Source organism: Burkholderia gladioli (assembly GCF_000959725.1).
GTDB classification, from domain to species: Bacteria; Pseudomonadota; Gammaproteobacteria; order Burkholderiales; family Burkholderiaceae; genus Burkholderia; species Burkholderia gladioli.
Genome location: NZ_CP009322.1, coordinates 1,321,298 through 1,551,983 on the forward strand (window position 1 = coordinate 1,321,298; position 230,686 = coordinate 1,551,983).

Consider the following 230,686-nt stretch of genomic DNA (forward strand, 5'->3'; position numbering starts at 1 on the left):
TTCGCGGCGAGCATCGAGGGCGCCGACGAAACGCTGGCACGACGCGCCGCGATCGGCAGTTGGGCAGCCATGGTGGGCGCGATGATCCTGGCGCGCCTGTCCGACGATCCGGCGCTGTCCGATGAGATGCTGCGCGAGACGCGCGCATGGATCGAGCACAACGTGCCGCATGCCGGGCCGGTGCCCGAAGCGTCGCCGTCGGCTGTTTGAGATCTGGTAGGCAGGCCGTCATCCCTTGCGGATTGACGGCCTTATTTTTGTCCGGGTAATATTCTGCGCTAATCCGATCACCCTGCCTGGCAACCAGGCCTCGATGTAGACGCCATGTCCGATCCAGTCTTTCTTCCACGCTATACCGGCTTCGATGGCGTGACCCATCTCGTCTCCGGGGATCTCGCCACGGTAGCGGTGGCGATCCGGCACGCGACGCGGACGCCGGCGCCGGGCCCGGTGCTGCTGTTCGACAACGCGACCGGCCGCTCGATCGATGTCGATCTGCGCGGCAGCGACGAGGAAATCCGCGCGCGTTTCACCGCAGCGGACCAGCAACCCGAACCGATTCCCGTGACTGAGCCGTCGCCGGGTGAGGCGGTGGCTCCCGATAGCGGCGAGGCCGGCAGCGCGCCGCGCGGGCGCGGCCGGCCAAGGCTCGGCGTGGTGGCGCGCGAGGTCACCTTGCTGCCGAGGCATTGGGACTGGCTGGCCGCCCAGCCGGGCGGCGCGTCGGTGGCCTTGCGCAAGCTGGTCGACGAGGCGCGGCGCGAACATGGCGAGCGCGATCGCCGGCGCCTCGCCAACGAGCGTGCCTACCACTTCATGTCGGCGCTGGCCGGCGATCTGCCCGGCTTCGAGGAAGCCTCGCGCGCGCTGTTCGCTGGCGACATGGCGGGCTTTCACGATCGGATCGAGGCCTGGCCGCGCGACCTGCGCGAGCATCTGCTGCGGCTCGCGGAGCCCGGGGCGCAATGGCGCTGAAACCTCAGGATCACGGTCGAGTGGCGGCGGGCGGCGGCGCAATCGTCGTCGGGCGCGGTGCCTCGGTGGTGCCGGCCGATTCCGCGGCCTTGCCGATCGGCTCGCCGTCCAGGGCCGCACCGACCAGCTTGAAGAAATCGTCATAGCTGGCCGCATCGGTCAGCGTCCAGGTTTTCGAATCGCCATTGCTGTCGTAGACGGTGTTCTCGAAGCGCGCGCGCACCTCGGCGCCGCCGTGTCCGTCGGCGCGCACGCTGACCAGCGCGGTGGTGTACTGGTGATCGGGCTTGGCCGGCAGGGCGCCGAACTTCTGCTTCAGCGCGCCGCGCAATACCTCGTGCCATTTCGCGATCAGCACCTTGCTGCGCCCGCCCTCGACGATGCCCGACTCGACATCGCTCGTCACCGGCGAATAAGCTTCCGCCTTCAAAGCCGCAGCTACCGCCTCGATGGCGTGGTCTGGCGTGGCACGCGCGAAGCCGTGATGGCGTACCTTCTCCAGCCTCGCGCGTTCGGCGGGGGTGAGATCGACGGTGACCTGGCGCGAGCTGTAGCGGATCATGCCACCGCCCGTGCCGGTGATGCGCTCGTTGGGATTCTGGTTCGCGCAGGCGGCCAGCACGAGGCTGGCCAGGGCCGCGCCGAGCAGGACGGCAGGGCCTGCGCGCATCAAGGCGAACCTCGCAGTAAAACTCGCATGAGGGAAGCGGAAATCGGGATGAGATCCCGATTTTAAGGCGCGGTGAAGCTTCCTCCAATTGAAAGATTCTGCTAGATATGCAAGAAAATCTTGGAAATGGAGCCGCCGATGCGCCGCCTGCCGCCCTTGAATGCCCTGCGCAGTTTCGAAGCCGCCGGGCGCCTGAAGAGTCTCGCCAAGGCCGCCGACGAGCTGTGCGTCACGCATAGCGCCATCACCCAGCAGATTCGCGTGCTGGAGGACTACCTGGGACAGAAGCTGTTCGAGCGCAAGGGCCGATCGCTGCAGATGACGCCGCGCGCGCGCCAGTACCTGGCCGACGTGGCGAGCTGCCTGGGGCGCCTCGGCGAGGCCACCACGCAGATGACGGGCGAGGCGGCGGCGCGCGTGATCCGCGTCAATACCTCGGCCTCGTTCGCGCACGGCTGGCTGGTGCCTCGGCTGGCGGCCTTTCAGGCGCGGCATGCCGATATCGACGTGCAGATCGTGGTGTCGGCCGAGATGAGCCTGGACCAGATCGAGGAGTCGAACGACGTGATCGTGCGCCGCTACGAGCCGAACCTGCGCCGTTACGGTTATGTCTCGCGGCGGCTGATGGCGAACCAGGCGGTGGCGGTCTGCTCGCCGCGCCTGCCCGACCTCGACCGCCTGCGCGAGCCGGCCGACCTTCGCAATGCGCGGCTGCTGCACTACACCGGCATCGTCGAGGCCTGGCGCTTCTGGTTCCTCAATGCCGGCGTGCCGACCGGCGAGACGCTCGGCGGCCGCTATTTCGAGCAGTTCTTCCTGCTGTTGCAGGCGGCCGTCTGTGGCCTCGGCATCGGGCTCGTGCCGCGCGCGATGGTGGCCGGCGACATCGAGCAGGGGCGGCTCGTGCAGTTGTTTCCCGAGGTCCGGCTCGAAGGCGCGCCGTTCCACTGCCTGTATCGCGATGCCCCCAACGACCGCGAGTTGACGGTATTCCTCGACTGGCTGTTCGAGAGCGCGGCCTGAACGCCGCGCACTCGTGCCTGTTTCAGGCGGTCGCCAGCGCGGCCGCGAGCCGGTCGAATTCCGGGCCCCAGGCGGCGCGCCAGGCCTGCCGCGTCGCCTCGTCCACCCAGGCGCCGTCGATCCCGTTGAGCATGAATTCGCGCAAGGCCTCGATGCCGAAGCCGAAATGGCTGTGCATCAGTTCCCAGGCCTCGCTCGGGTTGACCTTGTGCAAGGTCGGGTCGTCGGTATTCGGGTGGATCTTCAATCCGAGCCCGGGCATCCGGCGGATCGGGTGCCGTTCGGCCCACTGCTCGGGCGGCAGCGTGCGCAGGTAGTAGGAATTGGTCGGCACCACCGTGAACACCGTGCCGCGCGCCGCATGGCGCTCGGCCAGCGCCGGGTTGTCGACGATCGTGTAGCCGTGGTCGAGCCGGTCCACCCGCAGCAGCTCGAGCGCGGTCTCGACGTTGCGCCAGGGCATGCCGAACTCGCCGGCATGCGCCGTGGTCCGGAAGCCGGCCTCGCGCGCCTCGCGATAGGCCTTCCAGAACAGCTCGGGCGGGCGGTCGTTCTCGCGGTAGTCGATGCCGATCCCGGCCACTTCCTCGGCGCGGCAGGCCTTCATCCAGTCCACCATCTGCACCGCCTCGTCGGGATCGGCCTCGCGGTCGATGCTCGGGATCAGCCTGGCGCTGATGCCGAAATCGCGCGCGGCGTCGCGGATCGCGGTGACGATCGCGGCCTGCGCGTCGGCATAGGCGATGCCCGACACGCGCACCGTGCCGGTCGGATTCCAGAAGAACTCGCTGTGGCGCACGTTGTGCGCGGCCGCGTCCTCCAGGTATTCGTAGGCGAGGCGGCGCAGGTCGTCGGCGCGCGTGAGCAGGTGCTGGTCGAGCGCGCGCAGCACGCGCAGCACGCCCACCGGCTTCTCGCCACGCGTGTAGAAGGCCTCGATCTCGGCGCGCTCGATCGGCGCGCGGGTGCGCTCGGCCAGCTCGATGAAGGTCTCGCGCCGCACCGCGCCCAGCAGGTGGCAGTGCAGCTCGACCTTGGGCAGGGCGCGGAAGAAGGCGCGATGGGCCGGCGTCAGGACGATGCCGGTGCGCGCGGCCGGCACGTTGCCGGGTGTCTCGTTCATGGGAATCTCGTTTCTCGTTATCGGTATTGCCTGGATCCTGCAGCAACAGCGGGTGATGAAGGTCGTGAACCCGCAGCTCTCAATGCGGCTTCACGACGGTCCAGAAGTAGTAGCCGAGCGGGACCGCCAGCAGCACCAGCCCCAGCGGCACCTCGCGAAAACGCCCGGCCAGCAGCTTGACCAGCACGTAGCAGAGCAGCCCGCCGGCGATACCGGTGCCGAAGCTGTTGGCCATCAGCGTGAGCAGCACCATCGACAGCACCGGCAGCGCGTCGGTGAAGTCGTCGAAGCGGGTCTGGCGGATGGTGCCGAACATCGACAGGCCGATCAGGATCAGCGCCGGCGCGGTGGCCTCCTTGGTGACCATCAGCGCCACCGGCACGAACAGCAGCATCAGGGCGAACATCGCGGCGGCCGCCAGCGAGGACAGCCCGCTGCGCCCGCCGGCCTCGACTCCGGCCGCCGACTCGACCAGCGCCGTCAGCGCCGGAATGCCGAGCAGCGGGCCCAGGGTGGCGGCGATCGAGTCGACCAGGAACGGGCGATTGATGTTGGGCAGGTTGGCGTGTTCGTCGAGCAGGTTGGCCTTGGCGCCCACCGCCAGCGTGGTGCCTAGCGTCGAGAAGAACTCGGCGGCGAAGAAGGCGAACAGGTAGGGCAGCGAGGCGAGCGTGAGCGCGCCGGGCAGGTCGAGCTGGAACGCCACCGGGGCGATCGGGTGCGGCCAGGAGAGCCAGGCCGCCGGCAGGTGGGTCACGCCGAGCGGCACGCCGGCCGCCGCCGCGATCAGGATCGCCCACAGGATCGCGCCGGGCACCTTGCGGCCCTGCAGGACCACCGCGGCGGCCAGGCCGATCAGGGCCACGCAGGTGCCGGGGCGCGTGAAATCGCCGAGCGCGAGGGTATTGGTCCTGGCGTTGACGATCACCATGCCCGCGTTGCGAAAGCCCAGCACGGCGATGAACAGGCCGATCGAGGCGCCCAGGCCGAGCTTGATCTGCGCCGGCACCAGCCGCATCACCAGGCTGCGCGCGCCGGCCAGGGTCAGCGCCAGGAACAGCAGCCCCGACACGCAGGCGATGCCGAGCCCGGTCTGCCAGGGCACGTGCTCCGCGCCGGCCAGGGTCACGCCGACGATCACCGAGCCGCCGATGCCGGGCCCGACCAGGAACGGCAGGTTCGCATACAGCCCCATCAGCACGCTGGCCAGCACGAACACGATGATGGTGGCGGTGGTGGCGGCGCCGCGGTCCATCCCGCCGCTGGCCAGCAGCGAGGGGATCACCACCAGCAGGTAGGCCGCCGCCAGGAAGGAGGTGAGGCCCGCCAGCACCTCGGTGCGCACGCTGCTGCGGCGCTCGCGCAGCGCGAAGCGCCGTTCGAGCCAGTTGTCCGGCGCCGCTGCCTGCGGGCCCTTGCTTGCTGCCATGTTCGTCTTCATCCTGTCTGAATTATTTGGCATCGCCCATCCCGCCTATACTGCGGCCCATCCCGTTCAACCGCCGGCCTGCCGCGCTTTCCCGACGATGCCGTCCAACCGTTCTCCGCTGCTGCCCGCGCTGACCCTGCGCCAGGTGCAGTACTTCGTGGTGCTCGCGCATGCGCGCAGCTTCACGCAGGCCGCGCAGTCGCTGTCACTGACGCAGCCGGCGCTGACCGCCGCGATCCGGCAGATCGAGTTCCTGCTCGGCGGCCCGCTGTTCGCGCGTTCCTCGCAGGGGCTCACGCTGACGGCCGCCGGCGCGAGCATCCTGCCGCTGGCCGAGCGCCTGCTGAACCAGGCGCGCGGCAGCTTCGACGACATGGCGCGCACCTTCAGCGAGCGCACCAAGACCGTGCGCATCTCCTTCATTCCTTCCGTGGCGGGGCGCCTGCTGCCCGCGCTCAAGGCCTTGCGCTCGCGCCATCCCGAGCTGCGCTTCGCGCTGACCGACAGCCCGAACCCGGCGCTGACGGCCGCCGTGCGCGACGGCTCGGCCGATCTCGGCATCGGCGTGCACGAGCCCGAGGACAGCGACGAGACACTGCGCTACGAGGACCTGTTCGAGGACGAACTGGTGGCCGTGCTGCGTCGCGACGATCCGCTGGCGCGCCGCAAGTCGGTGCCCTGGGCGCGGCTGGCCGATCGCGAGCTGGGCGGCTTCGTGCGCGGCAGCGTGATCGATGCGCTGGCCCGCACCGGCGGCGCGCAGAAACTGCCGCTGGAGCTGGCCTACCGGATGGAATACACCGAGCCGCTCTATGCGCTCGCGCGCAACGGCCTGGCGGTCGCCATCCTGCCGAGCCTCTACACCCTGCACCTGCACGATCCCGAGCTGGTCGCGCTGCGCCTGGACAAGCCGCGCGTGACGCGCGCGATCTCGCTGATCTCCCTGCCCGGCGACGATCGCGGCCCGCACGTGCGGCTGTGCCGCGAGTGGCTGCGGCGCGGCTTGTAGCGCGTCGGCTGGCTCGTCGCGATGATCCGCATGGCGAACCGTGCCGGTCGCCCTCGGCCGTCGCCGAGCGGGGCTCGCGTTCCACGCAATGCCCCCAACGTTCCGCGTGACGCGCCCTCAGGGCAGCGTCGCGATCTTCTCGCGCAGCGTCGCGTAGAAGCGATCCGCATCGACCTCGGTGATCCAGGTCGCGTTCGGCTTGCGGCCGCTGTGCCCGCTCCAGTCCACCACCGTCTCGCCGAGCGTCCACTGCCCGGTGGTCTCCACCTCGACATTGACCAGCTTGCCCTTGAACAGCGAGGGATCGACCAGGTAGCCGGTCGCGCTCGGGTCGTACATCGGCGCCGATTCGACACCGCGCCGCTTGTTCTGGTAGGCCACCTCGGCCGCCATGATGTCGGCCACGACCTTGCCGCAGCGATTGCCGAGCGCGCGGAACGGCTCGATGCGCGCCGGCGTGATCGGCGCCTTGACCGCCACGTCGCGCGGCAGCACCACGATCGGCACGCCCGAGGCCAGCACGATGCGGGCCGCTTCCGGGTCGACATAGACATTGAACTCGGCGGCCGGCGTGATGTTGCCGCGCTCGAAGAAGGCGCCGCCCATCAGCACGATCTCGCGCAGCGCGTCGCGGATCTCGGGCGCCTCGGTCAGCGCGGTGGCGAGATTGGTCAGCGGGCCCAGCGCGCAGATCGTCACGCTCTGTTTCGGCGCCGCGCGCAGCGTCTCGACCAGGTACTGCACCGCGTGCTGCGGCGCGACCGGCGCCTGCGGCTCGGGCAGCTCGACGCCTTCCAGGCCGGTCTTGCCGTGCACGTTGGCGGCCGTGATCAGCTCGCGCATCAGCGGCCGCGGGCAGCCGGCGTAGACCGGCAGCGTCCGGGTGCGTCCCGCCCAGTCGCGGATGATGCGCGCATTGCGTTCGGTCAGCTCGAGCGGCACGTTGCCGGCCACCGCCGTCAGCGCGCGCACGTCGAGCCGGTCGCTGGCGCCGAGCGCGAACAGGATCGCGATGGCGTCGTCCTGTCCCGGATCGCAGTCGATGATCACGCTGCGCCGTTCGCCGGCGGCAAAGCCGGCGAGCGGCAGCAAGGTGCCGGCCGCGAGCGCGGTGCCGGTCTTGAGGAAGGAGCGCCTGCTGGTGTTGGACATGGTTTTCCGGAGTTAGAAGACGTGACGGATGCCGAGCGTGGCCACCATCTGGCGATTGGTGGTCGAGCGCGCGAAGGCGAAGATCTGCGCATGGGACGCGTCGCCCGCGGCCTGCTGCACGATCACCGTCAACGCGATGTCGGTGGCCTTCGACAGGAAGTAGTCGGCCTGCAGGTTGACCTGGTGCCACTTGGGCTTCTGGTTGATCACGTCGTAGGTGCCGCGCGTGAAGCCATAGGCCGCGCCCAGGAACAGCGAGGGCGTCATGGTGTAGACCACGTTCACGCCCATGTTCTGCAGATGCAGGTGCGAATTATCCAGGTAGTCGTAGTGCACGTCGGTAAACAGCGCAGCGAACTGCGCATGGCCGATCGTGTAGAAGCCGCCGGTGCCGGCGATGCGCTGGCGCTTGGCATAGACAGACGGGTTGGTCGCGCTCTTGTCGAAGATCAGGATCGGCGAGGCGTAGTCGTTCGAGATCGCGCCGTCCGGGTTGCTCGGGCTGAACGGGTTGTTGTACTGCGCGTAGACGGCGCTCCAGCGCAGCGGGCCATGCTCGTAGCCGAGCCCGAAGCTGTAGGCGTTGTTGTTCGCGAAGCCGGTGGCGTTGCTGAAGCCGTATTGCGCGGTGCCCTTCAGGCCGAACCATTCCGGGCTCACGTACTTCACCGAGTTCTGCACGCGGATGTCGTTGTAGCCGTTGTCGTTGTCGCCGATGTTCACGCCGTTGCTGGCGATGATGATCGGGCCGATGTAGTCATGGATCGCGTCGTACTGGCGGCCGAAGTTGAGGGTGCCGTAGCGCTTGTCCGCCAGGCCGACCAGCGCGGTGCGCCCGAACATGCGGCCGTTCTGCGAGGCGGTGCCGGTCATCACGTTGAAGCCGTTCTCGAGCTGGAAGATCGCGCTCAGCCCTCCGCCCAGATCCTCCTTGCCCTTCAGGCCCCAGCGCGGATTCTGGTTGGTGCCGGACAGGGCTTGCCAGGCGTTCTTGCCGCCCTGGTTGGTGGCGTAGCCGACGCCGGCCGAGATCAGGCCGTACAGCGTCACGCTGCTCTGCGCCGATGCCTGGATCGCGACCGCGCCGAGCACCGCGAGCGGGGCGAGTTTGAGAGAGGTCTTCATGCGTGTGGTGGGTGCGAGTCGTTCGAATGATTGGGATTGCTTGGGAACGGGCTCGACTATACGAAGCCGGGTTGAATAAAAAAAGTTTGTGATTTTTATGAATCCATCAATTCGATTTATGGGGATGGCGGAGGATGCACGGTGCCGGGCATGGCGACGTCGTGCTGGCGACGGGCGGCCCGAGCGAGGCCCGGTGAGGGCTTGCGGGCGGCGAGGCGGTTTGCGGTGGGAAGGGGAAGCGAGCGCGCCGGCGGCCTGGCCGCTGGCGGGCGCCCGAGGATGGTGCGCGGCGCACGTGGATGGCGCAGCCAGGCGCGTCGGGCCGGGGTGCCCGACTGTGGTTCGATGACAACGCCCGCCGCCGGCGGCGGGCATGCACGATCTTCGTCGGTGCCGGAGCGAGGCAGCAGGCGGGCAGCGGGCGCCGCCTCGCCGTCGCGATCAGTTCAGGCGCTTGAGTTCGCCGTCGTCGGCATACCAGTCGACGGTCTTGCCGCTGGTATTGACGGTCACCGCGCGCGGCTCGCTGAACTGGTCGAAGGACTCGATGCCGGTCTCGCGGCCCACGCCGCTGTTCTTGAAGCCGCCCCAGGGCGAGGCCGGGTCGAGCCGGTGGTGGTCGTTGATCCACACCATGCCGAATTCGAGCTTCGAGGCAACCCGGTGCGCCCGCGCGACGTCCTGCGTCCACACTGAGGCGGCGAGGCCGAACTGGGTGGCGTTGGCGATGCGCAGCGCGTCGGCCTCGTCGTCGAAGGGCATCACCACGGTCACCGGCCCGAACACTTCCTCCTGGCCGATCTCCGAATACGGGTCGACGTCGTACAGCACGGTCGGCTCGATGAAGAAGCCGGCGCCGAGCCCGGCCGGCTTGCCGCCGCCCGTCAGCAGCTTCGCGCCGGCTTGCTGCGCGCGCTCCAGCATCGCCAGGATGCGCTGGCGCGAGCGCTCGGAGATCACCGGCCCGAGCTGAGTCTTCAGCTCGGCCGGGTCGCCCACGCGAATGCCGGCCGCCTTGGCGCGGAAGCGCTCCAGGAAGGCCGTGTAGATCGATTTCTGCACCAGGATGCGCGCGCCGCACACGCAGGTCTGCCCGGCGCCGATGAAGGACGCGAAGGCCGCGCCGTTCACCGCGCGCTCCAGGTCGAAATCGTCGAACAGCATCACCGCGCCCTTGCCGCCCAGCTCGAGCGTGGTCAGCGCGAAGTTGCGCGCGGCCGCCTCGCCGATCGAGCGGCCCACCTCGGTACCGCCGGTGAACACCACCTTGCGGATCAGCGAGTGATTGGCGAGCGCGGCGCCGGCCTCGCGGCCCTCGCCGTTCACCACGTTGACCACGCCCGGCGGCACGCCGGCTTCCTGCAGCAGGCGCACCAGCCGCACGGTGGTCAGCGGGGTCTGCTCGGAGGCCTTGATCACCACGCTGTTGCCGGTGGCCAGCGCGGGCGCCAGGCTCTTGGAGAGGATCATCAGCGGATGGTTGAAGGAGGTCATCAGCGCCACCGTGCCGAGCGGCACGCGCTGCGTGTAGCAGAGGTAGGGGCCCTCGATCGGGATCACGTCGCTGCGGCGCGTCAGCGCGAGCGCGGCGAAGTAGCGATAGAACTGCGGCAGCCGCGAGATCTGCGCGCGCGTCTCGGTGATCGGCCGGCCGTTGTTGAGCGTCTCCAGCTTGTAGAACTGCTCGAGATCGGCCTCGAACAGGTCGGCGAAACGGTTCAGGATGCGCGCGCGCTGCTGGATCGGCAGGTCGCGCCAGGCGCCGCCCTCGAAGGCGCGATGCCCGGCCTGCACCGCGCGATCGACGTCGCGCGCGCTGGCCGCGGCCAGCACGCCGATCTCGGCGCCCGTGGCGGGATTGAGGATCGGCAGGGTGCGGCCGCCTTCGGCGGTGGTCCATTGGCCGTCGATGAACAGTGGCGCGTCGAGCGAATTCGGGTTGGAGGTGTCCATGAGTGTCCTTGGGGCAAAACGATTCATTTCAGGGAGGCGGCGCGCGCCTCGACGTGCTGCGCGCCGGGCGCGTCGGGCATGTCCGGCGCATCGGGCAGAAGGTCCTCGAGGCGTTCGCCGCTCGGCTCGACGCCGAGCCAGGCGACCACCACGATCTGGATCGCCAGCAGGCCGATCATCAGGGCCAGCACGCCGACGATGCCGTAGCGCGAGAACAGCGCCACCACGATGAAGGGCGTGACGATGGTGGCGCCGCGTCCGAGCGTGTTGCACAAGCCGGAGGCGCGCAGCCGCACCGCGGTGGGAAACAGCTCGGGCACGTAGACGGCGAACAGCAGGGCCACCAGCACGTAGATCGGTATGGTGAGCAGCAGGCCGATCACCGGCAGCAGCGTGGGGCTGGCGACGAAGGGGTAGATCGCGCCGAACAGGATGGCCGCCAGCGAGGCGCCGATGATGGTCGGCTTGCGGCCCCAGGCATCGGCCGTGAACGCGCCGATCGCGCTGCCGATCGGCGCGCCGACCGACATCACCAGCGCGAAGCCGAACGATTTCGCGATGCTCATGCCCTGGTGCACGAAGAAGGTCGGCAGCCAGGTCACGAAGCCGTAGAGCAGCGTGTTGATCACCACCAGGGTCACGCAGCCGACGATCATGCGCGGCAGCAGCGAGCCGGCGAACAGCGAGCGGAACGAGGCGGGCGAGGGTGCCGCGGCGCGCGCGGCGACCGGCATCGGCAGCGGCTGGCCGCCGCGCGAGGCGGCCACCTCGGTCTCGATGCGCGTCATGATCGCCTCGGCCTCGTCGTCGCGGCCGACCGACTCGAGCCAGCGCGGCGATTCCGGCAGCGACTTGCGCGCGTACCAGACGCCGAGCGCGCCCAGCCCGCCCACCACGAACATCGCGCGCCAGCCCAGCGAGGGGATCAGCAGCAGGCCGATCAGCCCCGCCACCGGCAGGCCGCTCACCACGAACACGGCCATCAGGCCCTGCAGGCGGCCGCGCCTGGCCGGCGGCACGAATTCGGCCAGCGTCGAATAGCCGACCACGTTCTCGGCGCCCAGCCCCAGCCCCATCACGAAGCGGCAGGCGATCAGCAGCGTCATGTTCGGCGCGAGCGCCGCGCCCAGCGAGGCGATCCCGAAGATCGCCAGGTTGGCCTGGTAGGTGAAGCGCCGCCCGAAGCGGTCGCCCAGGAAGCCGGTGACGAGCGAGCCGAGCATCATGCCGAGGAAGGTCAGCGAGACGAACAGCGCGTTCTGCGTCAGCGTCGAGAAACCGGATTGCAGCGTCGCGCCGAGCACGGTCGAGGCGACATAGATATCGAAACCATCGAAGAACATGCCGATGCCGATCAGCCACATGATGCGGCGATGAAACGGCGACATCGGCAAGCGGTCGAGCCTGGGGCCTGCATTGACGATCATGCTTGTCTCCATCCGGCGCGGTGCCAGCGGCCCGCGCCTGTTTCGTTGCGGCGAACCTCGCGCGGGCGGCTCAGCGGGACTGCATCAGTCGCAGGCTGCTGACCGTCAGCATGTCGGTGGCGGCCCGGAAGTTCTCCTCGATGCTGCTCTCCAGCGCGCCGTGGAAGAAGGCCTTGCACTGGCGCGCGCCGGTGTCGTCGAGCGCGCGCACGCGTTCGACCAGCCGCTCGGCTTCGGCCGCCAGCGCCTCGCGTTCGCACACGCGCGTGACCAGCCCGGCGCGCAGGGCTTCCTCGGGCGTGATCGCATCGCCGAACAGCAGCATCGGGAACAGCGCCTTCGGCAGCGCGTAGCGGCCCGCGTAGGCCATGATCGCGGCTGGCGGCAGGCCCTTGCGCATCTCGGGGAAGGCGAGTCTGGCGCCCGCCGCCACCAGGGTGAAATCGCACAGCATCGCCAGGCCCAGGCCGAAACCCATCGCATCGCCCTGCACCTCGGCGATCGAGATCAGCGAGCTGGCCCGCAACAGGCGCTTCATCTCGATCAGCCGCGCCACTTCCCGGCGGATCGACACGGCATCGGTGCCGGCGCGTTCGCGGCCGAGGCAGAACGGCTCGCCGCTGGCGCGGATCCGCAGCACGCGCGCGCCCGGCTCCAGCGCCTCGGCGCGCAGGGCCGCCGACATCGCCTCGAACATCGCCGCGGAAATCTCGTTGCCGTGCTCGGGGCGGTTCAGCGTGAAGCTCAGCACGTCCGCCTGCCGTTCGATCAAAACCGGCTCGGACAAAGGGTTTCGGTCCATCTCGTCTCCATGTGTATAATCTGTATACAGCGTATTCAGTAAACTCTCGAGGTGTCAATGCCCAATCCAAAAAGCGTCCGAAAGCCGTCTGCGAGCGGCGAATCCGAAGCGGCGGCCAACTCGCTCGGCTCGATCGCGAAGCGTCACCATGCGCGCCTGCGCATGATCGAAGCCTCCGGCGATTCCCTCAGCGAGGGCCTGGTGGTGCCGGCCTTGCGCGAGGCGATCGTGGAGGGCGTGCTCGCGCCGGGCAGCCGGTTGTCCGAAGTCCAGGTCGCCAGGCAGCTCGACGTGAGCCGCACGCCGATGCGCGAGGCTTTCGCGCAACTGGAGCGCGAGGGGTTGGTGACGATCGTGCCGCGCGTGGGCGCCTATGTGCGCAACGTGACGCCGCGCGACGTGGAGGAGATCTACACGGTGCGCGCGGCGCTCGAATGCCTGGCGGTGCAACTGGCCGCGGAGCGCATCACGGCGCTGGGCGGCGCCCAGCTCGACGAGGTGATCGCGGCGATGCGGGCCAGCGTCGAGGCGGATGACGCCGGCGCCTATGTGGACGCGCTCGATCGTTTCTACGCGATCGTCATGACCATCGCCGACAACCGCACCTTGCAGGCCAACCACGCGGCCCTGATCGGGCCGGTCCGACGCCTGCGGCGCATCGCGATGGCGCGCGGCGGGCGCATGCGCGCTTCGTTCGAGATGGCGCTGAGGATCCGCGAGGCGATCGTCGCGCGTTCGCCGGAAGGGCCCGCGCTGATGCGCGAGCAGTTGCGCGGCGCCTGCGCGGCCGCGCTCGAGGTGCTCGGTCAGGGAGATTCGGCCGAGCTGGGCTGAGGATGCGCGCTGCGCGGCGCGATTCATCGATGACGGTCTCTTCGGCGGACCGGCAACAGCCGGGTTCGCCTCAAAAAACCTGGGCGCCTTGGCGCCCGGCCTGGTCAAGGAAGCCGGATCGGCTTCATCCCCATCTTTTTCGCGATCAGAACGGCAGGGCCGGCAGGCTCGGCAGCTTGATCGCGTGCACGCCGATCGCCGAGGCGTCGTAGCGCTCGGCACCACCGCTCGGCGTGTTGACGATGAAGGGCACGCCGGTCTGGTCGGCGCGCACCAGTTCCGTCGAGCCGCCGCCGTCGAGGTTGATCGCGTCGTCCGCGCCGATCGCCTTCATCAGCTGGGCCGATTGCGCATTGGTGGTGCCGGTCGAATAACCGGGCAGGCGCCCGTCGATCACCACGAAGTACAGATAGCGGCCCTGGTGCGAGAGGCCGACCAGGGTGCGCGGGTTCGGATTGAGCGGGTCGCCTTCGTTCGGGCTTTGCGCGCTGAGGTCCTCGCCGTTCTTCAGCAGGATCGCCGAGCCGGCCACCGCGGTGTCGATCAGCTTCAGGTCCTGCGCCGAGATCTGCGGCGCCTGCGCGATATAGGCGCGGCCCTGGCGCGTGATCGCCAGCACCGCCTCGCTCTGGGTCGGATCGCTGGTGAGCGGGCTCACCACCTGGCCGTGCGAGACCAGCAGGCCGATCACCGTCTTCGGCTCGGGCGTGGCGGCGCAGCAGGGCGCGAAGAAGTTCGCGTTGATCGCAAGGCGCACGCCGGTGCGGGCCGCGAATTGCGAAATGGTTTCCGCGGTTGTCATCAGCGGGCCGCTATGGCCGGTGGTCTCCACGCTCACGCCCGGCGCGCGCAGGTCGATGCGCATCACGTAGGCGCGGCTGAGGGTCGGCTTGCCGCCCGCCGTGGCGGGGTTCGAGGGCACCGTCGCGGTTTCGGCGTCGACGCCGAGATAGACGGTCGAATAACCGCTTTGGGTGATCTGGGTGGTGGGATCGGGCAGGGCGGCCTGCGCGCCGGCCGAAGCCAGGCCGAGCAGGGCCGCGGCGGCGAGCGACTTGAGGATCATCGAAACGGGGAATCGAACACGGGGCATGTCGTTAATCTCCATGGACGGCAGCGGCGACGAGCGTGCCGCCGCTTGCCGTGCCCCAGACCTTAGCGGCGCAGCATTACTGCGATGTGATTTCTTCCGATCATTCGGCTTTCGGAATCGACGTGCATGTCGGGTAATGCGAAGCGAGGGGCGATCTCGGGCGAGTGAGTTTGTTCTCTCAATCGCGTCGTTGAGATAAGAAAACTTATCTGCGTAGTAACGAGATGCAGCCGGCACGGCAAGTCGACCAGGATTTGACCTGCTTTGGAAACTCAATCAGACGAATCAAACAGATTCGTCTGAAATTCAGAACTTAGGCGATTTTGCGTCAAGAACTTGGCAATTGTTGATAGTTATCTTTCATTGCTTCGGTAAGCTCGCGTCCCATAACTAACGAAATGGACGCGGGCCACGTCGAAGAGAATGAACAAGAATGCGCATCGCCTGGTGTATTCCAGGCTTCGGGGTATGGTGATGGCCGTCGCCGAGACGACCACGGCCGAGGGCAAATCCGCAAGCGGCGAGGCGCGGCGGGTCAAGCGATCGTCAGGCATGCGTGCTGCCGCGGTACTGGCCACCTCGGCGGTGGCCGGCGCTCTGTCGACGCCGGTCCAAGCGCAAATCGTTGGGGTGGGGCCGAGCGCGCCGGTGGTGATCCAGACGCCGAACGGGCTGCCGCAAGTCAATATCAACAAGCCCGGTGGTGGCGGTGTGTCGGTCAACACCTACAACCAGTTCGACGTGCAGAAGGCCGGCGCGATCCTGAACAACTCGGCCACGATGGTCCAGACCCAGCTTGGCGGATGGATCAACGGCAACCCGAACTTCGGGCCGAACGATGCGGCGCGCATCATCGTCAACCAGGTCAACAGCCCGAACCCCTCCCAGATCCGCGGCGCGCTGGAGGTCGCCGGCGCCCGCGCGGAGCTTGTGCTGGCGAATCCCTCGGGTATCTATCTCGATGGCGCGGGCTTCATCAACACAAGCCGCGCGACCCTGACCACGGGCGTGCCGTTCTACGGAGCCGACGGCTCGCTGGCTGGCTACAACGTCAACCGTGGCCTCGTGACCGTTGCCGGGGCGGGCCTCAATGCCTCGAATCTCGATCAGGTCGACATCATTTCTCGTGCCGTGCAGTCCAATGCGGCGATCTACGCGAAGAATCTGAACGTGATCGCCGGCGCGAACCAGGTCAATCACGACACGCTTGCCGCGACGCCGATCGCCGGTGACGGTCCTGTTCCCGCTGTCGCGATTGATGTGGCCCAGTTGGGTGGCATGTATGCCAACAGGGTGTTTTTGGTTGGCAACTCGGCAGGCGTCGGTGTCGCGAACGCAGGGACGATCGCGGCGCAGGCAGGCGATCTGACGCTGCAATCGAATGGCCATCTGGTGCTCACGGGCAAGACGATGGCGAGCGGCAACCTCGCGTTGTCGGCCGCGAACGGGATACAGAATAGCGGTACGACTTACGCTCGGCAGTCGCTGTCGGCCAGCATCGGCACCGATCTCACGAACAGCGGGACGCTGGCGGCGCAGCAGAATACGAGCGTGAATGCCGGCAGCGTCAATTCAACCGGCACGCTCGGTGCGGGCGTGAACAACGATGGGGCGGTCGGCCATGGCGGCGACCTGAACCTGACGGCCTCCGGTCAGTTGAGCGCAACCGGTCAGAATGCTGCCGGTGGCAATGCGTCGTTGACTGGTGCCAGTGTGAATCTCGCCGGCAGCCAGACGACAGCAAACGGCAATCTGTCGCTGAACGCGACAGCCGGCGACGTGAACCTGTCGAGCGCGACTACCAGCGCACAAGGTACGGTCAACGCGAAGGCTTCCGGCTCGATGATCAACGACCACGGCAGCGTGTCGAGCGGCGCGGGCACGATGCTGAGCGGCGGTGCCTTGTCGAACCAGGGCGGCAAGGTCACGTCGCAAGGCCCGCTATCGGTCGACGTGGCCGGCCAGATCGCCAACCAATTCGGCGAGCTGGTTTCCGAGAGCACGGCGGATATTCGTGGCGGCGCCATCGCGAACAACCAGGGCACCCTGCAAAGCGCGGCCGGCATGACGGTGATTGGCGCGTCGCTGGACAACACGGCAGGTCGGATCACGTCGCTCAATGGCGATGGCCTGTCGCTGACGACCAGCGGTAAATTGACCAACGCAGCCGGCACGACGGCGAACGGCGCGCAAGGCGGTGTCATCGGCGCCAATGGCGATGTTAGCGTGCAAGGCGGCAACATCGCGAACCACGGGACGATCACGTCCAACACGAATCTGCGTGTCGCGGGCCAGTCGATCGACAATGGCGCTGGCGCGCTACGAGCTGCGCGGAGCATCGCAGTCGATGCCGGCGCGCATCTCACGAACAACGGCGGCTCGATCGGCGCCCAGGTGGCAACGGTCAGCGCAACCACGCTCGACAACAGCGCCGGCACGGTACAAGCCGATCAGGTTTCGCTCACCGCGGTCGATCTCGCGAACCACGGCGGCACGATCACGCAAACCGGCACCGGCGCGATGCGCGTGAGCGTTTCGGGCACGCTCGACAATGCCAAGGGCACGCTGCAAACCAACAGCACCGACGTCATGCTCGCCCCGGCCTCGCTGGTGAACGACGGTGGCACGATCACGCATGCCGGCACCGGCAAGTTGACGCTGGGAAGCGGGACAGGCTCGATGTCGAACGTCGGCGGCTCGATCGCGAGCAACGGGCGCGTCGTCGCGCAAACCGCCACGTTGGACAACACGTCGGGCTCGATCAATGCGCAGAACGGGCTGATGGCAAGCGTCGCCGGCACGCTGAACAATGCGAGCGGCAAGCTGTTGTCGAACACAGATCTGAACGTCGCGAGCGGTACGCTGGCGAACGACTGCGGCCAGGTCGGTGCGGGCACGAGCGCAACAATCCACACCGGTTCGATGACGAATCAGGGTGGCTCGATCGTCGCGCCGAACCTGTCGGTCACCGCCGATTCGAGGCTCAACAACAGAGGCGGCAGGCTCGAGGCCAATCAGATGGCGCTGACGGCCGCCAATCTCGTGAACCACGGCGGTACGATCACGCAGTATGGATCGTCGGCGATGGCGATGAACGTCAGCGGCACGCTCGATAACTCGGCGTCCGGCGTGATCCAGACCAACGCCACCGACCTGACGCTCACGCCGGCCGAGCTGGACAACGCGGGCGGTACCATCACGCACGCCGGGACCGGGACGTTGACGATCGCACCGGGCAATGGAGCCAATGCGCTGAACAACGCCTTGGGCACCATCGTGACGAAGGGGCTAGCCATTGTCCAAGCGGCTGCCTGGAACAACGGGAGTGGCATCCTCGCCGCGCAACGCGGCATCGACGCGACTATTTCGGGCGATGTGAACAACGCACAGGGTTTACTCCGTTCTGACACGTCGCTGTCGCTGACGAATGGCGGTGCGCTGTCGAACCAAGGCGGGCACGTCCAGGCCGGACAATCCAGCGCGGGTGACACCAGCACGCTCGCCGTTCAATCGGCATCGATCGACAACGCGGATGGCGACATCGTCGACCTCGGTACCGGCAAGATGACGGTGCAGGGAGGCAGCCAGATTGCCAACAGCCATGCTGGCGGCGTGGCGGGCATGGGCGCCATCACCGGCAACGGCGATGTGACGGTCAGCGCGGCGTCGATCAGCAACAGGCAAGGAGGCCAGCTCAGCGGCGCATCGCTTCATGTCCAGGGCGGCGCCCTGGACAACAGCGGCGGCCGCATTGGCAACATCGTTGGCAACGTCGCGAATTCGAGCGGCGACGTGAACGTCACCACAACCGGCGCGATCACGAATACGAACGGCCAGATCAGCTCGACGCACGATCTGGCGGTCGCCGCGGCCATGCTGAAAGGCGGCGGCACCTACAGCGCGACGCATGACGCCAAAGTGCATCTCCAAGGCGACTACACGGCGGCGTCCGATACCCAGTTCAATGTCGGTCACGACCTCGCTTTCACCTTGCCCGGCACCTTCACGAACAACGCGAGCCTGCAGTCGGTCAACATGCTGAGCGTCGACGCAGGCAACATCGTCAATGCAGGCGCCTTGACTGCCGGCGGCTTGCTGCACACGCAGTCGACCAACCTGACCAATACCGGCGCGCTGGTGGGCGCCAGCGCCTCGCTGAACGCGACGAATACGATCTCGAACCTCGGGCCGACCGCGCTGATCGGGGCGTCGGACAGCAACGGCACGCTCGACATCCTCGCGCGCGACATCGAAAACCGCGACGACACGACCGCGACCGACTCGATGGCGACGGCGGCCATCTTCGGCATGGGCAAGGTCGTGCTGGCGGGCGGCAAGGACGCGAGCGGCAGCTATAGGAACGCCGCGCTCGTCAATAACGTGTCGGCCCTGATCCAGTCCGGCGGCGACATGGAACTGCACGCGGACAAGGTGACGAACACGCGCCGCGAGGTGAAGACGTCCACCAGCCAGATCGACCCCGCATCGCTTGCCCAGTTCGGCATTCCGATCAGCGGTCGCACAGGCCAGATCAATGTGAAGGATCCGGACAACATCGGCGGCGTCTACACCGAGCCGCCCCATGGCGGTCAGTGGAACAGCGATTATCAGTTCACGACCTATTATGCGGACAGCGCGACAGCGACAACCGTGACGGACCTCAGCCCGGCCGCCCAAATCGTGTCGGGCGGCAAGATCGATGCGTCGTCGGTCGGTACGCTGCAAAACTACTGGAGCGACATCGCGGCGGTCGGCGACGTCAAGATGCCAGCCCGCTACGACGCCGACGGCTGGGCGGCCTCCGGCCAGAAACTGCCGGGCGTGACGGTCTCCTACTCGGGGCAATATCACTACAACAACTACGACAACACCGAGCACGACTGGCAACTGCCGTTCGGCAACGCGCCGTTCGTCACGGGGCGCCCGGGCGGCTACACACAGGCGGCGCCAGCCTCCCTCAAGGATTACACGCTGCCGGGCTATTTTTCGACGCTGAGTTCGAACGGCACGATCTCGGGCACGGGCGTCAGCGTCAATAACACGGCCGGTAACGCATCGATTCCGCCGCTTGGCCTGCTGCCGGGGCAATCGGTGCCGGGACTCACGCCGACCAAGCTGAGCGGTAACGCGAGTGGCGCGAAATTGGGGGCGTCGTCGGTGCACGGCGGGCCGTCCGCGCCGGTCGATCCGATCCTTCCCAGCGCGACGGCACTGAACGTCCTAAACAACCTCACCATTCCGCAAGGCGGCTTGTTCAAGCCGACCGCCGCGCCGAACGCGAGCTATGTGATCGAGACGAACCCGGCGTTCACGAACCAGAAGAACTTCATCTCGAGCGACTACTTCTTCAGTCAGATCGGTGTCGACCTCACGCATATCCCGAAGCGCCTGGGAGACGGCTTCTACGAGCAGCAACTGGTACGCAATCAGGTGACATCGCTGACGGGCAAGGCAGTGCTCGGACCATATGCGGACCTGCAGACGATGTATGAGTCGCTGATGGCGGCCGGCGCCGATCTGTCGAAGTCGCTCGATTTGCCGATCGGCGCGAGCCTGTCGGCCGACCAGGTCGCCAAGCTGACCAGCAACGTGATCCTGATGGAAACGCGCGTGGTCGACGGCCAGTCGGTGCTGGTGCCGGTCGTGTATCTGGCGCAAGCCAGCCAGCAGAACATGAATGGCCCGCTGATCGCCGCAACCAATATCGATCTCCAGAACGCGCAGACGTTCACGAACAGCGGCACGGTCAAAGCGGACAATACGCTCGCGATTCAGGGCAAGCAGATTGACAACGCATTCGGCGCGCTGCAAAGCGGCGGGCTGATGTCGCTTTCGACCGAGAACAACATCGATCTGACGTCGGCGAACGTGAAGGCCGGCAGCCTGCAGTTGGACGCGGGCAAGGACCTGATTCTCGACACGGCGACGAAGACGAACACACGCGTGAGCCGGGACGGCGCGACGAGCGTGGTCACCACGCTCGGGCCGACTGCCAAACTCGACGTTGCGGGCGATGCATCGATCACGACCGGCGGCAACTTCCAGCAGAGCGCGGGCGATCTGTCCGTCGGCGGTAATCTCGGCATGAATGTCGGCGGCAACTGGGATCTCGGTGCCGTGCAGACCGGCGAGCACAAGATCGTGCAGCGGGCCAATGGTGTGTCGAATACCGATATCAACAAGGTCGCCGGCAGTTCGATCAGCGTCGGTGGGCAATCGAATGTCGTCGTGGGTGGTGACCTGACGGCGAAGGGCGCGCAGATCGACCTCGGGCAAGGTGGGACGCTTGCTGCCAAGGGAAACGTCACGCTGGAGGCGGCGAGTGCGACCTCGACCGTGAACAGCAACAGTTCGGGCAGCGAAAGTCACGGCAGCTATGCAGAGACGCTGCACACGTCCGACCAGACACTGACCGGCACGACGCTGAAGGGGGGCGATACGGTCACGCTTGCATCGGGCAAGGATCTCACGATCAGTGGCAGCACGCTCAGCTTGAGTACAGGTAATGCGAATCTGATGGCGAGCGGCGACGTGAATATCGGCGCGGCAACCGAAACGCACGAGCTGAACTCGCACGAAACGCATAGCCATAGCAATGTGGTGAGCGGTGTGAAGATCGCGAGCGGGATCGACCAGACGGCGACTTATAGCCAGGGCAGCACGGTGTCGGCCGACGGCATCAACGTCGTTAGCAACCGCGACATCAACGTGACGGGCAGCAACGTGGTGGGCACGAACGACGTCACGTTGCAAGCCAAGCGCGACGTCAACATCACGACCTCACAAGACACGACTCAATCGTCGAGCTATTTCGACAAGAAGGAATCGGGCCTCCTCACGAACGGCGGTCTGTCGGTGACGGTGGGTTCGCGCTCAGCCGCGCAGCAGGACCAAAGCAGTTCCGTGATGAACAAAGGGAGTGTGATCGGATCATCTGAGGGCAATGTCACGATCCAGGCTGGAAAGGACGCGACGATGACGGGGAGCACGATTGTGGCGGGCCAGGATGTCGGAGTCGCCGCGCAGAACGTGACCGTGAATGCCGCGTACGACACCTACAAGGACGCGCAGTCGCAGCAGTTCAGCCAGTCGGGTTTGAGCGTCGGATTGGGCGGCGGCCTGGTCGGACTCGGTCAGTCGATGGCAGGCGCCGTCCGCCAAGGCCAGCAGTCGGGCGATTCGCGCCTCGCGGCGGTACAAGGCGTGGCGGCAGCCGAGCAGGCATACCAGAACCGCGGCGGGATCAAGAGTGCCGCCAATGCCCTGTCGAACGGTAACGTCAGCGAGGCCGCCAAGGGCGTTCAGGTACAACTCAGCATCGGGTCGAGCCATAGCAGCAGCAATTCGACGACATCGCTTTCGGATGCGAAGGGGGCGTCGATCATCGGCAATGGCAACGTCTCCATTGTCGCGACCGGCACCCCGGACGCGAACGGAAATGCCCAAGCAGGTACCGGCAACATTGCGATGACCGGAGCGTCGGTACTCGGCAAGAACGTCGTACTTGATGCCAACAACGCGATTACGTTGCAGAGCGCGCAGAGTACCGAGCAGAGCACCAGCTCGAACAGTTCGACCGGCTGGAATGCGGGCGTGGCGATCGGCGTGGGCAAGAACACCGGCATCAGCGTCTTCGCGAATGGCTCCAACGCACATGGCCAAGGCAATGGCGATGGCGTCACGCAAACCAACACCACGGTGGCGGCCGGCAACAATCTGACGATGACCTCGGGCGGTGACACCACGCTTACCGGCGCACGGGTCTCGGGTGATAAGGTCAAGGTCGACGTCGGCGGCGATTTGACGATGACGAGTCTTCAGGATACATCGAACTACAGCAGCAACCAGCACAACACGGGGGCGAGCGGTAGTTTTACGTTCGGCTCAGGTGGCGGTGTCGACGCATCGATCGGCCATACCAGTATCGACGCGAACTATGCGTCGGCGAACCAGCAATCCGGCATCGTGGCAGGCAAGGGAGGGTTCGATGTCAACGTGGCGGGCCACACGCAACTCAACGGCGCGCAGATCGCGAGCGCCGCGCCGGCCGATAGCAACACGCTGACGACCGGCAGTCTCGGATTTACCGACATCCAGAACAAGATGTCGTATTCCGGATCATCGGAGGGTTTTTCGACCTCGGGAGGGCCGACTTTCGCACAGACGGGTGACAGCGCGAGCGGCGTCACGCACGCGTCGGTAAGTCCGGCGCAGATCGTTGTGAAGTCGGACGAACAGAACGGCACGGATAGCACGGCTGGCCTGTCGCGCGACACCGCGAACGCGAACCAGACGGTGGAAAACACCTTCAACCTGCAGAAGGTCCAGAACAACCTGGCGTTTGCGCAGGCGTTCGGCAAGGTCGCGACTTTCGCGGTGGCGGAAGCGGCGACGCAGTTGGAAAACAGTAATCCGCAGATGAAGGCGCTGTTCGGCGAAGGCGGGGCGGGGCGCGACGCGCTGCATGTAGCCGTGGCGGCGATCGGCGCGGCGCTGTCGGGTGGCAACATTGGCGGAGCGGTTGCTGGTTCGTTGGCGGGCGATGTGCTGCAGTCCCTGGCGCAGCCGATCATCGATCAGACAGTGAGCCAGTTGCCGCTGAGCGCACAAGCCGCCGCGCGCAATGCACTGAACGAGATCGTGGCGACTGCCGGTGGTGCGGCGGCTGGTGCTGTCGCGGGTGGCGGTAGTGCGTTGGCCGGTGCAGGGTCAGCCATCAACAACGAGCTTTACAATCGGCAGCTTCACGTAGAAGAGGTGAAGGTCGTCGAACAACTCGCGAAGGAGAAAGCGCAAGCGGTATGCCGCGGCGACTCAAGCTGCGTGACGCAGGCGACGACCTACTGGACCGACATGCTCGAGCGCGCGGCGAAGGGCATGGTCGACGACACGGCGAACAAGGAGAACATGGCCTATCTGCAGACGCTGATCCAGACGGCGAACAATCCGACCAGCGAAGGCGCAATGGGCGGCCTCAGCTCCTACCTGATGAACCTTCAGACGGCGCAAGACATGTTGTCGCAGTATATGGGCAAGCCGATTCTGGTGCGCGGTTCGCCGATGATCTCCGATGGGTCGGCACAGACGTATTTCAGTGCGACACCCGCGCAGCGTTCTGACCAGTATTTGAACTCTGTACTGGGTTCGCTCCCAGGCTCGATCGCGCCAGGCGCAAGCCAGCGTGATCAGGATCGGTTGAGTAACTTCGCCACGCAAAATGGTTCAGTGAGGCCCGATTACACGATCGAAGAAACGGTCATCGGCGGTATTCTTACCAGCAAGATCGCGTCAACGGTAGCGCGCGCAGGTGAGTCGATTGATGTTTGGTTGGCGGGGCCAGTGAATCCGACAGGCAAAGGGTTCATCAGCACTGGCAAGGTAACGATGGAGAGCATGCCGGTGAAATTGAATACTGCGGAACAAGGCGTGCTGTCACAACTCGACCAGCTTCCGTCGAAGGATTTGCAGGGGCAGGCCCGTGAATATGTGGCGAACAACTACTTCGTACGCAACGGCTTTACTCCATTGGATGGTAAGTGTGGCGTCAATTGCTTCGACGGCGTCTACATCAAGGGGGACACGGTATATATCAACGAAGTCAAGCCATTGAACGCGAACGGATCGGTCCAACTTAATGGCCCATCCGGTAGCTTGCCGACGCAAATGACTGATGGATGGATTGATAGCGCAGTTGCCCGTCTTCGAAGTGGAGATGCAAATCAAAGGGTAACTGCCGACCTGATCCAGAAGGCAATTGATAGTGGCAAACTCGTAAAGGTCGTTACGGGTGTTAATTCGAATGGCGCAACACTTGTGAAGATAAAATAAGGTGTCGAAATGGATGCAGAGGCGATTAAGCGAAAATCTTTTGGATTTTATGCGGCCATGCTGCATATTCCGGAGGTTTCAGGCAAGATCCGCAATCGGATCAAGCCTATTGATTTGAGGCGCTGTTATGATGGACTTTCGAGAGATCACTCTGTGGTCGGACTTTATGATTATTTTGTCAATGGCGATATGCCATCGCTCAAAAATAATTTATACGTCTCGTGTGTTCTCAAGTTGACTTCCCTCGCCATAAGCGAGGATCGCTTCGAGCTGCAAACACCAGATTACTTATTGTACGCGATGATGTCCGACTCCAATGCGATGGTCCAGGCGTTCTCGGTCGTCTCACCTCAGGGGTTCGTGAGTGCAAGAGAAGATCCATTAAATAATCAGTTCTATGTTCACATGCTTCAGTTGGCTATGACGGGCGACGATGTTTCTCTAGCTGACAAGATTCGCCGAATGGCGAAGAACGGGCGGAAGCCACTGAGAACTGAATGCGAGTGTGGTGAGGATTTTTTCTCGAGGTTGATTCGTGGCGATAAAGAAGGGCTTGAGCAAATCATTCGCACTGACGCTTTACGCAAGTCGGAGCACGTGTATACAGAGGATTATTTTTCATTCTTGGCTGTACTGGAGGCGAAACTGTGCTGGCGCCGAGGTGTTTTTGTCGAAGTCGATCATCCGCTGGTGCCAATGGAACTGATGCCGGTGAAGCCTCTCGATCACTACGATGACGTCTACGACTTTCTGAAACCCGGTTGGGTGCCTCCTCCTCAAGGACTGATCGGCCGCGTTTCCCGGTGGTTTAAGACATGATCGATCGACGTCCCGTGACGCTGAGGTAATGATGAAGAAAGCCAAATGGTCGGCGGCTCTGATGTTTGCTATGTCAGCGCTTCTCGCGGCATGCGAGACCGTGCCACCTGATGCTCCGCCGCGTCCTCCGCCGAAACCGGAAATGGAGCCCGTGTTGCCGTCGTGGTCCAGCACGATCTGGGTTATGGGCTTCTGGAAATGGAGCGGTACCGAATGGGTTTGGATTCCGGGGCATTTAGCACCCAAGCCATAAAATCGAACAAACAAGACCACATTTATGACAATCCGTATCCCGGTCGCGTTGCTGTCGGCCGCCTGGCTGATACCAATGACCGTGTCAGCACAAGAGGCACCACGCCCAATCATTCCAGGCAACGATCAGCAAACCCGACAACAGGAAGAGGCACGAGAGCGCGAACGAGCCGTCTCCGCGCCGGGGGTACGTTCGGCCGCGACGGCGAGCGCCGAGTTTCCCACGCTGCCATCGGAAACGCCGTGCTTTCGCATCGATCGTTTCTCCCTCGACGTCCCCGATGCGCTGCCCGCTTCCCTGAAATCGCAAGGCGCATCGGCATTGCCGATGGACCGCTTCGCCTTCGCGCGTGAGTGGCTCGCCCACTACGCTGGGCAGTGCGTCGGTAAGCAAGGTCTCGACATGCTGATCAAGGGCCTGTCGCAAGCCATCCTGGCACGCGGGTACGTCACGACGCGCGTGCTGCTGCCCGAACAGGATCTCTCCACCGGCACGCTGAAGCTCTCGCTGATCCCCGGTGTCATCCGCCATGTGCGCTTCGCCGATGAAAAGCTCCGCGCCACCTGGAAAACCGCCTTCCCGACCGGCGACGGCGAACTATTGAACCTGCGCGACCTCGAACAGGGCCTCGAGCAGATGAAGCGCGTGACGAGCCAGGACGTGTCGATGCAGATCGTTCCCGCCGACGTGCCGGGTGAGAGCGACGTCGTACTCGACGTGAAGCGCGGCAAGCCGTGGACAGTCGTGACCTCGATCGACAACTCGGGTACGCGGGCGACCGGCCGCCTGCAGGGCAACCTGTCGCTCGGCATCGACAATCCCCTGGGCCTGAACGACATCTTCAATATCGGCGTGAGCCAGGATCTGGAGTTTGGCGACAAGCGCCTGGGCTCGCACGGCTGGAACGGTTTTTATTCGATCCCGTGGGGCTACTGGAGCGCGACGCTGTCCGCTTACACGAACACCTACTACCAGCAGATCGCCGGCGTAAACCAGACCTTCATCGCGAGCGGCAATTCGAAGACGATCGATTTCAAGCTGAACCGTGTGCTGTCACGCAGCCAGAACGATGTATTCGGCGCGCAGTTTCGCTTGTCGCGCCGGTTCGGGCAAAGCTTCATTGAAGGTACGGAAATTCCGCAGCAGCGCCGCAACAACACGTTCGTCGAACTGTGCATGACCGATCGGCACTACTTCGGTCATGCACAGTTCGACGGCACGCTCGTGTACCGGCAAGGTATTGGCGCACTCGGCGCACGGGACGACAGCCTCGCAGCCGATGGCGGCCCGACCTACCGCTACCAGATGACCGTGCTCGACGCCAACCTGTCGGTGCCGTTCGCGATCGCGCGGCAGCCGTTCCGGTACGTGACGACGTTCCACGGCCAATACACCGGCGACACGCTGTACTACATCGACGACCTGACGATCGGCAGCCGCTACACGGTGCGAGGATTCGACGGCGAAACGATGCTGGCGGCGTCGCGCGGCTTCTATTGGCGCAACGAGCTGCAGGCGCCGATCGGGCAGAGCGGACAGGCGATCTACGTGGGCCTCGACTACGGTCGCGTGTGGGGGCCGCAGCCGATCGTGCTGGTGGGCACGCAGCTCGCGGGCGCGGTGATCGGCATCAAGGGCAGCGTCGCGACACGCTTCGGCGCCTACGGCTACGACCTGTTCGCTGGCACGCCGGTCTACAAGCCGTCCGGCTTCCCGACCGCGCGGATCACGGTCGGATTCCAGGCGACGGCGCAGTTCTGATCTGACGGCGAGCGATCCCATCGTTCAAGATCGCGCCTGCCCGGCTGCACCGAGCCGGCCGCCGCCGCCCGTGGCCTGATTTTGTTATCCCCATCATTTTGTTCGATTCCGGAAAATGAAAATCAATCCAATCCGGCATTCGCTTTATCGAATCAAATATTGGGGGAAATGATAGCTATCAGGAATGCCAGTGCGCAGTTGACGGAAAGCTTTCTAATCACTCAATCTGAACCCGTCATCTGGCCGCGATTATTTCCGTGATAACGAAATGGATAGCTCGCGGACGCCGTGCCGGCCGCGTCGGGCGGCTGACGGGTGGCCCATGTCGGCAATTCGCGCGCATTCGCGAATCATCCGTTTTTCATCGACTCCGCATTTCGAATAAATCATGAAAAAATCACGGTCTCTGAAAGCAATCGTCTGCATCCTGGCTTCCATCGGTGTTTGCCTGATCGCCAATCAGGCGCACGCGCAAGCCGCCACCGGCGCCCCGATCCTGAAAGCGGCGGCGGCCTGCAATTTCAAGGTCTGGAGCCGCGGCGTCAATTACCAGAAGGGCGACATCGTGCTGTACCAGGCCAACGGCCAGTACTACAAGCTCGTCAACGTGGGCACCAACGGCAGCGACGGCACCGATCCGACCATCAGCACCTGGTACTGGGCGCCCACCACCTGCGACGGCGGCAGCTCGCCCGGCAACGGCACCGATTTCCCGCTCAGCCGCGCGACCTTCGAGCAGATGTTCCCGACCCGCAACAGCTTCTATACCTACGACGGCCTGATCGGCGCGCTGAAGAGCTATCCCGATTTCGCCGGCGAGGCCAGCCAGGACGTGCGCAAGCAGGAAATCGCGGCTTTCCTGGCAAACGTTTCGCATGAAACGGGCGGCCTGGTGTACATCCGCGAATCGAACCAGGCGAACTGGAACAGCTACTGCAGCAGCGGCAATTGCGGCGGCAAGCAGTATTACGGCCGTGGCCCGATGCAACTGAGCTGGGACTACAACTACAAGGCCGCCGGCGATGCGCTGGGCCTGAACCTGCTCGGCAACCCGGATTGGGTGGCCACCGACGCGACGATCTCCTGGGCCACCGCGATCTGGTTCTGGATGACGCAATCGGGCGCCGGCACCATGACACCGCACCAGGCCATGGCCAGCGGCCGCGGCTTCGGCGAGACGATCCGCTCGATCAATGGCTCGCTCGAGTGCAACGGGCGCAATCCGGCCCAGGTGCAGAGCCGGGTCGATGCCTACAAGCGCTTCGTCGGCCTACTCGGCACGACCACCGGCAGCGGCCCGACCGGCTGCTGAGGCGAATCTCCGGCGAGCGGCGCCGCATTCGCGCGGCGCCCGCCAGCCGGTTACGGGTAGCAGATACAGGGCCGGGCTGCTTGCAGCGCCGGCCCTTCGTCCGTCATGGCGCGCCGCGGCGATCTTGCGGTTCGTGACAAGTCGTTGACGGTCGCGCCGATTTTCAATAAAAAGGGATCGCTGAAGCCACCGTGTCCATTTCCCACCGGGCCACCATGACAACGACTCGAGGCATCTTCGTCGCGACACCCGCTTATGGTTCGAGCTGCTTCATGCCTTACGTGAACGGCCTGCTGTCGCTGCAGCGTGCCTGCCTGGAAGCCGGCATCGCCTTCGAATTCTTCTACGTGAGCGGGACCGCGCTGCTGCACGAGCAGCGCAACGTGCTGATCCAGCGCTTCCTCGGCGAATCGACGCTCTCGCACCTGCTCTTCGTCGACGCCGACGTCGGCTTCGAGGGCCGCGACGTGCTGCGCATGTTCGAGCTGGGGGCCGAGATCGCGATCGGCCCGTATCCGGCCAAGCAGATCAACTGGGAGGCGGTGGTGGAGACGGCGCGGCGCCGTCCCGAACTGTCTGCGCAGCAGGTCGCGCGGGTGGCGGCCGATTATCGGCACACCGTCTTCGCGATCGGCGAGGGCGCCTTGAGCCAGGGCGAGCGGCCGGTCGAGGTATCGGCGGGCGGCGCCGGCATGATGATGATCGAGCGCGCCGTGTTCGGTCGGCTCGCCAGTGCCTATCCCGACAAGCGTGTCGTGATCCCCTCGAACTACCGGCATCTCCTGCCGCATTCGACGCACCTGCACGAGCACTTCGAATTCCTGCATGCGCCCGACGACGGGCGCCCCTTGTCCGAGGACCTGTCGTTCTGCCGGAAATGGCGCGACCTGGGCGGGGCGATCTATGCCTGCCCCTGGTTCCATACCACGCATACCGGCAGCTACGCGTTCGACGGCGACCTGCCGGCGCTGCTCGGGAGTCTCTGAGGCGGGGTTAGCGCAGGCCGATCGTGCCTGCCGCGCCCGACGGCGAGCCCGGCTCGCGCCAGACTCAGGCGAGCCGGAACACCGATACCGCCGAACGCAGCCTGCCGGCCTGCTCGTCCAGCGAGGTGGCCGCGGCCGCCGCCTGCTCGACCAGCGCCGCGTTCTGCTGCGTGACCTCGTCCATCTGCGTGACCGCACGGCTCACCTGGTCGATGCCCGTGCTCTGCTCGGCGGAGGCCGCCGAGATCTCGCCGATGATGTCCGCCACCTGCCCGATCGAACGGTCGATCTCGTTCATCCGTTCGCCGGCCAGTTGCACCAGCCGGTTGCCGTCGCCCACCTTGTCGACCGACACCTGAATCAGTTCCTTGATGTCCTTGGCGGCCGAGGCGCTGCGTTGCGCCAGCGAGCGCACCTCGGCGGCCACCACCGCGAAACCGCGGCCTTCCTCGCCGGCGCGCGCCGCCTCGACGGCCGCGTTGAGCGCGAGGATGTTGGTCTGGAACGCGATGCTCTCGATCACCGAGGTGATGTCGGCGATCCGCGCGGACTGCTCGGCGATGCTCGACATCGTATCGACCACCTGGCGCACCGCCTCGCCGCCGAGCGAGGTCGCCTCGGTGGCGCTGCCCACCAGGCCGTTGGCATGCCGCGCGTTGTCGGCATTCTGCTTCACCGTGCCGGTGATCTGCTCCATGCTGGCCGCGGTTTCCTGCAGCGAGGCGGCCTGCTGCTCGGTGCGCTGGGACAGGTCGAGGTTGCCCTGGGCGATCTCGCCGGCGCCATGCGCGATCGCCTGGCTGGCGGTGTGGATCTCGGCGATCATCGCCGCCAGGCGCTCGCGCATCTCGGCCAGCGTGGCGATCAGGCTGCCCGGCGCGGCGCGCGAGACGTCGAACTCGAGCTGCAACTGGCCGTTGGCGATGTGGGTGGCGATCTCGGTGGCATGGGCCGGCTCGCCGCCGAGCGTGCGACGCACGCTGCGCACCATCATGTAGGCGATCGCCGAGACGAGCAGGGCGATCAGCACCGTGATCGCGGCGAGCAGGCCGGCGATCCGGTAGTAGGCCCGATCGATATCGTCATAGAAGAAGCCGGTGCCGACCAGCCAGTTCCACTCGGGAATCCGCACCACGCCCTGCAGCTTCGGCTCCGGTTCGGTGTTGGCGTTGCGCTTGATCAGCAGGTCGACCAGCGCGAAATGCGACTTCGCCAGCGCGGCGGCATAGGCCTCGCGATCGCTCAGGCCGCTGGCGGTGTGGTTGTCGGTGCTGCGCTTGCCGACGAAGTCGGGGTTGATGTGGACCAGGTTGACATTGTCGGCATCCTTGACCCAGTAGTAGCTCTTCTGGTCGACGTTCAGCGCGGCCAGCGCGTCGCGCGCGCCTTGTCGTGCCTGCTCGGCACTGAGTTGGCCGCGCGCCTGCCGCTGGCGGTAGCTGTCGACCAGATGCTCGGCCTTGCTCAGCAGGATCACGATCTGGTCGCCGCGGCTGTCGATCATGGCCTCGCGCATCACGCTCAGCGCGGTGGCGGCCATCAGGAGGATCCCGGCCAGCGCCGCGATCACGAGTACCGACAGTTTGGTGGACAGCTTCATGCGTTCACGCCTCGCCTGGATGATGTGGTCAGCTTCTATAACGACCCGGAGGCGAGGCGCCTTGAGACTTGGCGATCCTATGTAAACCCGTACTGGGCGCGGGAAATGGCGATTTCTCCTTAGACGTATGACGAAGGTGGACCGGTTTGTCCAGTCTCAGGACGCGGCTTGCCGGCGCCGTATCCAGCGCGCCTCGAGCGACCACGCGCCGCCGCCCGACAAGACGATCGACAGCGCCACGGCGCCCATCAGCACCGGATATTCGATGCCGCGTTCGAGCCAGGGCCAGGTGGGGCCGAGCACCCAGGCGATGCCGATCATCTCGGCGCAGATCGCGCAGGCCACGGCGCGCGTGCCGAGCCCGAGCATGAGCAGCACCGCGCCCGCGGTCTCGATCAACATCACCAGCACGGCGAGCTGCTCGGCGAAGGGCAGGCCGGCGCCGTCGCGGATCAGGCGGATCGAATTCGCCATCGGATCGGCCATCGCGCCGTGCGCGGTATGCAGCAGCTTCGGCAGGCCGTGGGTGAGCAGGATCGCGCCGAGCGAGATGCGCAGCACGGCGCGCGCGCCGTCGGAGGACGGCGAGGGGGAGGTGGGGGTGGTCGGCATCGACGGCTCCAGGCGAGGCGAGCATGGCGGGCGCGCCGGGATGACGGCGCGCCCGCCATGGCGATCTGCGGCTCGGAATGCTCAGGCGGGCTGCTTGGGCGGGATGCCCATCTTCGCCAGCGTCAGCGTCTCGTCGGCGCGGCCCCAGCCGCCATCGACGACCTCGTCGACGAGCACCATCGAATACGGGCGCACGCCCTCGCCGAAGTATTCGACGAACATCGCGGTGGTGCGGTGAATGATCTCCTCCTTGGTGGCGGCATCGAGGATTCCTTCGGGGAACTTGAAATTGGCGAATGGCATGGTGGCAGTCCGGATGGGTGGGCCGATCGCTCGGCCGGGATGCCGCGCGAGGCGCGCGGCGTGGAAGGTGCGCGGCGGATCGGGCCGCCGCGCGTCGAAGCAGTCGAGACAGTCGAGACAGTCGAGACAGTCGAGACAGTCGAATCAGGCGTAACCGCCGTTCACGCGCAGCACCTGGGCATTGACCCAGGCGCCGTCGGGGCCGGCCAGGAAGGACACCGCCGAGGCGATGTCCTCCGGTTCGCCGAGCCGCTCGAGCGGCGCGAGCTTGGCCAGCTTGGCGACCTGCTCGTCGGTCTTGCCGTTGAAGAACAGCTCGGTGGCCACCGGCCCCGGCGACACCACGTTGGCGGTGATGCCGCGTCCGCGCAGCTCGTTGGCGAGCACGCGCACCAGGCCCTCGACGCCGGCCTTGCTGGCGATATACGGCCCGTAGCCGGGGAACGAGAGCGCGATCACGCTGGTGGACAGCGCGATGATCCGGCCGCCGCGCTGCATGCGCCTGGCCGCCTGGGCCAGCACCAGGAAGGTGCCGCGCAGGTTGGTGGCGATGGTGCGATCGAAGGCCTCGAGCTGCTCGGTGTCGATGGCCGCCATCGACATCACGCCGGCGCTGTTGACCACCACGTCGACGCTGCCGAAACGCTCGACGGTGGTGTCGAACAGGCGCGCGACATCGGCCTCGCTGGCCACGTCGCCCTGCACGGCGACGGCGGTGCCGCCGGCCTCGACGATCGCGCCTACGGTTTCCTGCGCCGCCGCCGCGTTGCCGGCGTAATTGACGACCACGGCGAAGCCGTCGGCGGCCAGGCGGGTGGCGATGGCGCGCCCGATGCCGCGCGAGCCGCCGGTGACGATCGCGGCGCGGGTGGGGGATGCATTCATGCTTGGGCTCCTGGGTTCGAGAGGGCTGGCTTGCCCGTCAGGAATGCATTCTTCGCCTTTTCCGCGCCCCGATAAATCCACGCGGCTTGCGAACACAATTCAACCGGCATCAATAATTGCGCGGTCATTTGGGGGGAATTACGGCAATTTCTCGGTGACGATGCTGATAAAGTGACGCTCACATTCAACCCGAATCAACAATCGCGCCCATGGACCGTCTCGATACCCTGCAGTTGTTCACCCGGATCGTGGAGACGGGCAGCTTCAGCCGCTCGGCCGACATGCTCGGGATTCCCCGCGCCAGCGCGACCCACGCGATCAAGCAGTTGGAGGCGCGGCTCGGCACGCGCCTGCTGGAGCGCACCACGCGCCAGGTGCGGCCCACGCCGGACGGCAGCGCGTTCTACGAGCGCTGCGTGCTGGTGCTCACCGAGCTCGACGATGCCGAAGCCTCGCTGCGGCAGGTGGCCTCGAATCCGCGCGGGGTGCTGCGCGTGGACATGCACGGCACGCACGCCACCACGATCGTGATCCCGCGCATCGACGACTTCCATCGCCGCTATCCCGAGATCGAGCTGGTGGTCAGCAGCGGCGACCGGCTGGTCGACCTGGTGCGCGAGGGCGTCGACTGCGTGGTGCGCGGCGGCCGCCCGCACGATTCGTCGCTGGTCGCGCGGCGGCTCGCGATGATGCCGCAGGTGATCTGCGCGAGCCCGGCCTACCTGGCGGAATTCGGCATGCCGAAACATCCCGACGAGCTGCCCGGGCACCGCGCGGTGCGCTTCTTCTCGAGCAACGGCAACATCGACTACCCGTTCTCGCTGGTGGTGGACGGCGAGGTGCGCGACTACGACATCGGCGGCTGGATCTCGGTCAACGACGCGGAGAACTACGTGGTGGCCGCCGAGCGTGGCTGCGGGTTGATCCAGGTGCCGCGCTTCCACCTCGAGGGCGCCTTGCGCGACGGGCGGCTGGTGGAGGTGCTGCCCGAGTGGCGCAGCCCGGACCTGCCGCTCACGGCGCTGTACCCGTATCGGCGGCAGCTCTCGCCGCGCGTGCGCGTGTTCGTCGACTGGCTGCGCGAGATCTACACCGAGCTGTTCGGCCCGGCCTGAGGGCGCGGCGGGCCGGCGGCGGCCTTATTCCCGGCGCGTTTTAGCATCGAAAGAATCGGACTTTGGCGGCCCCGGTCGCGCGGATAAGATCGCGGCTCCCGCAGCCTGAGCGTTCCGCGCACGACAATAATGAATCGATCCGCCGCCTCGACATCCCCCGCATCCTCGTCCAGCCCGCGTTCCCGTGTTCGTCTCCCACTGCTCGCCGCGGCCGTCGCCGGGGCGGTGGCGCTGGCCTCCTGCGGCGGCAGCGACAGCGAGGTGGCGAGCGGCCCGAGCGCGCCTTCGACACCGCCGCCGGCCGCGCAGAAGCGTGCCAACATCCTGTACATCATGGCCGACGATCTCGGCTATTCCGACATCCACGCCTTCGGCGGCGAGATCAACACGCCGAACCTCGACGCGCTGGTGGGCTCGGGCCGCATCCTCGCCAACCATCATGCCGGCACGGTCTGCGCGATCACGCGCTCGATGCTGATCTCGGGCACCGACCACCACCTGGTCGGCGAGGGCACGATGGGCGCGCCGACCGACGAACGTCGCGGCCTGCCCGGCTACGAGGGTTACCTGAACGACCGCTCGCTGTCGGTCGCGCAACTGCTCAAGGATGCCGGCTATCACACCTACATGGCCGGCAAGTGGCACCTCGGCTCGGGCATCGTCGGCAGCGCCAGCGGCGGCGGGCAGACGCCCGACCAATGGGGCTTCGAGCACAGCTACGCGCTGCTCGGCGGCGCCGCCACCAATCACTTCGCGCACGAGCCGGCCGGTTCGAAAAACTACACGGAAGACGGCCGCTACGTGCAGCCGGGCCAGCCCGGCCAACCGGGCGGCGCCGGCGGCAGTCCCGCGGTGTTCTACTCGACCGACTTCTACACGCAGAAGCTGATCGCCGATATCGACGCGAACCACGGTGACGGCAAGCCCTTCTTCGCCTACGCCGCCTATACCTCGCCGCATTGGCCGCTGCAGGTGCCGGACCCGTGGCTGCACAAGTACGCGGGCGTCTACGACGCCGGCTACGACGCGATCCGCAACGCGCGCATCGCGCGGCAGAAGGCGCTGGGCCTGATCCCGGCCGACTTCCAGCCGTTCGGCGGGTTGCCGGAGACGCTCACGCGCTCGCCCGCCACCGCCAACAACGGCACGCCCGCCGCGCAGTACATCAGCGCGGTGCATCCCGCCTCGGCCGGCTACAGCGACTACGGCCAGGGCAAGGTGGACAAGGCCTGGGCCAGCCTGTCGCCGGCCGAGCGCCGCGCGCAGGCACGCTACATGGAGATCTACGCCGGGATGGTCGAGAACCTCGACTACAACATCGGCCTGCTGATCCAGCACCTGAAGGACATCGGCGAATACGACAACACCTTCATCATGTTCCAGTCGGACAACGGCGCCGAGGGCTGGCCGATCGACTCGGGCGCCGACCCCACCGCCACCGATACCGCCAACGCGCAGGACCCGGTGTATTCGGCGCTCGGCACCGACAACGGCCAGCAGAACGCGCAGCGCCTGCAATACGGGCTGCGCTGGGCCGAGGTCAGCGCCACGCCGCTGCGCCTCAGCAAGGGGTATTCGGCCGAGGGCGGCGTGTCGGTGCCGGCCATCGTGCACCTGCCGGGGCAGACGCGCGCCTTGCCGACGCTGAACCTGTTTACGCACGTCACCGACGACACCGCCACCTTCCTCGACGTGGCCGGCGTCACGCCGCCCTCGCAGCCGGCGCCGCCGCTGATCAACACGCTGACCGGCGTCGACGCGAATCGCGGCAAGGTGATCTACGGCGATCGCTACGTCTACCCGGTCAGCGGCAAGTCGCTGTTGCCGGTGCTGGCCGGCACCGCCACCGGCGAGGTGCATACCGCGCCGTTCGGCGACGAAGCCTATGGCCGCGCCTACCTGCGCAGCGCCGACGGCCGCTGGAAGGCGCTGTGGACCGAGCCGCCGCTGGGGCCGGCCGACGGCCACTGGCAGCTCTACGACCTGAAGGCCGACCGCGGCGAAACCAACGACGTCTCGGCGCAGAACCCGTCGATCGTGCAAACCCTGTTCGATCAGTGGAACGCCTACATGGCCAGCGTGGGCGGCGTGGAGCCGCTGCGCCCGGTCGGTTACTACTGAGCCGCGATCGATGCGCTTCGTGACGAAAACCGCGCTGGCCGGCGTTGCGCTGTTCGCCGCCGCCTTCGCGCTCTCGTATGCGGCCGCGGGCTGGCAGGCCGCGCCCGATGCCGCGTTCGACGCGGCCAATCGCGGCCGGCCGCTGGCGCCGCTCGGCAGCGAGTCGCGCTGCGAGCGTTATGGCGGGATTCCCGCCGGCTGGCGCGAGGATCCCAAGGCGGGCATGGTCCACCTGCATGCCGGCGCCTTCGTGTTCGGCAGCCCGCGCGGCTACCCGGACGAGCGGCCGGCCGGCGACGGGCGCACCCGCGTCGGCGGTTTCTGGATCGACCAGACCGATGTCACGGTGGCCCAGTTCGACAGCTTCGTGCGGGCCACCGGCTACCTGACCGAGGCCGAGCGGCAGGGCGGCGCGGCAGTGTTCCACGTGCCCTCGCGCGAGGAACTGGCCGCGCGCGACCTGGCCTGGTGGAGCTGGGTGAAGGGCGCCTCGTGGCGGCACCCGAACGGCCCCGGCAGCAGCGTGGACGGGCGCGGCAACCTGCCGGTGACGCTGGTCACGCTGCACGATGCGCTCGCCTATGCGCGCTGGCTCGGCCGCGATTTGCCGACCGAGGCGGAATGGGAATACGCGGGCAAGGCAGGCCGCGACGGCGCCGATCTCGATGCCGCGCCGGTGGGCAGCGACGGCAAACCCGCGGCGAACTACTGGCAGGGCGTGTTTCCGGTGATCGACACGGCCGAGGACGGCCATGCCGGGCTCGCGCCGGTAGGCTGTTATGCCGCCAACGATTTCCGGCTCTACGACATGATCGGCAACGCCTGGGAATGGACCCGCGATGCCTACGGCGGCCCGCATCAGTCGCATACCAACGGCGACACCGCCGCCGTCGCGCCGGCCTCGCGGCCTCGCGATACGCCGATGGTGATCAAGGGCGGCTCCTTCCTCTGCGCGCGTGATTACTGCGTGCGTTACCGCGCCTCGTCGCGCGAGAGCCAGGAAGCCGACCTGGCCGCCTCGCATATCGGCTTCCGGACCATCCTGAGGGACGCCTCATGAGCGGCCTCGGCAAGCCGGCCTCGCGCCGGCGAATGGCGGCGCGCGTGCTCTGCATCGCCTTGTGCTGCGGCTGGAGCGCTGCCTGGCCCTTGCCGCCGGTGCCGGCCGTCGCCTCCGCCACGGCCGGGGCGACAAGTCCGGCGGCGCCGCTGCGCATTGGCGTGACGCCGGGCCCGCATGCCGAGATCGCCGAGGAAGTGCGTCGCATCGCGGCCGCGCGCGGGCTGGCCATCGAGGTGCGGCGCTTCGACGATCCGGCGCGTATCGACGCGGCCCTCGCGGCCGGCCGGCTCGATGCGGCGAGCTTCGAGGACGCGCGCCAGCTCGAGGCCGCGCGCCGCGCGCACGGTTACGCGCTGAGCAGCGTCGCCCCCACCGTGACCTTGCCGCTCGCGCTCTATTCGCGACGGCTGCAAGGCCTGAACCAGCTGCGCCCCGGCGCGACCGTGGTGATCCCGGCCGACCGGCGCGGCGCCTCGCGCGCGCTGGTGCTGCTGCAGAACGAGAACCTGCTGAAGCTGCGCGAGGCGGCCGGGCTCGATGCCACGCGGCGCGATGTGACGGGCAACCGGCTCGGGCTGCGCCTGGTCGAGCGGCCCGCCGGCGAGCTGTATGCCGCGCTCGATCATGCCGACCTGGTGGCGATGGATCGCGAGACCGCGCAGCGCGCCGGCCTGCAGCCGGGGCGCGACAGCATTGGCACCGAGGATGCGCGCTCGCCCTATGCGAGCGTGCTGACGATCCGCGATGCCGATCGCGGCCAGCCCTGGGTCGGCGAACTGGTCGCCGCCTATCACGCCGAACCGCTCGCGCACTTCCTGCTGGTGCGCTACCAGGATTCGGTGCGGCGGCCCTGGTGATGCCCGGCGTGCCCGCGCGATCCTCTGTTGCGCCGATCCGGCTGGTGCCGCGCGGCGCCTCGTTCGCGCTGGCCTGTCATGCCTGCGGACGCTGCTGCAACAGCCCACCGTCGCTGTCGATGCGCGAGCTGTTCCGGCATCGCGAGCGTTTCGTCGCCAGCATCGCGATCGCGCGCGTGCCGAGGCGCCGGCTCGGCGAGCGGATCCGGATCGGCGAACTGAGCCACGAACTCGATGCCGAGGATCTGGCCGCGCACGACGCGCTGGCCGATCGCCTCTATCCACGCGTCGCGCCCGATGGCGACTGGTTGTCGATCAGCTTGCGCGGCCACGACTATCCCTCGCGCCAACGATGTCCCGCCTTGTCCGACGAAGGTCGTTGCAGCTTGCATGCGACGGGCAAGCCGGCGATCTGCGAGGCGGTGCCGCTCGATCCGCTGGCGCCCGATCGCCTGCAGGCCTTCGTGCTGGGCGCGCGTCGGGAGCAGGCGGAATGGATCGGCGCCGGCTGCCTGGTCGAGCCGGGCGAGCCCGATGTGACGGGCGTGGCCGAGCCCTTGGTCGAAGCAGGGCGCGTGCTGGCCGGCGCGGCGCTGGCGGCTTGTCGGGAGGCGCTGGAGGTGGAGCGCGCGATCTGGCGCGATGCGATCGCCGCGCAATTGATCGCGAGCGGCCCGGAATGGGCGAGAAGTTGGGCGCAACTGCCGCCGGGCGCGCACCTGACGATCCCGGTCGTGCCCGCGCTGCTGGCGATCGCGCGGATTTCGTCTCGATGCCGCGCCGCGTCGATCGAAGTGCTCGACGGCCAGCAGCGCCTGATCACGAGCATGGTCGAGGCCGCGCTTGCACGGCGCCTGCCCGAGGATCGCGCCACCACGCGCGAGCTGCGCGCGCATGCCGAAGCCTGCGGGAAGGCGCGGCGCGAACTGACACAGCCGGCGGCCTCGGCAGCGCCATGTCGGGATCTCGCCGCCGTCGAGGCCTGGCTCGGCCTGTCCTGATCCAGGCAAGCGACTATCGCGATGATCGCGCCGAGGCGCGGATGGTTCGAAGCCCGGCGCCGATATCGATATCAGAAAGGCTTGGTTGTTGCGCCGCCGGGTGCTGATTACGCTAGTCCGTTCAGCCTCGGGAACCCACGCATGATTCGCTTCGCTTCATCCGTTTCGCGACCGGCCGCGCGCCCGTCGCCCGCTTCACGGTTTACACCTTGCGGCGTCGCCCGCGCCGCGCTGCTAGCAACGGCCACGCTGGCGCTGGCCGCCTGCGGCAAGTCCGGCGGCGACGCCGTGGCCAGCGCCTCGGCAGCCGCGCAGCAGCCGGTTTCGGGCGGCACCCTCACCTGGGGCGTCACGACCGAGCCGGTCTGCTTCGACCCGCATCGCGCCTCGCAGCAGAATGCCTTCTGGGTGATCCGCAACGTGGTCGATTCGCTGATCGACAAGCGTGCCGACGGCAGCTACGCGCCCTGGCTCGCGAAGTCCTGGAGCGTGTCCGGGGATGGCAGGGTCTACACCTTCGAATTGCGCGACGACGTGCATTTCACCGATGGCACGCGATTCGACGCGAACGCCGTCAAGGCCAACTTCGACTACATCCTCGCGAACGTGGCCACCACCTCGGCATCCTCGTCCTTGCTGGTGCATTTCGACCACGCCGAGGTGGTGTCGCCGACTGAGGTGAAGCTGGTCATGAAACAGCCCGATTCGACCACGCTCGAATCGCTGTCGAGCGTCAAGCTCGGTTTCCTCTCGCCCAAGGCGCTGGCCTCCAACCACGATCTCTGCGCGGGCGGCCCGGGCTTGGTAGGCACCGGCCCCTTCGTGTTCAGCGCCTATCAGCGCGGCCAGTCGGCGACCTTCACACGCAACCCCGACTACCGCTGGCAGTCGGGCCGCGCCGCGCACCAGGGCCCGGCCTGGCTGGAGCGCGTGGTTTACCGCTTCCTGCCCGAGGCGGCGGTGCGCACCGGCGCGCTTAGCTCCGGGCAGGTCGACATGATCGAGGGCGTGCAGCCGACCGACGCGCCGGTGTTCGACGGCGTCGAGGGGTATGCCTATTACACGGGGCCGTCCGCGACCACCTCGTTTACGCTCAACGTCAACTACACGGCCGCGCCGGCCGACGACGTGCGGGTGCGCCGCGCGCTGCGCGACGGCTTCGATCTCGACGCGATCGTCAAGAGCGTCTACCTCGGCACGGTGCGGCGCGCCTGGTCGAACATCGGCCCCGACAATCCCGATACGAACGCGGCGCTCAAGGGCAGCTGGGGCAACGACGTGAAGGGCGCCAACCGCCTGCTCGACGAAGCCGGCTGGACCGGGCGCGACGCCGACGGCTTCCGCACCCGGGACGGCAGGCGCCTGACGATCGAGGTCGGTTATCCGCAGCCCTACGTGCGCGACAGCCGCGACGTGCTGATCCGCGCGATCCAGTCCGCGCTGCGCCAGAACCTCGGGCTCGACCTGCGGCTGCGCATCACCACGGCCGGCGATTTCGCCAACCAGAAGGCGACCGGCATCTGGTCGATCTACCCGAACACCGACAATCCGTCCGACGTCGCGATGGAGCTGTGGGACATGCTCGGCGACCAGGGCTTCCTCTACAACGCGATCCCGAAGTCGGATCCGGTCATCACCGGCGCGATCAACCGCGCGCGGCGGCTGCCGGTCGGCGAGGAGCGCCGCGCGCTGCTGGCCGAGATCCAGCGGCGCGCGGTCGACCAGGGCTACATCGTGCCGCTGTTCGCGCCGGCCTATCACATCGCGGCTCGCTCGGACGTGCACGGCATCGGCTTCGAACCGCAGCTCGACGGGCCGAACAGCGCCTACGAGCTGTGGCTCGGCAAGCCGGCGGGCCAGGGCTGAGCCATGCTGCGCCAGATCGCGACACGCCTTGCGACCGGGCTGCTGGTGCTCTGGCTGGCCGCCAGCGCGGCCTTCCTGACCATCCATGCGTTGCCCGGGCGGATCGAGGACATCCTGGCCGGCGACCTCAGCTACCCGGGACTGCGCGAGGCGATCGCCGCGCAGTGGGGGCTCGACCGCAGCCTGCCGGTGCAATACGGCCGCTTCCTGCTGCGGCTCGCGCAGGGCGACCTCGGCACCTCGTTCGTGATGCAGCAGCCGGTGGCCGCCGTGCTGCTCGGCCAGCTCTGGCCGACCGTGCAGCTGGCCGGCTCGGCGGCCCTGCTGGCGATGCTGCTCGCGCTCATCGCCGCGGCCGCGACCGCCGGCGCGCACGACACGCATGGCGCCTGGCCGCGCCGGCTGGCCTCGGCCACCGAGCTGACGTTCACCTCGATGCCGGTGTTCTGGCTCGGGATGCTGCTGCTGATCGCCTTCTCGTTCCACCTGCGCTGGTTCCCGGTATCGGGCGGCGGCGGTTGGCGGACGCTGGTGCTGCCGGCCGTGACGCTGGCCTTGCCGACCGCGGGCGTGCTGGCCCAGGTGATGCGCGAGGCGCTCGACGAGGCCTTCGAGAGGCCCTTCGTCACCACCGTGCGCGCGCGCGGCGTGTCGGCCTTCGGGCTGCGCGTGCGGCACCTGCTGCGCCATGCGCTGGTGCCGGTGGTCACGCTGGGCGGCTGGCTGGTCGGCGGCCTGCTCGGCGGCGCCGTGATCACCGAGAAGATGTTCGGCCGGCCCGGGCTGGGCAGCGTCACGCTCGACGCGGTGACCTCGCAGGACGTACCGGTGGTGCTCGCGGTGGTGCTGCTGGCCGCCTTCGTCCATGTCGCGATCTCGACCCTGCTCGATATCGCCTATCTGTTCATCGACCCGAGGCTGCGCAAATCATGAGCGACCTGTCCATCGCGCCGGCGGCGCATTGCGTCGCGCCGCGCTCGCGAGTCCGGCACCTCGTGCGCGGCCTTGCGGGCTGGCCGCCGTCGGCCTGGCTGTCGGCCGGTTTCCTGTTCCTGCTGGCCCTGGCGCTGGCCTTTCCCGGCTGGTTCACGCCACACGATCCGCTGCTCGGCGATGTCGCGCACGCGATGCAGCCGCCCGGCGCCGGCCACTGGTTCGGTACCGACCGGATCGGCCGTGACGTGCTGGCCCGGGTAGTCTACGGCGCGCGCTACTCGCTCGTGATCGGCCTGGCGAGCATGCTCGTCAGCCTGCTGGTCGGCCTCGTGATCGGTCTGACGGCGGGGCTCGGGCCGCGCGCGCTCGACGAAGGCGCATCGCGGATCTTCGACGTGCTGTCGGCCTTTCCGCCGATCCTGCTGTCGCTGTTCGTGGTCTCGTTCGCGGGCCAGGGGATCGTCAATATCGCGGTGGCGGTGGGCATCGCCGGGATTCCGAAGTTCGGCCGCGTGCTGCGCGCCCGCACGCTCGGCGTGCGCCGGGCCGACTACGTGCGCCATGCCCCCAGCTACGGCTATTCGCGCACGCGCGTGTTCCTGCGGCATCTGCTGCCCAACGTGCTGATCGCGATCCCGGTGGTCGCGACCATCGACATCGGCAGCGCGATCCTGGCCGTGTCCGGGCTGAGCTTTCTCGGCCTCGGGCCGCAACCGCCCACGCCGGAATGGGGCGTGATGCTGGCCGAGGGGCGCGACGTGCTGCGTGTGGCCTGGTGGCCGAGCGTGTTCCCCGGTCTGGCGATCACCCTGACGGTGGTGGCCTTCACCGTGCTGGGCAAGACCCTGTCGCGGCAGCGGCAAGGCTCGTCTCGATGAGTGCGGAGGAGGGCATGAAGACATCGCGTGAGGGTTTGCCGCGGGTGCTGGTCGAGGTGCGGGATCTCTCGATCGGTTTCGAGCGGGCCGCCGGCGGCGCGCCGCTGGTGCGCGGCGTGGATCTGAGCATCCGCGCCGGGGAATGTGTCGCACTGGTGGGCGAATCGGGCTCGGGCAAGAGCCTGACCGCGCGCAGCCTGCTCGGCCTGGCCGGCGCCGGCGCGCGCATCTCGGCGACGCGTTTCGAGATCGACGGGCGCGATGCGCTCGGCTGGCGCGAACGCGACTGGCGCCGGGTCCGCGGCGCCTTCGCGGGCCTGGTGATGCAGGACGCGCTGGTCTCGCTCGATCCGCTGCGCACCATCGGCGAGGAGATCGCCGAGTCGCTGGCCCTGCACGGCGGCCCACGTCGCCGCGGCGAACGCGAGGCTCGCGTGCTGGAGGCGATGCGCGCGGTCGGCATCCCCGAACCGGAGCGGCGTGCGCGCCAGCATGCGCATGAATTGTCGGGCGGCCTGCGCCAGCGCGCGCTGATCGCCTCGGCGATCGCCGCGGCACCGTCCTTGTTGATCGCCGACGAACCGACCACCGCGCTCGACGCGACGGTGCAGGCCCAGGTGCTGGCGGTGCTGGCCGAACGCCTGCGCGCGGGCGCCGCGCTGCTGCTGATCAGCCATGACCTGGCGCTGGTGGAGGGCATCGCGGATCGCGTCCTGGTGATGCATCGTGGTGAACTGGTCGAGCAAGGCGTGACGCGCGAGGTGCTGGCGCGCCCCGCGCATCCCTATACGCGTCGCCTGCTGGCTGCGCGGCCCGACGCGGCCTCGCGCGGCTACCGGCTCGCCACCGCGCGCTTCGACGACGAGCAGGGCACGAGCGGCAAGGGTGGCGACCAGGCCGACATGCCCGGCGCCCCACGTTCGCGCATCGTCCGCGAACGCCTGCCGGTGCGGCCTCCCGTGTCGTCGGCCCACCCGGTGCTCCAGGTCGATGGCATCGGCAAGATCTATCCGCAGCGTGGCGGCGCACCTTTCGTCGCGCTCGACCAGCTATCGTTCTCGGTCGCGCCGGGCGAAGTGCTGGGCATCGTCGGCGAATCGGGCTCGGGCAAGAGCACCACGGCCAACCTGGTGCTCGGACTGCTCGAGCCCAGCGCCGGCGAGGTGCGTTTCCTCGGCAGCCGCTGGAACGGCGCGGGCGTGCGCGAGGCGGCGCGGCGCGCCTTGCGGCCGAAACTGCGCTACATCCCGCAGGATCCGCTGAGCGCCTTCGATCCGCGCCACACGGTGCGGCAACTGCTGGGCGACGGCCTGCATGCGGCCGAGCTGGATCCGGTGCGACGACTGGCGCGCAGCGTCGAGCTGCTCGAACGCGTCGGCCTCGATGCGGCCATGCTCGAACGCCGCCCGCTCACCCTGTCGGGCGGCCAGCGGCAACGGATCGCGATCGCGCGCGCGGTGGCCAGCGAGCCGGCGCTGATCGTCTGCGACGAACCCGTGTCGGCGCTCGACGTGCAGGTGCAGGCGCAGGTGCTCGACCTGCTCGCCGAGTTGCAGGCCCGGCTCGGCGTGGCGCTGATCTTCATTTCGCACGACCTCGACGTGATCCGACATGTCAGCGATCGCGTGCTGGTGATGAAGGAGGGGCGGGTGGTGGAGGCGGGAGAATCCGGCGCCGTGTTCGACGCGCCGCGCGCGGCGTATACGCGGCAATTGCTGGCCGCCTCGCCGTCGTGGCGCCGGGAAATGGGAGAGCCGGTGGCGGCTTGAGGACGGGCACGCGCCTGGCCGAGGCGCCGCGCCTGCCGTTCAGCCTTGCGCGCCGGGCGCGTGCTCCGGCATGGCGCGTTCGAAATCGCCGGCCAGCGCCCCCAGCGTGACCTGGCCCAGCTTGGCCAGCAAGGCCGCCTCGGCCTCCGCCAGCGTCGCGCGCAGATGCGCGTTGACGGCGCGCTCCACCAGGCATTGCGGGTGATCCTCGGACACCAGCTCCGAGAACAGCGGCGGCTCGCCCACCGCGCGATAGACGTCGAGCAGGGTGATCGCATCGAGCGAGACCGCCAGCGTCCAGCCGCCGCCATGTCCCTTTTCCGATTGCACGTAACCCGCATCGCGCAGGCCGCCGAGCAGGCGCCGCACCACCACCGCATTGGTGCAGAGCATCGCGGCGATCGCCTCGGAGGTCAGCGGTCCCTCGGCGCGGTTCATGTGGATCAGCGCGTGCAGCATCCGTGACAGGCGGCTATCGGTTCTCATGGTTCTCCGGGTTTGATCACGTAACATGGCGAGTTGCAAGATGGATGGTACACGCCTATCATGCAACTCTTGATGTTCCATGAGATGGCCGTCGATGTCGGCGGCAACGGGAGGCCCCATGCAGTCACACCATGAAGTCGTCGTGATCGGCGGCAGTTTCGCGGGCCTGTCGGCCGCGATGCAATTGGCGCGTGCGCGCCGTCGCGTGCTCGTGATCGACGGCCGGCGGCCGCGCAACCGCTTCGCCGCGCATTCGCACGGCTTTTTCGGGCAGGATCGGCGCGCGCCGGCCGACATCATCGGCGACGCCACCGCCCAACTGGCCGAGTACCCGAGCGTCGAGATCCGGCTCGGCGAGGCGCATCGGGCGAAGCTTGACGAGGGCGGCGAGGGCGGCTTCGTGGTCACGCTCGAGGACGGCGCCACGGTCACGGCCGAGCGCCTGATCCTCGCCACCGGCGTGCGCGACGAGCTGCCGGAGGTGGCGGGGCTGGCCGAGCGCTGGGGCGTGAGCGTGCTGCATTGTCCGTATTGCCATGGCTACGAGATCGGCGAGGGGCAGCTCGGCGTGCTGGCCACGCACCCGATGTCCTTCCACCAGGCGATGCTGGTGTCCGACTGGGGCCCGACCACCTGGTTCACGCAGGGCGCCATCGAGCCCGCCGCCGAGGAGATCGCCCAGCTCGAGGCGCGCGGCGTGCGGATCGAGACGAGCCCGGTGGCCGAGCTGCTCGGCGCGGCCCCCGCGCTCGACGGGTTGCGCCTGGCCGACGGGCGCGAATTCTCGCTCAAGGCCCTGTTCGTCGGCACCCGCACGCAGATGGCCAGCGACCTGGCCAGGCAGCTCGGCTGCGAGATCGAGACCACGCCGTTCGGCGAGATCGTGCGCGTCGACGCAATGAAGCAGACCAGCGTGCCCGGCGTGTTCGCGGCGGGGGATGCCTCGAACATGATGACCAACGCTACCTTCGCCTCGGCCTCGGGCGTGATGGCCGGGGTGGCCGCGCATCGCTCGCTGGTTTTTCCGGAAGGACAGTGAGGGCAGGGTGGCGATTCGGCAAATTCGACCGGCTTCGCCGCCTGCCCGCGTCGCGATCGCGTCGGATTCGATGCCAGGGGCGGCCAGGATCGCGGTTGCCGCGTCCCTGGCCTCGTTATGACCGCCACTCATATTCGTATCCGATTTGCTTCGTTGTTTTGTGGCGCGCGCGGTCGTAGATTCTGGTTTTTGTTAGCCAGGAATCGTCGAACGTGTCCGTTTCCGCCGCTGTTGCTTCCCCCATATCCGCCCCGGCCGCGCACGCGGTCGCGCCCCAGCATTTCGAGATCCTGCCGTTCGACGGCGCGCTCGGCGCCGAGATCGTCGGCCTCGACCTGTCACGGCCGATCGGCGAGGACGATTTCGCCCGCATCCACCGCGCCCACCTCGACCATCACGTGGTGGTGTTTCGCGACCAGCGCATCACGCCCGACGAGCACGTCGCCTTCAGCGCGCGCTTCGGCCCGCTGCAGCGGCATGTGCTGGCGCAGTTCGCGCTGCCCGGCCATCCCGAGGTGCTGATCGTCTCGAACATCCTCGAGAACGGCCAGCCGATCGGGCTCGGCGACGCCGGCCATTTCTGGCATTCCGACCTGTCCTACAAGGAAAAGCCGAGCCTGGGCTCGCTGCTGCACGCGCAGGAGCTGCCCGTCGAGGGCGGCGACACGCTGTTCGCCAACATGCACCTGGCCTGGGACGCGCTGCCCGAGGCGCTCAAGCGCGAGGTGGAAGGGCGCCGCGCCGAACATACCTACCTGGCGCGTTATGCCGAGCTGCAGGCGCGCAGCCCGTGGCGCCCGAACCTGACGCCCGAGCAAATCGCCCAGGTGAGGGCCGTCGATCATCCGATCGTGCGCACCCATCCCGAGACGGGGCGCCGCGCGCTGTTCGTCAGCGAGCACTTCACCACGCGCATCGTCGGCCTGCCCGAGGACGAGAGCCGCGCGCTGCTCGACGAGCTGTTCGCGCACAGCGTGCGCGACGAGTTCGTGTACCGCCATCAATGGCGCGAGCACGACCTGGTGTTCTGGGACAACCGCTCGCTGATGCACCTGGCGGCCGGCACGCCCGATCACCTGCGCCGCAAGCTCTATCGCACCACGATCGAGGGCGACGCGCCGCGCTGAGGCCGGTCTCGGCGCCGTGCCGCGCCTGCTTGCACCGATCCATCGCGGCGTGGTTCGCGTCGCGATGGGGGTTCGTGCACCCGCTTTCCGCTTTCATTTCCCCGCCAAGAGGTTCCCGATGCCGTCTCCGTTCCGCGCCGCGTTCGCGCGCTCCCGTTTCTCCGCGCGCCGCGCCGGCGCCTCGCTGCTGGCCGCGACGCTGGCCGTCGCCGGCTTCGGCGCCGCCGCGCCGGCCCATGCCGAGGGCAAGATCCGCATCGCCGAGCAGTTCGGCATCGTCTACCTGATGCTGAACGTGGCGCGCGACCAGCACCTGATCGAGCAGGAAGGCAAGAAGGCGGGGCTCGACATCCAGGTCGACTGGGTCAAGCTGTCGGGCGGCGCGGCCGTCAACGATGCGCTGCTGTCGGGCGCGGTGGACATCGCCGGGGCCGGCGTGGGGCCGCTGCTGACCGTCTGGGATCGCACCCACGGCCGGCAGAACGTGAAGGGCGTGGCCTCGCTCGGCAACCTGCCGTACTACCTCGTCAGCAACAACCCGGGCGTGAAGACCATCGCCGATTTCACCGACAAGGACCGCATCGCGGTGCCGGCCGTGGGCGTCTCGGTGCAGTCGCGCGTGCTGCAGTACGCGGCCGCCAAGCAGTGGGGCGACAAGTCCTACGACCGTCTCGACAAGCTCACCCAGGCGATCCCGCATCCCGACGCGGCGGCCGCCATCATCGCCAACAGCAGCGTGATCACCGGCCATTTCGGCAACCCGCCGTTCCAGCAGCAGGAACTGGCCGGCAACCCGAAGGCGCACATCGTGCTCAATTCCTACGACGTGCTGGGCGGCCCGAGCTCGGCCACCGTGCTGTACGCCACCGAGAAGTTCCGCGACGCCAACCCGAAGACCTATCGCGCCTTCGTGGCCGCGCTGAACGACGCGGCCAGGCTGATCGCCGCCGATCCCGAGCGCGCGGCCGACATCTATATCCGCGTCAACCAGTCGAAGATCGATCGCGCGCTGCTGCTGAAGATCCTGCGCGACCCGCAGGTGCAGTTCAAGACCGCGCCGCAAAACACGCTGGGGCTCGCCCAGTTCATGCATCGCGTCGGCGCGATCCGCAACGAGCCGAAGACGGTGCACGACTACTTCTTCGACGATCCCGCCACGCAGGGCGGCAGCTGATCCGGGCGAACCGGCCGGCGTCGCGCTTATCCGCCGCCGGCATTTGCATAGCCGCAATGATTGGTTGGGATCGCCGGGCGCCGCCGGTATGTTGATGTTTTATCCGTTGCACCGTCGAGGTCGAGCATGAGTCTGTCGAACGCCTGGTCCGCGCCGCATGTCGCGCGCGCCGGAAATGACGCCCAAGCCGCGCCGCGCGCCGCCCGGCGCGGTGAGGCCGGCGCCGCTGCCGAGCCGTGGGCCGGCGAGGCGCCGCTGTTGTCGGTCGATCGCGTCACGCTCGAATATCGCAGCGGCCAGCGCATCGTGCGCGCCACCCAGCGCGTGAGCTTCGAGGTCGATCACGGCGATCGCTTCGTGCTGCTCGGGCCCTCCGGCTGCGGGAAGTCGACCTTGCTGAAGGCGGTGGCCGGCTTCGTCGAGCCGGCCTCGGGCGGCATCTCGCTCGACGGCCGGCGCATCGACGGCCCGGGCGCCGATCGGGTCGCGGTGTTCCAGGAATTCGACCAGCTTCCGCCCTGGAAGACCGTGCTCGAGAACATCGCGTTCCCGCTGCGCGTGGCGCGCAAGCTGTCGCGCGCCGAGGCGCGCGAACGCGCCGGCCACTATCTCGACAAGGTCGGCCTGTCCTCGTTCGCGAACGCCTATCCGCACACGCTGTCGGGCGGCATGAAGCAGCGCGTGGCGATCGCCCGCGCGCTGGCGATGCAGCCGCGCGTGCTGCTGATGGACGAACCCTTCGCCGCGCTCGACGCGCTCACGCGCCGCAAGATGCAGGAGGAACTGCTGCGGCTGTGGGACGAGGCGCGCTTCACGCTGCTGTTCGTCACGCATTCGATCGAGGAGGCGCTGGTGATCGGCAACCGCATCCTGCTGCTGTCGCCGCATCCGGGCCGCGTGCGCGCCGAGCTGAACAGCGAGCGTTTCGCGCTCGACAGCATCGGCAGCGACGATTTCCAGCAGAGCGTGGCGCGCATCCATCACCTGCTGTTCGACGCGCCCGACGCGACGGCCGAGGACGCGGCACCGGCCCAGGAGCAACCTGCATGAGCACGCCATTCCCGCATTCCGGCGCCGGCGCGCCGGCCCGCCCCGAATACGAGCTGCCGCTGGAGCCGGCCGATGCCGGCACCGACAGCGTGCGCGCCTCGCTGGCCTCGCGCGTGCTCGGCTCGAGCGCGCTGCGCCGCGTGTTGATCGGCGCGGTGCTGATCGCGGCCTGGGAGATCGTCGCGCGCGTGGTCGACAACGACCTGCTGGTGCCGACCTTCGTCGCCACGCTGCGCGCCTTCGTGGAGGGCATCGCCTCGGGCGAACTGCTGGTGAAGACCGGCATCTCGCTGTCGGTGCTGCTGCGCGGCTACGCGATCGGCGCGGTGCTGGCCTTCGCGCTGACCTCGGTGGCGGTGTCCACCCGCATCGGCCGCGACCTGCTGTCGATGCTGACCGCCATGTTCAATCCGCTGCCCTCGATCGCCTTGCTGCCGATCGCGCTGCTCTGGTTCGGGCTGGGCACCGGCAGCCTGCTGTTCGTGCTGGTCCATTCGGTGCTCTGGCCGCTGGCGCTGAGCATGTACACCGGCTTCCTCGGCGTGCCGGCCACGCTGCGCATGGCGGGCCGCAACTACGGCCTGCGCGGGCTGCGCTTCGTCTGGCTGATCCTGGTGCCGGCCGCGCTGCCCTCGATCCTGTCGGGGCTGCGGGTGGGCTGGGCCTTCGCGTGGCGCACGCTGATCGCGGCCGAGCTGGTGTTCGGCGCGAGCGCGGGACAGGGCGGCCTGGGCTGGTACATCTTCCAGAACCGCAACGAGCTGTACACCGATCGCGTCTTCGCCGGCCTCGCGGCGGTGATCGTGATCGGCCTGCTGGTCGAGCATCTGGTGTTCGATACGCTCGAACGCCTGTCGATCCGGCGCTGGCACGCGTGAGGGCGAAACCGACCGCCGGCGGGTCGCGGCGGCCGTGCACGCGTTTTCGGCGATTGTGATAAATTTTCGCCGCGGCGCACTTCGGTGCGTCGCAACGTTCTCAGGGCGGGGCGAAATTCCCCACCGGCGGTAATCGTGCCTCGTGCACGTAGCCCGCGAACAGCTCGCGCCAGGCTCACCTGCGCGATGCCTGCCGACCCGGTGCGATCCCGGGGCCGACGGTCATAGTCCGGATGAGAGAGAGCGGGGTTTTTGCCGCACGCGCAAGGCGTGCGGTGTGGCCCTGTGCGCCCATTCAACCCGAACACAGGACCTGTCGATGACTCAGCCGTATTCCGTTTCCCAAACTTCCCCCCGCCGTATCGCCTTCATCCAGTCCTGCTGGCACAAGGACATCGTCGACCAGTGCAAGACCTCGTTCGTCGCCTCGCTGGCGGCCGCGGGCATCGACGAGTCGGAGATCGACTTCTTCGAGGTGGCCGGCGCCTTCGAGATCCCGCTGCACGCCAAGCTGTTGGCGAAAACCGGCAAGTACGCGGCCATCGCCTGCGCCGGTCTGGTGGTGGACGGCGGCATCTACCGCCACGAGTTCGTCGCCCAGGCGGTGATCTCGGGCCTGATGCAGGTCGGCCTCGAGACCGAGACGGTGGTGCTCAGCGCGGTGCTGACGCCGCATCATTTCCATCACGGCTCGCACGAGCACACCAGCTTCTTCCACGAGCACTTCGTGGTGAAGGGCAAGGAACTGGCGCACGCCTGCGCCGATACGGTGGCCAAGGTCGCCGCGCTGCGCGGCGCGGCCGAGGCCACGGCCATCAAGCAGGCGGCGTAAGCCGGCAATCGGCCCGGCAGCAATGAAAAAGCGGCCTTTCGGCCGCCCGTGGTTCGCGAGCGCCGCTCAGCGCTCGCCGGCCCGCCAGCGCAAGGGCGTCCCGCGCCGACGCACCTGATAGACCAGCCACAGCCACACCAACCAGCCCAGCCCGGCATAAAGGGCGACGCGCGTGTCCTCGAACCAGCCGATCATCGCCACCACGAACAGCATGAAGGCGATCGCCAGCGCCGGGCCGAGCGGCCACAGCGGCACGCGGAACTTCAGCGCCTCGACCTCGGCGCGCGGCAGCCGGCGCCGCATCGCCACCTGCGAGAGCAGGATCATCAGCCAGACCCAGACCGTCGCGAAGGTGGCGATCGCCGCCACGGTCTGGAACACGTCCTTCGGCGTCAGGTAGTTGAGCACCACGCCCACCAGCAGCGCGCCGGCCATCACCAGCACCGTCATGTAGGGCACGCCCTGTTTCGAGGTGGCGGCCAGCAGGCGCGGCGCCTGGCCCTGCCGGGCCATGCCGTAAATCATGCGGCCCGCGCCGAAGATGTCGCTGTTGATCGCCGAGATGGCGGCGCTGATCACCACCACGTTGAGGATGCTGGCGGCCGACTTCACGCCGAGCGCCGAGAAGATCTCGACGAAGGGGCTGCCGCTGGTGCCCACGCCGGTCCAGGGGAAGATCGACATCAGCACGATCATGGTCAGCACGTAGAACAGCAGGATGCGCACCGGCACCGCGTTGATCGCGCGCGGGATCACCTGCTCGGGGTTCTTCGCCTCGCCGGCGCTCATGCCGATCACCTCGATGCCGCCATAGGCGAAGATCACCACCGACAGCGAGGCCACCAGCCCGCCGAAGCCGTTCGGCAGGAAACCGCCGTGCGACCAGAGATTGGCGAGCGAGGGCGCGGCCGCGTCGGCGCTGCCCAGGTGCATGCCGACCGCGAGGATCGCGATGCCGCCGACGATCATCGCGCCGATCGCCACCACCTTGATGATCGACAGCCAGAATTCGAGCTCGCCGAACACCTTGACCTGGCAGAGATTGAGCCCGCAGATGATGGCCACGATCGCCAGCACCCAGATCCATTGCGGCACGCCCGGAAACCAGAAGCCCATGTAGATGCCGAAGGCGGTCACGTCGGCGATCGCCACGATCACCATCTCGAGCGTGTAGGTCCAGCCCGTCACGAAGCCCGCGAAGGGGCCGAGGTTGTCGCTGGCGTACTGGCCGAAGGAGCCGGCCACCGGCTCGCGCACCGCCATTTCGCCGAGCGCGCGCATCACCATGTAGACCGCCGCGCCGCCGATGATATAGGCGAGGATCACGGCCGGGCCGGCCAGGCGGATGGCGGAAGCGGAACCATAGAACAGGCCCGTGCCGATGGCCGAGCCGAGTGCGAGAAAACGGATGTGACGCGCGCCGAGATGGCGTTGCAAGTGCTTCATCGTGTCTCCGTGATTGGATTGACGGGCCGGCATCATGGCCGGCCGTAGCGCCCGAAGTTGTCTAGTCAAGTTGGGTCGGGCGGGGATCATCATACCAATGCTCGGCGCGCGGAAAAAGGGGCTGGGGAAGCAAGAATGCCGCGTCCTTTCGGACACTCGAATCAAGCCGAGTCATGCCGGTCAGGTTGATCGGCTTATTCACAAATCACTTGAATAAACAATTGGAGGATTCTGATTTTCTTTAATTGTTGCGAGTTCCCCGCATCCGGCCCCTGATGATTCGCGTTTGATGCTACCGTTCGCCACGAGAGAAAAATTCGTAAGAATGATAATGACGAACGACCAGACCAGCCGCCAAACCGGGGGGATGCGCGCAATGACGCGCGTCAACGTGTCCATCGCAGACATCCTCATACCGTGCCGCATCGCCGATGCCGCCGCGCGCCGATCCCGGCCGCCGGCCTCGATCGTCGGCGCCGGCGCCTCGGGCTAGTTAGCCGCCTCCAGCGCGGCGCTACCGAAGCCGTTTCCTCTCCAATCCGATTCGCGCGAATCGCGTGCGCACCGGCCAATGCCGGGGCCCGCGCGTGCGCGCGGCCGTGCCGGCCTGATCCCGCGCCGGCCAACCGTTCCACCGATGTTTTTCAACCGATGAGGAGCCCCTCGATGACTCAACCCCTTCGTTCCCGCGCCTGCGTGGCGGCCATGGCCGTCGCGCTCGCGCTCGGCCTCGGCGCCTGCGCGACCGAATCCTCGCGCAGCCTGCCGGTGGCGCCGACACCGAGCGCCCAGGTGCCGTTCGCCGGCAAGCCGGTGGCGATCTCGGTCGGCAAGTTCGACAACCGCTCCAGCTACATGCGCGGCATCTTCTCCGACGGCATCGACCGCCTCGGCGGCCAGGCCAAGACGATCCTGATCACGCACCTGCAGCAGAGCCGCCGCTTCAGCGTGCTCGATCGCGACAACCTCGACGAGATCCGCCAGGAATCGGCCTTCCTGAAACAGCAGCAGGCCGTGAAGGGCGCGCGCTACGTGGTGACCGGCGACGTGACCGAGTTCGGCCGCAAGGAAGTCGGCGATCACGAGCTGTTCGGCATCCTCGGCAGCGGCAAGCAGCAGGTGGCCTATGCCAAGGTGAACCTCAACATCGTCGACACCGCGACCTCCGAGGTGGTCCTGTCGAGCCAGGGCGCCGGCGAGTTCAGCCTGTCGAGCCGCCAGGTGATCGGCTTCGGCGGCACCGCCAGCTACGACTCGACGCTCAACGGCAAGGTGCTCGACCTGGCGATCCAGGAGGCCGTCGAGCGCCTCGTCGCGCAAGTCGACGCCGGCGCCCTGGGCGCCACCAAGTGAGCCGTGCATAAACGGCCATCCCGCGTTTCACCCTCGACCACACGACCACGATGAAGACCATCACGTTCATCCGCGGCGCCGGGCTGTCGCTCGCCGCCGCCAGCGCGCTGCTGACCGGCTGCGCCGCCCCGAGCACGCCGCCGCTCTACCAATGGGACGGCTACCAGCGCGGCGTCTACGACTACTTCAAGGCTGAGAAATCGCCGCAGGAGCAGATCGACGCGCTCGAGAAGTCGCTGCAGAAGATCCGCGCGCAGGGCCATCGCCCGCCGCCGGGTTTCGAGGCGCAGCTGGGCGTGCTCTACGCCACCGTCGGCAACGACGAGCAGGCGATGCAGGCCTTCCAGGCCGAGAAGGACTCGTTCCCGGAATCGGCCTTGTACATGGACTTCCTGATGAAGAAGAAGGCCGGCGGCAAGGATGCCGGGCCCGATCCCAAGCCGGCCGTCCAGCCCGCCACGGCGCCCGCCGCCGCTTCGGCGGCCCATCCCGACACCACCGCGCAGGCCGCGAACCACTGACCGGAGCTCCCCATGTTGCAACGCATTTCGATCAAGCTGCTGTCGGCCGTCGCGCTGCTGGCCATGCTGGCTGCCTGCGCGGGCCCCGTCCAGCACCCCGACTACACGGCCTTCAAGCGCAGCCAGCCGAAGTCGATCCTGGTGCTGCCGCCCGTCAACAACACCAACGAGGTGAAGGCGAGCTTCGGCGTGCTGTCGCGGGTCACCCTGCCGCTGGCGGAGTCGGGCTACTACGTGGTGCCGGTGGGCCCGATGGAGGAGACCTTCAAGTACAACGGCCTGACCACGCCCAACGACATCGCCGAGGTGTCGCCCGCCAAGCTGCGTGAGATCTTCGGCGCCGACTCGGCGCTCTACATGACGGTCACCCGTTACGGCACCACCTACCAGGTGATCGACAGCGTCACCGTCGTCTCGGTGAGCGCCAAGCTGGTCGACCTGCGCACCGGCGACGTGCTCTGGACCGGTTCGCAGAGCGCCACCGACAAGGAGCTGGGCGGCATGCACGGTGGCATGCAGGGCGGCGGCATGGTCGGCCTGTTCGTCAACCTGGCCCAGGCGGCCGTCAAGCAGATCGCGAAGACGGTGACCGACGAGAGCGTCGACGTGGCCGGGCTGACCAATGCCAAGCTGCTGTCGGCCGGGCCGCCCAACGGCCTGTTGTACGGGCCGCGCTCGCCGAAGTACGGCACCGACTGAGCCCGCGCGGCGGCGGGTGGCGGCCCGGGTTTCGGCTCGGGCCGCCGTGGCGCCGCCTTGCCATGACCCGTCGGACGGATCCGGTTTTCCGGAGCGTCCGACGGGTTTTTGTTGTTTACGGTGTCGTTCACGGCACCGCCGGCACCGGCTCCCACGGCTGTTACAAATTTTCCCGTCCCCGGCTGTCCCGTTTTCCGTTCTCGCGGGTCATGGCTGCAAGGACGGCTGTGAATGGGCGGTATGATCGCGGCTTCGTCCGCGTGCCGCACTGCCGCAAATTCCTGGAGGATTCGCGGCGGCGCGGCGTATCACGTGACTTTCGGAACCTGGATGGACAAGCTGTTGAAGCCTTACCCGACCTCGATCGCCGCGCCCGCGGCGCTGACGGCATGAGCGCCGGCCTCGAGCGCTGGCGGCGGCTGGCGCCGCTGGTGTCGCGGATCGTCTGCGCGATCGGCGGCGGTTACGCGCTCGGCGCGCTGGCCAGCGTGGCCGCGCTGGCCTTGCCGATCGCGGCGCCCCAGGCGGTGCTGACCGGCATGCTGGCCAGTTTCGCGTTCTACACCGGCGCGGTGATCTGGGTGTTCCTGGCGCGCAGCGCGACCCGCGCCTGGGCGGGGTTGCTCGCGGCGGCCTTGCCGCTCGCGGTGGCGGCCGCCTGCGTCGGCGCGGGAGTGATCGCCCGATGAGCATGGCACCGAACCCGACGACGCAACACGCCGCGAACCAGGGCGCGAAATCGGACATGAAGCCGGAAGCGAAACCGGGCGCGAAGCGCGCCGCCCCCAAGCCGCGCGGCGTGCGCCAGAGCATGTCGGACCTGCATACCTGGGCCGGGCTGCTGTGCGGCTGGATTCTCTACGCGATGTTCCTGACCGGCACCGTCAGCTACTTCAAGGACGAGATCTCGCAATGGATGCGCCCCGAACTGGCGCACCAGCAGCACACGCCCGACCCGGCCGAGGTGGCCAGGCGGGTGGTCGGCACCATGGCCACGCTGGCGCCGCAAAGCACGCAATGGGGCATCACGCTGCCGACCGATCGCAGCAACGTGGCGAGCGCGTTCTGGCGGCTCACGCCGGCCGAGATGGACAAGGGGCGCTTCTTCGGCGAGGCCGCCTTCGATCCGGGCAGCGGCCGCGTCACCGCCGCGCGCGACACGCTGGGCGGCGAATTCTTTTACCGCTTCCATTTCCAGTTCTATTACATGTCGCCGATCTGGGGCCGCTGGATCGCCGGCTTCTGCGCGATGTTCATGCTGGTGGCGATCGTCAGCGGCGTGATCACGCACAAGAAGATCTTCGTCGACTTCTTCACCTTCCGCTGGGGCAAGGGCCAGCGTTCCTGGCTCGACGCGCACAACGTGCTGTCGGTGTTCGGCCTGCCGTTCCACCTGATGATCACCTACACGGGCCTGGTCACGCTGATGACCCTGTACATGCCCTGGGGTAACCAGCTCGCGAGCAGGACGCCCGGCGAGCAGGCCGCGTTGAACGCGCAGATCAGCGCCTTCATCCAGCCGGCCGCGCCGAGCGGCCGGGCGGCGCCGCTCGCGCCGGTCGACGCGATGGTGCGCGTCGCGCAGGCGCGCTGGGGCGAGCACGGGGTGGGCATGGTGACGGTGGTCAACCCCGGCGACGCGATCGCGCGCGTGGCGGTGGCGCGCGCCGAGGCCGGGCGCGTGTCCTCGAGCCCGCAATACCTGGTATTCGACGGCGCTACCGGCAAGCTGGCCGAGGTGCACGACCGGGTGGGCGGCGCGGCCGAGACGCGCGGCGTGTTCTACGCGCTGCACCTGGGCCGCTTCAGCGACCTGCAACTGCGCTGGCTGTACTTCATCGTCAGCCTGGCCGGCACGGCGATGGTCGGCACCGGGCTGGTGATGTGGACCGTCAAGCGCCGCCAGCAACTGCCGGATCCGACGCGGCCGTATTTCGGCTTCCGGCTGGTCGAGCGGCTCAATATCGCCAGCATCGCCGGCCTGTCGATCGCGATGACGGCTTATCTGTGGGGCAACCGCCTGCTGCCGCTGGACCTGCCGCATCGCCAGGACGGCGAGATCAAGCTGTTCTTCGCGGTGTGGGGCATGGCCCTGCTGTACGCGCTGCTGCGGCCGGCGCGGCGCGCCTGGATCGAACTGCTGTGGCTGGCGGCCGGTTTGCTGGCGCTGCTGCCGGTGCTCAACGCGCTGACCACCGCGCGGCCGTTCTGGCGCAGCGTGGCCGAAGGCGATTGGGTATTCGCCGGCTTCGACCTGATGATGTGGGCCTTCGCGGCGCTGCATGCGCTGCTGGCGATCCGCGTGAGCCGCCATCGCGGCCGGGCCCGCGCCGCGGGCAAGGGCGGGGCGGCCGGCAAGGCGGGCTCGCGCGCCCCGGCCGCGAAACCCGACGAGGAGCGACTCTGATGGTGCCCGCGATGCTGATCGTTTGTCTTGCCGCCTTCGCCTGCCTCGCGCTGGCCATGGAGCGGCACCAGGAAACCGTGTTCGGCAAGGTGCTGGCCGCCGCGCCGACGCGCCTGCTGCGCTGGCTTGGCTGGCTCGGCCTGCTCGCCGGGCTGTGGCTGGCGGTGGCGGCGCGCGGCTGGGCGCTGGGGCTGGTGACCTACAGCGGGGTGACGAGCCTCGCCGCCGGAATCGTGATCGGGGCGCTGATCGTTCGCGAGCGGCGGGGCGCGGCGCGTTGAGCCGATCGCCGGCTCGTCGCGGGATTCATCCAATCAACAAGTCGATAAGAGAGAGGGCGCCATGAAGTGGCTGAAGCGGTTGTTCATCGAGTTCATCGTGCCGATCGCGATCATCATGGCGCTCAATCTCTTGGTCAATTTCGTGCTGACCTGGAGCGACGTATACGGCAGCTACATCGAGGATGGCGGGACGAAAGCCATAATCAACAGCGTCGGTGGCGTGCTGCTGTACTACCTCGGCAAAACCGTCCACGACGTGCGGCGCGCTCGCCGCTGGCGGAATCGAGGCGATTCCATCGACTGATTTCAGGGCCGGCGAGCCGCCCCTTTCAGCCCGCCTCGACGATCAATCCCGCCCGCACCGCGCGAATCCGCCGATCCACGAAATACCCGCCGCTTTCCACATAACGCAGCATCAGCCTCCCGCAATCGCGGCAGGCCCAGACATCGCACTGGTTGTACGGGAAGTAGCGCGGCGCGATCGGCGCCTCGGGCGACCAGTATTGCAGGCCGTCGGGCAGGTATTCGTCGTAGGACGGTTCCGCGCCGTCGTCGGCGCGCAAGGTGCCGACCTGCTCCAGCCGGCTCTCGTCGAGCGAGAGCGGCTGCGATTGCCAGCCCTCCAGCGGCGTCCTGCTGCAATCGCAGGCTGCCGCCTGCCGTGCTTCGGCGAGTTCGGCCAGGGCGCGCAGCGCCTTCGCGTCGAGGATGGAGTGAGTCATGGGCCGGGCAGGGGATCGGGAGCGGAGCGCCAGTGTAGACGGATTCACCGCGCGGCGCGCTCGGGTCCCGGCGCTCGGCCCGAGCGAATCCCGAGCCGCCCTCAATCGCCGCCGAGCTGGCGGTCCATGCGCGTCATCGCCTCGCGCACCTCGCGCTGGAACTGCGCCAGCGCCTGCGCGGCCGGCGCCGGCGGCTGCAGCGCCGCCCACAGCACCTCGATCAACTGGTCGGCGGTGCGCTCGGTATCGAGCGTGCGCCGCCCCAGGATCGCATCCCACAGCACATGCTCGATCGGCCCGAACACCAGCGAGCGCAGCAGGCTCAGCGGCATGTCCTGGCGCACCTGGCCCGATTCGCGGCCGCGCGCCAGCACCTCCATCAGCGGCGCCGTGTAGCGGCGCTGCAGCTCGCCCAGCTCGTCGCCGAGCATCTGCTGCTTGGCGCGGCCCTCCGACAGCACCAGCGCGCACAAGCCCGTGCCGTTCACCAGCATCAGCCGCAAATGGGTGCGCACGATGAAGGCGAACTGCTCGCGCAGCGGCGCGCCGGCCGGCAGCCCGGCCTCGAAGGCGGCGATGTTCTCGTCGTACCAATCGGCGATCACGCGCGCGCACAGCTCGCGCTTGCCGCGGAAATAGCTGAACACGGTCGCCTCGGACACGCCCACGCGCTGCGCGATCTCGGCCGCCGTCGCATGTTCATACCCCTTCTCGGCGAACACATCCCGGCCGGCGCGCAGGATGTCCTGCACGCGCTGCTGCGACTTGCGGCCGGCGGGCGCGCGGCTGCCCTCGGCGCGATCGGGTCTGACGGGCGTATCGGTCATGGCGTGAACGGGCAAGAACGGAGCGGTGCCGCCGATGATAGCCGAGATCCCGATGAAATTTGAGTGACACTCAAAAAATCGTTGACGCGCCCTCGACGCCCGCGCGACACTACGCGCCATCAATCCACATCAAATGACCTGGTTCGATCGATCGACGTCCGGGAAAAATTCTGAGCACAACTCAGATCGAGACACCCCACCGGATCGGCCGAACGCACTTTCTGGAATCGGAGGACACATGAGCAACCTGCCCGGCGTGCAATTCATGCTTGGAGAGGACATCGAGATGCTGCGCGACGCGGTGGCCGCGTTCGCCGCGAAGGAGATCGCCCCGCGCGCGGCCGAGATCGACCGCAGCGACCAGTTCCCGATGGACCTCTGGCGCAAGTTCGGCGAGCTCGGCGTGCTCGGCATGACGGTGAGCGAGGAATACGGCGGCACCGACCTCGGCTACACCGCCCACATGGTGGTGATGGAGGAAATCTCGCGCGCCTCGGCCTCGATCGGCCTGTCCTACGGCGCCCATTCCAATCTCTGCGTCAACCAGATCAACCGCAACGGCAACGAGGCGCAGAAGCGCCGCTACCTGCCCAAGCTGATCTCCGGCGAGCACATCGGCGCGCTGGCGATGAGCGAGCCGAACGCCGGCTCGGACGTGGTCAGCATGAAGCTGCGCGCCGACAAGCGCGGCGGCCACTACGTGCTGAACGGCACCAAGATGTGGATCACCAACGGCCCCGATTGCGACACCCTGGTGGTCTATGCCAAGACCGAGCCGGAAGCGGGCGCGCGCGGCATGACGGCCTTCATCGTCGAGAAGGGCATGAAGGGCTTCTCGGTGGCGCAGAAGCTCGACAAGCTCGGCATGCGCGGCTCGCACACGGGCGAGCTGGTGTTCCAGGACGTCGAGGTGCCCGAGGAGAACGTGCTGGGCGAGGTGGGCGGCGGCGTGAAGGTGCTGATGAGCGGCCTCGACTACGAGCGCGCGGTGCTGGCGGGCGGCCCGACCGGCATCATGGCGGCCTGCCTCGACGCGGTGGTGCCCTACATCCACGATCGCAAGCAGTTCGGCCAGTCGATCGGCGAGTTCCAGCTGATCCAGGGCAAGGTGGCCGACATGTACACCAACTTCCAGGCCTGCCGCGCCTATCTGTACGCGGTCGGCCGCCATCTCGACGCGGCCGGCAGCGGCCATGTGCGCCAGGTCCGCAAGGACTGCGCCGGGGTGATCCTCTACACCGCCGAGCGCGCCACCTGGATGGCCGGCGAGGCGATCCAGATCCTCGGCGGCAACGGCTACATCAACGAATACCCGGTCGGCCGGCTGTGGCGCGACGCCAAGCTCTACGAGATCGGCGCCGGCACCAGCGAGATCCGCCGCATGCTGATCGGCCGCGAACTGTTCGCCGAAACGGCCTGAGCCCGCGCCACGGAGCCCACACGATGCCGATCCTCGAATCGAAACTGAACCCCCGCTCGGACGAATTCCGCGCCAACCAGGCCGCGCTCGACGCGCTGGTGGCCGACCTGCGCGACAAGGTCGAGCGGCTCGCCCAGGGCGGCGGCCAGGCCGCGCGCGACAAGCACGTGGCGCGCGGCAAGCTGCTGCCGCGCGAGCGCATCGCCTTGCTGCTCGATCCGGGCACGCCGTTCCTGGAGCTCTCGCAACTGGCCGCCTACGGCATGTACAACGACGACGCGCCCGGCGCCGGCATCATCACCGGCATCGGCCGGATCGCCGGCCGGGAATGCGTGATCGTCTGCAACGACGCCACCGTGAAGGGCGGCACCTACTACCCGGTGACCGTCAAGAAGCACGTGCGCGCCCAGGAGATCGCGGCCGAGAACCGGCTGCCCTGCGTCTACCTGGTCGATTCGGGCGGCGCGAACCTGCCGAACCAGGACGAGGTGTTTCCCGATCGCGACCATTTCGGCCGGATCTTCTACAACCAGGCCAACCTGTCGGCGGCCGGCATCGCGCAGATCGCGGTGGTGATGGGCTCCTGCACGGCAGGGGGCGCCTATGTGCCGGCCATGAGCGACGAGTCGATCATCGTCAAGGAGCAGGGCACCATCTTCCTGGGCGGCCCGCCGCTGGTGAAGGCCGCCACCGGCGAGGAAGTCAGCGCCGAGGACCTGGGCGGCGGCGACGTGCACACGCGCCTGTCCGGCGTGGCCGACCATCTCGCGCAGAACGACGCGCACGCGCTGTCGATCGCGCGCTCGATCGTCGGCAACCTGGGCGGCAAGGCGCCGCCGCCGCTGGCCCTGGCCGAGCCGCTGCCGCCGCGCCACGACCCGGCCGAGCTGTCGGGCGTGATCCCCAGCGACACGCGCAAGCCCTTCGACATCCGCGAGGTGATCGCGCGCATCGTCGACGATTCGGCCTTCGACGAATTCAAGGCGCGCTACGGCACCACGCTGGTGACCGGCTTCGCCAGGATCTGGGGCCACCCGGTCGGGATCGTCGCCAACAACGGCATCCTGTTCTCGGAATCGGCCGTGAAGGGCGCCCACTTCATCGAGCTGTGCTGCCAGCGCAAGATCCCGCTGGTGTTCCTGCAGAACATCACCGGCTTCATGGTCGGCCGCAAGTACGAGAACGAAGGCATCGCGCGCCACGGCGCGAAGATGGTGACGGCCGTGGCCACCGCCAAGGTCCCCAAGTTCACGGTGATCATCGGCGGCTCGTTCGGCGCCGGCAACTACGGCATGTGCGGGCGCGCCTACTCGCCGCGCTTCCTGTGGATGTGGCCGAACGCGCGCATCTCGGTGATGGGCGGCGACCAGGCCGCCTCGGTGCTGGCCACGGTGCGCCGCGACGGCATCGAGTCGCGCGGCGGCAACTGGTCGGCCGAGGAGGAAGCGGCCTTCAAGGCGCCGATCCGCGAGCAATACGAGCAGCAGGGCCATCCGTATTACGCCAGCGCGCGCCTGTGGGACGACGGCGTGATCGAGCCGGCGCAGACCCGCGACGTGCTCGGCCTGGGCCTGGCCGCCGCCATGAACGCGCCGATCGAGGACACGCGCTTCGGCGTGTTCCGCATGTAAGGAGGCAGGGATGCGATACGAGACGATCCGGATCACCGAGCAAGCGCGCATCGCGACGGTCACGCTGGCGCGGCCCGAGGTGCGCAACGCCTTCAACGAAACCATGATCGCCGAGCTGACGGCCGCCTTCGTCGAGCTCGACGCGCAGGCGCAGGTGCGCGCCGTGGTGCTGGCCGCCGAAGGTCCGTCGTTCTGCGCCGGCGCCGACCTGAACTGGATGCGCAGGATGGCCGGTTACAGCGACGACGAGAACCGCGCCGACGCGCGGCTGCTGGCGCGCATGCTGGAGGCCGTGTATCGCTGCGGCAAGCCGGTGATCGCGCGCGTTCACGGCGACGCCTATGCCGGCGGGGTGGGCCTGGTCGCCGCCTGCGATATCGCCGTCGCGGCCGCGCCGGCGCGCTTCTGCCTGTCGGAGGCGCGGCTCGGGCTGATCCCCGCGACCATCGCGCCCTACGTGGTGCGCGCGCTCGGCGAACGCGCCTCGCGCCGCTACTTCACCACCGCCGAGGTGTTCGACAGCACGCGCGCCGCGCAACTCGGCCTGATCCACGAGGCCGTGCCGGCCGAGGCGCTCGACGCCACCATCGCGCAACTGGCCGAGACGCTGCGCAACAACGGGCCCGACGCGGTGCGCGCCTGCAAGCGGCTCGCGGCCGAGGTGGCCGGCCGCGCGCTCGACGACGCGCTGATCGAGCAGACCGCCGACTGGATCGCGGCCACCCGCGCCGGCGCCGAGGCGCGCGAGGGCATCGCGGCCTTCCTCGACAAGCGCTCGCCGTCCTGGCGCGAGTGAGCCGACCGAGCCGCACGCGCCAAGGCGCCTCCGAACCCGATTACCGACATCCGACCACCATGTTCGACAAGATCCTGATCGCCAATCGCGGCGAAATCGCCTGCCGCGTGGCCGCGACCTGCCGCCGGCTCGGCATCGCGAGCGTCGCCGTCTATTCGGACGCCGACGCGCGGGCCAAGCACGTCGAGGCCTGCGACCAAGCCGTGCCGATCGGCGGCGCCGCGGCCGCCGACAGCTACCTGCGCTACGAGCGCATCATCGAGGCCGCGCGCGCCACCGGCGCGCAGGCGATCCATCCCGGCTACGGCTTCCTGTCCGAGAACGAGGATTTCGCCGAGGCCTGCGCGGCCGCCGGCATCGTCTTCATCGGGCCGCCGGTCGCGGCGATCGCGGCGATGGGCTCGAAGGCCGCCGCCAAGGCGCTGATGCACGAGGCCGGCGTGCCGCTGGTGCCCGGCTACCACGGCGACGACCAGGACCCGGCGCTGCTGCATCGCGAGGCCGACGCGATCGGCTACCCGGTGTTGCTCAAGGCCAGCGCCGGCGGCGGCGGCAAGGGCATGCGGGTGGTCGAGCGCTCGGCCGATTTCCCGGCCGCGCTCGCGTCCTGTCAGCGCGAGGCTGCCAGCAGCTTCGGCAACGACCGCGTGCTGATCGAGAAATACCTGCAGCGCCCGCGCCACGTCGAGGTGCAGGTGTTCGGCGACACGCTGGGCAATATCGTCTACCTGTTCGATCGCGACTGCTCGGTGCAGCGCCGCCACCAGAAGGTGCTCGAGGAGGCCCCGGCGCCGGGCCTGTCGGACGCGCAGCGGCGCGCGATGGGCGATGCGGCGGTGGCCGCCGCGCGCGCGGTGGGCTACGTGGGCGCCGGCACGGTCGAGTTCATCGTCACCGGCGAGCAGTTCTACTTCATGGAGATGAACACGCGCCTGCAGGTCGAGCACCCGGTCACCGAGATGATCAGCGGGCTGGACCTGGTCGAGTGGCAACTGCGCGCGGCTTCGGGCGAGCCGCTGCCGCTGCGCCAGGACGAATTGCGCGTCAACGGCCATGCCATCGAGGCGCGTCTCTACGCCGAGAATCCGGCGCGCGGCTTCCTGCCGTCGACGGGCACGCTGCGCCATCTGCGGCTGCCGCGAGGCGCGGAATTCGCCATCGGCACCGCCGTGCGCGTCGATAGCGGCGTGCGCGAGGGCGATGCGATCACGCCGTTCTACGACCCGATGATCGCCAAGCTGATCGTGCACGGCGCCGACCGCGCCGAGGCGCTCAAGCGCATGGCGCGCGCGCTGCGCGACTGCGAGACGGTCGGCCTGTCGACCAACGTGGCCTTCCTGCAGCGGATCGTGGCCAGCGAGCCCTTCGCCACGGCCGATCTCGATACCGGGCTGATCGAGCGCAACCACGAGACCTTGTTCGCGGCCCGGCCGCTCGCGCCGGTGGCCGTGGCGCTGGCCTGCGCGGCGCTGCTGGCGCGCGAGGGGGCGACGGCGGCGTCAGCAGACAAGGGCAAGGGCGGAATCGGCAGCATGACCGCGCAGGCGGCCTCGCCCTGGGGCGCGCTGGGCAACTGGCGCCTCAACGGCGACTATCGCCGCAAGCTCGACTGGCAGTTGCCCGAGCGCGACACGGCGCTGGCGGTTCGCTACGAACATGGCGCTCACGGCGGCGCATCGCTCGCGATCGGCGAGGACGAAGCCCTGGCGTTCAGTTGGGCGGCCGGCGCCACGCCGCTCGACCTGGTGGTGACGATCGGCGGCGAACGCGGCGCGGGCCGCGTGGTGGCGGACGGCGACAACTTCCACGTATTCGTCGACGGCACGGCCGAAAGCTTCGTATGGGAGGACCCGCTGGCGCACGCCGGCGACGCCGAGCACGGCGGCGGCAGGCTGACCGCGCCGATGCCGGGCAAGGTGATCGCGGTGCTGGTGGAAGCCGGGCAGAAGGTCGAGGCCGGCGCGCCGCTGATCGTGATGGAGGCGATGAAGATGGAGCACACCATCGGCGCGCCCAGCGCCGGCGTGGTGGCCGAGGTGCTGTATGCCGTCGGCGACCAGGTGGCCGACGGGGCGCAGTTGATCACGCTGGAAACCGCGGCCTGATCGAGGGTCGCCGTTGCATGTAAGGGAGGCGGGACGCAGCGATGCGTCTCGCCTTTTTCGTTGCGGCGGGGCCTCAATGCCCGCGATACAGCGCGCGCAACTCGGCGGCCGAAACGGCCGGCCGCGCCCCCGATTCCGACGTGCCGCGGGTTTCGCTGCCCATGCCGTCCATGTCCTCGGCGGCGGCCACGCGTGCCTGCGCCGCCTGGAGGGCTTCGGGGTAATGATTCTTGTCGCCGTTCGGGCTGAAGCCGGCCTTCTCGAGCTGGACCAGCTCGGCGATGACCTGGGCGCGGGTGAGGGACGGGCCCGGTTGCGCGGCGAAGGCGATGGCAGGCGCGGCGACGAGGGCGGCCAGCAGGAGGTTGGCGACAGGGTTCTTCATGATCCGGATTCCTGAGTAAGAAGGCGATGGATTGGCTGGTGAGGTAATGCCTGGCGCCGCGCTCAGCGCAGCGAACGGAAGCTCGTGCGCAGTTCGCCGGCCAGCGCCAGCGGCTGCTCCCAGGCCGCGAAATGGCCGCCCTTGGGCATGCGCTGGTAATGGATCAGCTTCGGATAGGCCTGCTCGGCCCAACTGCGCGGCGCCGCGTAGATCTCGTCCGGGAACACGCTGACGGCCACCGGAATCGCGACATGCTTGGGCTCGAAGAAGTTGAGCTTGTTTTCCCAGTAGAGCCGCGCCGAGGACACGCCGGTGCGCGTCAGCCAGTACAGCGTGATGTTGTCGAGGATGTCGTCCTGCGTCAGGCCCTCCTGCGCGCCCTGGAACACGCGCGCGATCAACGCCTGGCTGGCCGCGTCGTGGTCGAGGATCCAGGCCGCCAGCCCGATCGGCGAATCCTCGATGCCGTACAGCGTCTGCGGGCGATTGGCCATTTCCTGCGCATAACCGAGCCCGTGCCGGTAGAAGCTATCGAGCTGTTCATAGGCATGCCGTTCCTCGGCCGAGAGGCTCGCCGGTGCCGGCTTGCCGTCCTTGAGCGCCTCGGCGATCCCGTCCGGCACGGTGGCGGGCATGTTGGTATGGATGCCGAGCAGCCCCGGCGGCGCGAGCAGGGCCATCTGCTCGGTCACCGCATTGCCCCAGTCGCCGCCTTGCGCCACGTAGCGCGTGTAGCCGAGCCGCTGCATCAGCACCACCCAGGCGCGCGCGATCCGAACCGGGTCCCAGCCCGTCGCGCTCGGCTTGCCCGAGAAGCCGTAGCCGGGCAGCGAGGGGATCACCAGGTCGAAGGCGTCGTCGGCGCTGTCGCCGTGGGCGGTCGGATCGGTCAGCGGGCCGATGATCTTCAACTGCTCGATGATCGAGCCGGGCCAGCCATGCGTGACGATCATCGGCAGCGCGCCGCGATGCTTCGAGCGCACATGGATGAAGTGGATGTCGAGGCCGTCGATCTCGGTCACGAATTGCGGCAGCGCGTTCAGGCGCGCCTCCATGCGGCGCCAGTCGTAACCGCCGGCCCAGCGGCGCGCGAGCGCCTGCATGGTGACGAGCTGCACCCCTTGCGAGGCGTCGTCGACGGTCTCGCGCTCGGGCCACTGGGTGTCGCGCACGCGGCGGCGCAGTTCAGTGAGCCGGGCTTCGGGGACGTGGATGCGCAGCGGGCGGATCGCCTCGGGCTTGCCGCCCGCGGCCGGTGCCGCGTCGGCGATCGAGGCGGCGGCCGGATCGGTATCGGCGAAGGCCAGCCGGCTCAGCGAACCGGCGGCGAGCGTGGCGGCGGCGACGCCGATGAAACGGCGGCGGGCAGGGATCGAATGGTCTTGCGGCATGGCGGGCTCCTGTCGTGCCGGCGGGGGGGCCGGTCGGTGGTGAGGCGGTAACGAGGCTGGTGCGGCGGCGGGTGCCGGCACGCATCGATGCACGGATTCGGATGCGCCGGCGACCTGGCCTTGCCTGCGTCGTCGATTTGAATCGCATGCGATGTGATCGAGTGCGTCGCATTCTAATCAAGTGGCTCGCCGTGTCAAGCGGTTACGACTGAATCGCATGCGATATTTATCACGATGATTTCGACTGAGGATTGGCGGTGGATTCGCCCGGTTCCAGGGCCGGCCGCCGCCGGGCAGGGCGGTGGAACGTATCGAGCGCGCCTTGCGCGGCACGGGCCGATGCGGGCGGGACAGCGCCGATCGGCCCATCGCGCGCAAAAATGTGGCGCCCCGGCCTCACCGGGCCCGGCCGGCGGTCGGAAGCCGGGCGCCGCTGCGCTATGATCACGCCTTTTGATCGCGCCGCCCGGCGCGAGCGCTTTTCCGACTTCCCGATGAAACGACGACTGTCCGCGGCTGCGCTGCGCCCATTCCCGCGTCCGCGCGCCTTGCAACGGCAACTGGGCCTCGGCCTGACCGTGATGGCCGCGCATGCCGCCGCCGCGCCCGCCGACACGCCCGTGCCGGCCCCGGTTCCGACTTCCGAGGCGCGCGCCGGCAAGGACGCCGAGCCGGCCGTGCGCGTGCTGCCGACGGTCGACGTTTCCGGCTCGGCCAATGCCGGCTGGCGGGCCCGCAGCGCCTCGGTGACGGGCCGCGACGACGCCTCGATCCTCGATACGCCGGCCTCGGTCACGGTGGTGAGCGCCGCGCGGATCGCCGACCAGCAGGCCAGGACGCTGGCCGACGTGCTGCGCAACGACGCCTCGATCAATGCCGACTACACGCCGGTCGGTTATTACGGCAACTTCACGATCCGCGGCTTCCCGCTCGATCCGGCCAGCGCGATCCGGCTGGACGGCCTGACGCTGTCCGGCGAGCAGAACGTGGCGCTCGAGAACAAGCAGCGCGTCGAGATCCTGAAGGGGCTGGCCGCGATCGACAGCGGCGTGCTCTCGCCGGGCGGCATCGTCAACTTCGTCAGCAAGCGCCCGGAAAACGTCTCGAGCGTGACGGCCGGCGTCGACAGCCGCGGCTCGACCTCGGCCGCGGTGGACCTGGGGCGCCGCTTCGGCCCCGACAAGCAATTCGGCTTCCGTATCAACGCGGCGAAGGAGAACCTCCATTCCTACGTCGACGACGCCAACGGCCGCCGCTCCTTCGCCTCGCTCGCGGCCGACTGGAACATCACGCCGCGCGCCAGCCTGCAGGTGAACGCCGAGTTCCAGCAATGGATCCAGCGTTCCGTGTCGGGCTACCAGTTGCTCGGCGGCACGGTGGTGCCGCCGGCCGCCTCGGCCTCCAAGCTGCTCGGCGTGCAGCCCTGGGCCAAGCCGGTCACCACCGACGCGCTCAACCTCAACGCGCGCTTCGACTACGCCTTCAACGACGACTGGCGCGCCTACGTCACCGGCGGTCGCAGCCGCACCATGATCGACGACAACGTGGCCTTCGCCTATGGCTGCGCTTACGTGCCGAGCTGCGGCGCCGGCGGCACCTCGCCGTTCTTCTTCGCCTCGAACGGCGATTTCGACGTCTACGACTATCGCAGCCCCGGCGAATACCGCCGCAACGACGAGGTGCGCGCGGCGCTGGCCGGCAAGTTCAGCACCGGCGCGCTGCGCCACGACGTGCTGTTCGGCGTGGGCGCGCTGCACCGCGTGGTGCGCCTGTCCACCTCGGTCTACGACTATGTCGGCAGCGAAAACATCTACGGCCCGGACCTGAGCTTCGATCCCTCGCCGAACAGCGCGAGCCAGTCATATCCGCAGCTCGACGCCTGGCAGGTCTCGCTGTTCGCCTCCGACAAGATCAGCCTCGGCGAGCACTGGCAAGTGCTGGCGGGCGGCCGGCAGGTGCTGCTGCGCCAGCGCGCCTGGACCAGCCAGGACGGCGAGCCGACCCGCACCGACCGCAGCAAGTTCCTGCCGCAACTGGCCCTGGTCTACAAGCCGGTGGCGCCGCTGACCTTCTACGGCTCCTACAGCAAGGACCTGTCGCTGGGCGACCAGGCGCCGGTGCGCGCCAGCAACGCCTACGCCTTCCTGCCGCCGCTCGAATCGAACGCCTACGAAGTGGGCGCGAAATACGACTGGGCCAACCGCCTGACGCTGACGGCCGCCGCCTTCACCATCAGCAAGCCCTTCGAGTTCGCCCAGCCCGATTCGACGGACGCCGGCTACACCTTCGTGCAGCGCGGCCGCGAGCGCCACGACGGCATCGAGCTCGGCGCCTCGGGCCGCCTGACCGAGCGGCTGTCGCTGAACGCCACGCTCGCGGCGATCCGCGCCCGCGCGTACGATTCCGGAACGCCCGCCTACGAGGGCCACCAGGTGATCAACGTGCCGGCGCTGCGCGCCACCCTGAACGCCGATTACGCGGTGCCGGGCCTGCCCGGTTTCGACCTGCTCGGCGGTCTCGAGTACAGCGCCAGCCGCACCGCCAACGAGGAGGGCAGCGCGCGCGTGCCGGGCTGGATCGTGGTGAACGCCGGCGCGCGCTACAGCACCAAGCTCGGCGGGCACCGCGTCACCGCGCGGCTGTGGGTCGACAACCTGTTCAACCGCTATTACTGGCGCGATGCCGGCGAACTGCAGGGCGACGCCTACCTGTTCATCGGCGCGCCGCGCACGGCACGCTTCTCGGTCACCTACGATTTCTGACGCGGCACGGAGCCCCGGCCTTATGTCACCTCTCGAAATAGCCGGCGTGGTGGTCAGCGCGCTCGCGATCTGGCTGACCGCGCGGCGCCATCTGCTGTGCTGGCCGGTCGGGCTCGCCTCGGTCGCCTTGTACGCCTGGATCTTCCTCGATGCCAAGCTCTATTCGGACATGCTGCTGCAGGGCGCCTTCGCGGCGCTGCAACTGTATGGCTGGTATCGCTGGCTGGCGCAGCGGCGGCTCGATGCCGGCCGCGTGGCGGGCGCCGATGCCGCGCACGTGGTGCCGGAGCGCGGCGTCGGCTGGCGCCGCGTGGCGCCCGACCTGCTCGCGGCTGTGCTGCTGAGCGCCTTGCTGGGCGGCGCGATGGCGCGCTGGACCGATGCCTCGCTGCCCTATGTCGATGCCACGCTGACCGCCTTCAGCCTGGTCGCGCAGTACTGGACCGCGCGCCGCTACATCGCCTCGTGGCAGCTGTGGTGTGTGGTCGACGTGATCTACGTGGGCATGTTCGTCTACAAGGCGCTGTACCTGACGGCCGGCCTGTATGCGCTGTTCGTGGTGCTGGCCGCGATCGGCTGGCGCGACTGGGCGCGTGCGCTGGCGCGCGCCGAGGCCGAGACCGAGACAATCGCGCCGCGTCTCGACGCCGCCGGGCGCGCATGAACACGATGCCGTCGGCCGGGGCCGCGCGATGAGCGCCGATTCCCGTTCCCGATCCGGGCCGCCTACGCAGCCAGGCCCGCCGCCCGCGCCGCGCCCCGGCGCCGAGCCGGACGATGCGAGCGCGCCGCCGCAGTTCACCGTCGACGGCGAGAGCACCGAGCGCGACTGGCCGCTGATCACGCGCGACGAGGTGGCCGCGCTGCTGGCCGCTTATCCGCGCCTCGGGCCGGTGGCGAGACTCGCCTGGCACAGCCCGCGGCCGTTCTCGGCCGCCGTGTTGGCCGGCATGGCCGACGGCGGCGAGGTGTTCGTCAAGCGCCATCACGCCAGCATTCGCGACGTGGCCGGGCTCGAGGAGGAGCATCGCTTCATCGCCCACCTGCGCGGGCAGGGGCTGCCGGTGGCCGAGGTGCTGGCCGATGCACTCGGCAGCACGGCGACGCGGCGCGGCGACTGGACCTACGAGGTGCACGCGGCCTCGCCGGGCGTGGATGTCTATCGCGGCGTGATGTCGTGGAAACCGTTCCTGCATGCCTCGCACGCGGCGGCGGCCGGGCGCATGCTGGCCACCCTGCATCGCGCCTCGGCCGGCTTCGACGCGCCGGCGCGCCAGCCCAAGCCGCTGCTGTCGAGCTTCCGGGTGCTGGGCGAGCCCGACCTGGGCGCCGCGCTCGACGCCTGGGTGGCCGCCCAGCCGCGCCTGGCGCGCGCCCTGGGCGGGCGCGACTGGCACGGCGACGTGCTGCGCGAGATCGGCCCCTTCCATCGCGAGCTGGTGCCCTTGCTCGATACGCTGGCGCCGCTCTGGACCCATGGCGACTGGCATGCCTCGAACCTGCTGTGGAGCGGCGAGGGTGCCGAGGCGACGGTGGCCACCGTGCTCGACTTCGGCCTTGCCGACCGCACTTGCGCGGTGCTCGACATCGCCACCGCGATCGAGCGCAACCTGGTCGACTGGCTCGCGCCCGAGGCGACGCGGCGCGTCGAGTACGAGCATCTGCATGCCTTGCTGGATGGATATGAGTCGGTGCTGCCGCTGTCGGATGCAGCCTATCGCGCGCTAGCGGCGCTGCTGCCGATCGTTCATACCGAGTTCGCGCTGTCCGAGGTCGAGTACTTCAACGGCATCCTCGCCTCGCCGGCCGGCACCGAAGCCGCCTACGACACCTACCTGATCGGCCATGCACGCTGGTTCGCCGGGCCGCAAGGGCAACGCCTGCTGGGCGTGCTGCGCTCGCGGCGGCCGGGCGCCTGAAGTCCGGGCGGAGTCGGCCAGCGGCCGAACCCGAGCCGCCCGGCCGGGTTCGCGTAGCTAGCGCGCCGCTCCGGCATCTCCCAAGCGTTCCACCACCAGTTCCACGAAGCGGCTCAGGCGCGGCTGGCGCCGCATGTCGCGGTGATAACCGAGCCAGGTCTCGCGGCTGGGCGGCGCCTCGCCGAGATCGAGCCGCACGAGGCCCGGCGTGGCCTCGCCGAGGGGAATCGGCAGCACCGACAGGCCCACGCCCAGCGCGCAGAGCCGCGCCTGCGTCTCGCGGCTGTTGCTGCGCGCGGCCACCGCCGCCTCGGGCAGGCGCCGCTGGATCCAGCCCACGTCGGGCATCGCGCCGAACGCGGTATCCATCAGCACCAGCCGGCAGCCGCGACCGCGCGCGGGCAGCTCGACCGGCGCCCCGGCCGCGGCGTAGACGGCATAGGCGGTGCTCAGCAGGCGGCGGCTCACCACGTCGGGCTCGACGAAGGGCGCGATCCGCATCACGCAGTCGGCCTCGCGATGCGGCAGGCTGTAGAGCCGCGGATCGGCCAGCAGCTCGACCGTCACGCCCGGGTGCCGCGCCGTGTATTCGGCGATCACCGGCGCGAGACGCAGCGAGCCGAACCAGTCTGAACAGGAGACGCGCAACAGGCCCGAGAGCCGAGTCTCCGCGCCCGACAACTCACGCAGCGCCGCCAGCGCCTCGATCTCCATGCGCTCCGCATGCACCAGCAGCGCCTGGCCCTCGTCGGTCGGGATGAAGCCCTGCTGGGTGCGCTGGAACAGCCGCTGGCCGAGCTGCTGCTCGAGCGCCTTGAGCCGGCGGCCCATTGTCGGCTGGGTCTGCCCGAGCCGGCGCGCGGCGGCGCCCAGGCTGCCCTCGCGGGCAATCGCGAGGAATACGCGCACGTCGCTCCAGTCGATGTCTCCCATCGCCTTCCATCCATTCATTTATGCATGAACAAGATGCGATCTTAGCGAGTTCTCATGCGTAATTGTTGTCGATAGAGTGGCGTCCAGATACCGAACCTGCCCAGGAGAACGACGATGAACCCCAATCCCAAGACCATGCGCGCCTGGATCGTGGACGCGCCCGACGCGCCGTTTCGCGAGACCGAGCTGCCGATTCCCGAGCCGCGCGCCGGCGAGGTGCTGGTACGGGTCGAGGCGAGTGGCGTCAATCCGCTCGACACCAAGATCCGCGCCGGCAGCGCCGCCCATGCGCGCCATCCCTTGCCGGCCGTGCTCGGCATCGACCTGGCCGGCAGCGTCGAGCGCGTCGGCGAGGGCGTGAGCGGCCTCGCGCCCGGCGACGCGGTCTGGGGCGCGGCCGGCGGCGTGGGCGGGATCGGCGGCAGCATGGCGCAGTGGGTGGCCGTCGACGCGCGGCTGCTGGCGCGCCAGCCGGCGGCCCTGTCGATGCGCGAGGCGGCCGCGCTGCCGCTGGCGGCGATCACCGCCTGGGAAGGGCTGGTGGACAACGCCCGGGTGCAGGCCGGTGAGAACGTGCTGGTGATCGGCGCGGCGGGCGGCGTCGGGCATGTGGCGACGCAACTGGCGCTGGCGCGCGGCGCCCGGGTGTTCGGGGTCGCGAGCGAACGCGATGCCGGCTACCTGCGCTCGCTGGGCGCGCACTTCGTCGACCGGGCCGCTGCGGTCGACACCTGGGTGGCCGAGCACACCGGCGGACGCGGTTTCGACGTGGTCTACGACAGCGTCGGCGCGCTCGACGCCGCCTTCCAGGCGGTGCGGCCGTTCGGCCGCGTGACCAGCGCGCTCGGCTGGGGGACCGTGTCGCTCGCGCCGCTGTCGTTCCGCTCGGCACAGTACGCCGGCGTATTCACGCTGCGGCCGCTGCTGACGGGGCAGGGCCGCGAGGCGCATGGCCGGATCCTGGTGGAGACGGCGGCGCTGGTCGAGGCGGGGCGACTTTCGCCGCGGCTCGAACCGCGCCGCTTCGCGATCGACCAGGCCGATGCCGCCCACGCGCTGGTGCGCGAGGGCCAGGCGCGCGGCAAGGTGGTGCTGGAGCTCGGCTGAGCCGCCGGTCCGCCGTGTAATCCGCGATAAGACAAGGCGCTGCATCGATCCGGAATAAAGCCCTGCCGCCGCCGTCTTTCCATCGCCACGGGAGCGCGTCTGCCGTGGCGAGCCGTGCTTGCGGCGATTGTGCCGGCAAACACCGACACAACAGGCCGCCCGGCCGCTTGCCGTTTGGCTAGGGCCGGGCCGGATCGGCGTCCAGCGTCACGAGGCTCGACTGCTGGGCGGCCGGCAGCCAGAAGGCCAGCCGCGCGCGGAGTTCCGCCTCGCTGCCGCCGGTGCGGCGCGCCGCGGCGCGGGCGCAATCGGCCAGCGAGGCCGGCCCGTTCGCGGCTCGGCGCAGCGCGTGGAACTGCCAGTCGGCCAGCCGCTCCATCGACACCCGAAACCGGTGGCGACGGATCGCGACGCGGTCGATCTCGAACTCGGGCGCCTCCGCCGGGCGTTCGCCCCGCAGCCAGGGGCGCAGGCTGTCGGCGCGATGCCGCAGCGCGATCAGCCGCGTGGTGGCGGGCAGGGCGAGCTGCCAGCCCGCGCCGGCCAGCAGCGAGAGCGGCTCGGCCGGCGCGGTGGGCTCGCGATGTTCCAGGCCCGCGGCGCGGCCGCTTTCGGCGATGGCCCGCTCCAGCGTCGCCAGCGCCAGCGCGAAGCTCTGCATGGCCGGGCGCGGCCCGTTCGCCATGCGGCGCTGCGAGCGCAGCAGGAAGGCCGGGAATTCGGCACCCAGCGTGTGCAGCGTCGGCGAGCGCGAGGGATGCCGGGCCAGGTAGGCCCTCGCGAAGAAGCGAAACAGCGAAGGGCCCAGCAGGCGCAGCAGGGCCGGGAATTCCGCCTCGAGGCAGGCGATCAGGCGCATCCAGTAGCCGTCCGCGTAGACCGCCAGCCGCGCGCGCGGGTCGATGCCGGCGGGCGTGGCGATCACGCGCTCGATGCCGGCGCCATGCAGCGCCCGGGCCTGCGCGAGCCCGGCGCCGAGCCCGCCGGGGTGCGTGGTGGCGGCCTGCATCCAGTGCTGGATCGCGGGCAGGTCGAGTTCGGCGACCAACAGCGTGTCATCCATCGATCGCCTCCGGCACCAAGTAGTGGAGCGGGGTGGAGAGCGCCATTTCTCCCGTCTCCACGGTTTGCGGTGCCGCTTCGGCAAGCGCTGCTGTTGCCTCGCCGCGGGCCGCGCGACGCGCCTTGTCGAGCTCGGCCAGCAGGCCCTCGTAGTCGGGCAGGTTCGCGTCCCATTCGAGCAGGGTCGAGACGCCGCCCGTCAATTGCTGGGCCAGGCGATACAGATCCCAGACGCCGGGCGGCACCGGCTGGTCGTGCGTGTCGACCAGGCAGTCGCCGCATCGCGTGTGGCCGGCAAGGTGCAGTTGCACGATGTGCTCGGGCGGCAGCGCGCGCAGGTAGGCCTCGGCATCGAAGCCGTGATTGAAGGCGCTGACGAAGACATTGTTGACGTCGAGCAGCAGCCCGCAGCCGGTGCGTTCGGCCAGCCGCGCCAGGAATTCGCATTCGGGCATCGTCGAGGCCTGGAACTGCACGTAGCTCGACGGATTCTCGAGCACCAGCGCGCGCCCCAGCACCTGCTGCACGGCATCGACGCGCGCGGCGACGTGGTCGAGCGAGGCCGGGTTGAGCGGCAGCGGCAGCAGGTCGTGCGAATTGTGCGAGCCCAGGCCGGTCCAGCACAGATGATCGGAAACCCAGACCGCGCGCAGTTCCTCCATCAGGCGCCGCAACTGGCCCAGGTAGGCCGTGTCGAGCGGCGCGTCCGAGCCGATCGACAGGGACACGCCGTGCATCACGATCGGCACCTCGGCGGCGATCCGGTCGAGCATCGCGCGCTGGTAGCCGGCGTCCTCGAAGTAGTTTTCGGAAATGATCTCGAACCAGTCGACGCGCGGGCCGTCGGCGAGGATCGCCGGCAGGTGCTGCGCACGCAGCCCGACGCCGAAGCCGAGATCGGGCAGGCCCAGGCGGGGCGGCCGCCCCGGCCGGGACGCGGCGCTCGCCGCATCCCGGCCCGAGGGCAGCGCCCGCGGGCCGCGGCCGTCAGGGGTGACGGTGACGGACATGCGAGGCTCCGATCAGGTCGACGGCGGCAGGGCGATGCGCAGCGTGGTCGGCAAGGGCTTGGCCGGCGCCGGCTGGCCCGGGTTGCGATGCGCCCAGACCTTCTCCAGCGCGCCCCAGGCGACGTCGTAGACCGAATCGCCGACCGCGAAGTCGAGCGTGACGATCACGGTTGCGTCGCCCTCGGTGCTGGTGAGCGGCTCGGGCGTGCCGTCGGCCTTGAAGTCGAACAACTGCATGGTGCCGCTGCTCGGGTAGAGCTGCGAGGCCGAGATCGGCACCGCGCAGCCGCCGAAGCCGTTGCAGCGGTTGTCGGCCGGCGCGCTGTACAGCGTGGGCGCCCCGCAGCCGCCCTTGCCGGAAGCCATGGTCGCGGGATGGCCGCAACTGCCCGCCGAGCCGGCCGATTGCGAGCAATTGCCGCCGCCGCTGACCGACTGGACGAAGCCGCATCCGCCTTGCGTGGCGCAATGGTTCGAGCCCTTGCAGCTGTGATAGACCGCCTGCGCCGCGCAATCGCCGCCGCCGGAGCCGTCGAGCGCGAGCGACTGGCAGGCATGCATCAGGGCCTCGCCCTGGGTGCCGGTGCCCGACGAGGCGCTCGCCTCGCGCAGGCTCGGCGCGCTGCCGTACACGGCCCAGTACAGCGCCATCCGGTCGCCCGAGCCGACCATCGACGGGAACGGGAACTGGACCGTGGTGTCGCCCCAGGAGCTCGACAGCACCGTGGTGATGCCGGCCAGCGCGCCCTGCACCACGTTGTCGAGCGTGGCGCTCGGCATGCCGGTCTTCAGCTCGTTGAGCGCCGCGGCGACCGCCTCGGGCGTGGGGATGTTGGTGGGCGCCTTGGCCGGATCGTAGTCGGCCGTGGTCAGCATCGAGGCCGACCAGCTATTGCCGGCCTGGTGCCAGTGCTGCCAGGTCCGCAGGCTGCCGAGCTGCTCGGCGATCTTGTGGAAGCGCTCGAAGTGGTTGAGCGTGCCGTTCGGCACGCGCGCCGTGGCGTCGTCGCTATGCGGCTCCTGCGTGCCGGTATCGCTGTAGGACGGGTAGTCGGCTTCCAGGGCCGGCTGGCTCGGCTGGAACTGCAGCAGCACGTTGGCGTTGGCCGCGGCCAGCGCCATGCGCCGCTGGTTGGCGCGCTGCTGGACCTTGCCGATGAAGGCCTGGATGGTGTCCCAGTCGATGCCGCCTTCGCCCTGGTCGCAGATGGCCCACATCATCAGCATCGCCTGGATGTGGGCGTCGAGCGCGCCCGTGAAGGTGATCTGCGACGGCATGCCGGGATACTCTGCCATCGGATGGCCCGAGCTCTTGCTGTTGAACAGGTCGCGCTGGCCGACCGCGCCCGCGAAGCACTTCTCCCACAGCGTCTGGCCGTCGGTATAGGCGATGTTGGTGTATTGCAGCAGGCAGTAGTACATCCAGCCGATGGTGCCGAACATCGGCAGGTCGACTTCGGTGCTCTGCGCGGTCCAGCCGTCGAACGGGACGGCCGGGAAATAGCCGGTCGAGGGCTTGATGCTGGCCAGCGCGGTGGCGTGATCCTGCTCGATGATCTCGAACAGCGCCGTCTGCGAGGGCGTCAGCGCGGTGAGGTCGACCGCGGCGGGAACCGGGTTCACCGGGTTCGGCTTGAGGTCCCTGAGATCGATGATGTGCGGGATCACCGTCTTGTCCGGGCCGTAGCAGATCCAGTTGTATTGCTCGTCCTGCAGGGCCGGGCTGTTGAAGTTCGGCTTGACGCCGAGCGCCGAGCACAGGTTGGCCGCCATCTGCAGGTGCAGCATCTCGTCGATGAACACCGAGAACAGCAGGTTGTAGGCGGTCTGGTTCGCCAGCTCGACGGGCGGTGCCGCCGGGATCTGGCCGATCGAGCGGCCCGGCCAGACGCGTCCCTGGTAGTAGGAGATGTCCTTGGCGTTGATCGCATGCGTGCCCTGGATCGACTTCATCGCGCACATGTAGATCGGGACGGTGAACAGCTCGACGTTCACCGCCGCCTGGACCAGCGCGCGCAGGGCGGCCTGGTCGGCGGCGAGATGGGACAGGTCGCGATCGCTGATGAGGGGCGGGTTCTGGGGAATGCTGCCTGAAACGTGCACCGGCGTATCCATACAGGCCTCGATGGGGGACTTGATCCATGCTTTCCCGAATACGGAAAAGACGGACTGCATTTTTTGAAATCTTCCGGCCGACAGGCCATATCGGCCGACTTCACCCGCGCTCGATCCGGAAGCTTGTTTTCGATTCGACGAAATCATGCCGCGGGCGCGCATTCGCGATGAATGCGCCGCCAGCTTAAAATCCCGGAAAATCGATTGCCGATCGGCTGATTTACTGGCTGGTGGTCTCCGTCCAGCGCGATGGCAAGCGCAAGACTACAGCAGAAAATATCAATTTGTGTGACATTTTTACAGCGGCTGGTTTTAACGGAATGCTTATCGACTATTATCCTGCTGCCTATTGAATTATCGATTGCTTAATCGCCATGACAGGCCGGTTGTCGATTCGGGTTGTCCATGAGTCGATCGCGAAACATCCCGTCCCGGAGCTCGCCCATGAATCCGCTGCGCATCGTCGTGCTGTGTCTCACGCTGGCCGGTTTCGCCGCCGGCATGATTGCCGCCTTCTGGTGGTATCGCGCCAGCGAGGTGGGAGTCGATCCCGCCTGGAGCAAACACGAGGGCGGGTTCGAACCGGTCGACGCCTTGCAGTCGCAGGCGGGCTGGCTGGTCGGCCTGCTGCAGGCCGCCGACGTAAACCAGCGCGCCGCGCAATGGACCGCCGTGTCGGTCCTGCTGACCGGCTTCGCGAGCCTGCTGGGGCTGTTTGCCTGAGCGCCGGCCGGCGCGCGGCCTGTTTATCGATTTTCCCGAAACAAGCCGAATATCCGGCCCGCCTGAAAACAATAAAACAAGCCGTTTGACAAGGCATCGGGCCTATGTTCATATCGCCGGCGGCTTAATCGATGAGCCATTCAATGGCTGTTGCCATTTATTGATCAGTCTTCGTTTCAGTTTTCACATCCTGAGCATTGAGCGGCGAGCCGCGGTAGCGCAGGGGTATATCAAAAAGACATTCTCGGCCGCTCTTTGTCCTGTTGTCACCAATACGGAGAAAGAGATGAAAAAAGCAAAATCCCAATTAGTGGTCAAGCTGCTGGCCGCCATGCTATTCGGTGGCGTGGCGGCGTCGCAGGCCATGGCTGCCGGCACCACCTTCAACCTGGTCAACGGCACCAACGGCGCCTACCCGGACAACCAGGTGTACTGGACCCTGGTGGGCATGGACCCGGCGCACAACAATGCCTATGTGCATGTGAATTGCGCCGGGAACCTGATTCCGATGAGTTCGAACGACAATTCCGCGCAAACCAAGAACGGCATCGGTTACGCGAATTACTCGATTCCCTTTTCGCAATGCAAATCGGTGACGGTGGCGGCCATCACCTCCGCGCGCCTGTATCTGACGGTGGGCAGCACCCTGTATCTGCAGGCGGTCGGTAATCCCGCCACCGGTTATACCGGTCCCAATATCGAGAATCCGACCGATCCGAATATCGACGTGGTATTCGATTTCGTCGAATTCGACAGCAACGGCGCCAATTTCTTCGGCAATACCACGCGGGTCGATCAGTTCGGCTTCCCGCTGCGGCTGCGCCTGCAGGGCCAGGGCGGCTTCGACCAGACGGTGGGCGAGACCGAATCGCGCGCGGCGCTGTTCCAGGCCTACCAGAACCAGGTGCCGGCGCCGTTCCAGGGCCTGAGCCAGGCGCCGTACCGGATCGTCGCGCCCGCGCACGGCAGCTTCAAGGCGGGCGGCGCGAACGCCAACTACCTGGACAGCTACATCCAGTCGATCTGGAACCTGTACAGCACCCAGACCCTCACCTTCACCGACGCGCAAGGCACCTTCAGCGGCCATGTGGTGAACGGGCAGTTCCAGTTCACCGACGGGCAGGGCACCTACTACATCAACCACAAGCCGACCACCAGCGAGGTACTGCTCGGCAATGGCGTGTTCAACGACGCCTCGAACGCGGCGCCGGGCGTGCCCACCGCCAAGCAGTTGCAGATCCAGGCGCAGGTCAGCGCGGCGATCAACCGCCATGTCGCCGAGAACGCGGCGCTGTGGACCAACCCGAACGCCTTTTATGCCTCGCAGCCGACCAACTCGTATGCGCAGTTCTGGCATGCGCATGCCATCAACAAGCTGAGCTACGGCTTCTCCTACGACGACGTGGGCGGTTTCAGCTCCTCGCTGGTCGGCACCAACCCGACCGTGGCGACGGTCACCGTGGGCTGGTAAGCGCGGCCTGATCGGATCGATGGCGGCCGCTCGAAGCGGCCGCCATGTCAACGACGAGGCCGGCTACCTCGCCACCGATCCGGCCCGGCGCCGTGCCGGGCGCGAGTCCCGCTTCCGCTTCACAGGCCAGGGGCGCACCAACGCGAAGACCATGCCACCGGATTGCGCGACCGAGGAATGGCCGCAAGCGCAGAGCGAATACGAGCAGGTCGGCGCCCTGATCAACGGGAAAGCGCCGGGAACATGCCTGCTCCCGGCGCTTGCTTCATTTCATCGAGACATCCAGGCGATCAATCCGATTCCGTGAACTGGATCGCCGGCGAGCTCGAACCCGAGCCGGCCGAGGCCGTGCACTTGCCGAGGCTCAGGTTGTTGGTCTCGCCGGTGCTGCCGCCGTTGTTCGGGCCGATGCAGCTCGGCGCGGCCGAGGAGCCGTCGGTGACGGCCAGCTTGACGGTGAGCGAGGCGCCCTTGTTGAAGTCGGCGCGCGAGCCGCCGGCGTTGCCGACGATGTTGAACTCGGCCTGGGTCCAGCCATTGGCGATATCGGAGACGCTGTCGCGCACCGAGGAGCTGAAGGCCTGCGTGCCGAAGGTGACGGTGGCCGTGTCGGTGCCGTTGGCCGTCGCCGTGCCCGAGAGCTTCAGGCTGGCCAGTTGCGTGATCGGGATCTGGTTGGCGACCACCACCGACGGGCTGTTGCGGTAGCAATCGTCACCCTGGCCGCTCTGGTCGGCACCCGCGTCGGTGTAGCCGCTCGGGCAGATGTTGGTGTTGCCGCCGTCCACGTCCTGGCCGTAGTTCTCGAGCCAGGTCTGGATGAACACGTCGGAGGTGCCGGTCAGCGCGGTGCCGGCCGAATTCACGTCGTCCGAGACCAGGATGTATTGCTGCCAGGCCAGGCAGCCCGAGAAGCCGTTACAGGCGGCCGACTGGTCGACGAAATTGGTGTTGAGCTGCAGCGTGTACTGGTTCGCGCCGGTGATGCCGTCGCTTTCGCCCGAGCCGAACGGCACGTTGGCGCCTTTTTCCGAGGTCACGCCGCTGACCGTCGGGAAGCTGCCCACCACCTCGCTGATCAACTGGCCGCCGGGCGCCTGGATCGCGTAGTCGAAACCGTTGCCCACCACCTGCTGGCCGCTGCTGCGCAGCTTCTGCTCGCCCAGCCGCGCGGCGCTGCTGCGACGCGAGGAGCGATAACCCGATACCGGGCCGCAGGCCACCTTGTCCCATTTGAGGTTGGGATAGGACGCGTGATAGCAGCCTTCGCCGCGCGGCGCCGATTGCCGGACGTTCTCGCGCCACGATGCCTGCGCCGCCGTGTCGGCCTGGACCTGCGCCTGGTCGACGAACGCATTGGCGGCCTGTCCCGCGTAGGCGGACGAGACCGGCACCGCGCCGATCAAGACGGCCGCGCTCGTCAGCAGCGTTGCGCGAACCACGTATTGCATGTCAAGCCATGTCCTCGATCGCATCTGTATCTCCAGTGGAAGCTAGGTGTGTTGGGTTCGGGCCTTGTGGGCCCGGGCCACGACTTCTCGAACGACAATCCGCGGCAGGACGGATGGTGGAATGCCTGCCGTGGACCACTTGCCTGAGCGGCGAAGTTCTTTTTCGATGGCTTCACATGGATTCGACGAGAGCCCCCCTCGTCGGGCCGTCACGGCCCGTCTCCCGCGAGACCAATCGGTAATTCGGTAATTGCTGAATCGGGCTTTTATTGAAAAAACAGAGCCCCTCGACAATATCGATTGTCGAAAATCATTTTCAATCAGGATTCAATTCATCCAATTCGATTGATCGATTCAAGGCGTGCAAATGCCGCGCCGAAAACAATCGACGAAAATCGTTGAATCGCGGATTCGGCGGATTCGGCAAATGCGGCCGATCGGGCGGAATACCGCCCCGCTGCGCCGTGGCTTAACGGCGCAGCGTGTATCGACAGGCGTTTGAAAACATCGGAAGCGGCCCTCTCCATCGAGTAATTCTATTTACATGCGATTGTCGGCTATTTGTCGGAATTGCAACAATTAATCCGCAACACCTCGATTGGCAAGCAGAGTGCCGTGAAATATTTCGTAAGTCAAACTTTTTTTGATGGTTTCTAAAATGTTTTGCCGTCGGCAATATTTGTCGAATTCAGCCGATATGCGGATGTAAAAATTCCGCGAGAATCCCAATCAAAATGGAACGGAGTGCGGCTTCATTCAAGATTACCGATCGATTTGGCGATAATGCGAATCCAATTGTCGGCAGGTGGATGGGGAAATGAAAGGCGCCGGATAGGCCCGCGCGCGCAAGGGCCCGGGCGCGGGGGCCCGGCCGGCCGGTTCGCGGCGATGCGTTGCCTTTACGGCTTCACGAACTTCAGCGTCATGCGATCCGATTCGCCGATCTCCGCGTATTGCGCGCGATCGGTGTCGCCGCCCGCGTAAGTCGGCGGCAAGGACCAGACGCCGTGCGGATGATCGGTGGTGTCGCGCGAGTTGGCGTTGATCTCGCTGCGCCCGGCCAGCACGAAGCCGGCGGCCCGGGCATGCTCGATCACATAGGCCTCGGTCACGTAACCCGAGTCGATCATGCGCTGCAGGGACGTTCCCGGGCGGGCGCGATGCTCCTCGACACCCAGCACGCCGCCGGGCTTCAAGGCGTCGTAAAAGGCGCGCAGGTTCGCGTCGATCTGGCCGTCCTTGATCCAGTTGTGGATATTGCGGAAGGTGAGCACGGTATCGATATGCCCTTGCGCGTCGAAGCCGGAGAAGCGGCCGTCCCGCAGGCTGCCGATCACCACCGGGCCATAGATTTCCGGATGCGCGGCCAGCTTGCGCGCATAGGCGAGATCGCCTCGGCGCTCGGCTTCGGGCTCGGGCGCCGGGCCGATGTATTCGGCCTCGTACAAGCGCCCCTTGCCGCGCAGCACGGGCGCGAGGATATCGGTGTACCAGCCGCCGCCCGGCGCGATCTCCAGCACCGTTTGATCGGCATCCAGGCCGAAGAAGCGCAGCGTCGCGCCCGGGTGGCGATAGCGGTCGCGGGCGCGCGCGGCATCGCTGCGCTGGGTGCCGGCGATGGCGGCGTCGAGCGACACGGCGGGCGGCACGGTGGCCGCCGTATCCACGGCGCTGGCGTTCGCCGCGGGCGGCCGCGCGCAGGCGCCCAGGCCGAGCGCGATCAGCGCGGCGGCGATCGATGCCGCCGCGAAGCGTGGGAAGGAGGAAAGCTTGGGAGCAGGGGCGGAGAGGGGCATGGTCGATCGGCGCAGTGACGGGTAGGCGACACGATACGCGCTTGCCCGACGATCTGCCCGATCCCGGTCTTGGCGCCCGCGGGCGTTCCGGTTCAGTGCCGCTGCGGCACGGCGGGAGCCTGCCCGACCGCCGAGGGCATCAGCCACAGCGCCAGGGCGAGCGAGACCAGGCAACCCGCCAGGACTTCCTCGATGCGCAAGCGCGCCAGCGGCAGGATGGCGAAACCGAGCTGACCATAGACCAGCCCCACCAGCGTGGTGATGAAGAACACGCCGCGCGTATAGGCATGCAGGATGTGGTACGCCCAGCCGAACACCGACAAGGCCATCGCGGCGATCAGCAGCCAGGGCTGGTGCCCGCACCAGTTCACGCACAGCACGCTGGCCGCGGCGCCGGCCAGGGTTCCCGCGATCCGCTTGAAGACGCGCACGCGCGTGCCCTGGCGCGAGGTGGTGCCGAGAAAGACGACGAAGGTGCTGATCACCGCCCACATCGAACGGTCCGCCGACAGGCTGCCGCCCGCGAGCATGGCGAGCAGGGCGGCAGCGGTCGCCACCAGCGCCGGGCGCCATGCCAGGCGGTGCAGGCGATGGGCGAGCGAGGGGCCGAGCGGCTTGCCGGTGAGCCGTCCGCTGACGACGAGCTCCGCCAGGCGATGCAGGGCCCGGCGCCAGCCGGAGCCGCCGGCCTCGTTGCCGTGGCCCAGCGGCTGGATCTCGTCCGCCGGACCACCTGGCGCGACCGGAACGAGGATGCGCCCGACCACGGTCACGATCCCCGCGGCAAGCGTCATGATCCCCAGCATCTCGACCAGCAGCGCGCCGGACGGGTGCAGATAGAGGCCCAGATAGAAGCCGACCAGGCCGAGCAAGCCGGCGCCGACCGCGCGTGCGCCCAGCGTCTGGCACAGCAGCCCGACGAAGACCACCGCCAGCGAACCCGCGATGCGCAGCGCGGGATAGGGGGCGAGCGCCGCCGCGGCAGCGAGGCACGCGCCGGCGCAGAGGCAAAGGGTGATCAGCGAGACCAGCCAGCCCGACCAGCGCGGCTCGCGCAGGAACAGCGGGGCGATCATCGCGAACAGGGCGCCCGGCACGGCGACGGTCGGCATCATCTGGTGGTGGAGCGCCCAGCCGACGCCGAGGCCGGCGCTCAGCAGGCAGGCGAGCGTGGAGCGCGAGGCGGCGCGCAGGCGGGTGAAATCGGGATCCTGGAGGCGGGCGCGGGTCAGCGCGCGTGAGCAGGCGGCGGCGATCATGGTCGACGATATCCGGGCATATCGACAAACCGGCTTGTGGCCGGCATGTCGATGGCCGGGCGCGAGAGGCCCGGCGTTGAACGAGCCTGCGGCGCGCCTTGGCCGGGGTTGCCGGCGGCGGGCGGCGCCTGGTCAGGCGTGTGTTCCGGGCCGCCAGCGTGGCGCCCAGGGTAGGGCTCGCGGCGGGCGGCTCGGGTTTTCCCGGATCATAGCCGATCAAAATTCCGGCGCGCCCATTGGCGACATGTGCCGCGAGGCGTGGCTCGCAGCCCTTGTCCTCGTGCGTTTACGTGTTTATACGCATGCCGGAAACGATATCGCTGCGATCCAAATTTTCATTGGAAGGTTATCGGACGCACTCCTACACTGATGCCGGGCGAACGCCGGTTCCAGCCGGTTTTCATCCCGCGCCCGCCGAATCGGCAGCGGCGAAGCCAAGAATTCGATCGGCAGGGCACCAGGCGCTGCATCCAATAACGAAACTGGCGGAGACAACAACCATGAAATGCTTCGGAAAGCTGACGCTCGGCGCGCTGTTCGCCGCCTCGGCCCTGCTGGCGGCATCGAGCCCCGCGTCGGCGCAGCAAAAACCCATCACGCTCGGCTTCTCCCAGGTCGGCGCGGAAAGCGCGTGGCGCACCGCTAACAGCGTCTCGGTGAAAAGCGCCGCGAAGGATGCCGGCATCACGCTCAAGTTCTCCGACGCGCAGCAGAAACAGGAAAACCAGATCCGCGCGATCCGTTCCTTCATCGCGCAGAAGGTCGACGTGATCGCCTTCTCGCCGGTGGTGGAATCGGGCTGGGAACCGGTGCTGACCGAGGCCAAGGCCGCCCATATCCCGGTGATCCTGACCGATCGCGCGGTCGACGTGAAGGACCCGTCGCTGTACGTGACCATGATCGGCTCGGACTTCCTGGAGGAAGGCCGGCGCGCCGGCCACTGGCTGGAGGAGCGCTACAAGGCCGACGCCGGGCCGATCAATATCGTGGAACTGCAGGGCACGGTCGGCTCGGCGCCCGCCAACGATCGCCGCGCTGGCCTGCTCGAGGTGATCAAGAACAATCCGAAGTTCAAGATCATCGCCTCGCAGAGCGGCGATTTCACGCTGGCGGGCGGCAAGCAGGTGATGGAGGCCTTCGCGAAGACCTACGGCAAGCAGATCAACGTGGTCTATGCCCACAACGACGACATGGCGCTCGGCGCGATCCAGGCCATGGAGGAGGCCGGCATCAAGCCAGGCAAGGACGTCAGCGTGGTGTCCTTCGACGCGACCAAGGCAGGCTTCGAGGCGATGGTGGCCGGCAAGATCAATGTCGACGTCGAGTGCAGCCCGCTGCTCGGCCCGCAACTGATGAGCGCGGTGAAGGACGTGGTGGCCGGCAAGTCGCTGCCCAGGCGCATCGTCACCAACGAAACCGTGTTCCCGATGAACGTCGCGGCCCAGGTGCTGCCCACCCGCAAGTACTGATGTTCCGCCGGGCGGCACCGCTGCCGCCCGCCTCCGTCCTCCAGGGAGCATCCATGACGAATCCACCGGTGGTCGAGATGATCGACATCGACAAGGCTTTCCCGGGCGTGAAGGCCTTGCGGCGTGCCGGCCTGAGGCTCTTTCCGGGCGAGATCCACGCCCTGATGGGCCAGAACGGGGCAGGCAAGTCCACCCTGATCAACGTGCTGACCGGCGTGCATGCGCACGACGCCGGGGAGATTCGCGTGGGCGGCGCGCCCGTGCGTTTCGCCGCGCCGCGCGAGGCCGAGGCGGCCGGCATCCAGACGCTCTACCAGGAAATCAATCTGTGCCCGAACCTGTCGGTGGCCGAGAACATGTTCGCCGGCCGCCAGCCGATGCGGCGCGGCGCGATCGACTGGAAGACCATCCATGCGCGTTCGCGCGAGGCGCTGGCGAGCCTGAGGCTGCAGATCGACGTGACGCGCTCGCTCGATGCCTACCCGATCGCGGTGCAGCAGATGGTGGCGATCGCGCGCGCCATGTCGGTGGACGCGCGCGTGCTGATCCTCGACGAACCCACCTCCAGCCTCGACGACGGGGAGGTCGCGCGCCTGTTCGACGTGCTGCGCAAGCTCAAGGCCGCCGGCATCGCGATCCTGTTCGTCACGCATTTCCTCGAGCAGACCTATGCGATCTCCGATCGCATTACCGTGATGCGCAACGGTGAGCGTGAGGGCGAGTACCTGGCGCGGGATCTGCCGGTCGACGCCCTGGTGGCCAGGATGACCGGCCGCGAATCGATGCCCGAGGCGCTGCGCGCGGGCGCCGTCGCGCAGGCGCGCACCGGCGGCGACGCCTCGCCGGTCCTGTCGATGCAGGGCGTCGGGCGGCGCGGCATGATGAACCCGCTCGATCTGGCGCTGCGGCCCGGCGAGATTCTCGGACTGGCCGGCCTGCTCGGCTCGGGCCGCACCGAAACCGCCCGGCTCGCCTTCGCCGCCGAGCGCGGCGATACCGGCACCATCGAGATCGAGGGCCGCCGCACGCGGCTCGCTTCGCCGCACGAGGCGGTCCGGCACGGCATCGCCTATTGCCCCGAGGATCGCAAGAAGGAAGGGATCGTCGCCGCGCTGTCGATCCGCGAGAACATCGTCCTGGCGCTGCAGGCGCGGCGCGGCTGGTGGCGGCTGATCCCGCGCGCGCGCCAGCGCGAGATCGCCGACGACTACATCGCGCGGCTCGGCATCAAGGCGCGCGACGCGGAACAGCCGATCGGCCTGCTCTCGGGCGGCAACCAGCAGAAGGTGCTGCTGGCGCGCTGGCTCGCCACCGACCCGAAGCTGCTGATCCTCGACGAGCCGACGCGCGGCATCGACGTGGCGGCGAAGTTCGACATCATGGAGCGCGTGCTGTCCTTGTGCGCCAGGGGGCTCGCGATCCTCTTCATCTCCTCGGAGATCGGCGAGGTGGTGCGCGTCAGCCATCGGATCGCGGTGCTGCGCGACCGGCGCAAGGTCGCCGAGCTGACCGGCGCCGAAGCCTCGGAGGAACAGGTCTATCGCCTCATCGCGGGAGGCCAGTCATGACCCGCCTGCGCATGCTGTTCGGCCATCCGCTGGCGTGGCCCGCCTTGACGCTGTGCCTGCTGCTCGCGCTGGACGTCGCCTATCGCCCGGGCTTCCTGTCGATCAGCCGGCTCGACGGGCATCTGTTCGGCGCGCCGATCGACATCCTGAACCGAGCGGCGCCACTGGTGATCGTCTCGCTCGGCATGACCCTGGTGATCGCCACGCGCGGCATCGACATCTCGGTCGGCGCGATCGTCGCGATCGCCGGCGCGGCGGCCGCGATCGTGCTGCAGGCGGATCCGTCCCGGCTCGGCACGGCGCTGGCCGCCGCGCTCGGCGTCGGCCTGCTGGCGGGCGCCTGGAACGGGCTGCTGGTGGCCTGCGTCGGCATGCAGCCGATCATCGCGACCCTGATCCTGATGGTGGCGGGCCGCGGTGTCGCGCAACTGCTCACGGGCGGCCAGATCATCCCGATCGCCGCGCCCGGCTACCTGGTGCTCGGCGGCGGCTACCTGGCCGGCGTGCCGTGCTCGGTGTGGATCGCGATCGCCACCACCGCCGCGCTCGCGCTGCTGGTGAACCGCACCGCGCTCGGCCTGTTCATCCGCGCGATCGGCGTGAATCCGGTCGCCACGCGCCTGGCGGGCTTGCGCGCGGGTTCGGTGGTGTTCGGCGTGTACCTGTGCGCGGGCGCGATGGCCGCGATCGCGGGGATCCTCGCCAGCTCGAACGTGCGCAGCGCCGACGGCAACAATGCCGGCCTGCTGCTCGAGCTCGACGCGATCCTAGCCGTGACGCTGGGCGGCACCTCGCTGCTCGGCGGCCGGTTCAGCCTCGCCGGCACGGTGCTCGGCGCGCTGATCATCCAGACCCTGACCTACACGACCTATTCGATCGGCGTGCCGCCGGAGGCGACCCTGGTGGTCAAGGCGATCGTCGTGATCGTGGTGACCCTGATCCAGTCGGACGCGGCGCGTGCGCGGGTGCTGCGCCTGGCCTCCCGGCTGCTGTCCCTCGCGCGCGCACGCGCCACCACCGGAGCCCCGCAACCATGAACCGTTTCCTCGGCCGGCTGGTCGACCCGCGCACGCTGCCGATCGTGGTGACGATCGTGCTGTTCGTCGCGCTGTTCGGTTTCGGGTCCGTGATGTATACGGGCTTTTTCTCGATGCAGGTGCTGACCGGCTTGTTGGTCGACAACGCCTTCCTGCTGATCGTCGCGATCGGCATGACCTTCGTGATCGTGTCCGGCGGAATCGACCTGTCGGTCGGTTCGGTGGTGGCGCTGTCGACCATCCTCTGCGCGGTGGGGGCCGAATGGCTGCATTGGCCGATCTGGATCATCGTGCCGCTGGTGCTCGCCTTCGGTGCACTGTACGGCGCGGCGATGGGCGCGCTGATCCACGCGTTCCGCCTGCAGCCTTTCATCGTCACGCTGGCCGGGATGTTCCTGGCGCGCGGCGCCTGCTTCCTGATCACCACGCAGTCGATCACCATCAACGAGCCGGGCTTCCACGCGATCGCGAGCCTCAACGTGCCGGTGGGCGGGGGTGGAACCTTGAGCGCCGGGGCCCTGATCGCGCTGGCCACGCTGGCCGCCGCGATCTATGTCGCGCATTTCACGCGCTTCGGCCGCAACGTCTACGCGGTGGGCGGCAACGAGCGCTCGGCACTGTTGATGGGCCTGCCGGTGGCACGCACGAAAATCGGCGTGTACGCGCTCAGCGGCCTGTGTTCCGCGCTCGGCGGGGTGGTGTTCACGCTCTACGTGCTGTCGGGATACGGGCTGCAGGCGCAGGGCATGGAACTCGACGCGATCGCGGCCACCGTGATCGGCGGCACCCTGCTCACGGGCGGCGTCGGCTACGTGATCGGCTCGGTGTTCGGCGTCGGTATCCTCGGCACGATCCAGGTGCTGATCACCTTCGACGGCACCCTCAGCTCGTGGTGGACGCGCATCGTGATCGGCGCGCTGCTGTGCGTGTTCTGCCTGCTGCAGCGCGTGATCGAGCGGCATGCCGCGCGGCGCCGCGCCGGCGGCACCGGGCTCGGTTCGCGATCCATGCCGGCCGAGCGGGCGCCTGCCCGCGCGGCTGGGCAGGGAGACGACGCGGCCTTGGTGTCGAGCTTCCCGAGCCATCGAGCCCTATCGAGAACCGGAGGACAACGATGAAACCGAATCCTGTACCGAGCGTCGAATCCGATCGCGAGCCCGGCCGGCCGCCAATCGAGGCCGAGCCTGGGCCCGTGCTCGACCTGGGCGACGCGCGCGATCGCCGGATCGTGGCCGATGCGCTGCGGGTGCTGCTCAGGGAGCGTTCGGACGCGCTTGCCTACGCGATGCGGGTGGCCGACGAGCATGGCCGGGCGCGGCCCGACGCAGGCGATTTCCTGCTATCCGACATCATCCGCCTGGCCAGGCTGGTCGAACGCGCCGAACATCGGCAGGCCGCCGTCATGCACCGCGGCAACTGCGGGGCGGGCAGGGCGCGCATCGAGCGGGCCGGCGAATCGATCCAGTCCGGCCAGCCGTCGGCACTCGAGTCTCGCCTGGCGTGAGAAGCCGAGCCCCGGCCGGCGCGCGTCGCGGCCGGGACGGGAAGGCACATCAAACCGCCTCCGCGCACTCGCGCGGCACCGGCGCCGCGCCGGCGACGACCGCCGCCTGGGGAAGCTGCGGAGAAGCAAGCCGATACAGCAGCACCAGGCCGAGCAGCGCGAGCGCCAGGCCCGGCACGAAATCGGCCCGCACGCCGGCGCGATCGACGATGCTGCCGCCCGCGGCCGAACCCACCGCGATGGCGACCTGGATGATGCTGACGAACAGCGCCGAGCCGACTTCCGGCAGGTCCGCCGCCGCGCGCTGGATCCAGACGCTGAAGCAGAGCGGCAGGGCGCCGAAGGCGATGCCCCAGAGCAGGATGCCGGCGGTTTCGCCGATCCTCGAATGCTCGAGGAACAGCATCGCCGCCATCGCGCCCATCAGCAGCACGATCATCAGCATCGACGAGCGCTTCAGGTGGTTCGACACCACCATCGACATCAGCGCATTGGAGACGAAGCCGATCAGGCCGAAACCGAACAGCAGCAAGGTGAGGCCGTTGACCGAGAAATCCTGCTCCAGCAGCGGCGCGATATAGGTGTAGGTCGAGAAATGCGCGCCGAACACCAGCGCGACCATCAGCATGCTCGAGCGCGTGTGCGAGCGGCCCAGCAGGGTGCGGAAATCGGCGATGCGCAGCGCCGAGGCCGAGAGCAGCGACGGCACCAGCACCGTCTGCGCCACCAGCGCCAGCTCGACCAGGCCCGCCGTCACGGCGAACGAGGCGCGCCAGGAGGCGAACGAGGCGATGAAGGTGCCCAGCGGCACGCCGATCACCGTCGCGCAGGTCACGCCGGTCAGGATGATGGCGGTGGCCTTGGCCGTGTCCCTGGGCTGCACGAGGCGCGGGGCCGCCGCCGTCGCGAGCGTCCAGAAGCCGCCGAGCGCGGCACCGAGCAGGGCGCGACCCACCAGCATCACGCCGAGATTGCCGGCCAGCGCGCAGACCAGGTTCGCCACCAGCAGCGCCGCGGTGAGCATCAGGAAGGCATAACGGCGGTCCAGGCGGCCGGCGCCGATGATCAGCGTCGGCGCGAAGATGGCTGCCACCACGCCGGGCGTGGTCACCATCAGCCCGGCCACGCCCGAGGACACGCCGAGATCGTGGGCGATCGCCGGCAGCAGGCCCACCGGCAGGAATTCGGAGGTCACGAAGGCGAAGGCGCTGATCGCCACGGCGATCACGGCCAGCCACTGACGCAGGGAGGTCGGGGTCTGATCGGTGCCGGCGGAATATGGGGGAGTATCGACTTGCATGATGCGGCCAGGCTGAAGGGAAGTTCGAGAGGCTAAACGGAGTTTCCTCGCGGACCAAGCCCCTGGACTTGAAAACAATGAACGGCCTGGCTGAACAATTTACGAATGAGGCCCTGGCCGAGGCCTTTTCATAGCCGTTCACCGACCCAAGCGCACCGATGTCGAAAAACCACAAATCAAAGTCGGACGCGTAGCGGCACCGCCAGCGCTTTTTCACTACCGTGAAGGCCTTCCCACCAGCCCGTTTGGACCCACACGACATGTCTGACTTCATTACCGTTCTGCGCGAAACCTGCCCGATGCCGGTCGTTGATGCCACGAAGTGGAAGCGCATCGGTGGCGATCCGCACACTGTGAATCTCAACGCCTACCTGTCCAAGGACGGCAGCAAGATCATGGGCACGTGGATCTGCACGCCGGGCAAGTTCGAGGTGAACTACGAGAAGTGGGAATTCTGTCACTTCCTCGAAGGCTATTGCATCATCACGCCGGAAGGCGAGGCGCCGGTGCATCTGAAGGGCGGCGACGTGTTCGTGATCGAGCCCGGCATGAAAGGAACCTGGGAGGTGGTGGAGACGGTGCGCAAGTACTTCGTCTTTGCCTGAACGAACACGACGCGGCGCGGCGCGGTCCAGGCGAACCGCGGATTCTCGCGGCATCGCTTCGGTCGCCGCGTGGTTGCGCATCGTCGATCGCGATACGGTCGAATCAATAACCCGCTTGTAGTTTTTTCCGCATGAAGCGTCGCGGGATGTCAGGCCGGCCAACGCCGCGCCGCAAGGCTTCCCAAACCCATCAAGCGCCCATTCCTTTCAGGTATCCGGCTTGCTTTTCCGTCCAGTTCCACCCCGCCTCGACGAGATCATGCCGACCCACGATTCCACTCCCCAGTCCTCCGATCAATCCGGCGCGTCCGCGAGCGCCAAGCTGCCGACGCCGGCGGCCGGCGCGCCCGCCTCGGCGGCCGGCCGACACCGCGCGCCGCCGTGCACGCTGGTGATCTTCGGCGCCGGCGGCGACCTGACGAGCCGCCTGCTGATGCCTGCCCTGTACAACCTCGCGGTGGACGGGCTGCTCGACGACGGCATGCGGATCGTCGGCGTCAATCACGGCGAGCGCGAGACCGACGCGTGGCGCGACGATCTGCACACGGCGCTACAGAAACTCGCCGCCGACAAGGCGAGCACCTTCCACACCGGCAAGCTCGACGACAAGGCCTGGAACTGGGTCGCGCAGCGACTGGAGTACATGGCGGGCGATTTCGAGGACGACGGCGCCTACCAGCGTCTCGCGAAACGGCTCGGCGCAGGCAAGGACGAAGGCGAGGGCGGCCAGGGCAACGTGGTGTTCTACCTCGCGGTGAGCGGGCGCTTCTTCAAGCCGATCGTCGAGCGCTTGGGCCACGCCGGCCTGCTGGAGGAACGCGGCGACGGCGACGGCCCGTTCCGCCGGATCGTGATCGAAAAGCCGTTCGGCGACGACCTCGCCTCGGCGCGCGATCTGAACCAGCATCTGCTGAGCTTCGTGCGCGAATCGCAGATCTACCGGATCGACCACTTTCTCGGCAAGGAGACGGTGCAGAGCATTCTCGCCGTGCGTTTCGCGAACGCCTTGTTCGAGCCGATCTGGCGGCGCGAATACATCGACAGCGTGCAGATCACCGCGTCGGAGGTGATCGGCGTGGAGCGGCGCGGCAGCTTCTACGAACAGACCGGCGCGTTCCGCGACATGGTGCCGAACCATCTGTTCCAGTTGCTCGGCATGGTCGCGATGGAGCCGCCGAATTCGTTCGACGCGCACGCCGTGCGCGACAAGAAGGCCGAGATTTTCGACGCGCTGAAGCCGCTGACGCCGCGCGACGTGGTGTTCGGCCAGTACGCGGCGGGTCCGGCCGGCGTGGCTTATCGCGACGAGCCGGACGTCGCGGCCGACAGCGGTACCGAAACCTACGCCGCGGCGCGCGTGCAGATCGACAACTGGCGCTGGGCCGGCGTGCCGTTCTATCTGCGCACCGGCAAGCGCCTGCGCGAGCGGCGCACGGAAATCTCGGTGCAGTTGAAACAGGTGCCGTTCCGGCTGTTCCGCGACACGCCCACCGACGTGCTCACGCCGAACGTGCTGACGCTGCGCATCGACCCATCGCACGGCACGAGCTTCGATTTCAACGTGAAGACGCCGGGGCCCGTCATGCAGATCGGCGCGGTGCGCTCGTCGTTCGACTACGACGCGTTCTTCCCGGAGCGCGCGAACGTCGGTTACGAAACCTTGCTCTACGATTGCCTGCTCGGCGACGAGACGCTGTTCCAGCGCGCCGACAGCATCGAGGCGACCTGGGCGGCGGTGGAGGGTGTGCTGCATCCGGCCGACGGCGAGGCGATCCCGGTGCACGCCTATCCGGCGGGCAGCGACGGGCCGGCCGAGGCCGACGCGCTGATCGAGCGGGACGGCCGCGCGTGGCAGCCGCTCACGCGGCCCGAGCCGGACAACTCGGGCGAGCCGGACAAGCCGAAGGCGGAGCAAGCCGGCCAGCACGCCCCGTCGTGAGGCCCGCGCGCCGCGCGCGCATGCATTCGCCGAGGCAGGGCGAAACGTGCGGCGAGGCGAACGGGTGTACAAATCCATGGAGACGAACAGCGAGACGCATTTCATGAAACCAGGCAAGAAACCGAGCACCAAGCCGCATGACGCGGCCGATTCCACCGGCGCGCGCGACGCCGGGCCGACCCTGTCGATCGACATCGGCGGCAGCGGCCTCAAGGCGGCGATCGTCGACGCCGACGCCACGCTGCGCTCCAAGCGTGTGCGGGTGGCGACGCCGCATCCATGTCCGCCGGACCTGCTGGTCGAGACGCTGCACGGGCTGGTCGCGCCGCTGCTGGCGCGCGATCCGGTCGCGCAGGTCTCGATCGGCTTTCCGGGGTTCGTGCGCGACAACCACGTGCTGACGGCGCCCCATCTGGGCGGCCCCGAGTGGCGCGACGTGCCGCTCGCGGCGAGGCTGGGGGAGCGGCTCGGCATCGCCGCCGTGCGCATGATCAACGATGCCGAGATGCAGGGGCTCGCGGCGATCGAGGGGCGCGGCCTGGAGTTCGTGCTGACGCTCGGCACCGGGGCGGGCACGGCGCTGTTTCGCGACGGCGAGCTGATGCCGCATCTCGAACTCGCCCATCATCGCGTCAGCAAGAAGCACGCGTATGACGAGTACATCGGCGACGCCGCGCGCCGCAAGGCCGGCAACGCGCGGTGGAACCATCGCGTCGAGAAAGTGATCGGCATCCTCGAATCGCTCGTGCATTTCGACAAGCTCTGGATCGGCGGCGGCAACGCCGCGCGTCTCAAATTCGGGCTGCCGGCCAATGTCGCGACCGTGCCGAACGATCGCGGCATCGAGGGCGGCGCGCTGCTGTGGCATCCGCGCTCGATGCGCGAGACGCGCTGAGCCGTGGTCTCGCGGGGAACCGGCTAGCATATCGAGGTCGAAACACGACATTTCAACTTAGCGGAAACACGACATTTGAACTTAGGACTAACACGCAAATTGTCGTTAATTCGCGTTATGTCAAATAACAACGACGACAAACACAAGCCACGAGGAAATGTCAGTGGCAAGCCGGCCAGGCACGGATAGCGCCTGGCCGGCCACCTCGCCACCCTTACTGCACGGCCGTGAACACCTTGCTGCCGTTCACCCAGGTTTCCAGTACACCGATGTCGCGCATGCCGGCGGCATTCGGCTCGCTCCATCGCAGCGGGTTCTTCGCCAGGATCACGAGATCGGCCTGCTTGCCCGGCAGCAGCGAACCGATCTGGTGATCGAGATGGCATTGCCACGCCGCGTCGATGGTCACGGCGCGCAGCGCCTGGTAGACGTCCAGGCGCTCGCGCGGGTTGAGCACGTTCTCCGTGCCGCCGGACGACGGCGAGCCGTGCTCGAGCGCCTCCATCACGCGCCCGATCGACTGCTCCATGCAGCGCAGCGGCCCGAACGGCGTCACGAAGTGGTCGCTATGCAGGCTGATCCTCAGGCCCGCCTTCAATGCCGAGGCGCCGCGGTCGAGCAGTTGCGCGCGCTCGGCACCCAGGATGGTGTCGCGGAACGCGGCGCCCCAGTAGCCCACGTGGCCGATCAGGAAGCTCGGCGAGATCGCCATCCGCCGCATCTGGCCAATCGCGTCGTCGTGCAGTAGCGAGGCGTGCTCGATACGGTGACGCTGCGTGGCCCAGGCCGGCTGGGTCGGATACGGCTGCTTCGGCGGCGGAGGCGGCGGCACCTTGCTGAGCGCGGTCTGGTAGGCCGCCAGCACGTTGGCGATGCCCTCGTCGCCGTTGGCGTGCGTGAGAATCGGCCAGCCGGCGTCGGCCACCATCGCCATCAAGTCGGCCAGCTTGCGCACCGGGTCGAAATTGAACAGGCCGTAAGCCCCGACGCCGGGCACCGTGTGCTCGTCGCAACACTGGTACGGGCGGCTCTGGAAACCCGTCAGCCCCTGGTTCGAGCCGTCGGCGATCAGCTTGACCGCGCGCAGCGTGAACAGCGCGTTCGGGTCGCTCTCCAGTTCCGGCTTGTAGGCGTTGAGCCAGGTCATCAGGTCGTTGCCGTTGCCGTACAGCGCGCCGCCCACCCGCACGGTCATGGCCGGCGTCTTCGCCAGCGCCTTCATCATGGTGACTTCGTCCGGCCCCGCGATCAGCCCGACGCTCGCATCGAACACGGTGGTGATGCCGCGCTGGTTGGCCTGCTGGAACACGATCGCGAGTCCCGCGAGGATCTGCTCGGCGGTGACGGGCGGCATGGCGGCCAGCACCGCCGCCGACTGCTGCTCGGTCAGCACGCCGTCCTTATGGCTGCCGTCCAGGCCGGCCGCCTTCAGCGCGGGCGTGTTGGCATAGCTGATATGGCCGGACGCGTTGAGCAGGAAGATCTTGACGTCGGTGCTGATGTCGTCGAGAAATCCGGCGTCGACATCCTGCCAGACCGTCATCAAGGACGGATCGACGCCGTAGCCCGTCACCCATTTGCGCGGCGGGGTCGCCGCGTGCGCCGCCGCGACCGCGTCCTGGAGCCGCCGCGCGATCTCCTGCCGGTCATAGCGCGGGTTCAGGTTCTGTCCGTCGAACGGCGACAGGTCGGCCCAGGTCGTCATCAGGGCGCTCGTCACCAGATGCGCATGCGGGTCGATCAGGCCGGGCAGCAGCGCCTCGTCGGCCGTGAGCGGCCGCTCGATAACCGGTGCGTAGTCGGCCATCGCCTTACGCACCCCCGCCAGATCGCCGCTCGCGATCACCTGGCCATCCGCGATGCCGAGCGCCTTGACGCGCTGCTCGGGATGCTCCGGGTCCGGGTGGATGTGCCCGCCATGGAAGATCACGGACTGCGACGGTCCCCGGGAAGCCGGCCGAGACACGGCGCCATCGAGCGCGGCCTGCCATTGGTGGTGATCGTGGCGGTAGGACGGCAGCAGATGCGGGCTGCAACAGGCACAACCGAATTGGAGACGTTCCGACATAGGGTTCCTCTTGGTTTTTCACCGCGGTCTCGATAATCACGATCGATATCGCGAGACGCGGATTCGATAAGCTCGGCATTCGCTTCGAGCGGCGCATCGATATTCGAACGCCCTGCTCTTCCCGACCGCCGCTGCGACGTGTCGAATAACAGCCGTCAACGCCGCGTCATTCCTCCGACAACGCTGCACGCCGCGGCGGCATGATTTAACGATGGCCGAAACACAGCCAAGGGTTCGGCAAAACGATGCTGTCAATATCGAAAGCGAATGCCGAGCTTATCGAATCCGGGCCTCGCGATATCGAGAATGGGAATGGAGACGTCCACGTCGAGCGTGACGGGCAATGTCACGTCAGGCTTCCACTCCGTTCCGATGAAATCCAAAATCCTCGCCATCACAGCTACCCCGGAGATATTTATTCGTTATTTAAATGCCGAATGATGATTTCGGCTTGCAAGGAAGCATCTTCACCGCGCGAACCGAATGACTCGATCTCGGCATCTTGCAAATGGCACGACACCGATTGCTTTCGCGGGCAAGTGCGAAACTAGCACGGAAGTCTCAGTGGATTGATGTAGATATTATTATTTCGGATGCTGCTTTGATCTGCATCATTGACGCGACGACTCTTTATAAATAAGGCCTCAAGTTTTTGGCATCGTCGCCGATCGAATTCGCAACCGTCCAAGAGCGCAGGCGTTCGGCCCGGCGTCCGTCACTGGCTTGGCTCGGCGGCCCGGCCGCGGGCTGCCCCGGACCCGGGCCCGCCGCCCGCCTACTTGTAGCTGAACGCTCCCGGATGATTCTCCAGGCTTCCTGTCAGCGCCGCGTACAGGATCGTGCGGCCGTCGATCGACTCGTTGTCGCCGCCGATGTTCAACCATGTCAGCTTTTCGACATCATGCTTCGGATCGACGACCGACAGCACGCCGACCATCCGCTTCGCCTGCGGGTCGTACATCACGGCAATTCGCTGCGCGCCGCAATCATGCGGCTTGCAGGCGCTCATGACATAAACGTCGTGGCCGCCGAACGACACCGTGTTCGCCGGCGATTCGGTACCGCCTCGCGCCACCCAGTCGGGCAAGCGATGCCCTTTCTTCATGGCGGCAAAGGCCGCCGCCGCATCATGATTGCTGGCGATCGCGCTGAACGACTGCGGATCGGCCTTGGCGGCCTCGTCGGCCCACGCGAACTGGCCGACCTGGCCGCCGATGCTCAGGACGGCGACGGCAAGCAAGGAAATCTTCAATGACATGCGGAACCTCCTGGATCCATTCGATATCGGTGCCGTCTTAGTGCCGAAAGTCAGCCGTAAGTTTCTTGCCCAGGCGTTGCGGAACGCGCCGGATTGCGTCGCGCCCCCCCGCGCCGGCTCGGCTCACGAATGCTGCCGGATCAACCATCTCGTCGGCGCGAACGACACCTCGAACCGCGACAGGAACGATTGCCCGAGCAGTCCGTCGATGCCCTGCCCGAACGGCGCCTTGCCGGCCGGATCGACCGATACCGGCACCGCGGAAGCCTCGACCTGGCCGAGCTTGACGGAATCCGCCTGGGCCAGCAGGCCCTCGCGCGGGCCATTGGCGGTCTGCAGGCGAATGTGCCGGGCCTGCGCGGTGTCGATCCGGGCCCGCTGCGCGAACGCCTGGCTCATCACGACATAGCTCGCCCCGGTATCGACGATGAAGGTGCCTTCCACGCCGTTGATGCGCGCCTTCACCTGGATGGTATTGCTGCCCTTGCGCGCGAAGCTTTCCTGCCCGGATGCATAACTCGTCGGGCAACTGGCATGCGAGGCATAACGGGCGATGATGCCCTTGGCCTGCGCATTGTCGGCGCGCTCGGGATCAGCCGACACCCACATGCGGATCGCGCTCACCGCGTCGCAGTAGCGGCCGGCCTTGGCATGCAGGTCCGCGATGCGGATGAACAGGTTGCTGGTGATCGAGGCGCGGTCCGGCGACAAGGCCAGCACCTGCATGTAGTCGGCCAGCGCCGCCTCGTCCTGCTGCGCGCCCTCGTAGGCGCGGCCGCGATCGAAATAGTATTGCGGCTCGGTGGCATCGTTCGCCAGCAGGCGGTTGGCGATCGCCACCGCGCCCTGGTAGTCGCTCGCGGCGATCAGGTCCTCGATGGCCGCGCCGAGGAAGCCGTCCGCCTTGCCGCAGCGATCCACGAAGGCGACCAGCGCGTCGGCGCTCTCGCGCCGGTAGCCGAGCGCGTCGATTTCGGCGGCCAGGCGGCCCATGGCGTCGCGATTGCAGGCCTCTCGGCTCAACTGCAGCAGCGGGCGCCGGATATCGGGCTTGCTCAGGTCGGAAATGGCAACGCTCGACAGTCGATAAGTGTCGACAGCGGGTTTGATGTCCTTGGGAATGGGTACCTTGAATTCGTCGCAGGCAGCCTGCGAGAGCAGGATCGCGCAAAGAACGAACAGCTTGGCCGGCCGGGCCATCATTCTCGTCATCTTATTGTTGGAGCGAGCAAGGAGATCGGAACACACGGCGCTGACGAACAGCGCTCGAATTTTTCGAAAGCCTAGCATGGAAGTCGCGACGTGAATGCGCCAGCTCGGCCATGCGGATCGCGATTGACTACTCGCGATCAGGAATACCGGCGCCAGGGCCTCGCTTTCCCATCCAATCCGGGCCGGGCCGCGAGTATCGGGACGCGCGGCCCGGCCCTGCTTCACCGGATCCCCTTCCCCCGGCTCACAGCCCCAACGAGGAAATGAACTGGTTCGTGTAGCCGAGCGTCCCGGCCTTCCCGTAGTTGTTGCAGGTATCGGACGAGTTGTTGTCCGAGGTGGCCGGCTTGCAATCGCGATCGCGCGAGAAGGCCCAGAAGTGGATCCCGGCGATCTGCTTGGACAGCGCGTAGTTCGACACCGCCACCGCGTCGGCCAGCGTGAAGGTCTCGTCGATGCTGTCGTTGCCGCCGATCATCGGCGTCACCTCGATCTGGTTGTACGGCACCTTCCAGTGGTTGTGCAGGTTCTCGGCCGCCGCGATGGTCGACTTGCCCATGTCGCACTTGCCGCTGCTGTTGAGCGTGCAGAGCGAGGGATCCTCGTCACCCGAATCCGCGAAATCCATGGTCATCAAGTTGATCGTGTAGTTCTTCAATCCGTAGTTCTGGATCGCCGTCATCACCTTCACGCCGATGTCGCCGAGGCTCTGCCCCGCATTGCCGCCCTCGGTCGCGATCGTGAAGCTGAAGCGCAGGTTCGGGTAGGTGTTCTGCGCGTTCGCCACGCGCGCCACCAGGTTGTTGATGTCGCTCTGGCTCTGGCCGTTCTCGACGTCGAAATCCACGCCGAGCATGTTGGCGCTGTAGTACGTCTGGATGAACTTCAGGAAGTTGGCGTCCGAGGTGCAGAGGAAGCTCGCGCCGGCGCCGCCGGTCGAGACGATGTATTTCTTGCCGGCGTTCACGAAGCCCTGCACGTTCGCCTTCGCGAACGAGGAGGCCGACACGCCGCTCCAGTCCTCGCTGCCGCAGTTGCCGGTCGCGAAGGCCCAGGTCACCGCCTGGAGCTTGGCCGGCATCACGCTCAGCAAGGTCTTGGAACTGCCGGTGACGGTGGTGTTGAGCTGGGCGCCGCTGAAGTCGCCCGAGTAGAAATACGGGCTGTAGATGAAGTTGGCGGCCACCGCGGCGGTGGCCGCCGATTCGGCCAGCACGGGCGCGGAAGCGGCGAGACAGAGCAAGGCGGCCAGGCCCTTGAGTCGAAGCGATTTCATCTGAATTCTCCTGAAGAGAGGGTGAGACGACGATGCGCGGGCGTGGATTCGCCCGCTGTTGGTGACGCCACCATCCTGCGTGGCGCGACTTCCCTGCCCGGCCTCGCCTATCGAGGCCGGACCAGCCGGCCGGCGCCCCGCCCCTCGCGGCGGCGGCGGCCCGCAATCGAAAAATCCTCACGTCGAACTGCAATCCAGATGCTGCGAGCGCGCCTTTCCGATCGACTCGCGGGTCGACCGAAGGCTTTGTAAGAATCGAATCGCGATACCTGTCCCGCGAAACGTTTATCAGGCAAATGATTGTCGTGAAATCGAAAAGGCGGAATCGAGTATGCGTAACGCCCATGGCGAACGCAATTCGATATTCATTTAGATATGGAGATTTCCGCGCCGGAGATCGAGATCAAGCCGAAAGCCTGTCCAGCAAAGGATTTCGTTCCGAAAATCCGGAGCATGCAAAAATTTACGGAACGATATTCGATGAATTTATTGGATGATTTTTTCGAATCCGGAAACACCATGATCGCCATCGGGCCATTCGATTCCGGCCATCAGCCGCGACTCGGAATGTAATGAATTTGAAATAAAATCAGTAAAACTGATGAGCCGACGGCGCCGCCATCGACAATTTTTATCATTTCTCAATGCATTAAATTTATTGGAATTTCAATAATCCGGCTTACCGATTCATCGGATCCCTATATAAAACATTGCGATACCAGGGCGGCACCCACCCATTCGCCTTTCCGGCCTGGTGGTCCCAACAATAAGGATCTCGCGATGAAAACACTCCCCCTTGCCGCGGCATGCGCTTGCGCCTTGCCATCGCGACGCCGACCTGCGGCGATGGCTATGTCGGCTTCCGGATCGATAGCGTCACGATCGAGATGTCGGCCGTTTCGAACCTGTCTCTCAGCGGCGGCGCCGGCCTGTCGATCCCGGCCACCGTGAAGCCGAACCTGAGCGGCACGCTGTCGACCACGCATTCGGGTTCGAACAAAGTCACTTATGCCTATTTCCCGCCCACCAGCCAGGACTATGAAAAGCAATTGAACGCGCTGGGAGAGGCCGGCGCGAACGACCCGGCGATCCGCGACGATGCCGTGCTCACGCCCCTGCTCGACAACCTGCGCGACTCGATCATCCGCGCCACCGCCGTGAGGCCCTGTTTCCACGCCACCGACGACGCCTACAAGGGCGACAGCATCTCGGTGGACGTCGGCATCTCGACCGAATCGAAGGCCGGCGGCGGCATTTCCTTCTACCTCGTCGACCTGTCGGCATCGCGGGACAAGAAGCTGAACCGCGCCACCACCCTCACCATCCACTTCACGCCGGTCGACGATCGCAAGCCGGCGCCGGCCGAGGAGCGCAAGCGCCCCGCCGCCAAGGCGAAGTCACGCGGCTGACGCCGCCGGGCCGCGGCGAACCCGGGCGCCCCGGGCACGCGCCCCAGCCCGCTTTCCTCTGCCCTTTTCCCCTCCTGGCGGCGCCGAGCAGGCCGCCGGGGAACGCCTGCCTGACGGGAATCTGGCAGCATTGACAGCAAACAAAAAACCTGTTGGCTGGGCGGAAATTGAGCCGGTAGTATCCCGCCGATGCGACGGGCGCGACGCCCGCTGCGGCGGACTTTTCCTCAATTTGTCGCGATTTTCGGAAGATACATGCTCGGCCTAGTACGCGTTGCCTTGCGAAGACCGTATACGTTCGTGGTCCTCGCAATCCTGATCCTGATCATTGGGCCGCTCGCAGCACTGCGCACGCCGACCGACATCTTCCCGAACATCCGCATCCCCGTGATCGCGGTGATCTGGCAGTACACGGGCCTGTCGCCGGACCAGATGGCCGGGCGCATCTCCTCGCCCTTCGAGCGCACGCTGACCACCACGGTCAACGACGTCGAGCACATCGAGGCGCAGTCGATCACCGGCTTCGGCGTGATCAAGATCTTCTTCCAGCCCGGCGTCGACATCAACACGGCGAACGCGCAGGTCACCGCGGTCTCGCAGACGCTGCTGCGCCAGTTGCCGCCCGGCACCACCCCGCCGCTGATCCTGAACTACAACGCCTCGACGGTGCCGATCATCCAGCTCGCGCTGTCGGGCAAGGGCCTGTCCGAGCAGAACCTCGCCGACCTGGGCCTCAACACGCTGCGCCCGGCGCTGGTGACGGTGCCCGGCGCGGCGATCCCGTTCCCGTTCGGCGGCAAGACGCGCCAGGTCCAGCTCGACGTCGATCCGGCCGCGCTGCAGGCGCGCGGGCTGTCGGCGCAGGACGTGGCCAACGCGCTGGCCGGCCAGAACCTGCTCACGCCGATCGGCACCGAGAAGATCGGCGACTATGAATACACGCTGAACCTGAACGACGCGCCCGGCGACATCCGCGAGCTGGCCAACCTGCCGGTCAAGGCGGTGAACGGCACCACCATCTACATGCGCGACATCGCCAACGTGCACGACGGCAGCGCGCCGCAGACCAACATCGTGCACGTCGACGGCAACCGCTCGGTGCTGATCACGGTGCTCAAGAACGGCGCGGCCTCGACGCTGGCGATCATCTCGGGCATCAAGCAGCACGTCGAGCAGGGCAAGGCCGGCTGGCCGCAGAACCTGCAGATCGCCCCGATCGGCGACCAGTCGCTGTTCGTCACGGCAGCCATCAGCGGCGTGGCGCGCGAGGGCGTGATCGCGGCGGTGCTGACCAGCCTGATGATCCTGCTGTTCCTCGGCAGCTGGCGCTCGACCCTGATCATCGCCACCTCGATCCCGCTGGCCGTGCTCGGCTCGATCATCACGCTCTCGGCGCTCGGCGAGACGCTCAACATCATGACCCTGGGCGGCCTCGCGTTGGCGGTCGGGATCCTGGTGGACGACGCCACCGTGACCATCGAGAACATCAACTGGCACCTGGAACAGGGCAAGCAGGTGGAGCCGGCGATCCTCGACGGCGCCGCGCAGATCGTCACGCCGGCCTTCGTCTCGCTGCTGTGCATCTGCATCGTGTTCGTGCCGATGTTCTTCCTGCAGGGGATCGCGCGCTTCCTGTTCGTGCCGATGGCCGAGGCGGTGATGTTCGCGATGATCTCCTCGTTCATCCTGTCGCGCACCCTGGTGCCGACCATGGCCAAGTACCTGCTCAAGCCGCACGCGCATGCCGAAGGCGGGCACGGCGCCGAACGCGCGCCCAGCCGCAACCCGCTGGTGCGCTTCCAGCGCGGTTTCGAGGCGCGCTTCGAGCGCGTGCGCTCCCGCTATCGCGCCCTGCTGGAGCTGGCGCTCGCGCATCGCAAGCCCTTCGTCTCGGTGTTCTTCGGCTTCGTGCTGGTCTCGTTCGCGCTGGTGCCGCTCCTGGGCCAGAACTTCTTCCCCTCGGTGGATGCCGGCCAGATCGTGATGCACGTGCGCGCGCCGGTCGGCACGCGCGTGGAGCGCACCGCCGAGATCCTCGCCAGGGTGCAGCAGGCGGTGCGCGGCATCATCCCGCCCGCCGAGCTCGGCACCATGGTCGACAACATGGGCCTGTCCTCGAGCGGCATCAACACCGCCTACAACAACACCGGCACCATCGGCTCCCAGGACGGCGACATCCAGATCACCCTGAACGAGGGCCACGGGCCCACCGCCGACTACGTGCGCCGCATGCGCGAGGAACTGCCGCGCCGCTTCCCCGGCGTGACCTTCTCGTTCCCGCCGGCCGACATCATCAGCCAGATCCTGAACTTCGGCTCGCCGGCGCCGATCGACCTGCAGGTGCGCGGCAACAACCTGGCCGCCAACTTCGACTACACCAACACGCTGCTGCGCGAGATCCGCCGCGTGCCGGGCGTGGTGGACGCGCGCATCCAGCAGTCGCAGCAAAGCCCGGCCTTCTCGGTCGACGTCGATCGCACCCGCGCCCAGTTGCTGGGCATCACCGAGCGCGACGTGACCAACAGCCTGGTGGTGAACCTGGCCGGCTCCAGCCAGGTGGCGCCCACCTACTGGCTGAACCCGGCCAACGGCATCTCCTACCCGATCGTGATGCAGACGCCGCAGTACAACCTCGACACGCTGGCGGCGCTGCAGAACCTGCCGATCTCGGCCACCGGCGCGAACGCCGCCGCGGCCGGCAACGCCACCCAGATCCTCGGCGGCCTGGCCACCATCCGTCGCGCCGACATCAACTCGATCGTCAGCCAGTACAACATCCAGCCGATGGTCGAGATCTTCGCGACCACCCAGGATCGCGACCTGGGCTCGGTCTCGCGCGACATCAACCGGATCGTCTCGGCGCATGCCAAGGAACTGCCGCGCGGCTCCAGCGTGGCCCTGCTCGGCCAGGTGCAGACCATGAACGCCGCGTTCGGCGGCATGCTGTTCGGCCTGCTCGGCGCGGTGGTGCTGATCTACCTGCTGATCGTGGTGAACTTCCAGTCCTGGTCGGATCCCTTCGTGATCGTCACGGCGCTGCCGGCCGCGATCGCCGGCATCATCTGGATGCTGTTCGCGACCCACACCACCATGTCGGTGCCGGCGCTGACCGGCGCGATCATGTGCATGGGCGTGGCCACCGCCAACTCGATCCTGGTGGTCAGCTTCTGCCGCGAATCGCTGGCCGAGCACGGCGACCCGCTGCGCGCGGCGATCGAGGCCGGCTTCACGCGCTTCCGCCCGGTGCTGATGACGGCGCTGTCGATGGTGATCGGCATGGCGCCGATGGCGCTCGGCCTCGGCGAGGGCGGCGAACAGAACGCGCCGCTCGGGCGCGCCGTGATCGGCGGTCTGATGTTCGCCACCGCGGCCACGCTGTTCCTGGTGCCCGCCGTGTTCTCCATGATTCATGCGCGCCCGCGCCAGGCGCCCTCTTCCGATATTTCTGAGCAAGGAACCGGCCATGTCGTCTGAAGCTTCCCGTCCACGATCGGTCTCCCGCCGCCGGCTGCGCACCGCCGCCGTGGCGGGCGTGGTGATCGCCGTGGCGATCGTGGCCGCCGGCATCGCGGTACGCGCCCATGACGCCTCGCGCGTGCGCGCCTGGACCGACACCAATGCCGTGCCGACCGTGCGCGTGATCGCCGTGTCGCGCGCCGACGCCGGGCCCGCGCTGAACCTGCCGGGCCGGCTCGAGGCCTGGTCGAGCGCGCCGATCCTGGCGCGCGTGAGCGGCTACCTGAAGTCCTGGCAGTACGACATCGGCTCGCACGTGAAGAGCGGACAGGAACTCGGCGTGATCGAGACGCCCGAGGTCGACCAGCAACTGCTGCAGGCGCGCGCCGACCTGGAGAGCGCGCGTACCAATGCCTCGCTGGCCGAGATCACCGCCAAGCGCTGGCAGTCGCTGCTGGGCTCGGATGCCGTTTCCAAGCAGGACGTCGACCAGCGCACCAGCGACTACGCGGCCCGCCGCGCCGCGGTGGACTCGGCGCTGGCCAACGTCAACCGGCTGGTCGCGCTGAAGGGCTTCGCGCGGCTGGTGGCGCCGTTCGACGGCGTGGTGACCGCGCGGCGCACCGACGTGGGGGCGCTGGTCAATGCCGGCGGCTCGACCGGCGAGGAACTGTTCACCGTGTCGGACGTGACGCGGCTGCGCGTCTACGTGCAGGTGCCGCAGAACTACGCGCCGAGCGTGCGGCCCGGCACCGACGCGACGCTGACCGTGCCCGAGTACCCGCAGCGCAAGTTCGTCGCCAAGGTGGTGGCCGCCTCGGGCGCCGTCAATCCGCAATCGGGCACCACGCTCGTGCAGCTGGTGGTGGACAACCGGGACGGCGCGCTGCTGCCGGGCGCCTTCGCCAACCTGGCCTTCGCGCTGCCGGCCTCGGCCGATACGCTGCGCGTGCCGGCCAGCTCGATCCTGTTCGACGCGCAGGGCACGCGCGTCATGACGGTGGGCGCCGACGGGCATATCCACTACCGTCGCGTGAAGATCACGCGCGATCTCGGCACCCAGGTGGAGATCGCCGACGGGATCGGGGCCGGCGAGCGGATCGTCGATACGCCGCCCGACGGGCTCGCCGACGGCGATGCGGTGCACATCGCGACCGGCGGCAACGCAGGCAATGGCGGCAACGCCGACGGCGGCGCCCAGAGGGCCCGTTCATGAAGCGGCCGATGTCCCGTCTGACGCTGCTGGCGGCCGCGCTCGCGCTGGCCGGCTGTTCGCTCGCGCCCGACTACAAGGTGCCGCCGGTGCCGGCCTCGGTGGCCTATCGCACGGTGGGCCCCTGGGCGCCGGCCCAGCCGTCCGACCAGATCCCGCGCGACGCCTGGTGGCAGGCCTATCGCGAGCCGGCGCTCGACGCGCTGGAAACTCGCCTGCTGGCCAGCAACGCCGACCTGGCCGCCGCGCTCGCGCATTACGCGCAGGCGCGCGCCTTCGTCTCGCAGCAGAGCGCGGCGGAGCTGCCGCGCGTCTCGGCCACCGCCAGCCCGACGCGCAACCGCCAGTCGGACACGCGGCCGCTGCGCGGCGCCGGCAGCCCGAACGAGTACAACGCCGTCTCGCTGGGCGGCGAGATCGACTACGAGCTCGATTTGTGGGGCCGCGTGCGCAACACGGTGGCGGCGGCCAAGGACGAGGCGCAGGCCACCAAGGCCGATCTCGCCTCGGTGCAACTGAGCCTGGAGGCGCAGCTCGCGCAGAGCTACCTGCAACTGCGCGGCCTGGATCGCCAGACCAAGCTGCTCAATGACACGGTGGCGGCCTTCCAGCGCGCCCAGCAGCTCACGCAGCGGCTGCACGACGCCGGCGCCGTATCGGGCCTCGACGTGACGCGCTCCACCGCGCTGCTGGCCGACGCGAAATCGCAGCTCACGCAGAACCTTGCCCAGCGCGCGCTGAACGAACACGCGATCGCGGTGCTGGTGGGTGCCTCGGCCTCGGACTTCCGGGTCGAGACCTCGGCGGCCGACGTGGTGCTGCCGCCGGTGCCGGTGGGCGTGCCCTCGACCCTGCTGCAGCGGCGCCCCGACATCGCGGCGGCGGAGCGGCGCGTGGCGGAGTCGAATGCGCGGATCGGGGTGGCGCGCGCCGCCTATTTCCCGCAGATCACGCTCAGCGCCCAGGGCGGGCTGCAGAGCTCGAACTACACGAACTTCTTCAGCGCGCCGAACTTCTTCTGGTCGGTCGGGCCGTCGATCGCGCAGTACCTCTTCGACGGCGGGCTGCGCCGGGCCCAGCTCGATGCCGTCAAGGCCGCCACCGACGAGGCCGCCGCGCGTTACCGCGGCGTCGCGCTGGCCGCCTTCCAGCAGGTCGAGGACAGCCTGACGCTGCTGCACGACCTGGGCACCGCGCTCGACCAGGAGCGCGAATCGGCCGATGCCGCCCAGCGCGCCGTCGAGCTGGCGCTGACGCGCTACCAGCGCGGCATCGCCAGCTACCTGGACGTGGTGCAGGCGCAGACCACCGCGCTGAGCACCGAGCGCAGCGTGCTCGACATCCAGACCCGCCAGTGGGTGGCCAACGTGCAGTTGGTGCGCGCGCTCGGCGGCGGCTGGTCGGACGGGGATCTGGACGACCTGTCGAAGCCGGAGGCGGCGCCGGCCGTCGCCACGGCGCCGCCGCCCAAGGCGGGCTGAAACCACGCCGCGCGCGCCGGCGATCTCGTCGCCCGGCGCGCGCGGTCGTATCGGGCCGGGCCCGGGAATCAGGCCGGGGGCCCGGCTCGCAAGCCTCAGCGCGGCGTGCCCACCTCGTCCAGCAACTGCACCAGGTACTTGCCCCAGACCTCGGGATGCGCCAGCGTCTGGTGGCCATAGGAACCCGCGCCTTCCGGAATCTCCACGAAACGGCCGCCCGGCACCTCGGGCACCAGGCGCTGCATCGCGCCGAGATCGGTGGCGTTGATCAGGTCGTCCTGGAAGTTGACGGCGAACAGCTTGGCGCGGATCCTGCCGAGCTGCGGCGCGGGATCGTAGTCGGACGAGGAGCGGAACCAGTACAGCACGTCGTTGGCGTCGTACTTCGCGTATTGCGCGACGATCGAGTCGTACAGCTTCGTGGCGGCCTCGCGATCGGGCGCGGCGAGCTGCAACTGGCGCGGGTTCTGCGTCATGATCGCGAACACCGGCATGGTGCGGATCCACTGCTGCGGCGAGCTGGCGTAATCGCCCTGCTGCCAGCCCGGATCATGCTCGATGGCGCCCACCACCATCTGCCGCCACAGCCAGTTGCGGCCTGCCATCGCGATCGGCTGCGAGGCGATCGGCATCAGCGCGTCCATCATCGCCGGGTGCTGCTCGCCCCACAGCCAGGTCTGCATGCCGCCCATCGAGGTGCCCAACACCAGCTTCAGGTGGTCGACCTTGAGCCCTTCCGTGACCAGCCGGTACTGGCCCTGCACCACGTCGTTGTAGCCGTATTGCGGGAAGCGCGCGCGCAGGCCGTCGCTGGGCTTGCTCGAACCGCCGCGGCCCAGGCCGTCCGGCACGATCACGAAATACTTGCTGGTGTCGAGCGGCGCGCCCGGCGCGAACAGCGCCTCGCGCGAACTCTTGGTGAGGAACTGCGCGCCGCTGCCGGTGGTGCCGTGCAGCAGCAGCACCGCGTTGGTGGCGTGGCCGGCCGCGTCGCGCCGCAGCCGGCCCAGGGTCGTGTAATGGAGCCTGACCTCGGGCAGCACCGAGCCGTCGGAGAAACGGAAATCGCGGGCGAGGTAGTCGCCTGCCGCTTCGGCCGCGTCCGCCGCCCCGGCGGGCGTCGGCGTCTGCGCGTGGCCCAGCGCGCAGACCGTCATCGCGGCGCAGCCCAACAAAATGCTTTTCATGGCTTTCTCTGTCATTGCAGGTTCGGGGATCCGTTCGCATCGAATCGGCGTTCCGGCCACGGGTGCCCGGCGGCATGACAGATGCCGTCCGCCCCGCCGGCCGTTGCTCCAATGTAGCGAAGGCAGGCGGCGGCGGATGGGACAATCTTCCGGTTTTCCTGTACGCGTTATCGATGCGCGACGAAGCTTTCGGATTTCAGGCCGGCACCGGGCCACGCGGCGGCACCGCCGCTCACAGCAACTCGGAAATCTCGATCAGGTTCAGGTCCGGGTCGCGCACATAGACCGAGCGGATCCGGGCCGTCGCGCCGGTTCGCTCGACCGGGCCCTCGACGATCGGCCAGTTCATGCGCGCCAGGTGCGCGATCACCTCGTCCAGCGGCACCGCCGCGATGAAGCACAGATCGAGCGCGCCCGGCACCGGCAGATGCGCCTTCGGCTCGAACTCGGCGCCGCGCACGTGCAGGTTGATCTTCTGGTTGCCGAAGCGAAACGCCAGGCGCCCGGCGCCGAAGCTCTCGAGCTGCATCTGCAGCACCTCGGTATAGAAATGCCGGCTGGCATCGGGGTCGACGCAGGTCAGCACCAGGTGGTCGAGATGGTCGATCAGCGGCATGGTCGGGCTCCTTGGGGCGAACAGGATGGCAGGACCGCCATGATGCGGGTTTTCGGCGCGATCGGCGCCGCTGCCCGCTTCCCGGCCGGGGAACGCTCGCGCCGAACCAGCGTTCCGATCCTGTATCCTTCGCAGGTTCGCGCGTCCAGCCCAATCCTTGTCAGATCGATGCCAGCCACCCGCCCTTCAGCCGACCAGCCGCTGTATGAAATCGTCCGCGCAGGCATTCTCGAGCGTCTGCGCACCGGCGTCTGGGCCGCCGGCGAGAAGATCCCCACCGAACCGCAACTGGCCGAGGCATTCGGCGTGGGCATCGGCACCATCCGCCGCGCGGTGGAGGAACTGGTCGCCGAGCGCCTGCTGATCCGGCGCGCGCGGCTCGGCACCATCGTCGCGAAATTCGCCGACGAACATGCCTTCGACCAGTATTTCAACTTCGTCGACCACACCGGCGAGACGGTGACGGTGGGCGCGCGGCTGCTGCGTTTCGGCAAGGAGCGCGCCACGCCGGCGCTGGCCTCGATCCTGAAGCTGGAGCGCGGCGCGCGCCTGGCCAGCGTCGACAACCTGCGCCTGCTCGGCGAGGTGCCGGTGATGCTCGACCATCTGTGGATTCCACTCGACCTGTTCCCGAAGCTCACCGCCGAGCACTTCGCGGCGCGGCGCGGCTCGATCTACGGCTTCTACCAGGAGCATTTCGGCATCTCGGTGGTGCGCGTGGTGGAGGACCTGGCCGGCGCGGTCGCCGACGAGAAGGTGGCCGATGCGCTGCAGGTACAGCCCGGCACGCCGGTGCTGCGCGTCGAGCGCACCGCCTATACCTTCAAGGACAAGCCCGTCGAGCATCGCGTGCGCTTCGTCGAATCGAGCCATTGCGTGTATCGCAACACGCGCGGGCTGCAGGACTGAAAGACCGCCGCCGCGATGCCTGCGGCGGTCTTCGCAAGCAACTCGCGGCTCAGGCCACCGTCGACCACCAGGCGGCCGGCTCGCCGGCAATCCGCGCCGCGTCGAAGCGATAGGCCATCAGCGCCGCCAGGCCGCGCCGCCCGTCGATCGAGGCCACCGCGCTGGTGAAGCCGTGCTTGGCCACCAGGGCCGATTCGATCGCGTCGGCGGCCGCCTTGCCGATCTCGATGGCTTCCATCGCCTTGCCCGCGTTGCGCGCGAGCCCCGCCGCCTGGGTCGCCGCCACGCCGAGCGCATGCTGCGCACGCGGCGCGTCGAGCCCCAGCAGGCGCGCCACGGCCAGCGTGGCCCCCAGCACCCCGATCGAGGACACGAGGTTCCAGCGCGCCCGGTATTCGCTGCTGTCGAGCGCGGCCAGCGTGTGCGTGGCGGCCTCGGTGCCGATCGCCACGGCTTCGGCGATGGCCTCGTCCGATGCGCCGAAGCGCTCGCCCGCCGTCAGCGCCGCCGCGACCACCGGCGTCGCCAGCGAGGGCACGGCCTGCGCCGTCAACTGCGCGCCCAGGCTCCAGGCACGCAGGCGCAGGTCGCTCGACGCGTTCGCCTGCGCCGGCAGCCCGGCGACCGCCGCATCGGCGGAGGTCGACGACAGGATCGCGCGCGCCTCGGCGATCGCCCGATGGGCCGCCGCGACGGCGGAGCGCGCCTCCTTCGCCAGCGGCGCGAGCGCGAAGCTCACCAGCGCGGCGGAAACGTCGGAATGGGTGGCGGCCTCATGCATGATTCTGGTCCTCGGTGGGAAGGCAAAGTTCGAAAAGCGCGCGCAGGTCGGGCTGGGATTCGAGATCGCGAACCAGCTCGGCGATCCGTTGCGTGGCGCCGTCGCCGAGGATCGGATCGATCAGCAGCTCGATCTTTTCCCGCAGCTCGTCGTCGGTGAGCGGGCGCGCCAGGCTGCCGCGCGCGTGCTCGACGTGATGCGCCACGGTGCTGCCGTCCTTGAGCAAGGCCTCGATGAACACCTCGTCGCGATTCACGGCGCTGTCGGGCACCAGCTTCGTGCGGGCACGCATCGCGCTGACGTCGGGCTGCACCACGCGCGCGTCCTCGTATTGCGCGATCCCGACACGACGGTCGCACAGCGCCGCCGCGACGCCGTGGATCGCGCTGAAGCGCGCCTGCAGGCCATCCTTGGGCTGCGGGTTGCCCATCAGCTCGGGCACCAGCGGATGGCAGCGCAGCGTGATCGACTCGATCTCGCCGACCTCGGGAATCCGCGCCGACAGGGCCAGTCCCGCGTCGATCGCCGGGTGGGCAACGATGCCGCAGGGATAAGGCTTGTAGGTGTTCGACAGCAGTTCCCAGCGCTCGCCCATCGCGCCGTTCATCAACTCGAAATCGACCTTGGTCGACAGCGAGTGCGAATAACCGCCCGGCGCCTCGAAGACGTCGTCCTCGGCCGGCTGCCCCCGCTGCGCGAGCTGCGCGGCGACGATGCCGTTGGCCGCGGCCTTGCCCGGGTGATAAGGCTTGGTCATGGTGCCGAAGGCTTCGCGCTGGCCGACGAACATCGAGGCGGCGATGGCCGTCGCGCGGCGAATGCCGTCGACGTCCAGCCCCAGCAGCAGGGCCGCCGTCACGGCGCAGCCGATCACGCCGCAGGTCCCGGTGATGTGCCAGCCGCGGTCGTAATGCTCGGGCGAGATCGACACGCCCACCCGCAACTGCGCCTCGCAGCCCAGCGCGAAGGCCGTCAGCGCCTGCGCGCCGCTCGGCTGCGTCGACGGCGCCAGCGCCGTCAGCACGGCGAACACCGAGGCGGCCGGGTGGATCACCGTGGCCAGGTGCGTATCGTCGAAATCGTCGAGATGGCCCGCGAAGCCGGTGGCCAGCGCGGAGAAATGCAGGTCGGTGCGCTCGCCGCGCCCCGGCACCGGCGCGGCGGGCTGCGCGCCGATCTCGACGGCGGCGGCGAGGATCGCGTCGACGCCGGGATGGCGCGAGGCGCCGATCGACGTCCCGATCACGTTGATGAGGGAACGCCGGGCCTCGTCGGCGACCTTCGCAGGCAGCGGCTGCCCCGCAAGTGTGTACAGGCCGTGCGCAAACGCGGCGGCAATGGAACTCATTCGGACGATTCCTCCAGACTTTGGCCGACGCGCCGGAGACCCTTTCCCCGGCTCGCATCGGCAAGCAAACACGTCATGAAAAACCGCGCGGGACGACGCGCTTCCCATTCAGGCGGTGAATCGCCGGATTCGCGGTTTCGTCGACACTTGGCGAAATTCTACTTGGCAACACCCGATTAAACCAAGATATTTCAAGTAAAGTGTCGACACTTTGCCGTCAATCCTTCACGCACTCGTCACGACAAACCCAGCCCGGGCGCGCGCGAGGCACGGCGCCGAGGCGAGCTGCCGCGGGACGAAAGCGGGCGTCGCGCGCGTCTGGATGCGCGCGGACCGACGGCATAGGCGAGCCTCCCGGCATGGGGAGGGATCGGCGAATCGGGATTCGCGCAGCGACCGTCTTTCGGCCTCCGGTCGGCAAACGACGCGCGCGCCGCCGTCTCCTGACTGCGGCGCGCGTCGCGTCCACGGCGGCCCGTTGGACGGCCGGCCATTTCCCTATCCTTCAGGCTGCATCGGATCCGCTCAGGAAGCATCCAGTTGCGGCGCGAGCCCGGCCGGCTGCTGCGCGCTGTCCCGGCTACCACGCTCGCCGAGATAGGGACGATCGGGACGAATCCAGTTCGCGGCGATCGGCCCGAGCACCAGGAAGAAGATCGACAGCGCGAACACCGGCTCCCAGGAATGCAGCGCATCGACCAGCCAGCCCACCAGCGGCGGCGACACCGAGGCGGCCAGCCCCAGACCGGTATTCATGATGCTGCTGGAAGTCGCCGCGTGATTCGGCGCGAGATCCATCGCCACCGCCCACAGGGGCGCCGTCACCAGCTCCGACAGGAACAGCGCCGCGGCCAGCGAGAAGCCGGCCATGGTGGCCGAGGGATGCAGGAACATCGGGATGAAGAAGATGATCGGCGCGAGAAAGCCGATCGTGATCATGATCTGCCGCGAGCGCCGGATATTGCCGGTGCGCTTGAGCAGCAGGTCGCTCAGCGAGCCGCCCAGCGTGGTGCCCACCACCCCGCTCAGGAAGATGCCCGAGCTGAAGATCGCCGAGTGGCGGATGTTCAGGTGATAGGCCTGCGCGAAGAACGAAGGCATCCAGTTCAGGAAGAACCACAGGATCCAGCCATGGCAGAAGCTCACCACCGTGGCCGGCCACAGCGCGCGCAGCAGCGGCGACCAGCGCATCGGCACGCGCGTCTTGCCGAGCTTCGCCGGCAGGCGCGCGAGTTCCTCGGCGCTGATCGCGGGATGGTCGGCGGGGTTGTCGCGGTAGTACCAGACCCACAGCACCACCCAGGCCAGGCTGGCCAGGCCGAGTATCACGAAGGCGGCATGCCACGAAAAGGCGGCGATCAGGCCCGCCACCAGGATCGGCGTCGAGGCGTTGCCCAGGCGCGCGCAGGCATGGGTGATGCCCTGCGCGAAGCCGCGTTGATCGGGCTTCATCCAGCCGGTGAGCGCGCGCGCCGAGGCCGGCACGATCGGGCTCTCGCCGAGGCCCACCACGAAGCGCGCCAGCAGCAGCGTGGCGAACCCGCCCGCGAGGCCGGTCAGCAAGGTACCGAGCCCCCACAGCACGCCGCAGATCGCCAGCATCTTGCGCGCGCCGAGCCGGTCGCCGATGAAGCCGCCGGGAATCATCGCCAGCGCGTAGGTGATCGCGAACGCGGAAAACACCAGCCCGAGCTGGGTATTGCTGAGGACCAGGTCGCGCCGGATCGCGAGCGCGGCGGTGGAAATATTCGTGCGGTCCACGTACATCAGGAAGGACATGATGCACAGCACGATCAAGACGCCATGGGTGGCGCTCAACCGTCTCGTGGGGCGAGAGGAAGCCATCGTCTGTCTCCATGCGCGCCGTTTCTGGAAGGCGCGTCGTTGGACTGCCTGTACCCGCGCCTGGCGCCTCGCCGCCGAGTGTTACGTATTCGCCTCGTCGACCTCGGGCCTTGCCTCGCGGGCCTGTCGTGCTGCGCATGTCGCCCTCGCCTCGCTGCCGGACGACCTGGACCTGCTTGCCTGCCTGCTGCCGCCCATGATGATGCAACGGCTGCAAGGCAGGCGAAAAAACCGCTGCTTACTCGAGCACTTCGCCGTGCACGCCGGCCGCGAGCGTTTCCTTCTCCCAGCGCTTCATCGGCACCACTTCGGCTACCGGGCCGTTGGGCGAGCGGAACTTGACGGGCAGGTGCCCCGGCGCGGTGAGGATCTCGCCGCCATTGGCCTTGATCTGCTCGATGAAGGCCTCGAGGTCCTCCACTTCCATGCCGATGTGGTGGATGCAGGGCGCCGGGCCGGCGAAGTCCGCCTCGTCCGAGTTCGACGATTCGTAATGGATCAGGGTCAGGTCCATGTAGCCGTCGGTCATGTGATACGACAGGTGGTCGCCGTTCTTGCCCTTGCGACGCACCGTATTGACGTGCTTGTAGCCAAACACGTTCTCGTAGAAGGCGCGTTCGCGCTCGACGTCCTCGACCTTAAATGCGATGTGCTTGATGAAATTCGGCATCGATGTCTCCTCTGGGTGGATGGCGCGCGAACCTGTCGTGCGATGAGGCCAGTCTAGGAGACTCGCATGCGAACGTCAATCGAATCATTCGAATGATTCGATATTCATTCGGCGCCCCGGGAAAACCCCGGGACAGACCTCGCCCACCTCGAAACTCAGGCCCGATGGTCGATCACGACGCATTCGGACGCCGTCGCGCCGGCCGCCGCATCGATCGCCGCCGGCAACTCGGCCAGCGGAAAATCGATCGCGCGGATCGCGTCGGACGGCAGCAGCCCCGAGCCGATCAGCGTCAGCAAGCGCCGATAGGCATCGCGCGGATACATGAACTGGCCGAGGATCTCCCAGCCGTTCATCATCAGCTCCGTGTACGGCAGGGGCAGCGGCACGGCCATGGTGCCCATCAGCACCAGGCGGCCACCGAAGGCCAGGCTGCGCAGGCTGGCCAGCGTCAGGTTCGGATCGCGCGCGTTGCCGACCATGTCGAAACCGAGCTGGATGCCGGCGCCCTGCGAGGCGGCGCGCAAGGCGGCCACGTCGCCCGCCATCTCGCCGGTGGCGGCGACCGGCGTCACGCGAGTACCGGTTGCCTGCGCGAGATGCCGCAGCTTGCCCGCGTCGCGACCGAAGGCGATCACGCGCGCCGCGCCCATCGCCAGTGCGAGCCGCACCGCGGCCGATCCGTAAGCGCCTGTCGCGCCCGATATCAGCACCGTTTCGCCGGCCGCGAGCCGGCCCTTGAGCAGGCCGCCGTAAGGCACCGTGTAGCGCATGCTGGTGGCGAGCGCGCCGGCATCCAGATCGGGCACCGCATCGGCCGGCGTCACCGCCGATGCGGGCAGCAGCGCATATTCCGCCAGCGTGCCGTCGGGCCAGTCCTGCTGCATGCGCAGGCCGGCCTCGTTCACGGTCGTGACACCGAGCAGCATCTGCGCCGGATCGACGACGTTCTCCGGCGCGACCAGATGCGGCGAGATCACCACGCGCTGCCGAGCCTGCAGATGCCAGACCCCGGCGCCCACCGCGTGGATCGTGCCGACGCCGTTGCCGCCCGGCACGAAGGGCCGCGCCGGCGCCCGATAGACGGGCAGCCTGCCCTCGACGTAATCGCGCATGTAGGACATCAGCACCGAACACTGCATGCGCACCACCACGCTGCCGGGCCGCGCCTCGGGCACGGGACGATCGACGAGCGCGAGGGCGCCGCCGAGGCGGTCGAGTTGCCAGGCTTTCATGGGTTTCTCCTTTTGACGGCTGAATGGACAGACACCATGATCCCCGCCTCAAACGGTTGTTTGTATAATCCTCCGGTCGATATTCCTATTCATTCGTACATTCATGGATGCCTTGTCGGAAGTGCTGTCGATGCTGCGCGTCTCCAGTGCGCTGTCCTCGCGTTTCGAGGGACGCGGCGCCTGGGCCTTTCATTTCCCTGCTTACCAGCACGTGAAATTCGGCTCGGTGCTGCAAGGCAGCCTTCATCTGTGGATGGTCGGCGAGACGCGGCGCTACCGCATGGAGGAAGGCGATTTCTACCTGCTGACCGACGGCGCGAGCTTCTGCGCGGCCAGCGACCCGAGCCGCGAGACCCTCGACGGCCCGCTCCACTATCGCGCCGCGCGCGGCCCCGATGGCGTGGTGCGCTGGCAAGGCCCGGGCGAGCTGCCGCTGGTCAGCCTCGCGAGCGGGCGTTTCACCTTCGAGAACGAACTGTCGGCGCTGCTGCTCGCGCACCTGCCGCCGCTGATCCATCTGCGCGCGGCCGACGTGGCCTCGCACGCGCTCGGCCACGTGCTCGCGCTGATGCGCGCCGAAACGGAGGGAGAGATGCCGGGTTCGGATGTCGCCAAGGGCAGCCTGGCCACCCTGGTGCTGGTGCACGCGCTGCGCACCTACCTGGCCACCAGCGAGGCGCCGGCCGGCTGGCTCGGCGCGCTGGCCGACGCGCGCATCGGCCGCGCGCTGTCGCGCATGCACGCGGCGCCCGGCGAGCGCTGGACCGTCGACACGCTGGCCGGCGAGGTCGGCATGTCGCGCACTGCCTTCGCGCAACGGTTCCGCCAGCGCGTGGGCAGCGCGCCGCTCGAATACCTGCAGGCCTGGCGGATGTCGCTGGCGATGACGGCGCTGGCCGACACCGACGAACCGCTCGCGCGGATCGCCGAGCGCGTCGGTTATCTGTCGGATACGGCCTTCAGCATCGCGTTCAAGCGCAGCACGGGGGAAAGCCCGGGGCGTTATCGCAGCGCGCGACGCAGGCGGGAGGGGGCGCTCGCCGCTTGAGTGTCGCTTACGCCGGGCCCGCCGCCGCCTCGACCTCCCCGCGCGCATACCGCCCCGGCGACATCCCCGCCAGTCGCGTGAAGGCCGCCCCGAACGCGCTGACCGAGCCATAACCGCTACGCTCGGCGATCTCGGCCATCGACAGCTCCCCCTGCCGCAACCACTGCTTGGCCAGCGCCATGCGCCAGGCCTGCAGGTATTCCATCGGCGCCATGCCGATCTCGCGGCTGAAGCGCTCGAAGAAGGCCGAGCGCGACATGGCCGCCTCGCGCGCCAGCTCGGCCACGCTCCAGCGCGAGGCCGGCTGCTCGTGCAGGCGCCGCAGCGCGGCGGCCAGCTTCGGATCGCCGAGCCCGCGCACCAGCCCCGGCGAGGCGGCCGTGCCCGAGGTCGAGCGCAGCGCCTCGATCAGCAGCACCTCCAGCAGCCGCTCCAGCACGATCTCGCGCGCGGGCCGCTCGGCGCGCGACTCGTCGCCGATCATCTGCACCAGGGTCGAGAGCCGGCGCTCGCCGCGCACGCAGATCCATCGCGGCAGCAGGGACACCAGCAACGCCGCATCGGGCGAGCCGAACAGGCACACGCCCACCAGCATCCGCACGTCCACCGCGCCGTGCGGATCGCCCACGCGCGCGCCGCCCGGCATCGGCACGATCGGCGTGGTGATGGGCTCGCCCTCGCGCGGCGGCTCGCGATCGAGGCTCGAGGTGGCGAAACCGCGCGCGGCGGGAATCATGGCGAAATCGCCTTCCTCCAGCGTGATCGTCTCGTCTTGGCCGGGGCCGTCCACACGCAGCCGGCAGCGCCCTTCCAGCACCACGAAATAGACCGGACGCCCCGTCTCGGCGCGGCGCACCGCCCAGGGCGCCGAGGCGATCACCTGCTTGGAGAAGGCCGCGCGAGGCTGCAGCAAGGACACGACTTCGGCGAGCGGGTCGACAGACATTCCGGACGATCTCTACAAATTCATGGATTCGGAAGTATAGTTCGTCCGCGAATAGGCGCCTATCGTGGAGGGCATCCCAACCCGCTGGAGTTCACGATGTCCCAAGCTTCCACCGTTCTCGTCACCGGCTGCTCGTCGGGCTTCGGCCTCGATATCGCGCGCCACTTCCTCGCGCAGGGCTGGCGCGTGGTGGCCACCATGCGCACCCCGCGCGAGGACCTGCTGCCCGCCTCCGAACATCTGCGCGTGCTGCCGCTCGACATCACCGACGCGGACAGCATCGCGCGCTGCCTCGCGGCGGCCGGCCCGATCGACGCGCTCGTCAACAATGCCGGCGTGGGCCTGCTCGCGCCGCTCGAAGGCACCAATCCGGCCAGCGTGCGCGAGGTGTTCGAGACCAATGTGCTCGGCACCATCGCGATGACGCAGGCGGTGCTGCCGCAGTTTCGCGAGCGGCGCGCCGGCGTGATCGTCAACGTCACGTCCACCGTGACGCTGCGCCCGCTGCCGCTGCTGGCCGTCTACACGGGCAGCAAGGCCGCGATCAACGCCTTCACCGAATCGCTGGCGCTGGAGCTGGCGCCCTTCGAGGTGCGCGTGCGCCTGGTGCTGCCCGGGCGCGCGCCCACCACGCGCTTCGGCGACAATGCGCGCCGCCTGATGGGCGACGACGTGCCGGCGCCGTATGCGGCGTTTCGCGATCGCGTGTTCGCCTCGGTGCGCGACACCAGCACGCCGACCACGCAGTCGAGCGACGTGGCAGAGGCGGTCTGGCGCGCGGTGACCGATCCGGCCGCGCCGATGCGGATCCCCGCCGGCGCCGATGCGGTGGCGGCGGCAGCCGCGGCCGGCCACTGAGGCTCGCGGCCGCCGCGCCGTCCTGGAAGGGCCGGCGCGGCGGCCCGCACATCCTCTCCCCGTCGGCTTGCTGCCCATCGCGAACGTCAGATCGCGCCCCTCAGATCGCGAACCTCAGGCCCGTCATCCGCTCGCTCAGCGTCCACAGCCTGCCCGCCTCGGCCTCGTCGATCGCCCAGGGCAGCACCCCGTCGAGCGGCTGGTGATCGGCCGGCACCGCCCGCGCCACCTCGTTGTTCTCGCAATACACGCCGCCGATGCCGTCGAGCGCCGGGCTGGTGGCGCACCAGACGGTGGTCGAGGCGCCCTGCTCCGGCGTCTTGTACAGGGCGCGCTGCGATTCGGGGATCTGCCCGTGTTCGTCGCGAAAGCCGGCGCGCTGCAGTTCCTCGATCGTCAGCGAGCGCTGCAGGTTGGTCTCGATCCGCCCCGGATGCACGGCGAAGGCGCGCACGCCATGCGCCCTGGCCAGCCGGTCGAGTTCGACCGTAAACAGCACGTTGGCCGTCTTCGATTGGCCGTAGGCGATCCACTTGTCGTAGTCGCGCCGCTCGAAGTTCGGATCGTCGAAATCGAAGCGCGCGCGGCGATGCGCGCCCGAGGACAGGTTGACGACCCGCGCCTTGCCCGAGCGCGCAAGCGCCGGCCACAGACGCGCGGTCAGCTGGAACGGGCCGAGATGGTTGGCCGCGAGCTGGCCTTCGTAGCCGCGCGCGTCGCGCTGCAAGGGCGTGGCCATGATGCCGGCGTTGTTGACCAGGCGATGCAGCGCGCGATCGCTGGCCAGGAACTGCGCGGCGAAGGCGTCGATCGACGCCGGATCGAGCAGGTCGAGCCGGGCCACCTCGGTGCGCGGCACCTCGCGCAACACCTCGCGCGCCTTGGCCGGATCGCGGGCCGGCACGATCACCGTGGCGCCGGCGCCGGCCAGCGCGCGCGTGGTCTCCAGGCCGATGCCCGAATGGCCGCCCGTCACGATCGCGGTGCTGCCGCTCAGGTCGATGCCGGCGATCACCTCGCGCGCGGCGTGGTTCGCATCGAAACCGGAATCGATCGGGGTCTGCTGGGATGACATGGGCATTTCTCCTGTGTGCTTGCGGAGCCGGTCGACATGGCCGGCTCGGTCAGGAGATGGTCGGGCATCGCGCCCGCCTTGCCCATCATCGATCGGCCGCAATTCCTCGTCGCGCGTACAGGCTGCACGGCGGCGCATCCGGCACGCGGGCACCGCCGGCAAGCGGCCCCGGATTTCCGTAGAATCCATCGGCATCGTCGATCGATCGAGGCATGACCATCGCGCCCGGTCGCGCCCCGGTCGCGCCCTTCACCGCCCGAGGCCCGCATGGATTTCCGTCATCTCGAATGCTTCTTCGTGCTCGCCCAGGAGTTGCATTTCGGCCGCGCGGCCGAGCGCCTGCACATGGGTCAGTCATCCGTATCGGAATCGATCCGCGCGCTGGAGAAAACCGTCGGCGCCCCGCTGTTCGATCGCACCAGCCGCCGCGTGGCGCTCACGCCGCTCGGCCAGGCATTGCGCGAAGGCGCCGAGGCCGCCTACATGTCGCTCAAGACCACCCTCGCCGATTGCCGGCGCACGGCGGCCGGCGAGGCGCGCAAGCTGCGCTTCGGCTTCCTGGGCGGCGGCCTCTACGAGCTGCATCGCCCGCTGGTCGCCGAATTCGGTAGCTGCTTTCCCGGCATCGAGCTCGAATTCGTCGAGCTGTCCTTCCTCGATCATTTCCTGGCCGTGGCGCGCGGCGAGGTGGACGTGGCGATCTGCCGGCTGCCGCTCGGCGCGCCGGGCCTGATGCACGGCCCGGTGCTGATGGAGGATCGGCGCATGCTGTGCGTGCCGAACGATCATCCGCTGGCCCGGCGCGAGCGCGTATCGGGCGAGGCGCTGGCCGGCGAGCCGCTGGTGCGGATGGTGCCCGGCGTGGCCAGCGAGGAATGGCTCGACTTCCACCTGCCGCGCTTCACGCCGCGAGGCGCGCCGATCGGCGACGGCCCGGTGATCCGCACGCTGCGCGAGGCGATGGCCGCGGTCGCGGCGCACCAGGGCCTGATGATGCTGACGCGCCGGGCCGCCTGCTATTACGCCACGCCCGGCATCAGCTTCGCCGAGATCGACCTGCCGCCGATCGCCTCGGCCCTGGTCTGGCGCCGCGACGACCATCGCCCGCTGATCGGCGAGCTCAACGCGCTGCTGCTGCGCCTGGCGCGCACTTACTGCACGCTGCCGAAACCGCGCGATTGACGCCGCGGCGGACGTCGCGAATCGATGCGCCAATCGATCGGATTTCCAGATCGATCGACGGCATTTTCCCCGTTGTTCTTTGCGGGTCGAGCGCGGACACTGGCGGATCCGATGCTGCCCATGGATACACGCCGACATGACCCAGGTCCCGACCTCCGCACTCGAACTCCGCTCGCTGATCACCTCGCAGGGCCAGTTGCGCCTCTGGCTCGAAACGGCACCCGTGCCGGCGCCGGCCGACGACGAAATTCTGGTGCGCATCGAGGCCGCGCCCGTCAATCCCTCCGACATCCTCGGCCTGCTCGGGCCGGCCGATATCGCCACGCTGGCCCGCGACGCGGCCGCGCAGCCGCCCGTCACCACCGCCGACGTGCCGGTCGAACTGCTGGCCTCGACGGCCGCGCGCCACGACCTGCCGCTCAGCCTAGGCAACGAGGGCGCCGGCATCGTGGTGGCCGCGGGCGACCGGGCGCGCCACCTGCTCGGCCGCGCGGTGGCGCTGCGCAGCCCGCTCGGCGCCTACGCGCAATACCGCGCGGTGGCCGCCGCCGAGGTGCTGGTGCTGCCCGAAGGCACGGCGCCCGAAGCGGGCGCCTCGGCGCTGATCAATCCGATGACGGCGCTGTCGATGCTGGAGACGATGCGCGTGGAAGGCCACACGGCGCTGATCCACACGGCGGCCGCCTCGAATCTCGGCCAGATGCTGGTGAAGATCTGCGCGGCCGACGGCGTGCCGCTGGTCAACGTGGTGCGCAACGCCTCGCAGGCGGCCCTGCTGCGCGAACTCGGCGCGCAATACGTGCTGGACAGCGGCGCCGCCGATTTCGATAGCGCGCTGGTCGAGGCGATCGAGGCCACCGGCGCGACGCTGGCGTTCGACGCGATCGGCGGCGGCGACATGGCCGAGCGCCTGCTGACGGCGATGGGCGTGGTCACCACGCGCCGCATGACGCGTTACGACCGCTACGGCTCGTCGACGCATCGCCAGGTCTATCTCTACGGCACGCTCGATCCGAGCCCGACCATCCTCACCCGGCGCTCGGGCCTGGCCTGGGGCGTGGGCGGCTGGCTGCTGACCTGGCGCCTGCGCCAGTTCGGCGAGGCCGCGGCGGCGCGCATGCGCGAACGGATCGTCGCCGAGCTGGAGACCACCTTCGCCAGCCGCTACGGCGAGCGGATCACGCTGGCGCAACTGGTCGAGCCCGAGATGATCCGGCGCTACACCCGGCGCGCGACCGGCGAGAAATTCCTGGTGGCGCCGAACCTCGACGCCTGAGCCAGGCCGAGCGAGCCGGCGGCGACACGCGCCGGCTCGCCGTGCTTCATTGCTCGATCTGCCGGTTCCAGCGCGAATCCCATTGCGCGCGCCGCGCGTTGATCGCATCCCAGTCCACCACCGTGACCTTCTTCACGAGCTGGTCCAGATCGCCGAGGCTCTTCTGCATGTCGGCGGGCATGGTCGCCTGGCGGTTGGTCGGAATCTGCTTGCCGGCCACCGCGGCCTTGGTCTGCGCCGGCGCCGACAGCAGGAACTGCGCGAGCTTCTGCGCCAGTTGCGGATCGGGGTTGTTCTTCACCACGCAGACGTCCACCAGCAGCAGCACCGCGCCCTCCTTGGGCGAGGCATAGGCCACCGGCAGCCCCTTGTCCTTCAGGTCGCCCACGGCGGTGGGCGTGAGCGGGAAGATCGCCGCCTCGCCGGTCTGCACCATCTCCGAGAGCTTGGCCGAGTTCGGGATGTACTCGACCACGTTCGGTCCCACCGTGCTGGCCCACTTCGTGAAGCCGGGCTCGACATTGGTCTCGCTGCCGCCGAGGATGCGGTTGATCGCCAGGAAGCCGTGCAGGCCGAAGGTGCTGCTCGAGGCCGACTGGAACACCACCTTGCCCTTGTATTTCGGATCGGCGAAATCCACCCAGGAGGTCGGCGGCGCCCAGCCCTTGGCGGCGAACAGCTTGGTGTTGTAGCCGATGCCCGTCATGCCGAGCTGCACGCCCGCGCCGATATCGCCCTTCATGCGCGCGAACGGATAGAGCTCCTTGAGCACCGGCGCGTCGTCGAGCTTCTCGCACACGCCCAGGCTCACCGCGCGCGCCATCACGCCGTCGTCGAGGAACACCACGTGCATCTGCGGATTGTTGCGATTGGCCAGCAGCTTGGCCAGCACGTCCGACGAGGTGCCCGGCACCACCACCACGTGCACGTTGTTGGCCTTCTCGAAATCGGGCAGCACCTGGCTGGTGTAGGCCTTCTCCATCGGCCCGCCGTTCATGCCGATGTAAATGGTCTTGGTCTGCGACCAGGCGGGCGAGGCAAGGCCGACGGCGAACAGCGCCGCGAGCGAAACGAGGGTGCGTGACAGTTTCATCGTGGATCTTCCTTGTGGCTTTCCGGGTATTGGACTGGGGATGGGAATCGATATCGATGCGAGGCCGTGCTCAGGCGGAAGCCCGCGCCGATGCGGCGGCGGCGGCGGCGGAATCAGGCGAACCCGACGAAGCAAGCGAGCCGCCGGAACTCGGTGACGCGACCGCTTGCGTGGATCCGGCCTGCGCGGCGGCGAAGCGCGCGATCGAGAACGCCTCGATCGGCGTCTCGGTCTCGCCACGCAGCACCAGGTCGGCCAGCACCTCGCCCACGCCCGGCGCCAGCAGGAAACCGCCGCCCGAGAAGCCGAAGGCGTGCAGCAGTTGCGGCGTGGTCCCGCTCGGCCCGATCACGGGATGGTTGTCGGGCGTCTCGCCCTCCACGCCGCTCCAGGTCCGGATCAGCAGCGCCTCGCGCAGCGCCGGCAGCAGTGCGCAGGCATCGCGCATCACCGCGCGCGTGGTTTCGGTCGAGGGCTGGGCGTATTCGCCGTCGCCATGGCCGCGCCCGCCGCCGATCACGCAGTTGCCGCGCGCCACCTGCCGCGCATAGATGCCGCCGCCGACCACCCCGAGGTTGTGCTCGATGAAGGGCGGCAAGGGTTCGGTGACCCACATGTTCGGGTAGATCGAGCGCAGCGGCACCGCCTCGCCGAAGCGGCCGGCCAGCGTATTGCCCCAGGCGCCGGCCGAGTTGATCAGCCAGTCGACGCTGAAGCGGCGTTCGCCGGCGCGCAGCTGGTAGCGCCGGCCGTCGTAATCGATCTCGCTCAGCTCGGTCTGCTCGAACACCTGCGCGCCCTCGCGTCGGGCGGCCGCCGCGAAGGCCGGCGAGACCAGCCGCGGATTGGCATGGCCGTCGCTCTCGCACAGCGCGCCGCCGATCGCCGCCGCGCCGAGCCAGGGATAACGACGGCGGAACGCCTCGCCGGAGATCAGCGTCGAGCTGGCGCCGTGGCCGCGCGCCATCGCCGCCCAGGCGTCGAGCACCTCCATGTCGCTGTCGCGCCGCGCGAGCCGCAGGTGCCCCGACACGACGAACTCGCCGTCGCAGCCGATCAGCTGGGGCAGCCGGTTCCAGATCCGCCGCGCGCGCATCGCCAGCGGCAGTTGCACCTCGGGCCGGCCGTGGGTGCGCACGCCGCCGTAGTTCACGCCGCTGGCCTGGGCGCCGCACCAGCGCCGCTCGAACAGGGCGACGTCCACGCCCTGCCGCGCCAGCGCCAGCGCCGCCGAGGCGCCCACCAGCCCGCCGCCGACGATCGCCACCGTCACATGCCGGATCTCACTCATCATGGGCCTCCTCCTCGAGCACGCTGACGCCGTCCTCGAACAGCATCGGCGAGATCGGGATCGGCTTGATCGGCGCCTGCCCGCGCGGGCGGCCCACCTGGTCGAGCGCGCGCCCGGTTTCCGCGGCCAGCAGCGCCGTCGCCGCCTCGCCGCACATGCGGCCCTGGCAGCGGCCCATGCCGATCCGCGTCAGCGCCTTGAGGCGGTTGACCTCGCTCGCCATGCCGGAGCGGATGCAGCCGCGCAACTGGCCCACCGTCACGGCCTCGCAGCGGCACACGATCATGTCGTCGGGCCAGTGCCGGGCCGCCTCGGTCGGCGGTGGCGCGAAGGCCTGTTCGATGCCGGCGCGGAACACGCCGATGCGCGCCAGGCGCTGCTCGATCGCGGCCGCGCCGGGGCCCGCGTCGTCGCGCCCGGCCTTCAGGCCGAGATCCTCCAGGAGCGCCAGCGCGGCGCGCCGGCCGGCCAGCTCGGCCGCATCGGCACCGGCGATGCCGGCACCGTCGCCGGCCAGGTAGACGCCCGGCACCGAGCTGCGCCCGGCCGCGTCGCGCTCCGGCAGCCAGCAGCGGTTCAGCGTGTCGAAGCGGAAGCGGCAGCCGGCCAGGTCGGCCAGTTGCGTTTCGGGGCGCAGGCCGAAACCCAGGCCGAGCGCATCGCAATCGATCCGATGCTGGGCGCCGTCGGCCGAACGCCAGCGCACCGCCTGCACGGCCGGGCCGCCATCGACGCCGTCCAGCGTCACGCCGCGCTCGACGCGCACGCCGTGCGAGCGCAGCCAGCCGAGGTAATAGAGGCCCTTGGCGAAGGTGCCCGGCTGCCGCAGCAGCTTGGGCGTGGCCGCCACCTGCCGCGCGTAGGGGCTGGTATCGAGCACCGCGGCCACCTCGGCGCCGGCCCGCGCGTATTGGTAGGCGACCAGGTAGAGCAAGGGCCCGGTGCCCGCGAACACGGTGCGCCGGCCGATCGCGCAGCCCTGCGCCTTCAGCGCGACCTGGGCCCCGCCGAGCGTGTAGACGCCGGGCCGGGTCCAGCCCGGCACCGGCACCACGCGATCGGTCGCGCCGCTGGCGATGATCAGGTGGCTCCAGCGCAGGCGCGCCTCGCGTCCGGCGCGCAGCACGTCGAGCGTGCCCGGCTCGCAGGACCAGACCAGCGTGTCGGGCCGGTAGTCGAGCCGTGGCAGCAGTTCGGCCATGCAGCGGTGCAGCGCATCGGCCTTGCCCGCCTCGAAGCCGTACAAGGCCGATTTCTCGCGCACGAAACCGGTGCCTTCGGGCGGCTGCCGGTAGATCTGGCCGCCCCAGCGCGCGTTCTCGTCGATCACCATCGGCCGCAGGCCGGCTGCGACCAGGGTCTGCGCGGCGCGGATCCCCGCCGGCCCGGCGCCGACGATCACCACGCGCGTGCCGTCCTCGTCCCGTTGGACATCGACGGCGGCCTTGCCTGCCTCGCTCATGCCTCGCCTCCCGGGTTGGCGCAGCAGGCAGCCGCAGTCGGATGAGGCTTGCCCGTCACCACTCGCATTCCCTCGCGCACGGGCGTCGAGCAGGCGCGCAGCCGCGCGCCGCCCTCGTCGCGCACCCAGCAATCCTGGCAGGCGCCGATCAGGCAGAAACCCGCGCGCGGGCCGTCGCCGAACTCGCTGACGCGCAGGTGCCGTTGCTGCGTGAGGATCGCGGTCAGCAGCGTGTCGCCGGCCAGCGCCTCGACCGCGACGCCGTCGAGCACGAAGGACAGGCTGGCGCGCCGAGTCTCGGCGACGCGGATCAGTTGCGGCGGGGAAAGCGGAAAACGATGGGTCATCGAAATCGGGCGCGAGGCGCGGTGGGCATGAAGTTGGACAAGACGACGAACGGGCGGCGAAGGCTCGCGTCAGTGCTGACCGATCAGGATCCGGTTCAGGCCGTAGACGCGATCGAGGATCAGCATCGCGCCGGCCGTGATCGCGATCACCAGGGTCGAGACCGAGGCCATCATCGGGTCGATCGATTCGGTGGCGTACATGTACATGCGCACCGGCAGCGTGACGGTCTGCGGCGAGGTGACGAAGATCGACATGGTCAGTTCGTCGAAGCTGTTGATGAAGGCCAGCAGCCAGCCGCCGGTGATGCCGGGCAAGATCATCGGCAGCGTGATGCGGCGGAAGGTGGTCCACACGCTCGCGCCGAGCGAGGCGGCGGCATGCTCGACGCTGCGGTCGAGCCCCGCCACCGAGGCCAGCACCAGGCGCATCACGAAGGGCGTGACGATGATCATGTGCGCCACCACCAGCCAGGCGAACGAGCCGGTCGCGCCGATCAGCGCGAAGAAGCGCAGCAGCGCGATGCCCAGCACCAGGCCCGGGATCACCAGCGGCGAGAGCAGCAGCGCGTTGAGGAACTCCCGGCCGGGAAAGCGCGCGCGGCCGATCGCCAGGCCCGCCGGCAGCGCGATCACCAGCGAGAAGCTGGCCGACAGCACCGCCAGCTTCAGGCTGTTGGCGAAAGCCGAAATGAAGTCGGGATAGTCGAGGATCGCGCGGAACCAGCGCAGCGACACGCCGTGCGTGGGCAGCGTGAGGGTTTCGTCGGGCGTGAACGCGACCAGCACCACGATCGCCAGCGGCGCGAGCATGAACAGGATCACGAGCGTGTGGAAAGCGAGGGCGAGCGGGCTGTTTTTGCGCATGACGAGGTGGCGGGCTGGGGGTTCGTGGGCGGCTGGGATCGTGGCGAGTGGCGGCGAATGGCAGCGAATGGCGGCCGAGGTCGGCCTCAGCCGAGGCTGCGCGTGTAGCGCCGTTCGAGCACGCGGTAGTAGGTGAGCATCACGACCAGGTTGGCGACCAGCAGCAGGATCGCGATGGCGGCGCCGAGCGGCCAGTTCATCGAGCTGAGGAACTGGTCGTAGACGGCGGTGGCGGCCACCTTGAGCCGGCGCCCGCCCAGCAGGCCGGGAATCGCGAAGGCGCTGGCCGACAGGCCGAACACCATCAGGCTGCCCGACAGGATGCCCGGCATCAGTTGCGGCAGGACGATGCGGCGCAGCACCGTGGCCGGCGAGGCCATCAGCGACAGCGCGGCGTTCTCGGTCTGCGGATCGAGCCGCTGCAGGGTGGTCCAGACGGGGATCACCATGAACGGCAGCATCACGTGGACCAGCGCGATCACGATGGCGAAGGTGGTGTATTCGAGCTTGAACGGGCCCAGCCCGAACAGGCCGAACAACTGGTTCACCAGGCCGTTGGTGTTGAGCAGCATGCTCCAGCCGAAGGCGCGCACCACCACCGAGACCAGCAGCGGCGCGAGGATCACCAGCAGGAAGGACGAGCGCCACGGATCGCGCATGCGCGACAGGATGTAGGCCTCGGGCGTGCCGATCGCGATGCACAGCAGGGTGGTCAGCGCGGCGATGCCGAAGGTGCGCAGGAAGATGGTATGGAAGTACGACTCGCTCAGCACCTCGAGGTAGTAATGCGCGTCGAAGGCGGCGATCGGGCCGACCGAGGGATCGAAGCGATAGAACGACAGCGCCAGCGTCATGGCCAGCGGCACCAGCACCAGCGCGCTGAACAGCAGCGCGGCCGGCGCGCTCATCAGCCACAAGGGCAGCCAGGCGCGCCAGCGTGGGCGCGAGGCCGGCCGCGGCGTGCCGCCGGTGTCGCGTGCTTGTCCGCCTGCGGCTCCACCCGCCTCGCCGCCTGCCGCTTTCAGGACCTCATCCACGGGCGGCCTCCCGCGGCATCACGCGCATCGCCTCGCTACGCCAGTCGATCCCGACCGGCGCGCCCTCCACCAGCGGCTCGCTGCCCTCGTTCTGGCAGCAGGCCAGCATCTCGCCGGCCTCGCTGTCGAGCCGGTACAGCCACTGGCTGCCGAGGAAGAAACGGCTGGTCACGCGGCCGGTCAGGCGCCCGGTGCCGGGCGCGCCGAGCGTGAGCTTCTCGGGACGGATGCAGAGCGTGACGGCGTCGCCCGCGCGCAGCGTCTGCATGTCGAGCTGGCCGGCCGCGCCCGCCTCGTGCAGCCGGGCGCCGAGATCGACCTGGATGCGCCCGCCCTCGAGCGTCACCACCTTGCCGTCGAGCAGGTTGGTCTTGCCGATGAACTGCGAGACGAAGCTGCTGCCAGGATGTTCGTAGGCGCGATACGGCGTGTCGACCTGGGTGATGCGGCCGGCTTCCATCACCACCACGCGATCGCTGATCGACAGCGCCTCGGCCTGGTCGTGCGTGACCATCACGGTGGTGGTGCCGAGCTTGCGCTGGATCTCGCGCAGCTCGAACTGCATCTCCTCGCGCAGCTTGGCGTCGAGGTTCGACATCGGCTCGTCGAGCAGCAGCACCGGCGGCGCGATCACCACCGCGCGTGCGATCGCAACGCGCTGACGCTGGCCGCCCGACAGCTCGCGCGGAAAGCGCTGCGCATAGGCGTCGAGCCGCACCAGCGAGAGCGCATCGCCGACGCGCCGGGCGCGCTCGGCCTTGCTCACGCCGCGCATTTCGAGGCCGAAGCCGACGTTCTGCTCCACGCTCATGTGCGGGAACAGCGCGTAGCTCTGGAACACGATGCCCAGGCCGCGCTTGTTGGGCGCCATGCGCGTGATATCGCGGCCGTCCAGCGTGATGCTGCCGCGCGTGGCCTCCACGAAGCCCGCGATCATCTGCAGCGTGGTGGTCTTGCCGCAGCCCGAGGGGCCGAGCAGCGAGACGAACTCGCCCTTCTCGACCGACAGGTTGATGCCGGTGACGGCGTGCAGGTCACCGAAGGATTTCGACACATCCGTCAACGTGAGGAACGTCATGCTGTGGCCTTCCTGTTTCCGATGCGCCGACTCTATCCGGCCAAATTTTTCGACGTCAACGCGCAATTCCGGAGAGCGACATTAATTTTTCAGTTATTCCATTCAGTAGAATTTCTGGCATCGATTGAGGCATTCGCGTTTCGTTGACCGGATTCAGGGACTTCCCTGATCGTCCAGAGGGATGCGCGCCGGAGCGCGGCGCGGTAGAGTCGAGGGCGTCCCGGCGCGGCCGGGCGAAGATTCCGTTAAATGGAATACCGAGAGGAAAAGTGGCGGGTAGAAAACAGGAAAACGGAATGTCCGGCGAGCAGCCCGGCGACAACGCTTGCGGCCCCGGCGTGCTGCAGCGCTCCTTCGCGCTGATCCGCGCGTTGGGCGAGAACCAGGCCGAGGGCAGCCGCGTGACGATGCTGGCCAAGGCGGTCGGGCTGACCCAGGCGACCGTGCATCGGCTGCTGCAGGGGCTGATCGCCGAGCAGGTGGTCGAGCAGGACGAGCGCACCAAGCGCTACCGGCTCAGCGTGGCCTTCTTCGCGATGGCGGCCCAGGCGGGCAATCCCAACGGGATGCGCACGCTGTGCCGCCCGGCGCTGCTGCGGCTGTGCGCGAGCCTGGGCGACACCATCTTCCTGATGGTGAAAAGCAGCTTCGACGCGGTCTGCCTCGATATCTGCGAGGGGCCGTTCCCGATCCGCTCCTTCACCGGCAATATCGGTGGGCGCGTGGCGCTGGGCGTGGGCCAGGGCAGCCTGGCGATCCTGGCCTTCCAGCCCGAGGACGAGCGCGAGGAGATCATCCGCTTCAACGTGCCGCGCATGCGCGGCCAGGGCGTGCTCGACGAGGTCTACCTGCGCACCGAGATCGACCGCGTGCGCGCGCTCGGTTATGCCGGGCGCAACAGCGGCGTGCTGGAGGACATGGCCGGGGTGGCGGTGCCGATCCTCGATCGCAACCAGGTGGCGGTGGCGGCGCTGAGCGTGGGCACGCTCTCGACGCGGCTCACCGAGGAGCGCCTGCCGACCGTGGTGCAGCTGCTCAAGCGCCAGGCCGAGATCATCGGGCCGCAGATGAACCCGTTCGACGCGGCGATGCGCGATCCGATCCAGGGCCTCACGCCGGTGTATTCGACGCGCGTATCCGGCACGGTGTGAGGCATGGCGCGAACGCGCGCGGCGAAGCGGCGGGCGGCCCGTTCAGCGCGTCGCGACGCGCTTGCGGCCCTGGCGCAGGACGGTATTCAGCGGCGTCGAGATGTGCCGGTAGACGACATGCGCCACCACCGCCGCGACGGCGAGATAGAGCACCAGCCAGACCGGCTTCCAGGCCGCGATGATGTTCTCGCGCGTCAGGTACTCGCGCAGCAGGCCCAGCACGACGATATGGAACAGGTAGAGCTCGTAGCTGCGTTCGCCGAAGAAAGCGATGAACGGGCGCAGCCCCGTGCGTGACACGGCGGGCGGTGAACCCGGCTCGCGGTTCGCGATGCCGTGCAAGAGCGCGCCGGTGCCCAGCGCGACCACCGACACGCCCCACACCACGTTGCGCATGATCGGCCCGGCCAGCCAGGTGGCCGCGATCGCGAGCCCGGCGCCCCAGGCGAGCGCGCGGAACGCCTCGCGCGAGATCGGCCGTGCCGGCAGCAGCGCCACGCCGCAGCCGATCGCGATCGCATCGAAGCACGACAGATAGCCATAGAGCGCGACGATCTCGTCGTTCGCATGCAGGTAGCGCCAAACCGGCGCGAGCAGCACCGGCACCGCGAGCAGCGGCAGGATCAGGCGGCGCCGTTTCAGCAGTAGGCACAGCAGCGGAAACGCCAGGTAGAACACCTCCTCCACCGACAGCGACCAGAGGATGTTCATGCTGTAGTTGAAGTAACCGACGCGCGCCATCAGCAGGTTGTGCCAGAACGTCAGCACCGACAGCACGGCGAGCGGCATGCTCGCGGTATCGGGCTTGTCGACGAAGGAGCGCAGGCCGAGCGCGCCGAGCACCACGATGATCGCCAGCAGCAACAGCAGGCACGGCAGGATGCGCGCCGCGCGGATCCGGTAGAAGGCGGCGGGGCGGATCGCGCCGAGCGAGCCGAAACGGCGCAGCGAGGTGGCGGTGATCAGGTAGCCGGACACGACGAAGAACATCGTCACGCCGTAGTTGCCGTTGCGGACCACGGCGCGGATCGCGTTCGACAGCCAGGGCAGCTCGACGGGCAGCACGTCGAGCCGGTAAGTCAGGTGAAAATGCAGCAACAGCACCGCCAGGATGGCAATGCCGCGCAGCAGGTCGACGCCTGCGCTGCGGCGCGATGAATCCAAGGAACCTCCGGGAAAGACGGGGCCCGGGCCACCGGCGGCACGCGGTGCCGCGCGGGTCCGCCCGCGCCGGAGCGCCGATTGTCGCGGATTTGCCCGCGCCCGGCCAGCGTTCGCGCGCGGCCGTGGGCTTGACGCTGGCCGGCGGGCCATCGAAGATGCTGCCTTTCGCCCCTGCCCTCGCCTTCCCGCGCAAGGCGCGCCGCCCTCGCCCGCTTCCGATGACACCCCGACTCGCCCTGTTCGATTTCGACGGCACGCTTGCCGATTCCTATCCGCTGTTCGCCGATGCGCTGAACGAGCTGGCCGCGCGCCACGGCTTCCGGCACACCGACGCCGATACGCAGCAGCGCTTGCGTGGCCTGAGCGCCACCGAGGTGCTGCGCGAGCTGGCCTTGCCGCTGTGGAAGGTGCCGGCCGTGCTCGGCGACGCTCGCAAGCTGATGCGCGAGCGGATCGACGAGGTGGCGCCGTTCGCGGGCATCGTCGAGACGCTGCACGCGCTGATCGATCGCGGCGTGGCGGTGGCCGTCGCCACCTCGAACTCGCCCGAGAACGTGCGCGCCGTGCTCGGCGACAGCCTGATCGCACGTTTCGCGGCCATCGAATGCAGCTCGTCGCTGTTCGGCAAGTCGCATCGCCTGCGCGGCATTCTTCGCAAGACCGGCATACCCGCCGAGCAGGCGATCTACGTCGGCGACGAGATCCGCGACGCGGAAGCGGCGCGCGGCGTCGGCCTGGCCTATGGCGCCGTCGCCTGGGGTTACACGCAGTTGGAGGCGCTGCTCGGAACGCAGCCGCAAGCGGTGTTTCGCGTGCCGGCCGACCTGCTCTCGCTGGCCGGGCCGATCGAGGGCGCGGGGCACGGCTGATCGCCTCGGGCTGCCGTCACTCGGCCAGCACCTCGCGCAGGAAATCCACCAGGGCCGTTTGCGTGTCGTTCAGGGCCTGGCCGTTGCTGACCAGCGCGAGCTCGGTCGGCGGCAAGGCCGGCAGCGCATCGCAGACCTCGTGCTCCGGCAGCAAGGCCGTGCTCGGCAGCACCGTCAGGCCCAAGCCCGAGGCCACGGCCGCCTGGATGCCCGTCAGGCTGTGGCTGCCGAAGGTCACGCGCCAGCGCCGCTGCGCCTGGTCGAGCGCGCGGATCGCCCGCTGCCGGTACAGGCAGCCCTGCGGAAACAGCGCGAGCGGAATCGGCTCGCCGCTCGCCGCCTCCGCCAGCGCCGCGTGCCGGCCTTGCACCCAGACCAGCCGCTCCGGCCATGCGGCCAGGCAATCGCCGCTGTCCGGCTCGCGCTTGATCAGCGCGATCTCGATCTCGTCGGCGGCCAGCTTGCGGCGCAGCTCCGTGCTCATCCCCGCCACCGTCTCGAGCCGCGCATCGGGGCGCGCCGCCACGAAGCCCGACAGGATCGCCGCCATGCGCCGCGCATCGAAATCCTCGGGCACGCCGAGCCGGATCGGCGTGCGGCGCACCCCGCTGGCGAGCGCGTCCTGCGCCTCCTGCGACAGCGCCAGCAGGCGCCGCGCGTATTGCGCGAGCAGCTCGCCATGCTCGGTCGGCGTCACCTGGTTGCCGGTGCGATCGCGCAGCAACAAGGTATGGCCGACCATCTCCTCGAGGCGCCTGACCTGCTGGCTGACGGTGGATTGCGTGCGATGCACGCGCTCGGCCGCGCGCGTGAAGCTGCCTTCGTCGACCACGCAGATCAGCGAATTGAGCAGTTCGAGGTCGAGCATGATCGGCTCCCGTTATTCGATTCTCAACTGAGGAAGCGATTTTAATTTAATTTCCCCAATGAGCAAGCGGGCCCTAGGCTATCGATTCGAACCACGATCCCGCCAGGACCCACCATGTCGCTTTCCCATACGCCCCGCCCCCAATGGCTGACCTTCGACTGCTACGGCACGCTGATCCAGTGGGACGAAGGCCTGCAGGCCGCGGTCGGCGACATCCTCGCCGGCAAGGGCGCGCAGGCCGTGTCGACCGCCGAGCTGATCGCCGTCTACGACCGCCACGAACACGCGCTCGAGCAGACCCCGCCGCATCGCTCGTTCCGCGAGCTGTCGGGCGAGGCGTTGAAGCTCGCGCTGCGGGAATGGAGGCTGGCCGCAGACGACGCCGACGCGCGGCGCCTGACCGACAGCATCTCGGCGATGCCGCCGTTCCCGGAAGTGGTCGAGGCGCTGCGCGCGCTGAAGGCGGCCGGCTACCGGCTCTGCATCGTCTCGAACACCGACGACGACGTGATCGCCGGCAACGTCGCCCAGCTCGGCGGCACCATCGATCGCGTGATCACCGCCCAGCAGGCCGGCGCCTACAAGCCGAGCCGGCGAATCTTCGAGCATGCGCATCGCGAGCTCGGCGTGACGCGCGAGCAGGTGGTGCATATCTGCGCCAGCCCGCACCTGGACCACGCCGCCGCGCGCGAGCTCGGCTTTCGCTGCGTGTGGATCGATCGCGGCACCGGCCGCGCGCTGCTGCCCGACTATCGCCCCGACGCGACGCTCGCCACGCTCGACCAGCTGCCGGCGCTGTTCGACGCGCTGGGCTGGTAAGGTGGCGAAACGCGAACGCATCCACGGAGACGACCCACATGGCACATCAACTCGATTTCGCATCGACAGGGCGCGCGCGACGCGCGGGGCTCGACGCCGATGCGGTGCAGGCCGCCCGCGTCGAACTGGCCGCCTGCTTCCGGCTGGCCGCGCTGCACGGCCTGGAGGAAGGCATCTGCAATCACTTCTCGGCGGTGGTGCCGGGGCATGAGGACCTGTTCCTGGTCAATCCCTATGGCTACGCGTTCTCGGAGATCACCGCATCGCGCCTGCTGATCTGCGACTACGAAGGCCGGGTGATCGACGGCGAGGGGCAGCCCGAGGCGACCGCCTTCCACATCCACGCGCGCCTGCACCAGGCCATGCCGCGCGTGAAGGCGGCCTTCCACACGCACATGCCGAACGCCACCGCGCTGTGCCTGCTCGAAGGACCGCCCCTGCTGTGGCTGGGGCAGACGGCATTGAAGTTCTACGGGCGCACGGCCGTCGACGAGCAGTACAACGGGCTCGCGCTGGACGGCGCCGAAGGCGACCGGATCGCGCGCGCGATGGGCGACGCCGACGTGCTGTTCCTGAAGAATCACGGCGTGATGGTGGCGGGTGCCAGCATCGCCGAAGCCTGGGACGATCTCTACTACCTCGAACGCGCGGCCGAGGTGCAGTTGAAGGCGATGCGGAGTGGCCGGCCGCTCAAGCCGGTGCCGCACGAGATCGCGCAGCGCGCCTACGAGCAGATGCGGCTCGGCGACGAGGACAGCGCGCGGGCGCATCTGGCCAGCGCGCTGCGTCGGCTGCGCGAGGCCGGCAGCGATTTCGAAGCCTGACAAGCCGAGCGCCGGACCAGCTCAATCGAAATGCATGGAATCGGCGCTCTGGCGCCGGCAGGCCGACATCACCGGCCCGATCGCGGCCGAGCTCTGCACGCCGGGCAGGTTCTGCAACAGGCATTCGTTGAAGGCCTTGTCCGACGGGGACAGCATGCTCCATTGCCGATAGAGCCGATCGCAGGACCCCCGCAGGATCTCCACCACGTTGCGGTTCCAGGTGTTCGAGAGCGAGCGCAGGATGCAGGCGTTGTAGTTGGCCTCCTCGTTGAACGCGAACGCTGGGCTGGCCGAGGCAGCCAGCGTCGACACCAGCAGGGTGCGAATCAGGGTTTGGCGGATGGTTTTCATGGCGGGTTCGGATCGTGGCGGATCGCTTCGGGCCGGGGCGACGGACCTGCATCTCGGCTTGCGCGTATTTGACAGATTGGCGACGACGCGGTTTCACCGGCTTTCGGCGGCGCCGCGCGTTTTTCGTCTTCGTGTAAACAAACCGGGGCCGAGGATTATTCCAGCGTGCCGGCCACGGGTGGTTTGCGTGTTCCGGCCAGGCATCGCGTCGATATAATGTTTTGCGCCGCACAACGCAGGCGGCATGAAAACAATTGAATCGACGGGGCTGATCAAATGAATTGGGATGAGGTACCGCGTGCGCTGCGGGATCGTTACAAAGCGATCTCGGGCGACCGTCTCGGCGGCATGACGTTGCACATACTGGAATCGACGAACACCGGCAAGCTGCCGACTCGACCCGGTATCGACAGCGAATCCTACGCCTTGTTCGCCGAGCAATTCAACTCGACCCTGCTGGCCGCGCACTTCTTCGAGAACCTGATGCACGGCGAGGACCACCGCCTGGAAACGACCGGCTACGAGGCGTTCCAGATCACGATCCCGGAACGTTATTTCCGGCACCCGGGCCTGACCGACGCCGCGCCGATGAGCAAGGAGGAAACCCGCGAGATCAGGCAGGCCGTGGACGAGACGAAAGCACGGCTGAATTTCTCCAAGGACATGTCCTTCGTGGCCGGCCAGCTCTACAAGCTCGAATTCATCTCGGTGTTCTCTTATCTCGAAGCCTATGTCGACAGTCTCCTGACAGAATTCGTCGGGATGAGCAAGCTGGAAGCCTTCAGGATGGTGCGCGACAAAGGCTTGCCGGAGGTCCTCCGCTTCGCGCTGGACGAGATCGATCCGCGCATCCTGCAATGTTTCGCGCTATTCGAGGAGGATGCGCTGAAGTTCATCGACTTCTGCCATATCGTCAGGAACCAGCACGTCCACCGGCTCGGCATTACCACGGCGCGCGCCTACAAGAACTACGAGGAAGGCGGCTTTCTCTGCCACGACCACTTCGCGGACAGCGGCGAACCCGACACGAGCTTCGCCCGCACCAATTTCCACTTCTGCGACACCATCATCCGCGTCGGCCAGCCGATCAATCTCTCGGCGATCTCCCGGCCGTTCAGGCTGTTCGTGCGCGAACTGGCCACCATCACGGAGCACTTCTGCCAATCGCGCCGCGCCTCGGCGGCGGCTTGATCCCTTGCGTGCCGATGCGCGGCGGCCTTGCCGCCTTGCATCGGCGTGACACGCAGGCTCAGACCGGCGACGGATTGCGCTCCGAGAAGCCTTCCTGGTGCCAGTACGGATACACCGGCCGCACGCGGCTCGCCTCGTCCAGCCTCGCGACCTGCTCGGGCGTGAGGTTCCAGCCCACCGCGCCGAGGTTCTGCCGCAACTGCTCCTCGTTGCGCGCGCCGATCAGCACGGTCGCCACGGTCGGGCGCTGCAGCAGCCAGTTCAACGCGATCTGCGGGATGGTCTTGCCGGTTTCGGCGGCGATCTCGTCCAGCGCGTCGACCACGCGATACAGGTACTCGTCCGGCACCGGCGGGCCGTAATCGGCCGTCTTGTGCAGGCGGCTGAGTTCCGGCAGCGGCTGGCCGCGACGGATCTTGCCGGTCAGGCGCCCCCAGCCCAGCGGGCTCCAGACCACCGCGCCCACGCCCTGGTCGATGCCCAGCGGCATCAGCTCCCATTCGTAGTCGCGGCCGATCAGCGAGTAGTAGGTCTGGTTCGCCACATAGCGCGGATAACCGTAGCGGTCGGCCACGTCGAGCGACTTCATCAGGTGCCAGCCCGAGAAGTTCGACACGCCGGTGTAGCGGATCTTGCCGGCGCGCACCAGGTCGTCGAGCGTCGAGAGCACTTCCTGTACCGGCGTCCTGGCGTCGAAGCCGTGCAGCTGGAACAGGTCGATGTAGTCGGTCTGCAGGCGCTTGAGCGCGCTGTCGACGGCGCGGATCAGGTGGAAGCGCGACGAGCCCACGTTGTTGGGGCCGTCGTCGAAGCGGAAGGTCGCCTTGGTCGAGATCAGCGCCTTGTCGCGGCGGCCCTTGAGGGCCTCGCCGAGGATCGATTCCGAGGCGCCGCCCGAATAGATGTCGGCGCTGTCGAACATGGTCAGCCCCGAATCCAGGCAGATGTCGACCAGCTTGCGTGCCTCGGCGACATCGGTCTCGCCCCATGCCTGGAACAGCTCGCCCTTGCCGCCGAACGTGCCGGTGCCGAAGCTCAGTACCGGGACCTTGAAACCTGATGCGCCGAGATGTCGATATTCCATGCCAATTCCCGAAAGAAGGTGGAGGGTCGCGAATGCGATCGCCGGCACCGCGGCCGCCGCACCGACGACGCGATGGACGCCTCGCACGCATGCGTCGATGCCTGTATCGATCCATTCGCGAAACAGCGGCGATGACGCGTCGCGTCGGCGCCGGGCCATTAACTTAACGCAAGTCCGGCAATCCCGCAGGGACCTGGTCCGCGCCTGCCTCAGGCCGGCGCGGCCAGGCCGAACATCCGGATGCGGTCGCGCCCCAGACGCTTGGCTTCATACAGGGCCAGGTCGGCATGGGACAGCAGTTGGCGCAAGCTCAGCTGGGATCCGCTGGCCACGCCCAGGCTGGCGGTGACCGGCACCGCGGTCCCATCGGCCGCGAACACCGCCACGGCCCGGATTGCCGCGAGCAGGCGCTCCGCCAGCGACAGGGCAGCCGCGACGTCGACCGCATGAAGCAGGACCACGAACTCCTCGCCGCCGAATCGGGCCACCAGGTCCCCCGGGCGGACCTGGCTCGCCAGGGCATCGGCCACCTTCACGAGCACGCCGTCGCCCACGGGATGTCCGAACCGATCGTTGATCGACTTGAAGTGGTCCAGGTCCAGCAGGATGAGAAACGGTTGCCCGGCCGGGTCCGCCCCCCTCAGCTTGATCTGGCCGAATGTCTCGAATGCGCGGCGATTGAACAGCTTCGTCAGCGCATCCGTCTGCGCCTGCCGTTTCAGTTTTTCGGCCAGGCTGGCTCGCTCGCGCATCCTGGACTCGAGAATATCGAATGCATCGAACAACACCTGCAGTTCCCTGGCGCTGTTGCGCCGCAATCCCTTGGGCATCCTCGTCTCGTCGGCCAGCGTGATGACGGCTTCGCTGACCTCGAGCAGCGGCCGCAGCACGCGAAAGTGCATGATCGACATCAGTCCGGCGACCAGCGCGACGACGACAAGCGCGAGAAGCGCCGCGACGACCAGCAGCACCAGCCGGTATCGCTCCTGCTCGACGTAGGCATCGACCAATGTCTCGAGGTAGTGACGACGCATGTCTTCGAGCGGACGCAGCGCCTGGACATAGCGCGCAGTGAAGTCGGCCACCGTCATCGTGTCGAGGCGAGCGCGGCGCCCGGCATGGGTCAGGCTGTCGATCAGGGGCAAGCCGTCTCTCGCGAATGCGCCCCATGCCTCGGCGCGACGCCGCGCGATTTCCACGGATCGTTCGTCCAGGCCGGACTGCCACCAGAACACCCTGATCCGTTCCGACAGTCGATCAATGTTCTCGAGGTTGCGTTCCGACAGCGGCGTGTGCGTCGCCATCGAGGCCACGAGACAGGAACCCAGGCGCCCGGCCGCGTCACGCACCTCCGCCAGCGCCATGGCCTGCAAGACGGCGCCTTGAAGGGACGGCGTCGAGGTGATCGTGTTCGCTGCGTGGGCCGCCACCACGTCGTGCATCGCGTCGTAAGCCGCAAACATGGCGTCGATCGAGTCCTGCACGTCCACGCCTGGCGGATCGACCTGCAGGGCGCGCAGATCAACCAGCCGACGCGCCTCGGCGAGCCGGCGCTTCACCAGGGCTGCTTGCGACGAGGAGAGATATCGGGCACTTGCCGCGTCGAGGTCGCGATCCGTCTTCGCGCGGCCTCGCGCCAGCCAGGCGACGGCGGCCGACGAGGCATGGCCGGAGGCCGTCATGACGACATTCGACGGGGCCCGTTCGGAGGAGATGTCGTTGGCGACGTCGAGCAAGACGCGCAACTCGCGCAGTAGCCTGGCGTGGTGACGTGCCTGGGAAAACGCCTCGTAGACCTGACCCAGCGCCAGTATCGCGAGGGCGGCAACGAGCAGGATAGCCAGGATCGCCCGCCACCACAGCCGCCTGCCTATGCTTGCCGAACGGAACGCGCGCATGTCGGACTTCCTAGAAACCGCAACGCCATCCCTCGTCCATGCCGCATCGAATCATGCCCTTGTCCACGCTCGCTCCCCGAGGCTCCCGTCCCCCACGACGCTGCGATTGCCGACGCTCCCGCAACGAGCTCATTGCCCCGGGGTTCTGGCCTGCCCGGCGTCGTCCCGGTCGCTGGGATATCGGTATTGGCCATAGCGGATCAGCAGCACGCCGACCGCGATCAGCACGATCGCGCCGGCCGATGCCAGCAGATGCAGCTCCGTGTTCGAACCTGAACGCAGGATCACGTCCCGCGCGATGGAAACGATGGCGATATACAGGGGAAAACGCACGGGCAACTGACCGGACTTGAGGTATTGCCCGACCATCGCGAACACTTCCAGATAGAGGAACATCAGCAGCAGATCGGTCAGGGTCACCCCGTCCGAATAGGCGATTTTCCAGACCAGGTGCCCCATCGCGATTGCCGTGCCGATCCCGATGACGAGCAGACCGAACAGTTCGGCGAACTCCATGGCTCGCTCGAGCCGCGTCTTCAACACCTTCTGCAGCGCATTTTCGTATTTCATGGATAAACCCGTCGTGGTCCGATGTGTGCGGATGGTAACGCGCCATTTTTAACGAACAAAGTCGCATCGCCGGCGCGAGCCGCCTTGCGATGAGGCGGGTTGTCGCACCCTGCCGAGGCGAGGCGCGCCGCCCATGCGCGACTACGCTCGAGGACGATCTTTCCGCACACCGAACGAAATGTCTTTCGACGCCGTCTCGTCGCGAACCGAGGATGTCATGCGCGGCTCGCCACGGGGCCGTCGGTGTCGCCGGCTTCGATTCGCGGCATCCTGATTCGTTGCGAAAGCGTCCCGTCGACGAGGCGTTCGAGCATCAGTTCGGCAAGCTGCCGGCCGGTCTCCTGCCCCGTCGGCTGTATCACGGCGGTGACACGACGAGGCAACGCGGCATCGCTCGACACGCCGTCGTAGACGATCAGGGAGATGTCGCTGCCCACGCCGAGCCGGCTGTCGACGAGTGCCCGAAACGCGCCCGCGCCCGCGATATTGTTGTCGACCAGCAGCGCGGTCGGCCGAGGTTCGCGAGCGAGCAGCGATTGTGCGGCCCGCATGCCGCCGTCGTGACTCAAGGCGGACTGGACAAGCAGTTCCGGCTCGGCCGGCACGCCGGCTTCGGACAAGCCGGCAAGAAAGCCCGCGCGCCGCTGCGCCGCGAAGCTAAACGAAAGCGGTGCGCTGATCATCGCGATTCGCCGATGGCCGAAACCGAGCAATCGACCCACCGCGAGCCTGGCGCCTGCCTCGTTGTCGAAGTCGAAGCAGGCATACGGCTGCGCGATATTCGTTCGGCCGTATGCGACGAAGGGAAAGGCCCGCGAGCGGAGATAGGCGATGCGAGGATCGTCGACCAGGGTGCGCGCCACGATCAGCCCATCGATCCGCTTGCCGTCCACCAGGCGCCGGTACGTCTCGAGTTCGGCACCGGGGCGTGCCGCTGCGACGATGAAGTCCAGTTCGTGCTCGGCGAGCCGCTCGGTCACTCCCGCCACCACCTCGCCGAAGCGCGCATCGCCGAGATCCTCTCCACCAAACGGATAGATCATTCCGATCACGTCGGCGCGGCCTGTCGCGAGTCGCCGCGCGGCCGAGTCGGCAACGTAGCCCATCTCCCGTGCAGCCGCCGCCACACGTGCACGAGTGGCCTCGCTGACATCGTCATAACCGTTCAAGGCGCGGCTGACCGTGGTGCGCGACAGTCCGAGCGCTGCCGACAGCGCCTTCAAACTCACCTTCACGCCTGCGCCTCCCCCTGGCCGTTCCCGCCGTCGCGCCAGCGAGGGCAATCATCGCCGCACGTGAAACGTAAAATTTTTTTGAAAAAACAAACGTCCAAACCGGTTTGGATGCTAAATCAAACCGGTTTGGACGTCAAAAAAATAATTCCCTCCAAGAGATCGACGTGCCGGGCAGGCGTGGCCTGGCGCGATTCGGCAGCCCGGCCGGAGCGCTGCCCTACTTCCTCGCCCCCTGCACCTTCAGCGTCAACCTCGCCTCCAGCCCGCCGCCGGCACGATTGCGCAGCACCAGCGTGGAGTCCATCGCCTGCGTCAGTTGCCGCGCGATCGCAAGCCCCAGCCCCGTGCCGCCGGTGCCGCGATTGCGCGAGGTCTCGATCCGCACGAAGGGCTCGAACACGGCCTCCAGCGATTCCTCGGGAATCCCCGGCCCGCGATCGAGCACGGCCACCTCGGCATGGCCCTCGGGGGTGAGCGTCACCTCCAGCTCGGCCGCGCCGCTGAACTTCAGCGCGTTGTCCACCAGGTTGCCGACCACGCGCCGCAGCGCCTGCGGCCGCGCCGTCACGGCGATGTCGACGCGCCTGGCGAAGGTCACGTTCTGCTCGGCGTCGATGTAGTCGCAGACGATGCTGTCGAGCATCGCGTCGAGATCGATCCGGCACGGTGCTTCGGAGGTGCTGTGCACGGTCCGCGCGTAGGCCACGCCCTCCTTCACCAATTGCCCCATCTCGGTCAGGTCCTGGCGCAGCTTGGCGGCCTGCACGTCGTCGTCCATCACGTCGACGCGCAGGCGCATGCGCGTGATCGGCGTCTGCAGGTCGTGCGAGATCGCGGCCAGGATCTGCATGCGCTCGGCTGTGTAGGTGGCGATCCGGTCCTGCATGGCATTGAAGGCCCGCGCCGCGCGCGCCACCTCGGAAGGCCCCGTCTCGGGCAGCCGCTCGCCCTTCAGGTCCGGCCCGAGCGCATCGGCCGCGCGAGCCAGGTCGTGCAGCGGCCGCGTGGCGAGGCGCACCGCCAGCCAGCAGCAGAACGCCAGCAAGGCCAGTTGTACCACCAGCACCGCCGGCAGCCAGCCAGACAGCGGCACGCTCGACATCGGATGCAGGTCGATCGTCAGCGGCGAGCCGTCGGACAGCTTCAGGTGCACCTGCAGATGCTCGGCGTCGCCGGGAATCGCGTTGGCCGTCACCGGGTAGGCGCGGCCGATGCCGTCGGTGATCGAGCGTTCGACGCGGGCCGACAGCTCCGCGTCGACCGGCCCGCCCGGCAGCCCCGGCCCCAGCTCGAAGCGGTAGCTGCGACGCGCCAGCTTGGGCAGCCAGGCCTCGCGCTCGTTCGGCGGCAGGTGGTCGAGCAGCGCGACGGAGGCCACCACCTCGCGCTCGATGTAGCCCATCATCAGCGTGGTGGTGGCCTGGTCGCGCTCGGTCAGCGTCAGCCAGAACGACAGCATCTGCGCGGCCGCCAGGCCCACGCACAGGATCAAGGCCAGGCGCGCGAACAGCGAGCGCGGCCAGTGCGCGAGAGACTTGTCGCTCATGTGGGCTCGTCGATCACGGTAACCGCCGCCGAGAACACATAGCCCTCGCTGCGCAGCGTCTTGATGTAGCGCGGCTCGCGCGCGGTGTCGCGCAGCCGCTGGCGCAGCCGGCTGACCAGCAGGTCGATCGAGCGGTCGAACGGATCGGCCTGGCGCCCTTGCGTCAGGTTCAGCAACTGGTCGCGCGTCAGCACGCGCTGCGGATGGTCGACGAACACGCGCAGCAGCCGGTATTCGGCGCCGCTCAGCGCGACCATGGTGCCGTCCTCGTCGAGCAGGTGGCGCCCGGTGGTATCGAGCCGCCAGTCGCCGAAGGCCAGCCATTGCGCGGCCTCGGTCACCTGCATGCCGGGCGGCAGCATGCGCGCGCGGCGCAGCACGGCGCGGATCCGCGCATACAGCTCGCGTACCGCGAAGGGCTTGGTCAGGTAGTCGTCGGCGCCCATCTCCAGGCCGACGATGCGATCGGTTTCCTCGTCGCGCGCGGTCAGCATCACCACCGGCACCGAGCGGAACTTGCCGGCGCGCAGCTCGCGGCACAGCACCAGGCCGTCGTCGCCGGGCATCATCACGTCGAGCACGATCAGGTCCGGCGCGCCGTATTCCAGCGTGGCGCGCATCTCGCGGCCATTGGCGGCCAACGAGACGCGAATGCCGTTCTTCTCCAGGTACTGGCCCACCAGTTCGCGGATGCCGCGATCGTCGTCGACGATCAGCACGTGGTCCGGACGCTCGCTGTTCATCAGGCACGCTCCTCGCGGCGACGCACGGCCGACGGGCCGCGCGAGGGCACCGTGGTGCAGGCGAAGGGATGGCTCAGCTCGCTGGCCACGCCGCCCGCCAGGAAGGCGAGGATCGCCAGCAGGCGCTGCAGCGGGCCGCGGCGCGGCTTCGATTCGGGCTTCATGCGTCCTCCACGACGGACAGGCTCGCGCCGTTGGCCACCGCCGCTTCCAGCGCGTAGGGATCGACGCCGTCGAGGCAGCCGATGTTCACGCGCCAGCGCAGCGGGTCCACGCGAGTCTGGTGAAACGGATAGATCCCGCAATGGCGGCAGAAGAAATGCTTCGCGACGCGGGTATTGAACTGGTATTCGGTCAGCGCGTCCTCGCCGGCCAGGATCGTCAGGTTCTCGCGGGCGAAGGCCGGCGTCATCAGCGCGCCCTTGCGGCGGCACAGGCTGCAGTTGCAGCGCGCGGCGGGCACGAGCGGCGTGCGCACCTCGAAACGGACGGCCCCGCAATGGCAGGAACCTTGAAAAGACTCGGCGTTCATCGTGCGCCCCTCCGTGGTCATCATGGAATGACGGTTTTATAGCCGATTGCAGTCCCTGATTTGTGTCGCAATGTATCTGAATTCGCCGTCGATACACAACATTGCACACCCATGGGCGGCCCGAAACATCCGCGATACGGGCGCGGGCTCCAATACCTCCATCGCCGGTCGGCCCGGCGGATCGGCCCTGCCGGCGCGCCTCGCGCGCCCCGCACCGCCGATCCCGCCCCGCCGACCGACGGCACGCCGGCGGCGCCCACCGCGCTGCCGGCGGCCCTCAACCGAAACCGATGGAAACTCCACCATGCGCCCGCTCTATCGTCTGTTTGCCGCCGCCGGCACCATTGCCGCCTGCGCCGCCGTGATCGCCGCCACCCAGCCGCCCGGCATCGCCGGCGCCGCACAGGCGAGCACCCCGACCACCGCGCCCGACTTCACCGGCATCAACCAGTGGCTGAACGGCCCGCCGCAATCGCTCGACAAGCTGCGCGGCAAGGTGGTGCTGGTCGATTTCTGGACCTATACCTGCATCAACTGCATCCACACGCTGCCCCACGTCCAGGGCTGGTACGACAAATACAAGTCGCAAGGCCTGACCGTGGTGGGCGTGCACACGCCCGAATACCCGTTCGAGCACAGCACCTCGAACGTGCGCGACGCGATCAAGCGCTTCGGCCTGACCTACCCGGTCGCGCAGGACAACGACTACGCCACCTGGCGCGCCTACGACAACCAGTATTGGCCGGCCGTCTACCTGATCGACAAGACGGGCAGGATCGTCTACCGGCACTTCGGCGAGGGCGACTACGAGCAGACCGACGCCGAGATCGCCCGGCTGCTCGCCCAGCCGGGCTGAGCCCCGGCCGGCGCGGCTTGCCGGCTGCGCCGCCGGGGCCGCGCAGCCCGATTCTCTCCCCGGTCGCCGCGATCGCGCAAAGATGCCCGCCGCACGCGGGTATCGACAAATCCCGTTGCCGCCTACAATGTCGCCCGCGGGAACGGCCGAGGCGACGCGCCCCGGGCCGGCCCGCGCGCGGGACTGACCAACCCGCGCGCGGGCCACGCCGCCTGGCAGCGCCTCGCGCGGCCGACGGCCGCCACGCCGCGGTACGTCGCGCCACGCCGACGCGCCTTTCGGCCCAGTCCTCCCGTACGCATTCATCTGCCCGGCGCGCCGCCGCTTCACGGCCGGCATGCCGCCATGGCCACGCATAATCACAACGTCGACGAGGGTATCTCGTGGTATTCAGCAGCATCGTGTTCCTGGGCCTGTTCCTGCCGGTGACGTTCGTCACCTACTACCTGGCCCCCGCCCGATTTCGCAATGCCCTGCTGGCGCTGGCCAGCATCGTGTTCTACGCCTGGGGCGAGCCGCGTTTCGTGATCCTGATGCTGGGCTCGGTCGCCATGAACTTCTGGGGCGCCCGGCTGCTGGACCGGACCCGGGCGCGCCGGCGCGTGCTGGGCTGCCTGGTGGGCCTCAACCTGCTGCTGCTCGGCATCTTCAAGTACGCCAATTTCGCGGTCGACAACCTCAACGCGCTGCTGGTGCCGGCGGGCCTGTCGGCCATCTCGATCAAGGCCGTCGCGCTGCCGATCGGCATCTCGTTCTACACCTTCCACGCGATCTCCTACCTGGTCGACATCTACCGGCGCAATGCCACGCCGAATCGCAATATCGTCGACTACAGCCTCTACATCATGTTGTTCCCGCAACTGGTGGCCGGCCCGATCATCCGCTACAAGGACATCCACACGCAGCTGGCGCGCCGCGACAGCACGCTCGACGACATCACCGCCGGCATCCTGCGCTTCACCATGGGGCTGGCCAAGAAGGTGCTGATCGCCAACCAGCTCGGCCTGATCGCCGATACCGGCTTCAACGCGCCGGCCGACCAGCTCGGCGCGGCCGCGGCCTGGTTCTGCCTGCTGTGCTACACGCTGCAGATCTACTTCGACTTCTCCGGCTACAGCGACATGGCGATCGGCCTGGGCCGCCTGTTCGGCTTCCGCTTCCCGGAGAACTTCAACTATCCCTACAGCGCGCGCTCGATCCAGGATTTCTGGCGGCGCTGGCATATCTCGCTGTCGACCTGGTTCCGCGACTACGTCTACATCCCGCTCGGCGGCAACCGCCGCGGCGAGGGCCGCACGCTGCTGAACCTGTGGATCGTGTTCCTGCTGACGGGGATCTGGCACGGCGCGAGCTGGAATTTCGTGGTGTGGGGCGCGCTGCACGGCTTCTTCCTGATGCTGGAGCGCTTCGGGCGCAACGCCGGGCTGCCGGTGCCCAGGCCGCTCGCCCAGCTCTACGCGATGCTGGTGGTGATGCTCGCCTGGGTATTCTTCCGCACCGAATCCCTGCCCCAGGCGAGGCATTACCTGCTGGCGCTGCTCGGCCACTGGCCCGCCGCGCAGCAGAGCGTGACGCTGGCATCGCTGTGGTCGACGCAGACGCTGGTGCTGCTGGTGGTGGCGGTGCTGCTCGCGCTCGGCGCGTATCCGCTCCTGCAGCGCCGTCTCCAGCCGATGTGGGCGCGCCTCGCCGCGCTGTCGCTCGACGGCTGGCTGCGCGCCGCGCTGGTCGCGCCCGCGCTGATCCTGAGCGCCATGTCGATCGCGCTCGGCCAATACAACCCCTTCATCTATTTCCGCTTCTGACGGCATGAGCACGCAGCACTCCGATCCCCAGGCCGCCTCCAACCGCCCCGGCAGCTCGCTGGCCCGCGGCTTGAACCGCGCGGCCGTGGCCATCGTCTTCTTCGCCATCCTGGCGCTGCCGATCCTGTGGTTCGGGCGCCCCGGCTTCGTGCCGGCCGCGCAGGAAAACCGCCGGCTGGAACCCTTCCCGTCCTATTCGCTGTTCTGGTTCCAGAACTTCGAGCGCTGGTTCAGCGACCGCTACGGCATGCGCGACGCGCTGCTGCATTACGGATCGCGCCTGCAGATGGCGCGCACCGGCACGCCCAGCAACCCGAACGTCGTGATCGGCCGCGACGGCTGGCTGTTCTACGACGAGTACTACACGCCGGGCCAGCCGCACTTCGCCTCGCTGTACGGCAAGGCGCCCTTCTCCGCCTCCGACCTGCGAACGATCAGCGGCAACCTGGATGCCGTGCGCGCGCATCTCGCCGCCTGCGGCATCGGCTTCTACGTGGTGCTGGCGCCCGACAAGCAGAGCGTCTATGCCGACAAGCTGCAATCGCCGCCGCCGGCCGGCACGGTCACCCAGGCCGACCAGTTCGCCACCGAGCTTGGCCGGGCGGCGCCGAAGCTGGCCTTCATCGACCTGCGCGCGCCGCTCGAAGCCGCCCGCTCGTCCGAGCAATACGACCTGTACAAGCGCACCGACAGCCACTGGAACACCCTGGGCGCCTTCATCGGCTACCAGGCCATCGCCTCGCGCCTGGTGCGCGACGGCGTGCTGGCCGCTGCACCGCGCGCCGAGCGCCAGGCCTACGCGATCAGTCGGACCCGCTTCGAGGGCGGCGACATCGCGGTGAACCTGCTCGACCTGCCGGGCTACTTCCTCGACTACATCGTGTCGCTCACGCCGCGCGTGCCGCGCCGGGCGCATGGCGTGACGGTGCCCGGCTGGCCGACGGACCCGGTCGATGCCCACAACGTCATGGAGAACCCGGGCGCCACGGGCAGCCTGCTGCTGTATCGCGATTCGTTCGCGGGCGAACTGATTCCCTTCCTCGGCGAGGACGTCCATCGGCTGTATACGCAACGCGGAACCCGCGTCGACGGCGCGCTGGTCCGCCGGGCGCAGCCCAGGGCCGTGGTGCTGGAAATCGTCGAACGCAGCCTGCCCCATCTGCTCGACGCGCCCGTCAATCTCGACCAGGCCTGCCGGCCCTGACAAGCCGGCCGCGCCAGATGCTTGAAAAACACAAGGCCCGGCAATCGCCGGGCCTTGTGCCTTGCAAGCCGTTCACCGGGCCGACTGGCGGCCCAGTCGGCGCCCTTGCGCGCCGACTTCCATCAGAAGCCCAGGTCCGGGCCGCCCGGCGCGCCCGCCGGTGCCCCGGCCGCTGCCGGCTTCGGCTGCTCGTGCACGGTGGCGTCGGTGGTCAGCAGCAGGCCCGCCACCGATGCCGCGTTCTGCAGCGCGGTGCGCGTGACCTTGGTCGGATCGAGCACGCCCGATTCCACCAGGTCGCCATATTCGCCGCTCGCCGCGTTGTAGCCGAAATTGCCGCTGCCCTCGGCCACCTTGGCCACCACCACGCTGGCTTCCTCGCCGGCATTGCTCACGATCTGCCGCAGCGGCTCCTCGAGCGCGCGCAGCACGATCTTCACGCCGGCATCCTGGTCCGGGTTCGCGCCGCGCACTTCGCGAATCGCCTGCTTCACGCGGATCAGGGCCACGCCGCCGCCCGGCACGATGCCTTCCTCGACGGCCGCGCGCGTGGCGTGCAGCGCATCGTCGACGCGATCCTTCTTCTCCTTGACCTCGATCTCGGTCGCGCCGCCCACCTTGATCACCGCCACGCCGCCCGCCAGCTTGGCGACCCGCTCCTGCAGCTTCTCGCGGTCGTAGTCGGAGCTCGCATCCTCGATCTGCACGCGGATCTGCTTGACGCGCGCCTCGATCGAGGCCTTGTCGCCGGCGCCGTCGATCACCGTGGTGTTTTCCTTGCCCACCTCGATGCGCTTGGCCTGGCCCAGCTCGGCCAGCGTCGCCTTCTCCAGCGTGAGGCCGGTTTCCTCGGCGATCACCTGGCCGCCCGTCAGGATCGCGATGTCCTCCAGCAGCGCTTTGCGGCGATCGCCGAAGCCGGGCGCCTTGACCGCGACCGTCTTGAGGATGCCGCGGATGTTGTTGACCACCAGGGTGGCCAGCGCCTCGCCCTCGACGTCCTCGGCGATGATCAGCAGCGGCCGGCCGGCCTTGGCCACCTGCTCGAGCACCGGCAGCAGGTCACGGATGTTCGACACCTTCTTGTCGTGCAGCAGCACGTAGGGGCTGTCGAGCACCGCGACCTGGCGATCGGGGTTGTTGACGAAGTACGGCGAGAGATAACCGCGGTCGAATTGCAGGCCCTCCACCACGTCGAGCTCGTCGGCCAGCGACTTGCCGTCCTCGACGGTGATCACGCCTTCCTTGCCGACGCGGTCGATCGCCTCGGCGATGCGCTGGCCGATCGACTCCTCGCCGTTGGCCGAGATCGTCGCGACCTGGGCGATCTCCTTGCTGGTGGTGGTCGGCTTGCTGATCTTCTTCAGCTCCTCGATCGCGGCCACCACGGCCTTGTCGATGCCGCGCTTCAGGTCCAGCGGATTGAGGCCCGCCGCCACGTATTTCTGCCCTTCGCGCACGATCGCCTGGGCCAGCACGGTGGCCGTGGTGGTGCCGTCGCCGGCCGTGTCGCTGGTCTTCGAGGCCACTTCCTTGACCAGTTGCGCGCCGATGTTCTGCAGCTTGTCGGCCAGCTCGATCTCCTTGGCGACCGACACGCCGTCCTTGGTCACGATCGGCGCGCCGAAGCTGCGCTCCAGCACCACGTTGCGGCCCTTCGGGCCCAGCGTGACCTTCACCGCGTCGGCCAGGATGTTGACGCCTTCGATCAGCTTCGCGCGGTTGACGTCGCCGAAAACGATATCTTTTGCAGCCATGTTGGACTCTCTCAGGTTCAGACGTTGACGACCGCGACGACATCTTCCTCGCGCAGTACCAGCAGCTCGTTGCTGTCGACCTTGACGGTCTGGCCGGCGTACTTGCCGAACAGCACGCGGTCGCCGACCTTCAGGTCGGGCTCGATCCGCTTGCCGTCGTTGTCGCGCCGGCCCGGGCCGACGGCGATCACTTCGCCCTGGTCGGGCTTCTCGGCCGCGCTGTCGGGCAGCACGATGCCGGAGGCCGTCTTGGTTTCCTGGTCGAGTCGTTTGACGATCACGCGATCGTGCAGCGGACGAAGGCTCATCGGTGCGTTCCTCTGGTGATGGTTGGCGTGGTATCTGGCACTCGCATCGGGCGAGTGCTGACAGAAGCCAGTATAAAAACCGGCCCGGCGCCGATCCAATAACGGATACGCAGAAGGTTATGAGCCGGGGATGGAAAGGATATGGCGGCGCGCGATATCCGGCGAGGCGGGCGCGCCGGCCTCAATCCCTCGCCAGCGTCGAGACCGCCCGGGGCTCGCGAGCCAGTTCGATGAAGGCCCGCACGTAGTCGATGGCGGTGTCCGTCTCGCGCGCGCCCAGGAAGATCTGCTTGGCGATGCCGCGCGCGCCCAGCCGCACGGGCACCACCTCCATCCTGGCCGCGTACTCCTCGACCAGCCAGCGCGGCAAGGCGGCCACGCCGCGGCCGCTGGCCACCATCTGCAGCATGATGTCGGTGGTCTCGATGGCCTTGTGGCGCCGGGGCGTCACGCCGGCCGGCAGCAGGAACTGGTTGTAGATGTCCAGGCGCTCGATGTCCACGGGGTAGCTGATCAGCACTTCCGGGGTCAACTGCTGCGGCTTCACGTAGGTCGCGGAGGCCAGCGCATGGCCCTTGGCCACCACGAGCACCTGCTCGTAGTCGAACACCGGCTCGAACTTCAGCCCCGGCTTGAACAGCGGATCGGGCGTGACCAGCAGGTCGATCTCGTAACCGAACAGCGCGCCGATCCCGCCGAACTGGAATTTCTGCTTCACGTCCACATCCACGTCGGGCCATGCCGCCAGATACGGCGACACCACCTTGAGCAGCCACTGGTAGCAAGGATGGCATTCCATGCCGATGCGCAGCGCGCCGCGCTCGCCCAGCGCGAACTGGCCCAGCCGCTCCTCGGCCAGGTCCAGTTGCGGCAGCACCCGGTTCGCCACCGCCAGCAGGTACTGGCCGGCCTGCGTCAGGCGCAGGCTGCGCCCTTCGCGCAGCCAGATGTCCGTGCCCAGTTGCTGCTCCAGCTTCTTCATGCTGTGGCTCAAGGCCGATTGGGTCAGGTTCAGCACGCCCGCGGCGGCCGTCAAGGACCCTTGCTTCTCGACCTGCTGGACGATGCTCAGATGGATGCGCTCAAGCATATGTATGAACCACTTTCATGGATTCGTGAAATAAAACCATTTTACTTCATTGGTCCCCATCGTTAGCATCGGCTTCCATTGTTCGTATGTATTTTTCGAAGCGGCCTGGCTTCACGGCGCCGCGCACCTTCATCCATCTGAAAACCAACATGACACGTCCACTCCGTGTAGTAGCGGTTTCCGGCGGACTGCAACGCCCGTCCAAGACAGCAGCGCTGGCCACCCACCTGCTGGACCTGATCGCCGATGAAGTGTCGTGCGAGCCGCGCCTGGTCGAGCTGGGACAGCTCGCGCCGCAACTCGCCGGAGCGGTCTGGCGCTCCCAGTTGCCCGACGCGGTGGAGCGGGAACTCGCGGCGGTCGAGCAAGCCGACGTCCTGGTCGTGGCGACCCCCGTCTATCGCGGCGCCTACTCAGGACTGTTCAAGCACTTCTTCGACTTCATTCACCAGGACGCCCTGATCGACAAGCCCGTCCTGCTGGCGGCCACCGGCGGCAGCGAGCGCCACGCCCTGATGATCGACCACCAGTTGCGGCCGCTGTTCAGCTTCTTCCAGGCGCGCACCTTGCCGCTGGGCGTCTACGCGACCGACAAGGATTTCGCCGACTACCGCCTGCAAGACGACGCCCTGATCGAGCGAGCCGGATTGGCGGTGCAACGGGCCTTGCCCCTGGTCGAATTGATCCGCCACGCGAGACCCGCCGCCGAGGAAGTCGTCGCGGCCTGAACCCGCCCAAGAGATTCAGCCTTCCTTTCGACAATCCATTCGCCGGATCATCATGGAAAACAATTTCACATTTGAAATCAAGCGTATTTGTTTCGATGAGAACTATCACCCATCGGACAATACGCGCATCACCACCAATTTCGCCAATCTGGCCCGCGGAACGAGCCGCCAGGAGAACCTGCGCAATACCCTGAAGATGATCGACAGTCGATTCAATGACCTGGCGCATTGGGACAACCCGAAAGGGGATCGCTATTCCGTCGATCTCGAGATCATTTCCGTCGAGATGAAGATCGATGCCGGGCACGGCATCGATGCGTTTCCGCTGATCGAGATCCTGAAGACGAAGATCATCGACAAGAAGAACGGCAAGCGCATCGAGGGGATTGCCGGGAACAATTTCTCGTCCTATGTGCGCGATTACGACTTCAGCGTGCTGCTGCCCGAGCACAACCGCGACAAATCCGAATTCGGCATCCCGGACGATTTCGGCGATCTGCATGGCAAGCTGTTCAAGCACTTCCTGAACTCGAGCGCTTACCGGGAAATCTCCGGCAAGCCGCCGGTGATCTGCATCAGCGCCTCGACCAGCAAGACCTATCACCGAACCGAGAATCAGCACCCGATCCTGGGCGTCGAGTATCGACAAAGCGAACTTTCGTCGACCGACCAGTATTTCGGGAAGATGGGCCTGCAGGTTCGCTATTTCATGCCGCCGAACAGTGTCGCGCCGCTGGCCTTTTATTTTCTCGGCGACCTGCTGGAGGATTACACCAATCTCGAGCTGATCGGCACCATCAGCGCGATGGAAACATTCCAGAAAATCTACCGCCCGGAAATCTACAACGCCAATTCCGCGGCGGGGAAGTGTTATCAGCCCAGCCTGAAGCATCGGGATTATTCACTGACCCGGATTGTCTACGACCGGGAAGAACGTAGCCAATTGGCCGTCAAGCAGGGGAAATTCACGGAAGAACACTTCATCAAGCCGTACAAGCACATTCTCGAGCAATGGGCTTCCAGCTGCGCTCTCTGATCAACCAAGCTTCGCGGAATCATTCGACATGAAAAAACTACTCCCGACTTCCACTGCCGGCAGCCTGCCCAAGCCATCCTGGCTCGCCCAACCTGAAAAGCTCTGGTCGCCCTGGAAACTGCAAGACGAGGAATTGACCGAGGGCAAGCACGATGCCCTGCGTCTGTCGCTGCAGGAGCAACAGCACGCGGGCATCGATATCGTCAGCGACGGGGAGCAGACGCGCCAGCATTTTGTCACCACCTTCATCGAGCACCTCGACGGGGTCGATTTTGAAAAGCGCGAGACGGTCAGGATTCGCGATCGCTACGATGCGAGCGTGCCGACCGTGGTCGGCGAGGTGAGTCGCCAGAAGCCGGTATTCGTGGAAGACGCCAGGTTCCTGCGTCAGCAAACCCGGCAGCCCATCAAGTGGGCCCTGCCCGGCCCGATGACGATGATCGACACGCTCTACGACGCCCACTACAAGAGCCGGGAAAAGCTCGCCTGGGAATTCGCCAAAATCCTCAACCAGGAAGCGAAGGAACTGGAGGCGGCCGGCGTCGACATCATCCAGTTCGACGAGCCTGCCTTCAACGTGTTCTTCGACGAGGTGAACGATTGGGGGGTGGCCACCCTGGAGCGGGCGATCGAGGGGCTCAAGTGCGAAACCGCCGTGCATATCTGCTACGGCTACGGCATCAAGGCCAATACCGACTGGAAGAAGACGCTGGGATCGGAATGGCGCCAATACGAGGAGTCGTTCCCGAAGCTGCAGCAATCCAGCATCGACATGATCTCGCTGGAATGCCACAACTCCCATGTCCCGATCGACCTGATCGAACTGGTTCGCGGCAAGAAAGTGATGGTGGGCGCCATCGACGTGGCAAGCAACACCATCGAGACGCCGGAGGAAGTCGCCAACACCCTGCGCAAGGCGCTGCGCTTCGTGGATGCCGACAAGCTCTATCCCTGCACCAACTGCGGCATGGCACCCTTGTCTCGCCAGGTGGCGAGAGGCAAGCTGAACGCGCTCAGCGCAGGCGCGGAAATCGTCCGCAGAGAACTGTCGGCCTGATCTCGCGCTGACGTCACCTCCGGCTCCCGAGCGGCCAGCGAAGCGCTCGCCCGGGAGCCGTCCTCCTCCTCAGGCCGTGAAGCCCGCCACCCGGTGCGGCACGTAAGGCGCCTCCAGCGTGGCAATCTCCTCCTCGCTCAGCTTCAGCTCGAGCGCGGCCACCGCGTCGCTCAGATGATGCGGCTTCGAGATGCCCACGATCGGCGCCGTCACCGTGCTCTTCTGCGCCACCCAGGCCAGCGCGACCTGGGCACGCGGCAGCTTGCGCGCCTCGGCCACCTTGGCGACCGCCTCCACCACGGCCTTGTCCGCGTCGGCGGTGGCCTGGTAGAGCCGCGTGCCGACGTTGTCGCTTTCCTGGCGTTCCGAGCTCTCGTCCCAGTTGCGCGTGAGACGGCCGCGCGCGAGCGGGCTCCACGGAATCACGGCGATGCCCTGGTCCGCGCAGAGCGGCAGCATTTCGCGCTCCTCCTCGCGGTACAGCAGGTTCAGGTGGTTCTGCATGCTGACGAATTCGGTCCAGCCGTGCTCGCGCGAGGTGTAGAGCGCCTTCGAGAACTGCCAGGCCGCCATCGACGAAGCGCCGATGTAACGCGCCTTGCCCGCCTTCACCACGTCGTGCAGCGCCTCCAGCGTTTCCTCGATCGGCGTGCCCGGGTCCCAGCGATGGATCTGGTAGAGATCGACATAGTCGGTGCCGAGCCGCTTCAGGCTGTGGTCGATCTCCGAGAAGATCGCCTTGCGCGACAGGCCCGCGCCGTTCGCGCCGGGCCGCATGCGATTGAACACCTTGGTGGCGATCACCACCTCGTCACGTTGCGCGTACTCGCGCAGCGCGCGGCCGACGATCTCTTCCGAGCTGCCGTCCGAATAGGTATTCGCGGTGTCGAAGAAGTTGATGCCGGCCTCGATCGCCTGGCGGATCAAGGGGCGGCTCTGGTCCTCGGGCAGCGTCCAGGCGTGGTTGCCGCGCGCCGGATCGCCGTAGGTCATGCAGCCGAGCACCAGTTTCGAGACCTCGAGGCCGGTGGCCCCGAACTTGACGTATTCCATTGCTACCTCGCTGATCGGTTGGGCGGACGGGCGCCGACGGCGAGCTTCGGTCTCGCGCCGGCCAATCCGGCATGATCCCCGATCGGCGCGGTTCCTGCTTCGAAGCGACCCGCCCGCCTTACGATTTCGTCAGCTTGCCGAGCCCGAGCTTGTCCATCGCCTCGTGCGCGTCGATCACCATGGTCGCGATGTCGCCCACCGTCACGCGCAGGCTGGTCGCCTTCGAGCGCATGTGCTCGTAGGCGTCGTTCTCGCTCAGGCGATGGGCCTCCATCAGGATGCGCATCGCCTTCTCGATCTGGCGGCGCGCCTTGATCGCCTCCTCCAGCTTGGCGATCTTGCCGTGCAGGCGCTGCTGGTAGCCGCAGGATGCGCGCGCCAGCACCAGCGTGCTGAGGATGCCGGAGGATCGATACGGCTTGGTGATGACGCCGTGCGCCTGGGTATCGACCAGCATCTTCAGCGCGGTCGGGTTCTCGTAGTCGGACAGGGCGATCAGCGTCGCGTCGGTATCGGCCGCGCACCAGTTGCCGGCGCTGCGCAATTCCGGCCCGACCAGGAACAGGATCACGTCCGCGTCGGCCGGCAGCCGCGCGGGAAACGGCCAGACCGGCCGCACCGGGCAGCCGATGCGATGCAGTTGCTCCTCGAGGATGCCGCGATCCTCGCCGGGCGGATGGATCACCACCACGCGCAGCGTGCGCAGATCGTCGAACAGCCGGCGCGCCCCCGCGCTCATGACGTTTCTCCATCGAGCCAGAAATCCGCGAAGCCATAGGCGGTGAGATAGGGATCGGGCCGCACCGGCCGGCGGCTCTCCCAGACCACCTTGAAGCGCCCGTCCGGCTGGCAGACCGCGATGCGCGGCGTGACGATCGCGTGATTGTTCTCGCGGTCGATCCGCAGCAGGCCTTCCGGCGAGTCGAATTCGACCTCGCGCACCGCCTCGACCAGACGCGCCGTGTCGAGGCTGCGGGTGCGTTCGAGCGCACGCGCGAACAACTGGACCTGGTTGTATGCCATTTCGGACCACATGCTGGCCGGCTGGTCGCCGAAGCGCGACCGCCAGGATTCGAGAAAGCGCCGGTTGCGCGGATTCTCCAGGGTGTTCACGTAGCTGGCGGAGACGATATGTCCGGCGCACAGCTCGGGACCGATCATGCCGATCTCGCCCTCCGTCATGGTCAGGCTGGCAATCGGAACCTGCCGCGGATCGAGCCCGCGCTGCCGGTACAGCGTGTAGAAGCTGCGGGCCGCGCGGCCGATCAGCGTCGACACCACCACGTCGGGCGCCTGGGCGCGGATCTCGTCGACCACCGCGGCCAGCGCGCCGTCGTCGGCGTCGCTGGGCAGGTACAGTTCCTCGACGATCTCCCCGCCGTTCTGCTCGACCACGTCGCGCATGATCCGGTTCGATTCTCGCGGATAGATGTAGTCGGCGCCAACCAGAAAAAAACGCCGCCCGTGATGACGCAGCAGCCAGGCCCCCAGCTGCATGTTGTTCTGGTTCGGCACCGCGCCGGTGTAGATGACGTTCGGCGAATACTCGAAACCTTCGTAGATCGAGCAGTACCAGAGCAGCGCGTTGTTGCGCTCGATCACCGGCAGCACCGCCTTGCGGCTCGACGAGGTCGAGCAGCCGAAGATCACCGTGACGTCGTCCTCCTGCAGCATGTGGGCGGCCAGGCGCCGGTACTCGTCGAGGCTGCAGCGCGGGTCGTGCACCACCGGATCGAGCGGCGCGCCCGCCACGCCGCCGGCCGCGTTGATTTCCTCGATCGCGAGCACGGTTCCGTAGAAATGCTCGGTTTCGGTCGCCGAGGTGGCGCCCGCGCGCGAGAACAGGACGCCGATTCGCCAGCCGGGTTCGGCGGACAAGACGGTGCTGGTAGTCATACGAATGTCCTATCGATCGTACAGGGCCTGGATCGCCGCCGGGCAGCTCGGGGTCTGCAAGGCCAGCATCAGCAGGATTCTCGCCTTGCGGGCGCCCAGGTTGTCGGCGAGCACGGCACCGGCGGCCGCGAGCGTGCCGCCGCCGCCCTCGAAACCGTAGGCGAGGCGAACCCGCCCGTTCGGCACCTGGGTGGCGATCACCACCGCCACGCCGGCGGCCAGCGCCTCGCGGATCGCGACGAACAGTTCCCGGTTGACGTTGCCGAAGCCGAGCGCCGCCACCACGATGCCGGCCGCGCCCGCGGCCACCGCCGCGCGCAGCAGCGTGCCGTCGGCGCCGGCGTACATCGGCACGATCTCCACGCGCGGCAGCTCGGCCGCCACCAGCGGCACATGCTGCCGGCGCAGCGGCGCGCGCGACATCACGAGGCGATCGTCGTCGACGCTGCCGAGCCAGCCGTGGTCGCCCGACTTGAAGGATTCTACGTCGGCCGTGTGGGTCTTGGTGGCCTCGCGCGCGGCGTTGACCTGGCCGTTGAGCACCACCAGCGTGCCCATCCCGCGCGCCTCGGGCGCCACGCACACGCGCGCCGCGTTCAGCAGGTTGCGCGGGCCGTCGGAATCGGGGAACGAGGCATTGCGCTGGGCGCCCGTCAACACCACCGGCTTGGCCGAGGCGATCGTCAGGTCCAGGAACCAGGCGGTCTCCTCCAGCGTGTCGGTGCCGTGCGAGACGATCGCGCCGGCGATCTCCTCGCGCGCCAGCGCCGCCGATACCGCCTGGTGCAAGGCAAGCCAGCGCGACGGCCCCATGTAGTCGGATGGCAGGTTGAACAATTCGCTCAACTCCAGGCGCGCGACCCGGGCGATGGCCGGCACGCTCGCCAGCAGGTCCTCGCCGGAGAGCACCGGAACCGCCGCCCGCGTCACCGGATCGAGCTTCATCGCGATGGTGCCGCCGGTGGCGAAACAGGCGCACAGCGGCAGCGTGTCCGGCAACCGCCGCGCGTCGGCGGTGCCGGTGAACGGGTTCATGTCCGCCATCGCCTCACACCCTCAGATGCTCGAAGATCGCCGCCGCCGCGCCCGGGTCCCTCGCCGCGCCCTGCTCGACGATCTCGCCCTGCTTGAGCACCGCGTAGCGATCGGCCAGCCCCAGCGCGAACGGCACGTTCTGCTCGATCAGCAGCAGCGTGGTGCCGTGGCGCTGCCGCTCCCAGCGCAAGGCCTCGGCCAGGCGCTCGATCACCGACGGCTGCAGGCCCTCGGTGATCTCGTCGAGCAGGATCAGCGAGGCGCGCATCATCAGGGCGCGCGCCACCAGCAGCATCTTCTGCTCGCCGCCGGAGAGCGTGCCCGCGTGCTGCCCGAGCCGGGTGCGAAACACCGGGAACACCTCGACCACCTCCTCGAAGCGCGCGTCGAACACCGAGGGATCCGGCAGCCCCAGGCGCAGGTTGTCGCGAATCGACAGGTCCTGGAACAGCGCATGCTCCTGCGGCGCGTAGGCCACCCCGGCCCGCGCGATACGATGCGGCGGCAAGCGCGTGATCTCGCTGCCGTTCAGGCGGATCGCGCCGCCCTGGCTGGGCAGGTAGCCCATGATCGTCTTGAGCAAGGTGGTCTTGCCCATGCCGTTCTTGCCGAGCAGCGCCAGCGTCTCGCCCTCGGCGATCGACAGCGAGAGCTCGCGCAGCACGATCGAGGCGCGATATCCGCTGGTCACGCGCTCGACCTGCAATGCCATGGCGCTCATCGGTCATCTCCTTGTGTTGCCGCGCCGGCATCGCCGGTCGGCTGGCCGGTCCCGGCGTAGATGGTGCGCACCAGCTCCGAATGGACCACCTCGTCGAAGCTGCCCGCCATCACGATGCGGCCCTGGTGCAGCACCACGATGCGGGTCGCGATCTCCTCGACGAACTCGAGATCGTGCTCGACCAGCAGGCAGCACAGCCCATGGCGATGCGCGAGCGAGGCCAGCACCGCGCCGATCCGGGTGCGCTCGGTCTTGGTCAGGCCCGCGGTGGGCTCGTCGAGCAGCACGATGCGCGGCTCCAGCGCCAGCACCATCGCCAGTTCGAGCGCCTGCTGCTCGCCGTGCGAGAGATCCCTGGCCGTCACCGCGAGCTTGCGGTCCAGCTGCGTGGCGCGCATCACTTCCAGCGCATAGGCCGGCAGCGCCAGCGTCGGCGCGCGGCGCAGCAGCGACGGCCGCTCCACCAGCGCGCCGGCGATCCGCAGGCATTCGGCCACGCTCAGCGTCTCGAAGATGTTGGCGTTCTGGAACTTGCGCCCGAGCCCGAAGCGCACGCCGTGCTCGGGCGCCAGGCGCCGGATGTCGTGCCCGCACAGCTCGACGGTGCCGGCGGAACGCTCGGCGCCATCGCTCATGCAACGCATCAGCGTGGTCTTGCCGGCGCCGTTCGGGCCGATCAGGCCGACCAGCTCGCCCGCGCGCGCCTCGAAATCGATCCCCTGCAACACCTTCAGGCTGCCGAAGCGTTTCTCGACGCCGGCCATGCGCAGGGCGGGGCCGTCAGGCGCCGCCACCCGCGCCGCGCCGGCGGCGCGCTCGACCAGCCGCGGCGTGCGCGCGGCGCGATCGAGCCGGAACGGCCAGGCCAGCAGCGGCACCAGCCCCTGCGGCAGCAGCACGATCACCAGCACGAAGGCCGCGCCGAGGATCAACTGCCAGGCGAACGGCATGCTGCCGCTCAGGTAGGAGGTCGCCACGTTGATCAGCAAGGCGCCGAGCACCGGCCCCCAGAGCGTGCCGCGCCCGCCCAGCGCCACCCAGATGATCAGCTGCGTGCCGAGCACGAAGCCGGTCAGCTCGGGCGCGACCACGCCGCTGAAGCTGGCATAGCCGAAGCCGGCCACGCTGGCGACGATCGCCGCCGCCACCAGCAGCACGATCTTGATCAGCGAGGTGCGGATGCCCAGGTAGGCGCAGCGCGATTCGTTATCGCGGATCGCCAGCAGCACGCGCGCGCCGTCGCTGCGCACCACGGCCCAGGCCAGCAGCACGATCGCGGCCAGGCCCAGGCCCGCGATCCAGTACCAGGCCGACAGCGACAGGTCGAACATCGGGTAGCCGGTCAGGCCCGAGCTGGAGCCGGTCCACTCGCCGCCCGACAACAGCAGCTGGCTCAGCACGATCGGCAGCACCAGCGACATGACCGTGGCGAAGAACGGCGAGGCGCCCCGGTAGAAGGACAGCCAGCCCAGCAGCAGCGCGACCAGCGCCGCCGCCGCGATCGCGATGCCCAGCGCCAGCAGCACGTAGCCGGGTGAGAAGCCGCCGTGGGTGAACACCAGGGCCGCCGCGTAGGCGCCGATGCCGAAGAAGGCCGACTGTCCGAAGCTCAGGTAACCCGTGTAGCCCCACAGCAGGTCGACCGTGACCGCGACCATCGAGAAGAAGAAGGCCTGGATCAGCACATTGAGCAGGTAGGTGCCGAACAGGAAGGGACCGCCGGCGAGCAGCGCGAGCGCCAGCGCGGCCAGCGCCAGCGCGCCGCCCGGCAGCGCGCCCTTGCGCCCGGGCGCCGGCGGTTCGCGATGTTCGCCCAGGCCGCGCCCGGCAAACCAGGTCTTGACGTCAGGCATGGGACAACCCCTTGGGAAAGACGCGCAGCGTCAGCGCCGCCAGCACCGCGATGGTCAGGCCGCCGAGCACCGGGCTGACGAAGGTGCTCACCAGCACCTGGCAGGCGCCGAACACCAGGCAGGTCAGCAGCAGGCCGAGCATCGAATAGCCGGACACCATCACCAGCATGAAGGCGTTGACCAGGTACGGCAGCCCCATGTTCGGATCGACGCTGGACAGCGGCGTGATCAGCATGCCGGCCAGCGAGCCGAGCGCGGCGCCGAGGCTGAAGGTGATGAAGCGGATACGCCCCGAGTGAATCCCCAGGCCGCGCGCGAGGTCCTCGTTCATGATCACGGCGCGCGTCTTCACGCCGAAGCGCGTGCCGTTCAGCAGCGCGCTCAAGGCGGCGCACAGCACGATCGCGATCGGCACCAGCAGCAGCCGGTACGCCGAGTAGGCGGTGCCGGCCACCGACAGCGCGCCGTTGACGGGCGCCTCGACGAACTGCACCTCGCGCCCGAAGCCCATCACGATCAACTGGCCGATCACGATGCCGAGCCCCCAGGTGGCCAGGATCGCGTCGAGCGGCCGCTTGTAGAGCGGCCTCACGATCGCCGCTTCGACCAGCATGCCCACCGCGACGCCGACCGCCAGCGACAGCGGCACCCCGAACCAGGGATCGAGCTTCAGTTGCGTGACGATGAAGCTGGCATAGGCGCCCATCGTGAGCAGCGCGCCATGCGCGAAATTGACGATCTTCATCACGCCGAAGATCACCATCAGGCCCGCCGTCACGATGAACAGCAAGGCGGCGGTGGTCAGGACATCCAGAGCGAGGACCATGAGCGTTTCCTCCGGGAGGTCATTGCTTGAGATTCGGGCATTGCGCGCCCGGATCGACGTCCGGGAAGGTCTGCAGGATCTTCACGCCGCCGTCGGGCTGGATCTGGCCGAGCCGCATCGAGAGCGGCGTGTGGTGGCCGCGATCCATGCTCACCTTGCCGCGCGGACCGTCGAAGCTCACCGTGCCGAGCGCCTGCACCACCTTGGCCGGATCGGTGCCGCCAGCCTTCTCGACGGCGGCCTTGTACAGGTAGAACGCCTCGTATTGCGGCTCCGACAGTTCGTTCGGCGTCTTCAGGTCGTGCCCGAAGCGCTGCTGCAGGGCCGCGAGGAACTTGCGGTTGGCCGGCGTATCGATGCTCGTGAAGTAGGAACCCGCCATGTAGATGCCGCCGGCGACGTCGCCCATGCTCTTCGCGGTGGCCTCGTCGATCGCCAGGTTGCCGTAGGGCAGCGTCATCCCCGCGCTCTTCAACTGCTTGGCGAGCGAGACGTTCGGCGCGCCGCCGGCCGTGGCGCTGATCAGCGCGTCGGGATGCGCGGCGCGGATCTTCGAGAGGATCGGCGTCCAGTCGGTGCCGTCGATCGGCAGGTATTCCTCGCCCACCACCTTGCCGCCATGCTGCTCGATGGTCTTCCTGGTGAACTCGAGCATGCCGCGGCCGAACGCGTAGTCGTTGCCGACCAGGTAGAACTGCCTGGCGCCCTTGTTCTTCATGAAGTAGTCCACCACCGGCGCGACCTGCTGCTCGGGCACCCAGCCATTCACGTACATCCAGGGGCTGCACGAGCGTCCCTCGTAGAACGAGGTGTAGATCAGCGGCTTGCGGCCGCGGGCGACCGCCGGCAGTGCCGCGTTGCGGGCCGCGCTGGTCTCCATCGAGATCAGCGCGTCGACGTTCTTCTGGAACACCAGGGTGTCGTAGGCCTTCTGCGCGCCTACCGCGCCCGATGCGTCGTCGGCGATCTCCAGTTCGAGCTTGCGCCCCAGGATGCCGCCCGCGGCGTTGATCTCGTCGACGGCCAGTTGCGAGGCCTGCACGACGGCCGGCGCCACCACGCTGTTGGCGCCCGACAGGCCGACGGCCACGCCGATGCGGATCGGCTCGGCGGCCGACGCGGCGCTGCCGAACCAGGCCAGCGCGGTGAGCACGGCGGCGATGCCGCGAAGTTTGAATGCAGACATGTGGCGCTCCTTGATGAGGATGAATCGTGTGATGATCTGGATTGCTGAATGTGGGACGCCGGCGTTCAAGGCCGGCTGGACGCAAGCGCGGCGGGCCTCGGCGCCTCGTAGACCTCGGGGCGGCGATCGCGCTGCACGTGGTTGAAGGCATTGAGCGCGCGGCCGGCTCGGATCCGCTCGACGTCGAGCGGCGCGTAGAGGATCGCGGCCTGGTCTTGAGGCGCCGGGCCCGCCAGCGGCCAGCCGTCGCCGCCGACGATCAGGCTCTGGCCGATGAACAACTGGCCGCGCTCCGAGCCGATCCGGTCCGCGCAGGCGATCATCAGGCCATTGCTGTGGGCGGCGGCCATCGCAAGCGTGGTGGCCATGGCCGGGCGATCGGCGGGCTGGGCCGGCATCGGCACCCAGTTGGTCGGCACGCAGACCAGGTCCGCGCCCTGCCCGGCCGCCAGCCGGAACACCTCGGGAAACCAGCCGTCGTAGCAGATCGCCACGGCCACGCGCCCGAATGCGGTGTCGAACACCGGCACGCCGAGGTTGCCGGGTTCGAAGAACAGGTTTTCCTGGCCCCAGAGATGCAGCTTGCGGTAGCGGCCGATCAGGCCGGCCGGGCCGATGAACACGGCCGAGTTGTAGAGCCGCTGGTCCTCGCGCTCGGCGATGCCGGCGACCAGGTGCACGCCGAGCCGGCGCGCGGCCTCCGACCAGGCGCGCACCGTCTCGCTGTCGGCCAGCGGCTCGGACAGCGCGAAGGCTTCGGCACGGCTCGCGAACACGTAACCGCTGTTGGCGAGCTCGGGCAGCACGATGAGCGAGGCGCCCTGCGCGGCGGCCTGCTCGATGCAGCGGATCGATGCCTCGACGTTGTCCCGCGTATGGCCCACGCGCGGCTCCATCTGCACGCAGGCGACCAGGGGCAAGGCATGGCTGGACGCCTCGGCGAGGCGTGATGGCTTGTCCAATTCGTTCTCCAAAAGCAAAAAGCCCCCGAACCGGCGTTCTCACGCAAGTTCGGGGGCTACGTAGCCTTCCATGTTCGGCGCGGCAACGTTGCCGCGATGGCGGCCGGGCCTTGCCCAATCACCATGGGCTCGAATGTAGGGCCGCCAAAAATAACCGTCAACGCCATCCAAGCCCTTTACGGGTATGTCCTGAACGCCCGCTTTTCCGAGGGATTCGTCGATCGGCGCCCGGGTGCGCCGTGTTACCCTGCCAGCGCCCGCGCCAGCGAGCCGTCGCTTCACCGCCAATCACAACAACATCGAATCGATAACACAATGATCGCCAACATCCTGATCGGCCTGGTCGCCGCCATTCACATCTATATCGTGGTGCTCGAGATGTTCCTCTGGACCACGCCGAAGGGCCGGCGCGTGTTCGGGCTGACGGCCGAATTCGCGCAGCAGACGCGCGTGCTCGCCGCCAACCAGGGCCTCTACAACGGTTTCCTCGCGGCCGGTTTGATCTACGGGCTGGCGGCCGTCGACGGGCAGGCCTTCAAGCTCTTCTTCCTGGCCTGCGTGATCGTCGCCGGCGTGTTCGGCGCGGCCACCGCCAGCCGCCGCATCCTGTTCGTTCAGGCGCTGCCGGCCGCGATCGCCTTGATCGCCCTGCTCGCGAAGGTCTGAACGTCGGCCAGCCGGCCCGGCATCAGCGCTCGACGAGATCGCGCAGCGCCGCCTCCAGGCCGGCGAAACGGAACACGAAACCCTCGCGCTGCAGGCGCGCGGGCACGACATGCTGGCCGTCGAGCAGCAGCTCCGCCATCTCGCCTGCCGCCCGACGCAGCGGCGCCGCGGGCAGCCGGAACCACGCCGGCCGTCGCAGCACCCGCCCCGCCGTGCGCGCGAATTCCGCCTGGCTCGGCGCCTCGGGCGCCACGGCGTTGTAGACGCCGCGCATCGCGTCGCGATGCATCGCTTCGGCGATCAGGCGCAGCACGTCGTCGCGATGGATCCAGCTCATCACCTGCCGGCCATCGCCGAGGCGCCCGCCCAGGCCGACGCGATAGGGCAGCAACATCAGCGGCAAGGCGCCGCCCGGCCCGAACACCAGCCCCAGCCGCAGCACCATCTTGCGGATCGACCAGGCATCGAGCGGCGCGGCAGCGGCTTCCCAGCGCCTGCAAAGCTCCGACATGAAGCCGCTGCCGGGGCGGCTGGTCTCGTCCAGCCGTTCCTCGGGCGCGCGCACGCCGTAGTAACCGATCGCCGAAGCCTGGATCCATAGCGCCGGCCGATGCGCGGCGCCCTCCACCCAGCGCAGCAGCGCCTCGGTCACGCCCACCCGGCTGGCCAGCAGCGTCGCCCGCCGTTTCGCGCTCCAGCGCGGCCCGAGCACCGGCGCGCCGGCCAGGTTGATCACCACATCAAAATGTTCGTGCGCATGCAACTGATCGAGCGCCGTCACGCAGCGCACGCGCCCGCCGAACTGATAGGCGGCACGCAAGGGCGAGCGCGTCAGCAGCGTGACGCGGTGGCCGGCATCGAGCAGTTGCCCGACCAGCGCCTCGCCGATGAAGCCGGTGCCGCCGGTCACCAACACGCTGCGATACGCCTGCCCCGCGAACGGATTGGCGGGCGGCGCGCGCCGCCCCATGCGCCAGGCGGCCAGCCCGTCGCGCAGGCCCGAGGCGGCCACGCCGAGCGCGAACAGGCTCAGCAGCCAGCCTCGCCATCCCAGCTCGAGCCGCATCAACGCCGTGGGCAAGGACGCCCAGTGCCACAGCTGCATCGCATAGAGCCCGAACACGGCGCCGCCGTTGATCGCGAGCAGCGTGTGCAGCACGCGCTCGGTGGCGGGCAGCTTGCGGCTGCCGTCCTCCACCACGAAGTCCCACAAGGTCAGCAGCACCTCGACCAGCACCGGCGCGGCGATCGCCAGCGTCCAGGCGCCGAGGAAGGCCAGGTGCGCGATCGACGCGAAGGCCAGGCCATACAGCAGCGCGCGCACGGCATGGATCGCCAGCTCCAGGCGCGCCTTGGGGCGATGCGCGAGATCCTCGGTGAATTCATGGTGGTAGAGCGTATCGAAGCCGCCCATCAAGCCCTGCACGATCAGCAGGCTGACGGCCCAGTCGAGCGCGGGCACGGTGTTCATGCGCGGTCCTCCTTCCAGAGCCATAGCAGCGGCGGCACCATCAGCAGCAGCGCCGCCGCGTCCGCCACGAGATGCGAGCCGACCCGCGCCTGCCAGGAGATCAGCATGTCCTGCGGCGCCCAGAGCAGCAGCCCGGCCAGCAGCCAGCCCCAGGCCGCGCGCTGCCGCAGCCGGTTGCCGAGATGGACCAGCGCCAGCATCCAGACGCCCGCGCATTGCACGGTGGCGCCGAGCAGGGCCAGCCACCATTGCTGCTGCAGGCGCGCCTCGGCCGGCGCGGCGCCCGGCCAGAAATGCGCTTCGATGCCCTGTTGGTAGCCGTCGAGCAGCGAGCTGCCGGCCAGCCAGGGCAGCAGCGCGCCGACGAGCAGATGGGCGATCGCGGCGGCGTACATCCAGGTCACGATCCAATCGCGTTTCGAGCGCCGCGGGCCCCGATCCGCGGCAGCCAGCGCCATGCCGGAAGCCTCGCCGGCAGGCGCCTCGTTCTTCAGGAAGGGATTGCCGTGGAGCGCGCAACCGCCGCTATCGCAAGCGGGCGGCAGGCGATAGCCGAGGCGGCGGGAGACGGCGTGTCGGTGACGCGCCAGCATGCGATACAGCCCCGCGAACACGCCGCTCAGCCCCGGCACGCGCAAGGGCCAGGCACGCCAGCCGCGCCCGACCAGCGTATAGGCGGCCAGCATGCAGTCGATCCCGACCAGCACGCGCCCGTCGGCCGTGCGGCTGTGCATCTCGCGATTCATCGCAGCCAGCTCCATGCCCAGCGGCGCGGGATCGAAACCCGCCGCGGCGATATCCACGAAGCCCAGCCGGCGATGCGCGTCCCAGCCTCGAAGGCGCTGCATCTGGTCGACGCAGAGCGGACAGCTTCCATCGAAGTACAGCACCAGCGCGGCGGGCGTCATGACCGGGATTCCTTTTCGACAGGCACCTCGATACGGGATGTCCAGCCGAGGTGCGAAGCGGTGGACACGAGCCGAATATTCTCATATTTCTGTAACGACAGAAATATGAGAAGCGACAGAAATTCCTGTCACGTGGCGCACCTCGCCCACGCTTTCATTTCCTTGTCGCCCAGCTCGCGCGTCACGGCCTCGCAGGCACATTCGCTGCTGGTCCGCATCGCATGGGAATCGCCTCGTCCGTCATATCCAGCAACACATATCGCCGGCTGCGGGCCGTCGCCGCGCGCTTCGCGCGCCGGCCTCGGATGCCGCGCCATGCCACCTCGCCGGCATCGCACCCCAAGCGCTTTGCATAGCGCGATTCCTCGTTTGCGGCGCATCGGCGCGTCGATAACAATCGAGCGCTGCACGCATCGACGCCCTGCACCGCCTTGCGATCGGCAAGACCCACAACACGAAACCCGCCCCACGCTGCCTCGGAGACGCCCTACATGCCAGACCCGAACGCCTCATCGAACGGCGCGCTCGATTCGCCCGAGCGCCGCGGCGCCATGCGCCGGCTCGCCATGACCACCGCCGGCGCCATGACGGCCAGCCTGCTGCCCGGCGTGGCGCGCGCCGCCGGCGACGGCACGGCCACCCCGCCCGCGCCCGCCACCGCGCCGCTGGAGGTCGCGCCCTGGACCCGCGAGCCGGGCGCGCCGCTGCTCACGCCGCCTTATGGCCTGCCGAGCCGGCACGAGGCCGACGTGATCCGGCGCAGCGCGCGGCCGGCCGCGATGCCGGGCTCCGGCTCGTCGATGACGCCGCTGGCCGAGCTGCACGGCACGCTGACGCCGAACGGCCTCGTCTACGAGCGCCATCACGCGGGCGTGCCCGCCATCGATCCCGACCAGCATCGCCTGGCCGTGCACGGCCTGGTGCGCGAGCCGCGGCTCTACACGCTGGACGACCTGCTGCGCTTTCCCTCCGAGACGCGCATCCACTTCCTCGAATGCTCGGGCAATACGCGCAGCGAATGGAGCGGCCCGAGCGGCCAGCCGGTGCAGTTCACGCACGGGCTGCTGTCCTGCTGCGAATGGACCGGCGTGCCGCTGGCCACCCTGCTCGACCAATCCGGCATCGATCCCTCGGCGCACTGGCTGCTGGCCGAAGGCGCCGACGGCGCGGCCATGACGCGCAGCCTGCCGCTCGACCGGATCCTCGATCGCGCGCTGGTGGTCTACGCGCAGAACGGCGAACGGCTGCGCCCGGAGAACGGCTATCCCTTGCGGCTGATCGTGCCCGGCTTCGAGGGCAATACCAACATCAAGTGGCTGCGGCGCCTCAAGCTGATCGCGGCGCCCGAGATGACGCGCGAGGAAACCTCGAAGTACACCAACCTGCTGGCCAACGGCTGCGCGCGCCAGTTCGTGTTCGAGATGGATGCGAAATCGGTGATCACGCGCCCCTCGGCCGGGCATCGCCTGGGCGCGCGCGGTTATTACGCCGTCAGCGGTTATGCCTGGTCGGGGCGCGGCCGGATTCGGCGCGTGGAGGTGTCGACCGACGGCGGCCGCCGATGGCGCGAGGCGCGGCTCACGGGCGCCGTGCACGATCGCGCGCTGACGCGCTTCGAGGCCGACTGGAACTGGGACGGCGGTCCCGCCGACCTGCAGAGCCGCGCGATCGACGAGACCGGTTACGTGCAGCCGACGCGCGAGGCGCTGGTGGCCGTGCGCGGCCTGAATTCGGAGTACCACTACAACGGCATCCAGAACTGGCATGTCGATGCGAGCGGCGAGGTGCGCAATGCCTGAACATCAAGGAGCAAGCCGGCCCGGCGTGTCGATCCGGATCCTGCTGGCCGCGCTCGCGGCCGCGGCGCTGGGCTCGGCCTGCACCGGCAGCGGCGGCGGGACCGGGCCGGCAGCCATGACGGCGACCACGCCCGCGCATCAATACAATCTGGGCCAGCCCGTGACCGAAGCCGCCTTGTCGGCCTGGAACATCGATATCGCGCCCGACGGCCAGGGCCTGCCGCCCGGCTCGGGCAGCGTCGCGCACGGCGGCCAAATCTACCAGCAGAAATGCGCGATGTGCCACGGCGCGAAGGGCGAAGGCGGCATCGGCGATCCGCTGGTGGGGGGCATCGGCAGCCTGGCGAGCCAGAAGCCGAAGAAGACGGTCGGCAGCTACTGGCCCTACGCGAGCACGCTGTTCGACTACATCCGCCGCGCCATGCCCTACAACGCGCCCGGCTCGCTGAGCGCCGACGAGGTGTATGCGCTCAGCGCCTACCTACTCAACCGCAACGGCATCGTGCCGGACGGCACCACGCTCGACGCGACCACGCTGCCCCGGGTCAGGATGCCGAATCGCGACGGCTTCGTGCCCGATCCGCGGCCCGGCACGCTGTAGCGGCAAGCCGGGCCGGCCGCTCATTTCAGGTGCGCGCGCAAGCGTTCGACGATGGACTCGAAGCTCGGGCGGCTGGCCACTTCTGCGCCCAGGCAGGCGGCCGTGAGCGCCGCCAGTTCGTCGAGCGCGGCCGAGCGGCCCGCCTCGGTACGCTCCAGCAACTCCTCCAGCAGGCAGCCGAAGGCCCGCACCTCGATGCGCTGCAGGGCGAAGCGGCGCGCCTCGTCCTGCGTGTCGTACAGCGAGGCCGCGCCGAAATCGCCGAGCAGCGCATGGCCGGCGCCATCGTGCAGGATGTTGTGGGCATACAGGTCGCCATGCACGATGCCGCGCCGATGCAGATGCGCGGCCGCCGAGGCGATGCCGTGCGCGATCCGCAGCGTGGTGCCGAGGCTGAAGCGTCGATCCTCGGCATAGACGTCGCGCGTGCAACTATCCAGGCTCGGCGGTCCCGCCAGGTTCTCGAAGTCGTGCTCGACCAGCGGCATCACCAGCCCCTGCTCCTGCATCGGATGGCCGCCGAGGCGGCCCAGCGCGCCGATCAGGCTGGCATGCGTGCCGGCATGCAGGCAGGCGGCCATCTCGCGGTCCGGCAGGCCGTCGCTGGTCACCGCGCCCTTGAACAGCTTCACCGCCACCGCCTGCTGCGGATGATGATCGGCCGACAGGCGCGTTGCGCGATAGATCACGCCCGAGGCGCCCTCGCCGAGCTTCTGGCCGAGCGCGAGCGTGTGCCAGGCGATCGTGGCCACCGAGCTGTCGGCCATCGCCTCGGCCTCCAGCGCCGCGGCGAACGGGTTGCCCGCATACGCGAGCCAGGCCAGGCGCGGCAGCCGCAGCAGCCACTCGGGCAGGCTCTCGAAGCGGTTGGCCGCCAGCCGCACCAGCTCGAGCCGCGTGCAGGCCGCCATCTCCCCGGGCAGCGCGGCCAGCCGGTTGCCGGCCAGCATCAGCTTCTGCAGCTCGGCGCAGCGGCCGATTTCGGGCGGCAGCGTCTCGATCTGGTTGTCGGTCAGGATCAGCCAGCGCAGGCGCGGCGGCAGGGCCGCGCCCGGCACCGAGCGGATCCGGTTGGCCTTGAAGCCGATCATGCTCAGTTGCGCGCACTCGCCGAGTACCGGCGGCAGTTCGGTGAAGGGATTGTTCGAGGCGAACAGCACGCGCAGGCGGCCCAGGCGGGGCAGGTCGTCGGGCAGGCTGGTGAGCGCGTTGCCCGACAGGTCGAGCACCTCGAGCGTGTCGGCCAGCTCGAAGATCTCGCGCGGGAATTCGGTGAGGCCGGCGGCGAGCTTCAACTGCCGGGCACCGGCGAGCTTGCCGGCTTTCAACTGTTCCACGGTGGTGGTCACGGTCGGTGGCGGCGGGCGCCGCGATAGTGGGGAACGCTTCGATTCTAGCGGCATCGATCGCGGCGCGACAGCGGATCGCAAGGCGGCGCACCGGTTCCAGGCGCCCCGGTTAACCCTGCCGGGTCGAGGCATGGCCCGCTCACGACGCGGCGCACAACGCGGCGCATCATGCATCGCCCTCGCTCCGGGCACGGGGATTGCCCCTCGCCGAGGGTAGCCGCGCGGCCGCGCCGGGCCCCGCGCCCCGCGATGCCCGTCGCACCGCCCCGGCAGCGGCGTGCCGCGCCGTCGCCGTGCTAGCGTGGGCCGGGTAATTTCTGCATGTCCCGCCCGGCCGCGCGCGGCCTGTCCGCCATCTCCGCCATCCAACGACACCGAACGAGGGCCCTTCGATGACATCCGCACCATCCCCCGCTTCCGGCTCCGCCGCCTCGGCACCGCTGCCCGCGCCGCGCGACCCGCATCTGCGCGAGCTGGCCAACTGCATCCGCTTCCTGTCGATGGACGCGGTCCAGCACGCCAACAGCGGCCACCCCGGCGCGCCGCTCGGCATGGCCGACATCGCCACCGTGCTGTTCCGCGACTTCCTGCGCTTCGACGCGGCCGATCCGCACTGGATCGATCGCGACCGTTTCATCCTCTCGAACGGCCATGCCTCGATGCTGCTCTACAGCCTGCTCTACTTGACCGGCTACCAGGACATGACGATCGAGCAGTTGCAAAACTTCCGCCAGGTCGGCAGCAAGACCGCCGGCCACCCGGAATACCGCCACGCGAACGGCATCGAGCTGACCACCGGGCCGCTCGGCCAGGGCATCGCCGAATCGGTCGGCATGGCGCTGGCCGAGCGCATCCTCAACGCGAAGTTCGGCGACGAGCTGGTCGACCACTACACCTACGTGTTCCTCGGCGACGGCTGCCTGATGGAGGGCATCAGCCAGGAGGCCATCTCGCTGGCCGGCCACCTCAAGCTGGGGCGGCTGATCGCGTTTTGGGACGACAATTCGATCTCGATCGACGGGCCCACGCGGCTGGCCGTCTCCGATAAGGAGATCGAACGCTTCCGCGCCTCCGGCTGGCGGGTGCTGGAGATCGACGGCCACGACACCGATGCGATCCACGAGGCGATCGCCACCGCGCGCGCCAGCGACGAGCAGCCCACCCTGATCGCCTGCCGCACCATCATCGGCTTCGGCTTGCCGACCCGCGCCGGCACCCAGAAGGCGCACAGCGACGCGCCCGGCGAGGAGGAGATCGCCGGCGCGCGCGAGCGGCTCGGCTGGCATTCGCCGCCGTTCGAGATCCCCGAGGCGCTGCTGCGCGAATGGCGCGAGATCGGCGCGCGCGGGCGCGAGGCGCGCATGGCCTGGGCCGAGCGTGTCGAGCAGGCGCCCGATGCGCTGCGCCGCGAGTTCGAGCGCCGCAACGACGGCAAGCTGCCGGCCGATTGGAAACAGGCGATCGCCGAAGCGCGCCGGGCCTTCGTCGACAGCGGCGACGAGATGGCCACCCGCAAGGCCAGCGGCGCCGTGCTCGACCGCCTGTTCGCGGCGATCCCCGAGCTGCTGGGCGGCTCGGCCGACCTCACGCCCTCGAACAACACCAAGGCGAAACAGCAGGTCGAGATCGCACCGGGCCGCTACGACGGCGCCTATATCCACTACGGCGTGCGCGAGCACGGCATGGCGGCCGCCATGAACGGCATCGCCCTGCACGGCGGGCTGATCCCTTACGGCGGCACCTTCCTGTGCTTCTCCGACTATTGCCGCCCGGCGATCCGCCTGGCCGCGATGATGCGTATCCGCACCATCTTCGTGATGACGCACGACTCGATCGGGCTCGGCGAGGACGGCCCGACCCACCAGCCGGTCGAGCACCTGGCCGCGTTGCGCGCGATTCCACAGCTCGGCGTGTATCGCCCCGCCGACGCGGTCGAGACCGCCGAGTGCTGGGAACTGATCCTGGAGCAGCCGCGCCGCGCGGCCCTGCTCGCGCTGTCGCGCCAGCCGCTGCCGCTGCTGCGCCGCGATGCTGCCGGCGAGAACCGTTCGGCGCGCGGCGCCTACGTGCTGCACGAGGCCGAGGGCGGCCCGCGCCGGCTGACCTTGCTGTCGACCGGCTCGGAGCTGCAACTGGCGGTGAAGGCGCGCGAGACGCTGCAGGCGCAAGGCGTGCCGACGGCGGTGGTATCGATGCCGTGCCGGCTGCTGTTCGAGGAGCAGGACGCCGCCTACCGCCGCGCGGTGCTCGGCGATTCACCCGCGCGGGTGGCCGTGGAGGCCGCCGTCGAGCTGGGCTGGGAGCGTTACCTGGGCCCCGAGGGCCGCTTCGTCGGCATGCACGACTTCGGCGAATCGGGCAAGTACGAGGCGGTCTATCGCAAGTTCGGCATCACCGCCGAGGCCGTGGTGCAGGCCGCGCGCGAGGTGCTGGATGCGTTGGACCAGCCGGCTGGCGGCCGCTAGGCCCGCCGCTCACACCGCCGGCGCCGTGACTTCCACCACCTCGCTCACGCTCTTGCGGCGCCGCGCGAACCACGACATCGCCGCGCGATCGAGCGCGGTGCAGAGCACCAGGTAGAGGAAGGCCACGAACAGGAACACCGGGATCGGATAGACCATCAGCCGATTGTTGACCTGGGTGGCGACGAAGGACAGCTCGTTGACGCCGACGATATAGGCCAGCGAGGTGTCCTTCACCAGCGAGACCCACTGGTTGACGAAGGACGGCGCCATGATCCGCACCGCCTGCGGCAGCACCACCTCGCGCAGCGTCTGCCAGCGCGTCAGGCCCAGCGACAGCCCCGCCTGCCATTGCGCGTCGCCGACCGCGACGATCCCCGCGTGCACCGAATGCGCCAGATAGGCGCCGCCGATCAGCGACAGCGCGCAGACCACCGCCGCCAGCCCCGGCACGTCGACATGGAACAGGATCGGCAGCAGGAAGTAGGTCCAGAAAATCAGCATCAGCACCGGAATCGCGCGGAAGAAGCCGATCACCACCAGCAGCGGCACGCGCGCGGCGCGCCCCGGCATCGCCAGCGCGATGCCGGCGGCGAAACCGAGCAGCCCCGAGGCGATCGCCGAGGCCACCGCCAGCACCAGGGTGAGCGCCGCGCCGCCCAGCGGGCCGTCGGGGAAGGCGCCGATCAGCAGGTAGCGCAGGTTGCCGGCGAACAGCTCCCAGGGCATCATCGGCGCGCTCCCAGGCGGGTATCGCGCAGATGCCGGATGGTGTGCAGCGCGGCCTCCAGCGCCGCGATCGCGAGGATATAGAGCAGCGTGGCCACGCCGAAGGCCTCGAAGGTGCGGAAGCTTTCGGTTTCCACCTGGCGCGAGGCATAGGACAGCTCGGCCAGGCCAATGGCCATGGTCAGCGAGGAATTCTTCACGAGATTCATGTATTGGCCGAACAGCGGCGGCAAGGCGATCCGCACCGCCTGCGGCAGCACGATATGGCGGAATGCCTGCCAGGGCGTGAGCCCGAGCGCGGCGGCGGCCTGCCATTGGCCCTCGCGCACGCCGGCGATGCCCGAGGCGAACTCGCCGGCCACGAAGGCCGCCGTGTAGCAGCTGAGGCCCAGCCAGCCCGCCAGGAATTCGAACGAGGGCCAGCGCAGCGCGCCCGCCGGCGTCGGCAGGACGTGCTGCGCGTTGAGCCAGGCGATCGCCTCGTCGGGCAGCAGCGTGGCCGCGCCGAAGTACCAGAAGAACAACTGCACCAGCAGCGGCGTGTTGCGAAAGGCGCCGATGTAGAGCCGCGCGACGCCGCGCACGGCGCGCCAGCGCGAACGGCCCGCCAGCGCCAGCGCGGCGCCCAGGCAGGTGGACGACAGGCCGGCGGCGAGCGCCAGCCCGAGCGTCACGCCGAAACCCTGCCACAGCCACAGCAGGTACTTCGGCGCGAGGAAGCTATCGATCATCTTGGCTTGCTGCCGTTACGTCGCGAGGCTCAGGTCTTGTCGCCGATCTTGAAGGTGCGCGCCAGCGGCGTCTTGGTAGTCGGCCCGAACCAGCGGTTGTAGATGGTGTTGGCGGTGCCGTTCGCCTCCAGCCCCTTGAGCGTGTCGTTGACGAAGGCCACCAGGCGCGGCTCGCCCTTCGGGATGCCCACGCCCATGTAGTCGTTGGTGATGGTGAACGGCGGGATCTCGTACTTCTGCTTGTCCGGCACGTTGGCGAGCAGGCCCACCAGCTTGGGGCCGTCCTGCGTGATCGCCTGCACGTTGCCGGCGCGCAGCGCGGCGAACGCGAAGGGCGTGTCGTCATAGGCCACCACGGTCGCCTTGGGGAACTGCTCGCGCACCGCGATCTCGTTGGTGGTGCCCTTGTCGGCGCCGATGCGCAGGCCGTCGAGCTGGTCCTTCGACTTCAGCACGCCCTTCTTCGCCAGGAACTGCTGGCCCGAGGAGAAATACGGAATGCTGAAATCGACCTGCTTGGCGCGCTCGTCGGTGATCGTGAAGTTCGCCAGCACCAGGTCGACCTTGCGCGAGGTCAGGAACGGAATGCGGTTGGCGGGGTTGGTCGATTGCAGCTCGAGCTTGACGCCGAGCTTGTCGGCCAAGGCGCGGGCATAGTCGACGTCGAGCCCGACGATATGGTTGCTGGCCGGGTCGACATACCCGAAGGGCGGGTTGCTGTCGAAGGTGGCCACGCGCAGCACGCCGGCCTGCTTGATGTCGTCGAGGCGATCGGCGTGGGCGAGCGAGGGTGCGAGAGCGGCGAAGCCGGTGAGCGCGGCGAGCGTCGTAGCGAGCAGTGTCTTTTTCATCTTGGCGTTCCGTGTGCGGTGGTGATCCCTGCACCGGCATCGATCGTGTCGACCCGGTGGCGCGCCATGTTGACATCGGCCGCCGCGCCGGCGAAACGATGAATTCTCCTGAACAAAGCAGCAAAGCTGCTAAGCGGCGCGGATTCGGAAACACCGGGAAACAACGGCCGGCACCACGGCCGGCCGCGGCGACTGGCTAGGCCGATCGCGATGATTTATCATCGGGCCCATATCGCGGGCCGGCCTTGTCGAAGCGACCGCCCGCCTCGCGCCGCGCCCGGCCCCTCCCATCGTCGAGCCCGTCACATCATGAGAAAAACCATGCCGCGCGGGCCCCTGCGCAGCGCCGCCGTCCTCGCGCCCGCCCTATCCCTGCCCCTGGCCGGCTGCGTCTCGCGCGGCGCCCCCGCCTATGAATTGTTCGGCGCCTACTTCCCGCTCTGGCTGCTCAGCGCCGTGCTCGGCGTGATCGCGGCGATCGTCGCGCACCGCGTGTTCGTCGCCACCGGCTGGGCCGCCACCGTGCCCTACCAGCTCGCCGTGTGCAGCGCGCTCGGGCTGGTGGTGGCCGTGATCGTCTGGCTGGCCGGCACGGGGCCCTTCGCATGAAGGCCGCCGGCCTCGCCCGCCCCTGCGCGAAGGGCCGCCTGATCGCGCTGGCGATCGTCGTGCTCGGCATCGCCGCGCTGGCCTATGCCTGGCATCGCACCACCGCCTATCCCTCCACCGACGACGCCTCGATCGACGCCGACGTGGTGCACGTGGCCTCGCCGGTGGGCGGGCGCATCGTGCGGCTCGCGGTGCACGAGAACCAGCGCGTCGCCAAGGGTGCGCTGCTCTACGAGATCGATCCCGTGCCCTATCGCCTGACGGTGGCCCAGGCCCAGGCCGACCTCGAACTCGCGCAAGCCTCGCTGGCCACGCGCCGCCGCTCGCTGATCGGCGAGCGCGCCAACGCGACGGTCGCCGCCGAGCAGGTCAAGCGCGCCACGCAGAACTACGACCTCGCCACACGCGACGTGAACCGGCTCGCGCCGCTGGCCGCGCAGGCCTATGTCAGCGCCCAGCAGTTCGACCAGGCCAAGGTCCGCCAGCGCGACGCGGCCGTCTCGCTCGCGCAGGCGCGGGAGCAGCAGCGCGCCTCGGCGCAGACCATCGGCGACGAGGCCGACGCGATCGCCACCCTGCACGCGCGCGAGGCCGCGCTGGCCCGCGCGCAACACGCGCTCGACGACACGGTGGTGCGCGCCCCGCACGACGGGCTGGTGACGGGCCTGTCGGTGCTGGAGGGCGAAACCCTGGCGCCGAACCAGTCGATCTTCACGCTGATCGATGCGAGCGAGTGGTTCGCGGTCGGCAACTTCCGCGAGACCTCGCTGAACCGCATCGCGGTGGGCGACTGCGCCACCGTCTACTCGATGATCGACCGCGGCCGCGCGATGACGGGCAAGGTGGTCGGCATCGGCGCCGGCATCGCCGACAGCGATCGCATCAACCTGCCGCGCTCGCTGCCGATCGTGCAGCGCTCGGTGAACTGGGTGCACGTGGCGCAGCGCTTCCCGGTGCGCGTCAGGCTCGACGAACCCGATGCGCGGCTGGTGCGCGTGGGCGCCAGCGCGATCGTCGAGGTCCGGCATGGCTCGGCCTGCCGCTGAAATCCGCGCGCCGGGCCCGCGCGAGCTGCTGCGCCTGCTCGCGCCGTTCCCGGGCCGCGCCGCGATGGCCTGGCGGATCGCCCTGATCTGCGCCGTCACGGTGCTGGTGGCCAGCGTCTACGGCACGCCCGAGGCGGCGCTGTCCGCCTACGTGGTGTTCTTCCTGAACCGCGCCGACCGCGTCACCAGCAGCCTGCTGGCCGTCGCGCTGATGCTGATCGTGACCATCGTGATCGCGCTGGTGCTCGGCGTGGCGATCCTCAGCATCGACTACGCGATCCTGCGGGTGGCCTGCATGGTGGTGCTCTCGGTCGGGCTGCTCTACCTGACCTCGGCCAGCAAGCTGCGCCCGGTCGGCGCGATCCTGGCGATGATCGTCGGCTTCGGGCTCGACGAGCTCGGCCTCGCGCCGTTTGGCGAGGCCGCCACGCGCGCGCTGCTCTATGTCTGGCTGATGGTCGCGATTCCGGTGGGCGTGTCGATCGTGGTCAACCTGCTGGTGGCGCCCTCGCCGCGCCGGCTCATGCTCGGCCAGCTCGCCCGGCGGCTGCGGCTGGCCGCGCGGCGGCTGCAGGGCGACGAGGCGGCCCGCGCCGGCTTCGACGCCGCCCTGCGCGACGGCGACAAGCCCTTGCTCACCTGGCTCAAGCTGTCGAAGCTGGAAGGCTCGACCGCCGCGGCCGATGTCGGCCCGCTCCGGCAGGCGATCGCGTCGAGCACCGCGCTGCTGGTGACGGTCGCGCTGGCCGATCGCGAGCCCGAGGCGCGCTTGCCCGACGAGGTTCGCGCGAGCCTCGCCGCCACGCTCGACGAGATGGCCGGCATCCTCGAACGAGGCGGCTACCCGGTGGAGGTAAGGCTCGCGCCGCCGCCGGCCGAGGCGCTGCCGCCGCTCGCGCGCGCCGTGGCGACCGAGCTGCACGCGGTGATCACGCATTTCGCCGAGCCTGCCGAGCCTGCCACGCAGGCCTCGCCGCCGCCCGCCGCCGAAACCGCGCCGTCGCCGAAGCCGAGCGGCGGCTTCTTCCTGCCCGACGCGCGCAGCAACCCCGACCACGTCCGCTACGCGCTGAAGACCACCGCCGCCGCGATGTTCTGCTACCTGTTCTACTCGCAGCTCGACTGGTCCGGCATCCACACCTGCTTCATCACCTGCTACATGGTCTCGCTCGGCTCCACCGCCGAGACTGTCGAGAAGCTCACGCTGCGGATCGCCGGCTGCCTGGTCGGCGCGCTGTTGGGCACCGCCGCGCTGGTGTTCGTGGTGCCGGCGCTGTCCTCAATCGAGCAACTGCTGGCGCTGGTGCTGGTGGGCGCCTGGCTGTCGGCCTGGGTTGCGTTCGGCTCGCCGCGCATCGCCTACGCCGGCTTCCAGGTGGCCTTCGCCTTCTTCCTGTGCGTGATCCAGGGCGCCGGCCCCGGCTTCGACCTGACGCTCGCGCGCGATCGCACGATCGGCATCCTGATCGGCAACCTCGTGGTCTACCTGGTGTTCACGCGAATCTGGCCGGTCAGCATCGGCAAGCAGATCGACGTGGCGCTGGCCGCGCTGCTCGGCCAATGGCGGCGCCTGGCGACGGTGGCGCAGCCGGCCGAGCGGCGCGTGCTGGCCGCCGAGGCCTTCGCGCGACACGGCGCGATCGCCCAGGAGCTCGGCCTGATCCACTACGAGCCGTCCTGGGTGCGGCCAGCCGCAGACTGGCTGAGCAGCCGGCGGCGCACGCTGGCCGAGCTCGGCGCGCTGGAAACGCCGCTGTTCCTGCTCGCCGAGCGCGAGCCCGGCGACGCGGCGATCGGCGCGCGGCTCGCGCGCGTGACCGAATTGAACGACGGCGGGCTGGGCGCTGGCGGGCTGAAGGACGGCGGCCTGAACGACAGCACGCTGGGCGACAGCACGCTGAAGGACAGCGAGCTGAACAAAGGCAAGCTGAACAACGACGAGTTGAACGACGGCACGCTGGATGGCGGCGAGCTAAACAACGACAAGCTGAACGACGTCAATGCACCCGCCGTCAGCACCTCGGCAATGCCTTCCGTCACCGCCGCCGCCCCGCATCCCGAGACAGGCACCGCCGCCACCCCGCGCGATGCCTTGCTGAACCTGATCGACGCGCGGCTGGCCCGGATCGCCGAGGCCGCCCGTCAAGCCGGACCGAAGGAGCCCGCCCCTCATGCGTCGACCTGAATCGACGGCCGCCCCCATCGCCACCGCCCTCACCGCCGCCCTGGCCGCCAGCCTGGCGCTGTCAGGCTGCGCGACCTCCTCGATCGAGCTGGCGCCGGAAGCGCCCGATCGGCCCTGGACGGCGCCCACCTCGGCACAGGGCGAGATCGTCTCGTCGCCGGCACGCGCCGTCGCCCAGGGCGCCGCGCGCGACTACACGCTGCCGGCCACGCCCGCGCTGGCCTCGGTGGCGCCGCCCGCGGCGCTCGACGCCGCGCATCCCTACACGCTGCCCGAGTTGATCGACCTGGCCGAATCGAGCAACCCGCTGACGCGCATCGCCTGGAACGACGCGCGCAACGCGGCGCTGGCGGTCGGCATCGCCAAGGCGGCCTACCTGCCGCAACTGTCGGCCACGGCGATGGGCGCCTACCAGACCAGCCACGGCTCGACCTCGACCCTGCTCGGCGACGCCTCGAGCGACAACACCGCGCACGGCACCATCTCGGCGCTATCGCTGCAATGGCTGCTGTTCGACTTCGGCGGGCGCGCGGCGCGCGTGGAGGTGGCCGAGCAGGCCTCGATCGCCTCGAACGTGGCCTTCACGGCGGTGCACCAGCAGGTGATCCACGACGTGAGCGTCACCTATTACCGCTACGACGCCGCGCGCTCGCGGGCCCGCAGCGCGCGGCAGGGGCTGGCCAACGCCGACGCGATCCTGGCGGCGGCCCGCGCGCGGCTCAAGCACGGCGTGGGCACCGTGGTCGAGGTGGCGCAGGCGACGCAGAATCGCGCCCAGGCCAATCTCGCGCTGGTGCAGGCGCAAGGCAGCGAAAGCGACAGCTACCTGGCGCTGGTGTCGGCGCTCGGCATCTCGCCGCTGTCGAGGCCGCTGATCGCCGAACTGCCCGAGCGGCCGCTGCCGGCCACGCTGGGCGCCTCGGTGGACGCGATCGTCGCCGACGCGATCGCGCGCCGTCCCGACCTGCAGGGCGCCTATGCGATGGAGAAGGCCAATCGCGCGAAGATCCGCGCCGCCGAAGCGGCCTTCATGCCGAAGGTGTTCCTGTCGGCCTCGACCTCCTATGCAAGCGGCCACACCGCGATCTCGGCGCTGCCGGCGATCGGCGACCAGTCGCCGACCGTCAACCTGAACGGCAGCCGCTACGGCAGCGGCGTGTTCCTCGGCGTGACGATTCCGCTGTACGACGGCGGCCTGCGCTCGGCCGTGCTGATGCAGGCGCGCAACGACGCGCAAAGCGCCTCGGCACGGCTCACGCGCACCCAGGATGAAGCGGTGCGCCAGGTGGTGGTGGCGCAGAACGCCGTGCAGACCAGCCTCGCCTCGCACGAAGCGGCGCAAGCGCTGGTCGAGGCCGCGCAGACCAGCTACGACGCGGCGCTGACCGCCTATCGCAGCGGCGTGGGCTCGATCACCGACGCCACGCTCGCCCAGAGCCAGTTGCTCGCGGCGCGCAATGCCGAGGTGGACAGTTACGCCGGCGCACGCTCGGCGGCCGCGGCGCTCGCGCTGGCGACGGGGACCATCGGCTCGTCGTCGCCGTGAAGTCGCCGTGAAGTCGCCATGAAGCCGGCTGGATATCGACGAGGAATCGCGCGAGCTAGCGCGCCACCGCTTCCGCGGCCTGCGCCGTTTCCTCCGCGACCGGCCGCGCGACGCGCCAGCCCAGCAGCAAGGCACCCGCCATCAGCAGCGCCGCGATGTAGTAGGCGAAACCCGGCATCGGCCGCGCCAGTTGCGTGCCGATCGACCAGGAGAAGGCCGCGCCGTAGACCAGCGGCCCGATGATCGCCGCGAGCCCCGAGAAGGCCTGCAGGGACCCCTGCAACTGCCCCTGCTCCAGTTCCCCGACGCGCCGCGTCATGAGCCCCTGCAAGGCCGGCATGAACAGGTTGAACAGCACGTAGACGGGCATGATCGCCAGGTAGGCGATGCCCGTGGCCGCCAGCCCGAAGCAGGCGTAGCCGATCACGCCGCCGGCGGCGCCCAGCAGCAGCGCGCCGCGCTCGCCGACACGCGCCACGATCGGACCTACCAGGCCGACCTGCACCAGGGTGCCGAGCGCGCCGCTCAACATCATCACCAGGCCGATCTGCGCCGGGCTCCAGCCATAGCGATAGCCGCCGTAGAGCACGAAGATGGTCGGCGCCACCATCCAGGCCAGCGGAAACAGGAAGGCCAGCAGCGCGAGCCCGAACAGGTCGCCGCGCGAGCGCAGCCAGGCGAAGGACGCGAAGGGGTTGAGGCGGCGCCAGTCGAAGCGGGCCGCGCGCGCCTCGGGCGCCAGCGATTCGGGCAGCGCCTTGAGCCCGTAGAGGAAGTTCAGCGTCGCCAGCACGCCGGACAGGTAACAGGGCAGCCGCAGGTCGATGCCGGCCAGCAGGCCGCCGAGCACCGGCCCGGCCAGGAAGCCGAAGCTGACCGCCGCGCCGATCCGCCCGAAGGCGCGCGCCCGGCCCTCGGGCGGCGTCACGTCGGCCACGTAGGCATTGGCCGTCACCAGGCTGGAGGCGGTCACCCCGCTCAGCACGCGGCCCACGAACAGCCAGGCCAGGTTCGGCGCGAGCGCCATCGCGAACGCGTCGAGGGCGAAGCCGAACAGCGAGACCAGCAGCACCGGCCGGCGCCCGATGCGGTCCGACAAGGCGCCGAAGGCCGGCCCGCAGACCAGTTGCATCGCCCCCCAGGCCATCGCGAACAGGCTGCTCCACGCGCTGGCCTGGGCGGTGTCGCCGCCCGTCATCAGCTTGATCAGGTTCGGCAGCACCGGCAGCACGATGCCGAAGGACAGCGAGTTCATCAGCGCGGTAGCCAGCAGGAAGCCGAACGCCGCGCGCGAATCGCGGCGCGGCCCGGCCTGGCTCGCCACGCTCACGACGCCGGCACCGGCGATCGGGCCTCGCAGGCGCGCAGCGCGTCGAGCAGTGCCTCCACGCGTGCCCGCTCGACCTGCGCATCGTCGTGCGAGAGCGCGATCAGCGCCGCCAGCGCCGCGCTGTCCTCGATCGCCGAACGATGCGCCGCCGACAAGGCGGCATCGGCCAGCAAGGCCGCGCGCACCGGCCTCAGTTCCTCGGCCAGCAGCGCCAGGCGGCTTCCCGGCGCGCGTTCGACACCCTGCGTCGCGAGATGGCGGCGGCCCCAGTCGTCCAGCGCGGCGATCGCGAACAGCGCGGCGCCCCAGGTCCGGCCGTGCTCCAGGAAGCGCGCGCCGGCCGCGACGAAGTCGAGCCCGGCCGGCGCGAGGAAGCCCTGGCGGAACTCTTCGAGCCGGTCGCCGGCATAAAAGCCGGGCAGCGCGCGCGTGGCGTTCGAGGCGCCGAGGATCTGCCCGAGCGTCGGATACCACCAGAAATTCACCGAGACCGACACGCCGGGCGCGCGCACGTGATGCCACCAGAACACCGGCATGAACAGCAGCTCGCCGGCGTGGATCGTGAAGCGCATCGCCTCGGCGCGCGCGTAGTCCGGGTAGGCCGCCAGGTCGGGCCGGTCCGGTTCGACATTGGACAGGTGCGCGGTAGCCGCGTCGTGGTGATACGGGTACAGGCGCGGCGTCTCGTCCGGCGCGAACAGCGCGAACTCCTTGCTGCCGTGCAATTGCGCGAACAGGTTGTTCGAGTAGTCGAAATGCAGTTGCGACGAGGTGCGGCGGCCGAACCAGAGATTGATCATCGGCCGGTTCGCCGCGATCCACTCGGGCACCACCAGGTTGTCGAGCAGCTCCGGCAGCAGTTGCGGAATCGACTGCTGCATCACGTAGACGTGGTCGTCGGCATCGGCTTCCAGCATGCGCCGCGCGGCCGTGCCGAAATCGACCTCGGCGTTCTCGAAGGTGTTCGAGCGGCGGATGTCCTGCGAGGGCTTGAGGCGGTAATAACCGTCGCTGGCCGTGCTCAGCGTCACGCGCCGCTCGCCCGCCACGTTCGCCAGGTACTCGGGCGTCCAGCGCTCGGCGATGCGCCAGTCGTGCAGCGCGTCGGTGATGATGACGGGCCGGCCCTGCTCCAGGAAGCCGCCCTCGTTGAATTCCGCGCGGGTCACGCGTGCAATCATCTTGTTTCTCCGGTTGTCATTGCGGCGCGCCGTCGTGCAGCGCGAGCCGATGGTTCAGGACTTCGCCGATCGCCCGACCCAGCACGTCGGCATGGACCTTGATGATCGTCTCGTGGTTGCCGGGCACCGCCACCACCTCGATCGCCTCGCGCTCGACCAGGGCTTCCCAGCCCAGCGCCTCGGGCAGGGCGGCATGCCCTTCGAGCGGCGTGATCGAGGCGTCGGCCGCCGCGAACACGTGCATGCGCAGCGGGGCCGGGCGCGGCCGCCAGCTGCTCATCGCGGCGCCGTGCGCCACCAGGCGCTCCAGGAACAGCCGGTTCTCGCGCGCCGTCTCGTAGGACAGGTGCCAGAGCGGCCGGCCCGCCTCGCGGCGCGCCTCGATCGCCTGCACCAGCGTGTCGATCAGCAGGCCGATATCGGTGGCGCCCTCGAAATCGATGCTGCCCGCCTCGAAATCGCTGAAGTTGTTCATCGCGAAGGAATACAGCGTCACCAGGGCGATCCGGTGCGCGTCGAATTCCGTCGCGGCCGGCGGCAGCGTGGTGTCGAACACGCCGAGGAACTCGATCTCCTGGCCCTGCGCGAGCAGCTGCGTGGCGATCTCGTAGGCGATCAGCCCGCCGAAGGACCAGCCCGCCACGCGATACGGCCCCTCGGGCTGGATCCCGCGCATCATGGCCACGAAACGCGCCGCGATCGCCTCCAGCGTGCGCGGCTGGGTTTCGCCGAGCGCGAGCGGCGGCAGCCCATACACCGGGATCGAGGCGTCGATGTGGGCGGCCAGGTGCTCGAAATACCACGAGTAGCCCTGCAGCGTGTGGGTGAGGAACAGCGGCCGCTGGCGCCCCTCGGCGTGGAACACCACGTATTGCGCGCTCGCGTCGTTCGACTGGCGCCGCGAGAATTCGCCGGGCGCCGCGCGGGCCGCCTCGACCAGGGCCGCGAGCCGGTGCACCGTGCGCGTATCGAAGATGCTGCGCACCGACAGGCTCACGCCGGTCTGCTCGCTGGCGCGCACCGCCACCTGCGCCGCCATCAGCGAATGGCCGCCGATCGCGAAGAAGTTGTCGTGCCGGCCGACCCGCTCGAGCCCCAGCGCCGCGGCCCAGATCCGCGCCAGCAGGGTTTCGAGTTCGCCCACCGGCGCCTCGTGGCGGCCCGCGGCAAGCTGGGCCGCGCCGGGATCGAGCGCGCGCAGCGCGAGCCGGTCGAGCTTGCCGTTCGGCAGCAGCGGCATGGCCGCGAGCGCCGCGAAGCGGCTCGGCACCATCGGCGCGGGCAGGCGCTCTGCCAGCCAGGCATGCAACGCGCTGGCGTCGAGCTCGGCACCCGGCCGCGGCACGTAGTACGCCACCAGTTGCAGTTCGCCGCCCAGTTCGCGCCCGATCGCGGCGGCCGCCGCCAATTGCGGATGCGAGGCCAGCTCCAGCTCGACGGCGGGCAGCTCGACGCGCTGCCCGCGCACCTTGATCTGGAAGTCCTCGCGCCCCAGGTGCAGCAATTGTCCGTCGGCCAGCCACAGGCCGAGATCGCCGGTGCGCAGCAGCCAGGCGCCCGTCGCGGGATGACGCACGAAGCGCTCGGCCGTCAGGTCGGGCCGGTTCCAGTAGCCGGGGCCGACCGGGTCGCCCTCGACGTGCAGCATGCCCACGGCGCCCACCGGCACCGGCGCGAGCCGCTCGTCGAGCAGGTGGACGCGGCAGTTGGCGATCGGCCGCCCCGCCGGTGCCACCGCGTGCAGCGCGGCCAGCTCGGCGCCCTCGCCATAGCTGATGTCGTTCAGCTCGCTGCAGCCGTAGTTGTTGTGCAGGCGAGCGCGCGGCAGCGTGGCGGCGAAGCGCCTGGCCAGGCGGCGGCTGAGCGGCTCGCCTGCGGTGGTGACGTGGCGCAGCGCGCCCAGCTGCCCGGCATGCTCGAGCAGCACGGCCAGGTGCGAGGGCACCAGGTTCAGGCGCGTCACGCCATGCGCCTGGAGGGCCGCCGCGAAGGCCGGCGCGTCCTTGACCACCGCGTCGGGCAGGATCACCTGCGGCACGCCCGCCAGCAGCCCCGACAGCATCTCCTTGATGGAGGGCACGAAGGACATCGAGGTCTTTTGGGCGACCACCTCGTCGGCCGCGTAAGGCGTGCGCTCCCAGAGGGCCTGCAGGCAGTTCATCAACTGGCGGTGCTCGACCATCACGCCCTTGGGCTGCCCGGTCGAACCCGAGGTGTAGGCGATGTAGGCGAGATCGTCGGGCCGGGTCGCCGCCGCCTCGAAGGTCGGCTGCGCGTCGAACTCGCCGGACTCGAGATCGGCTTCGAGATCGGCTTCGACGTCGAGCCGCAGCACCGGCGCGCCGCCGGCCTCGAACGACGGCGCCAACACGGCCGTGGTGACGATCGCCGCCGGCATCGCGTCGTCCAGCGTGCGCCGCACGTAGGCGGCGGGATAGCCGGGGTCGATCGGCACGTAGGCGGCGCCCAGCCGGAACGCGGCCAGGATCGCGGCCACGAAGCCGGTCGAGCGCGGGTAATGCAGGGCGATCCGCGCGCCGGCGCCGATCCCGCGCCGATGCAGCGCGCGGGCGATGCGTCCGGCCAGCCGGTCCAGCTCGGCGTAGCTCGCGACCTCGCCCTCGAACACGCAGGCCGGCGCATCGGGACGCTCGGCCAGTTGCCGCGCGAACAGCGCGTTCACGCTGGTGCCTGGATAGGCGCGCCGCGTGTCGTTCGAGCGCGCCACCAGCGCCTGCTCGGCCGGCGTCGGCTCGCGCAGCGCCGCCAGCGAGGTCTCGGGCGCGTCGGCCATGCGAACCAGCAATTCCTCCAGCACGGTCAGCATGAAATCCATCTGGCTGGCATCGAAGCGCAGGCTGTCGTAGTTGGCCACCAGTTCGAGCCCCTTGCCGTCGCCGAATATCTCCAGGTCCAGGTCCGACTGCGCCTGGCGGTTGACCACCTCCTGCTGCACCGACAGCGAGAGCCCGCCGCCCCAGTCGTGCGTCTCGACGGGCGGCACGTTCTGGTGCCGCAGCATCACCGGCACCGGCGAGCGAGCGTCGTGCTGGCGCAGCGCCGGCACGGCCGCCAGCATGTGCTCGAACGGCAGCGCCTGGTGTTCCAGCGCCTCCAGCACGCGCTCGCCCGCCCTGGCCAGCAGGGTCGCGACATCGGGCTCGCCCGACAGGTCCAGGCGCAGCGGCAGGATATTGATGAAGAAGCCGATCAACGGCTCCAGCAGCGCGTCGTCGCGCCCGGCGGTGGTGGTGCCGATGCAGAAGTCCTCGCGGCCGCTGCGGCGATGATGCAGCACGCCCAGCGCGACCAGGAAGATGGTGAACAGGCTCACGCCGCGCTGCCGGCTCAGTTGCGCGAGCCGGCCCGATAGCGCCGGCGACAGCCTGCGGCGCAACACGCCGGCCGGCCCGTGATCGGCGTCGGCGGGCGTGCCCGGCACCGTCAGGTCGACCGGCGCGCCCAGGCCGTCGAGCCGCGCCGTCCAGTGGGCCAGGTGCGGCGCGAGATCCTGCTCGCGCTGCCAGCACGCGTAATCGGCGTACTGGGCCGCGAGGGGCACGAGCGGCACCGCCGCCGCGTCGCCGTCCTGAGCGTCGCGGGCCGCGAGATAGAGCGCGCGCAGATCGCGCACGAACACCCCCAGCGACCAGCCGTCGGAGACGATGTGATGCATCACGATCGACACCACGTGCCGCCGCGGCGTGATCCGCAGCACCCGCACGTCCATCAGCGGGCCGCGCCGCAGGTCGAACTCGATGCCGCCGTGACGCTCGAGCGCCGCGTGCAGGTCGGCCTCGACGATCTCATGGACCGGCAAGGCCACCGCCCGCGGGGCATCGACGAACTGCGAGGGCGTGTCGCTGCCCGCGGCGATCTCGAAACGCGTGCGCAGCGTCTCGTGACGCGCGACCAGCCCGTCGAAGGCGGCCTGCAGCGCCGCCATCGACAAGGGCCCGTCGAGCACCAGCGCGCCGTTCATGTTGTAGGCGCGGCCGCCGTCGCGCTGCTGGATCAGCCACAGCCGCTCCTGCACGTAGGACAGCGGGAACGCCGCCCCGGCCTCGCGCCGCGCGGCCGATGCCGCCGGGGTGAAGCGCGCCGCGCCGCCGTGCTCGGATGCGCCGGCCTGCGCCGCGCTCGCGAGCGCGAGCCGCCGCGTGAAGGCGGCCAGGCTCGGCGCCTCGAACAGCGTCTTGAGCGTGGCAGCCTCGCCGAAGCGTTCGCGCAGGCGGCCGATCACGCGCACCGCCAGCAAGGAATGGCCGCCGAGCGCGAAGAAATTGTCCTGTCGCCCCACCCGGTCGACGCCCAGCAATTCCGACCAGAGCGCCGCCAGCGTGGCCTCCAGGTCGCCTTGCGGCGCCTCGTAGGCCTGCTGGCCGAACGCGGCGGCGTCGGGCGCCGGCAGCGCGCGGCGATCGAGCTTGCCGTTCGCCGTCAGCGGTAGCGCCGCGAGCGCCACATAGGCGGCCGGCACCATGTACTCGGGCAGGCTGCGGCGCAGGTGCTCGCGCACCGCCTCGACATCGCAGGCGGCGTCGGTGTGGTACACCACCAGGCGCTTGTCCCCCGGCACGTCCTCGCGCACGATCACCACCGCGTCGCGCAGGCCGCACGCACCCAGCTTCGCCTCGATCTCGCCCGGCTCGACGCGAAAACCGCGGATCTTGACCTGGCCGTCGTTGCGGCCCAGGTATTCGATATTGCCGTCGGGCAGGTAGCGCGCCAGATCGCCGGTGCGATACATGCGCGCCGACGAATCCCCGGCCGGCGCGAAGGGATCGCGCACGAAGCGCTCGGCGCTCAGCGCGTCGAGGTTCAGGTAGCCGAGCGCCACCCCCTTGCCGCCGACGTGCAGCTCGCCCGGCACGCCCACCGGCGCGGGCTCGCCGAGCCGGTCCAGCAGGTAGACGCGCGTGTTCGAGATCGGCCGGCCGATCGGCAGCCGCTCCATCGGCTCGTCGCCGGCGCGCAGCGTGTAGGTGGTGGCGAAGGTGGTCGATTCGGTCGGGCCATAGCAATGCACCAGATGTTGCGGCGCGCCGTTGCGCATGATCCGCTGCACCGCGCGCACGTCGGCCGCGTCGCCGCCGGTGAGCAGGTAGCGCAGCCGCGGGAATACCGGCGCGAGCGCGTCGGCATGGGAACTGAGCAGGCCCGCCACCAGGTGCAGGATGTTGACGCGCTCGGCCTGCAGCAGCTCGGCGAGCCGCGGCGCCGACAGCAGCGCCTCGTGCGGCACCACCACCAGGCAGGCGCCGTGCAGCAGCGCGCCCCACACTTCCATCGTGCTGGCGTCGAACGCCGGGTTCGAGGTGAAGGCGATGCGGTCGCTCGGCGCGAATTCAGCGTAGCCGTTGTTGACGACCAGGCGGTTGATGCCGCGATGCGCGATGATCACGCCCTTCGGCTGCCCGGTCGAGCCCGAGGTGTACATGATGTAGGCCGCCTGATCCCCGCCGGCCGATGCTGCGGGCGGCGGCGCGTCGGGCTGCGGTTCGGGCCGCCGGTCGGCGTCGGCGCCGGCCAGCACCGTGTCGATGTCGATGCGTTGCAGCGCCGCGAGATCGGGCGCCGCGTGCCCGCTCAGGCTCAACAGGCAGCGCGCGCCGCAATCGGCGAGCATGAAGGCCTGGCGTTCGGCCGGCGCGTTGCGGTCGAGCGGCACGTAGACGGCGCCGCATTTGAGGATCGCCAGCTCGGCCAGGATCAACTCGATCGAGCGATCGAGCAAAATCGCCACGCGCTCGCCCGCCGCCACGCCGGCGGCGGCAAGGTGGCGCGCGAGCAGGTTCGCCCGCGCGTCGAGCGTGCCGTAGTCGAGCGAGCGCGCACCGTCCACCAGCGCCGGGGCGTCGGGCGTGCGCGCCGCCTGGGCCTCGAACAGGGCATGCACGCCGGACTCGAACGGGCACGGCGCCTCGCTGGCATTCCAGCCCTCGATCAATTGCCGGCGCTCCGCCTCGGGGAGCCAGGCCAGTTCGCGCACGGGCGTGCCCGGCGCCTGTTCGAGCGCCGTCGCCAGGCTGCCGACGGCGCGCTCGAGATAGGCGCATACGCGCGCCGCGTCGAACTGCGCGACCAACTGGGTGGTCAGCCTGAAGCCCTCGCCGAGATCGTCGACGCACAGCGCGCACGGGTAGTTGGTGCGCTCCTCGCCGTCGAGCACCTCGATGCCCTGCCAGCCCGGGATGCTGCCGCCGTCGATCACGGTGCCTTCCGCGCTGTGGCGGAAGTTGAGCAAGGCGCTGAACAGCGGCGCCGGAGCGGCCACCCCGCTGCAGCGCTGCGCGAAGGCCAGCGAGGCATGCTCGTGGCCCATCAGGTCGGCCAGCGTGCGATGCGTGCGCAGCGCAGCGTCGCGCACGCCGATGCCGCCCACCTCCACCCGCAGCGGCAAGGTGTTGATGAACAGCCCCACCACGTGCTCGACGCGCTCGCCGCCCTGCCAGCGGCCCAGCAGGACGGTACCGAACACCACGTCCTCGCGGCCCGACAGCTTGCCGATCACGTGCCCCCAGGCGAGGTGGAACAGGCTCGCCACGCTCACGCCGAGCCGGCGCGCCTGCTGGCGCAGCCGCGATGCCAGCTCCGGCGCCAGCTCGCGCACGGCGTTGACGATCTCCACGCGCTCGCCCCCGTTGTCGGCGTCGAGGTTGCCGAGGCCGTAAGGCAGGGTCGGCTCGTCGACGTCGGACAACATCGCGCGGAAGAAGGCTTCGCTGCGCGGGCCGCGCCCGCCCAGCCGCGCACGGGCGACGTGGTCGCGGAACGCCGGCGGCGGCGGCAGCGTGTCCCAGCTTCCGTCGAGATGGGCCGCCACCTCGCGCAGCAGGATCGCGATATCGGTATGGTCGAGCGCGATGTGGTGGGTCAGCAGCAGCAGCACCCAGCTGTCGGCCGCCGCGTCGTGGGTATAGCGGATCGTCATCGGCGGCGCCTGGCGCAGGTCGATGCGGAAATGCCGGGGATCGAAGCGATCCTGCAATTGCAGGCCGACCTCGCCGAGCGCCGGGTCGAGCCCCGTCACCTCTTCGGCCGGCAGCCGCGCCTCGCGACGCACCACCTGCACCGGCTCGCGCAAGCCTTCCCAGGCGATCCCCGTGCGCAGCACGTCGTGCCGCGTCACCACCGCCTGCAAGGCGGCCACGAAGCGCTCCAGCGCGGCGCGGCTGCCGAAGCCGAATCGCACCCGCGACAGGTAAGCGTCGCCCTCGCTCTGCGCGAGATGGTGGTAGAGCATCCCTTCCTGCAGCGGCGCGAGCGGGTAGATATCCTGCACGTTCGCTGCGCCGCCCGGCACCGTCGCGACGACGACGTCGATCTCGGCCTGGTCCAGCTCGACCAGGCTCAGCATCGACGGTTCGAGATGGCGCGCATCGGCGGGAATCCGGTTGGGCGGCACCGCGTGGTCGGAGGCCGTATGCAGCGAGGCGGCCAGGTCGGCCAGCGTGGGCGCGCCGAACAGCGTCTGGATATCGGCCTCGAAGCCGGCCTCGCGCAGTTTCGCGACCAGGCGTACGGCCAGCAGCGAATGGCCGCCGAGCTCGAAGAAGTTGTCGTGCCGGCTCACCTGCTCGACCCCGAGCAGCGCCGACCAGACTTCGGCCAGCAGGCGCTCTGCCTCGCCTTGCGGCGCCGCATAGTCGCGTCGCGCGTAGGCCCCCGCCTCGGGGGCGGGCAGCGCGCGACGGTCGAGCTTGCCGTTGGCCGTGAGCGGCAGCGCATCGAGCGCGACATAGGCAGCCGGCACCATGTGGCGAGGCAGACGGTTCGCGGCATGCTCGCGCAGCGCCTCGGCGCCGGCCGCCTCCGCCTGGCCGTCAGCCGCGGTGTAGTAGGCCACCAGGCGCCGGTCGCCCGCCGCGTCCTCGCGCACGATCACGGCCACCTCGCGCACCCCCACGACTTCGGCCAGCCGGGCCTCGATCTCGCCGAGCTCGATCCGGAAGCCGCGAATCTTGACCTGGTCGTCGTTGCGGCCTAGGAACACCAGGTTGCCGTCGGGCTGGTAGCGCGCCAGGTCGCCGCTGCGATACATGCGCGCGTGCGGCGTCTCGCTGAACGGATCGCGCAGGAAACGCGCGGCGCTCAGCGCGGGCTGGTTCAGGTAGCCGCGAGCCACGCCCGCCCCGCCGATGTGAATCTCTCCCGGCGTGCCGACCGGTACCGGCTGGCCATGCGCGTCGAGCAGATAGAGCCGCACGTTGCCGATCGGGCGCCCGATCGGCACGGTCTTGTCGTCGAAGCCGGGCGGGCAGCGCCAGGCGGTGGCGCACACGGTGCCCTCGGTCGGCCCGTAGCCGTTGAGCAGCTCGGCCTGCCCGGCCAGCGCGCGAAACAGCGCCGCGCCGGGCGCCTCGCCCACCAGGGCCAGGGTCGGGCGCGTGGCGATCGGCGGCAAGGCCCCGCCGTCCTGCAGCAGCGCCGGCGGCAGGGTCGCGTGCGTGATCGCCTCGCGTTCGAGATAGGCCCACAGCGCCTGGCGGTCGTGGCGGATCCCGTCGGCCGGCACGTACAGCGCGGCGCCACGGCACAGCGCCATGACTACCTCGGAGATGCTCGCATCGAAGCTGGTAGAGGCGAACTGCAGCACGCGGCTGTCCTCCCGCACCTCGAAGCTGGCGATGATCGCCATGGCATGGTTGACCAGCCCGCGGTGCTCGATCATCACGCCCTTCGGCGTGCCGGTCGAGCCCGAGGTGTAGATGACGTAGGCCAGGTGGCCGGCGTCCAGCCCGATCTCGCCGGGCGGCAGATCGTCGCCCGCCTCGTCTCGCCATGAATCCGCCTGCGTGTCGAGCTCGAGCACCGGCACGGCGGCGGGCAGGCCCGCCAGGCGGGCGCGCGAGCGGCTGTCGGTCAGTGCCGCCACCGGCGCGCTGTCGGCCAGCATATGCGCGAGCCGCTCGTCCGGATAGGCCGGATCGAGCGGCACGTAGGCGCCGCCGGCCTTCATCACGGCCAGGATCGCCACCACGATGGCGGCGCCGCGCTCCATGCAGAGGGCGACGCGATCGTCGGGCGCGATGCCCAGCCGGCGCAGCCGGTGCGCGAGCCGGTTGGCGCGGGCATTGAGTTCGGCATAGCTCAGCCGTTCCTGCGCGTCGATCACCGCGATCGCATCGGGACGGCGCGCCGCCTGCTGTTCGACCAGTTGGTGCAGGCAGGCGTCCTCGGGGAACGGCATCGCCGTATCGTTCCAGTGCACCAGCAACTGCTCGCGCTCGGCGCGGGACAGAAGATCGGCGCGGCTGTGATCGGCCTGCGCGTCGGCGGCGATGGCCTCCAGCGCGGCCACGTAATAAGCGAGGATGCGCGCGCCCTGGGCAGGCGAGAAACGCGACGCGTCGAGCTTGAGATCGATGCTCAGGCCGCTCGACATGTCGCCGAAGCTCACGCCGAACGGGAAGTTGGTGGCCTCGAAACCATGGCCGCCGCGCGCCTCGAAGCCGGCATGCCGCCCCAGGGATTCGTAGACGTGGAAATTGACGTAGTTGAAGGCCACCTCGTACAGCGCGCTGCGATCGTTGTCGAGCTGGATCTGGAAGTACGGGTAATGGCGATGACGGATCACCTCCAGCTCGGTGCCGAAGGTCCGGCGGATCAGCTCGGCCCAGCTCGACGGCTTCAGTTCCTGGCGCAGCGGCAAGGTGTTCAGGAACAGGCCCAGCACCTTCTCGCCGTCGTCCTGCTCCTGGCGCACGTTCGACACCAGGCCGGTAGTGACGTCCAATTTGCCCGACAGCATCGACAGCACCCGCAGGTGCGCGGCCAACAGCACGCTGCGCATCGGCACGCCCAGGCCGTTCGCCACCGCACGCAGCCGGTCGCGCACGCCTTCGTCGACGCTCGCGCTGAGCGGCGCCGACGGCGCACCGGGTTCGGCGGGTTCGGCGGGAGGCAGTTCGCTGAAGGTGTAGCCGGATAGATAGCGGCGCCAGAATTCGCGATGCGCCTCGGAGGCGAGTGCGCCGCGTTCGCTTTCCACCGCGCTGCGCGGGGTGCGCGCGAGCGGCGCCAGGGCAAGCTCGGAGGCGTCGCCGTCGAGCAATTCCAGGTAGGCAGCGAACAGCTCGGTGTTGAGCGACGCCACGCTCCAGCCATCCAGGATCGCGTGGTGGAAGCTCAGCGTGTACTGGATCTCGTCGGCGCCTCGCACGTGGATGAACACACGCAGCAAGGGCGCCACTTCCAGCGCCACCCGCGTCTTGCGCTCCGCCTCCACGAATTCCGCGATCACGCGCTCCTGTTCCGCCTCGCCCAGCCCCGACAGATCGATGACCGTCAGCGGAACCCGCCCTTCGGCATGAACCAGTTGCATCGGCTCGTCGAAACGATCGAAGTCGAACGAGGTGCGCAGCACGGGATGGCGACGCGTCATCGCGTCGAGGGCCAGCCTCAGCTTCGCCTCGTCCCAGGCCGGCACGCCGAAGCGGTAGCTGAAGACGTCGTGGTAGATCGACGCGTCCTCGGAAGCCTGCTGGTTGTGGTAGACCATCCCGCGTTGCAGGTAGGTCAGCGGATAGGCATCCTCGATGCCCGCCGGCAGGCGCGCCTGGTCAGCCGCGCTCAGGCTCAGCGCCACGGCTTCCTGCGCCACGCTCACCTCGTCCAGCGTCAGCGCCTGGGCCAGATTGGCGATGCTCTGCCGCGTGAACAGGTCGACCAGCGCGAACTCCAGCCCTTGCGCCTTCGCCTTCGACAGCACCGACACCGCACGGATCGAATCGCCCCCGACGGCGAAGAAGTTGTCGTGGATGCCGACGCGATCGAGGTGCAGCACCTGCGCCCAGATCGCCGCCAGACGCTCCTCGATCGAGGTACGTGGTGCCACGTACTGCCGGGTGTCCACAGTTTGCGCGGGGCGCGGCAGCGCCTTGCGATCGATCTTGCCGTTCGCCGTCAGCGGGAAACGTTCGAGCGCGACGAACGCCGCCGGCAGCATGAAGTCGGGCAGTGTGCGGGACAGTTCCGCGCGCAGATCGGCGACATCATGCTGAGCGTGTGCCGCGTCCGCGACGAAATACGCGACGAGTCGCTTTTCTCCAGGTTCGTCCTCTCGCGCCATCACCAGGGCCTCTCGTACGCCCGGCAAGGCCGACAATGCCGCCTCGATTTCCCCCAGCTCGATCCGGAAACCCCGGATCTTGACCTGCGTATCGATGCGCCCCAGGTATTCCAGCGTGCCGTCCGGCAGGAAGCGCGCCAGGTCGCCGCTGCGGTACAGCCTCGACTCACCATCCTCGCTGAACGGATTGCGGATGAAACGCCGTGCCGTCAATTCCGGCTGGTTCAGGTAGCCGCGAGCCACGCCCGCCCCGCCGACGCACAGCTCCCCCGCCACCCCGATCGGCACCGGATTCAGGTTCGCGTCCAGCACATGGACCGACAGATCCGGGATCGGCCGCCCGATCCCCGCCGGCGTTCCGCCACCCTCGGCGCTCAAGGGCCAATACGTCACGTGCACCGTCGTCTCGGTGATGCCGTACATGTTGACGAGTTGGCAATCGCGGTTGCGTGCATCCTCGTACCAGGGGCGCAGCATCCCGACTTCCAGCGCCTCCCCGCCGAACACCACGTGGCGAAGCTCGTGCTCCCGATCGCTCTCGGCCTGTGCCGCGATCAGCTGACGGAACGCGCTCGGCGTCTGATTCAGCACCGTCACGCCGGTATCGCAAAGCAGCGCGTAACACGCCTGCGGCGAGCGGCTCGTCAGTTTCGGCACGATCACCAGCCGGCCGCCATGCAGCAACGCGCCCCAGATCTCCCAGACCGAGAAGTCGAAGGCGAACGAGTGGAACAGCGCCCAGGTGTCCTGAGGGCCGAAGCCGTACCACGCTTGCGTGGCCGCGAACAGCCGCGTCACGTTGCGGTGCTCGATCATCACGCCCTTCGGCTGCCCTGTCGAACCCGAGGTGTAGATCACATAAGCGAGGCTGCGCGCGTTCAGCCCTTCCACCACCGGGTTGTCGCTCGACGCGCCGCTTTCGCCTGGCGCATCGATATCGATCACCGGCACCGTCAACTCGCCCAGCACCTCGCGCGTGCCGGCCTGCACCAGCACCGCCAGCGGCGCGCTGTCGCCCAGCGTGTAAGCAAGTCGCTCGGCCGGGTAAGCCGGGTCCAGCGGCACGTAACCGGCGCCGGCCTTCAGCACCCCCAGCAGCCCGGCGATCATGCCCGGGCCGCGCTCCACGCAGATCGCCACGCGATCGTCCGGCTTCACGCCCAGCCCGACCAGGCGATGCGCAACGCGATTGGCCCACGCGTTCAGCTCGCCGTAGCTCAGGCGCTGCCCCTCGAATTCCAGCGCGACCGCATCCGGCGTTTGCGCGGCATGGGCCTCGAACAGGCCATGAAGCGTGTCTTCGCGTTCAAATGCAGCCACGTCGCGATTCCAGGCTTCCACCACCTGTTGCCGTTCATGCGCCGACAGCAGGTCGACGCCGTCATGAGCGGCTTGTGCATCGTGCGCAATTGCCTGCAAGGCATTCAGGTAATAAGCCAGGATCCGCTCGCCTTGTCCCGCCGACAAACGCGCCGGATCGATCTTGACGTCCACGGTCAGGCCGTCCGCCATATCGGCGAAATTGATCAGCAGCGCGAAGTTGGTCGCCTCGAATGCGTGCCAGTCGCGCGCCTCGAAGCCGGCATGCCGCGCCAGGGATTCGTAGACGTGGAAATTGACGTAGTTGAAGGCCACCTCGTACAGCGCGCTGCGATCGTTGTCGAGCTGGATCTGGAAGTACGGGTAATGGCGATGACGGATCACCTCCAGCTCGGTGCCGAAGGTCCGGCGGATCAGCTCGGCCCAGCTCGATGGCTTCAGTTCCTGGCGCAGCGGCAAGGTGTTCAGGAACAGGCCCAGCACCTTCTCGCCGTCGTCCTGCTCCTGGCGCACGTTCGACACCAGGCCGGTGGTGACATCCAATTTGCCCGACAGCATCGACAGCACCCGCAGGTGCGCGGCCAACAGCACGCTGCGCATCGGCACGCCCAGGCCGTTCGCCACGGTCTGCAAGCTGGCGCGCAGGCTGCCATCTACGGTCACGCGCAATTCGGGCCGCGTGATATCCGGTCCCGTACCGGGCTCCGCCGGCGGCAAGCCGCTGAACGAGTGGCCGGAGAGCGTGTTTCGCCAAAACTCGCGATGCACCTCGGAGGCGAGCGCGCCGCGTTCGCTTTCCACCGCGCTGCGCGGGGTGCGCGCGAGCGGCGCCATCGCGAGCTCGGACGCGTCGCCGTCGAGCAGTGCCAGGTAGGCAGCGAACAGCTCGGTGTTAAGCGACGCCACGCTCCAGCCATCCAGGATCGCGTGGTGGAAACTCAGCGTGTACTGGATCTCGTCGGCGCCTCGCACGTGGATGAACACGCGCAGCAAGGGCGCCACCTCCAGCGCCACCCGCGTCTTGCGCTCCGCCTCCACGAACTCCGCAATCACGCGCTCCTGTTCCGCCTCGCCCAGCCCCGACAGATCGATGACGCTCAGCGGCACCCGCCCTTCGGCATGAACCAGTTGCATCGGCTCGTCGAAACGATCGAAGTCGAACGAGGTGCGCAGCACGGGATGGCGACGCGTCATCGCGTCGAGGGCCAGCCTCAGCTTCGCCTCGTCCCAGGCCGGCACGCCGAAGCGGTAGCTGAAGACGTCGTGGTAGATCGACGCGTCCTCGGAAGCCTGCTGGTTGTGGTAGACCATCCCGCGTTGCAGGTAGGTCAGCGGATAGGCATCCTCGATGCCCGCCGGCAGGCGCGCCTGGTCAGCCGCGCTCAGGCTCAGCGCCGCGGCTTCCTGCGCCACGCTCACCTCGTCCAGCGTCAGCGCCTGGGCCAGATTGGCGATGCTCTGCCGCGTGAACAGGTCGACCAGCGCGAACTCCAGCCCTTGCGCCTTCGCCTTCGACAGCACCGACACGGCACGGATCGAATCGCCCCCCACGGCGAAGAAGTTGTCGTGGATGCCGACGCGATCGAGGTGCAGCACCTGCGCCCAGATGGCCGCCAGACGCTCTTCGATCGAGGTGCGCGGCGCGACGTACTGCTCAGCGTCTACCGTTTGCGCGGGGCGCGGCAGCGCCTTGCGATCGATCTTGCCGTTCGCCGTCAGCGGGAAACGCTCGAGCGCGACGAAGGCCGCCGGCAGCATGAAGTCGGGCAGCGTGCGGGACAAGCCGGCACGTAGCGCCGCTGTGTCCGAAGCCGCCTCGGCATCGTCCACAACGAAATACGCGACGAGCCGCTTTTCTCCAGGCTCATCTTCCCGCGCCATCACCAGGGCTTCTCGCACACCAGGCAGGGCTGACAACGCAGCCTCGATTTCCCCCAGCTCGATCCGGAAACCCCGGATCTTGACCTGCGTATCGATGCGCCCCAGGTATTCCAGCGTGCCGTCCGGCAGGAAGCGCGCCAGGTCGCCGCTGCGGTACAGCCTCGCCTCGCCATCCTCGCTGAACGGATTGCGGATGAAGCGCCGTGCCGTCAATTCCGGCTGGTTCAGGTAGCCGCGAGCCACGCCCGCCCCGCCGACGCACAGCTCCCCCGCCACCCCGATCGGCACCGGATTCAGGTTCGCGTCCAGCACATGGACCGACAGATCCGGGATCGGCCGCCCGATCCCCGCTGGCGTTCCGCCACCCTCGGCGCTCAAGGGCCAATACGTCACGTGCACCGTCGTCTCGGTGATGCCGTACATGTTGACGAGTTGGCAATCGCGGTTGCGCGCATCCTCGTACCAAGGGCGCAGCATCCCGACTTCCAGCGCCTCCCCGCCGAACACCACGTGGCGAAGCTCGTGCTCCCGATCGCTCTCGGCCTGTGCCGCGATCAGCTGACGGAACGCGCTCGGCGTCTGATTCAGCACCGTCACGCCGGTATCGCAAAGCAGCGCGTAACACGCCTGCGGCGAGCGGCTCGTCAGTTTCGGCACGATCACCAGCCGGCCGCCGTGCAGCAACGCGCCCCAGATCTCCCAGACCGAGAAGTCGAAGGCGAACGAGTGGAACAGCGCCCAGGTGTCCTGAGGGCCGAAGCCGTACCACGCTTGCGTGGCCGCGAACAGCCGCGTCACGTTGCGGTGCTCGATCATCACGCCCTTCGGCTGCCCTGTCGAACCCGAGGTGTAGATCACATAAGCGAGGCTGCGCGCGTTCAGCCCTTCCACCACCGGGTTGTCGCTCGACGCGCCGCTTTCGCCTGGCGCATCGATATCGATCACCGGCACCGTCAACTCGCCCAGCACCTCGCGCGTGCCGGCCTGCACCAGCACCGCCAGCGGCGCGCTGTCGCCCAGCGTATAAGCGAGCCGCTCGGCCGGGTAAGCCGGGTCCAGCGGCACGTAACCAGCACCGGCCTTCAGCACGCCCAGCAGCCCGGCGATCATGCCCGGGCCGCGCTCCACGCAGATCGCCACGCGATCGTCCGGCTTCACGCCCAGCCCGACCAGGCGATGCGCGACGCGATTGGCCCACGCGTTCAGCTCGCCGTAGCTCAGGCGCTGCCCCTCGAATTCCAGCGCGACCGCGTCCGGCGTTTGCGCCGCACGGGCCTCGAACAGGCGATGCAGCGGCTCGTCCCGCTCGAACGCCGCCGGGCTCGCACTCCACTCCCGCAGACGCGCGAGCTCCCCAGCCGTCGGCAAGCGCAAGTCCGCAACCGGCACGCGCGCATCCTCGAGCACCTGCCCGAGCAACTGCTCGAAACGCGCGCCGATCGCCTCGACTTCCTCCTGCTCGAAGTAGGCGCGGTTGTACATGAAGTGAATCCACGCGTTCGCATCGAAGCGGTTCTCGCGGATATGCAGGGCCAGCGGCAACTGCTCGTGCCCGTTCGAGCACATATGCACCTGCGCCGGGCTCTCGCCGAAGCGCATGTCGTAATCGTCCCGCTCGTACGACACCGATATGTCGAACAACTGCGCGCGGCGCGCCTGCAGCAGCCCGAGCGAGCGGTTCAGCTCGCTGATCGGGAAGCGCTGATGACGGTAATCCTGCTTGAGCGTCTGGCCGAGCGACTTCAGCAGTTCGTCGAAACGCTGCGCCGGATCGTAGCCCAGGCGCACCGCGCTGACGCCCGTGAACATGCCGGCCGTCTGCCGCATCCGCGCATTCGAGCGATTCAGGATCGGCAGGCCGATCGCCAGCTCGTCGCGCTGGGCGGTGCGCGAGAAATACACATGAAGCAGGCCGAGGATCACGTGGAACGGCGTCGACTCGCAGCGCTGCGCGAAGGTGGCGATGCGATCGTAGAACGCGCGCGGCAGGCACAGCGCATGGTGCCCGCTCGGCGCGACCGGCCCGTCGAAGCGCTCGCGAGAACGCGGCGCGAACAGCGGGTCGGGCACCGAACGGTACTTGTCGAGCCAGTAGGCGCGCTGCCGCTCGAACTGAGGCGATTCGCGGAACGCGCGATCCTGCTCGACGAACTCGAGATAGGACGGCGCATCGAGCTCCGGTTCCCGGCCCTGCGCCAGCGCGCTGTAGATCCGCGCCAGCGAATCGACCAGCAGGCCGATCGCCCAGCCGTCGACGATCAAGTGATGGAAATTCAGCGTGAACAGGAAGTTCGCCGCGTCGATCCTCGCCAGCTCGAAGCGGAACAGGGGCCGGCCGTCGAGCGGAAACGATTCGGCCAGCCGTTGCCGCGCCCAGGCGATCGCCGCGGCATCCGGATCCGGCTCGGCCGAGAAATCGTGCAGGGGCACCTCGACCGTGAGGGTCTTCGCGACCGCCTGGCGCGGCAGCCCCTCCCCGTTCTCGCCCGGCACCAGCACCAGGCGCAGCGCGTCATGGCGCGCCACCAGCAGGTTCACGGCGCGTTCGAAGCACGCCGCGTCGACGCTACCGGCGATTCGCGTGTATCCGCCGATCTTGTAGACCGGTGCATCGCCGTGCACGGCCTGGTCGAGCCAGATTTCTCGTTGCGCGGCCGTCAACGGATACACTTCGCCCAGCAGGACTGTCTGGTTCACTGCGCTTTCTCCTTCATGCGACCAGCCTCGTGAAGCGCCAGGGATGCGCGGGCCGGTTCGCGGATTGCTTGTTCTCGATGACGTGCGCCAGGCACGCCCTTACACCGCCGTCGCGCCGGCCGCCGCGTGCGGGGCTTCGGCCTGCGCCATCGCGCATGACAGCTCCGGCGGCGGCGCCTGCTCGGCTTCGGCGCGCTCCAGCGCAGCGAGCCGCTCGACCGCCTCGATCACGCCACGTGCCTTCACGATGGTTTCGTCGAATTCCTCGACGGGATCGGACAGCGCCGTGATCGCGCCGCCCACGCCCAGCCTCGCCCGGCCGCCCTGGATCGTCACCGAGCGGATCACGATGTTGAAATCGCAGGCGCCCGACAGCCCGAGCCAGCCCAAGGCACCCGAGTAGATGCCGCGCGGCCCCTGCTCGAGACGGTCGATGATCTCCATGGTCCGTTTCTTCGGCGCGCCGGTCATCGAGCCGCCCGGGAACGCGGCGCGCAGGCATTCGAGGCCGGACACCTCCGCCTTCAGCGTGCCGCGAATGGTCGACACCAACTGGTGCACATGGGAATAGGTCTCGACGTCGAACAGCTTCGGCACGTGCACCGAGCCGAGCCGGCTGACCTGGCCGAGATCGTTGCGCAGCAGGTCGACGATCATCAGGTTCTCGGCGCGGTCCTTCTCGCTCGCCAGCAGGTCGTCGATCAGCGCCTGATCCTCCTCGGGCGTGCGCCCGCGCGGACGCGTGCCCTTGATCGGCTTCGCCTCGGCGTGACCGTGGCGGTCCACGCACAGGAAGCGCTCGGGCGAGGAGCCGACGTGCGAGAAATCGCCGATATCGAAATAGGCCGCATGCGGCGCCGGCGACAGCTCGCGCATCGCGCGATAGAGCGCGAAGGGGGAACCCTCGAACGGGAAGCTGACCAGGTTGGTGAGGCAGATCTCGTAGCTCTCGCCGTTGACGATCTCGGTCAGCGCCTCGCGGATCTTGGCGATATAGCTGGGCCGGTCGTGGCGTATCTCGGCGTGCCGGGCGATCCAGGCTTCCACCTCGGCCAGCGAGAGTTTCCTGCGCGGTGCGCCGGCCTGGGCGGAAGCCACCGCGCCGCCGGCGTCGGCCGGCGCGCTCAGGACTGCCTCGACCGTGTCGAACCAGGCCTCGGCACGTGCACGGGCGGCCTCGCCGTCGACCAGATGCAGCAGCCAGGTCTTGCCTTCGAGATGGTCGATCGCCACCAGGCGAGTGGCGAACACGAAGGCCGCATCGTGCGTATCGGAGCGCCAGGCCAGCGAGCCGCCGGTCTCGCCCTTCAGTTCGTAGCCGAACACGCCCGCGTAGCCGAGGTTGAAGTCGAAGGGCAGTTCGGGAGGCGCCTCGATCCTTCGCTCCATCAGTTGCGTGTTCAACCAGGCGAACAGGCTCTCGACCTCGATCGTCTCGCTTCGGCCCTCACGCGCGATCGTGAGTCGCCGCGCGTGCAGATCGTAGGTGAGGATCTCGCCCAAGGGACCGTGCGCATCGCCCATGAAGCTGAAGCGCGAGAAGCCCGGCACCACCACGCTGCTCTCGAACATGAACGTGCCCGGGGAGCCCAGGAACACGCCGCGAAAAGCCTGCAAGGCATCCGCGCGCAGGTCCAGCGCCCGCCACTGAATCTGGAAGCGACCCATGATGGAAATTCCTTTCGACATACCAGTGACTGAAGACACGTTCCTCTCACGCGCGCAATCCGCGGCGACACGGCGGCATGCCGCGTCGCGTCGTCGAGCATCAACGCGAACGGAACGGAAATCCTTGAAACGAAGACGCGGCCGGGCCGCTCAGTACTTGCCGGATTGCTCGAGCTGGTCGAACAGGTCCTGCACGTTGTCCTCGAGAAAACCTTCCTCGCCGGAGCGATGGATCAGCTCGAAGCTCATGCCGGTGTTGTGGCAGCGCGAGGAAAACGCCTGGGTCAGCCCGCTGCCCTTGATCACCTTGGTGTCGAAGCCGAGCCCTCGCGACTTCAGCGAATCGACGGCCGTCTCCACGTCCTCGACGGCCATCGCGATATGCGCGATGCCGACGCCATGGTGCTCGACCAGCTTCGAGACCTGCGATTCGGGCTCGGTGCCCTGGCACAGCACGAAACGAATGCCGTTCAGCTCCATCTCGGCGGACACCATGCCGGTGCGCGCGCCCTTGATATGGCGGCGCTGCTTCAGCTCGAAACCGAGCACGTCGCGGAACAGCCGCACGCCCTCCTCGAGATCTTTCACCGCGAGCGCGATATGGTCGATGCGCTGGAAGGAAACGTTTGCGTCCGCGGCCTTGGAGCCGGACGGCTCGCCCGGATCGGCGGCACGGACTGCGTGGGGAATACCTGCGTTCATAGGGATGCGTCCTGCGAAACGGAAGCGCGCCTGATCGGCGCGTACGAGCGCATGCCGTGGTTGGCTCGATCGGCCGACCACGGCAATACGGGCGGATGACTGGCAGGGGAATGGATGGGATCGCGGGAAGAAAAGCCGCGCGCAAGGCCACGTTCGCGCGCCGTTCCGCAAAATCGGATCGGCGAGTCAATGCGCGATGGAATCACGGCGCGGTTTTCCAATGCCACCTCAGTCCGCGTGATACGGACGAAATGAATGCATCGCGACCATGGTTTGCCCTCTCATATTTTCGTTAGCGACGCATTCAACAGTGACAAATTCGAACTGTCAATACAATCGATTCGATCGAATCGATTATGCAAACGAGCGCGCGTGTTTGGGAGAGGCGTCTGCTTTATTCTGCCGGGCCGCGGCAAGCCCTGCAGTCAAGCGCCAAGGCCTTGCCGGCCGGACCTCGCAAGTTTGTCCAGCGCGATTACAAGAATTTTCAGTACTGGAATTGAAATAAATGGCGAGAGTCGGCGCTAAGAATTATTCAGGTTTTCTTGAGCTTGTTTGAGGATGTTTTGTTATTCCACCGATTGATACCGATTGTCTCCATGCGGGAATGGAAACTGCGTTTCCCTGCTTAATATCGTCGACATCGACCCATAACACAATGAATCGCGCTCAACTACCGAGCGGCATCCCGCGAGGCACGATATTCTGCCATTTCCTCTTCGAGCCAGCCGGCGAACGTGACGAGCGGCGCCGAATCCTGTTTCTGTTCCGGATACAGCAGATAGGTTTTCTGGGCATTGACCGTCGCGTAATCGCCCACGCGCACCAGCCGCCCGTCCCTCAGCTCCGTTTCGATCAGCAGGCGCGGCAGCAAGGCCAGCCCGAGCCCGGCCACGGCGGCCTGGATCGCCATGATGAAGAAGTCGAAGAAATGATCGCCGCCATGCGGCTCGGCGCGCGGCATCGCGGCGGCCTCGGCCCAGTTCATCCAGGCGCCGGGCAGGTCGCGCGCATGAATCCACGGCATCGCGGCGATCCGGGCCGGATCGGCACCCTCGACGCGGCCCGGCGCGGCCACGATCCAGAGCTCGTCGTCGGCGATCAGCACGCGACCGGCCAGGCCCGGCAACAAGGTCTTCTCGAAGTGGATCGCGGCGTCGAAATTGAGATCCTGGAAATAGGTCGCCTGATCGCGGCCGGTCAGGCGTAGCTGGATATTGGCGTGGCGCGCGTGAAAGCGCGGCAGCCGCGGCACCAGCCATTGCGCGCCGAAGGTCACGCCCACCGCCACGCGCAGCGTGGAGCGCTCGCCTTGCGCGAGCAACTGCTGGGTGTCCTGGCGGATCTGCTCGAGATGCAGGCGGATACGGTGGGCATAATCGGCGCCGGCCTCGGTCAGCACCAGCCGCTGGCTGACGCGCCGGAACAGCTCCATGCCGAGGCTGGCCTCCAGCTCGTTGACCTTCTTGCAGATCGCGCCATGCGTGAGCTGCAGCTCGGCGGCGGCCTTCGAGAAACTCTGGTGCCGCGCCGATGCCTCGAAGGCCTGCAAGGCGGTCAGACTAGGAATGCCTCGACGCAGCGACACGGCTCGTCCTCCGGAAAATCGAGCCTCATTTTAGCGCCATGCTTGCTTCGAAGGCGCGCTGCTTCGGACGATCGAGCACGATGGCCAGCGCCGAGCCGATCGTCATCGCCACCGCGACGGCGATGAAGGCGAGCCGGAAGGTGCCGGTGGTGTCGCGCACCCAGCCGATGAAATACGGCATCAGGAAGCCCGAGGACACGCCGATGCTGGTGATCAGCGCGATGCCGGCCGCCGCCGCGCGATCGGTGAGGATGCGCGTCGGCAACTGCCAGAAGGTCGAGATGCTACAGAAGCAGGCGGTGGTGCCGACCGCGAGCACGGCCACCGTCGCCAGCGGCGAGGCCAGGTACAGCGCGCTGGCCAGCGTCACCGCCGACAGCATCAAGGGCCCCGCCACATGGCCGGCATGCACGCGCCGGCGCGATACCAGGCGGCCCCAGGCCAGCACGCCCACCACCGCCACCGCGAACGGCACGGCCGAGATCAGGCCGATCTGCGTGAGCGAGAGGTGAGCGCTGCCGCTGAAGGTCTTCACCACCTGGGGGAGGAAATACAGGAGTCCGATGATTCCCGAGTTGATGCCGAAATAGACCAGGCCCAGCGCCCAGACCTTCGGATTGCCCAGCGCCTTGCGCGCGCTGTCGGGCTGCACCGTCGCGGCCGCGCTTTCCTGTTCGGCGGCCAGCGCCGCGCGCAGGCGGGCGTGGTCGGCCTCGCCGAGCCCGCGCCAGGCATGCGGGCCGTCGGGCAGCCAGAACCAGGCCACCACGCCGAGCAGCATCGCCGGCACGCCCTCCAGCAGGATCATGGCGCGCCAGCCGGTGATGCCGAACACGCTCGCGTGCTCCATGATCCAGGTCGACACCGGCGCGCCGAGCATGCCCGTGAGCGGAATCGACATGGTGAACAGCGACATCATCCAGACGCGGTTGCGCGCCGGCATCCACAAGGTCAGGTAATAGACCATGCCCGGATAGAGCCCGGCCTCGAAGGCGCCGAGCAGAAAGCGTGCCGCGTAGAGCCAGTGCGCGTTCGGCACGAAGCTGGTGAGCGAGGACAGCAGGCCCCAGCTCAGCAGGATGCGCGTCATCCAGCGGCGCGCGCCGTAGCGATGCATGAACAGGTTGCTCGGCACCTCGCAGAGGATGTAGCCGAGGAAGAACAGGCTGGCCGACAGCCCGTATTGCGCCGCGCTCATGCCGAGCTCGGCGTTCATGGTCAGCGCCGCGTAGCCGACGTTGGCGCGATCGAGCTGGTTGGCGACGTACATCAGCACCATCAGCGGGCCGATCCGCCACGCGATGCGTTTCATCAGGTCGGGCGGCAGCGCGGGCTGCGTGTCGTGGGTAGCGGCCATGGGCGGGTCCGGTGGCTGGGTCGGTGGGCAGGCGGGCGCACGCCGGGAGCGGGCGCGTCGCGCGGCTCGGGGCTGGCCCTGCCGCGTCGATGTCATTTAGCACCGGCCGAATTTCCATGGCAATCCACGAAAAGTCACCAGCCTGTGACGCTTCGGCATGATGCGCCGGCGCCTGTGAAAAAAGCTCACACGCGCTTGCCCAATCGTCGCTTTACGCTGGTGAGCGCGGCGCCGGAGAATGCATTCATCGAGGGCCAGTGACGCCCGCCGCCCCATCCTCCCCATTCCCCGAAGGCCTCGCATGACAGCAGCGGACCCGAACGACTACCAGATCCCCACCCCGATCGGCGGCGCCCTGCCGGTTGCTCATACCTATTCGACGATCGAGGCCGAGCGCCGCCACCGCAAGCTCAAGCTGGCCGCCGCGTATCGATTGCTGGCGCGCTTCGGGCTGACCGAGGGCATCGCCGGCCATGTCACGGCGCGCGACCCCGAGCATCACGATCGTTATTGGGTCAACCGCTACGCACAGCACTTCTCGACGGTCCATCCCGACGACCTGATCTGCATCGACGACGACGGCCGGGTTCATCACGGCGACGGCCCCGTCAACGCGGCCGCGGTGGCGATCCATTGCGGCATCCACGGCACCATCGCCTCGGCGGTGGCCGCCGTGCACACGCATACCACCTACGGCCGCGCCTTCGCCGCGCGCGAGCGGCTGCTCGCGCCGATCAACCAGGAAGCCTGCCTGTTCTTCGAGAACCACGTGGTGTTTCGCGGCGACGTGGTGGTGCTCGCCACCGACGAGGGGCGCCGCATCGCGCAGGCCATGGGCGACTGCAAGGCCGCGATCCTGCTCAACCACGGGCTGCTGACGATCGGCTCGAGCGTGGATTCGGCCGTCTACCGCTTCATCGCGATGGAGCGCTGCGCGCAGGTGCAGCTGCTGGCCGAGGCGGCCGGCCCGATCGAGGTGCTGGGCGACGAGGAGGCACGCGGCATCCGCCGCCATCTCGCTTCCGATTACGTGGCCTGGCTGGGCTTCCAGGGCCTGTACGAGCAACTGCTGCGCGAGCATGCCGACCTGCGCGCCTATGGCGAGGCGATTCCGCTATGAAACCAGCGGCATGCCCGGCGCCGCCGTTTCGCGCTTCATGCCGTGAACAGGCGCGCGCCGGGCATCGCCAAGCCCAGGCTCAACCCCGCCCCCAGCCCACCTCGCCCAGGAAGGCCAGCATCTCGCGATTGACCTCGGCGGGCCGCTCCTGCTGGGTCCAGTGCCCGCAACCAGGCAGGCGCACCGTGCGCGCCAGGCGCGGCACCCACCGCGCCTGCGCCTCCAGCAAGGCCGAATTGCCCTTGAAGGCCAGCACCAGATCGCGCTCGCCGGCGATATAGAGCGCCGGCACCTCCACCTTGCGCCCCTCGAAGGCAGCCAGCGTCTGCCAGTTGCGCTCGATATTGCGGTACCAGTTCAGCGGGCCGCGAAAGCCGTTGCGCGCGAAGGCGGCCGTGTAGACGTCGACATCCGCCTCGCCGAGCCAGGCCGGCAGCACCGCCGGCCCCGAATACGGCAGCCGGCCCGTGCGCGGCACCATGCCCGGCCGGCGCGGCGGCTCGCCTTCGGCCGGCGGCGGCATGTCCCCGCTGGTGGCGAACAGCAGGCCGCGCAGGTAGCCGCGCGTGTCGCGCTCGTAGTCGGCCTCGGCCACGCCGGGCTCCTGGAAATAGAGCTGGTAGAACACCTCGTGCTCCGTCTCCGGCAGCTTGCGCGAGGTGCTGACCTGGCCGCGCGGGATGAAGGGCACGCTCAGCGCGATCACGGCCGGGAAGCGATCGGCACGCAGCAGCGCGGCATGCCAGGCCACCACCGCGCCCCAGTCGTGCCCGGCCACCACCGCCGATTCGATGCCCAGCGCATCGAGCACGCCCACCAGGTCGCCGACCAGGCGCAGCACCGTGTAGTCCTCGATCCCGGGCGGGCTGTCGCTCTCGCCGTAGCCGCGCATGTCGAGCGCGATCGCCCGGTAGCCGGCCGCGGCCAGCGCCGGCAACTGGTGGCGCCAGGAATACCAGCATTCGGGGTAGCCATGGCAGAGCAGGACGGCCGGGCCCTCGCCTTGTTCGACCAGATGAAGGCGAACGCCGTCGACACTCAGCTCGCGATGAATGGGATCGCTCACGCGCACACTCCTTGGGAAACGGGGACGGGTGCCCAGTATGTCATCGCTCGCGCCCACCCGGGGCCGGGCCGGCCGAAGCCCGCCGCAGTCGCCCGAAGCCGGCAGATTCTGGCCGATGCTGGCCGTCAGCTTTTTGTCATGTCACGATGGCCGCCGGCTCGTTTCCTCATCGGTTTTTCCGCGCATGTCCGCTTCCTCGCTTCCCGTCGCCGTGCTCGGCGGCGGCATCATCGGCAGCTGTGCCGCCGCCTACCTGCGCCGCGCCGGCCACGAGGTGCTGCTGATCGATCGCGGCGACCCGCGCGAGGCCGCCTCGTTCGGCAATGCCGGCTGCCTGAACGGCTCCTCGATCGTGCCGGTCGCGATGCCGGGTGTACTGCGCCATGTGCCGCATTGGCTGCTCGATCCGGAAGGCCCGCTGGTGCTGCGCTGGCGCTACCTGCCGCGCCTGCTGCCCTGGCTCGCGCGCTTCGTGGCGGCAGGCACGCCCGAGCGCGTGGCCGCCCAGGCCCGCGCCCTGCGCGGGCTGATCGCCGGCAGCGTCGAGGCCTACCGCGCGCTGGCCGCCGAAGCCGGGCTGGGCGAACTGTTCGAGCAACGCGGCCACCTGGTCGCCTACACCAGCGAGCAAGGCCATGCCGGCGATGCCTACGCGATGTCCCTGCGGGAAGCGAACGGCATCGCCGTCGAGGAGGTGCCGCGCGCGGCGCTGCGCGAGCTGGAGCCCGATCTTGCCGACCGCTTCCTGCGCGCGCGGCTGATCCGCGAAACCGGGCACCTGAGCGACCCCGGCGCCTTCGTCGAGGGCCTCAAGCGCGACCTGCTCGCGCGCGGCGGCAGGATCGTCGACGCGCAGGTGCTCGGCGTGATCGACAACGGCGCCCGGCTCACCGGCGTCGCCACCAGCGCCGGCACCTTCGAGGTGAAGGGCGCGGTGGTGGCGCTGGGCGCCTGGTCGGCGCGCCTCGCGGCCCGGCTCGGCGATCGCGTGATGCTCGACACCGAGCGCGGCTACCACCTGGAGGTGCCGCAAGCGGCGGCCGGCCCGCGCATCCCGACGCTGTGGTCCGAGGCGAAGATCTTCAGCACGCCGATGGCCGGGCGCGTGCGCTGCGCCGGCGCGGTGGAGTTCGCCGGACTCGACGCGCCGCCCGACTGGCGCCGCTGCACGCTGCTGGCGCGCCAGTTGCGGCGCATGTACCCGGCGCTGGGCGCGGCCCCCGAGCAGGCGGCCGGGCAGGCCGAGCTGCGCTGGATGGGCCGCCGCCCCAGCACGCCCGATTCCCTGCCGGTGATCGGCCGCGCCGCGCGCTTCGAGAACGCCGTGTACGCCTTCGGCCATGGCCATATCGGCCTGACCGCCGGCGCGCCGACCGGCCGCCTGGTCGCGCAACTGCTGTCCGGCGAGCGCCCCTCGATCGATCTGGCGCCGTTCTCGGCCGCGCGCTGGCGCTGAAGCGCGAGCGCAGCCACGCCCGCGCCGAGGCCGCTATCGTCGAATCGCTGCGAAGCAAATCCGGATTCCTTGGTTGGGAACGCGCGCGCGCCATGCGAGCCTAGCTGGTTTCGACCAACCCGCCCGGGCGCGCCCCTCGACGATGACAGGAAAGCCGATCCGCCTGAACGCGTTCAACATGAACTGCGTCGGCCACATCAACCATGGTCTGTGGACGCATCCGCGCGATCGCTCCACCGACTACCGCTCGCTCGCCTACTGGACCGACCTCGCCCGCCTGCTCGAACGCGGTCTGTTCGACGGGCTGTTCATCGCCGATATCGTCGGCGTCTACGACGTCTATGGCCAGTCGCTCGACCTGACGCTGCGCGAATCGATCCAGTTGCCCGTCAACGACCCGATGATGCTGGTCTCGGCGATGGCCGCCGCCACGCAGCACCTCGGCTTCGGCATCACCGTGAACCTGACCTACGAGGCGCCCTACCTGCTGGCCCGGCGCTTCTCGACGCTCGACCACCTGAGCGGCGGCCGGATCGGCTGGAACATCGTGACGGGCTACCTCGACAGCGCGGCGCGCGCGATGGGCCTGGCCGGCCAGATCGAGCACGACGAGCGCTACGACCGCGCCGACGAGTACCTGGAAGTGGCCTACAAGCTGTGGGAAGGCAGCTGGGAAGACGGCGCGGTGCGCCGCGACCGCGAGGCGCGCATGTTCGCCGATCCGGCCAAGGTGCACCGCATCCGCCATCGCGGCCGCTTCTACGAGGTCGACGGCTACCACCTCGCCGAACCCTCGCCGCAGCGCACGCCGGTGCTGTTCCAGGCGGGCTCCTCGGGGCGCGGCCAGCAGTTCGCGGCGCGCCATGCCGAATGCGTGTTCGTGTCGAGCGGCAGCCGCGCCGGTACGCGCAAGCTGGTGGCCGAGCTGCGCCGCCAGGCGGCCGAGGCCGGGCGCGATCCGGCAGGCCTGAAGATCTTCATGGGCGTGACGGTGATCGTCGGGCGCACCGAGGCCGAGGCGCGCGAGAAGTTCGCCGAGTACGCGCGCCACGCCAGCCCCGAGGCCGGCCTCGCGCATTTCGCGGCCGGCAGCGGCATCGATTATTCGCGCTTCGATCTCGACGACGTGATCGCGCCCGACGGCACGAAGAAACCGCGCGGCATCGAATCCTCGGTGCAGCGCGTCACCGACGGCCGGCCCGATTTCACGGTGCGCGACCTGCTCGGCCAGATGGCGCTGGGCGGGCGCTACGCGACCATCGTCGGCGACGCCTCGCAGGTGGCCGACGCGCTGATCGGCTGGATCGACGAGACCGATATCGACGGCTTCAACCTGGCGCGCACCGTCACGCCGGAAAGCTACGAGGATTTCATCGAGCTGGTGATCCCCGAGCTGCAGGCGCGCGGCCGCTACAAGACCGCCTATGCCGAGGGCACGCTGCGCGAGAAGCTGTTCGGCGGCGCGGCCACGCTGCCGGCAGCGCATGCGGGCGCGGCTTATCGCCGGCAGCCCGAAGCCGCCGCCGCGCGCTGATGCCGACCTTCCCTCCGACGCGATAAGCGCGATTCCACTGCTCGAGCACCACCCCCGCCAAACCGGGAATCGATATCTGAATTGATTGGTTTGGCGGGGATTCGACGCTCCCTACACTCGTCATGTCTTGTCATGACAAGTTGACCATGTCGAAAACCAATCTGGTGCCGCTGTCCCCGCAACCGCTCTACGAACAGATCAAGGACACGCTGCGCGCGCGCATCCTCGACGGCAGCTACCCGCCCCACAGCCGCATGCCTTCCGAAAGCGAACTGTGCGCGATGTACGGCGTGAGCCGCATCACCGTGCGCCAGGCGCTCGGCGATCTGCAGAAGGAAGGCCTGGTGTTCCGCCTGCACGGCAAGGGCACCTTCGTGTCGAAACCGAAGGCGTTCCAGAACGTCGCCTCGCTGCAGGGCTTCGCCGAGGCGATGTCGTCGATGGGCTACGAGATCGTGAACCAGTTGCGCAGCTTCGGCATCGTCAAGGCCGATCGCCACGTGGCCGCCAGGCTGAACCTGCCCGAGGGCGCCAGCGTGGCCGAGATCCACCGCGTGCGCCTGCTCAACCGCGAGCCGGTCTCGCTCGAGATCACCTGGGTGCCGGAGGCGCTCGGCAAGCGCCTGGCCGGCGCCGACCTCGCCACGCGCGACATCTTCCTGATCCTGGAGAACGACTGCGGCGTGCCGCTCGGTCATGCCGACCTGTCGATCGACGCGATCCTCGCCGACGACGACATCGTCGAGGCGCTGCGCGTGGAAGACGGCAGCCCGGTGCTGCGCATCGAGCGCCTGACGCACGACGAGGCCGGCGCGCCGATCGATTACGAACACCTGTATTTCCGCGGCGACGCCTTCCAGTACCGGCTGCGCGTCGATCGCAGGAGACCGCATGAACACCGGAGGACCTCGTGATGAATACCCAAGTGCTCGACTACGACCTGGTGGTGGTGGGCGGCGGCACCGCCGGCCCGATGGCCGCGATCAAGGCCAAGGAACGCAACCCGGCGCTGCGCGTGCTGCTGCTGGAGAAGGCCGGCGTCAAGCGCAGCGGCGCGATCTCGATGGGCATGGACGGCCTGAACAATGCCGTGATCCCCGGCCACGCCACGCCCGAGCAGTACACGCGCGAAATCACCATCGCCAACGACGGCATCGTCGATCAATCCGCCGTGCATGCCTACGCGAAGCACAGCTACACCACCATCGAGCAGCTCGATCGCTGGGGCGTGAAGTTCGAGAAGGACGGCAACGGCGACTACGCGGTCAAGAAGGTCCATCACATGGGCGCCTACGTGCTGCCGATGCCCGAGGGCCACGACATCAAGAAGATCCTCTACCGGCAGTTGAAGCGCGCGCGCATCGCGATCACCAACCGCGTGGTCGCCACCCGCGTGCTGACCGACGCGCAGGGGCGCGCCGCCGGCGTGCTGGGTTTCGACTGCCGCACCGCGCAGTTCCAGGTGATCCGCGCCAAGGCCGTGATCCTCTGCTGCGGCGCGGCCGGGCGGCTCGGCCTGCCCGCCTCAGGCTACCTGATGGGCACCTACGAGAATCCGACCAACGCCGGCGACGGCTACGCGATGGCCTATCACGCCGGCGCCGCGCTGGCCAACCTGGAGTGCTTCCAGATCAATCCGCTGATCAAGGACTACAACGGCCCGGCCTGCGCCTACGTGACCGGGCCGCTGGGCGGCTTCACCGCCAACGGCCAGGGCGAGCGCTTCATCGAGTGCGACTACTGGAGCGGCCAGATGATGTGGGAGTTCTACCAGGAACTGCAGAGCGGACGCGGCCCGGTGTTCCTGAAGCTCGACCACCTGGCCGAGGAAACCATCCGCAACATCGAGCAGATCCTGCACACCAACGAGCGGCCCAGCCGCGGCCGTTTCCATGAAGGGCGCGGCACCGACTACCGTCATCAGATGGTGGAGATGCATATCTCCGAGATCGGTTTCTGCAGCGGCCACAGCGCCTCGGGCGTGTATGTGGACGAGCATGCGCGCACCACCGTGCCGGGCCTCTACGCCGCCGGCGACATGGCCGCCGTGCCGCACAACTACATGCTCGGCGCCTTCACCTACGGCTGGTTCGCGGGCGAGCACGCGGCCGAGGACATCGCCGGGCGCGAGCTGGCGCCGCTCGACCAGGAACAGGTGGCGGCCGAGCGCGAGCGCGTGCTGGCGCCGCTGCATCGCGAGCACGGCCTCGCGCCGAACCAGGTCGAGTACAAGCTGCGCCGCATGGTGAACGACTACCTGCAGCCGCCCAAGGTCACGCGCAAGATGGAGATCGGCCTGCAGCGCTTCGAGGAAATCGGCGCCGACATCGAGGCGATCAAGGCCACCCACCCGCACGAGCTGATGCGCGCGGCCGAGGTGCGGGCGATCCGCGATTGCGCCGAGATGGCCGCGCGCGCCTCGCTATTCCGCACCGAGAGCCGCTGGGGCCTCTATCACCATCGCGTCGATTTCCCCGAGCGCAACGACCGCGACTGGTTCTGCCACACGCACCTGAGCCGCGACGACCAGGGCCGCATGAGAAGCGAGAAGCGCGCCGTCGAGCCTTACGTGGTGCCGGTCTCCGACGCGGAGCTGGGCGCGTATTCGCAGTTGCGGATCCGCGAGCGCGCCACCGCCAACGCCACCGCCACCGCCACTGCCAACGCAACCACCGGCGCCGACGCTCACGCCGCCCCCGCCCTCAGCTGAGAACCCCGACCATGCCGACCACCCCGCACGACATCCTCCAGCGCAGCAGCGCCCCCGTGACCATCGACGAGGCGCTGTGCATCGCCGAGAAGGGCTGCACCGTCTGCGTCGACGTCTGCCCGCTCGACCTGCTGGCGATCGACACCTCGAAGGGCAAGGCCTACATGCAGTTCGACGAGTGCTGGTACTGCATGCCCTGCGAACGCGATTGCCCGACCGGCGCCGTCAAGGTCGAGATCCCGTACCTGCTGCGCTGAACGCGGCCCGCCACCTCCACGCTCCCTCGCCCCCGCAAGACCGATGACCGACATGCCCCCGATCCACCCCACCGACCTGCCGGCGCTGGCCGCCGGTGTCGATCCCGCCGCGCGGCCGCTGCTGGCGCGCGCCGCCGATCCCGACCCGGCCGTGCGCCGCATCGCCGTGTTCGAGCTGGCCGATCTCGGCGATCCCGAGCTGGTGCCGGCCTTCCTCGCCCTGCTCGGCCATGACGCCGACGCCGCAGTGCGCCGCGAGGCGGCCCTGGCGCTGGCCGCCTGGGAGCAGCCCGAGGCAATCGAGGCGCTGTGCGCGGCCCTGCTCGACGCCGATGCCGGCGTGCGCGAGGCCGCCGCGCAAAGCCTGTCGGAGCTGAAGGACCCGGCTTCCGGCGACACGCTGCGCCGCTGGGCCGGCCGGCCCGAACCCTTCGTGGCGCGCGCCGTGCTGCGCGCCCTGCGCGAGCTGCGCCACGCCGATGCCTACGAGCCGGCGCTGGCCGCGCTCGATTCGGACGACGCCGAGTTGCGGCTCGAAGCGGTGGCGGTGCTGGGCTGGCTCAAGGACCCGCGCGCGCTGCCCGCCATCGCCGTGCTCGCGACCGGCGATACGCGGGCCGAGGTGCGCCGCGCCGCGGCGGGCGCGCTCGGCTTCAGCGGCGACCAGCGCGATGCCCGGCCGGTGGTCGAGGCCCTGCTGGCGGCGCTGGGCGATCCGGCCTGGCAGGTTCGCGAGGAAGCGGCGACCACGCTCGGCAAGCTGCGCGCGGCCGCCGCCGTGGCCGCGCTGGGCGCCGCGCTCGAGGATCCCTACTGGCAGGTTCGCCTGCGCGCGACGCGCGCACTCGGCTTGATCGGCGAGCGCTCGGCCGGCGCCGGCATCGCCGCGCTGCTCACGTACGCGATCAGCAACCTGCGCAAGGAAGCCGCGCTGGCGCTCGGCGAGCTGCGCGATCCGGCCTGGCTGGAAGCGCTGGGCGCCGCGCTGGAGGATGGCGACCCCGAGGTCCGCAAGGCGGTGAGGATCGCGATCCGGCAAATCGAGGAAGCCCGGCCATGAACGCCGTGCCGAGCGAATTGCGCAGCGATGCCGCGACGCGCACGCTGAGCCTGGTCTGGCAGGACGGCACCCGCGGCCGGCTGGGCCATGCCGCCTTGCGCGAGGCCTGCCCTTGTGCCGGCTGCCGCGCCGCCCGGCTGGCCGGCACGCCGCCCAAGGCGGCACCGAACCTCAGGCTGACGGCCATCGAGCCGATCGGCTACGGCGTGCAACTGGTGTTCGACGACGGCCACGATCGCGGCATCTTCCCCTGGCCCTACCTGGCGGCGCTGGCCGCCGACGCCGCGACGGCCTGAACCGGGCGCCGCCGGACCTGGCCCGTCGTCACACCATCGGCGCGCCGATCCCGGCGGCATCGTGGATCAGCCCCATCAGCCGGCCCATCGCCGGCGCGCTCACGCGCGTGCGGCCCGCCACGGTCTGGTGCACCACCACCATGTCATTGAGCGGATCGACGATCAGGTATTGCCCGCCACGCCCCTCGGCCCAGAATGCGCCAGGCGGCAGCTTCAGCCCGGCCGCGCCGCTGTCGGGCAGGCCGGCCCACCACAACCAGGCATATTCGGCGTCGCCGCCGCGCGTGGGCGAGACGCCGGTGGTGCTCTCGGCCACCCAGGCCGCCGGCACGATCGCGCGCTGCCGCCACTGGCCGCGGCGCAGGTAGAGCAGGCCGAAGCGCGCCAGGTCGCGCGCGCTCATGTGCAGCGGGTAGGCCGGGTGGATCGAATCGGCGCCGCGCACGTAGCGGCCGTCGCGCGCCCGGTAGTCCTGCATGCCGATCGGCGTGGCGATGCGCTGCGCGAAACTGTCGAAGATCGAGGCGCCCACCGCGTGCTCGTAGATCGTGCCGAGCACGTTGAAATCCCAGTTGTTGTAGTACCAGAAGCTGCCCGGCGCATGGCTGCCGCGCGCCGGCCGCAGGCGCTTCTCGGTGGCCGTCTCGTAGAGCGCCGGGTGGTAGACGCCCGAGCGCGCCTGCAGCAGCTCGCGCACGGTGGCCTGCTTCTCGGCCTGGCTCAGGGCCGGTGGCCGGTCGTCGATGCCGAGGCTGCCCAGGGTGGCGTCCAGGTCGATCTTGCCCTCGGCCACGGCGATCCCGATCAGCGCGCTGAGCAGGCTCTTGCGCACCGAGTTGATCTCGCGGCGCGCCGCGATCTCGCCGAAGCTGTCGACCACGCGGCCGTGCTGGACGATCAGCAGCGAGGCGGTGCCGATCGAGGCCGCGTAGGCGTGAACGTCGTCGAGATCGTCGGGCGACCAGCCCAGCTTGTCGGGATCGATGCGCTCCCATTCGGCGCCGGGCCAGACGGGCGGATCGGCCAGGTCGGCCAGGCTCGGCGCGCTGGCCTGGCTCGCCGGCGCGGCCGCGGAAGCGGCAGCCGCGGCTGAAGGCAAGGCGGCGGAAGCGTCCGCGGCATCGCCGGCGGCGGGTGCCGCGGCCAGCGCCAGCGGTGGCGCGCCGGCCAGCCCGGCGGCCGTCAGGGCCAGGAACTGCCTGCGGCTGATCTTCACGTCGGTCTCCTCGGCAAGCATGGGTGCGCCCCGGCGGGCGGCGCCGGGATCATGGTTGTTTACGCGTAGCGGGCGGCAGGAATCCGTCGCCGTGGCCGCGGCATCGACTGTCGCACAAAAACGTCAGCATACGACAGCGCGATCCATCGAGTTTTCCTAAGGATTTCCACGGCGATGCGCAAGGACGCGCCGCGCTGTCACAAAAGTTGCACGCGCACCCGCTTTCGTCAGCATTCCGACAGAATCGGCGGCCCCGCGTCCGCGCGGCCGGCCGCCGGCGCGAAACCATCCAATCGTGCTTTCGATTCCTCGCATGATCGTTTCGCGGGGCCGCCCGCCTTCCCTAGCATCGATTCGCTTTCCACTCGCGATCACGCCAAAAAGGAATCGTATGCTGAAGAAATCCCTCGCGCTCGGCCTCGTCTCGGCCGGCTCGCTCACTGCCCACGCGCAAAGCTCGGTCACGCTCTATGGCCTGGTGGATGCCGGCCTGGCCTATACCAACAACCAGAAAGGCGCCTCGAACGTCCAGCAGACCAGCGGCAAGCTCTCGGGCAGCCGCTGGGGCCTGAAGGGCGTGGAGGACCTGGGTGGCGGGCTGTCGGCGGTGTTTACCGTGGAGAGCGGCTTTCGCACCAACGACGGCACGCTCGGCCAGGGCGGCCGGATCTTCGGGCGCCAGGCCTTCGTCGGCCTGGGCAAGAAGGGCGTGGGCACCCTCAGCTTCGGCCGCCAGTACGAGCCGCTGTCGGACCTGGTGGCGCAGTACGCGGGGCCGGGCTTCTGGTCGCCGGCCACCCACGTGGGCGACAACGACAACCTGAACCAGACCTTCCGCATCAACAATGCCGTGAAGTTTCGCAGCGACAGCATCGCCGGCTTCACGGTGGACGGGCTCTATGCCTTCAGCAACCAGGCCAATGGCGGCGCCGGCACCGGCTTCGGCAATAATCGGGCCTGGGGGATCGCGGCGAACTACGCGCACGGCCCGCTCTCGCTGGGCGGCGGCTACCTGGTGCTGAACCACCCCAACGCGGGCAGCAATACCGGCGGCGCGATCGGCGGCGCCAGCACCAGCGCCGGCGACGACTACAGCGGCGCATTCTTCTACGGCCTGAACGGCGGCGTGCTCAAGCAGCAGATCGCGGTGGCCGGCGCGAACTACAGCTTCGGGCAGGCAATCCTCGGCTTCGCCTGGAGCCACACGCAGCTCGACTACCTGGACGGCTCCTCGCGCAAGCTCAACAACTACGACCTGAACGCGCGCTACCTGATCACGCCCACCACCACCCTGATCGGCGTCTATGCCTTCACCGACGGCCGCGCCAGCAGCCTGCCCGGCGCCGGCGGCGGCACGCTCAAGCCGCGCTGGCACCAGTTCACGCTCGGCATCGACTACGCGTTGTCCAAGCGCACCGAGCTGTATCTGTCGGGGGTCTACCAGCTCGCGGCCGGCGACGCGAGCAGCGCCACCGCGGGCGGCTACCGCTCGATCGCGGCGATCGCCGACGCGGGCACGGCTTCCTCGAACAACCGCCAGGTGGCGGCCTTCGGCGGCGTGCGCGTGAAGTTCTGACGGAATCGGACAAGACGGCGGCCTGCTTCGGCAGGCCGCTGACCTGCCCGGCGCCACCGCGACCAGGCGGCGCCGGGCTTGCCCTTACTCGCCCGCGTCCGGGATCCAGGCGGCGCGCGCCACGTCGGCGCGGCGGAAGGCCGGGAATTTCGCGCTCAGTTCGGCGATGTTGTGGATATCGAACTTGCGCAGGTCGTCGCGCGTGATCAGGGTCGGCTTGATGCCGATGCGGTGCCCCGGGTCCTGTCCGGCCACCAGCAAGGCCGCGGCACGCACCGAGACGGCGCCCACCACCGCCGGGTTGGTGGCCGCCGTGGCCACCCAGGGGCTGTCGGGCGCGCGGATCGCCTGGATGTCGGCGGTCGAGATATCGGCGCTGTAGATGCGCAGCTTCGACGCGATGCCGTTTTCCTCGGCGGCCAGCTTGGCGCCGCGCGCGAATTCATCATACGGCGCGAACACCACGCGCACGCCCGGATGCGCGCGGAACGCGGCGGCCGCCTGGTTGGCCACCGATTGCGCGATCGGGTTGTCGACGCTGCCGAAGCGCGCCACCTCCTTCACGCCGGGGTTCGCCGCCTTGAAGGCCTGCCAGACCGCGTCGCGGCGATCGAGCGGCGCGAAGCCGGCCACGTAGACATAGGCCGCCTCGAAGCTCCGGCCATTGTCCTTCACCGCCTGGTCCAGCAGCAGCGTGGCGAGATCGTGGTCGCTCTGCTCGATCTGGGGCACCTTGGGATTGGCCAGGTCGACGTCGAAGGCCACCACCTTGATGCCCTTGTCGAGCGCGCGCTGCACGATGTCCTTCAGCGATTCGGGCAGCCCGTGGTTGACGATGATGGCCGCCACGCCCAGGTCGATCGCCTGCTGGATCTGGTCGCGCTGCTGGGCCGCGTCCTGGCGGCCGGCATAGATGCGCAGGTCGACGCCGAGCGCCTTGGCCTGCTTCTGCGCGCCGGCCTCGTAGGCCTGGAAGAAATCCCCGGCGGACAGGTAGTTGACGAGCGCGATGCGCACGCCGCCGTGATTGAACGGCGCGGGCGCGCCGGCCGGGGCCGGGTCGGCGAAAACCGGCGCGCTGCAGGCGAGCGCGAAGGCGAAAGCGGCGCACCGCGGCGCGAGCCGGAGCTTGCGGACGAGCTGGTCGATCATGGGCGGAATATCGAAAAGAGGGTTGAGGAAGGACGGCCGCTCGGCGCGTGCCTAGCGTATGCGCCGGGCGCCGATCCCGAAGGTGAAGGCGAGCGCGCCGACCAGCAGCGCGCCCTTGATGAAGTCCTGCATGTAATACGGCGCATTGAGCATGGTCAGGCCGTTGAGCAGCACGTCGACGAAGATCGCGCCGGTCACCGCGCCGACCACGTTGGGCCGCTTGAGGCCCCACACCGCGTAGCCGATCAGCGCGGCGGCCACCGCGTCGAGCAGCAGCGAATGGCCGGCGCCGACGTCGCCGCGCCCCACTCGCGCGGCGATCAGCGCGCCGCCGAGCGAGGCGATGCAGGCCGAGGCGACATAGGCGGCCACGCGGTAGCGCGCGGTGGGCGCGCCGGCCAGCCGCGCGGCCGTCTCGTTGCCGCCGGTGGCATAGAGCACGCGTCCCCAGCGGCTGAACTCGGTCAGCAGCACGGCCAGGATCGTCACCGCCAGCAGGATCAGCACCGGCAGCGGCACGATATCGAGCCAGCGCAGCCGCCCCAGCGCCAGGAAGGCGGCCGGGAATTCGCCGCTGGCCTCGCTGCCGTCGGGCAGGATGGTGCCGGTGGCCAGCGACCGACCGCCGGTCGGGATCAGTTGCAGCCCGGCCAGCAGGAACAAGGTGCCGAGCGTGGCGAGCTGGTCGGGCACCTTGAGCCGCGTGATCAGCAGGCCGTTGAGCAGGCCGGTGGCGATGCCGAGCAGCAGGCAGGCACCCAGCGCGGCCCAGGCGCCGCCGTGCCAGACCACCAGCACGTAGCTGGCCGCCATCTGCGCGGTGGCGGCCGTGCTGCCCACCGACAGGTCGAAGCCGCCCACCGCCAGCGTGACGGTCACGCCGATCGCCAGCAGCGCGACGATCGAGGCGGCCTGCAGGATGCTGAACAGGTTGTCCACGCCGATGAAGGCCGGCTCACGCCAGGCGAAGCCGGCCACCAGCGCCAGCAAGAGCGCGACCAGCCCGCCGCGTTCGAGCCACCCGGCGGCGCGGCGCGCGCGCGGCGGCGTGCCGCCGTCGGCGGCGAGGTTGGCGGCGCCCGGCTCGGCCACGCTCTTCATGCTGCGGTCTCCCTCAAGACATCGTGGCCGCGGCCGATCCGCAGCCGGTCGAATTCCAACACCCGGTCGGCGACCTCGAAGGCCTCCTCCGGATCGCTGACGAACACCAGGGTGGCGTGCCCGCTCGCGCCGCGCCGCAGGATCTCGACGATCTCGGCACGCGCGCCGACGTCGACGCCCTGGAACGGTTCGTCGAGCAGCAGCAGCCGCGCCGGCTCGACGAAGCCGCGCGCCAGCGCCACCTTCTGCTGGTTGCCGCCCGACAGGCGCACCACGCGATCGTCCGGCCCCTGGCAACGGATCGACATGGCGGCGATCAGCTCGGCCGCGCGGGCACGTTCGTGGCCGCGATCGACGCGGCCGCGACGGAACCAGCGCACCAGGAACGGGAAGCCGATGGTGCCGGCGATCGAGGCGAAAGGCACCGAATCGGGAAACAGCGAGCTGGTCCAGCGGTCCTCGCCGAGCATGAACACGCCGGCCGCGACCGAATCGGCCGGGCCGCGCGGGCGCCAGGGCCGGCCGTCGAGCGAGATCGCGCCCGAGGCGGGCGGCTCGACGCCGTACAGCGTGCGCGCCAGACGCGACTTGCCGCCGCCGACGGGGCCCGTCAGGGCGACGATCTCGCCGCGCGCGGCATCGAGATCGAGCGGCGGCGCATCGGCGAACAGCTTCAGGCCACGGATCGAGAGCCCTTCCTGCAGCGCGGGCATCGGCGCCGCCGCGGCCAGTGGCGAGCCAGTCACGCTCGCCGTCGAGCGCGGCCGATGGCGCGGCAAGGGCCGGCCGATCATCGCCTCGGTGGCCGCGTCGTAGTCGAACGGCGCCTCGATGCGCGCCACCACGCGGCCATCGCGCAGCACCACGGCACGATCGGCCATGCGGCGCAGGTCGCCGGGACGATGCGAGACCAGCAGGATCGCCACGCCCTGCTCGCGCAGCCGGTCCAGCGCCGCGAACAGGCGCGCGGCCTCCTCGGCCGACAGGCTGGCGGTGGGCTCGTCGAGGATCAGCAAGGCCGGCGCGGCATCGAGCGCGCGCGCCAGCGTGATCAACTGGCGCACCGCGATCGACTGGTCGGCCGCCGGCGCCGCCAGCGGCACGTCCAGGCCGATCCGCGCGGCGATCGCGGCCGCCTCGCGGCGCCGCGTCGAGGGTCTTTCGAAGCCGATGCCGCCGCGCCGGTTCATCCGGTCGAGCAACAGGTTGTCGGCCACCGAGAGGCCCGGCACGATCGCGTCGGCGATCGACTGGTGCATGGTGGCCACGCCGCCGGCCCTGGCCTGCTGCGCGTCGCCCGGCGCGAACGGCCGCCCACGCAGATGGATCGTGCCGCCGTCGGGCCGCAGCACGCCGCTCAGGATCTTCACCACGGTCGACTTGCCCGCGCCGTTCGCGCCCATCAGCGCCACCACCTCGCCCGCGCCGAGCACCAGGTCGACGCCGTCGAGCGCGCGCGTCGCGCCGAAACGCTTGAGCAAGCCGCGCGCCTCCAGCACCGGCGGCACCGCGCTCATGCGCCGGCTCCGGGCACGAATGCGCCGCGCGGGGCAAGGCTCGGCGCGGAATGCGGAACAATCGGGGAAGGTTCGTCGCGGATCATCGAAGCGTTATACGGGCCATCCCGCGCGCGGCGCAACGAATCCGTTCTGCTATGCATATCAGCGGCACGCGGCATCGCGAAAGCAAATCAGAAATGCTTGTTTGCGTTCGGCCGGCACGCACGACAAGAATGAGCCGTCACCCAGCCGTCATCGTCGATCAGTGCTCCTCTCCAATCACGCTTGCCCAAGCCGCCCTCGCCGATCCATGCCCATGCGCTTCCTGCTTCGCCTGCTGCTGCTCGCCACCCTCGTCCTGCCGGCCCTGGCCGCGCAGGCCGCCCCGCTCACCATTCGCATCGGCGTCGCCCAGCAGGGCGCGGGCGATCCGCCCACCTTCGGCGGCAGCGCCGGCGCCACGGTGCAGCAGCAGAAGCTGCTGGAGAAGGAATTCGAGCGCGACGGCATCCGCGTGCAATGGCTGTTCTTCAAGGGCGCGGGTCCGGCCGTCAACGAGGCGATCGCCGACAAGTCGATCGACTTCGCGCTGCAAGGCGACCTGCCCGCCGTGCTGGCGCGCGCCAACGGCCTGAACACGCACCTGATCGCGGCGGTGGGCGTGCGCAGCGGCATCAAGATCGGCGTGCCGACCGGCTCCGACATCCATTCGGTGAAGGACCTCAAGGGCAAGCGCGTGGGCATCTTCCGCGGCACCAACCTGCAACTCGTGATCGACAACGTGCTGGCCGCCAACGGCCTGGACGAACGCGAGCTGCGCGTGATCAACCTCGACACCGCGAGCGCGCTGGCCGCGCTGGCCTCGAAGGGGATCGACGCCTCGGTCAACGACTACCATCTCTCGAAGCTGGTCGACAGCGGGCTGGCGAAGATCATCTACGAATCGCAGAACGACGGCCCGCAGTACACGCGGCAATCGCACCTGCTGGTGCTCGACGATTTCGAGCGCGCGCATCCCGAGCTGGTGCAGCGCGTGGTGAACGTGTTCGTGAGCGCCTCGCGCTGGGCCTCGGACGAGGCCAACCGCGACGCGCTGCTCGCGCAATGGGCGCAAAGCGGCATCCCGGTGTCGTCCTGGCAGGCCGAATTCCCGGCCGGCACGCTGAAGTCGCGCAACTCGCCGCTGCTCGACCCGTTCTTCGTGGCGCGCTACCAGGCGGTCGCCCAGGATGCGCTCAAGCTCAAGCTGATCCGCCGGCCGGTGGACGTGAACGGCTGGATCGAGCCGAAGTACCTCGACAACGCGCTCAAGGCCCAGCATCTCGAGCACTACTGGCCGAGCTACGACGCCGCCGGCAAGCCGCGGGCCTGAACGCCGCCGGAGCCATCATGAGCGATACCGCGATCCCGATCGGCAAGCCCACCCGCCAGGACGACGGCGCCGCTGCCGCGCGCGCTCCGTTGCGCGCGCAAGCAAACCGGCGCCGGCTGGCCGCCCTCGCCTGGCATCTCGCGCCTTGGCTGCTGCCGGCGCTGCTGTTCGCGCTATGGCGCATCGGCTGCGAGCGCGGCTGGATCGCGCCGCAGATCCTGCCGCCGCCGGCGATGGTCTGGCAGACACTCGAGGAACTCGCGCGCAGCGGCGACCTGCTCGCCAACACCTGGATCAGCCTGCAGCGCGTGCTGCTCGGCTTCGCGGCCGGCTCGCTGGCAGGCTTCGCGATCGGCGCCTGGCTCGGCATCTCGCGCACCGCCGAAGCCTATGTGCTGCCCAGCTTCAACGCCGTCGTGCAAATTCCCGTGCTGGGCTGGCTGCCCTTCCTGCTTCTGCTGGTGGGCGTGGGCGAGCCGCTCAAGATCATCCTGATCGCGCACGCGGCGCTGGTGCCGGTGGCGATGAGCACGCTGCAGGGCTTTCGCGAGGCGCCCGTCGCGCTCGACGAGGCCGCCCGCGTGTTCGGCTACAGCCGGTTGCAGCGGATCGTCCACGTGGTGCTGCCGGCCGCCGTGCCGACGCTGGCCACCGGCGTGCGGCTCGCCTTCACCAAGGCCTGGCTGGCGCTGGTGGTGGTCGAGCTGGTGGCCTCCTCCGAAGGACTCGGTTACCTGATCGTGTATGGCCGCCAACTGTTCCAGCTCGACCTGGTGATGGCGGCCGTGGTGATCGTCGGCGCGATCGGTTACGCGATCAATCGCCTGCTCGACGCGCTCGAAGCTCGCCTGCGGCGCGGCCGCGCCTCGGCCTTTCGCGGCTGAGCCTCGTCCTTCCCCAACCGGAGCCCGGCACCGTGTCCTCATCCGCAACGCCTTCCGCAACGCCGGCCGCGCGCCGCCGGCCCGACCTGCGTGGGCTGGTATTGCCGGCGCTGGCCCTGCTCGCCTGGTGGGCCGTGGCGGCCGCCCGCCACGATCACGCAGGCCTGCTGGTCGGCCCCGACGCGGTGCTGCGCACGGCCTGGCAGCAAGTGGCGAGCGGCGCGCTCGCGCGGGCGCTGTCGGCCTCGCTGGCGCGCGAGTTCGCCGGCTTCGCGATCGGCACCGCGCTCGGCCTGCTGCTCGGCACCGCCCTGGGCCTGTCGCGCATCGCGGCGCGCCTGATCGGACCCAGCTTCGACACCTTCAAGCAGATCTCGCTGTTCGCCTGGATCCCGCTGATCTCGGTCTGGTTCGGGCTCGGCGATACCGCCAAGGTGGTGTTCCTCTCGCTGGCCGCGCTGCTGCCGGTCACCGCCCATACCTGCGACGGCATCCACGCGGTGCCGCGCGCCTATGTCGAAGTGGCGCGCACGCTGCGCTACACGCGCTGGCAGTTGATCCGCCATGTGCTGCTGCCCGCGGCGCTGCCCTCGATCTGGACCGGTCTCTACCTCGGCCTGATCTACTCCTGGCTCGCGACGCTCGGCGCCGAGTACCTGCTGGTGGCCGGCAGCGGAATCGGCAACACGCTGATCGACGGCAGCGAACAGTTCCGCATGGACCTGGTGCTGTTCGGCATCATCGTGGTCGGCGTCACGGGCTGGGCGCTCAATGCCGGCGCGCGGGCGCTGGAGCGGCGCCTGCTCGCGCGCGGCCGTGCGCCGTCTTCCGCTTCGCTCGCCTCGTCGCCTTCACCGGAAACGCCATGACCCTCGCCCTCACCTCCGATTCGCTCGAACTGCTGCATGTGCGCAAACGCTATGCGCAATCGGACGGCCGCCAGCCGGCTCTCGACGTGCTCGACGACATCTCGCTGCAGGTGCGCGGCGGCGAATTCGTCAGCATCGTGGGCGCCAGCGGCTGCGGGAAATCCACCCTGCTGCGCCTGATCGCCGGGCTCGACGTCGACTACGAGGGCGAGATCCGCGCCGGCGGCGAGCGCGTGCGCGATACCTCGCTGCAACGCGGCATCGTGTTCCAGGATCACCGGCTGTTCCCCTGGCTGACGGTCGCGCAGAACGTCGAGGCGGCGCTGCGCAATTCGCCGCTCGATGCCCGCGCGCGGCGCGCGGCGGTGGCCGAGCACATCGCGCTGGTCGGCCTGGCGGGCTTCGAAGCGGCGTATCCGAGCCAGCTTTCGGGCGGCATGGCGCAGCGCGTGGCGATCGCGCGCGGGCTGGTGAACCGCCCGCGCCTGCTGCTGCTCGACGAGCCGTTCGGCGCGCTCGATGCACAGACGCGCACGCGCATGCAGCACGAACTGCAGCGGATCTGGGAACAGGAGCGCATCACCATGATCCTGGTCACGCACGACGTGGACGAGGCGGTCTGGCTGGGCGAGCGCGTGATCACCATGGCGCCGCGCCCGGGCCGCATCGCGCGCATCACCGAGGTCGCGCTGCCGCGTCCGCGCGAGCGGCATGGCAGCGCCTTCGCCCGGCTGCGCGACGGCATCCTCGCCGAGCTCGGCGACGACGAGGCCGCCGCGCGCACGGCGCCGCCTCGCGAGGCGCCACGGCCGGCAGGCGGCTGGCGGCTCGCCTGGTAGGCGCGGCGCTTCATCGCCACGCTTCGTCGCCGCGGCGATATGGATTGCCTCGATTCGCGAGCTATCGATACGAGGATTCGTCAGTTCAGTTTTGCGCTCGCGGCTGCTTGAATAGCCGAACCGATCCCCACCCACCGAAGGAGAGCTTCCGATGTCCGACGTGCAGATTGCCCACTCGTCCCCGCGTGCCGCGCCCTTGTCCGCCCGTGCCGTCGATACGCCGCTCGCGCTGCGCCGCGTGGCCGGCCGCATCGGCGCGGAAGTTTCGGATCTCGAACTGTCGGCGGATATCGACGAGACGCGTTTCGCGGCCCTGCTCGATGCGCTGCATACCCACAAGGTGCTGTTCTTCCGCGGTCAGCATCATCTCGACGACGCGGCCCAGGAAGCCTTCGCGCGCCGCTTCGGCCAAACCGTCGCGCATCCGACCGTGCCCTCGGTGGACGGCACCGCCGCCCTGCTCGAACTCGATTCGCAGCACGGCGCGCGCGCCAATTCCTGGCATACCGACGTGACCTTCGTCGATGCCTACCCGAAGGTGTCGATCCTGCGCGCGGTGGTGATCCCGCCGGCCGGCGGCGACACCGTCTGGGCCAACACGGCCGCCGCCTACCAGCACCTGCCGGCGCCGCTGCGCGCGCTGGCCGACACGCTGTGGGCGATCCATACCAATGCCTACGACTACGCCGCCTCGCACGTGAACGCCGATGCCGACCAGCTCAAGCGCTATCGCGAGGTGTTCACCTCCACCGTCTACGAAACCGAGCACCCGGTGGTGCGCGTGCATCCGGTCACGGGCGAGCGCACCCTGGTGCTCGGGCATTTCGTGCAACGCATCAAGGGCCTGTCGACGGGCGAATCGGCGCATCTGCTGCAGGTGCTGCACGAGCACGTGACGCGCCTGGAGAACACCGTGCGCTGGAACTGGCGCGAGGGCGACGTGGCGATCTGGGACAACCGCGCGACCCAGCACTACGCCATCAACGACTACGGCGACGCGCGCCGCGTGGTGCGCCGCGCCACCGTGCACGGCGACGTGCCGGTCAGCGTGGACGGGCGCCACAGCGTGGTGCTCAAGGGCCCCGGCGCCACCCTGCAATGACGCGGCGGCCAGGCGGCCCGGGCGCCAGGCCGCGTCGCCCGGACGCTCCCGCCTGGCGCCGGCCGGCGCTGGGCTGCCGCGCCTCGATTGCCGCCGGCGGCCCGGCGCGGCCGGCACCGACCGAGCCTCGCCACCAAGCCGCCGACGACGCCCCATCCGCTGGCGGCCCGGCGCCGCGCCTCGACAGGAGACACCGCATGAACCAGGCCCTATCCTCATCGCTCGCCGTGATTCCGCTGTCCGCCCACATCGGCGCGGAAATCCGCGGCGTGGACCTCACCAGCCCCTTGTCGGCGGCCGAGATCGCGGGCATTCGCGAGGCGCTGCTGAAGTGGCGCGTGATCTTCTTCCGCGAACAGTTCCTGAACCACCAGCAGCACGTGGCCTTCTCGGCGCAGTTCGGCGAGCCGACCGTCGGCCACCCCGTGTTCGGCTACGTGGAAGGCCATCCGGAAATCTATTCGATCGCCAAGTTCCGCCAGGCCACACGCTACGAAGGCGCGCCGGTACGACGCCCCTGGACCGGCTGGCACACCGACGTGACGGCCGCCGTCAACCCGCCCTGGGCCTCGATCCTGCGCGGCGTGACGATCCCGCCCTACGGCGGCGACACGCAATGGACCAACCTGGTGCGCGCCTACGAGACGCTCTCGCCGCCGATCCAGCGGCTGGTGGACGGGCTGCGCGGCATCCACCGCTTCACGCCGCCGCCCGGCGCCGCCGCCACGCGCGACTATGCCGAGGCCGTCGAGCGGCGCAGCCTGGTGAGCGAGCATCCGCTGGTGCGGATCCATCCCGAGACCGGCGAACGCGCGCTCTACGTGAGCCCGAGCTTCCTGAAGTCGATCGTCGACGTCACGCCCACCGAGAGCCGCGCAATCCTCGAACTGCTGTGGGAACACGTGACGCGTCCCGAATTCACGGTGCGCTTCAAGTGGGAGCCGCGCAGCCTGGCGTTCTGGGACAACCGCTCGACCGCGCACCTGGCGCCCTCGGACATCTTCGATCTCGACTTCGACCGCCAGCTCTACCGCACCACCCTGGTGGGCGACGTGCCGGTAGGTCCGGACGGCCGCGCCTCGGTGGCGATCGAGGGTTCGCCGGTGGGCGCGGCGACCGCCACCGCGCTGAACTAAAGCGGCGCCCGGCTCAGGCCGCGCCGGTGGTTCGCGGCGCCGCCCCGGCAGGTGCTGGCGCCTCGGTCCTGGCCGGCGCGATCACGGGCGCGTGCTCGTCCATCAGCGCCGCGATCCAGTCGATGAACACGCGCAGCTTCGCGCTGACATGCCGGTTCGGCGGAAACGCCACGTAGAGCGGCATCGGATCCAGGCGCCAATCCTCGAACAGCGGCAGCAGCTCGCCATTGGCGCGCGGCGCCCGCGCCATGTAGTCGGGCAGCCACAGCACGCCGAGGCCGGCCAGGCCCGCCGCGAGGTAGGCATTGCCGTCGTCGACGGCGAGCACATGGCGGCCCTGCACGCTGATCCGCTCGTCCTCGCGCTGCATCGCATAGGGAAACACGCGCCCGGTGCGTGCCCAGCGAAAGCCGACAATGCGATGCGCGGTGTTCTCCAGCTCGCGCGGATGCGCGGGCCGCCCCGTGCGCTCCAGGTAGGCCGGCGCCGCATAAACCCCCAACTGCAGGTCGCCCACGCGACGCGCCATCAGCGACTGGTCGCTCAGCTCGCCGCCGCGCACCACGCAATCGACGTTCTCGCCGATCAGGTCGACGCGGCGGTCGCTCACGCCCATGTCGAGCTGGATATCCGGGTAGCGCGCATGGAAGGCCGGCAGCGCCGGCACCAGGATCAGGCGCGCCAGCGGGCTCGGCACGTCCACCCGCAGCCGCCCGCGCGGCAGCGCCGAGGCATCCGACAGGCTGGTCTCGGCATCGTCCATGTCGGCCAGCAGGCGCAGCGCGCGCTCGTAGAAGGCCGCGCCGTCGGCCGTCACGTTGAGCCGGCGCGTGGTGCGATTGAGCAGCTTCACGCGCAGCCGCGCCTCGAGCTGCTGCACCAGTTGCGTGACGGTGGTCTTGCTCATGTGCAGCGTCTCGGCCGCCTTGGTGAAGCTGCCCGCCTCCACCACGCGCACGAAGGCCTGCATCGCGTCGAAACGGTCCATATGGATCGGTGCTCCAGGGAATCGGGATTGTTTGGATTCTACAAAAAGTGATGGATGGGCTTGCCTGTTTATCGAGGCGCGGCGCGTGGCCAGAATCGCTGCATCTTCCATCCGGGCCGCGAGCGGCCCAATCATCCAGGAGTCGATCGATGACGCAGGCAGCAAGACAGCGCGAGGTGGTGTTCCCGCCGGGACGGCAGGCCTTGTACGAACGCAACCGCTATTCGCCTGCGGTGCGCGCCAACGGGCTGCTGTTCGTTTCCGGGCAGGTAGGCAGCCGCGAGGACGGCTCGCCCGAGCCCGAGCTGGAGGCGCAGGTGGCGCGCGCCTTCGAGAACCTGAACGCGATCCTCGCGGCGGCCGGTTGCAGCTTCGACGACGTGATCGACGTGACCGTCTTCATGGTCGATCCCGAGGTGAATTTCGAGCGGGTCTGGCAGGTGGTGCCGAAGTACTGGGGCGAGGCGCCCCATCCCAGCCTGACGGCGGTCGGCGTGACCTGGCTCTATGGCTTCCAGTTCGAGATCAAGGCCATCGCGCGCCTGCGCGACTGAGGCGTGCGAGCTCGCCCCGCCCCTCCCGGGAGACGGCTCAAGCGCGATCCGTGCTCCCCGGCAGCGAAAGCAATGAACGTCGACAGCCCGGGACCAGCGCCGGGCTGTCATTCGATCCGTATCGGTCATTCGACCGATACGCGTGGCGCGGGTCGGCGCGTAAGCTGGAGCGCTTCGATTGCTTCCCGTTCGGTATCGATGCCGTGCCGCGCGCTCCGCGACGGCACGGTCAAAACCCGCCACTCATGAATCTACTGCTGCGTTTGTGCCTCGTGTTCCTGCTGAGCCGGCGTCGTCGGCGGCTGCACATCCTCGACACCTGCGTCACGCCGTT

The 230,686-nt window shown here is 68.7% G+C and carries 190 protein-coding genes and 1 riboswitch (2 of these 191 cut by a window edge); of the genes, 100 read left to right on the top strand and 90 right to left on the bottom strand.

Translation table 11 applies throughout. The annotated features are described in order from the left end of the window. A protein-coding gene (locus tag BM43_RS06365; protein ID WP_036056316.1) for a TetR/AcrR family transcriptional regulator crosses the window boundary here: on the top strand, positions 1-210 show its final stretch. The gene continues 381 nt to the left of window position 1, outside the view; only the last 210 of its 591 coding nucleotides appear in the window; its start codon lies off the left edge, out of view; its stop codon occupies positions 208-210. Between the two features lie 114 nt (positions 211-324). Next, the gene (locus BM43_RS06370; protein ID WP_036056315.1) at positions 325-975 is read left to right on the top strand and encodes a DUF2239 family protein; all 651 of its coding nucleotides are present in this window, start codon (positions 325-327) and stop codon (positions 973-975) included. A gap of 10 nt (positions 976-985) precedes the next feature. On the opposite strand, the gene BM43_RS06375 is transcribed toward BM43_RS06370, so the two are convergent. After that, positions 986-1,645: a hypothetical protein gene (locus BM43_RS06375; RefSeq protein ID WP_052710561.1), complete on the bottom strand. Its 660-nt coding sequence runs from the start codon at positions 1,643-1,645 to the stop codon at positions 986-988. A 138-nt stretch (positions 1,646-1,783) separates the two neighbouring features. Between BM43_RS06375 and BM43_RS06380 the strand changes: the two genes are divergently transcribed. Next, positions 1,784-2,668, top strand: coding sequence for a LysR substrate-binding domain-containing protein (locus tag BM43_RS06380; RefSeq protein ID WP_036057292.1), 885 nt, complete (start codon positions 1,784-1,786; stop codon positions 2,666-2,668). Between the two features lie 22 nt (positions 2,669-2,690). Here BM43_RS06380 and add read toward each other — a convergent pair whose 3' ends face one another. Then, positions 2,691-3,791, bottom strand: coding sequence for an adenosine deaminase (gene add, locus BM43_RS06385; RefSeq protein ID WP_036056313.1), 1,101 nt, complete (start codon positions 3,789-3,791; stop codon positions 2,691-2,693). 79 nt (positions 3,792-3,870) lie between these two features. Next, positions 3,871-5,220: an NCS2 family permease gene (locus BM43_RS06390; RefSeq protein ID WP_036056311.1), complete on the bottom strand. Its 1,350-nt coding sequence runs from the start codon at positions 5,218-5,220 to the stop codon at positions 3,871-3,873. A gap of 97 nt (positions 5,221-5,317) precedes the next feature. Here BM43_RS06390 and BM43_RS06395 point away from each other — a divergent pair, with 97 nt between their 5' ends. After that, positions 5,318-6,229: a LysR family transcriptional regulator gene (locus BM43_RS06395; RefSeq protein ID WP_025101227.1), complete on the top strand. Its 912-nt coding sequence runs from the start codon at positions 5,318-5,320 to the stop codon at positions 6,227-6,229. 117 nt (positions 6,230-6,346) lie between these two features. Here BM43_RS06395 and BM43_RS06400 read toward each other — a convergent pair whose 3' ends face one another. From BM43_RS06400 to BM43_RS06420, 5 genes are all read right to left on the bottom strand, one after another. After that, the gene (locus tag BM43_RS06400; protein WP_036056309.1) at positions 6,347-7,381 is read right to left on the bottom strand and encodes a nucleoside hydrolase; all 1,035 of its coding nucleotides are present in this window, start codon (positions 7,379-7,381) and stop codon (positions 6,347-6,349) included. 12 nt (positions 7,382-7,393) lie between these two features. Next, positions 7,394-8,506: a porin gene (locus BM43_RS06405; protein ID WP_036056307.1), complete on the bottom strand. Its 1,113-nt coding sequence runs from the start codon at positions 8,504-8,506 to the stop codon at positions 7,394-7,396. A 441-nt stretch (positions 8,507-8,947) separates the two neighbouring features. Next, positions 8,948-10,459, bottom strand: coding sequence for an aldehyde dehydrogenase (locus BM43_RS06410; RefSeq protein WP_036056305.1), 1,512 nt, complete (start codon positions 10,457-10,459; stop codon positions 8,948-8,950). Positions 10,460-10,482: 23 nt separating this feature from the next. Then, the gene (locus BM43_RS06415) at positions 10,483-11,886 is read right to left on the bottom strand and encodes an MFS transporter (RefSeq protein ID WP_036056303.1); all 1,404 of its coding nucleotides are present in this window, start codon (positions 11,884-11,886) and stop codon (positions 10,483-10,485) included. A gap of 70 nt (positions 11,887-11,956) precedes the next feature. After that, positions 11,957-12,688: an enoyl-CoA hydratase/isomerase family protein gene (locus tag BM43_RS06420; RefSeq protein WP_013690280.1), complete on the bottom strand. Its 732-nt coding sequence runs from the start codon at positions 12,686-12,688 to the stop codon at positions 11,957-11,959. A gap of 57 nt (positions 12,689-12,745) precedes the next feature. Between BM43_RS06420 and BM43_RS06425 the strand changes: the two genes are divergently transcribed. Next, positions 12,746-13,522, top strand: a complete 777-nt coding sequence (locus BM43_RS06425; protein WP_036056301.1) for a GntR family transcriptional regulator — start codon at positions 12,746-12,748, stop codon at positions 13,520-13,522. 145 nt (positions 13,523-13,667) lie between these two features. Here BM43_RS06425 and BM43_RS06430 read toward each other — a convergent pair whose 3' ends face one another. Next, positions 13,668-14,615, bottom strand: a complete 948-nt coding sequence (locus BM43_RS06430; protein WP_157693227.1) for a phosphodiester glycosidase family protein — start codon at positions 14,613-14,615, stop codon at positions 13,668-13,670. Between the two features lie 423 nt (positions 14,616-15,038). On the opposite strand from BM43_RS06430, the gene bcpA reads away from it, so the two are divergent. The 6 genes from bcpA (at position 15,039) to BM43_RS06450 (ending at position 29,574) form a co-directional block, all read left to right on the top strand. Next, complete coding sequence (gene bcpA / locus BM43_RS06435) at positions 15,039-24,443, top strand: contact-dependent inhibition toxin BcpA (protein WP_036056296.1); 9,405 nt, start codon at positions 15,039-15,041, stop codon at positions 24,441-24,443. Positions 24,444-24,452: 9 nt separating this feature from the next. Further along, positions 24,453-25,262, top strand: a complete 810-nt coding sequence (locus BM43_RS38505; protein WP_036056294.1) for an immunity 49 family protein — start codon at positions 24,453-24,455, stop codon at positions 25,260-25,262. A gap of 70 nt (positions 25,263-25,332) precedes the next feature. Beyond that, complete coding sequence (bcpO, locus tag BM43_RS38510) at positions 25,333-25,515, top strand: CDI system lipoprotein BcpO (protein ID WP_226809489.1); 183 nt, start codon at positions 25,333-25,335, stop codon at positions 25,513-25,515. A 24-nt stretch (positions 25,516-25,539) separates the two neighbouring features. Next, positions 25,540-27,276 carry a ShlB/FhaC/HecB family hemolysin secretion/activation protein gene (locus tag BM43_RS06440; RefSeq protein WP_036056292.1) on the top strand — a complete coding sequence of 579 codons (1,737 nt, stop codon included), beginning with the start codon at positions 25,540-25,542 and terminating at the stop codon, positions 27,274-27,276. A 388-nt stretch (positions 27,277-27,664) separates the two neighbouring features. Beyond that, a complete protein-coding gene (locus BM43_RS06445) occupies positions 27,665-28,588 on the top strand; it encodes a glycoside hydrolase family 19 protein (protein ID WP_036056290.1) in 924 nt (307 codons plus the stop codon). Between the two features lie 215 nt (positions 28,589-28,803). Beyond that, the gene (locus tag BM43_RS06450) at positions 28,804-29,574 is read left to right on the top strand and encodes a hypothetical protein (protein WP_144417628.1); all 771 of its coding nucleotides are present in this window, start codon (positions 28,804-28,806) and stop codon (positions 29,572-29,574) included. A gap of 64 nt (positions 29,575-29,638) precedes the next feature. Here BM43_RS06450 and BM43_RS06455 read toward each other — a convergent pair whose 3' ends face one another. From BM43_RS06455 to BM43_RS06470, 4 genes are all read right to left on the bottom strand, one after another. Next, positions 29,639-31,174: a methyl-accepting chemotaxis protein gene (locus tag BM43_RS06455; protein ID WP_036056286.1), complete on the bottom strand. Its 1,536-nt coding sequence runs from the start codon at positions 31,172-31,174 to the stop codon at positions 29,639-29,641. A gap of 156 nt (positions 31,175-31,330) precedes the next feature. Continuing rightward, positions 31,331-31,786, bottom strand: coding sequence for a DoxX family protein (locus BM43_RS06460; RefSeq protein ID WP_036056285.1), 456 nt, complete (start codon positions 31,784-31,786; stop codon positions 31,331-31,333). 81 nt (positions 31,787-31,867) lie between these two features. Beyond that, positions 31,868-32,089 (bottom strand): tautomerase family protein, encoded by a 222-nt coding sequence (locus BM43_RS06465; protein ID WP_013690291.1) that lies wholly within the window; start codon positions 32,087-32,089, stop codon positions 31,868-31,870. Between the two features lie 144 nt (positions 32,090-32,233). Continuing rightward, on the bottom strand, positions 32,234-32,974 hold the full coding sequence (locus BM43_RS06470; RefSeq protein WP_036056283.1) for an SDR family oxidoreductase: 741 nt from the start codon (positions 32,972-32,974) through the stop codon (positions 32,234-32,236). Between the two features lie 209 nt (positions 32,975-33,183). Between BM43_RS06470 and BM43_RS06475 the strand changes: the two genes are divergently transcribed. From BM43_RS06475 to BM43_RS06515, 9 genes are all read left to right on the top strand, one after another. Beyond that, positions 33,184-34,089, top strand: a complete 906-nt coding sequence (locus tag BM43_RS06475; RefSeq protein ID WP_013690293.1) for a LysR family transcriptional regulator — start codon at positions 33,184-33,186, stop codon at positions 34,087-34,089. Between the two features lie 129 nt (positions 34,090-34,218). Next, positions 34,219-36,210 carry an arylsulfatase gene (locus BM43_RS06480; protein WP_036056280.1) on the top strand — a complete coding sequence of 664 codons (1,992 nt, stop codon included), beginning with the start codon at positions 34,219-34,221 and terminating at the stop codon, positions 36,208-36,210. A gap of 10 nt (positions 36,211-36,220) precedes the next feature. After that, the gene (locus BM43_RS06485; RefSeq protein WP_036056278.1) at positions 36,221-37,270 is read left to right on the top strand and encodes a formylglycine-generating enzyme family protein; all 1,050 of its coding nucleotides are present in this window, start codon (positions 36,221-36,223) and stop codon (positions 37,268-37,270) included. 32 nt (positions 37,271-37,302) lie between these two features. Continuing rightward, the gene (locus tag BM43_RS06490; protein ID WP_036057291.1) at positions 37,303-38,130 is read left to right on the top strand and encodes a MetQ/NlpA family lipoprotein; all 828 of its coding nucleotides are present in this window, start codon (positions 37,303-37,305) and stop codon (positions 38,128-38,130) included. After that, a complete protein-coding gene (locus tag BM43_RS06495) occupies positions 38,130-39,131 on the top strand; it encodes a hypothetical protein (RefSeq protein ID WP_042284575.1) in 1,002 nt (333 codons plus the stop codon). The genes BM43_RS06490 and BM43_RS06495 overlap by 1 nt, the downstream gene beginning before the upstream one ends. A 141-nt stretch (positions 39,132-39,272) precedes the next feature. Beyond that, a complete protein-coding gene (locus BM43_RS06500) occupies positions 39,273-40,997 on the top strand; it encodes an ABC transporter substrate-binding protein (RefSeq protein ID WP_036056274.1) in 1,725 nt (574 codons plus the stop codon). 3 nt (positions 40,998-41,000) lie between these two features. Then, entirely contained in the window at positions 41,001-41,930 is a 930-nt protein-coding gene (locus tag BM43_RS06505; protein WP_036056272.1) for an ABC transporter permease, read from the top strand. After that, positions 41,927-42,811 carry an ABC transporter permease gene (locus BM43_RS06510; protein ID WP_036056269.1) on the top strand — a complete coding sequence of 295 codons (885 nt, stop codon included), beginning with the start codon at positions 41,927-41,929 and terminating at the stop codon, positions 42,809-42,811. Before BM43_RS06505 ends, BM43_RS06510 begins: the two co-directional genes overlap by 4 nt. 14 nt (positions 42,812-42,825) lie before the next feature. Continuing rightward, positions 42,826-44,580, top strand: a complete 1,755-nt coding sequence (locus tag BM43_RS06515) for an ATP-binding cassette domain-containing protein (protein ID WP_036056267.1) — start codon at positions 42,826-42,828, stop codon at positions 44,578-44,580. A 39-nt stretch (positions 44,581-44,619) separates the two neighbouring features. On the opposite strand, the gene BM43_RS06520 is transcribed toward BM43_RS06515, so the two are convergent. Further along, complete coding sequence (locus tag BM43_RS06520) at positions 44,620-45,066, bottom strand: Rrf2 family transcriptional regulator (RefSeq protein WP_036056265.1); 447 nt, start codon at positions 45,064-45,066, stop codon at positions 44,620-44,622. 118 nt (positions 45,067-45,184) lie between these two features. Between BM43_RS06520 and BM43_RS06525 the strand changes: the two genes are divergently transcribed. The 6 genes from BM43_RS06525 (at position 45,185) to BM43_RS06550 (ending at position 51,166) form a co-directional block, all read left to right on the top strand. After that, complete coding sequence (locus tag BM43_RS06525; protein WP_036056263.1) at positions 45,185-46,105, top strand: NAD(P)/FAD-dependent oxidoreductase; 921 nt, start codon at positions 45,185-45,187, stop codon at positions 46,103-46,105. Between the two features lie 242 nt (positions 46,106-46,347). Beyond that, on the top strand, positions 46,348-47,232 hold the full coding sequence (locus BM43_RS06530; protein ID WP_042284611.1) for a TauD/TfdA dioxygenase family protein: 885 nt from the start codon (positions 46,348-46,350) through the stop codon (positions 47,230-47,232). Positions 47,233-47,350: 118 nt separating this feature from the next. Then, positions 47,351-48,406, top strand: coding sequence for an ABC transporter substrate-binding protein (locus tag BM43_RS06535; RefSeq protein WP_036056259.1), 1,056 nt, complete (start codon positions 47,351-47,353; stop codon positions 48,404-48,406). A gap of 126 nt (positions 48,407-48,532) precedes the next feature. Further along, entirely contained in the window at positions 48,533-49,456 is a 924-nt protein-coding gene (locus BM43_RS06540) for an ABC transporter ATP-binding protein (protein WP_036056257.1), read from the top strand. After that, positions 49,453-50,334, top strand: a complete 882-nt coding sequence (locus tag BM43_RS06545) for an ABC transporter permease (protein ID WP_036056254.1) — start codon at positions 49,453-49,455, stop codon at positions 50,332-50,334. Before BM43_RS06540 ends, BM43_RS06545 begins: the two co-directional genes overlap by 4 nt. 92 nt (positions 50,335-50,426) lie before the next feature. After that, positions 50,427-50,583: riboswitch (FMN riboswitch) on the top strand. A gap of 70 nt (positions 50,584-50,653) precedes the next feature. Further along, a complete protein-coding gene (locus BM43_RS06550; protein ID WP_036056252.1) occupies positions 50,654-51,166 on the top strand; it encodes a 6,7-dimethyl-8-ribityllumazine synthase in 513 nt (170 codons plus the stop codon). A gap of 66 nt (positions 51,167-51,232) precedes the next feature. Here BM43_RS06550 and BM43_RS06555 read toward each other — a convergent pair whose 3' ends face one another. Further along, positions 51,233-52,612 carry an amino acid permease gene (locus BM43_RS06555; protein WP_036056250.1) on the bottom strand — a complete coding sequence of 460 codons (1,380 nt, stop codon included), beginning with the start codon at positions 52,610-52,612 and terminating at the stop codon, positions 51,233-51,235. Between the two features lie 198 nt (positions 52,613-52,810). Then, the gene (locus tag BM43_RS40185) at positions 52,811-53,011 is read right to left on the bottom strand and encodes a hypothetical protein (RefSeq protein ID WP_144417629.1); all 201 of its coding nucleotides are present in this window, start codon (positions 53,009-53,011) and stop codon (positions 52,811-52,813) included. Positions 53,012-53,317: 306 nt separating this feature from the next. Here BM43_RS40185 and BM43_RS06560 point away from each other — a divergent pair, with 306 nt between their 5' ends. The 8 genes from BM43_RS06560 (at position 53,318) to BM43_RS06590 (ending at position 58,177) form a co-directional block, all read left to right on the top strand. Further along, positions 53,318-53,965 carry a CsgG/HfaB family protein gene (locus tag BM43_RS06560; protein WP_370448944.1) on the top strand — a complete coding sequence of 216 codons (648 nt, stop codon included), beginning with the start codon at positions 53,318-53,320 and terminating at the stop codon, positions 53,963-53,965. 50 nt (positions 53,966-54,015) lie between these two features. Continuing rightward, positions 54,016-54,486, top strand: a complete 471-nt coding sequence (locus tag BM43_RS06565) for a DUF4810 domain-containing protein (protein WP_036056246.1) — start codon at positions 54,016-54,018, stop codon at positions 54,484-54,486. A gap of 12 nt (positions 54,487-54,498) precedes the next feature. After that, positions 54,499-55,185 carry a DUF799 domain-containing protein gene (locus BM43_RS06570; protein ID WP_025100329.1) on the top strand — a complete coding sequence of 229 codons (687 nt, stop codon included), beginning with the start codon at positions 54,499-54,501 and terminating at the stop codon, positions 55,183-55,185. A 231-nt stretch (positions 55,186-55,416) separates the two neighbouring features. Further along, complete coding sequence (locus BM43_RS41290) at positions 55,417-55,578, top strand: hypothetical protein (RefSeq protein ID WP_155296513.1); 162 nt, start codon at positions 55,417-55,419, stop codon at positions 55,576-55,578. Continuing rightward, positions 55,575-55,874 carry a DUF3649 domain-containing protein gene (locus BM43_RS06575; protein ID WP_036056242.1) on the top strand — a complete coding sequence of 100 codons (300 nt, stop codon included), beginning with the start codon at positions 55,575-55,577 and terminating at the stop codon, positions 55,872-55,874. Before BM43_RS41290 ends, BM43_RS06575 begins: the two co-directional genes overlap by 4 nt. Then, positions 55,871-57,592, top strand: coding sequence for a PepSY-associated TM helix domain-containing protein (locus BM43_RS06580; RefSeq protein WP_080742038.1), 1,722 nt, complete (start codon positions 55,871-55,873; stop codon positions 57,590-57,592). Before BM43_RS06575 ends, BM43_RS06580 begins: the two co-directional genes overlap by 4 nt. Continuing rightward, positions 57,592-57,873, top strand: a complete 282-nt coding sequence (locus BM43_RS06585; RefSeq protein ID WP_036056240.1) for a DUF3325 family protein — start codon at positions 57,592-57,594, stop codon at positions 57,871-57,873. The genes BM43_RS06580 and BM43_RS06585 overlap by 1 nt, the downstream gene beginning before the upstream one ends. A 61-nt stretch (positions 57,874-57,934) precedes the next feature. Further along, positions 57,935-58,177, top strand: a complete 243-nt coding sequence (locus BM43_RS06590) for a hypothetical protein (RefSeq protein ID WP_036056238.1) — start codon at positions 57,935-57,937, stop codon at positions 58,175-58,177. A 25-nt stretch (positions 58,178-58,202) separates the two neighbouring features. Here the strand turns inward: BM43_RS06590 and BM43_RS06595 are convergent, their stop codons facing one another. Further along, positions 58,203-58,595, bottom strand: a complete 393-nt coding sequence (locus BM43_RS06595; RefSeq protein ID WP_036056235.1) for a hypothetical protein — start codon at positions 58,593-58,595, stop codon at positions 58,203-58,205. A 101-nt stretch (positions 58,596-58,696) separates the two neighbouring features. Continuing rightward, entirely contained in the window at positions 58,697-59,422 is a 726-nt protein-coding gene (locus tag BM43_RS06600; protein ID WP_036056233.1) for a TetR/AcrR family transcriptional regulator, read from the bottom strand. A 238-nt stretch (positions 59,423-59,660) separates the two neighbouring features. Between BM43_RS06600 and BM43_RS06605 the strand changes: the two genes are divergently transcribed. The 4 genes from BM43_RS06605 to BM43_RS06620 are packed head-to-tail and all read left to right on the top strand — an operon-like array spanning position 59,661 to position 65,374. Next, positions 59,661-60,842: an isovaleryl-CoA dehydrogenase gene (locus BM43_RS06605; RefSeq protein ID WP_036056232.1), complete on the top strand. Its 1,182-nt coding sequence runs from the start codon at positions 59,661-59,663 to the stop codon at positions 60,840-60,842. A 23-nt stretch (positions 60,843-60,865) separates the two neighbouring features. Continuing rightward, positions 60,866-62,473 carry a carboxyl transferase domain-containing protein gene (locus tag BM43_RS06610; protein WP_036056230.1) on the top strand — a complete coding sequence of 536 codons (1,608 nt, stop codon included), beginning with the start codon at positions 60,866-60,868 and terminating at the stop codon, positions 62,471-62,473. 10 nt (positions 62,474-62,483) lie between these two features. Beyond that, the gene (locus BM43_RS06615; RefSeq protein WP_013690313.1) at positions 62,484-63,269 is read left to right on the top strand and encodes an enoyl-CoA hydratase/isomerase family protein; all 786 of its coding nucleotides are present in this window, start codon (positions 62,484-62,486) and stop codon (positions 63,267-63,269) included. A gap of 59 nt (positions 63,270-63,328) precedes the next feature. Further along, complete coding sequence (locus tag BM43_RS06620; protein WP_036056228.1) at positions 63,329-65,374, top strand: acetyl/propionyl/methylcrotonyl-CoA carboxylase subunit alpha; 2,046 nt, start codon at positions 63,329-63,331, stop codon at positions 65,372-65,374. Between the two features lie 73 nt (positions 65,375-65,447). Here the strand turns inward: BM43_RS06620 and BM43_RS06625 are convergent, their stop codons facing one another. Then, complete coding sequence (locus BM43_RS06625; protein WP_036056227.1) at positions 65,448-65,759, bottom strand: DUF4148 domain-containing protein; 312 nt, start codon at positions 65,757-65,759, stop codon at positions 65,448-65,450. 62 nt (positions 65,760-65,821) lie between these two features. Beyond that, on the bottom strand, positions 65,822-67,150 hold the full coding sequence (locus tag BM43_RS06630) for an epoxide hydrolase family protein (protein WP_036056226.1): 1,329 nt from the start codon (positions 67,148-67,150) through the stop codon (positions 65,822-65,824). A 581-nt stretch (positions 67,151-67,731) separates the two neighbouring features. Between BM43_RS06630 and BM43_RS06635 the strand changes: the two genes are divergently transcribed. Genes BM43_RS06635 through BM43_RS06645 form a run of 3 tightly spaced genes read left to right on the top strand, consistent with a single transcriptional unit; the run spans position 67,732 to position 71,831 of the window. Next, positions 67,732-69,912, top strand: a complete 2,181-nt coding sequence (locus tag BM43_RS06635; protein WP_230676469.1) for a TonB-dependent siderophore receptor — start codon at positions 67,732-67,734, stop codon at positions 69,910-69,912. A 22-nt stretch (positions 69,913-69,934) separates the two neighbouring features. Further along, positions 69,935-70,576: a nicotinamide riboside transporter PnuC gene (gene pnuC, locus BM43_RS06640; protein ID WP_036056225.1), complete on the top strand. Its 642-nt coding sequence runs from the start codon at positions 69,935-69,937 to the stop codon at positions 70,574-70,576. 28 nt (positions 70,577-70,604) lie between these two features. Continuing rightward, positions 70,605-71,831, top strand: a complete 1,227-nt coding sequence (locus tag BM43_RS06645) for a phosphotransferase enzyme family protein (protein WP_036056224.1) — start codon at positions 70,605-70,607, stop codon at positions 71,829-71,831. Positions 71,832-71,888: 57 nt separating this feature from the next. On the opposite strand, the gene BM43_RS06650 is transcribed toward BM43_RS06645, so the two are convergent. Next, positions 71,889-72,764 carry a LysR family transcriptional regulator gene (locus tag BM43_RS06650; RefSeq protein ID WP_088555546.1) on the bottom strand — a complete coding sequence of 292 codons (876 nt, stop codon included), beginning with the start codon at positions 72,762-72,764 and terminating at the stop codon, positions 71,889-71,891. A 114-nt stretch (positions 72,765-72,878) separates the two neighbouring features. Here BM43_RS06650 and BM43_RS06655 point away from each other — a divergent pair, with 114 nt between their 5' ends. After that, positions 72,879-73,871: a zinc-dependent alcohol dehydrogenase family protein gene (locus BM43_RS06655; RefSeq protein WP_036056223.1), complete on the top strand. Its 993-nt coding sequence runs from the start codon at positions 72,879-72,881 to the stop codon at positions 73,869-73,871. A gap of 178 nt (positions 73,872-74,049) precedes the next feature. Here the strand turns inward: BM43_RS06655 and BM43_RS06660 are convergent, their stop codons facing one another. From BM43_RS06660 to BM43_RS06670, 3 genes are read right to left on the bottom strand one after another with little or no spacing between them, the layout of a single operon-like run. Next, the gene (locus BM43_RS06660) at positions 74,050-74,934 is read right to left on the bottom strand and encodes an HvfC/BufC N-terminal domain-containing protein (protein WP_042284568.1); all 885 of its coding nucleotides are present in this window, start codon (positions 74,932-74,934) and stop codon (positions 74,050-74,052) included. Further along, positions 74,927-75,943, bottom strand: a complete 1,017-nt coding sequence (gene bufB / locus BM43_RS06665) for an MNIO family bufferin maturase (protein WP_052409133.1) — start codon at positions 75,941-75,943, stop codon at positions 74,927-74,929. The genes BM43_RS06660 and bufB overlap by 8 nt, the downstream gene beginning before the upstream one ends. A gap of 12 nt (positions 75,944-75,955) precedes the next feature. Then, on the bottom strand, positions 75,956-78,058 hold the full coding sequence (locus tag BM43_RS06670) for a ferritin-like domain-containing protein (protein WP_036056221.1): 2,103 nt from the start codon (positions 78,056-78,058) through the stop codon (positions 75,956-75,958). A 444-nt stretch (positions 78,059-78,502) separates the two neighbouring features. On the opposite strand from BM43_RS06670, the gene BM43_RS06675 reads away from it, so the two are divergent. The 3 genes from BM43_RS06675 to BM43_RS06685 all read left to right on the top strand — a co-directional run bounded on the left by BM43_RS06675 (position 78,503) and on the right by BM43_RS06685 (position 80,559). Further along, entirely contained in the window at positions 78,503-78,781 is a 279-nt protein-coding gene (locus BM43_RS06675) for a hypothetical protein (protein WP_036056220.1), read from the top strand. Between the two features lie 286 nt (positions 78,782-79,067). Then, positions 79,068-80,252, top strand: a complete 1,185-nt coding sequence (locus BM43_RS06680) for a glycoside hydrolase family 64 protein (protein ID WP_036056218.1) — start codon at positions 79,068-79,070, stop codon at positions 80,250-80,252. A gap of 19 nt (positions 80,253-80,271) precedes the next feature. Next, entirely contained in the window at positions 80,272-80,559 is a 288-nt protein-coding gene (locus BM43_RS06685) for a catalase family protein (protein WP_036056217.1), read from the top strand. Here BM43_RS06685 and BM43_RS06690 read toward each other — a convergent pair. From BM43_RS06690 to BM43_RS41985, 3 genes are all read right to left on the bottom strand, one after another. Next, positions 80,543-81,703: a hypothetical protein gene (locus BM43_RS06690; protein WP_013690326.1), complete on the bottom strand. Its 1,161-nt coding sequence runs from the start codon at positions 81,701-81,703 to the stop codon at positions 80,543-80,545. The two genes, BM43_RS06685 and BM43_RS06690, sit on opposite strands and share 17 nt — an antisense overlap. Before the next feature lie 899 nt (positions 81,704-82,602). Then, the gene (locus tag BM43_RS06695) at positions 82,603-83,499 is read right to left on the bottom strand and encodes a class I SAM-dependent methyltransferase (RefSeq protein ID WP_036056216.1); all 897 of its coding nucleotides are present in this window, start codon (positions 83,497-83,499) and stop codon (positions 82,603-82,605) included. Between the two features lie 92 nt (positions 83,500-83,591). Next, positions 83,592-84,758 carry an FUSC family protein gene (locus BM43_RS41985; RefSeq protein ID WP_052409132.1) on the bottom strand — a complete coding sequence of 389 codons (1,167 nt, stop codon included), beginning with the start codon at positions 84,756-84,758 and terminating at the stop codon, positions 83,592-83,594. A gap of 500 nt (positions 84,759-85,258) precedes the next feature. Between BM43_RS41985 and BM43_RS06705 the strand changes: the two genes are divergently transcribed. Genes BM43_RS06705 through BM43_RS06725 form a run of 5 tightly spaced genes read left to right on the top strand, consistent with a single transcriptional unit; the run spans position 85,259 to position 90,336 of the window. Next, a complete protein-coding gene (locus BM43_RS06705) occupies positions 85,259-86,227 on the top strand; it encodes an ABC transporter substrate-binding protein (protein ID WP_036056215.1) in 969 nt (322 codons plus the stop codon). Positions 86,228-86,280: 53 nt separating this feature from the next. Then, complete coding sequence (locus BM43_RS06710; RefSeq protein WP_036056213.1) at positions 86,281-87,795, top strand: sugar ABC transporter ATP-binding protein; 1,515 nt, start codon at positions 86,281-86,283, stop codon at positions 87,793-87,795. Then, on the top strand, positions 87,792-88,832 hold the full coding sequence (locus BM43_RS06715) for an ABC transporter permease (RefSeq protein ID WP_013690331.1): 1,041 nt from the start codon (positions 87,792-87,794) through the stop codon (positions 88,830-88,832). The genes BM43_RS06710 and BM43_RS06715 overlap by 4 nt, the downstream gene beginning before the upstream one ends. Continuing rightward, the gene (gene yjfF / locus BM43_RS06720) at positions 88,829-89,950 is read left to right on the top strand and encodes a galactofuranose ABC transporter, permease protein YjfF (RefSeq protein WP_036056212.1); all 1,122 of its coding nucleotides are present in this window, start codon (positions 88,829-88,831) and stop codon (positions 89,948-89,950) included. The genes BM43_RS06715 and yjfF overlap by 4 nt, the downstream gene beginning before the upstream one ends. Then, the gene (locus tag BM43_RS06725; RefSeq protein WP_036056210.1) at positions 89,947-90,336 is read left to right on the top strand and encodes a hypothetical protein; all 390 of its coding nucleotides are present in this window, start codon (positions 89,947-89,949) and stop codon (positions 90,334-90,336) included. Before yjfF ends, BM43_RS06725 begins: the two co-directional genes overlap by 4 nt. Positions 90,337-90,385: 49 nt before the next feature. Here the strand turns inward: BM43_RS06725 and BM43_RS06730 are convergent, their stop codons facing one another. Beyond that, on the bottom strand, positions 90,386-91,636 hold the full coding sequence (locus BM43_RS06730; RefSeq protein WP_036056208.1) for an MFS transporter: 1,251 nt from the start codon (positions 91,634-91,636) through the stop codon (positions 90,386-90,388). A 260-nt stretch (positions 91,637-91,896) separates the two neighbouring features. Here BM43_RS06730 and BM43_RS06735 point away from each other — a divergent pair, with 260 nt between their 5' ends. From BM43_RS06735 to BM43_RS06745, 3 genes are all read left to right on the top strand, one after another. Beyond that, positions 91,897-92,241: a cupin domain-containing protein gene (locus BM43_RS06735; RefSeq protein ID WP_013690335.1), complete on the top strand. Its 345-nt coding sequence runs from the start codon at positions 91,897-91,899 to the stop codon at positions 92,239-92,241. 259 nt (positions 92,242-92,500) lie between these two features. Further along, positions 92,501-94,180 (top strand): glucose-6-phosphate dehydrogenase, encoded by a 1,680-nt coding sequence (gene zwf / locus BM43_RS06740; RefSeq protein WP_036056206.1) that lies wholly within the window; start codon positions 92,501-92,503, stop codon positions 94,178-94,180. A gap of 103 nt (positions 94,181-94,283) precedes the next feature. Then, entirely contained in the window at positions 94,284-95,075 is a 792-nt protein-coding gene (locus BM43_RS06745) for an ROK family protein (protein ID WP_036057278.1), read from the top strand. A 214-nt stretch (positions 95,076-95,289) separates the two neighbouring features. Here BM43_RS06745 and BM43_RS06750 read toward each other — a convergent pair whose 3' ends face one another. Further along, positions 95,290-97,143: an amidohydrolase gene (locus BM43_RS06750; protein WP_042284564.1), complete on the bottom strand. Its 1,854-nt coding sequence runs from the start codon at positions 97,141-97,143 to the stop codon at positions 95,290-95,292. A gap of 312 nt (positions 97,144-97,455) precedes the next feature. Here BM43_RS06750 and BM43_RS42480 point away from each other — a divergent pair, with 312 nt between their 5' ends. Next, positions 97,456-97,584: a hypothetical protein gene (locus tag BM43_RS42480; protein WP_255222479.1), complete on the top strand. Its 129-nt coding sequence runs from the start codon at positions 97,456-97,458 to the stop codon at positions 97,582-97,584. A 334-nt stretch (positions 97,585-97,918) separates the two neighbouring features. Here the strand turns inward: BM43_RS42480 and BM43_RS06755 are convergent, their stop codons facing one another. The 3 genes from BM43_RS06755 to BM43_RS06765 form a co-directional block, all read right to left on the bottom strand. Then, positions 97,919-98,383 (bottom strand): Ivy family c-type lysozyme inhibitor, encoded by a 465-nt coding sequence (locus BM43_RS06755; RefSeq protein WP_232484048.1) that lies wholly within the window; start codon positions 98,381-98,383, stop codon positions 97,919-97,921. A gap of 141 nt (positions 98,384-98,524) precedes the next feature. Then, positions 98,525-99,613 (bottom strand): aspartyl protease family protein, encoded by a 1,089-nt coding sequence (locus tag BM43_RS37455; RefSeq protein ID WP_157693226.1) that lies wholly within the window; start codon positions 99,611-99,613, stop codon positions 98,525-98,527. Between the two features lie 244 nt (positions 99,614-99,857). Then, a complete protein-coding gene (locus BM43_RS06765) occupies positions 99,858-100,889 on the bottom strand; it encodes a glycoside hydrolase family 18 protein (protein WP_036056202.1) in 1,032 nt (343 codons plus the stop codon). 375 nt (positions 100,890-101,264) lie between these two features. Here BM43_RS06765 and BM43_RS40195 point away from each other — a divergent pair, with 375 nt between their 5' ends. The 5 genes from BM43_RS40195 (at position 101,265) to BM43_RS06785 (ending at position 108,448) form a co-directional block, all read left to right on the top strand. Further along, positions 101,265-101,462, top strand: a complete 198-nt coding sequence (locus tag BM43_RS40195) for a hypothetical protein (protein ID WP_111946409.1) — start codon at positions 101,265-101,267, stop codon at positions 101,460-101,462. A 239-nt stretch (positions 101,463-101,701) separates the two neighbouring features. Beyond that, positions 101,702-102,298 (top strand): hypothetical protein, encoded by a 597-nt coding sequence (locus tag BM43_RS06770; protein WP_144417630.1) that lies wholly within the window; start codon positions 101,702-101,704, stop codon positions 102,296-102,298. Positions 102,299-102,553: 255 nt separating this feature from the next. Continuing rightward, a complete protein-coding gene (locus tag BM43_RS06775) occupies positions 102,554-105,772 on the top strand; it encodes an efflux RND transporter permease subunit (RefSeq protein WP_036038745.1) in 3,219 nt (1,072 codons plus the stop codon). Next, positions 105,762-106,970, top strand: a complete 1,209-nt coding sequence (locus tag BM43_RS06780) for an efflux RND transporter periplasmic adaptor subunit (protein ID WP_036056197.1) — start codon at positions 105,762-105,764, stop codon at positions 106,968-106,970. The genes BM43_RS06775 and BM43_RS06780 overlap by 11 nt, the downstream gene beginning before the upstream one ends. A gap of 8 nt (positions 106,971-106,978) precedes the next feature. Further along, entirely contained in the window at positions 106,979-108,448 is a 1,470-nt protein-coding gene (locus BM43_RS06785; RefSeq protein WP_167547486.1) for an efflux transporter outer membrane subunit, read from the top strand. A 95-nt stretch (positions 108,449-108,543) separates the two neighbouring features. On the opposite strand, the gene BM43_RS06790 is transcribed toward BM43_RS06785, so the two are convergent. After that, complete coding sequence (locus tag BM43_RS06790) at positions 108,544-109,635, bottom strand: alpha/beta fold hydrolase (RefSeq protein WP_052409130.1); 1,092 nt, start codon at positions 109,633-109,635, stop codon at positions 108,544-108,546. A gap of 232 nt (positions 109,636-109,867) precedes the next feature. After that, entirely contained in the window at positions 109,868-110,251 is a 384-nt protein-coding gene (locus tag BM43_RS06795; RefSeq protein WP_036056191.1) for a VOC family protein, read from the bottom strand. A gap of 168 nt (positions 110,252-110,419) precedes the next feature. On the opposite strand from BM43_RS06795, the gene BM43_RS06800 reads away from it, so the two are divergent. Continuing rightward, a complete protein-coding gene (locus tag BM43_RS06800; RefSeq protein ID WP_036056189.1) occupies positions 110,420-111,160 on the top strand; it encodes a GntR family transcriptional regulator in 741 nt (246 codons plus the stop codon). 49 nt (positions 111,161-111,209) lie between these two features. Here BM43_RS06800 and BM43_RS06805 read toward each other — a convergent pair whose 3' ends face one another. From BM43_RS06805 to BM43_RS06825, 5 genes are all read right to left on the bottom strand, one after another. After that, positions 111,210-111,941 (bottom strand): MmgE/PrpD family protein, encoded by a 732-nt coding sequence (locus BM43_RS06805; RefSeq protein ID WP_036056187.1) that lies wholly within the window; start codon positions 111,939-111,941, stop codon positions 111,210-111,212. Beyond that, on the bottom strand, positions 111,934-113,289 hold the full coding sequence (locus BM43_RS06810; RefSeq protein WP_036056186.1) for an MmgE/PrpD family protein: 1,356 nt from the start codon (positions 113,287-113,289) through the stop codon (positions 111,934-111,936). The genes BM43_RS06805 and BM43_RS06810 overlap by 8 nt, the downstream gene beginning before the upstream one ends. 525 nt (positions 113,290-113,814) lie before the next feature. After that, a complete protein-coding gene (locus BM43_RS06815; RefSeq protein WP_230676430.1) occupies positions 113,815-115,107 on the bottom strand; it encodes an MFS transporter in 1,293 nt (430 codons plus the stop codon). A 265-nt stretch (positions 115,108-115,372) separates the two neighbouring features. Beyond that, positions 115,373-115,804 (bottom strand): VOC family protein, encoded by a 432-nt coding sequence (locus tag BM43_RS06820; protein ID WP_013690350.1) that lies wholly within the window; start codon positions 115,802-115,804, stop codon positions 115,373-115,375. Positions 115,805-115,959: 155 nt separating this feature from the next. Next, positions 115,960-117,039 (bottom strand): quinone oxidoreductase family protein, encoded by a 1,080-nt coding sequence (locus BM43_RS06825; RefSeq protein ID WP_036056183.1) that lies wholly within the window; start codon positions 117,037-117,039, stop codon positions 115,960-115,962. A gap of 103 nt (positions 117,040-117,142) precedes the next feature. Between BM43_RS06825 and BM43_RS06830 the strand changes: the two genes are divergently transcribed. Beyond that, positions 117,143-118,087, top strand: a complete 945-nt coding sequence (locus BM43_RS06830; RefSeq protein WP_036056181.1) for an AraC family transcriptional regulator — start codon at positions 117,143-117,145, stop codon at positions 118,085-118,087. A 7-nt stretch (positions 118,088-118,094) separates the two neighbouring features. Here the strand turns inward: BM43_RS06830 and BM43_RS06835 are convergent, their stop codons facing one another. Further along, a complete protein-coding gene (locus tag BM43_RS06835) occupies positions 118,095-119,033 on the bottom strand; it encodes an AraC family transcriptional regulator (RefSeq protein ID WP_036056179.1) in 939 nt (312 codons plus the stop codon). Between the two features lie 96 nt (positions 119,034-119,129). Between BM43_RS06835 and BM43_RS06840 the strand changes: the two genes are divergently transcribed. Further along, complete coding sequence (locus tag BM43_RS06840) at positions 119,130-119,891, top strand: SDR family oxidoreductase (protein WP_036056177.1); 762 nt, start codon at positions 119,130-119,132, stop codon at positions 119,889-119,891. Between the two features lie 100 nt (positions 119,892-119,991). Here BM43_RS06840 and BM43_RS06845 read toward each other — a convergent pair whose 3' ends face one another. Further along, positions 119,992-120,966, bottom strand: a complete 975-nt coding sequence (locus tag BM43_RS06845) for an oxidoreductase (RefSeq protein WP_036056176.1) — start codon at positions 120,964-120,966, stop codon at positions 119,992-119,994. 267 nt (positions 120,967-121,233) lie between these two features. On the opposite strand from BM43_RS06845, the gene BM43_RS06850 reads away from it, so the two are divergent. Then, positions 121,234-122,148: a LysR family transcriptional regulator gene (locus BM43_RS06850; RefSeq protein ID WP_036056175.1), complete on the top strand. Its 915-nt coding sequence runs from the start codon at positions 121,234-121,236 to the stop codon at positions 122,146-122,148. 136 nt (positions 122,149-122,284) lie between these two features. Then, positions 122,285-123,424, top strand: a complete 1,140-nt coding sequence (locus tag BM43_RS06855; protein ID WP_036056174.1) for a zinc-binding dehydrogenase — start codon at positions 122,285-122,287, stop codon at positions 123,422-123,424. Positions 123,425-123,470: 46 nt separating this feature from the next. Here the strand turns inward: BM43_RS06855 and BM43_RS06860 are convergent, their stop codons facing one another. The 7 genes from BM43_RS06860 to BM43_RS06890 all read right to left on the bottom strand — a co-directional run bounded on the left by BM43_RS06860 (position 123,471) and on the right by BM43_RS06890 (position 130,596). After that, positions 123,471-124,517 (bottom strand): ABC transporter substrate-binding protein, encoded by a 1,047-nt coding sequence (locus tag BM43_RS06860; RefSeq protein ID WP_036056172.1) that lies wholly within the window; start codon positions 124,515-124,517, stop codon positions 123,471-123,473. A 70-nt stretch (positions 124,518-124,587) separates the two neighbouring features. Then, positions 124,588-125,808, bottom strand: a complete 1,221-nt coding sequence (locus tag BM43_RS06865) for an NAD(P)/FAD-dependent oxidoreductase (protein WP_045577443.1) — start codon at positions 125,806-125,808, stop codon at positions 124,588-124,590. Then, complete coding sequence (locus BM43_RS06870) at positions 125,801-127,270, bottom strand: FAD/NAD(P)-dependent oxidoreductase (protein ID WP_042284558.1); 1,470 nt, start codon at positions 127,268-127,270, stop codon at positions 125,801-125,803. The genes BM43_RS06865 and BM43_RS06870 overlap by 8 nt, the downstream gene beginning before the upstream one ends. After that, positions 127,267-127,617 carry a (2Fe-2S)-binding protein gene (locus BM43_RS06875; RefSeq protein WP_013690361.1) on the bottom strand — a complete coding sequence of 117 codons (351 nt, stop codon included), beginning with the start codon at positions 127,615-127,617 and terminating at the stop codon, positions 127,267-127,269. Before BM43_RS06875 ends, BM43_RS06870 begins: the two co-directional genes overlap by 4 nt. A gap of 69 nt (positions 127,618-127,686) precedes the next feature. Next, complete coding sequence (locus BM43_RS06880; RefSeq protein ID WP_036056170.1) at positions 127,687-128,481, bottom strand: ABC transporter permease; 795 nt, start codon at positions 128,479-128,481, stop codon at positions 127,687-127,689. 86 nt (positions 128,482-128,567) lie between these two features. Beyond that, a complete protein-coding gene (locus tag BM43_RS06885) occupies positions 128,568-129,389 on the bottom strand; it encodes an ABC transporter permease (RefSeq protein ID WP_230676468.1) in 822 nt (273 codons plus the stop codon). A 121-nt stretch (positions 129,390-129,510) separates the two neighbouring features. After that, on the bottom strand, positions 129,511-130,596 hold the full coding sequence (locus BM43_RS06890) for an ABC transporter ATP-binding protein (protein WP_036056167.1): 1,086 nt from the start codon (positions 130,594-130,596) through the stop codon (positions 129,511-129,513). Between the two features lie 296 nt (positions 130,597-130,892). On the opposite strand from BM43_RS06890, the gene BM43_RS06895 reads away from it, so the two are divergent. Then, a complete protein-coding gene (locus BM43_RS06895; RefSeq protein WP_036056166.1) occupies positions 130,893-131,747 on the top strand; it encodes an IclR family transcriptional regulator in 855 nt (284 codons plus the stop codon). Positions 131,748-131,789: 42 nt separating this feature from the next. Here BM43_RS06895 and BM43_RS06900 read toward each other — a convergent pair whose 3' ends face one another. Further along, positions 131,790-132,911: an acyltransferase family protein gene (locus BM43_RS06900; protein WP_036056164.1), complete on the bottom strand. Its 1,122-nt coding sequence runs from the start codon at positions 132,909-132,911 to the stop codon at positions 131,790-131,792. 218 nt (positions 132,912-133,129) lie between these two features. Here BM43_RS06900 and BM43_RS06905 point away from each other — a divergent pair, with 218 nt between their 5' ends. Further along, the gene (locus tag BM43_RS06905; protein WP_036057271.1) at positions 133,130-133,780 is read left to right on the top strand and encodes an HAD hydrolase-like protein; all 651 of its coding nucleotides are present in this window, start codon (positions 133,130-133,132) and stop codon (positions 133,778-133,780) included. A 16-nt stretch (positions 133,781-133,796) separates the two neighbouring features. Here the strand turns inward: BM43_RS06905 and BM43_RS06910 are convergent, their stop codons facing one another. Continuing rightward, on the bottom strand, positions 133,797-134,648 hold the full coding sequence (locus tag BM43_RS06910) for a LysR family transcriptional regulator (protein WP_036056162.1): 852 nt from the start codon (positions 134,646-134,648) through the stop codon (positions 133,797-133,799). Positions 134,649-134,762: 114 nt separating this feature from the next. On the opposite strand from BM43_RS06910, the gene BM43_RS06915 reads away from it, so the two are divergent. Both BM43_RS06915 and BM43_RS06920 read left to right on the top strand, forming a co-directional pair. Beyond that, entirely contained in the window at positions 134,763-135,467 is a 705-nt protein-coding gene (locus BM43_RS06915; RefSeq protein WP_036056159.1) for a haloacid dehalogenase type II, read from the top strand. A 38-nt stretch (positions 135,468-135,505) separates the two neighbouring features. Beyond that, positions 135,506-136,291, top strand: coding sequence for an aldolase (locus tag BM43_RS06920; protein WP_036056157.1), 786 nt, complete (start codon positions 135,506-135,508; stop codon positions 136,289-136,291). A gap of 21 nt (positions 136,292-136,312) precedes the next feature. On the opposite strand, the gene BM43_RS06925 is transcribed toward BM43_RS06920, so the two are convergent. After that, positions 136,313-136,642: a VF_A0006 family four-cysteine protein gene (locus BM43_RS06925; protein ID WP_013690371.1), complete on the bottom strand. Its 330-nt coding sequence runs from the start codon at positions 136,640-136,642 to the stop codon at positions 136,313-136,315. Between the two features lie 348 nt (positions 136,643-136,990). Here BM43_RS06925 and BM43_RS06930 point away from each other — a divergent pair, with 348 nt between their 5' ends. Further along, positions 136,991-137,833, top strand: coding sequence for a hypothetical protein (locus tag BM43_RS06930; protein WP_144417631.1), 843 nt, complete (start codon positions 136,991-136,993; stop codon positions 137,831-137,833). 58 nt (positions 137,834-137,891) lie between these two features. Here BM43_RS06930 and BM43_RS06935 read toward each other — a convergent pair whose 3' ends face one another. The 8 genes from BM43_RS06935 to BM43_RS06965 form a co-directional block, all read right to left on the bottom strand. After that, entirely contained in the window at positions 137,892-138,917 is a 1,026-nt protein-coding gene (locus tag BM43_RS06935) for an aldo/keto reductase (protein ID WP_013690373.1), read from the bottom strand. A 209-nt stretch (positions 138,918-139,126) separates the two neighbouring features. Further along, on the bottom strand, positions 139,127-140,815 hold the full coding sequence (locus BM43_RS06940) for a GGDEF domain-containing protein (RefSeq protein ID WP_080742037.1): 1,689 nt from the start codon (positions 140,813-140,815) through the stop codon (positions 139,127-139,129). 129 nt (positions 140,816-140,944) lie between these two features. Continuing rightward, positions 140,945-141,385 carry a phosphate-starvation-inducible protein PsiE gene (locus tag BM43_RS06945; protein ID WP_013690375.1) on the bottom strand — a complete coding sequence of 147 codons (441 nt, stop codon included), beginning with the start codon at positions 141,383-141,385 and terminating at the stop codon, positions 140,945-140,947. Positions 141,386-141,600: 215 nt separating this feature from the next. Continuing rightward, positions 141,601-142,620 carry a substrate-binding domain-containing protein gene (locus tag BM43_RS06950; protein WP_036056151.1) on the bottom strand — a complete coding sequence of 340 codons (1,020 nt, stop codon included), beginning with the start codon at positions 142,618-142,620 and terminating at the stop codon, positions 141,601-141,603. 217 nt (positions 142,621-142,837) lie between these two features. Beyond that, a complete protein-coding gene (locus BM43_RS06955; protein ID WP_036056149.1) occupies positions 142,838-144,166 on the bottom strand; it encodes an ATP-binding protein in 1,329 nt (442 codons plus the stop codon). Next, complete coding sequence (locus tag BM43_RS06960) at positions 144,163-144,909, bottom strand: response regulator (RefSeq protein ID WP_017918264.1); 747 nt, start codon at positions 144,907-144,909, stop codon at positions 144,163-144,165. Before BM43_RS06960 ends, BM43_RS06955 begins: the two co-directional genes overlap by 4 nt. Beyond that, entirely contained in the window at positions 144,909-145,073 is a 165-nt protein-coding gene (locus BM43_RS41295) for a hypothetical protein (RefSeq protein ID WP_017918263.1), read from the bottom strand. The genes BM43_RS06960 and BM43_RS41295 overlap by 1 nt, the downstream gene beginning before the upstream one ends. Then, on the bottom strand, positions 145,070-145,441 hold the full coding sequence (locus tag BM43_RS06965) for a GFA family protein (RefSeq protein ID WP_036056147.1): 372 nt from the start codon (positions 145,439-145,441) through the stop codon (positions 145,070-145,072). The genes BM43_RS41295 and BM43_RS06965 overlap by 4 nt, the downstream gene beginning before the upstream one ends. A gap of 304 nt (positions 145,442-145,745) precedes the next feature. Here BM43_RS06965 and BM43_RS06970 point away from each other — a divergent pair, with 304 nt between their 5' ends. The 3 genes from BM43_RS06970 to BM43_RS06980 all read left to right on the top strand — a co-directional run bounded on the left by BM43_RS06970 (position 145,746) and on the right by BM43_RS06980 (position 149,306). Further along, the gene (locus BM43_RS06970) at positions 145,746-146,297 is read left to right on the top strand and encodes a thioredoxin family protein (protein ID WP_036056146.1); all 552 of its coding nucleotides are present in this window, start codon (positions 145,746-145,748) and stop codon (positions 146,295-146,297) included. A gap of 383 nt (positions 146,298-146,680) precedes the next feature. After that, entirely contained in the window at positions 146,681-148,102 is a 1,422-nt protein-coding gene (locus BM43_RS06975; protein WP_036056144.1) for an MBOAT family O-acyltransferase, read from the top strand. A 4-nt stretch (positions 148,103-148,106) separates the two neighbouring features. After that, positions 148,107-149,306 (top strand): alginate O-acetyltransferase AlgX-related protein, encoded by a 1,200-nt coding sequence (locus BM43_RS06980; protein WP_036056142.1) that lies wholly within the window; start codon positions 148,107-148,109, stop codon positions 149,304-149,306. A 122-nt stretch (positions 149,307-149,428) separates the two neighbouring features. Here BM43_RS06980 and groL read toward each other — a convergent pair whose 3' ends face one another. From groL to BM43_RS06995, 3 genes are all read right to left on the bottom strand, one after another. Continuing rightward, the gene (groL, locus tag BM43_RS06985) at positions 149,429-151,063 is read right to left on the bottom strand and encodes a chaperonin GroEL (RefSeq protein WP_013690383.1); all 1,635 of its coding nucleotides are present in this window, start codon (positions 151,061-151,063) and stop codon (positions 149,429-149,431) included. 17 nt (positions 151,064-151,080) lie between these two features. After that, on the bottom strand, positions 151,081-151,371 hold the full coding sequence (groES, locus tag BM43_RS06990; RefSeq protein ID WP_013690384.1) for a co-chaperone GroES: 291 nt from the start codon (positions 151,369-151,371) through the stop codon (positions 151,081-151,083). 181 nt (positions 151,372-151,552) lie between these two features. Beyond that, on the bottom strand, positions 151,553-152,461 hold the full coding sequence (locus tag BM43_RS06995) for a LysR family transcriptional regulator (protein ID WP_036056141.1): 909 nt from the start codon (positions 152,459-152,461) through the stop codon (positions 151,553-151,555). 149 nt (positions 152,462-152,610) lie between these two features. On the opposite strand from BM43_RS06995, the gene msuE reads away from it, so the two are divergent. The 3 genes from msuE to BM43_RS07010 are packed head-to-tail and all read left to right on the top strand — an operon-like array spanning position 152,611 to position 155,282. Continuing rightward, a complete protein-coding gene (gene msuE, locus BM43_RS07000) occupies positions 152,611-153,189 on the top strand; it encodes an FMN reductase (protein WP_036057269.1) in 579 nt (192 codons plus the stop codon). Between the two features lie 52 nt (positions 153,190-153,241). Then, positions 153,242-154,225 (top strand): DUF1852 domain-containing protein, encoded by a 984-nt coding sequence (locus tag BM43_RS07005; protein WP_036056138.1) that lies wholly within the window; start codon positions 153,242-153,244, stop codon positions 154,223-154,225. A gap of 28 nt (positions 154,226-154,253) precedes the next feature. Continuing rightward, positions 154,254-155,282: a methionine synthase gene (locus BM43_RS07010; protein ID WP_036056136.1), complete on the top strand. Its 1,029-nt coding sequence runs from the start codon at positions 154,254-154,256 to the stop codon at positions 155,280-155,282. A 69-nt stretch (positions 155,283-155,351) separates the two neighbouring features. Here BM43_RS07010 and BM43_RS07015 read toward each other — a convergent pair whose 3' ends face one another. The 9 genes from BM43_RS07015 to BM43_RS07055 all read right to left on the bottom strand — a co-directional run bounded on the left by BM43_RS07015 (position 155,352) and on the right by BM43_RS07055 (position 164,748). Beyond that, positions 155,352-156,335: an aldo/keto reductase gene (locus tag BM43_RS07015; RefSeq protein WP_025101301.1), complete on the bottom strand. Its 984-nt coding sequence runs from the start codon at positions 156,333-156,335 to the stop codon at positions 155,352-155,354. Positions 156,336-156,453: 118 nt separating this feature from the next. After that, the gene (locus BM43_RS07020; protein WP_017918254.1) at positions 156,454-157,074 is read right to left on the bottom strand and encodes an ANTAR domain-containing response regulator; all 621 of its coding nucleotides are present in this window, start codon (positions 157,072-157,074) and stop codon (positions 156,454-156,456) included. Further along, entirely contained in the window at positions 157,071-158,231 is a 1,161-nt protein-coding gene (locus BM43_RS07025; RefSeq protein WP_036056134.1) for a transporter substrate-binding domain-containing protein, read from the bottom strand. Before BM43_RS07025 ends, BM43_RS07020 begins: the two co-directional genes overlap by 4 nt. 9 nt (positions 158,232-158,240) lie before the next feature. Beyond that, positions 158,241-159,266: an asparaginase gene (locus tag BM43_RS07030; RefSeq protein WP_042284590.1), complete on the bottom strand. Its 1,026-nt coding sequence runs from the start codon at positions 159,264-159,266 to the stop codon at positions 158,241-158,243. 13 nt (positions 159,267-159,279) lie between these two features. Then, positions 159,280-159,987, bottom strand: a complete 708-nt coding sequence (locus tag BM43_RS07035) for a branched-chain amino acid ABC transporter ATP-binding protein (protein ID WP_025101304.1) — start codon at positions 159,985-159,987, stop codon at positions 159,280-159,282. Beyond that, positions 159,984-161,840: an ABC transporter permease subunit gene (locus BM43_RS07040; RefSeq protein ID WP_080742036.1), complete on the bottom strand. Its 1,857-nt coding sequence runs from the start codon at positions 161,838-161,840 to the stop codon at positions 159,984-159,986. The genes BM43_RS07035 and BM43_RS07040 overlap by 4 nt, the downstream gene beginning before the upstream one ends. Then, a complete protein-coding gene (locus BM43_RS07045) occupies positions 161,833-162,666 on the bottom strand; it encodes a branched-chain amino acid ABC transporter permease (RefSeq protein ID WP_017918249.1) in 834 nt (277 codons plus the stop codon). Before BM43_RS07045 ends, BM43_RS07040 begins: the two co-directional genes overlap by 8 nt. A gap of 19 nt (positions 162,667-162,685) precedes the next feature. Beyond that, entirely contained in the window at positions 162,686-163,852 is a 1,167-nt protein-coding gene (locus tag BM43_RS07050) for a substrate-binding protein (protein ID WP_036056133.1), read from the bottom strand. A gap of 65 nt (positions 163,853-163,917) precedes the next feature. Next, positions 163,918-164,748, bottom strand: a complete 831-nt coding sequence (locus tag BM43_RS07055) for a nitrilase family protein (RefSeq protein ID WP_080742040.1) — start codon at positions 164,746-164,748, stop codon at positions 163,918-163,920. 381 nt (positions 164,749-165,129) lie between these two features. Here BM43_RS07055 and BM43_RS07060 point away from each other — a divergent pair, with 381 nt between their 5' ends. Continuing rightward, positions 165,130-165,480: a DUF1304 domain-containing protein gene (locus BM43_RS07060; RefSeq protein ID WP_013690396.1), complete on the top strand. Its 351-nt coding sequence runs from the start codon at positions 165,130-165,132 to the stop codon at positions 165,478-165,480. 22 nt (positions 165,481-165,502) lie between these two features. On the opposite strand, the gene BM43_RS07065 is transcribed toward BM43_RS07060, so the two are convergent. Together BM43_RS07065 and BM43_RS07070 are read right to left on the bottom strand one after the other, a co-directional pair. Next, complete coding sequence (locus BM43_RS07065) at positions 165,503-166,951, bottom strand: TIGR01777 family oxidoreductase (RefSeq protein ID WP_036056132.1); 1,449 nt, start codon at positions 166,949-166,951, stop codon at positions 165,503-165,505. Next, positions 166,948-167,859 (bottom strand): thiol-disulfide oxidoreductase DCC family protein, encoded by a 912-nt coding sequence (locus tag BM43_RS07070; protein WP_036056129.1) that lies wholly within the window; start codon positions 167,857-167,859, stop codon positions 166,948-166,950. The genes BM43_RS07065 and BM43_RS07070 overlap by 4 nt, the downstream gene beginning before the upstream one ends. 491 nt (positions 167,860-168,350) lie before the next feature. On the opposite strand from BM43_RS07070, the gene soxC reads away from it, so the two are divergent. Both soxC and BM43_RS07080 read left to right on the top strand, forming a co-directional pair. Then, on the top strand, positions 168,351-169,658 hold the full coding sequence (soxC, locus tag BM43_RS07075; protein ID WP_080742035.1) for a sulfite dehydrogenase: 1,308 nt from the start codon (positions 168,351-168,353) through the stop codon (positions 169,656-169,658). Between the two features lie 115 nt (positions 169,659-169,773). Beyond that, positions 169,774-170,259: a c-type cytochrome gene (locus BM43_RS07080; RefSeq protein WP_244103978.1), complete on the top strand. Its 486-nt coding sequence runs from the start codon at positions 169,774-169,776 to the stop codon at positions 170,257-170,259. A gap of 20 nt (positions 170,260-170,279) precedes the next feature. Here BM43_RS07080 and BM43_RS07085 read toward each other — a convergent pair whose 3' ends face one another. Next, on the bottom strand, positions 170,280-171,608 hold the full coding sequence (locus BM43_RS07085; protein ID WP_036056126.1) for a leucine-rich repeat-containing protein kinase family protein: 1,329 nt from the start codon (positions 171,606-171,608) through the stop codon (positions 170,280-170,282). A 392-nt stretch (positions 171,609-172,000) separates the two neighbouring features. On the opposite strand from BM43_RS07085, the gene tkt reads away from it, so the two are divergent. Further along, on the top strand, positions 172,001-174,073 hold the full coding sequence (tkt, locus tag BM43_RS07090; protein WP_036056121.1) for a transketolase: 2,073 nt from the start codon (positions 172,001-172,003) through the stop codon (positions 174,071-174,073). A 9-nt stretch (positions 174,074-174,082) separates the two neighbouring features. Here tkt and BM43_RS07095 read toward each other — a convergent pair whose 3' ends face one another. The 3 genes from BM43_RS07095 to BM43_RS07105 are packed head-to-tail and all read right to left on the bottom strand — an operon-like array spanning position 174,083 to position 176,381. Then, positions 174,083-174,799, bottom strand: coding sequence for an amino acid ABC transporter permease (locus BM43_RS07095; RefSeq protein WP_042284547.1), 717 nt, complete (start codon positions 174,797-174,799; stop codon positions 174,083-174,085). Next, a complete protein-coding gene (locus BM43_RS07100; RefSeq protein WP_017920662.1) occupies positions 174,799-175,530 on the bottom strand; it encodes an amino acid ABC transporter permease in 732 nt (243 codons plus the stop codon). The genes BM43_RS07095 and BM43_RS07100 overlap by 1 nt, the downstream gene beginning before the upstream one ends. A 29-nt stretch (positions 175,531-175,559) precedes the next feature. Continuing rightward, entirely contained in the window at positions 175,560-176,381 is an 822-nt protein-coding gene (locus tag BM43_RS07105; RefSeq protein ID WP_036056119.1) for an ABC transporter substrate-binding protein, read from the bottom strand. A 309-nt stretch (positions 176,382-176,690) separates the two neighbouring features. Between BM43_RS07105 and BM43_RS07110 the strand changes: the two genes are divergently transcribed. Genes BM43_RS07110 through BM43_RS07125 form a run of 4 tightly spaced genes read left to right on the top strand, consistent with a single transcriptional unit; the run spans position 176,691 to position 181,767 of the window. Continuing rightward, entirely contained in the window at positions 176,691-176,990 is a 300-nt protein-coding gene (locus tag BM43_RS07110) for a hypothetical protein (protein WP_036056118.1), read from the top strand. Beyond that, complete coding sequence (gene mdtN / locus BM43_RS07115) at positions 176,987-178,036, top strand: multidrug transporter subunit MdtN (protein ID WP_036056115.1); 1,050 nt, start codon at positions 176,987-176,989, stop codon at positions 178,034-178,036. The genes BM43_RS07110 and mdtN overlap by 4 nt, the downstream gene beginning before the upstream one ends. Next, a complete protein-coding gene (locus BM43_RS07120; RefSeq protein ID WP_036056110.1) occupies positions 178,017-180,221 on the top strand; it encodes an FUSC family protein in 2,205 nt (734 codons plus the stop codon). Before mdtN ends, BM43_RS07120 begins: the two co-directional genes overlap by 20 nt. Then, positions 180,208-181,767 (top strand): TolC family protein, encoded by a 1,560-nt coding sequence (locus BM43_RS07125; RefSeq protein WP_036056109.1) that lies wholly within the window; start codon positions 180,208-180,210, stop codon positions 181,765-181,767. The genes BM43_RS07120 and BM43_RS07125 overlap by 14 nt, the downstream gene beginning before the upstream one ends. A gap of 55 nt (positions 181,768-181,822) precedes the next feature. On the opposite strand, the gene BM43_RS07130 is transcribed toward BM43_RS07125, so the two are convergent. The 7 genes from BM43_RS07130 to BM43_RS07160 form a co-directional block, all read right to left on the bottom strand. Then, positions 181,823-183,097: a tetracycline resistance MFS efflux pump gene (locus BM43_RS07130; protein ID WP_042284543.1), complete on the bottom strand. Its 1,275-nt coding sequence runs from the start codon at positions 183,095-183,097 to the stop codon at positions 181,823-181,825. Further along, positions 183,094-184,278, bottom strand: a complete 1,185-nt coding sequence (locus tag BM43_RS07135; protein WP_036056108.1) for a cupin-like domain-containing protein — start codon at positions 184,276-184,278, stop codon at positions 183,094-183,096. The genes BM43_RS07130 and BM43_RS07135 overlap by 4 nt, the downstream gene beginning before the upstream one ends. A gap of 16 nt (positions 184,279-184,294) precedes the next feature. After that, positions 184,295-201,250: a non-ribosomal peptide synthetase gene (locus BM43_RS07140; RefSeq protein ID WP_052710562.1), complete on the bottom strand. Its 16,956-nt coding sequence runs from the start codon at positions 201,248-201,250 to the stop codon at positions 184,295-184,297. Between the two features lie 99 nt (positions 201,251-201,349). Continuing rightward, on the bottom strand, positions 201,350-202,918 hold the full coding sequence (pabB, locus tag BM43_RS07145) for an aminodeoxychorismate synthase component I (RefSeq protein ID WP_052409217.1): 1,569 nt from the start codon (positions 202,916-202,918) through the stop codon (positions 201,350-201,352). A 150-nt stretch (positions 202,919-203,068) separates the two neighbouring features. After that, the gene (locus tag BM43_RS07150; protein ID WP_042285834.1) at positions 203,069-203,620 is read right to left on the bottom strand and encodes a VOC family protein; all 552 of its coding nucleotides are present in this window, start codon (positions 203,618-203,620) and stop codon (positions 203,069-203,071) included. Positions 203,621-204,293: 673 nt separating this feature from the next. Continuing rightward, positions 204,294-205,208, bottom strand: a complete 915-nt coding sequence (locus BM43_RS07155) for a LysR substrate-binding domain-containing protein (RefSeq protein WP_036056106.1) — start codon at positions 205,206-205,208, stop codon at positions 204,294-204,296. Positions 205,209-205,233: 25 nt separating this feature from the next. Beyond that, the gene (locus BM43_RS07160) at positions 205,234-206,565 is read right to left on the bottom strand and encodes an MFS transporter (protein WP_036056105.1); all 1,332 of its coding nucleotides are present in this window, start codon (positions 206,563-206,565) and stop codon (positions 205,234-205,236) included. A 301-nt stretch (positions 206,566-206,866) separates the two neighbouring features. On the opposite strand from BM43_RS07160, the gene BM43_RS07165 reads away from it, so the two are divergent. After that, on the top strand, positions 206,867-207,685 hold the full coding sequence (locus BM43_RS07165) for a class II aldolase/adducin family protein (protein WP_052409218.1): 819 nt from the start codon (positions 206,867-206,869) through the stop codon (positions 207,683-207,685). Positions 207,686-207,764: 79 nt separating this feature from the next. On the opposite strand, the gene BM43_RS07170 is transcribed toward BM43_RS07165, so the two are convergent. Beyond that, on the bottom strand, positions 207,765-208,751 hold the full coding sequence (locus tag BM43_RS07170; protein WP_036029292.1) for an alpha/beta fold hydrolase: 987 nt from the start codon (positions 208,749-208,751) through the stop codon (positions 207,765-207,767). Positions 208,752-208,935: 184 nt separating this feature from the next. On the opposite strand from BM43_RS07170, the gene BM43_RS07175 reads away from it, so the two are divergent. From BM43_RS07175 to BM43_RS07205, 7 genes are all read left to right on the top strand, one after another. Next, positions 208,936-210,207, top strand: coding sequence for an NAD(P)/FAD-dependent oxidoreductase (locus tag BM43_RS07175; RefSeq protein ID WP_036056103.1), 1,272 nt, complete (start codon positions 208,936-208,938; stop codon positions 210,205-210,207). Between the two features lie 142 nt (positions 210,208-210,349). After that, positions 210,350-211,741: an LLM class flavin-dependent oxidoreductase gene (locus BM43_RS07180; protein WP_036056102.1), complete on the top strand. Its 1,392-nt coding sequence runs from the start codon at positions 210,350-210,352 to the stop codon at positions 211,739-211,741. A gap of 146 nt (positions 211,742-211,887) precedes the next feature. Beyond that, a complete protein-coding gene (locus BM43_RS07185) occupies positions 211,888-212,655 on the top strand; it encodes a GntR family transcriptional regulator (protein ID WP_013690426.1) in 768 nt (255 codons plus the stop codon). Then, a complete protein-coding gene (locus BM43_RS07190) occupies positions 212,655-214,451 on the top strand; it encodes a fumarate reductase/succinate dehydrogenase flavoprotein subunit (protein ID WP_036056101.1) in 1,797 nt (598 codons plus the stop codon). The genes BM43_RS07185 and BM43_RS07190 overlap by 1 nt, the downstream gene beginning before the upstream one ends. 11 nt (positions 214,452-214,462) lie before the next feature. Beyond that, positions 214,463-214,708: a 4Fe-4S dicluster domain-containing protein gene (locus BM43_RS07195; protein WP_013690428.1), complete on the top strand. Its 246-nt coding sequence runs from the start codon at positions 214,463-214,465 to the stop codon at positions 214,706-214,708. 43 nt (positions 214,709-214,751) lie between these two features. Continuing rightward, a complete protein-coding gene (locus BM43_RS07200) occupies positions 214,752-215,768 on the top strand; it encodes a HEAT repeat domain-containing protein (protein WP_042285837.1) in 1,017 nt (338 codons plus the stop codon). After that, positions 215,765-216,064, top strand: coding sequence for a gamma-butyrobetaine hydroxylase-like domain-containing protein (locus BM43_RS07205; protein WP_017921999.1), 300 nt, complete (start codon positions 215,765-215,767; stop codon positions 216,062-216,064). Before BM43_RS07200 ends, BM43_RS07205 begins: the two co-directional genes overlap by 4 nt. Positions 216,065-216,092: 28 nt before the next feature. Here BM43_RS07205 and BM43_RS07210 read toward each other — a convergent pair whose 3' ends face one another. Then, complete coding sequence (locus tag BM43_RS07210) at positions 216,093-217,280, bottom strand: serine hydrolase domain-containing protein (RefSeq protein WP_226284630.1); 1,188 nt, start codon at positions 217,278-217,280, stop codon at positions 216,093-216,095. Between the two features lie 391 nt (positions 217,281-217,671). Between BM43_RS07210 and BM43_RS07215 the strand changes: the two genes are divergently transcribed. After that, positions 217,672-218,856, top strand: coding sequence for a porin (locus BM43_RS07215; RefSeq protein ID WP_036056099.1), 1,185 nt, complete (start codon positions 217,672-217,674; stop codon positions 218,854-218,856). Positions 218,857-218,940: 84 nt separating this feature from the next. Here BM43_RS07215 and BM43_RS07220 read toward each other — a convergent pair whose 3' ends face one another. From BM43_RS07220 to BM43_RS07230, 3 genes are read right to left on the bottom strand one after another with little or no spacing between them, the layout of a single operon-like run. Continuing rightward, positions 218,941-220,008, bottom strand: a complete 1,068-nt coding sequence (locus BM43_RS07220) for a substrate-binding domain-containing protein (RefSeq protein ID WP_042285839.1) — start codon at positions 220,006-220,008, stop codon at positions 218,941-218,943. Between the two features lie 51 nt (positions 220,009-220,059). Then, positions 220,060-221,109 (bottom strand): ABC transporter permease, encoded by a 1,050-nt coding sequence (locus BM43_RS07225; protein WP_036056097.1) that lies wholly within the window; start codon positions 221,107-221,109, stop codon positions 220,060-220,062. After that, positions 221,106-222,626 carry a sugar ABC transporter ATP-binding protein gene (locus tag BM43_RS07230; RefSeq protein ID WP_036056095.1) on the bottom strand — a complete coding sequence of 507 codons (1,521 nt, stop codon included), beginning with the start codon at positions 222,624-222,626 and terminating at the stop codon, positions 221,106-221,108. The genes BM43_RS07225 and BM43_RS07230 overlap by 4 nt, the downstream gene beginning before the upstream one ends. A 292-nt stretch (positions 222,627-222,918) precedes the next feature. Between BM43_RS07230 and BM43_RS07235 the strand changes: the two genes are divergently transcribed. The 6 genes from BM43_RS07235 to BM43_RS07260 all read left to right on the top strand — a co-directional run bounded on the left by BM43_RS07235 (position 222,919) and on the right by BM43_RS07260 (position 228,810). Continuing rightward, positions 222,919-223,980: an ABC transporter substrate-binding protein gene (locus tag BM43_RS07235; protein ID WP_036056091.1), complete on the top strand. Its 1,062-nt coding sequence runs from the start codon at positions 222,919-222,921 to the stop codon at positions 223,978-223,980. 17 nt (positions 223,981-223,997) lie between these two features. Continuing rightward, positions 223,998-224,864, top strand: a complete 867-nt coding sequence (locus BM43_RS07240) for an ABC transporter permease (RefSeq protein ID WP_036029315.1) — start codon at positions 223,998-224,000, stop codon at positions 224,862-224,864. Positions 224,865-224,896: 32 nt separating this feature from the next. Further along, entirely contained in the window at positions 224,897-225,733 is an 837-nt protein-coding gene (locus BM43_RS07245) for an ABC transporter permease (protein WP_042285843.1), read from the top strand. Continuing rightward, positions 225,730-226,572: an ABC transporter ATP-binding protein gene (locus BM43_RS07250; protein ID WP_045577444.1), complete on the top strand. Its 843-nt coding sequence runs from the start codon at positions 225,730-225,732 to the stop codon at positions 226,570-226,572. The genes BM43_RS07245 and BM43_RS07250 overlap by 4 nt, the downstream gene beginning before the upstream one ends. Before the next feature lie 151 nt (positions 226,573-226,723). Further along, entirely contained in the window at positions 226,724-227,674 is a 951-nt protein-coding gene (locus BM43_RS07255) for a TauD/TfdA dioxygenase family protein (protein ID WP_017922080.1), read from the top strand. Positions 227,675-227,871: 197 nt separating this feature from the next. Then, positions 227,872-228,810 (top strand): TauD/TfdA dioxygenase family protein, encoded by a 939-nt coding sequence (locus BM43_RS07260; protein WP_036056089.1) that lies wholly within the window; start codon positions 227,872-227,874, stop codon positions 228,808-228,810. A gap of 13 nt (positions 228,811-228,823) precedes the next feature. Here BM43_RS07260 and BM43_RS07265 read toward each other — a convergent pair whose 3' ends face one another. Then, entirely contained in the window at positions 228,824-229,798 is a 975-nt protein-coding gene (locus BM43_RS07265; RefSeq protein WP_036056088.1) for a LysR family transcriptional regulator, read from the bottom strand. A gap of 149 nt (positions 229,799-229,947) precedes the next feature. Between BM43_RS07265 and BM43_RS07270 the strand changes: the two genes are divergently transcribed. Both BM43_RS07270 and BM43_RS07275 read left to right on the top strand, forming a co-directional pair. Continuing rightward, positions 229,948-230,352: a RidA family protein gene (locus tag BM43_RS07270; protein ID WP_017921220.1), complete on the top strand. Its 405-nt coding sequence runs from the start codon at positions 229,948-229,950 to the stop codon at positions 230,350-230,352. 245 nt (positions 230,353-230,597) lie between these two features. After that, positions 230,598-230,686 carry the start of a thioesterase family protein gene (locus tag BM43_RS07275; RefSeq protein WP_036056087.1) on the top strand. It continues 457 nt past the right edge of the window, so 89 of the gene's 546 nt are visible here — the first part of the coding sequence; it begins with the start codon at positions 230,598-230,600; the stop codon falls past the right edge of the window.

What these genes read in the sequence shown, in the direction of transcription:
- BM43_RS07125 (WP_036056109.1), top strand. Translation starts at nt 180,208, where the DNA reads ATGCGTCGACCTGAATCGACGGCCGCCCCCATCGCCACCGCCCTCACC.
- BM43_RS07230 (WP_036056095.1), bottom strand. Translation starts at nt 222,626, where the DNA reads ATGAGCGCGGTGCCGCCGGTGCTGGAGGCGCGCGGCTTGCTCAAGCGT.
- soxC (WP_080742035.1), top strand. Translation starts at nt 168,351, where the DNA reads ATGCCAGACCCGAACGCCTCATCGAACGGCGCGCTCGATTCGCCCGAG.
- BM43_RS06645 (WP_036056224.1), top strand. Translation starts at nt 70,605, where the DNA reads ATGAGCGCCGATTCCCGTTCCCGATCCGGGCCGCCTACGCAGCCAGGC.
- BM43_RS06850 (WP_036056175.1), top strand. Translation starts at nt 121,234, where the DNA reads ATGGATTTCCGTCATCTCGAATGCTTCTTCGTGCTCGCCCAGGAGTTG.
- BM43_RS06625 (WP_036056227.1), bottom strand. Translation starts at nt 65,759, where the DNA reads ATGAAGAACCCTGTCGCCAACCTCCTGCTGGCCGCCCTCGTCGCCGCG.
- BM43_RS07060 (WP_013690396.1), top strand. Translation starts at nt 165,130, where the DNA reads ATGATCGCCAACATCCTGATCGGCCTGGTCGCCGCCATTCACATCTAT.
- BM43_RS40195 (WP_111946409.1), top strand. Translation starts at nt 101,265, where the DNA reads ATGGAGATTTCCGCGCCGGAGATCGAGATCAAGCCGAAAGCCTGTCCA.
- BM43_RS06550 (WP_036056252.1), top strand. Translation starts at nt 50,654, where the DNA reads ATGACTCAGCCGTATTCCGTTTCCCAAACTTCCCCCCGCCGTATCGCC.
- yjfF (WP_036056212.1), top strand. Translation starts at nt 88,829, where the DNA reads ATGAACCGTTTCCTCGGCCGGCTGGTCGACCCGCGCACGCTGCCGATC.
- BM43_RS07250 (WP_045577444.1), top strand. Translation starts at nt 225,730, where the DNA reads ATGACCCTCGCCCTCACCTCCGATTCGCTCGAACTGCTGCATGTGCGC.
- BM43_RS06655 (WP_036056223.1), top strand. Translation starts at nt 72,879, where the DNA reads ATGAACCCCAATCCCAAGACCATGCGCGCCTGGATCGTGGACGCGCCC.
- BM43_RS06395 (WP_025101227.1), top strand. Translation starts at nt 5,318, where the DNA reads ATGCCGTCCAACCGTTCTCCGCTGCTGCCCGCGCTGACCCTGCGCCAG.
- groES (WP_013690384.1), bottom strand. Translation starts at nt 151,371, where the DNA reads ATGAGCCTTCGTCCGCTGCACGATCGCGTGATCGTCAAACGACTCGAC.
- BM43_RS06450 (WP_144417628.1), top strand. Translation starts at nt 28,804, where the DNA reads ATGACAACGACTCGAGGCATCTTCGTCGCGACACCCGCTTATGGTTCG.
- BM43_RS06520 (WP_036056265.1), bottom strand. Translation starts at nt 45,066, where the DNA reads ATGAGAACCGATAGCCGCCTGTCACGGATGCTGCACGCGCTGATCCAC.
- BM43_RS06820 (WP_013690350.1), bottom strand. Translation starts at nt 115,804, where the DNA reads ATGCCGAATTTCATCAAGCACATCGCATTTAAGGTCGAGGACGTCGAG.
- BM43_RS07150 (WP_042285834.1), bottom strand. Translation starts at nt 203,620, where the DNA reads ATGAACGCAGGTATTCCCCACGCAGTCCGTGCCGCCGATCCGGGCGAG.
- BM43_RS06825 (WP_036056183.1), bottom strand. Translation starts at nt 117,039, where the DNA reads ATGAAAGCCTGGCAACTCGACCGCCTCGGCGGCGCCCTCGCGCTCGTC.
- BM43_RS07070 (WP_036056129.1), bottom strand. Translation starts at nt 167,859, where the DNA reads ATGACGCCCGCCGCGCTGGTGCTGTACTTCGATGGAAGCTGTCCGCTC.
- BM43_RS06415 (WP_036056303.1), bottom strand. Translation starts at nt 11,886, where the DNA reads ATGATCGTCAATGCAGGCCCCAGGCTCGACCGCTTGCCGATGTCGCCG.
- BM43_RS07190 (WP_036056101.1), top strand. Translation starts at nt 212,655, where the DNA reads ATGAATACCCAAGTGCTCGACTACGACCTGGTGGTGGTGGGCGGCGGC.
- BM43_RS07205 (WP_017921999.1), top strand. Translation starts at nt 215,765, where the DNA reads ATGAACGCCGTGCCGAGCGAATTGCGCAGCGATGCCGCGACGCGCACG.
- BM43_RS06830 (WP_036056181.1), top strand. Translation starts at nt 117,143, where the DNA reads ATGGATGCCTTGTCGGAAGTGCTGTCGATGCTGCGCGTCTCCAGTGCG.
- BM43_RS06505 (WP_036056272.1), top strand. Translation starts at nt 41,001, where the DNA reads ATGCTGCGCCAGATCGCGACACGCCTTGCGACCGGGCTGCTGGTGCTC.
- BM43_RS06980 (WP_036056142.1), top strand. Translation starts at nt 148,107, where the DNA reads ATGAGCACGCAGCACTCCGATCCCCAGGCCGCCTCCAACCGCCCCGGC.
- BM43_RS06470 (WP_036056283.1), bottom strand. Translation starts at nt 32,974, where the DNA reads ATGAATGCATCCCCCACCCGCGCCGCGATCGTCACCGGCGGCTCGCGC.
- BM43_RS06765 (WP_036056202.1), bottom strand. Translation starts at nt 100,889, where the DNA reads ATGAAATCGCTTCGACTCAAGGGCCTGGCCGCCTTGCTCTGTCTCGCC.
- BM43_RS07030 (WP_042284590.1), bottom strand. Translation starts at nt 159,266, where the DNA reads ATGAACCCGTTCACCGGCACCGCCGACGCGCGGCGGTTGCCGGACACG.
- bufB (WP_052409133.1), bottom strand. Translation starts at nt 75,943, where the DNA reads ATGTCCGTCACCGTCACCCCTGACGGCCGCGGCCCGCGGGCGCTGCCC.
- BM43_RS06540 (WP_036056257.1), top strand. Translation starts at nt 48,533, where the DNA reads ATGAGTCTGTCGAACGCCTGGTCCGCGCCGCATGTCGCGCGCGCCGGA.
- BM43_RS06745 (WP_036057278.1), top strand. Translation starts at nt 94,284, where the DNA reads ATGAAACCAGGCAAGAAACCGAGCACCAAGCCGCATGACGCGGCCGAT.
- BM43_RS06735 (WP_013690335.1), top strand. Translation starts at nt 91,897, where the DNA reads ATGTCTGACTTCATTACCGTTCTGCGCGAAACCTGCCCGATGCCGGTC.
- BM43_RS06400 (WP_036056309.1), bottom strand. Translation starts at nt 7,381, where the DNA reads ATGTCCAACACCAGCAGGCGCTCCTTCCTCAAGACCGGCACCGCGCTC.
- BM43_RS06475 (WP_013690293.1), top strand. Translation starts at nt 33,184, where the DNA reads ATGGACCGTCTCGATACCCTGCAGTTGTTCACCCGGATCGTGGAGACG.
- BM43_RS06875 (WP_013690361.1), bottom strand. Translation starts at nt 127,617, where the DNA reads ATGACCCATCGTTTTCCGCTTTCCCCGCCGCAACTGATCCGCGTCGCC.
- msuE (WP_036057269.1), top strand. Translation starts at nt 152,611, where the DNA reads ATGACACGTCCACTCCGTGTAGTAGCGGTTTCCGGCGGACTGCAACGC.
- BM43_RS07185 (WP_013690426.1), top strand. Translation starts at nt 211,888, where the DNA reads ATGTCGAAAACCAATCTGGTGCCGCTGTCCCCGCAACCGCTCTACGAA.
- BM43_RS06885 (WP_230676468.1), bottom strand. Translation starts at nt 129,389, where the DNA reads ATGAGCGCGCCGGCCGCGCTGCTGTTCAGCGCGCTGGTGCTGGTGCCG.
- BM43_RS06785 (WP_167547486.1), top strand. Translation starts at nt 106,979, where the DNA reads ATGTCCCGTCTGACGCTGCTGGCGGCCGCGCTCGCGCTGGCCGGCTGT.
- BM43_RS06670 (WP_036056221.1), bottom strand. Translation starts at nt 78,058, where the DNA reads ATGGATACGCCGGTGCACGTTTCAGGCAGCATTCCCCAGAACCCGCCC.
- BM43_RS06910 (WP_036056162.1), bottom strand. Translation starts at nt 134,648, where the DNA reads ATGCTCGACCTCGAACTGCTCAATTCGCTGATCTGCGTGGTCGACGAA.
- BM43_RS06810 (WP_036056186.1), bottom strand. Translation starts at nt 113,289, where the DNA reads ATGAGTTCCATTGCCGCCGCGTTTGCGCACGGCCTGTACACACTTGCG.
- BM43_RS07020 (WP_017918254.1), bottom strand. Translation starts at nt 157,074, where the DNA reads ATGAGCGCGGGGGCGCGCCGGCTGTTCGACGATCTGCGCACGCTGCGC.
- BM43_RS06600 (WP_036056233.1), bottom strand. Translation starts at nt 59,422, where the DNA reads ATGACCGATACGCCCGTCAGACCCGATCGCGCCGAGGGCAGCCGCGCG.
- BM43_RS37455 (WP_157693226.1), bottom strand. Translation starts at nt 99,613, where the DNA reads ATGACGAGAATGATGGCCCGGCCGGCCAAGCTGTTCGTTCTTTGCGCG.
- BM43_RS06795 (WP_036056191.1), bottom strand. Translation starts at nt 110,251, where the DNA reads ATGCCGCTGATCGACCATCTCGACCACCTGGTGCTGACCTGCGTCGAC.
- bcpO (WP_226809489.1), top strand. Translation starts at nt 25,333, where the DNA reads ATGTCAGCGCTTCTCGCGGCATGCGAGACCGTGCCACCTGATGCTCCG.
- BM43_RS07265 (WP_036056088.1), bottom strand. Translation starts at nt 229,798, where the DNA reads ATGGACCGTTTCGACGCGATGCAGGCCTTCGTGCGCGTGGTGGAGGCG.
- BM43_RS07025 (WP_036056134.1), bottom strand. Translation starts at nt 158,231, where the DNA reads ATGACTACCAGCACCGTCTTGTCCGCCGAACCCGGCTGGCGAATCGGC.
- BM43_RS06965 (WP_036056147.1), bottom strand. Translation starts at nt 145,441, where the DNA reads ATGAACGCCGAGTCTTTTCAAGGTTCCTGCCATTGCGGGGCCGTCCGT.
- BM43_RS07255 (WP_017922080.1), top strand. Translation starts at nt 226,724, where the DNA reads ATGTCCGACGTGCAGATTGCCCACTCGTCCCCGCGTGCCGCGCCCTTG.
- BM43_RS06945 (WP_013690375.1), bottom strand. Translation starts at nt 141,385, where the DNA reads ATGAAATACGAAAATGCGCTGCAGAAGGTGTTGAAGACGCGGCTCGAG.
- BM43_RS07035 (WP_025101304.1), bottom strand. Translation starts at nt 159,987, where the DNA reads ATGAGCGCCATGGCATTGCAGGTCGAGCGCGTGACCAGCGGATATCGC.
- BM43_RS06970 (WP_036056146.1), top strand. Translation starts at nt 145,746, where the DNA reads ATGCGCCCGCTCTATCGTCTGTTTGCCGCCGCCGGCACCATTGCCGCC.
- BM43_RS06840 (WP_036056177.1), top strand. Translation starts at nt 119,130, where the DNA reads ATGTCCCAAGCTTCCACCGTTCTCGTCACCGGCTGCTCGTCGGGCTTC.
- BM43_RS07080 (WP_244103978.1), top strand. Translation starts at nt 169,774, where the DNA reads ATGACGGCGACCACGCCCGCGCATCAATACAATCTGGGCCAGCCCGTG.
- zwf (WP_036056206.1), top strand. Translation starts at nt 92,501, where the DNA reads ATGCCGACCCACGATTCCACTCCCCAGTCCTCCGATCAATCCGGCGCG.
- BM43_RS07195 (WP_013690428.1), top strand. Translation starts at nt 214,463, where the DNA reads ATGCCGACCACCCCGCACGACATCCTCCAGCGCAGCAGCGCCCCCGTG.
- BM43_RS06430 (WP_157693227.1), bottom strand. Translation starts at nt 14,615, where the DNA reads ATGCCCCGTGTTCGATTCCCCGTTTCGATGATCCTCAAGTCGCTCGCC.
- BM43_RS06855 (WP_036056174.1), top strand. Translation starts at nt 122,285, where the DNA reads ATGACCCAGGTCCCGACCTCCGCACTCGAACTCCGCTCGCTGATCACC.
- BM43_RS06675 (WP_036056220.1), top strand. Translation starts at nt 78,503, where the DNA reads ATGAATCCGCTGCGCATCGTCGTGCTGTGTCTCACGCTGGCCGGTTTC.
- BM43_RS06370 (WP_036056315.1), top strand. Translation starts at nt 325, where the DNA reads ATGTCCGATCCAGTCTTTCTTCCACGCTATACCGGCTTCGATGGCGTG.
- BM43_RS06715 (WP_013690331.1), top strand. Translation starts at nt 87,792, where the DNA reads ATGACCCGCCTGCGCATGCTGTTCGGCCATCCGCTGGCGTGGCCCGCC.
- BM43_RS06480 (WP_036056280.1), top strand. Translation starts at nt 34,219, where the DNA reads ATGAATCGATCCGCCGCCTCGACATCCCCCGCATCCTCGTCCAGCCCG.
- BM43_RS06920 (WP_036056157.1), top strand. Translation starts at nt 135,506, where the DNA reads ATGGCACATCAACTCGATTTCGCATCGACAGGGCGCGCGCGACGCGCG.
- BM43_RS06750 (WP_042284564.1), bottom strand. Translation starts at nt 97,143, where the DNA reads ATGTCGGAACGTCTCCAATTCGGTTGTGCCTGTTGCAGCCCGCATCTG.
- BM43_RS06660 (WP_042284568.1), bottom strand. Translation starts at nt 74,934, where the DNA reads ATGGATGACACGCTGTTGGTCGCCGAACTCGACCTGCCCGCGATCCAG.
- BM43_RS06455 (WP_036056286.1), bottom strand. Translation starts at nt 31,174, where the DNA reads ATGAAGCTGTCCACCAAACTGTCGGTACTCGTGATCGCGGCGCTGGCC.
- BM43_RS06620 (WP_036056228.1), top strand. Translation starts at nt 63,329, where the DNA reads ATGTTCGACAAGATCCTGATCGCCAATCGCGGCGAAATCGCCTGCCGC.
- BM43_RS06595 (WP_036056235.1), bottom strand. Translation starts at nt 58,595, where the DNA reads ATGACTCACTCCATCCTCGACGCGAAGGCGCTGCGCGCCCTGGCCGAA.
- BM43_RS38505 (WP_036056294.1), top strand. Translation starts at nt 24,453, where the DNA reads ATGGATGCAGAGGCGATTAAGCGAAAATCTTTTGGATTTTATGCGGCC.
- BM43_RS06375 (WP_052710561.1), bottom strand. Translation starts at nt 1,645, where the DNA reads ATGCGCGCAGGCCCTGCCGTCCTGCTCGGCGCGGCCCTGGCCAGCCTC.
- BM43_RS06440 (WP_036056292.1), top strand. Translation starts at nt 25,540, where the DNA reads ATGACAATCCGTATCCCGGTCGCGTTGCTGTCGGCCGCCTGGCTGATA.
- pnuC (WP_036056225.1), top strand. Translation starts at nt 69,935, where the DNA reads ATGTCACCTCTCGAAATAGCCGGCGTGGTGGTCAGCGCGCTCGCGATC.
- BM43_RS06895 (WP_036056166.1), top strand. Translation starts at nt 130,893, where the DNA reads ATGTCCGGCGAGCAGCCCGGCGACAACGCTTGCGGCCCCGGCGTGCTG.
- tkt (WP_036056121.1), top strand. Translation starts at nt 172,001, where the DNA reads ATGACATCCGCACCATCCCCCGCTTCCGGCTCCGCCGCCTCGGCACCG.
- BM43_RS41985 (WP_052409132.1), bottom strand. Translation starts at nt 84,758, where the DNA reads ATGATCGCCGCCGCCTGCTCACGCGCGCTGACCCGCGCCCGCCTCCAG.
- BM43_RS07215 (WP_036056099.1), top strand. Translation starts at nt 217,672, where the DNA reads ATGCTGAAGAAATCCCTCGCGCTCGGCCTCGTCTCGGCCGGCTCGCTC.
- BM43_RS06560 (WP_370448944.1), top strand. Translation starts at nt 53,318, where the DNA reads ATGGCCGTCGCGCTCGCGCTCGGCCTCGGCGCCTGCGCGACCGAATCC.
- BM43_RS06405 (WP_036056307.1), bottom strand. Translation starts at nt 8,506, where the DNA reads ATGAAGACCTCTCTCAAACTCGCCCCGCTCGCGGTGCTCGGCGCGGTC.
- BM43_RS06580 (WP_080742038.1), top strand. Translation starts at nt 55,871, where the DNA reads ATGAGCATGGCACCGAACCCGACGACGCAACACGCCGCGAACCAGGGC.
- BM43_RS07065 (WP_036056132.1), bottom strand. Translation starts at nt 166,951, where the DNA reads ATGAACACCGTGCCCGCGCTCGACTGGGCCGTCAGCCTGCTGATCGTG.
- BM43_RS07260 (WP_036056089.1), top strand. Translation starts at nt 227,872, where the DNA reads ATGAACCAGGCCCTATCCTCATCGCTCGCCGTGATTCCGCTGTCCGCC.
- BM43_RS07225 (WP_036056097.1), bottom strand. Translation starts at nt 221,109, where the DNA reads ATGAAGAGCGTGGCCGAGCCGGGCGCCGCCAACCTCGCCGCCGACGGC.
- BM43_RS06725 (WP_036056210.1), top strand. Translation starts at nt 89,947, where the DNA reads ATGAAACCGAATCCTGTACCGAGCGTCGAATCCGATCGCGAGCCCGGC.
- BM43_RS07270 (WP_017921220.1), top strand. Translation starts at nt 229,948, where the DNA reads ATGACGCAGGCAGCAAGACAGCGCGAGGTGGTGTTCCCGCCGGGACGG.
- BM43_RS06780 (WP_036056197.1), top strand. Translation starts at nt 105,762, where the DNA reads ATGTCGTCTGAAGCTTCCCGTCCACGATCGGTCTCCCGCCGCCGGCTG.
- BM43_RS06710 (WP_036056213.1), top strand. Translation starts at nt 86,281, where the DNA reads ATGACGAATCCACCGGTGGTCGAGATGATCGACATCGACAAGGCTTTC.
- BM43_RS06890 (WP_036056167.1), bottom strand. Translation starts at nt 130,596, where the DNA reads ATGACGTTCCTCACGTTGACGGATGTGTCGAAATCCTTCGGTGACCTG.
- BM43_RS07105 (WP_036056119.1), bottom strand. Translation starts at nt 176,381, where the DNA reads ATGAAAAAGACACTGCTCGCTACGACGCTCGCCGCGCTCACCGGCTTC.
- BM43_RS06680 (WP_036056218.1), top strand. Translation starts at nt 79,068, where the DNA reads ATGAAAAAAGCAAAATCCCAATTAGTGGTCAAGCTGCTGGCCGCCATG.
- BM43_RS06465 (WP_013690291.1), bottom strand. Translation starts at nt 32,089, where the DNA reads ATGCCATTCGCCAATTTCAAGTTCCCCGAAGGAATCCTCGATGCCGCC.
- BM43_RS41290 (WP_155296513.1), top strand. Translation starts at nt 55,417, where the DNA reads ATGGGCGGTATGATCGCGGCTTCGTCCGCGTGCCGCACTGCCGCAAAT.
- BM43_RS06695 (WP_036056216.1), bottom strand. Translation starts at nt 83,499, where the DNA reads ATGCCCCTCTCCGCCCCTGCTCCCAAGCTTTCCTCCTTCCCACGCTTC.
- BM43_RS07095 (WP_042284547.1), bottom strand. Translation starts at nt 174,799, where the DNA reads ATGCCCTGGGAGCTGTTCGCCGGCAACCTGCGCTACCTGCTGATCGGC.
- BM43_RS06510 (WP_036056269.1), top strand. Translation starts at nt 41,927, where the DNA reads ATGAGCGACCTGTCCATCGCGCCGGCGGCGCATTGCGTCGCGCCGCGC.
- BM43_RS06485 (WP_036056278.1), top strand. Translation starts at nt 36,221, where the DNA reads ATGCGCTTCGTGACGAAAACCGCGCTGGCCGGCGTTGCGCTGTTCGCC.
- BM43_RS07100 (WP_017920662.1), bottom strand. Translation starts at nt 175,530, where the DNA reads ATGATCGATAGCTTCCTCGCGCCGAAGTACCTGCTGTGGCTGTGGCAG.
- BM43_RS06635 (WP_230676469.1), top strand. Translation starts at nt 67,732, where the DNA reads ATGGCCGCGCATGCCGCCGCCGCGCCCGCCGACACGCCCGTGCCGGCC.
- BM43_RS06690 (WP_013690326.1), bottom strand. Translation starts at nt 81,703, where the DNA reads ATGCAATACGTGGTTCGCGCAACGCTGCTGACGAGCGCGGCCGTCTTG.
- BM43_RS06585 (WP_036056240.1), top strand. Translation starts at nt 57,592, where the DNA reads ATGGTGCCCGCGATGCTGATCGTTTGTCTTGCCGCCTTCGCCTGCCTC.
- BM43_RS06940 (WP_080742037.1), bottom strand. Translation starts at nt 140,815, where the DNA reads ATGCGCGCGTTCCGTTCGGCAAGCATAGGCAGGCGGCTGTGGTGGCGG.
- BM43_RS07220 (WP_042285839.1), bottom strand. Translation starts at nt 220,008, where the DNA reads ATGATCGACCAGCTCGTCCGCAAGCTCCGGCTCGCGCCGCGGTGCGCC.
- BM43_RS06930 (WP_144417631.1), top strand. Translation starts at nt 136,991, where the DNA reads ATGACGTTGCACATACTGGAATCGACGAACACCGGCAAGCTGCCGACT.
- BM43_RS06870 (WP_042284558.1), bottom strand. Translation starts at nt 127,270, where the DNA reads ATGAGCGAGGCAGGCAAGGCCGCCGTCGATGTCCAACGGGACGAGGAC.
- BM43_RS06565 (WP_036056246.1), top strand. Translation starts at nt 54,016, where the DNA reads ATGAAGACCATCACGTTCATCCGCGGCGCCGGGCTGTCGCTCGCCGCC.
- BM43_RS07055 (WP_080742040.1), bottom strand. Translation starts at nt 164,748, where the DNA reads ATGGAGCCGCGCGTGGGCCATACGCGGGACAACGTCGAGGCATCGATC.
- BM43_RS06610 (WP_036056230.1), top strand. Translation starts at nt 60,866, where the DNA reads ATGCCGATCCTCGAATCGAAACTGAACCCCCGCTCGGACGAATTCCGC.
- BM43_RS06685 (WP_036056217.1), top strand. Translation starts at nt 80,272, where the DNA reads ATGGCGGCCGCTCGAAGCGGCCGCCATGTCAACGACGAGGCCGGCTAC.
- BM43_RS06790 (WP_052409130.1), bottom strand. Translation starts at nt 109,635, where the DNA reads ATGAAAAGCATTTTGTTGGGCTGCGCCGCGATGACGGTCTGCGCGCTG.
- BM43_RS07110 (WP_036056118.1), top strand. Translation starts at nt 176,691, where the DNA reads ATGAGAAAAACCATGCCGCGCGGGCCCCTGCGCAGCGCCGCCGTCCTC.
- BM43_RS07050 (WP_036056133.1), bottom strand. Translation starts at nt 163,852, where the DNA reads ATGTCTGCATTCAAACTTCGCGGCATCGCCGCCGTGCTCACCGCGCTG.
- BM43_RS06500 (WP_036056274.1), top strand. Translation starts at nt 39,273, where the DNA reads ATGATTCGCTTCGCTTCATCCGTTTCGCGACCGGCCGCGCGCCCGTCG.
- BM43_RS07180 (WP_036056102.1), top strand. Translation starts at nt 210,350, where the DNA reads ATGACAGGAAAGCCGATCCGCCTGAACGCGTTCAACATGAACTGCGTC.
- BM43_RS06410 (WP_036056305.1), bottom strand. Translation starts at nt 10,459, where the DNA reads ATGGACACCTCCAACCCGAATTCGCTCGACGCGCCACTGTTCATCGAC.
- BM43_RS06545 (WP_036056254.1), top strand. Translation starts at nt 49,453, where the DNA reads ATGAGCACGCCATTCCCGCATTCCGGCGCCGGCGCGCCGGCCCGCCCC.
- BM43_RS06460 (WP_036056285.1), bottom strand. Translation starts at nt 31,786, where the DNA reads ATGCCGACCACCCCCACCTCCCCCTCGCCGTCCTCCGACGGCGCGCGC.
- BM43_RS06860 (WP_036056172.1), bottom strand. Translation starts at nt 124,517, where the DNA reads ATGAAACTGTCACGCACCCTCGTTTCGCTCGCGGCGCTGTTCGCCGTC.
- BM43_RS06420 (WP_013690280.1), bottom strand. Translation starts at nt 12,688, where the DNA reads ATGGACCGAAACCCTTTGTCCGAGCCGGTTTTGATCGAACGGCAGGCG.
- bcpA (WP_036056296.1), top strand. Translation starts at nt 15,039, where the DNA reads ATGAACAAGAATGCGCATCGCCTGGTGTATTCCAGGCTTCGGGGTATG.
- BM43_RS06570 (WP_025100329.1), top strand. Translation starts at nt 54,499, where the DNA reads ATGTTGCAACGCATTTCGATCAAGCTGCTGTCGGCCGTCGCGCTGCTG.
- BM43_RS06630 (WP_036056226.1), bottom strand. Translation starts at nt 67,150, where the DNA reads ATGCCGCAAGACCATTCGATCCCTGCCCGCCGCCGTTTCATCGGCGTC.
- BM43_RS07040 (WP_080742036.1), bottom strand. Translation starts at nt 161,840, where the DNA reads ATGCCTGACGTCAAGACCTGGTTTGCCGGGCGCGGCCTGGGCGAACAT.
- BM43_RS06835 (WP_036056179.1), bottom strand. Translation starts at nt 119,033, where the DNA reads ATGTCTGTCGACCCGCTCGCCGAAGTCGTGTCCTTGCTGCAGCCTCGC.
- BM43_RS07235 (WP_036056091.1), top strand. Translation starts at nt 222,919, where the DNA reads ATGCCCATGCGCTTCCTGCTTCGCCTGCTGCTGCTCGCCACCCTCGTC.
- BM43_RS07015 (WP_025101301.1), bottom strand. Translation starts at nt 156,335, where the DNA reads ATGGAATACGTCAAGTTCGGGGCCACCGGCCTCGAGGTCTCGAAACTG.
- BM43_RS06425 (WP_036056301.1), top strand. Translation starts at nt 12,746, where the DNA reads ATGCCCAATCCAAAAAGCGTCCGAAAGCCGTCTGCGAGCGGCGAATCC.
- BM43_RS06955 (WP_036056149.1), bottom strand. Translation starts at nt 144,166, where the DNA reads ATGAGCGACAAGTCTCTCGCGCACTGGCCGCGCTCGCTGTTCGCGCGC.
- BM43_RS07005 (WP_036056138.1), top strand. Translation starts at nt 153,242, where the DNA reads ATGGAAAACAATTTCACATTTGAAATCAAGCGTATTTGTTTCGATGAG.
- BM43_RS06915 (WP_036056159.1), top strand. Translation starts at nt 134,763, where the DNA reads ATGTCGCTTTCCCATACGCCCCGCCCCCAATGGCTGACCTTCGACTGC.
- BM43_RS07120 (WP_036056110.1), top strand. Translation starts at nt 178,017, where the DNA reads ATGGCTCGGCCTGCCGCTGAAATCCGCGCGCCGGGCCCGCGCGAGCTG.
- BM43_RS06490 (WP_036057291.1), top strand. Translation starts at nt 37,303, where the DNA reads ATGGCGGCGCGCGTGCTCTGCATCGCCTTGTGCTGCGGCTGGAGCGCT.
- BM43_RS06775 (WP_036038745.1), top strand. Translation starts at nt 102,554, where the DNA reads ATGCTCGGCCTAGTACGCGTTGCCTTGCGAAGACCGTATACGTTCGTG.
- BM43_RS06445 (WP_036056290.1), top strand. Translation starts at nt 27,665, where the DNA reads ATGAAAAAATCACGGTCTCTGAAAGCAATCGTCTGCATCCTGGCTTCC.
- BM43_RS06730 (WP_036056208.1), bottom strand. Translation starts at nt 91,636, where the DNA reads ATGCAAGTCGATACTCCCCCATATTCCGCCGGCACCGATCAGACCCCG.
- BM43_RS07045 (WP_017918249.1), bottom strand. Translation starts at nt 162,666, where the DNA reads ATGGTCCTCGCTCTGGATGTCCTGACCACCGCCGCCTTGCTGTTCATC.
- BM43_RS06925 (WP_013690371.1), bottom strand. Translation starts at nt 136,642, where the DNA reads ATGAAAACCATCCGCCAAACCCTGATTCGCACCCTGCTGGTGTCGACG.
- BM43_RS06905 (WP_036057271.1), top strand. Translation starts at nt 133,130, where the DNA reads ATGACACCCCGACTCGCCCTGTTCGATTTCGACGGCACGCTTGCCGAT.
- BM43_RS06800 (WP_036056189.1), top strand. Translation starts at nt 110,420, where the DNA reads ATGCCAGCCACCCGCCCTTCAGCCGACCAGCCGCTGTATGAAATCGTC.
- BM43_RS06380 (WP_036057292.1), top strand. Translation starts at nt 1,784, where the DNA reads ATGCGCCGCCTGCCGCCCTTGAATGCCCTGCGCAGTTTCGAAGCCGCC.
- BM43_RS06495 (WP_042284575.1), top strand. Translation starts at nt 38,130, where the DNA reads ATGCCCGGCGTGCCCGCGCGATCCTCTGTTGCGCCGATCCGGCTGGTG.
- BM43_RS06515 (WP_036056267.1), top strand. Translation starts at nt 42,826, where the DNA reads ATGAAGACATCGCGTGAGGGTTTGCCGCGGGTGCTGGTCGAGGTGCGG.
- BM43_RS06865 (WP_045577443.1), bottom strand. Translation starts at nt 125,808, where the DNA reads ATGAGTGAGATCCGGCATGTGACGGTGGCGATCGTCGGCGGCGGGCTG.
- BM43_RS06995 (WP_036056141.1), bottom strand. Translation starts at nt 152,461, where the DNA reads ATGCTTGAGCGCATCCATCTGAGCATCGTCCAGCAGGTCGAGAAGCAA.
- BM43_RS40185 (WP_144417629.1), bottom strand. Translation starts at nt 53,011, where the DNA reads ATGGACACGTTGACGCGCGTCATTGCGCGCATCCCCCCGGTTTGGCGG.
- BM43_RS06845 (WP_036056176.1), bottom strand. Translation starts at nt 120,966, where the DNA reads ATGTCATCCCAGCAGACCCCGATCGATTCCGGTTTCGATGCGAACCAC.
- BM43_RS42480 (WP_255222479.1), top strand. Translation starts at nt 97,456, where the DNA reads ATGGAGACGTCCACGTCGAGCGTGACGGGCAATGTCACGTCAGGCTTC.
- BM43_RS06390 (WP_036056311.1), bottom strand. Translation starts at nt 5,220, where the DNA reads ATGGCAGCAAGCAAGGGCCCGCAGGCAGCGGCGCCGGACAACTGGCTC.
- mdtN (WP_036056115.1), top strand. Translation starts at nt 176,987, where the DNA reads ATGAAGGCCGCCGGCCTCGCCCGCCCCTGCGCGAAGGGCCGCCTGATC.
- BM43_RS07135 (WP_036056108.1), bottom strand. Translation starts at nt 184,278, where the DNA reads ATGATTGCACGCGTGACCCGCGCGGAATTCAACGAGGGCGGCTTCCTG.
- BM43_RS07160 (WP_036056105.1), bottom strand. Translation starts at nt 206,565, where the DNA reads ATGGCCGCTACCCACGACACGCAGCCCGCGCTGCCGCCCGACCTGATG.
- BM43_RS06535 (WP_036056259.1), top strand. Translation starts at nt 47,351, where the DNA reads ATGCCGTCTCCGTTCCGCGCCGCGTTCGCGCGCTCCCGTTTCTCCGCG.
- BM43_RS06575 (WP_036056242.1), top strand. Translation starts at nt 55,575, where the DNA reads ATGAGCGCCGGCCTCGAGCGCTGGCGGCGGCTGGCGCCGCTGGTGTCG.
- add (WP_036056313.1), bottom strand. Translation starts at nt 3,791, where the DNA reads ATGAACGAGACACCCGGCAACGTGCCGGCCGCGCGCACCGGCATCGTC.
- BM43_RS07240 (WP_036029315.1), top strand. Translation starts at nt 223,998, where the DNA reads ATGAGCGATACCGCGATCCCGATCGGCAAGCCCACCCGCCAGGACGAC.
- BM43_RS06805 (WP_036056187.1), bottom strand. Translation starts at nt 111,941, where the DNA reads ATGCATGAGGCCGCCACCCATTCCGACGTTTCCGCCGCGCTGGTGAGC.
- BM43_RS06705 (WP_036056215.1), top strand. Translation starts at nt 85,259, where the DNA reads ATGAAATGCTTCGGAAAGCTGACGCTCGGCGCGCTGTTCGCCGCCTCG.
- BM43_RS06555 (WP_036056250.1), bottom strand. Translation starts at nt 52,612, where the DNA reads ATGAAGCACTTGCAACGCCATCTCGGCGCGCGTCACATCCGTTTTCTC.
- groL (WP_013690383.1), bottom strand. Translation starts at nt 151,063, where the DNA reads ATGGCTGCAAAAGATATCGTTTTCGGCGACGTCAACCGCGCGAAGCTG.
- BM43_RS07165 (WP_052409218.1), top strand. Translation starts at nt 206,867, where the DNA reads ATGACAGCAGCGGACCCGAACGACTACCAGATCCCCACCCCGATCGGC.
- BM43_RS06650 (WP_088555546.1), bottom strand. Translation starts at nt 72,764, where the DNA reads ATGGGAGACATCGACTGGAGCGACGTGCGCGTATTCCTCGCGATTGCC.
- BM43_RS06615 (WP_013690313.1), top strand. Translation starts at nt 62,484, where the DNA reads ATGCGATACGAGACGATCCGGATCACCGAGCAAGCGCGCATCGCGACG.
- BM43_RS06880 (WP_036056170.1), bottom strand. Translation starts at nt 128,481, where the DNA reads ATGCGCAAAAACAGCCCGCTCGCCCTCGCTTTCCACACGCTCGTGATC.
- BM43_RS07010 (WP_036056136.1), top strand. Translation starts at nt 154,254, where the DNA reads ATGAAAAAACTACTCCCGACTTCCACTGCCGGCAGCCTGCCCAAGCCA.
- BM43_RS06525 (WP_036056263.1), top strand. Translation starts at nt 45,185, where the DNA reads ATGCAGTCACACCATGAAGTCGTCGTGATCGGCGGCAGTTTCGCGGGC.
- BM43_RS07200 (WP_042285837.1), top strand. Translation starts at nt 214,752, where the DNA reads ATGACCGACATGCCCCCGATCCACCCCACCGACCTGCCGGCGCTGGCC.
- pabB (WP_052409217.1), bottom strand. Translation starts at nt 202,918, where the DNA reads ATGGGTCGCTTCCAGATTCAGTGGCGGGCGCTGGACCTGCGCGCGGAT.
- BM43_RS07175 (WP_036056103.1), top strand. Translation starts at nt 208,936, where the DNA reads ATGTCCGCTTCCTCGCTTCCCGTCGCCGTGCTCGGCGGCGGCATCATC.
- BM43_RS06605 (WP_036056232.1), top strand. Translation starts at nt 59,661, where the DNA reads ATGAGCAACCTGCCCGGCGTGCAATTCATGCTTGGAGAGGACATCGAG.
- BM43_RS06935 (WP_013690373.1), bottom strand. Translation starts at nt 138,917, where the DNA reads ATGGAATATCGACATCTCGGCGCATCAGGTTTCAAGGTCCCGGTACTG.
- BM43_RS06960 (WP_017918264.1), bottom strand. Translation starts at nt 144,909, where the DNA reads ATGAACAGCGAGCGTCCGGACCACGTGCTGATCGTCGACGACGATCGC.
- BM43_RS41295 (WP_017918263.1), bottom strand. Translation starts at nt 145,073, where the DNA reads ATGAAGCCCGAATCGAAGCCGCGCCGCGGCCCGCTGCAGCGCCTGCTG.
- BM43_RS06590 (WP_036056238.1), top strand. Translation starts at nt 57,935, where the DNA reads ATGAAGTGGCTGAAGCGGTTGTTCATCGAGTTCATCGTGCCGATCGCG.